We start from the raw sequence: 224,746 nt of genomic DNA on the forward strand, positions 1-224,746 counted from the left end.
GCGTGTGGGTCGGGCAACGCCTGAAGGTGCCGGCGGGGAAAACCGCCGCCGTCACCACCGTCGCCAAGGCGAAAACGCCGGCCAAGAAGCCGTCTAAACATAAAGTGGCCCGCGGGGATACGCTCTCCTCCATCGCTTCTCGCTATGGGGTCAGCGTCGGCGATCTGAAACGGGTCAATAATCTGAAGTCGGACGTCGCGCCGCTGGATCGGACGCTGACCATTCCGCAGGCCTAGCGCCATCGCTACAGGAGTCAGCATGCCTATCCAGGTGTTACCGCCACAGCTCGCCAACCAGATCGCCGCCGGAGAGGTGGTTGAACGCCCCGCGTCGGTCGTCAAGGAGCTGGTGGAAAATAGCCTGGACGCCGGCGCGACGCGCATCGATATCGACATTGAACGCGGCGGCGCCAAGCTTATCCGCATTCGCGACAACGGCTGCGGCATTGGCAAGGACGATCTGGCACTGGCGCTGGCGCGGCACGCCACCAGTAAAATCAACACGCTCGACGACCTGGAGGCGATCGTCAGCCTCGGTTTTCGCGGCGAAGCGCTGGCCAGTATCAGTTCGGTTTCCCGTTTGACCCTGACGTCGCGCACCGCCGAGCAGAGCGAGGCGTGGCAAGCCTATGCCGAAGGGCGCGAGCAGGCGGTGACGGTCAAACCCGCCGCGCACCCGGTCGGCAGCACGCTGGAAGTGCTGGATCTGTTTTACAACACCCCGGCGCGCCGCAAGTTCATGCGCACCGAGAAAACCGAATTCGGCCATATCGACGAAGTGGTGCGGCGCATCGCGCTGGCGCGTTTCGATGTGGCGATCAACCTCAGCCACAACGGCAAACTGATCCGTCAATACCGGGCGGCGAAAGAAGAGAGCCAGCACGAGCGCCGTTTGGGCAGCATCTGCGGCCCGGCATTTTTGCAGCATGCGCTGAACATCGACTGGCAGCACGGCGATCTGAGCATCCGCGGTTGGGTGGCGGATCCGGCCGGGGCGCGCCAGCTGGGTGAAATGCAGTACTGCTACGTCAACTGCCGCATGATGCGCGATCGCTTGATCAACCACGCCATTCGTCAGGCCTATCAGGATCAGCTGAAAGACGATCAGCAACCCGCTTACGTGCTGTATCTGGAGGTCGATCCGCACCAGGTGGACGTCAACGTTCATCCCGCCAAGCACGAAGTGCGTTTCCATCAGGCGCGGCTGGTGCACGATTTTATCTACCAGGCGGTAACCACCGTGCTGCAGCAGGCCGGTCAGACGCCGCCGCTGCCGCTGGCGGAAACGCCTGAAGAAGCGTCTGCGCCGGTCTGGCAGCCGGAAAACCGCGTCGCCGCCGGCGGCAATCATTTTTCTCAGCCTGCGCCGCGTCGCGAAACGCCGCCACCGGCCGGCGTCGCCCGCGAGCGCGCACCGCAGCCGGGTTGGCAAACGGCGGGCAGTTACCAGAAACGCGAAGGCGAGCTGTACGGTAAACTGATGCAGCCCGCCGCCGAGCCGCAGGCCGATGCGGCGTCGGAAGTTTCGAGCAAGCCGCCGCTGTTCCCGCCGGCGAAAGCCGCAGCGGAAACGCCGTTGGCGAGCGGCCAGCACAGTTTTGGCCGGGTGCTGATGATCCACCCGCCGTGCTACGCGTTGATTGAACAGCGCCAGCAGCCGGCGTTGCTCAATCTGACGGTGGCCGAGCGCTGGCTGCGCCAGGCGCAGCTCAACCCGCCGACGGAAGGGCTGCGGCCGCAGCCGCTGCTGATCCCAGTCAAGCTGACGTTGGACAAGCGCGAAGTGGCGGCCATCGCGCGGCATCAGGCGCTGCTGACGATGATGGGGCTGGATCTGCAGGCGGATCACGGCCGTGTGACGCTGCGCGCAGTGCCTTTACCATTACGCCAACAAAATTTACAAAAACTGATACCCGAACTGTTAGGCTATCTGGCCGAACATCAGGAGATGTCGCCCGTGGTGCTGGCCACCTGGCTCGCTCGCCGCCTTGGCAGCGAACATGAACAGTGGAACACCTCGCAAGCGATACAATTGCTGACCGACGTTGAACGACTTTGCCCGCAACTGGTCAAATCGCCACCGAGCGGACTTTTACAACCCGTTGATTTACAGGCCGCACTGGCGGCCCTCAAGCATGACTGAAACTGAAATGACACCACGTCCCCCGGCTATTTTCATCATGGGGCCGACCGCCTCGGGCAAGACCGCGCTGGCGATCGCGCTGCGCGAACGCCTGCCGGTGGAACTGATCAGCGTCGATTCCGCGCTGATTTATCGCGGCATGGATATCGGCACCGCCAAGCCGAGCGCTGAAGAATTGGCGCAGGCGCCGCATCGGCTGATCGATATTCGCGATCCCGCCGAAGCTTACTCGGCCGCGGAGTTTCGCGCCGACGCGCTGAAGGAGATGGCCGACATCACCGCCGCCGGGCGCATTCCGCTGCTGGTCGGCGGCACCATGTTGTATTTCAAGGCGTTGTTGGAAGGATTGTCGCCGCTGCCGTCTGCCGATCCCGCGGTGCGCGAGCGCATCGAACGGCAAGCGGCGGAGCAGGGTTGGGAGGCGTTGCACCGTCAGTTACAGGCGATCGATCCGGTCGCGGCATTGAGAATTCATCCGAATGATCCGCAGAGACTGTCCAGAGCACTGGAAGTTTTTTTTATTTCGGGTAAAACTTTAACGGAACTGACTAAAATTTCGGGTGAATCGTTACCGTATCAAGTTCACCAATTTGCGATAGCGCCGACCAGCCGTGAGTTGATCCATCAACGCATCGAGCTGCGGTACCATCAAATGTTGGCGGCGGGTTTTGAGACGGAAGCGCGTGCACTTTTCGCACGGGGTGATTTGCATACGGACTTGCCCTCCATTCGCTGTGTCGGTTACCGCCAGATGTGGTCATACTTGTCTGGTGAAATTAGTTACGATGAGATGGTTTATCGTGGTATTTGCGCAACACGTCAGTTGGCTAAACGCCAGATGACCTGGTTACGGGGTTGGGAGTCGGTCCATTGGTTGGACAGTGAAAAGCCGGGAGAGGCTTTGGACTCGGTGACACAGGTTGTTAGTGCATAGGTTGGGTGATTGTGTACAATTGCTGAGTATTCAGCGCGCAAATTTTTTACGTCGTTTATTTTAGAGCCGACAGGTTCTTAGTTACAAACAACAAGCAAATAAGGAAAAGATAGAATGGCTAAGGGGCAATCTTTGCAAGATCCGTTCCTGAACGCATTGCGTCGTGAACGTGTTCCGGTTTCTATTTATTTGGTGAATGGTATTAAGCTGCAAGGCCAGATTGAGTCTTTTGACCAGTTTGTCATCCTGTTGAAGAACACGGTTAGCCAGATGGTGTATAAGCACGCTATCTCTACCGTTGTCCCGTCACGTCCGGTTTCGCATCACAGCAACAACCCGAGCGGCGGTTCAAGCAACTATCACCATGGCAACAATCCGTCTGCGCAGCAACAGCCGCAGCAGGAAAGCGATGACGCTGAATAAAGCGCGTTGCAAGTCAACCATGACGGGGAGCATAAGCAGCCGCGGGCTGTTTATGTCCCCCAAACTCACGGTGAGTGTCCGTTTGAGAGGTTGCACGCTTGTTTGACCGTTATGAAGCCGGTGAGCAGGCCGTACTGGTTCATATCTATTTCTCGCAAGACAAAGATACGGAAGACCTCAACGAGTTCGAATCGTTGGTTTCCTCAGCCGGTGTCGAAGCTTTGCAAGTGGTGACTGGTAGCCGCAAAGCCCCGCATCCGAAGTACTTTGTCGGCGAAGGAAAGGCCGAAGAAATTGCAGATGCGGTGAAAGCCAGCGGCGCGTCTGTTGTCCTGTTTGATCATTCCCTTTCCCCGGCGCAGGAAAGAAACCTCGAGCGCCTGTGCGAATGCCGGGTGATCGATCGCACCGGGCTGATTTTAGACATCTTCGCCCAGCGTGCCCGCACCCATGAAGGTAAGCTGCAGGTGGAGCTGGCGCAGTTGCGTCACATCGCCACGCGTCTGGTACGCGGCTGGACGCACCTGGAGCGGCAAAAAGGGGGGATTGGCCTGCGCGGGCCGGGGGAAACCCAGCTTGAGACCGACCGTCGCCTGTTACGCGATCGCATCAGCTTGATTCTGCGCCGCCTGGAGCGGGTAGAAAAGCAGCGTGAACAAGGCCGACGCGCGCGGACCCGCGCCGATGTGCCGACCGTATCGCTGGTGGGCTACACCAACGCCGGCAAATCCACCCTGTTTAACCGAATAACGTCTGCCGAGGTGTATGCGGCGGACCAGCTATTTGCCACCCTGGATCCTACGTTGCGGCGCATTGACGTGCCGGACGTGGGGGATACCGTGTTGGCGGATACCGTAGGCTTTATCCGGCACCTGCCGCACGATCTGGTGGCCGCCTTCAAGGCGACGCTGCAGGAAACGCGCCAGGCATCTCTGCTGCTGCACGTCATCGATGCCGCAGATCCGCGCGTCGATGAGAACATCGAAGCGGTGAACACCGTGCTGGCGGAGATAGACTCGGATGAAATCCCTACACTGTTAGTGATGAACAAAATAGATATGCTGGACGATTTTGTGCCGCGTATCGACCGCAACGACGAAAACCTGCCGATCCGGGTGTGGCTGTCCGCCGCCAGCGGAGAGGGTATTCCGTTGCTGTATCAGGCGTTGACGGAGCGCTTATCGGGGGAGATCGCGCATTACGAATTGCGCTTACCGCCACGGGCAGGCCGTCTTCGCAGCCGTTTTTACCAGCTTCAGGCGATTGAAAAAGAGTGGAACGAAGAGGACGGCAGCATTGGCGTGGTGGTGCGAATGCCGATCGTCGAATGGCGTCGTCTCTGCAAGCAAGAACAGGACCTGATTGACTTTATCGTATGATCATATCCTGTTACATTTATGCTTCGCGAAAGCCTGAAGTACCCAATCACAGAATATGGAGCTAAAACATGGCGTGGAATCAGCCCGGTAATAACGGACAGGACCGCGACCCGTGGGGGAGCAGCAATAACAATGGCGGCAACTCTGGCGGTAACAACAAAGGCGGTCGTGATCAAGGGCCACCTGATTTGGACGATATCTTCCGTAAACTGAGCAAGAAATTGAGCGGTTTTGGCGGGGGCAAAGGCTCCAACAGCAATAGCGGCGGCACCGGCACCTCTGGTCCGGGCTTCAGCGGCCGCATTATCGGTATCGCGGCGGTGGCCGTGGTGGTGATCTGGGCCGCCAGCGGCTTCTACACCATCAAGGAAGCTGAGCGCGGCGTCGTGACGCGTTTCGGCAAGTTCAGCCACCTGGTGCAGCCGGGTCTGAACTGGAAGCCGACCTTCATCGACGACGTGCGTCCGGTGAACGTGGAATCCGTGCGCGAGCTGGCGGCGTCCGGCGTGATGCTGACCTCCGATGAAAACGTGGTGCGCGTGGAAATGAACGTGCAGTACCGCGTGACCAACCCGGAAGCGTACCTGTTCAGCGTCGTCAATGCCGACGACAGCCTGAGCCAGGCGACCGACAGCGCCCTGCGCGGCGTGATCGGCAAATACTCGATGGACCGCATCCTGACCGAAGGCCGTACCGTGGTGCGTAACGATACGCAGCGCATGCTGGAAGAGACCATTCGTCCTTACAACATGGGCATCACGCTGCTGGACGTCAACTTCCAGGCGGCGCGTCCGCCGGAAGAGGTGAAGGCGTCGTTCGACGATGCGATCGCCGCGCGTGAGAACGAGCAGCAATACATCCGTGAAGCGGAAGCTTACGCCAACGAAGTTCAGCCGCGTGCGAACGGCCAGGCGCAGCGTCTGCTGGAAGATTCCAAGGCTTATAAAGACCGTACCATCCTGGAAGCGCAGGGTGAGGTGGCGCGCTTTGCCAAACTGTTGCCGGAATACAAGTCCGCTCCACAGATCACCCGCGAGCGTCTGTATATCGAAACCATGGAAAAAGTGCTGGGCCATACCCGTAAGGTGTTGGTGAGCGACAAAGGCAACAACCTGATGGTGCTGCCGCTGGATCAGATGCTGCGCGGTCAAGGCGCGGCGCCGGAGAGCGGCAACAAGGATACCAGCCTGATTCGCCTCAATCCGAATCCTGCGCCGGCTGCCAACAGCAGCACTCCGCGTACCAGCGGCGGTTCGATTATGGATCAGCGCCGGGCGAATGCGCAGCGTGACGACACCACTCGCGTAGGGAGAGAGTAATCAATGCGTAAGTCTTTTGTAGTTATTGTCCTCGCGGTGCTGGTGGTGCTGTACGCTTCGCTGTTCGTGGTGCAGGAAGGCCAGCGCGGCATCGTGCTGCGCTTCGGCAAGGTTCTGCGCGACGGCGAAAACAAGCCGCTGGTGTATGCGCCGGGTCTGCACCTCAAGATCCCGTTCATCGAGACCGTGAAGAACCTGGATGCGCGTATCCAGACCATGGACAACCAGGCCGATCGTTTCGTGACCAGCGAGAAGAAAGACCTGATCGTCGACTCCTATCTGAAGTGGCGCATCAGCGACTTCAGCCGTTACTATCTGGCGACCGGCGGCGGCGACGTCTCCCAGGCCGAAGTGCTGCTGAAGCGTAAGTTCAGCGACCGTCTGCGTTCCGAAATCGGCCGCCTGGACGTGAAAGACATCGTGACCGACTCGCGCGGCAAGCTGATGTCCGACGTGCGTGACGCGCTGAACACCGGCACCGTGGGTGACGGCGAAGAAGTGGCGACCACCGAAGCCGATGACGCTATCGCCTCTGCGGCGGCGCGCGTTGAGCGGGAAACCACCGGCAAACAGCCGCAGGTGAACCCGAACAGCATGGCGGCGCTGGGCATCGAAGTGATCGACGTGCGTATCAAGCAGATCAACCTGCCGGCCGAAGTGTCCGACGCCATCTACCAGCGTATGCGCGCCGAGCGTGAAGCGGTAGCCCGTCGTCTGCGCTCGCAGGGTCAGGAAGAAGCCGAGAAGCTGCGCGCCAGCGCGGACTACGAAGTGACCCGTACCCTGGCGGAAGCCGAGCGTCAGGCGCGTATCACCCGCGGTGAAGGCGATGCCGAAGCGGCCAAGCTGTTCGCCAACGCGTTCAGCCAGGATCCGGACTTCTATGCCTTTATCCGCAGCCTGCGTGCCTATGAAGCCAGCTTCAAGGACAACCAGGACGTGCTGGTACTGAGCCCGGACAGCGATTTCTTCCGCTACATGAAGTCGCCTGATACCCTGCGCAAGTAAGCGCGGCAGGCAATCTGATCGAGGGCCCGTTTACGCGGGCCCTTTCTCGTTTTTGGGGGATGCATGAACTCAACGATTTGGCTGGCGCTCGGGCTGGTTCTGGTGCTGGAAGGATTAGGGCCGATGCTGTTTCCGCAGGCCTGGCGCAAAATGATTGTGGCGATGTCGCAGCTGCCGGACGCGACGCTGCGGCGATTTGGCGGTGGAATAGTGGTTGCGGGCTGCGTGATCTACTACATGTTGAGCGGCCGCACGGGTCTTTAAAGTCTAGCCCAAAATTTATGCAATCGTATGCTAAAAGTGCTGAAAATCGAAAATTACGGTGGTAGAATCCATTTTTAAGCAATCGGTGATTTTGAAAAATGGGTAAGAACGTCGTCGTACTGGGCACCCAATGGGGTGACGAAGGTAAAGGCAAGGTTGTAGACCTGCTGACTGAACGGGCTCAATATGTTGTGCGCTACCAAGGTGGCCATAACGCTGGCCACACTCTGGTAATCAACGGTGAAAAAACCGTCCTTCATTTAATTCCTTCAGGTATTCTGCGTGAAAACGTCACCAGCATCATCGGCAACGGTGTTGTTCTGGCGCCGGACGCATTGATGAAAGAAATGGGTGAACTCGAAGCGCGTGGCATCCCGGTACGCGAACGTCTGTTACTCTCTGAAGCTTGCCCGCTGATCCTGCCTTACCACGTCGCGTTGGACAACGCGCGTGAGAAAGCGCGCGGCGCGAAAGCGATCGGCACCACCGGTCGCGGCATCGGCCCGGCTTACGAAGATAAAGTGGCTCGTCGCGGCCTGCGCGTCAGCGACCTGTTCAACAAAGAAACCTTCGCCGTTAAGCTCAAAGAGATCGTCGATTACCACAATTTCCAGCTGGTCAACTACTACAAAGTTGAAGCCGTCGATTATCAGGCGACGCTGGACTACGTGCTGTCTATCGCCGACATCCTGACCGCCATGGTGGTTGACGTTTCCGAACTGCTGGACGGCGCGCGCAAGCGTGGCGACCTGATCATGTTCGAAGGCGCTCAGGGCACCCTGCTGGATATCGACCACGGTACTTACCCGTATGTCACCTCTTCCAACACCACTGCCGGCGGCGTGGCTACCGGTTCCGGCATCGGCCCGCGTTATGTGGACTACGTGCTGGGCATCGTGAAAGCCTACTCCACTCGCGTGGGTGCAGGCCCGTTCCCAACCGAACTGTTCGATGAAACCGGCGAGTACCTGTGCAAGCAGGGTAACGAGTTCGGCGCCACCACCGGCCGTCGTCGTCGTACCGGCTGGCTGGACGCGGTAGCGGTGCGTCGCGCCGTGCAGATCAACTCCCTGTCCGGCTTCTGCCTGACCAAGCTGGACGTCCTGGACGGCCTGAAAGAAGTGAAGATCTGCGTGGGCTACCGCATGCCGGACGGCCGCGAAGTGGATACCACTCCGCTGGCGGCTGAAGGCTGGGAAGGTATCGAGCCTATCTACGAAACCATGCCGGGCTGGAGCGAAACCACCTTTGGCGTGAAAGAGCACAGCAAGCTGCCTCAGGCTGCGCTGAACTACATCAAGCGCATCGAAGAAGTGACCGGCGTACCGGTAGACATCATCTCTACCGGCCCGGATCGCAGCGAAACCATGATCCTGCGCGACCCGTTCGACGCATAATCAGGCTTTGCGGCAGTAAACAAACCGGGCGCGTCCCGGTTTGTTTTTATCCTGACTCCCTCCGATTGCGGTTTCACGTCAAAAAATCCTTTCATAAACCCGCCTTAGGGCGCGGGATTCGCTAAATAATTAGCGACGAACTCTCCGGCTGGTTTATTATCCAATGAGTAATCTTTTGAATAGCGCCGAAAAGCGGCGTATCAGACGGGTAAAACGATACCCAGAGGTAAGATGTGCAGTTAACAAGTTTTACTGATTATGGCCTGCGGGCGTTGATCTACATGGCCTCGTTGCCGCAGGACAAGATGACCAGTATCTCGGAAGTGACCGAGGTTTACGGCGTGTCTCGCAACCATATGGTGAAGATCATCAATCAGTTGAGCCGGGTCGGTTTTGTCACGGCGGTGCGCGGCAAGCATGGCGGCATCCGTTTGGGCAAACCGGCCGAGAGCATTCGCCTCGGCGACGTGGTGCGGGCGCTGGAGCCGCTTGCGCTGGTTAACTGCAGCAGCGAGTTTTGCCACATCACCCCTGCCTGCCGACTGAAGCAGGTGCTCCAACAGGGCGTACAGAATTTCCTTGAAGAGCTGGATAAGCATACGTTGGCCGATATGGTCGAAGACAATCCGCCGCTCTACAAGCTATTGCTTGTCGAATAAAACGACGTTGAGAAGACAAGGCTCAACGTCATCCTGCTGATGACAACGGAGGAACCGCAATGTCACAAGATCCATTCCTGGAACGAGAAGCAGAAAAATACGAATCCCCCATCCCCAGTCGTGAATATATCCTGGCCCATTTGGCGAAACGTGAAACGCCGGCCAGCCGCGAAGAACTGGGCAACGAACTGGGTCTCAGCGGTGAAGAGCAGCTGGAAGCGCTGCGCCGCCGCCTGCGCGCCATGGAGCGCGATGGCCAGCTGGTGTTTACCCGCCGCCAGTGCTACGCGCTGCCGGAACGTCTGGATCTGCTGCGCGGCACGGTGATCGGCCACCGCGACGGCTACGGCTTCCTGCGCGTGGAAGGCAGCAAAGACGATCTGTACCTGTCTGCCGAACAGATGAAAATGGCGATCCACGGTGACGTGGTGCTGGCGCAGGCCTTGGGCGCGGATCGCAAAGGGCGCCGCGAAGCGCGCATCGTGCGCGTGCTGGTGCCGAAAACCAGCCAGATTGTCGGCCGCTTCTTCATGGATGCCGGCACCGGCTTCGTGGTGCCGGACGACAGCCGTCTGAGCTTCGATATTCTGATCCCGGCGGACAGCGTCAGCGGCGCGCGCATGGGCTTTATGGTGGTGGTGGAGCTGACGCAGCGTCCGACCCGTCGCACCAAGGCGGTCGGCAAGATCGTCGAGATCCTCGGCGACAAGATGGGCACCAGCATGGCGGTGGACATCGCGCTGCGCACCCATGAGATCCCGCATACCTGGCCGCCGCAGGTGGAAAAGCAGGTGGCCGATCTCAGTGAGCAGGTGCCGGAAGCGGCCAAGAAGGGCCGCGTCGATCTGCGCAAGCTGCCGTTGGTCACCATCGACGGTGAAGACGCACGCGACTTCGATGACGCCGTGTACTGCGAGAAAAAACGCGGCGGCGGCTGGCGCCTGTGGGTTGCGATCGCCGACGTCAGTTACTACGTGCGCCCGCGCACCGCGCTGGACGATGAAGCGCGCAGCCGCGGTAACTCGGTGTACTTCCCGTCGCAGGTGATCCCGATGCTGCCGGAAGTACTGTCCAACGGGCTATGCTCCCTGAACCCACAGGTCGATCGCCTGTGCATGGTGTGCGAGATGACCATCTCCGCCCAGGGGCGCCTGTCCACGGCCAAGTTCTACGAAGCGGTGATGAGCTCGCACGCTCGCCTGACCTATAACAAGGTGTGGCACATTCTGCAGGGCGATCAGGAGCTGCGCGAGCACTACCATCCGCTGGTCAAGCACCTGGAAGAGCTGCACGCGATGTATAAGGTGCTGGATAAGGCGCGCGCCGAGCGCGGCGGCATCGCGTTTGAAACCGAAGAAGCCAAGTTCATCTTTAACGCCGAACGCCGCATCGAGCGCGTGGAGCCGACGGTGCGCAACGACGCCCACAAGCTGATCGAAGAGTGCATGATCATGGCCAACGTGGCGGCCGCGCGCTTCGTCGAGAAACGCAACGAGCCGGCGCTGTATCGCGTGCACGATCGTCCGAGCGACGACCACATCTCCGCGCTGCGCAGCGTGCTGAGCGAGCTGGGGCTGACGCTGGGCGGCGGCAACAAGCCGCAGCCGAAGGACTATGCGGTGCTGATGGATGAAGTGTCCGAGCGCCCTGACCACGAAATGCTGCAAACCATGTTGCTGCGTTCGATGAAGCAGGCGATTTACGATCCGGAAAACCGCGGCCACTTCGGCCTGGCGCTGGCGTCTTACGGCCACTTCACCTCGCCGATCCGCCGTTATCCGGATCTGGCGCTGCACCGCGCGATCAAATATCAGCTGGCCAAAGAACACGGCGAGCCGAAAGAGCGCTGGACGCCGACCGGCGGCTGGCACAGCGAATTCGAAGAGATGCTGCAGCTGGGCGAACACTGCTCGATGACCGAGCGCCGCGCGGACGAAGCGACGCGCAACGTCGCCGACTGGCTGAAGTGCGACTTCATGCAGGATCACGTCGGTGAAGTGTTCAGCGGCATCATCTCCAGCGTGACCGGCTTCGGCTTCTTCGTGCGCCTGAACGATCTGTTCATCGACGGGCTGGTGCACGTATCAACGCTGGATAATGATTACTATCGCTACGATAATATCGGCCAGCGCCTGATCGGCGAGTCTTCCGGCACGGTCTATCGCCTGGGGGATACGGTGGAGATCCGCGTGGACGCGGTGCATATGGACGAGCGCAAGATCGACTTCGCGCTGGTGTCCAGCACCCGCAAAGCGCGCGGTGAAGGCAAAACCGAGCGCGATCGCGCCAAGAAGGGCGGCCAGCGCACGCTGCGCGACAGCGGTAGCGCGGGGCGCGGCAAGCGCCGCGGCGGCAAACCGCCGGCCAACTTCGAGCCGGACAGCGCCTTCCGCAAGCAGGATGACGCCAAGCCCGCGGACAACGTGAAGAAGGCGAAGAAGAAAGCCAAGAAAGCGTCCGACAAAACGCGGAAAATCGCGGCGGCGACCAAAGCCAAACGCGCAGCCAAGAAGAAAGGTGCTGAGCAGGCTTAACCTGCCGCACATCGTTACCATCGGCCGGTTATCGCCGGCCGCACGAATTTAAAAGAGCATCATGAGCGAAATTATTTACGGCATTCACGCCGTCAAAGCCCTGTTAGAGCGCGATCCGCAACGCTTCCTGGAAGTGTTTATCCTGAAAGGCCGCGAAGATCGCCGCCTGCAACCGCTGATCGCCGAGCTGGAAGCGACCGGCATCGTGATCCAGGTGGCGAGCCGCCAGTGGCTGGATGACAAGGTTGAAGGCGCGGTGCACCAGGGGATCATCGCCCGGGTGCGCGAAGGGCGTCAGTATCAGGAGAACGATCTGCCAGGCCTGTTGGAGAGCGTGGAAACGCCATTCCTGCTGGTGCTGGACGGCGTGACCGACCCGCATAACCTCGGCGCCTGCCTGCGCAGCGCCGACGCTGCCGGCGTGCACGCGGTGATCGTGCCGCGCGACCGTTCTGCCCAACTGAACGCCACCGCCAAGAAAGTGGCCTGCGGCGCCGCCGAGAGCGTACCGCTGATCCGCGTGACCAACCTGGCGCGCACGCTGCGCCTGCTGCAGGAAATGAACGTCTGGGTGGTGGGTACCGCCGGCGAAGCCGACCATACGCTGTATCAGAGCAAAATGACCGGCCCGATGGCGCTGGTGATGGGCGCGGAAGGCGAAGGCATGCGTCGTCTGACCCGCGAACACTGCGACGAGCTGATCAGTATCCCGATGGCCGGTACCGTCTCTTCGCTGAACGTGTCGGTTGCCACCGGCATTTGCCTGTTCGAAGCGGTGCGTCAGCGCGGCTGATCCTCCTGACGGGGGCCCTGAGCCCCCGTTAATTCCCCCTCTTGTGATCCCGCCTTCGGCAGAAATCTCTGCGCCGACCATACTTACTCCTGACGCTTTTCTCAGGGAGCACTCTCATGGTCTGGACTACGCACACCGTTTTTAACCAACCCAAGCCGCTGGGCAACAGCAACCTGTTTCTCTCCGATACGCCGCTGCGCGAAGCGTTGCAGCGCGAGCAGGGCGGCTGGGACGCCGAGGTATTGGCTTCGCTGGGCCAGCAGCTTGGCACCCAGGAGTCGCTGGAGCTGGGCCGCCTGGCCAACGCCAACCCGCCGGAGCTGCTGCGCTACGACGCCACCGGCCAGCGGCTGGACGACGTTCGCTTTCATCCCGCCTGGCATATCCTGATGCAGGGGCTGATCGCCAACCGGGTGCACAACCTGCCCTGGCAGGAGGATGCGCGCATCGGTTCCTTCGTGGCGCGCGCCGCGCGCTTTATGCTGCATGCGCAGGTCGAGGCCGGCACGCTGTGCCCGGTGACCATGACCTTCGGCGCCACGCCGCTGTTGCTGCAGGCGTTGCCGGCCGAGTTTCGCTCCTGGCTGACGCCGCTGCTGTCGGATCGTTATGACGCTCACCTGCTGCCGGGCGGGCAAAAGCGCGGCCTGCTGATCGGCATGGGCATGACGGAGAAGCAGGGCGGTTCCGACGTTTTGAGCAATACCACTACCGCCGCGCCGCTCGGCGCGCGCGGGCCGGGTGAAGCCTACCGGCTGGTGGGGCACAAGTGGTTCTTCTCGGTGCCGCAGAGCGATGCGCACCTGGTGCTGGCGCAGGCCGAAGGCGGGTTGTCCTGTTTCTTCCTGCCGCGCATTTTGCCGGACGGCAGCCGCAACGCCATTCGCCTGGAGCGGTTGAAAGACAAACTGGGCAACCGCTCCAACGCCAGCAGCGAAGTGGAGTTTCAGGACGCCACCGCCTGGCTGTTGGGGGATGAGGGTGACGGCGTGCGGCATATCCTGAAGATGGGCGGCCTGACCCGTTTCGACTGCTCGCTCGGCAGCCACGGCCTGATGCGCCGCGGGCTGTCGGTGGCGCTGTATCATGCGCTGCAGCGGCAGGCGTTCGGCAAGCTCCTGATCGAACAACCGCTGATGCGCCAGGTTCTGGCGCGCATGGCGCTGCGGCTGGAAGGGCATACCGCGTTGCTGTTCCGGCTGGCCCGCGCCTGGGAAAGCCGCAGCAATGAGGGCGAACTGATCTACAGCCGCCTGCTGACCCCGGCGGCCAAATACAGCATCTGTCGCCAGGGCATGCCGTTCATCGCCGAGGCGATGGAGGTGCTGGGCGGTATCGGCTACTGCGAAGAGAGCGAGCTGCCGCGCCTGTATCGCGAGATGCCGGTCAACAGCATCTGGGAAGGTTCCGGCAACATCATGTGTCTGGACGTGTTGCGCAGCCTGCACAAGCTGCCGGGCGCGCTCGAAATGCTGCAGTTCGAGCTGCAGCCGGTGCGCGGCCAGAATCGCTTGTTCGATCACGCCTGGCGGCAGTGGCAGCAGCGTGTGCGGCAACCGCGTGAAGAGATGGGGCGGCTGCTGACCCAGCAGCTGTTCGACCTGTGCTGTGCCGCGCAGCTGCTGCAGCATGCCAGCCCGCAGATAGCCGACGCCTGGTGCCACCTGACGCTGGATCACCGCGGCGAGAGCCTGCTGTCGGCAGAGGTGTGCGAACTGCTGCTCAACCGCGCTATCGGCGGTTAGGGAAAAGGGTGGCGCGCGGCGGCGAAAACCTTTTTAATTCAGCCTCACTCTGACAGGAAAATGCACATGGATATTCTCAGCGCGTTGGCGGCGTTCGCCTCTTATTTCTTCAGCGGTTTCGCCATGATTTTGGTGTTTCTGTTCGTCTATACCCGCATCACTCCGCACGACGAATGGGCGCTGATCAAGGCCGATAATCAATCCGCCGCCTTTGCTTTCATCGGCGCTTGCCTGGGGTATGTGATCCCGTTGGCCAGCGCGGCGATCAACTCGATCAGCCTGCTGGATTACCTGCTGTGGGGCGTAGTGGCGCTGGTGGTGCAACTGCTGCTGTTCGCGGCCGTGAAGATCTACATGCCACGCATCAGCGACAAGATCGAAGCGAACCACCTGGCCGCCGGGATTTTCCTGGGGGGCGTCTCCGTGAGCGGCGGCGTGTTGAATGCGGCTTGCATGAGCTACTAAAGGTATAAGATGGCCGAGGCGCGCCAGCCAAGCGGGTGCGCCTGTTCTTCCATCCGCAGGATGCGGTAATAGCTGGCGCCGTGTTGGCCGGCGGTGCGAGCGATGGCCTGCTCCGCCTCCTGTGGTGAACCGGGCAGATCGTTAAAGGTGATCTCGGCGATTTCACTGAGCGGCGTCACGCGATCGGCGGGCGCCAGCTCGGCGGACTGTGCGCCGGTGCTGAGCAGCCCCACTGAAAGCAGGAGGGAGGTGAGTGCGGTGGAGCGTTTCATGGCGTTCCCCTTCGTCAGATCCTGAATCGCACCCGCAACATGCGGTATGCTGTCCGACAGTGTGCAATACCCTACTTCAGCCTGTGCAAAGCCAGTGTAAATCTGCTTAAAAAATCCCCGCCTTACCGATACAGGATCGCCTGGGAATACCATTGGCCCGGCACGATGGTTTCGCTGTTCATGATGATCACGTAATACCGGGCGCCGGCGGCGGTGGCCTTGCGCTGGATCTCCGCTTCCACGTCCATCGGGCTGCCGCGCACCACGGCGGTGACGGTACCTATCTTCACCAGCTCGGCGGTCTGTGCGCGGACGATCTCCTGCGCCTGTGCGGTGGGCGGTGGCGGCGGTTTCGGCGTGGTGGTCATGATGCCGCAGGCGGAAAGCTGTGCGGCCAGCGTCAGGGCGATGAGTGTGCGGACAAGCGTCATGGTGACCTCGAAAGAGCCGGTACGATGGCTTCAGTGTAACGCAATATAAGCTGGAACAGATTGAGCTAACGCTGGCTGGCGCAAGTTTGTCATGATGAATGCCAACAGGTGAGTTGAGGATGAACGGATGATCGAAATTCATGACGAGCGGGCGGGCGATATTGCGGTGATCCATGCCGTCCCCGCAGGGCACTATCAGCGGCCCTTGCCGACGGTGTTCTTCTGTCATGGCTATACCTCGTCGAAAGAGGTGTACGCCTACTTCGCCTATGCGCTGGCGCGCGCCGGTTTTCGGGTGGTATTGCCGGATGCCGATCGGCACGGCGAGCGGTTCGACGGCGATGAAGCGCGGCGTCTGGCCACGTTTTGGGAGATCCTGCGCAGCAATATCGACGAGCTGCCGCAGATCAAGGCGCATTTCGAGCGGTTCGGCCTGATTGCCGACGGGCGTATCGGCGTCGCCGGTGCCTCTATGGGGGGCATGACCGCGCTTGGCGCCTTCGCGCGCTTCCCGTGGATCCGGGCGGCCGCCAGCCTGATGGGTTCCGGCTATTACCGTGCGCTGGCGCAAACGCTGTATCCGCCGTTGGGCGAAGAGGGCGAGGCGCTCTCGCCGCCAGCGTTTGCGGCGCGCACCGCCGTGTTGGCGGAGTATGAGCTGGAAGGGCGTTTGGCGGCGATCGCCGGGCGGCCGCTGCTGCTGTGGCACGGCGAGACGGACGACGTGGTGCCGGCGGCGGACAGCCTGCGTTTGGCGGCTGAACTGCGGCAGCAAGGCGCGGACGGCCGTTTGACGTCGCTCATCGAACCGGGGGTGAAGCACCGCATCACGCCGCTGGCGCTGTCCGCCACGGCCGACTTCTTCCGCCGCGAACTGTGATGCTCCGCCGGGCGCGATGCCAGGAATTGCACCGCTCTGTGCCTGCTGTTTCGGCCATCGTTTGGCCGAATGAAGGGGAGAATGTCAGCGTGAATTCTTTCAGGGCAGCAAGGAGCAGAGGGCATGATAAAAAGCATCGGCAGTACGGCCGGTTTAATGGGAACGATGAAAGCGCGCGCCGAGCTTAACTCAGCGGCCTTCAGTGAGATGTTGGGGGTCGCCGACGGCAAGGCGCGGCAAAACCAGGCGAATCCGCTGTCGCGCATCACGGCGCAGACGGTGCAAAACATGACGGCGTTGTTCGCCTCCGCGCCGAAAGCGGCAGCCACTCACACCGCAGCGGCCGATACGCTCTCGTTCGAACAGCGGGCGACCCTGACGGGTAGCGCCGAGCTGTTGCAAACGCGGACAAATTATCTGCAGATGGCGCTGCAATTGCATAATCCGGGCAAGGCGTTCAGCATGCCGGCGCTGCTCAAGCTGTGATGAGGGAAGCGGAGCGCCCAACGGGCGGCGCTCCGGTGCGGACTGAACGGGCTTTCTGATGAAGCCCTGGGGATTTCCCTGGCGTGGCGTGCGTTTTTAGCGGTACAGCTCAGCGCTGACGTGCATCGTGCTGTTGTCGCCCGGTTCGTGCAGGGCGATGATGCGATAAGAACTTGCGCCGCGTTGATCGGCGATTTTGCTGACCTGGCTGCTGGCGTCATCCGGCGAAACCACGTTCTGGTTCAGGGTGACGAAGCCGACGCTCTGGCGTTGATCGGCCTGGTGCGAGGTGATCTCCGTTGCGGCCATTAGGTTGGCGGAAAACAGGGCGGCCAGCGCCGTTGCGAGCATGATGCGTTTCATAGTGCCTCTCTTAACCCTTTGCCGTTACGGCCTGACAGCGAATGTCGCTGCGGCAAAAAGTCATTTATCTGCATTGAATAACCTGAAATCTTTTTCGTCGCGCTGTCTGCGGCGGATATGGTTAATTTTAGTCCGTTGCGGCGGATTAAAAAGCGGGGGCTTTTGATGACCTCTTTCAAAAAAAGTGAAATAGATTTGTGACTCAGCGCTGATTTCATTGAAAGATTTTTGAAACCGATGGATCGGCGTACATAGGTTCTCCCACGAGCAAATTGTGCTATTTCCCATAGCGCCTCGCATTAACGCGAATAAAACCCACGCAGTCCTTGAGTTTCCCGCCCTGCGTCAGTATGATTACGCGTCATTTTTCAGCCGCACACTAAACACGTTCCTTGCTTCCATGGGCCGCGGTTGACCCTGACAGGAGGCTGAATAATCCGTAAGGAGCAATTCGATGCGTCATTACGAAATCGTTTTTATGGTCCATCCTGACCAAAGCGAACAGGTTCCGGGCATGATCGAGCGTTACAGTGCTACCATCACTAACGCGCAAGGTCAGATTCACCGTCTGGAAGACTGGGGCCGCCGTCAGCTGGCTTATCCGATCAACAAACTGCACAAGGCTCACTACGTTCTGCTGAACGTTGAAGCGCCGCAGGAAGCGATCGATGAGCTGGAAACTAACTTCCGCTTCAACGACGCCGTTATCCGCAGCATGGTTATGCGCGTTAAGCACGCGGTAACTGAAGCATCTCCGATGGTTAAAGCGAAAGACGAACGTCGTGGCGATCGCCGCGAAGACTTCGCTAACGAAACCGCAGATGATGCAGATGCTGGGGATTCTGAAGAGTAATTGCCGCCGTGACGGCTAATCGTCTGGTTTTGTCGGGCACTGTGTGCAAGGCACCGGTTCGAAAAGTGAGTCCTTCCGGGATACCGCACTGCCAATTTGTGCTAGAGCACCGTTCGCAGCAGATGGAAGCCGGATTCAGCAGACAAGCATGGTGCCGAATGCCCGTGGTTGTCAGCGGACAACAGTCACAAGCACTAACTCAAAGATTAACGGTCGGCAGTCAGATTACCGTGCAAGGCTTTGTAAGCTGCCATCAAGGGCGCAACGGGCTGAGCAAATTGGTTCTGCATGCCGAGCAGATTGAATTGATAGATTCTGGAGACTAGCCAAATGGCACGTTATTTCCGTCGTCGCAAGTTCTGCCGTTTCACCGCGGAAGGCGTTCAAGAGATTGACTATAAAGACATCGCTACGCTGAAAAACTACATCACCGAAAGTGGTAAAATTGTACCGAGCCGTATCACCGGTACTCGTGCAAAATATCAGCGCCAGCTGGCCCGTGCTATCAAGCGCGCGCGCTACCTGTCTTTGTTGCCGTACACTGATCGTCATCAGTAATCGGCCACTGTCCATTAACGACTTTGAGAGGATAAGGTAATGCAAGTTATTCTGCTTGATAAAGTAGCAAACCTGGGCAGCCTGGGTGATCAAGTTAACGTTAAAGCGGGCTACGCTCGTAACTTCCTGGTACCACAGGGCAAAGCTGTTCCTGCTACCAAGAAAAACGTTGAGTTCTTCGAAGCACGCCGTGCTGAACTGGAAGCCAAACTGGCTGACGTTCTGGCTGCTGCTGAAGCTCGCGCAACCAAGATCAACGAACTGGGTTCAGTCACCATCGCTTCCAAATCTGGCGACGAAGGTAAATTGTTCGGCTCTATCGGCACCCGCGACATCGCTGACGCAGTGACTGCGGCAGGCGTTGAAGTTGCCAAGAGCGAAGTTCGTCTGCCGAACGGCGTTCTGCGTACCACTGGTGAGCACGAAGTGCACTTCCAGGTACACAGCGACGTGTTCGCACAGCTGAATGTAGTTGTGGTTGCAGAAGCGTAATTTACGCTGCTGTTAACCCGGTTAAAACGCCAGCCTCGCGCTGGCGTTTTGCTTTTCTGCGCCCGGCAAAACGCGCTACGCTTGAAGACGGGATGAAAAGGAGAGCGTGCGATGGCAAAGATTACGCTACAGCGGGTTTATGATTTCAGCGCGCCGGCGCCGGAACACTGTTATCTGATAGACAGGCTATGGCCGCGCGGCATCAGCAAGGCGCGGCTGACGGGCGTGCAGTGGCTGAAACAGGTGGCGCCGGATGACGAACTGCGCAAGTGGTTCCATCAGCATACCGACCAGTGGGCGGTCTTCGAGGCGCGTTACCGCCAACAGCTGGCGGCCAACGACGCCTGGCAGCCGCTGGTGGCGCTGTTACGGCAGGGGCAAACGCTGACGCTGCTGTATGGCAGCAAAGATACCGAGCACAACCAGGGCGTGGTGCTGCGCGAGTTTTTGCTGGCGCAGCTGTAGGGATTAGCGTTCCCGGCGGTAGCTGCCGTCGGCCTGGCGGCGGAACAGCGCCTGGCTGTTGTCCACCGTGGTAACCGACAGCGCGTTAATCACGCCGTTGGCGTCGCGTTCGATGCGCACTTCCTGGCCGGCTTTCATGTTGCTCAGCGGCTTGTCGCCGCCTTCCACCTGCGCCATGGCGAACACTTCATTCACCGGCAGATTGTTGTCGCGAAACAGCTGGGCCAGGGTCTGGCCGGGCTGGATCTGATAACGCTGCCAGTTGCCCGCCGGCGTTGGTTCGTTGGCAGACGTGGTGCCGCCGTTTTGCAGATCGGCCTGCAGCGGCACGCTGGTTTCCTGCTGGGAAACCGGGAACGGCTGTCTTTCGGGCGAGTACGGCCACAGCAGGGCCAGCAGCAGGATGATGCCGAAGATCAGCACCCAGCGGCGGTGGAAGTAGGGCAGTGGCTCCATCCAATGGAAACCGTCCGGCAGATGCCAGACTTTGGCCAGCAGCGCTTTGACCTGCTGCATTTTGTCGTTGGCCGGCGGTGGCTCCGATGGCGGTTCCGCGCCTTCAGACGTGGGTGCGGCGCCCGGTTTCAGGCGCTGGCTGACATTCAGCCAGGTGCGCAGCAGCGGCTGGTAGATGCGGGTGGTTTTCCTTCTCCTGGGCGCGATTCTGCCCATGGTGACCTCTCTTCGACGGCGTAGTAATTAGCGCGGCGCGGCAAGCGCCTCGCCTGCCCGATATCCTGCTTTCAGTATAGTCCGCTAACTGATTGAAGCGAAAGGCAGCTGAGCGGCAGAGCCGCGGTTTGCGGCTGCGGGCGTTAACAGAAGGTTATTGTTTCTTTTTCTACGACAAAAGTCATCATTCTCCACACAAGATTTTACCCGGCATTGACGCGCTGTTATGCTGCGCTTTCGACTTTTTACAGACTTAAGGAAAACCCCATGACAACCCCTTCTTTTGACAGCGTTGAAGCGCAAGCAAGTTACGGGATTGGTTTACAGGTCGGCCAGCAGCTGCAAGAGTCCGGGCTGGAAGGTTTGCAACCGGAAGCTTTGCTGGCGGGTCTGCGTGACGCGCTGGAAGGGAATGCCCCGGCGGTTCCGGTAGACGTGGTGCACCGTGCGCTGCGTGAGATCCACGAGCGTGCGGACGCGGTGCGCCGCGAGCGCCAGCAGGCGATGGCCGTTGAAGGCCAGAAATTCCTGGACGACAACGCCAAGCGCGACGACGTGACGCTGACCGAGTCCGGCCTGCAGTTCTCCGTGCTGGAGCAGGGCAACGGCCCGATCCCGTCCCGTCAGGACCGCGTGCGTGTGCACTACACCGGTCGTCTGATCAACGGCGACGTGTTCGACAGCTCGGTCGAGCGCGGCCAGCCGGCAGAATTCCCGGTCAGCGGCGTGATCCCAGGCTGGATCGAAGCGCTGACCCTGATGCCGGTCGGCTCCAAATGGCAGCTGTATATCCCGCACAACCTGGCCTATGGCGAGCGTGGCGCTGGCGCGTCCATCCCGCCGTTCAGCGCGCTGGTGTTCGACGTCGAGCTGCTGGAAATCCTGTAATCCCACCGAGGATTGCTCTGGGCGCCTTCGTGGCGCCCTTATTTTATGCGCCGCGCAGCGCGCGCGGGAACAGCAGATTGTTTTCCAGGCTGATGTGCTCCATCAGATCGCCGATGAACTCGTCGATGCCGGTGTACAGCGCTCGCCAGGTGGTGCAGGCGCCCTCCGGCGGCGTGACGTTATCGGTGAGGAACTTCACCACTTCCAACTGCTCACCCGCCTCGTCATGTTCATGCTCCATCACCGAGATCGGTCCGGAGGCCTGCGGCCCCATGCCCTGTTTGATCAGCGGGAACAGGATCTGCTCCTCTTTCATCATGTGATTCTCCAGATCCAGGCGGATCAGGTTCAGCTGCTTCGCCAACCCGCGCGGGCAGCTGGGCTTGTCGCCGTGCACGCGTTCGACCTTTTCCGCCATCAGCACCAGTTCTGCCAGCTGCTCGCGGTGTCGCTGATGAAAGCGCGGCAGAATGTAATCGATCACCTCACCGAGCGGTGCCGTGCGCCAGTCCCGGCTTGGCTCCGGCGTGGCGGCCAGGGCGGCCAGTTCGTTTTCCAGCCTGTCGATATCTAACCCTTTGCGCTCGGCGGCGCGTGCCAGCGATTGCCGGCCGCCGCAGCAGAAATCCAGCTGATGCTGGCGAAACAGACGGGATGCACGGGGAATGGCGATAGCGAGCGCGCCAAGGGATTGATTGCGGTAATCCATGGTAGTGCCTCTTTAAACGAAGGAATCTTATAACATGCATTTTAAATGCAATTTAAAGGGCGCGCCAGCGGGAAAATCGAAGAGAAGGTGGCCGGGGCTGGGGACCCCGGCCGGGTGATTATTTCGCGCTAAGATCGATGCGATACACCGCGAAGCCGATGCGGTCATTGCCCTCGGCGGTCATCGGATATTGAGCGTGCTCTTTGATAAACGCCGTCGCTTTGTCCGACGGCGAGGTCTCGAAGCGGATATCCAGCGGCTGCTGGCTGCTGAAGGTCGCCAAACGCCAGTTGTTGTCCGCCTGCGGATGCACCGCACCGTGCCGCTGGGTTTCGGCGCTGATGTAGGCCGCCAGCACTGAACGGTTTTCATCCGGCGAGGCGAAGGCGATATGTTTGTCGCCGGTGCCGGCAAATTTGCCGCCGTAGGCGCGGTAGTTGTTGGTGGCGACCAGGAAGGTGGCGTTCGGATCGATCGGCTTGCCGTTGAAGGTCAACTGCTTGATGCGCTCCGCCTTATCGTTGATCAGCTGGCATTCACCGTCGTAGCGCGCCGGCTGGCTGACGTCGATCTGGTAATTGACGCCGTCGATCACGTCGAAGTTATAGGTGCGGAAGCCGTCCCAGTTGATCAAGCCCTGCGGCTTGGCGCTGTTGACGTCGATCTGGTTGAACTGGCCGGCGGAGCACTCCAGCCACTCTTTCACCTCTTTGCCGCTGGCCTTCACCACCACCAGGGTATTGGGGTAGAGATAGAGATCGGCGGCGTTGCGGAAGGTGAGTTGGCCCTTTTCCACTTCGACGAAGCTGGCCGGATCGTTCTTGCGGCCGCCGACCTTGAACGGCGCTGCCGCCGACAGCACCGGCAGATCGGCCAGATCCGGATCGCCCTGAATGTAATGTTCAACGTAGGCCTTCTGCGCATTGTTGACGATCTGCACCGTCGGATCGTCCTGCACCAGCGCCAGGTAGCTGTACATGTTGCCGTCGGATTTGCCGATCGGCTGGCTGACGAACTCGCGCGTGCCCTTGTGATCGTCCGCCAACACTTTCACCAGCGCGGCGTCTTCCGCCGCCAGCGATTTCTTGTTCTCTTTGTCGTAGATCGGCCGTGCTTCCGCTTTGGCGGCGGTCACTTTCCAGCTACCGCTATCGTTGTTGAGCTGCAGGTCGACCACGCCGAGATGATCGCCCCATTGGCCCGGCATCACCGCCGGTACGCCGTTCAGCAGGCCCTTATCGATATCCGCGCCTTTGATATTGGCGAAGTCCTTGCTCGGGAACACCGCATGGGCGTGGCCGAACATGATGGCGTCGATGCCCGGTACCTGGCTGAGGTAGTAGACCGAGTTTTCCGCCATGGCCTTGTAAGGCTCGCTGGACAGCCCGGAATGCGGGATCGCCACCACCAGATCGGCGCCCTGTTTACGCATTTCCGGCACGTAGCGTTTGGCGGTGGCGGTGATGTCGTCCACCGTCACCTTGCCCTGCAGGTTAGCCTTGTCCCACACCAGGATCTGCGGCGGCACGAAGCCGATGTAGCCGATGCGCAGCGTATGCGCCTTGCCGTCGCGGTCTTTCACCGGCGTATCGACGATGATGTACGGCGTGAACAGCGGTTTTTGCGTTTTGGCGTCGATGACGTTGGCGTTGATATACGGGAACTTGGCGCCGGCGATGGCGTTCTTCAGGTAGTCCAGCCCGTAGTTGAATTCATGGTTGCCGATGTTGCCGACCACATAGTTCAGCGTATTCATCGCCTTATAGACCGGATGCACGTCGCCCGGTTTCAGCCCCTTGGCCGCCATGTAGTCGCCGAGCGGGCTGCCCTGAATGATGTCGCCGTTGTCCACCAACACTGCGTTGGTAGCCTGTTGGCGCGCCTGCTGGATCAGGCTGGCGGTGCGCACCAGGCCGAATTTATCGGTCGGCGTGTCCTTGTAGTAATCGAAGTCCATCATGTTGCTGTGCAGGTCGGTGGTTTCCAGCACGCGCAGGTCGACGGTGGCCGCCTGCGCCGAGGCGCACACCAGCAGCGCAAACGCGGACAGCGTCAGGGGATGCTTCATCATTTTGGGCTCTCTCCATTCCATTATTCGAGTGTTATCGCAGAGGGAAATGTAATTAACATTGCTTGCCACAGCAAACTGTGAAGTGTGGCAGAAAACGGCGGCAGGTAACGCGGGGAAGTTCACAGTTGTGCCTAACAAGATCTGAGGAATTCCCGGGGGTTAGCCGGTTGAGATGGATATTCAGCGTAAAAAAAACTAGTCTGCTAGCAGAGACAGGGGGAAATTTCCCACGGAGATGCAGAGTTGAGGTGCATGATGTTAGAGCGAATTTGCCAACTGTCCCGCGAGGCGGGGGCGGCGATCATGGCGGTGTACGACGGTGAACAACCGCTTGATGTCGCACAGAAAAAAGATGATTCACCGGTGACGGCGGCCGATCTGGCGGCGCATCACATCATCAAGCGTGGCCTGGCGGCGCTGACGCCCGAGGTGCCGCTGCTGTCGGAAGAAGATCCGCCGGCGTGGGAAGAACGCCGCAACTGGACGCGCTACTGGCTGGTCGATCCGTTGGACGGCACCAAAGAGTTCTTGCACCGCAACGGTGAGTTCACGGTCAATATCGCCCTGATTGAAGACGGGCAGGCGGTGATGGGGGTGGTGTACGCCCCGGCGATCGACGTGCTGTATCTGGCGGAGCGCGGCAAGGCCTGGAAAGAAGAGAAGGGCGTGCGGCAGGCGATCGGTGTTAGCAACGCGCATCCGCCGCTGGTGGTGGTGAGCCGCTCGCATATCGACGACGAACTGAAAGACTATTTGCAGCAGCTGGGTGAGCACCAGACCGTGTCCGTCGGCTCCTCGCTGAAGTTCTGCCTGGTGGCGGAAGGCAAGGCGCAGCTCTATCCGCGCTTCGGGCCGACCAACATTTGGGATACCGCCGCAGGACATGCGGTGGCGGTGGCCGCCGGGGCGCAAATTCACGATTGGCAGGGCAAGCCGTTGCTCTATACCCCGCGTGAATCTTTCCTCAACCCCGGCTTCCGGGTGTCGCTGTTCTGAGTTAGTTCGCCAACAGCTGGTGCAGCTTGGACATCACCTGCTGCACCTCTTCCGGCGTCAGCGCGCCGTCTTTGGCGAACTGAATGCGCCCTTGCTTATCCAGCACCACAATAGCTGAGCCTTTCGGCTGCAGATCCCAGGCTTTGCGCACGTTGCCGTCGCTGTCGACGATAAACTGCGACCACGGGAACTCCTTCTTGCTGTCCTCAATGCTGCTGCGCACGAACATCGCGGTGCCCATCAGGGCATCGTCGGTGTTGACGATTGTCGTCGTTTGGTAACGATCGTGTGGTAGCTTCGCCTTCTTGATCGCTTCAATCAGTGGGTCGTTCATGTCTTTGGCGGAGCTGCGGCCGGCAATATGTTGTATCACTCGCACTTTTCCACTGAGCTGCGCGCTGTTCCAGTTCTGGTAGCTAAAATTACCGTCAGCGTAATTGAGCTCTCCTTTGTCGCTGACGCCGACCGGCGCTACGCGCTGCTGGAGCTGGAAGTTGTGCGCGGAAGCGAAAAGCGGGGCGAGCAGCAGGGATACCATCAGCATGCGACTTGTTTTCATGCTTTCTCCTTGTAATGAGTGGAATTTGTGCGACAGCACTTCGACAGCCTAAAGCATAGGATGTGATAAGAGGTCTGTCCTGTTAACCGGATCGCAGATTTTCCCTTGGTTCGCTAATCATCAGATTTTGAAGGGATATACTGAAAACGTTATAAATTATCATATACAATTCTGTCAAAAAGTGTAAATCCAGCGTAGATCACCGGGCAGAAGTGAACGTTCTGGTCTTTACTGGGTCTACTACATGCAATCAAGTTGCGTTCTGAATTTCGAGGCTGCCACCTTTGGCGGCTCGCTGAGCGCATGGATCAACGGGAGGAGCGTAAAAGAATGAGAATCTTCCAGCGTTATAACCCTTTGAAAGTGGCAAAGTACGTTAAGACCCTGTTTCGCGGAAGGCTGTATATCAAGGACGTGGGCGCATTTGAATTCGACGAGGGGAAAATCCTGCCGCCGAAGATTCGTGACAAGCGCCATTTCAGCGTGATGTCTGAAGTAAACCGCCAGGTGCTGCTGTTGCAGGCCGAGTTTGGCTGAACACTGCGCTGACAGCGGTAAAAAAAATGCGGCCCCGATGGGGCCGCTGATGTTTTTGCCGGCTGGCGTCAAGCCGCCGGGGTGTCTTCCGGGGCTTTCGGCAGTACCGCCGCCGGTTTGTCGCTCAGCCGGGTGACCAGCAGCTGGTCTATCTTGTAGCTGTCGATATCCACCACTTCGAACTTGTAGCCGGCGTATTTGACGAAGTCGGTGCGTTTCGGGATCTTGCGCAGCATATACATCATAAAGCCGCCGATGGTCTCGTAGTTGCCCGCCTGCGGGAACTCGTCGATGTCCAGCACGCGCATCACGTCGTCGATCGGCGTGCCGCCTTCAATCAGCCATGAGCTTTCGTCGCGCGCCACGATCTGCTCTTCCTGGCCTTGGCCAACCAGATCGCCCATCAGCGTGGTCATCACGTCGTTAAGGGTGATGATGCCCACCACCAACGCATATTCATTGAGGATCACCGCGAAGTCTTCGCCGGCGGTCTTGAAGCTTTCCAACGCTTCGGACAGCGTCAGCGTATCCGGCACGATCAGCGCCGAGCGGATCTGCACGCCGCTGCTCAGCACCAGGCTCTGGTTGCCCAGCACGCGGTTCAGCAGGTCTTTGGAATCGACGTAGCCGACCACCTGATCGATATGGCCGTCGCACACCAGGAACTTGGAGTGCGGATGGGTCGAGACCTTCTCCTTGATGCTCTCTTCGCTTTCGCGCAGGTCGAAGTACACCACGCTTTCACGCGAGGTCATCGAAGACGGCACGGTGCGCGATTCCAGTTCGAACACGTTTTCAATCAGCTCGTGTTCCTGCTTGCGCAGCACGCCCGCCAGGGCGCCGGCTTCCACCACTGCGTAGATGTCGTCGGAGGTGATGTCGTCCTTACGCACCATCGGCAGCTTGAACATGCGGAAGATCAGGTTGGCCATGCCGTTGAAGAACCACACCAGCGGGCGGAAGATCATGATGGAGAAACGCATCGGGTTGATGATCCGGACGGCGACCGTCTCTGGTGCAATCATACCGATGCGCTTCGGGGTCAAATCGGCGAACAGGATAAACAGGCTGGTCACCAGCACGAAGGAGCAGATGAAGCTGACCTGTTCCGCCAGTTCGGGCGACAGGAAACGATCGAACAACACCTTGAAAGTGGGAGAAAAAGCCGCATCGCCGACGATACCGCCGAGGATGGCCACGGCGTTCAGGCCGATCTGCACCACGGTGAAGAAGATGCCTGGGGTTTCTTGCAGTTTAAGCACTCTGGCGGCGTTGATGTTGCCTTCGTCCGCCATCAGCTTCAGTTTGATCTTGCGCGAGGCGGCCAGAGAGATTTCCGACAGTGAGAAGAACGCACTCACCGCGATCAGAAAAAGAATCAGTAAAATACTGTTTAACATAATCTATCCATACGTGCCGACGGGATGCCGGCGCTCTTGAGGAAGGGTAGTACATAGTAAAAAAAGCAGCGATAACAACCAGAAGGGAAGCTATCGGGCCGCAGAAGCGGCCCGCATAGTATAGCAGTTGCCCCACAGGGGCCGCCAGCGGTTAAAAAAGTGCCGCCGGCCGGCATCGGATTAGCCCTGCGGCGGCAGGCAAACGCCGATGCCACCCAGCCCGCAGTAGCCTTCCGGATTCTTGAACAGGTACTGCTGATGATCGTCCTCCGCGTAATAGAACGGCAGCGCCGGCGCGATCTCGGTAGTGATGACGCGCTTGTCGCCCGCCGCGCCCATCGCCTGCTGGAAGCGCTGCAGGCTGCTTTCCGCCTCGGCCTGCTGCTCCGGGCTCAGCGTGTAAATCGCCGAGCGGTACTGGGTGCCGACGTCGCCGCCCTGGCGCATGCCCTGCGCCGGATCGTGATTTTCCCAGAATACCTGCAGCAGCTGTTTGTAGCTGACGACCTGCGGATCGAACACCACGCGTACCACTTCGGCGTGGCCGGTCTGGCCGCTGCACACTTCGCGGTAGGTCGGGTTCGGCGTGTAGCCGCCGCTGTAGCCGGCGGCGGTGCTGTAGACGCCCGGCTGCTGCCAGAATAGGCGCTCAACGCCCCAGAAACAGCCCATGGCGAAGATCGCCACTTCCATGCCTGCCGGCACCTGGGTCATCGAGTGTTCGGTGACCACGTTGAGCGTTGCGACAGGCATTGGCGTGGTGCGGCCAGGCAGCGCGCTTGCCTTATCGACGGTTTGTGATTTATCAAAAAATGGCACCACGGTTGACTCCTGTTGTCACAGTAAGAATTGACCCTACATGGGGGCGGTTCGGTTGTATCTCACCGCGTCTTTGCCCACAATAAGTGGCAAGTTGGGTTTATGTATAAGCTTAACGCAGTATTTTGAGCGCCAAAAGTGAAGAATTCGCCTGTTGCGCGGCGGTGGCAAAGCGCGGCGGGCGGCGTCCGGAACAAGGCTGAAGAGGGCTGCCGTCATGATAGCGCGGAGTCTGCCCTGGCCCCGGAGCGAACACCATAACAGGAAAGTAAAATCAATAAGGAGAACACGTGCCAAAGTACCCGGTCATGTGCTTGATAGCTGTGTTGCTTGCGGCACCTGCAGCCTACGCGGCGAACGTGCGGTTGCAGGTGGAAGGGTTAAGCGGAGAGTTGGAAAAAAACGTTCGGGTGCGCCTGTCGTCGATCACGCCTGAAGAGGTCGGCACCGACGGTCGCTTCCGCGCACGGGTGGATGAGGCAGTGCGCCAGGGGCTGCGCGCGCTCGGCTATTATCAGCCGACCATCGAATTTACGCTGGACGATCGGCCGGGGATGTCGCGCCCGGTGCTGCATGCCAAGGTCAATCCGGGCGAACCGGTGCGTATCGCCGGCGCCAACATCGTGCTGGAAGGCGGCGCGAAGACCGATGAGGACTACCTGGCGTTGGTAAAGAAGGACCGGCCGACCATCGGCGAGATCCTCAACCACGGCAAGTATGACAGTTTCAAAGGCTCTCTCACCGGCCTGGCGCTGCGCAAAGGCTACTTCGATGCCGACATGACCAAAAGCCAGCTTGGCGTGGCCGAAGATCTGCACAAGGCGTTTTGGGATATCGATTTCAACAGCGGCGAACGTTACCGCTTCGGCAAGGTAAAATTCACCGGCTCGCAAATCCGCGAAGACTATCTGCAAAATCTGGTGCCCTTTCATCAGGGGGATTACTACAGTTCGGAGGATTTGGCCGAGCTGAACCGCCGTTTGTCCGCCACCAACTGGTTCAACTCGGTGGTGGTATCCCCTGATTTCAACGATGCCAAAGAGAACAAGATTTTGCCGTTGGACGCGCTGGTGACGCCGCGCACGCGCAACACCGTCGAAACCGGTATCGGTTACTCCACCGACGTCGGCCCGCGGGTGAAAGGCACCTGGAAAAAGCCCTGGCTCAACGATCGCGGGCATAGCCTGGAAACCAGCGCCAGCGTATCGGCGCCGGAGCAGCAGCTGGATCTGACCTACAAGATCCCGCTGCTGAAGAACCCGCTGGAGCAGTATTACCTGCTGCAGGGCGGCCTCAAGAACGTCAATCTTAACGACACCAAGTCCGTCACCTCCAAAGTGGTGGCCTCGCGCAACTGGGATCTCTCCAGCGGCTGGCAGCGGGCGATCAACCTGACCTGGCGCTGGGATAACTTTACCCAGGGTAACGTCAGCAACACCACCATGCTGCTGTATCCCGGCGTCAGCTTCAACCGCACCCGCTCGCGCGGCGGCCTGATGCCGACCTGGGGCGACAGCCAGCGCTACTCTATCGACGTGTCCGACACCACCTGGGGGTCCGGCGTGGACTTCGCGCTGATGCAGGCGCAGAACGTGTGGATCCGCACGCTGGCCGACAAGCACCGTTTCGTGGCGCGCGGCCAGGTGGGCTGGATCGAAACCAACGACTTCGACAAGGTGCCGCCGGATCTGCGCTTCTTCGCCGGCGGTGACCGCAGCATTCGCGGCTACAAGTACAAAGACATTTCGCCGCGCGATGGCGACGGCAAGCTGACCGGCGCCTCCAAGATGCTGACCGGCTCGCTGGAGTACCAGTACAACGTGACCGGCAAATGGTGGGGGGCGATGTTCGTCGACTCCGGTGAAGCGGTGAACGATATCAAGAAAAGCAACTTCAAGACCGGCGCCGGCGTAGGCGTGCGCTGGCAGTCGCCGGTGGGGCCGGTGAAGCTGGATATCGCCGCGCCTGTGGGAGACAAGGACACCCACGGGATGCAGTTCTACATCGGTTTGGGGCCTGAACTATGAGCCTGGTTAAAAAGATTTGTCTCGGATTTCTGGTCGTTCTGCTGTTGCTGATCGGCGGCCTGGCCTTCCTGATAGGCACCACCACCGGTTTGCATATGGTCATCAACGGCGCGGCGCGCTGGGTGCCGGGGCTGGAGATCGCCGGCGTCAGCGGCGGCTGGCGCGATCTGACGCTGAAGGGCGTGAAATATCAGATGCCGGGTGTGACGGTCAACGCCGGGCAGTTCCATCTCTCCCTTGACCTGTCCTGCTTTAAACGCAGCTCGCTGTGCGTCAATGCCTTGACCGCCCAGGATGTGGACGTGGCGGTGAACACCAAAGAGATGGCGCCTTCCGCGCCGGTGGAGGAGAGCAGTGAGCCGACCACCAATCTCAGCACGCCTTATCCGATCACGCTGCGCCTGTTGGCGTTGAACAACGTCAAGGTCACCGTCGACGACACCGCCATCTCTCTGGCCGAGTTCCGCACCGGCGCGCAGTGGCAAGAGCGCGCGCTGACGCTGATGCCGACCAAGATCGGCTCGCTGCTGATCGCCTTGCCGAAAACGCCGCAAAACCCGTTGCCGGAAGCGGTGCAGCCGGCGGTCGAGGTGGCGAAAAAGGTCGGCGAGCAGGTTACCGACGCGGCGAAGCCGGCACCTCAGCCGGAAGAGAAGCCGCTGGGCGAAACGCTGAAAGAACTGTTCGCCAAACCGCTGTTGCCGGATCTGCCGGACATCCGCCTGCCGTTGGATATCACCGTCAAAGAGATCAGCGGCGAGCAGCTGCGCTTGACCGGCGATACCGACGTGCTAATCACGAGCCTGTTACTGCAGGCCAGCACGCAGGATCAGCATATCCAACTGGACAACTTCGACGTGAAGTCGCCTCAGGGCACGCTGTCAGTGCAGGGGCAGGCAACCCTGACCGGCGACTGGCCGGTGGCCCTGACCGCCAACAGCGCGCTGAATATCGAACCGCTGAAGGGCGAGAAGGTGAAGCTGAACATCGGCGGTGGGTTGCGTGACGAGCTGAAGGTGGCGCTGAACCTGTCCGGCCCGGTCGGCGCCCAGCTCGATGTGCAAACCCGGCTGGCCGAAGCCGGCCTGCCGCTGGCGCTGACGTTGCAGAGCAAGCAGCTGAAATGGCCGCTGAGCGGCGAGGCGCAGTATCAGGTCAATGACTTCCGCCTGCGCTTTAACGGCAAGGCGACCGACTACGCGCTGTCGACGCGCGCCAATCTGAAAGGCCAGGACTTGCCGCCGGCGGTGCTGACGCTGGACGGCAAAGGCAACGTCGAGCAGTTCAAGCTGGAGCGCCTGCGCCTGGCGGCGCTGCAGGGCAATACCGATCTTACCGCGCTGGTGGACTGGAGCAAAGCCATCAGCTGGACCTCGCAATTGACGCTGAGCGGCATCAATACCGCCAAGCAGTGGCCGGAATGGCCGGCGAAGCTGGATGGCAAGATCACCACGCGCGGCAGCCTGCACGGCGGCAGCTGGCAGCTGCAGGTGCCGGTATTGCAGCTGGACGGCAACGTGAAGCAGAACAAGGTCACGGCGCGCGGTACACTGAGCGGCAACGCCGCCGGGCAGTGGAAAATCCCCGGCATCGATCTGGCGCTGGGGCGTAACCAACTGAACGTCAAAGGGCAGCTGGACGAGAAGAGCTGGAACCTGGACGCCAACATCGACGCGCCGCGTCTGGACGGCGCGCTGCCGGGCCTGGGCGGCACCGCCAAAGGGCTGCTGAAGCTGCGCGGCAATCTGCAGGCGCCGCAGCTGCTGGCGGATTTGACCGCTTCCGGCTTGCAGTGGCAGGCGCTGCGCATCAATCGCGTGAAAATAGACGGCGACGTGCGCTCCACGGATCAGATCCAGGGGCAGCTGGCGGTACGCGTCGAACAGCTGAAGCAGGATGCGCTGGAGGTCAGCCTGCTGACCCTCGACGCCAAAGGCAGCGAGAAGCAGCACCAGCTGCAGCTGAAGATTGACGGCAAGCCGGTCTCCGGCCAGCTGGCGCTGCAGGGCAGCTTCGATCGTCAGCAGCAGCGCTGGCGCGGCAATCTGAACAACACCCGTTTCGATACGCCGGTCGGGGAATGGCGCCTGACGCGCGCCATCGCGCTGGACTACCTGAACACCGAGCAGAAAATCAGCGTCGGGCCGCACTGTTGGCAGAACCCGAACGCCGAGCTGTGCGTGCCTAAGACCATTGAAGCCGGCCAGAGCGGCCAGGCCAGCGTGGTGCTCAACCGGTTCGACCTGGCGATGATCAAGCCGTTCCTCGGCCCGGACACCGCCCTGAGCGGCGTGTTCACCGGCCGGGCCGACGTCAGCTGGAAGCCGGGCGGCGCGCTGCCGGAGGCGAAAGTCACGCTGGCCGGCAACGGCGTCAAGGTGGTGCAGCAGGTGCAGGGCAACGCGCTGCCGGTCGCCTTCGATACGCTGACCCTCAACGCCGGCTTGAACAACGGCCGCGCGCAGGCCGACTGGCGGATCAAACTGACCAACAACGGCCAGTTCGACGGCAATATCCAGGTGGCGGATCCGCAGGTGCGGCGCACCATCAGCGGCAACGTCAATATCACCAACATCTCGCTGGCGCTGATCAACCCGGCGCTGATGAAGGGCGAAAGCGCGGCGGGCATGCTGAACGCCAACCTGCGCCTGGGCGGCAGCGCGCAGAAGCCGCTGGTGTTCGGGCGCCTGGCGTTGGATCGGGCGAAGGTGCAGGGGCACTGGATGCCGTTCGACATGACCGACGCGCGGCTGGCGGTGAATTTCAACGGCATGACCTCGACGCTGGAAGGGTTGCTCAGCACCACGCGCGGCCAGCTGAATCTGGCGGGCGATGCCGACTGGCGCGATATCAACGCCTGGCGTGCGCGCATTGCCGCCAAGGGCGACAAGCTGCGGGTGACGGTGCCGCCGATGATCCGCATCGACGTGTCGCCGGATCTGGTGTTTGAAGCCACGCCGCAGCTGTTCTCGCTCAACGGCAAGGTCGACATTCCCTGGGCGCGCATCACGGTGCAGGAGCTGCCGGAAAGCGCGGTGGGCGTCTCTTCCGACGAGGTGATGCTGGACGACCAGCTGAAGCCGATTCAACCGAAGACCGCGTCGATCCCGATCAACAGCAACCTGATGATCCACGTCGGCAACGACGTGCGGCTGGACGCCTTTGGCCTGAAAGCCCGCTTGAAGGGCGATCTGAAGGTGGTGCAGGACAAGAAAGGGCTGGGCCTCAACGGCCAGATTGACATCCCTTCCGGCCGATTCCATGCTTATGGTCAGGATTTGATCGTGCGTAAAGGGCAGCTGATGTTCTCCGGCCCGCCGGATCAGCCGCTGCTGAATATCGAGGCGATCCGCAACCCGGAATCCACCGAGGACGATGTGACCGCCGGCGTGCGCGTGACCGGCCTGGCGGATGCGCCGAAGCTGGAAGTGTTCTCCGATCCGGCCAAATCGCAGCAGGAAGCCTTGTCTTATCTGCTGCGCGGCCAGGGCTTGAGCAGCTCCGGCGCCGACGGCAACGCCATGACCTCGATGTTAATCGGCATGGGGGTTGCACAAAGTGGTCAACTTGTGGGTAAAATCGGCGAGGCATTCGGCGTGAGTAATTTGGCTCTGGACACTCAGGGGGTTGGCGACAATTCCCAGGTTGTCGTGAGCGGCTATGTCCTCCCAGGCTTACAAGTAAAATATGGGGTGGGCATTTTCGACTCGCTGGCCACGCTGACGTTGCGTTATCGCCTGATGCCTAAGTTGTATCTTGAAGCGGTGTCTGGTCTCGACCAGGCATTAGATTTGCTCTATCAGTTTGAGTTTTAGCGATGCGAATAATTGTCTACGGCAGTTTACGGCGCAAACAGGGAAACAGCCATTGGATGACCAACGCCCAATGGCTCGGCGAGCACGAGCTCGAAGGCTATCAGATTTATAATCTGGGCCATTACCCGGCGGCGATCCCTGGAGAGGGCACGATACATTGCGAGGTGTATCGTATTAACTCATCGATTCTGGCAGAGCTGGACGAACTGAAAAGCAACACCAAGGACTATAAGCGCGAGCTGATTCAGACGCCTTATGGGAGTGCGTGGATCTACCTGTACAAACACAGCGTGGACGGTTACCCGCGGATTACCAGCGGCGACTGGCTGAAGCGTCTCGACGAACAGTAAGAAAAAAAAACACCGCTCAATGAGCGGTGTTTTTTCATCGGACGGCGGCTGGCATTACTTCTTGGCAGCGCGTTCGAAGGAGGCGATGATTTCCGCTTTAGCTGCGGCAGCGTCTGCCCAGCCTTCCACTTTCACCCATTTGCCTTTTTCCAGATCTTTGTAGTGCTCGAAGAAGTGAGCGATCTGGGCTTTCAGCAGTTCCGGCAGGTCGTTCACGTCTTTCACGTGATCGTACTCTTTGGTCAGCTTGCTGTGCGGTACCGCAACCAGCTTGGCGTCTTCACCGGCTTCGTCGGTCATCTTCAGCACGCCAACCGGACGGCAGCGGATCACGGAGCCCGGCTGCAGCGGGTATGGGGTTGGGACCAGCACGTCAACCGGGTCACCGTCCAGAGACAGGGTGTGGTTGATGTAGCCGTAGTTGCACGGGTAGAACATCGCGGTGGACATGAAACGGTCAACGAACAGCGCGCCGGTTTCTTTGTCGATTTCGTATTTGATTGGATCGGCGTTGGCCGGGATTTCGATTACTACGTAGATGTCTTCCGGCAGGTCTTTGCCAGCAGGGACCAGATTCAAGCTCATGTCGGTTTCCTTTAATCATCAAACCAGAAATGGAGTGGCGGCTATTATAGCGGACTCTTTTGCGATTTCCTGCCCTTTTCATCGTTGAAAACCCAGCGTGCCGGCGCACGGAGAATTTCCAGATTAATCCCGCCGCGGCATGAAGTTTTGCCTTCGCCTGCCGATAACTTCAACAAACAATAATGAGCCAGCAAAGCTGGCTCCGCGTTTTGCCACCCCTACTACGTCTGATCTCACTATTCTGAAGCCGGGAAGAACTCATGCTAAAAAAGATTACGGTGAAGGCTGGGCTGATCGCCCTGCTGAGCCTGATGACCATGCTGCTGATCATGGTCAGCGTTATTGGCGTCAACGCGATTAACGAAGGATCGCGCTCGATCCATACCCTTAACCAGATCCTCGGCGAAGAGCTGGGCTCGCTGGCCAACAGCTCCAACCTGACGCTGCGCGCCAGAACCGCCGCCTCGCTGGCGGTGCGCCAACGGGAGATCGGCCAGGTCGATGTCTCCGACGCCACCGTGGGCCGCATCTACGGTTACCTCGAGCAGTCGAACAAGGAAATGGCGCGCTTTGTCGGCGTTGGCACCGTGACCGATCGCGGCCGTGAACTCTCCAACCGTCTGCAAAACAGCTACCGCGCCTATCTGGAGCAGGGCGTGAAGCCGATGGCCGCCGCCATTAAGGCCGGCAAGATCGATGAGTATTATCACATCCAGGAAACGCGCATCTCCGCGCTGAGCATCGCGTTCGAAAAGGATCTCAGCGATTTCCGCAGTTTCGCGATGAAGCTTGGCGCGCAGCAGGTGTATGACGCGGAAAACAATGCCAGCACCAAGATCTCGCTGATCGTGGTGGCGGGCCTGCTGAGCGTGCTGCTGGCGGTGCTGGCCTGGTTCGCGCTGCGGGTGATCATTCTGCGCCCGCTGGACGAGTCCATCGCGCAGCTGGAACACATCGCCGGCGGCGATCTGACCCATGAGATCCGCGGTGAGGGCGATACCGAGATGGGCCGCCTGGTGCGGGCGATGCAGCGCATGCAGCAGGCGCTGGCCAGTTCGGTCAGCAAAGTGCGTGACGCCAGCAGCCAGATCGACACCGGTTCACGCGAACTGGCGGCCGGCAACCTGCATCTGGCGCAGCGCACCGAAGAATCGGCCGCGTCGCTGGAAGAGACCGCCGCCAGCATGGAACAGCTGACCTCGACGGTGAAAATGAACGCTGAGAACTGCGAACAGGCCAACCAACTGGCGCTGAGCGTGTCCGATATCGCCAACCAGGGCAGCGACGTGGTCAGCCAGGTGATGAGCAAGATGCAGGCGATCACCGACAGCTCGCGCCGCATCGCCGACATCATCAGCGTGATGGACGGCATCGCCTTCCAGACCAATATCCTGGCGCTGAACGCGGCGGTAGAGGCGGCGCGTGCCGGCGAACAGGGCCGCGGTTTCGCGGTGGTGGCCGGCGAAGTGCGCAATCTGGCGCAGCGCAGCGCCCAGTCGGCGAAAGAGATCAAAGGGTTGATCGAAGCGTCGCAAAACCGGGTGCAGGAAGGCGAGCAGATGGTGGAGTCGGCGGCGCAGACCATGAGCGGCATCACCGGCGAAGTGGGCCGGGTCACGGCGCTGATGCGTGAGATCTCGGCGGCGACGCGGGAACAAAGCAGCGGCATCGAACAGGTGAACCTGGCGGTGGCGCAGATGGATCAGGTGGCGCAGCAGAATGCGGCGCTGGTGGAAGAGTCGGCGGCGGCGACGCGCTCGCTGGAAGATCAGGCTCAGCTGCTGGCGCAGAGCATGGCGGCGTTCAAGCTGTAAGGCGATAAGGGTTCGGCGTGGCGCCGAACCCTTGCAAAGAACGCGTTACTCGTCCGGGTTTTCGGCGATGAAGCGTTCTGCGTCTTCTACCATCGACTTGGTGCCGACGAAGAATGGCGCGCGCTGGTGCAGTTTCACCGGCGTGATGTCCAGAATGCGGTTTTTGCCGTCGCTGGCCTTACCGCCGGCCTGTTCGGCCAGGAACGCCATCGGGTTGCATTCGTACAGCAGGCGCAGCTTACCTTGTGGGTGGCTGGCGGTGCTTGGGTAGATGTAGATGCCGCCTTTCAGCAGGTTGCGGTGGAAGTCCGCCACCAGAGAACCGATGTAGCGCGAGGTGTAAGGGCGCTGCGTCGCTTCATCCTGCTCCTGGCAGTATTTGATGTATTTCTTCACGCCGAGAGGGAACTTGATGTAGTTGCCTTCGTTGATGGAATACATGTTGCCGCTCGCCGGGAAGCGCACTTTCTCGTGGGAGAGGCAGAACACGCCCAGAGACGGATCGTAAGTAAAGGCGTGGACGCCGTAACCGGTGGTGTACACCAGCATGGTGGACGAACCGTAAACCACATAACCCGCTGCGACCTGGGCGCTGCCCGGCTGCAGGAAGTCTTCTTCGGTCACCGGCGTGCCGACCGGCGTGATGCGACGGTAGATAGAGAAAATCGTACCGACCGAGACGTTGACATCGATGTTGGACGAACCGTCCAACGGATCCATCAAAACGACATATTTGGCATTTTCAGCTCGCTCGCCGTCGAATATCACGATTTCATCTTCTTCTTCGGAAGCGATACCCGCAACTTCACCACGCGCTTTCAACGCCGCTTTCAGTTTTTCGTTCGCGTACAGGTCCAGTTTCATCTGAACTTCGCCCTGTACGTTGGACACCCCGCTGGTTCCCAGAATATCAACCAGGCCGGCCTTGTTGATGTCGCGGTGGATGATTTTGGCGCCCAGTTTAATTGCAGAAAGTAACGCGGTCAGCTCGCCGGTGGCGTGCGAGAAGTCGTGCTGTTTCTCGACGATAAATTCGCCTAACGTTTTCATGACACAATCCCTGAATCTACGGATGGATAGCGGCCTGTTAACAAACCGCCAACGTTTTCGCGTGCAGTGTAGCCCAAAGATGCGCGCCATTCATAGGCAAATCCATTTCTTCTGGACGATTCTGAGCGTTAGAATATGCCGACATTCGATGCACTCACATGAGAAACCTATGCGCATTCACATTCTTGGGATCTGTGGCACCTTTATGGGCGGGTTGGCGATGCTGGCGCGCTCACTGGGGCATGACGTCACCGGTTCGGACGCCAACGTCTATCCGCCGATGAGCACGCTGCTGGAGAACCAGGGGATCGATCTTATTCAGGGTTATGATCCAGCCCAGCTGGATCCGGCGCCGGATCTGGTGATCATCGGCAACGCCATGACGCGCGGCAACCCGTGCGTGGAGGCGGTGCTGGAGCGTGGCATTCCTTACGTTTCCGGCCCGCAGTGGCTGCACGACGCCGTATTGCGCGATCGCTGGGTACTGGCGGTTGCCGGCACCCACGGCAAAACCACCACCGCCGGCATGGCGACCTGGATCCTCGAGGCCTGCGGCTACCAGCCCGGCTTCGTTATCGGCGGCGTGCCCGGCAACTTCGACGTTTCGGCTCGCCTTGGCGGCAGCCCGTTCTTCGTGATCGAGGCCGACGAGTATGACTGCGCGTTCTTCGACAAGCGCTCCAAGTTCGTGCACTACAGCCCGCGCACGCTGATCATGAATAACCTGGAGTTCGATCACGCCGATATCTTCGACGATCTGAAAGCCATCCAGAAACAGTTCCACCACCTGGTGCGTCTGGTGCCGGGCAAAGGCAAGATCATCCTGCCGGACAACGACAGCCACCTGAAGCAGGTGATGGCGATGGGCTGCTGGAGCGAGCAGGAGCTGGTGGGGGAAGAGGGCACCTGGCGCGCGCAGAAGCTGACGCCGGACGCCAGCCATTACGCGGTGTTCCTCGACGGCGAACAGGTCGGCGAAGTGAACTGGGCGCTGGTGGGCGAGCACAACATGCATAACGGCCTGATGGCCATCGCCGCCACCCGTCATGTCGGCGTGCAGCCGGCGGACGCCTGCCGCGCGTTGGGCGATTTCATCAACGCCCGCCGCCGTCTGGAACTGCGTGGCGAAGCCAACGGCGTCACGGTTTACGACGACTTCGCACACCACCCGACGGCGATCCTCGCCACTCTGGCCGCGCTGCGCGGCAAGGTCGGCGGCACGGCGCGCATTCTGGCGGTGCTGGAACCGCGCTCCAACACCATGAAAATGGGCATCAGCAAAAACGATCTGGCGCCTTCGCTCGGCCGCGCCGACGAAGTGTTCCTGTTCCAGCCGCACCACATTCCGTGGCAGGTGGCGGAAGTGGCGGATGCCTGCGTGCAGCCGGCGCACTGGAGCGCGGATCTCGACACGCTGGTGGACATGGTGGTGAAAACTGCACAGCCGGGCGATCACATTCTGGTGATGAGCAACGGCGGCTTCGGCGGCATTCACGATCGCCTGCTGGACGCGCTGGCGAAAAAGCAGGAACCGAAAGTCACCTACTGATCGCTCCGCCGCATCAGACAATCCAAGGGCCGCATTCGCGGCCTTTTTTACGTCCATAAAAAAGCCCTCGCGAGCGAGGGCAACGGGGTTCGTCGGATAGGACGACGAGAGGGTCTCTGGGAAATCGGCGTTTGCGTCAGAACTCGGCAGTGGCAGTGACGAGGGTAATCAGCTCTGCAAAGCCGTTCCCAGAGTTGTTATTTGTAAATCTCGGCGGTGGCGTGGTAGTTGCCTTCATTACGCGCTTCGATCACGCGGTAGGCGGTTGCGCCTTTCGCGTCGGCTTTTTCCGACAACGCCTGGCGAATGTCGGTCGGCGCGCCGTCGATGCCGCTGACGGTAATGGTGCCGATAGATTGCAGGTTGGCGGTCTGATCGTTAGTCACCAATTGGGCGGCAGAAGCGCCGAAGGAGATGACAGACAGCAGGCCGAGTGCAGCAACAGTAGTTTTCATGTTCATGATAGCGATCCTTGGTCATAACAGCCTGGAAGGGCTTGGCAGCGATTTTTATTCTTGAAGGCCGTTACGACAGCGTTTGATTCCAGAGATGTATTGCCCGTTGCCGGGTAATGCCGGTACTTATTTGTAGATTTCAGCGGTCGCGTGGAAGTTGCCGTCATTGCGGGCTTCGATCACGCGGTAAGCGGTTGCCCCTTTGGCGTCAGCTTTGTCGGACAGCGCCTGGCGAATGTCGGAAGGCGCTGCGGCAACGCCGCTCACGGTGATCACACCGGCCGGCTGCAGTTTTGCGGCCTGAGTTGCGTCAACAGATTGTGCTGCGAATGCACCAAATGAAAGCATGGACAGAACGCTCAGGGTTGCAACGGTAGTTTTAATTTTCATCATCTCACCTCATCGTATTCTTTTATCAGTTCCAACGAACTGTGATTCAGTTCACGAAAATGAGTATACAGCTAGTAACGCGAAAAATTAATAGTTCGCTAACAGTTGCTAGTGAAACTTTAACCTCATGATCCTTATTTTTTATAACCATAAGGAATAAAAAACGCTCATAAAACGATCTTTTGATGTTAAATTTATGTAATTTCAATGAGGTAAGTGCTTTTGACCAAAAGTGCGGAAGATCACAGTGGGTACTGCTGGTTACATGGAGATGTCATGGAAATGTGTTGCTGAGGGATAAAAAAGCAGTGTTAAACGCGGTTGAAGGCAGGGAAGGTAACGCGGGGGTTAAAGAAGCGCTAACAAAGTGCGGGCAACAGCCGCACTTTGTTAGCGCCAGGTTTCACAGCTCTTGCTCGAACACGCCCAGAATAGCTTCATGCAGTTTCTGAGCGGTAAAGCCGTTGGAGGGGGTGACGAAAATCGTATCGTCGCCGGCAATTGTGCCGAGGATGCCCTGGGATTTACCCAATGAGTCGAGCAGGCGAGCGATCAGCTGCGCGGCGCCCGGGCTGGTGTGGATCACCACGACGGCGTCGTTATGGTCGACGTCCAGCACCAGATTCTTCAATGGGCTGGTGGTGGTCGGCACGCCGAGTTCGGCAGGAAGGCAATACACCATTTCCATTTTGGCATTGCGCGTACGTACCGCGCCGAACTTGGTCAGCATGCGCGATACTTTGGATTGGTTAATGTTTTCGAAGCCTTCTTCTTGCAGCGCCAAAACGATCTCGCCTTGAGAACTGAATTTTTCTTCTTTCAATAACGCTTTGAACGTCTTGATCAGATCTTCCTGTTTTGCGGGATTACGCATTTTGCACCGTGGAATGTTGATAGTGGAAGTCATGATTATGCATATAGATGAATTTTTATGCAACAAAGGCCGACCCAAAGAAAATAAACATGACCGGGCGGCGAGGAAAGGACGGCATTTTAACAAAATCCGGCAGCGATGAATATGCCCTTTTGACGACGGAAAATCGGCCTGCGGTGGTAAATAAAATGTTATTAAAATGATGTTGTTCTGATGTTGCGTAAGGGTGTAATGTAACGGCCGGTTAACTTGCTCGTGAATAACCTCGCACTATTTTTGATTAATGTGCGCTATGCCCTTCATGCGTAAGCGATTTAATCTAAAATGGACGCGACAGCGGCCGTTTTATTACACCTGCAGGCAAGAATTGGCTAATTTATTGTTTTTAAAGGTGTAATAACTTAAGGTCCGTAACCAACACATTCACGGCGCTTTATATATTTAAGATAATAAAGGAGTATAGGATGAAAGTTGCAGTTCTCGGTGCTGCTGGCGGTATCGGCCAGGCCCTCGCCCTTCTACTCAAAACCCAGCTTCCTTCAGGTTCTGAACTCTCTCTCTACGACATTGCCCCCGTTACCCCAGGCGTTGCCGTCGACTTAAGCCACATCCCAACCGCAGTTAAAATCAAAGGCTTCAGCGGCGAAGACGCGACCCCGGCTCTGCACGGTGCGGACGTGGTGCTGATTTCCGCCGGCGTGGCCCGTAAGCCTGGCATGGATCGCTCTGACCTGTTCAACGTTAACGCCGGCATCGTGCGTAACCTGATTGAGCAAGTGGCGAAAACCTGCCCGAAAGCCTGCATCGGTATCATCACCAACCCGGTTAACACCACGGTCGCCATCGCGGCGGAAGTGCTGAAAAAAGCCGGCGTTTACGACAAGAACAAACTGTTCGGCGTGACTTCGCTGGATATCATCCGTTCCAACACCTTCGTGGCCGAGCTGAAAGGTAAACAGCCGGAAGAGCTGAACGTGCCGGTCATCGGCGGCCACTCTGGCGTGACCATCCTGCCTCTGCTGTCGCAGATCCCAGGCGTGAGCTTCACCGATCAGGAAGTGGCGGATCTGACTAAACGCATTCAGAACGCCGGCACCGAAGTGGTGGAAGCCAAAGCCGGCGGCGGGTCTGCAACGCTGTCCATGGGCCAGGCGGCCGCACGTTTCGGTCTGTCTCTGGTGCGTGCGCTGCAGGGCGAGAAAGGCGTGGTGGAATGCGCTTACGTTGAAGGCGACGGCAAATACGCTCGCTTCTTCGCACAACCGCTGGTACTGGGCAAAAACGGCGTTGAAGAGCGCAAAGATATCGGCACCCTGAGCGCCTTCGAGCAGAAAGCGCTGAACGAGATGCTGGACGTGCTGCACAAAGATATCGAGCTGGGCGAGAAGTTCATCAATAACTGATCGTTGCCGATAGTCAGCCGATAAACGCCGCCGGACGCTGTTCCGGCGGTTTTTTTTGCCCCGCGTTCACGATTTGATGCGTGCCTTGCGATCCAGCAGGCAATCGCTGCGCGGATCGTAATAGCGGCTTGGCCAGATCTCCGAAGGGTGGATGCCTATCGCTTCGGCGATCAGCCACTCCCCCTTTGGCCACGGGCGCGACAGCGCGTTGGCCAGCGTTGATGAGCTTAATCCGGCCTTGCGCGACACTGCCGCCAGCGTGGTGCCCTGCTTGCGGAGCGCCGCGATGATATCTGCCGGATGCCAATCTGGGTTCCTTGAATTCATGTTTACATTCCTTTTCTGATTAGCCAAAGTTGCGTTAGTGGTATAACTAACGGGTCAAGGTTAGGCGTTTGCACAACGTGAATCGCTTATTCAGAAACCAGAATACCATTAAATTTCCAAAAAAATACCCAAGTAATTTCCAAAAATGACGTTGCCCACTATTGCCCAGAGATGATGGCCATGAAAAACGAGTGGTTTGCCGCCAAGGAACTGACAGGCATCGCAGGATTACCTTCCTCACCACAGGGAATTAATCTGATGGCCCGGCGCGAAGGCTGGATCAGCCGCAGGCGTAAAGGCGTGCAGGGAAAAGCGTTGGAGTACCATATCGACAGCCTGCCTTCAAACGTGCGTAACCTGCTGGTGCTGAAGGAGGACGGGGCGGTATATGACGTAGAGCGTCAGGATCCGTTGGCGGTCTGGATCGAGTATTACTACCATTTGACGGAGAGCGAGCGCGAGAAAATGGTGGCTTTCCTGATGCGGGAAGGGATCGGCGGCCTGTTGGCGCGCATCGACGAAGAGAGCAATAGCTAGGCAGGCCCGCGTACGCGGGCCTGATGGTTTTTAAGAAATATTAATTTCTTAAAAGTCGCGTTGCACCGCCAGATGGGCCAGGCCCTCCAGCGCCGTACGGTGCTCCGATGCCGGCAAGACCTGCAGCGCGGCGATCGCCTTGTCGGCTTCTTCTTCGGCGCGTTTGCGGGTGTACTCCAGCGAACCGCATTGTTGCATCGCCTGCAGTACCGGCTCCAACAGATGACGACCGTTACCTTGCTCAATCGCACCGCGGATCATGTCACGCTGCGCGTCGTCGCCGTTGTGCATCGCGTGCAGCAGCGGCAGGGTCGGTTTCCCTTCGTTCAGATCGTCGCCGGTGTTTTTGCCCAGGGTGCTGCCGTCGGCGCTGTAGTCGAGCAGATCGTCGATCAGCTGGAAAGCGGTGCCGAGGTAGCGGCCATAGTCTTGCAGCGCCTGCTCTTGTTCGGCGCTGGCACCGGACAGGATCGCCGACGATTGCGCCGCTGCCTCGAACAGGCGGGCGGTTTTGCTGTAGATCACCCGCATATAGCTTTCTTCGCTGATGTCGGGATCGTGCACGTTCATCAACTGCAGCACTTCGCCTTCGGCGATGACGTTGACCGCCTCCGACATCAGCGCCAGCACGCGCAGGGATTCCAGGCTGGTCATCATCTGGAAGGCGCGGGTATAGATAAAGTCGCCGACCAGCACGCTGGCGGCGTTGCCGAACGCCGCGTTGGCGGTGGCTTTGCCGCGGCGCATGTCCGATTCGTCGACGACGTCGTCATGCAGCAGCGTGGCGGTATGAATGAATTCGATCAGGGCGGCAACGGTGACGTGCTTGTTGCCTTCATAGCCCAACGCCCGCGCCGCCAGGACGGCGATCATCGGCCGGATGCGCTTACCGCCACCGCTGATAATGTAATAGCCAAGCTGATTGATGAGCGTGACATCGGAATTCAGCTGTTCGAGAATTGTTGCGTTCACGGCCGCCATATCTTGCGCGGTTAACTCGGTAATTTGATCTAGGTTCATTGTGTTTTTTTCAGCTGTGTTTCTCTTCACCGCGTTGAGATCGCTGCTCACATCGGTACATGGCGGTAACTGTCCCTATGATTGTACTTGAAAAACGGTTCAGATAAACGCCACGAAAGAAACTGCGCTTTTTTTCTTCTTTTTTCTCCTTCTGGTCTTATTCTGCTCTTGTCATGCGCTGCTTTTTTGCGTAGAATTCGCGCCCTATTGTGAATATTTATAGCGCGCTCTGAACTAACACAGTCGGGCACGCGGAAAGCGGAGTTTTATATGTACGCGGTTTTCCAAAGTGGTGGTAAACAACACCGAGTAAGCGAAGGTCAGACCGTTCGCTTGGAAAAGCTGGACATCGCAACTGGTGAAGCGGTTGAGTTTGACCAGATTCTGATGATCGCTAATGGCGAAGATATCAAAATCGGCGTTCCTTTCGTCGATGGCGGCAAGATCAAAGCTGAAGTCGTTGCTCACGGTCGTGGCGAGAAAATTAAGATTGTTAAGTTTCGTCGTCGTAAGCACCACCGTAAGCAGCAGGGCCACCGTCAGTGGTTCACTGACGTTAAAATCACCGGCATCAGCGCTTAAGTTAGGAGAGCGGATTAATGGCACACAAAAAGGCTGGCGGCTCGACTCGTAACGGTCGCGATTCAGAAGCTAAACGTCTGGGCGTAAAACGCTTTGGCGGCGAAGCAGTACTGGCAGGCAGCATCATCGTTCGTCAGCGCGGCACCAAATTCCACGCTGGTACCAACGTGGGTTGCGGCAAAGACCACACTCTGTTTGCTTTGAAAGACGGTAAAGTCAAATTCGAAGTTAAAGGCCCGAGCAATCGTAAATTCATCAGCATCGAAGCTGAATAATTTTTCGAGCCTTACGAAATAGATGTAAGCCCCGCAATTCGTTGCGGGGCTTTTTACATTTATGGGCTGCCTGGGGGTTGGCCTGTCAGCGTTGGCGAAGGTGATATGGATACGAAGCAGCAGGTCGGCGTTGGTATTTCCCTGGCGTTAACCACGGCGGTTTGCTGGGGTGCGTTGCCGATCGCGATGAAAGAAGTGTTGACGGTGATGGAGCCGTTTACCGTCGTTTGGTATCGCTTTACCATGGCCGCCATCGGTTTGGGCGCGATCCTCGCGGTGCGCGGCAAGCTGCCGCCGCTGACGATGTTCCGCCAGCCGCGCTGGCTGCTGCTGTTGGCGATCGCGACGGCGGGGCTGCTGGGCAACTTTGTGTTCTTCAGCTCCTCGCTGCAATACCTGAGCCCGACGGCGTCGCAGGTGATTGGCCAGCTGTCGCCGGTGGGCATGATGTTCGCCAGCGTGCTGATTTTAAAAGAACGCATGCGTATCACCCAGGTCATTGGCGCCCTGATGCTGATCGGCGGGCTGATGCTGTTTTTCAACGTCAGTCTGATAGAGATCTTCACCCGGCTGACGGACTACACGCTGGGCGTTATGCTGGGCGTGTGTGCGGCGATGGTTTGGGTGAGCTACGGCGTGGCGCAGAAGGTATTGCTGCGCCGGCTGGCTTCGCCGCAGATCCTGGTTATGTTGTACACTTTATGTGCGATAGCGTTGTTCCCTCTGGCCAAACCCGAGGTGATTTTCCAGCTTAGCGGCTGGCAATTGGCGTGCCTGCTGTTTTGCGGCGCCAACACGCTGATCGGCTATGGTGCGTTGGCAGAGGCGATGGCGCGCTGGCAGGCGGCGCAGGTGAGCGCGTTGGTGACGCTGACCCCGCTGTTTACCCTGCTGTTTTCAGATTTATTGGCGTTGGCCTGGCCCCAGGCATTCGCCGCGCCGACGTTGAATGTCGTCGGCTATGTTGGCGCGTTTGTGGTCGTGGCGGGCGCCATGTTTTCCGCAATTGGTCACCGGTGGTGGCCGCGACGGGCAGAACCCCCCCTGGTTGCTCCTTTGAAGCAGCCCGGTGAATGATTTACGGAGACGGTAAATGAAGTTTGTAGATGAAGCAGCGATTCTGGTCGTTGCAGGCGACGGCGGCAACGGATGCGTCAGCTTCCGCCGCGAAAAATATATCCCGAACGGTGGGCCTGACGGCGGTGACGGCGGCGACGGCGGCGACGTCTACCTGCTGGCGGACGAGAACCTCAACACCCTGATCGACTACCGTTTTGAGAAGTCTTTCCGCGCCGAGCGCGGCCAGAATGGCCAGAGCCGCGACTGTACCGGTAAACGCGGGAAAGACGTCATCATCAAGGTGCCGGTCGGCACGCGCGTGAAGGATCAGGGCACCGGCGAGATCCTCGGCGACATGACCCGCCACGAGCAAAAGCTGATGGTCGCCAAGGGCGGCTGGCATGGCTTGGGCAACACCCGTTTCAAATCTTCGGTCAACCGTGCACCGCGTCAGAAGACGCTGGGTACCGCTGGCGAAGCGCGCGACCTGTTGCTGGAACTGTTGCTGCTGGCCGATGTGGGCATGCTGGGCCTGCCGAACGCCGGCAAATCGACCTTCATCCGCGCGGTGTCCGCCGCCAAGCCGAAGGTGGCCGACTATCCGTTTACCACGCTGGTGCCGAGCCTGGGCGTGGTGCGTATGGACCACGAGCAGAGCTTTGTGGTCGCCGACATTCCGGGGCTGATCGAGGGCGCCTCCGAAGGCGCGGGCCTGGGCATTCGCTTCCTGAAACACCTGGAGCGTTGCCGCGTGCTGCTGCACCTGGTGGACATCGCGCCGATCGACGAATCCGATCCGGTGGAAAACGCCAAAGTCATCATCAACGAGTTGAACCAATACAGCGAAAATCTGGCGCAGAAGCCACGCTGGCTGGTGTTCAACAAAATTGATGTGATTGGTGAGGAAGAAGCCGCCGAACGCGCCAAGGCGATTGTGGAAGGCATGGGCTGGGAAGGGAAGTACTACATGATCTCCGCCGCCAACCGCGAAGGCGTCAACGCGCTGTGCTGGGACGTGATGAACTTCATCAATACCCAGCCGAAAGCGATGGCGATCGAAGAAAGCGCGCCGGAAAAAGTCGAATTCATGTGGGATGACTACCACCGCGAGCAAATCGCGGAAGTGGAAGCCGAAGCAGAAGATGACTGGGATGACGACTGGGACGAAGACGACGACGAAGGCGTCGAAATCATTTACCAGAAGTAATTCGGTGATAAAGGGCTCAGCAACGCTGGGCCCTTGTTATTTGAGCGCCTTTTCCGGCAGCCAGCACTGGGCGTTCAGGCCGCGGGCATCACGGCGGTTTTCCAGCGTCAAACGCCCCTGGTGCAACTGCACGATGCGGATCACGATATTCAAGCCCAGCCCGCTGCCGCCGTAGCGTTGATCCATGCGGCGAAACGCCTGCGTCAGCTCCCCGACCATCTCTTCCTTGATCCCCGGGCCATCGTCGATGACCTGCAGCAGATAGCCGCTGTGCTGCGGCGTTAACCGCACCTGTATCTCGCCGCCTTCCGGGCCGTAACGGTGGGCGTTTTCGACCAGGTTGCGCAGCAGCAGCCGCAGCAGCACCGGATCGCCGTTCACCGCGGCGGTTGCCGGCAATTGCCAGTCCAGCGTCTGCGCGCGTTGGGCGGTCATTTCGCCGAGTTCTTCCTGCAGCGGCTGAACCACATCGGCCACCCAATCGAAATGCTGGTAATGACCGCTGGCGAAGTCTTGCCCGGCGCGCGACAGCATCAGCAGTTGCTCAACGGTGTGCATCAGCTGATCGATGCGGGCGATCAGTGCCTGGCTGCCTTTGACGCCCTGTTTCTCCATCAGTTCCAGATGCAGGCGAATGCCGGCCAACGGCGTGCGCAGCTCGTGGGCAGCGTCGGCGGTGAACAGGCGTTCCTGCTGGATGGTGTTGTCCAGCCGCGAGAACAGCTGATTGAGCGCATTGGTGACCGCCACCATCTCCAGGCTGTCGCTGTTGATTGGCAGCGGCGTCAGGTTATCGGCAGAGCGCTTTTCCAGCCGCTGCTGCAATTGGTTGAGCGGGCGGGTGATCCAGCTGATGGCCCAGAACGACGCCAGCAGCGTGACGATCATCATGATCAGCGAAGGCGCCAGCAGCGACGCGATGGCCTCGGCTATCTCGGTATCGACGCGCTCGCTGCGCACTTTGGCGGACAAGGTTTCGTCCACCAGGAAGCTGATCTGTTCCTGGCTTTCGTGCCACAGCCAGAAGGCGCTGATGAGCTGCGTGACCAGCAGGATCAGCGCCAGCATCAGCAGCAGGCGGCGGCGCATGCTGATCATGAAGAAGGTTCCAGACGATAGCCGATGCCGCGCACGGTGCGGATGCGATCCTTGCCCAGCTTGCGGCGCAGGTTGTGGATATGCACTTCCAGCGTGTTGGAGCCCAAGTCGTCTTGCCAGGTGTAGAGATCCTGCTGCAGGAGTTCACGGTTGACCGTTTGGCCGGCACGCATGATAAGACGCGCCAGAATGGCGAACTCTTTCGGCGTAACCTCCACCGGCTGCTGCTGCAGGTAGACCTGCTGGCTGGAGAGGTTCAGCTGCAGGTCATCCACCTGCATCAGATTGTCGCTGTGGCCCTGGTAGCGCCGCAGGAGGGCGCGCACGCGTGCCTGCAGTTCAACCAGCGCGAAGGGTTTGACCAGGTAGTCGTCGGCGCCGGCGTCCAGCCCGTCGACGCGATCTTCCAGGGCGTCGCGGGCGGTCAGGATCAGCACCGGCAGATCGATCTGCTGGCGGCGCCACTGCCGCAGCAGCGCGGCGCCGTCCATGTCCGGCAGGCCGAGATCCAGGATCACCATGCTGTATTGGCTGGTGATGAGCAAGCTGTTGGCCTCCGCCGCCGTGGCGGCGCAGTCGCAGACGTAGCCTTCGCCGGTCAGCGCCAGCGCCAGCCCCTGTTGCAGCAGTTCATCATCCTCAACGACCAACAGCTTCATGACGATCCTCAGTTGTTTTGGTAAATATCCCGATACAGGCGGCTTTCGAAGCGTACCAGCGGTGCGCGGCGCTGTTTCTGATCTTCCGGCGGTACGGCGTAGCCGGAAAGATACTGCACGAAGGCCATGCGCTGGCCGCTGGCGGTGGTGATGAAGCCCGCCAGGTTGTACACGCCCTGCAGCGCGCCGGTCTTGGCCGACACTTTGCCGTCGACGCCGGCTTCGTGCAGGCCGCCGCGGTAGCGCAAGGTGCCGTCATAACCGGACAGCGGCAGCATCGAGATGAAGTTCAGCTCGTTGTCGTGCTGCGCGATGTACTGCAACGCCTGCATCATGGTCGCCGGCGCCAGCAGGTTGTGGCGCGACAGGCCGGAACCGTCGGCGATGATGGTATTGCCCAGATCGATGCCGGCCTTCTGGCGCAGCACCTGCCGTACCGCATCGGAACCGGCTCGCCAGGTGCCCGGCACGCCGAAGCGTTCGTGGCCGATGGTGCGGAAGACGGTATCGGCGATCATATTGTCCGATTTCTTCAGCATGATCTTCAACAGATCGTGCAGCGGCGCCGACTGGGTTTGCGCGATCACCGTGCCGGTGATGCCGGGGCGCGTCTGGCGTTTCAAATGCCCGTCGATTTGGATGCCGGCCTGCGTCAGCTCGTCTTTCAGGATGGCGCCCGCGTAGCTGGCACCGTCCTGGATGGCGAAGGCCAACGGCAGCGGTTCGCTGCGCTGCGTCAGGCAGCCGGTCAGGGTAAAGCGGTTCAGCTCGCCCGGCACCACGTCCAGTTCGCAGTACTGCGCGTCAGCGGAGCCGCGCGCCAGGGTGCGCACCTGGCTAAACATATTGACCGGATAATAGGAGGCGACGCGGATAAACGCCATGTCGCCCGGGTTCGGCGCGCTGTAGAGCGAGACCGAGAAACAGTTGCGATCGACGATGGCGGCGGCCGGCGGCGCGCTGAAGCACTGCGTCAGATCGTTCCACGGCCAGCCGGGCGCCTTGTCATGGCTGGCGAAGACCGAAGTATCGACCAGCACGTCGCCGCTGATTTGGCGCACGCCCTGCTTCTTCAGGACGGCCACCATATTGCGCAGGCTCTGGCGTTTGAAGGTCGGATCGCCGCTGAAGCGGGCAATCAGGTTGCCGCGCAGCACGCCGTCGCGAATATCGCCCTGGCTCTCCAGCGTGGTGGTGAAACGGTAATCGGGCCCGAGTTGCAATAGCGCAGCCAGCGCCGTCAGCACTTTTTGGGTACTGGCCGGCAGCGCCATCTGCTGAGAGTGGTAATCGATCGTCGGCGCGCTGGCGCCGATCTTCTGAACGACCAGGGCAAGGTTGGCCCCATCAGGCAGATATTGTGTGTACTCTTCAACCGGGGCCGCATTCGCATTCAGAACAAATGCGCAAGCCAATGCACTGACAATTCGTGAAAAACGCATAATCTCGGGATAACAGCTGGATAACGTGCCGTCATACTACGGTGCAATCAGGGAAAAAGTAAACGATGACCCTCAAGGAACTCTAGGCTAAAATGCGTATCAAAATGCAAAACCGATCTTGGCTTGGGCCCCGTTCCGAGTCAGGTTTCTTTTGTTTGTCGCCTGGAGGCGGGTGGCGGTATGCCAACCGTGTTTTCATACGAATACGTCAGGATGACGGTTATTTGAACAGGAAAGATTTAGAGGTATTTATACGATGAACCAAATTCCGATGACCTTGTTTGGCGCTGAAAAACTGCGCGAAGAGCTCGAATATCTGAAAAGCGTGCGCCGTCCGAAAATCATTGCGGACATCGCGGAAGCGCGCGAACACGGCGATTTGAAAGAGAATGCCGAGTACCACGCCGCCCGCGAACAGCAGGGTTTCTGCGAAGGTCGCATTCAGGAAATCGAAGCCAAGCTGTCCAATGCTCAGGTGATCGATATCACCAAGATGCCGAACACCGGCCGGGTGATCTTCGGTGCCACCGTATCGGTGATGAATCTGGACAGTGAAGAAGAAGTGACTTACCGCATCGTTGGCGACGATGAGGCCGATTTCAAGAAAAATCTGATTTCGGTAAACTCGCCGATGGCGCGCGGCCTGATCGGCAAAGAGCAAGACGATGTGGTGGTGATCAAAACCCCTGGCGGCGACGTCGAGTATGAGATCCTGAAGGTTGAGTATCTCTGATCGAGGCCGTTGGTCATTAATGCGCCAACGTTTTGTAAAGATAGGAAAAAGGCCGCAAGCGGCCTTTTATCTTGGTCAGGCGCATGGCACCTTTTCGTTAACCTGATGGTTATTAACGCGGTAGACTGATCTTGCGCTCTTTCGACGGGCGGTAAAGAATAAGCGTGCTGCCGATAACTTGCACATTGCAGGCGCCCGTTTCACGCACAATAGCGTCGGCGATCAGGGTTTTGGTTTCGCGATCTTCAGCGGCGATTTTCACCTTGATCAGCTCATGATGCTCCAGAGCCTGTTCAATTTCAGCCAGCACCCCTTCGGTAAGACCGTTATTGCCCAGCATCACCACCGGTTTTAACGGATGCGCCAGGCCTTTCAGGTGCTGTTTTTGTTTATTATTCAGATTCATTGTCTTTTTTGCTTAAGTTGGGATTGAAAACGGTACATTCTACCGCCATCTCATGTATATCACCAAATCGGTCTTCACCGGTGTGAGTCTACGTGAGCAGCGACCCTGACATAAGACTCTTTTTATGATAGTTGGAAAACGAGATGGCTAATAAAAAGCGTTCGGCTAGCTCCAGTCGCTGGTTACAAGAACACTTTAGCGATAAATATGTACAGCAGGCACAGAAAAAGGGACTGCGTTCCCGTGCCTGGTTTAAACTTGATGAAATACAGCAGAGCGACAAACTGTTCAAACCGGGCATGACCGTGGTTGACCTGGGTGCCGCACCGGGCGGCTGGTCGCAGTATGTGGTCACCCAAATCGGTGGTACCGGGCGCATCATCGCCTGTGATATTTTGCCAATGGATCCTATCGTTGGCGTCGATTTCCTTCAGGGCGATTTTCGTGATGAACTGGTGCTGAAGGCGCTGTTGGAACGAGTAGGCGAGAGTAAGGTTCAGGTGGTCATGTCCGATATGGCCCCGAATATGAGTGGCACCCCGGCGGTCGATATTCCAAGGTCGATGTATCTGGTGGAGTTGGCGCTGGATATGTGTCGTGATGTCCTCGCACCAGGCGGAAGTTTCCTGGTGAAGGTGTTCCAGGGAGATGGCTTTGACGAGTACCTACGGGAAATTCGCTCCCTGTTTACGAAGGTTAAGATTCGTAAGCCAGACGCTTCCCGCGCCCGTTCGCGCGAAGTGTACATTGTAGCGACAGGGCGCAAACTGTAGTACCCTAACGCTGTTTGTTAACACAGTTGTAAGATGAGGTTAATCCCTTGAGTGACATGGCGAAAAACCTAATTCTCTGGTTAGTCATCGCGGTAGTGTTGATGTCTGTATTCCAGAGCTTTGGGCCCAGCGAGTCGAATGGCCGTAGGGTGGATTACTCTACCTTCATGTCCGAACTGACCCAGGACCAGGTTCGCGAAGCGCGAATCAACGGACGTGAAATTAACGTTACCAAGAAAGACAGTAACAAATACACGACCTACATCCCTGTCAACGATCCTAAGTTGCTGGATACGTTGTTAACGAAGAATGTGAAAGTGGTCGGCGAGCCGCCTGAAGAGCCGAGCCTGCTGGCTTCTATCTTTATCTCCTGGTTCCCGATGCTGTTGCTGATCGGGGTCTGGATCTTCTTTATGCGGCAAATGCAGGGCGGCGGCGGCAAGGGCGCGATGTCCTTCGGCAAGAGCAAGGCCCGCATGCTGACGGAAGACCAGATCAAGACCACTTTCGCCGATGTCGCCGGTTGTGACGAAGCGAAAGAAGAGGTGAGCGAACTGGTGGAATACCTGCGCGAGCCGAGCCGTTTCCAGAAATTGGGCGGCAAGATCCCGAAAGGCGTGCTGATGGTTGGCCCGCCGGGGACCGGTAAAACGCTGCTGGCGAAAGCGATCGCCGGCGAAGCGAAGGTGCCGTTCTTCACCATTTCCGGTTCTGACTTCGTCGAAATGTTCGTCGGTGTGGGTGCATCCCGCGTGCGCGACATGTTCGAACAAGCGAAGAAAGCCGCGCCGTGCATCATCTTCATCGATGAAATCGACGCCGTCGGCCGCCAGCGTGGCGCCGGCCTGGGTGGCGGTCACGATGAGCGCGAGCAGACTCTGAACCAGATGCTGGTTGAGATGGACGGTTTCGAAGGCAACGAAGGCATCATCGTCATCGCGGCCACCAACCGTCCTGACGTGCTTGACCCTGCGCTGCTGCGTCCGGGCCGCTTCGACCGTCAGGTCGTGGTCGGGCTGCCGGATGTGCGTGGCCGTGAGCAGATCCTGAAGGTGCACATGCGCCGCGTGCCGTTGGCTGCCGACATCGACGCCTCCGTCATTGCGCGCGGAACGCCGGGCTTCTCCGGTGCCGACCTGGCTAACCTGGTCAACGAAGCGGCGCTGTTCGCTGCCCGCGGCAACAAGCGCGTGGTGTCGATGGTGGAGTTCGAGAAAGCCAAAGACAAGATCATGATGGGTGCGGAACGTCGCTCCATGGTGATGACCGAAGCGCAGAAAGAGTCGACCGCGTATCACGAAGCGGGCCACGCCATCATTGGCCGCCTGGTTCCTGAACACGATCCGGTACACAAGGTGACGATCATTCCTCGTGGCCGTGCGCTCGGCGTGACCTTCTTCCTGCCGGAAGGGGATGCGATCAGCGCCAGCCGTCAGAAGCTGGAGAGCCAAATCTCCACTCTGTACGGCGGTCGTCTGGCGGAAGAGATCATCTACGGGCCGGAAAAAGTCTCTACCGGTGCGTCGAACGACATCAAAGTGGCGACCTCCATCGCCCGCAACATGGTGACCCAGTGGGGCTTCTCCGAGAAGCTGGGGCCGCTGCTGTATGCGGAAGAAGAGGGCGAAGTGTTCCTGGGCCGTTCCGTGGCCAAGGCGAAGCACATGTCGGATGAAACCGCGCGCATCATCGACCAGGAAGTGAAGTCGTTGATCGAGCGTAACTATACGCGTGCTCGCTCGCTGTTGATGGAAAACATGGACATCCTGCACTCGATGAAGGATGCGCTGATGAAGTATGAAACCATCGATGCGCCGCAGATCGACGATCTGATGAACCGCAAAGACGTGCGTCCGCCGGCGGGCTGGGACGATGCGAACAAAGGCAACAGCTCCGACAACGGCGGCACCCCGAAAGCCCCGACGCCGGTAGATGAGCCGCGCACCCCAACGCCGGGCAACACCATGTCCGAACAGCTCGACAAGTAACAGCAGCTGTGTAATAACATCAAACCCCGGTACGCCGGGGTTTTTTTTTGCCCGGCGGGCAGTGAACCAGGCAACAGTAAGGTGGACCAACCATGCAGTTAACCGTGCGCGACATGACGCTCAACCTCTCCTATCCGCAGGTGATGGGTATCCTCAACGTGACGCCGGATTCGTTTTCCGACGGCGGCCGCCACAACACCCTGAACCAGGCACTGCTGCACGCGCATGCGCTGATTTCGGCCGGTGCCACGATGATCGACATCGGCGGTGAATCGACCCGGCCGGGGGCGGCGGAGGTGAGTGAAGAGGAGGAGCTTGAGCGGGTCGTGCCAGTGGTGGAAGCGCTGGCGCAACGCTTCGAAGTCTTCATCTCGGTCGATACCTCGAAAGCGGGCGTGATCCGCGAATCGGCACACGCCGGCGCACACCTGATCAACGACATTCGCTCGCTGCAGGAGCCAGGTGCTCTCGCGGCGGCGGCGGAAAGCGGCCTGCCGGTTTGCCTGATGCACATGCAAGGACAGCCGCGCACCATGCAGCAGGCGCCGCACTACGACGATCTGATCGCTGACGTTCAGGCGTTTTTCGAGCACCATATTCGGCGCTGCAACGAGGCGGGGATAACAAATCAGAAATTGCTGCTCGACCCAGGCTTCGGTTTCGGTAAAAATTTGGCGCACAACTATCAGCTTCTGGCCCGGTTGTCGGAGTTTCATCGTTTCGGTTTGCCGCTGCTGGTCGGCATGTCGCGCAAATCGATGATAGGACAACTGCTGAACGTGCCGCCGGATCAACGGGTTATCGGCAGCGTGGCCTGCGCGGTGATCGCAGCGATGCAGGGCGCGCAGATTGTCAGAGTGCATGACGTTAAAGAAACCGTCGAGGCGATGCGTGTCGTCGAGGCAACACTTTCAGCTAAGGGACAGTAGAGACATGAGCGAGCGCAAATATTTTGGCACCGACGGCATCCGTGGCAAGGTCGGGGACAGCCCCATCACGCCGGACTTCGTGCTGAAGCTGGGCTGGGCGGCGGGTAAAGTGCTGGCGCGTCACGGTTCGCGCAAAATCATCATCGGTAAGGACACGCGCATCTCCGGCTATATGCTGGAGTCCGCGCTGGAGGCCGGCCTGGCGGCCGCAGGATTGTCCGCCTCCTTCACCGGGCCGATGCCCACCCCGGCGGTGGCTTATCTGACGCGCACCTTCCGCGCCGAAGCCGGCATCGTCATCTCCGCGTCGCATAACCCGTTTTATGACAACGGCATCAAGTTCTTCTCGATCGACGGCGCCAAGCTGCCGGACAACGTCGAAGAAGCGATCGAAGCCGAGATGGAAAAGCCGCTGACCTGCGTGGAGTCCGCCGAGCTGGGTAAAGCCAGCCGCATCATCGACGCCGCCGGCCGCTACATCGAATTTTGCAAAGGCACCTTCCCGAGCGAGCTGAGCCTGAAGGGGCTGAAAATCGTGGTTGACTGCGCCAACGGGGCGACTTACCACATCGCGCCGAGCGTGCTGCGCGAGCTGGGCGCCACGGTGATCGCCATCGGCGTTGAGCCGGACGGCATGAACATCAACGAAAAATGCGGCGCCACTGACGTGCGTCAGCTGCAAGAGCGCGTACTGAAGGAAAAAGCGCACGTTGGCCTGGCGTTCGACGGCGACGGCGATCGCGTGATGATGGTGGACCACCTGGGCAACAAGGTGGACGGCGATCAGATCCTGTACATTATCGCCCGTGAAGGCCTGCGTCAGGGCCAGCTGCGCGGCGGCGCGGTCGGCACCCTGATGAGCAATATGGGCCTGGAACTGGCGTTGAAACAGCTGGGCATTCCGTTCGCTCGCGCCAAAGTGGGTGACCGTTACGTGCTGGAGAAGCTGCAGGAGCTGGGCTGGCGCATCGGTGCGGAAAACTCCGGCCATGTGATCCTGCTGGACAAAACCACCACCGGCGACGGCATCGTGGCCGGGCTGCAGGTGCTGACCGCCATGGTGCGCAACCACATGAGCCTGCATGACCTGTGCAGCGGCATGAAGCTGCTGCCGCAGATCCTGGTCAACGTGCGCTTCGCCGGCGATCACAATCCGCTTGAGTCCGACGCGGTGCGTAAAGTCACCGAGCAGGTGGAAGCCGAGCTGGCCGGCCGCGGCCGGGTGCTGCTGCGCAAATCGGGCACCGAACCGCTGATCCGCGTGATGGTGGAAGGCGAGGACGAACAGCAGGTGACCGCGCTGGCGCATCGCATCGCCGACGCGGTGAAATCCGCAGGTTAAAACAGACAGTTAGCCGCCGGGCTCGGCGAAGCTGAGCCCGAGCAGGCGATTGTTGGCGTTTTTTTCCGCAAACGCGCCGGCGGCTGCAAATTGCCCTTGCGCGGGTTGGCGGCTTTGGTTAGTATTCACACCCGCTTCAGTAGGCAGTTTATAAAAACGCCTGCTTGATGAGTGTGAAGCATTTGGCATGCGGTGAGGCCGCAAGGATACGGGTACTACTATGTACGAAGCTCTTCTGGTAATTTTCCTGCTGATCTCAATCGGGCTGGTTGCTCTGATTATGCTGCAGCAAGGTAAAGGCGCTGATATGGGAGCCTCTTTCGGAGCAGGTGCATCAGGCACGTTGTTCGGTTCGAGTGGTTCCGGTAACTTTATGACCCGCATGACTGCTGTGCTGGCGACGCTGTTCTTCGTCATCAGCCTGATTCTGGGCAACCTCAGCAGCAACCAAAGCAAGAAAGGCAGCGAGTGGGAAAACCTGGGTCAGCCAGTGAAAACTGAGCAGACAACCGCGCCGGCAGCACCTGCCAAGCCGAGCAGCGATATCCCGCAGTAAGCCGCAACAAAGTTTGAAAACGGTGGTTGTGAACTCGAAAGAACAACGGCCGTTAGCAGTAAGAATCAGTACCGAGGTGGTGGAATTGGTAGACACGCTACCTTGAGGTGGTAGTGCCCTAACGGGCTTGTGGGTTCGAGTCCCATCCTCGGTACCAAATCCCAGAGATAACTTGCAATTTTGCGATTATCGGCGTAGTATTTGCCACGTTTTCGGACGCGGGGTGGAGCAGCCTGGTAGCTCGTCGGGCTCATAACCCGAAGGTCGTCGGTTCAAATCCGGCCCCCGCAACCACTTTCCTTTAAGTGTTTATTTTCAAATACACTTTTCGATTGAAACCCGCTTTTCTCGATCAACATTTGAAAATGACACTTGCTCGAAAGTTGTACCGAGGCCGCCTAGCGGCAAACAGGGTCCAGTTGCATAAAGCCCCGATTTTTCGGGGTTTTTTGTTATTTGGCAACAGAATCACTGGGCTATTTAGCCCTTTTTTTATGTCTTGGGGGTGGGCTTGTCCACATTAGAGCAACAGTTAACAGAGATGCTTTCGGCACCGGTAGAAGCGTTGGGCTTTGAGCTTGTAGGCATCGAATTCATTCGTGCGCGCCAATCGACGCTCCGCATCTATATTGATAGTGATAACGGCATCAATGTTGATGATTGCGCTGATGTCAGCCACCAGGTCAGCGCTGTATTGGACGTCGAAGATCCAATCACGGTCGCTTACAACTTGGAAGTCTCCTCTCCTGGCCTTGATCGCCCGATGTTCACCGCTGAGCACTATACGCGTTTCCTCGGTGAAGAAGTCAGCCTGGTCCTGCGCATGGCGGTACAAAACCGTCGCAAGTGGCAGGGTATTATCAAGTCTGTCGAAGGCGAGATGATCACGGTTACTGTGGAAGGGAAAGATGAAGTGTTCGCGCTGAGCAACATCCAGAAAGCGAACCTGGTACCCCACTTTTAAAGTTTGGAAGAGGCAACTAGGATGAACAAAGAGATTCTGGCTGTTGTTGAAGCAGTTTCCAATGAAAAATCCCTTCCGCGCGAGAAGATTTTCGAAGCGCTGGAAACTGCATTAGCCACCGCAACCAAGAAAAAATACGAGCAGGAAATCGACGTGCGCGTCAGCATTGACCGCAGAACCGGCGATTTCGATACCTTCCGCCGTTGGGTCGCCGTAGATGAAGTGACTCAGCCAACGCGTGAAATCACGCTGGAAGCCGCTCAGTTTGAAGACCCGAGCATCGAGCTCGGCGGCTACGTCGAAGATCAGATCGAGTCCGTGACCTTCGACCGTATCACCACCCAAACCGCCAAGCAGGTTATCGTGCAGAAAGTGCGCGAAGCCGAGCGTGCGATGGTGGTCGACGCTTTCCGTGAACACGAAGGTGAGATCGTCACCGGCGTGGTGAAGAAAGTGAACCGTGACAGCATCGCGCTGGATCTGGGCAACAACGCCGAAGCGGTGATTGGCCGTGAAGACATGCTGCCGCGCGAAAACTTCCGTCCGGGCGACCGCATTCGCGGCGTACTGTACGCCGTGCGTCCTGAAGCTCGCGGCGCGCAGCTGTTCGTCAGCCGTTCCAGCTCGGAAATGCTGAAAGAACTGTTCCGCATCGAAGTGCCGGAAATCGGCGAAGAAGTGATCGAAATTAAAGCGGCAGCCCGCGATCCTGGCTCCCGCGCGAAAATTGCAGTGAAAACCAACGACAAGCGCATCGACCCGGTCGGCGCCTGCGTAGGTATGCGCGGTGCGCGCGTTCAGGCCGTGTCGAGCGAGCTCGGCGGCGAACGCATCGACATCATCCTGTGGGATGATAACCCAGCGCAATTCGTCATCAACGCCATGGCGCCGGCCGACGTCGCGTCGATCGTGGTAGACGAAGATAACTGCACCATGGATATCGCCGTTGAAGCCAGCAACCTGGCGCAGGCGATCGGCCGTAACGGCCAAAACGTGCGTTTGGCTTCCCAGCTGCTGAAACAACACCGCGGCGACGATCGTTGGGAACTGAACGTGATGACGGCGGACGACCTGCAGGCCAAGCACCAGGCCGAGGCTCATGCCGCTATTGATACCTTCACCAAGTATCTTGACATCGACGAAGATTTCGCCACCGTACTGGTTGAAGAAGGCTTCTCCACGCTGGAAGAGCTGGCCTACGTGCCGATCAAAGAGCTGTTGGAAATCGACGGTCTGGATGAAGATACGGTTGAAGCATTGCGCGAACGCGCCAAAGCTGCATTGACCACGCTGGCCCTGGCACAAGAAGAAAGCCTGGGCGACAACAAACCGGCCGACGATTTGCTCAACCTGCCGGGTCTTGAGCGCAGCATGGCCTTTAAACTGGCCGCGCGTGGGGTTTGTACGCTGGAAGATCTTGCCGAGCAGGGTGTTGACGATCTGGCTGATATTGAAGGGCTTAGCGACGAGCAAGCCGGTGAGCTGATCATGGCTGCACGCAATATCTGTTGGTTTGGCGACAACGCGTAATAACTGTAGCAGGAAGGAACAGCATGACGACAGATGTAACCGTAAAATCGCTGGCAGCAGAGATTCAGACTCCGGTTGATCGCCTGGTACAGCAGTTTGCTGATGCAGGGATCAACAAGTCCGAGTCGGACTCTGTTACCCAGCAAGAAAAAGAAACATTGCTGGCGCACCTGAACCGTGAACACGGCAGCGCGCCGGGTAAACTCACTTTGCAGCGCAAAACGCGCAGCACCTTGAATATCCCGAGCACCGGCGGTAAAAGTAAATCGGTGCAAATTGAGGTCCGCAAGAAACGCACTTATGTAAATCGCGATACGCAGGAAGCCCAGTTGGCTGAAGCGGCAGAGCAGGCACAGCGTGAAGCGGAAGAGCAGGCACGGCGCGAAGCGGAAGAGCTCGCAAAACGCGAAGCGGAAGCGAAGCGCGCTGCCGAAGAGCAAGCCAAACGTGAGGCCGCGGAGATTGCTAAGCGTAATTCAGCGGAAAAAGAAAAAGTGACCAATCAACATACCGACGAAATGACCAAGCCAGCTCAGGCGGAAAAAGCACGCCGTGAAGCCGAAGCCGCTGAACTGAAACGCAAAGCGGAAGAGGAAGTGCGCCGCAAGGTTGAAGAGGAAGCCAAGCGCGTGGCGGAAGAAGCCCGTCGCATGGCCGAAGAGAACGGCGAGAAGTGGGCCCAGGCAGACGCGGCAAGCGCCGCGGTTGAAAGCGCCGACTATCACGTGACCACCTCTCAGCACGCCCGTGCCGCAGAAGACGAGAACGACGCCAAAGTTGAAGGCGATCGTCGCAGCCGCACCCGCGGCGGCAAAGCCACCAAGCAGAAGAAAGGCAACAAGCTGTCCGAGTCCAAAGCGGACCGCGAAGAAGCGCGTGCCGTTACCCGTGGCGGTAAAGGCAAACGCAAGCCTAGCGCTCTGCAGCAGGGCTTCAACAAGCCGGCGCAGGTGGTTAACCGTGACGTGGTGATCGGCGAAACCATCACCGTGGCCGAGCTGGCCAACAAGATGGCGGTAAAAGGTTCTCAGGTCATCAAAGTGATGATGAAGCTGGGCGCCATGGCCACCATCAACCAGGTTATCGACCAGGAAACCGCACAGCTGGTTGCCGAAGAGATGGGCCACAAAGTTATCCTGCGTCGTGAAAACGAGCTGGAAGAAGCGCTGATGAGCGACCGTGATACGGGCGCTGCGGCCGAGCCGCGCGCGCCGGTCGTGACCATCATGGGCCACGTTGACCACGGTAAAACCTCTCTGCTGGACTACATCCGCTCCACCAAAGTGGCGGCGGGCGAAGCCGGTGGCATCACCCAGCACATCGGTGCCTACCACGTAGAAACCGAGAACGGCATGATCACCTTCCTGGATACCCCGGGCCACGCCGCGTTTACCTCGATGCGTGCTCGCGGTGCTCAGGCGACTGACATCGTGGTTCTGGTAGTGGCGGCCGACGACGGCGTGATGCCACAGACCATCGAAGCTATCCAGCACGCGAAAGCGGCGCAGGTGCCGTTGGTGGTTGCGGTGAACAAAATCGACAAGCCGGAAGCCGATCCGGACCGCGTTAAGCAGGAACTGTCTCAGTACGGCGTTATGCCGGAAGAGTGGGGCGGCGAAGCGCAGTTCGTCCACGTGTCCGCGAAAGCCGGTACCGGTATTGACGAGCTGCTGCAGGCTATCCTGCTGCAGGCCGAAGTGCTGGAGCTGAAAGCGGTTCGCAGCGGCATGGCGAGCGGCGTGGTGATCGAGTCCTTCCTGGATAAAGGCCGTGGCCCTGTGGCTACCGTGCTGGTTCAGGAAGGTACGCTGAACAAGGGCGACATCGTCCTGTGCGGCTTCGAATACGGCCGTGTGCGTGCGATGCGTGACGAGCTGGGCCGTGAAGTGACCTCTGCCGGTCCGTCTATCCCTGTGGAAATCCTGGGTCTGTCCAGCGTGCCTGCAGCGGGTGATGAAGCGACCGTGGTGCGTGACGAGAAGAAAGCGCGTGAAGTGGCGCTGTACCGTCAGGGCAAGTTCCGCGAAGTCAAACTGGCGCGTCAGCAGAAGTCCAAGCTGGAAAACATGTTCGCCAACATGACCGACGGCGAAGTGTCCGAGCTGAACATTGTACTGAAGTCCGACGTACAGGGTTCTTGCGAAGCGATCAGCGACTCGCTGCTGAAACTCTCCACCGACGAAGTGAAGGTGAAGATTGTCGGCTCCGGCGTAGGTGGTATCACCGAAACCGACGCGACGCTGGCTGCGGCTTCCAACGCCATCATCCTGGGCTTCAACGTGCGTGCCGACGCTTCTGCGCGCCGCGTAATCGAAGCGGAAAGCCTGGATCTGCGTTACTACTCCGTGATCTATAACCTGATCGACGAAGTGAAGCAGGCGATGAGCGGTATGCTGGCGCCGGAATACAAGCAGCAGATCATCGGCCTGGCCGAAGTGCGCGACGTGTTCAAATCGCCTAAGTTCGGCGCTATCGCCGGCTGTATGGTTACCGAAGGGACCATCAAGCGTCACAACCCAATCCGCGTACTGCGCGACAACGTGGTTATCTATGAAGGCGAGCTGGAATCCCTGCGCCGCTTCAAAGATGACGTTAACGAAGTCCGTAACGGTATGGAATGTGGTATCGGCGTTAAGAACTATAACGACGTGCGCGTCGGCGACATGATCGAAGTGTTCGAAATCATTGAGATCCAACGCACCATCGCTTAACGATTGCACATCTGCTTATATCTGTTTACGGGGGGCCTTTGTGCCCCCCGATTTGTCTGGAGAATCCAAAATGGCAAAAGAATTCAGCCGCGGTCAACGCGTGGCGCAAGAGATGCAGAAAGAGATTGCGATCATTCTGCAGCGTGAAGTGAAAGATCCTCGCGTCGGCATGGCGACCGTTTCCGGCGTGGAAGTGTCCCGCGACCTGGCGTATGCCAAGGTTTACGTCACCTTCCTGAACGTGCTGACCGAGAACCACGATCCGGATCTGGTCACCAACGGCATTAAAGCGTTGCAGGACGCTTCCGGCTACATCCGCACCCTGCTGGGCAAAGCGATGCGCCTGCGCGTGGTGCCGGAGTTGACCTTCGCCTACGACAACTCCCTGGTGGAAGGCATGCGCATGTCCAACCTGGTGACCAACGTGGTGAAGAACGACGCCGAGCGCCGTTCCGCCTCAGGCGATGACAAGGAGGATTAATGAGTCGCCCTCGTCGCCGCGGCCGTGATATCCACGGCGTGCTGTTGCTGGACAAGCCGCAGGGCTTGTCATCCAACGATGCGCTGCAAAAAGTAAAACGCCTGTACAACGCCAACCGAGCGGGCCACACCGGCGCGCTCGATCCGTTGGCGACCGGCATGCTGCCTATCTGCCTGGGCGAAGCGACCAAGTTTTCGCAATACCTGCTCGACTCCGACAAGCGTTATCGGGTGATCGCCAAGCTGGGCCAGCGTACCGATACCTCCGACGCCGACGGCCAGATCGTGCAGGAGCGTCCGGTGAACTTCACCCAGGCGCAGCTCGACGCGGCGCTGGACACCTTCCGCGGCGACATCCAGCAGGTGCCGTCGATGTATTCGGCGCTGAAATACCAGGGCAAGAAACTCTACGAGTATGCGCGCCAGGGGATTGAAGTGCCGCGCGAAGCGCGCAGCATCACGGTGTACGAACTGCAGTTTATCCGCTGGGAAGGGGATGAGCTGGAGCTGGAGATCCACTGCTCGAAAGGCACCTACATCCGCACCATCACCGACGATCTCGGCGAGCTGCTGGGCTGCGGTGCGCACGTGATCTATCTGCGCCGCCTGCAGGTGGCGACTTATCCGATCGCGCGCATGGTGACGCTGGAACAGCTGAACGCTTTGCTGGCTCAGGCGCAGGAACAAGACATCGCGCCCGGCGAGCTGCTCGATCCGCTGCTGATGCCGATGGACAGCCCGGTTGAGAACTATCCGGAAGTGAATTTGCTGCCGGTGGTGGCGGGCTACGTCAAGCAGGGGCAACCGGTGCAAGTGGCCGGCGCGCCGGCTTCCGGCCTGGTGCGTATCACCGAGGGTGAAGAGCGAAAATTCATCGGCGTTGGTGACATCGCCGAGGACGGTCGCGTGGCGCCGCGCCGCCTGGTGGTCGAGCATTTCGACTGACGGCGGGGCACTGCGTCGCCTTGCGATCGCACTGCGCTAAGAGTAGAATGGCGCAGCTTATGCATTGGGTTGCTGAATTAGAGATCGGCGCCTGTTTTTATTATCTATAATCTGGAGTATTACAATGTCTCTAAGTGTTGAAGCTAAAGCTCAAATCGTAGCTGATTTCGGTCGTGGTACTAACGACAGCGGTTCTACCGAAGTTCAGGTTGCCCTGCTGACTGCGCAGATCAACCATCTGCAAGGCCACTTCTCCGAGCACAAAAAAGATCACCACAGCCGTCGTGGTCTGCTGCGTATGGTTTCTCAGCGTCGTAAGCTGCTGGACTACCTGAAGCGTAAAGATGTAGCACGTTACACCAGCCTGATCGAGCGTCTGGGTCTGCGTCGCTAATCTAGCAAGTTTCAGTGGAAAGGGGCCTATTTTGGCCCCTTTCTTCTAGGAAGCATAAGCAAATCAGGTTAATGTATTACTGATGTTTCCAAACAGGTTCTTCCGTTACAGAGGTTCGCGCGGCTAATGAGAGGCTTTATCTCCCGCCTGAGATAAGGATTGTCATTAGTCGCGAGGATGTAGTGAGAAGGCAAATCGAGTCACAGGCGTGTCGAGTCGTCAATGCGATTGCGCGCCGCTAATCAAGGATATAATTTTGCTGACACCGATCATTCGCAAATTCCAGTATGGCCAGCATACCGTCACCATCGAAACCGGTATGATGGCTCGTCAGGCCACTGCCGCCGTTATGGTGAGCATGGATGACACCGCCGTATTCGTTACCGTCGTTGGCCAGAAAAAAGCCAAGCCGGGCCAGAGCTTCTTCCCGCTGACCGTTAACTACCAAGAGCGTACCTACGCCGCCGGCCGTATCCCGGGCAGCTTCTTCCGTCGCGAAGGCCGTCCGAGCGAAGGCGAGACGCTGACTTCCCGTCTGATTGACCGTCCGATCCGCCCACTGTTCCCGGACAGCTTCCTGAACGAAGTTCAGGTGATCGCGACCGTGGTTTCCGTTAACCCGCAGGTGAACCCGGACATCGTTGCGATGATCGGTGCTTCCGCGGCCCTGAGCCTGTCCGGTATTCCGTTCAACGGCCCAATCGGCGCAGCGCGCGTGGGTTACATCAACGACCAGTACGTACTGAACCCAACGACTGACGAACTGAAAGAAAGCCGTCTGGATCTGGTGGTTGCCGGTACTGCGGGTGCGGTGCTGATGGTTGAATCCGAAGCGGACGTGCTGAGCGAAGACCAGATGCTGGGCGCCGTGGTGTTCGGCCACGACCAGCAGCAAGTGGTTATCGAAAACATCAACGCGTTGGTTGCCGAAGCCGGCAAGCCGAAGTGGGATTGGCAGGCGCCTGCGGTCAACGAAGCGCTGCACGCGCGCGTGGCTGAACTGGCCGAAGCTCGCCTGGGCGACGCTTACCACATCACCGAAAAACAAGAGCGCTACGCTCAGGTTGACGCGATCAAAGACAGCGTCGTTGAAACCCTGCTGGCGCAGGACGAGACTCTGGATGCCTCTGAAATTCAAGACATCCTGGGCAACGTCGAGAAAAACGTGGTGCGCAGCCGCGTACTGCGTGGCGAGCCGCGTATCGACGGCCGTGAAAAAGACATGATCCGTGGTCTGGACGTGCGTACCGGCGTACTGCCGCGCACCCACGGTTCCGCGCTGTTCACCCGTGGTGAAACTCAGGCGCTGGTTACCGCGACCCTGGGCACCGCGCGCGACGCACAGAACCTGGACGAGCTGATGGGCGAAAAGACCGACAGCTTCCTGTTCCACTACAACTTCCCTCCGTACTCCGTGGGCGAAACCGGCATGGTCGGTTCACCTAAGCGTCGTGAAATCGGTCACGGTCGCCTGGCGAAACGCGGCGTATTGGCTATGATGCCTAAACCGGAAGATTTCCCGTACACCGTTCGCGTGGTGTCTGAAATCACCGAATCCAACGGTTCTTCTTCCATGGCTTCCGTGTGCGGCGCGTCTCTGGCGCTGATGGACGCTGGCGTGCCAATCAAGGCTGCCGTTGCGGGTATCGCGATGGGCCTGGTGAAAGAAGCCGATAACTTTGTGGTTCTGTCCGACATTCTGGGTGACGAAGATCACCTGGGCGACATGGACTTCAAAGTGGCCGGTAGCCGCGACGGTATCACCGCGCTGCAGATGGACATCAAAATCGAAGGCATCACCCGCGAAATCATGCAGGTGGCTCTGAACCAGGCCAAGGGCGCGCGTCTGCACATCCTGGGCGTGATGGAACAGGCTATCAGCACCCCGCGCGGCGATATCTCCGAATTCGCACCGCGTATTCATACTATCCGCATCAACCCGGATAAAATCAAAGACGTGATCGGTAAGGGCGGTTCCGTTATCCGCGCACTGACCGAAGAGACTGGCACTACCATCGAAATCGAAGATGATGGTACAGTTAAAATCGCTGCGACCGACGGTGAGAAGGCGAAATTCGCTATCCGTCGTATCGAAGAGATCACGGCAGAGATCGAAGTGGGCCGTATCTATCAGGGTAAAGTGACCCGTATCGTTGATTTCGGCGCGTTCGTCGCTATCGGCGGTGGTAAAGAAGGTCTGGTACACATTTCTCAGATCGCCGACAAGCGCGTCGAGAAAGTGACCGACTATCTGCAGATGGGTCAGGAAGTGCCGGTTAAGGTGCTGGAAGTTGACCGTCAGGGCCGCGTGCGTCTGAGCATCAAAGAAGCGATGGCGCCGGAAGCGGGTTCACCTGCGCCTGAAGCAGAATAACTGTATAGATAGTTTTACAGCTCCCCACCATGGGGTTGGGAGCTGTTCGTATCGCGCGGGTAGGATGCCCGCGTTTTAGCAAACGGAGGACAGGACGTTCATCCAATGTTTGTCTTCGGGAGTGGGAAATGAAGCCTTTCTTGCGCTGGTGTTACGTTGCGACAGCACTCATGCTGGCAGGATGCAGCAACCATGATTGGCGTAAAGACGAAGTTTTGGCAATCCCGTTGCAGCCAACGTTGCAGCAGGAAGTGATCCTGGCGCGCATGGAACAAATTCTTGCCAGCCGGGCACTGACGGACGACGAACGCGCACAGCTTTTATATGAGCGCGGTGTGCTGTATGATAGCCTCGGGTTACGTGCATTAGCGCGCAATGATTTCTCGCAGGCGCTGGCGATACGTCCCGACATGCCGGAAGTTTTCAACTACCTGGGCATTTACTTAACGCAGGCAGGCAATTTTGATGCTGCCTATGAAGCGTTTGATTCTGTACTAGAGCTTGATCCAACTTACAATTACGCGCGTTTAAACCGGGGCATCGCACTGTATTATGGCGGCCGCTTCCCGTTGGCGCAGGATGATCTGCAGGCGTTTTATCAAGACGACCCAAACGATCCCTTCCGTTCGTTATGGCTGTATCTGGTGGAGCGAGAAATCGATCCCAAGAAGGCCGAGGTAGCGCTTCAGCAGCGCTATGACAAAGCGGACAGAGGGCAATGGGGATGGAATATTGTCGAATTCTACCTGGGCAAGATCAGCGAAAAAACGCTGATGGAACGCCTCAAGGCAGATGCAACGGATAACACTTCGCTCGCTGAGCATCTCAGTGAAACTGACTTCTATTTGGGTAAACACTACCTGAGTCTGGGGGACAAGGACACCGCTTCGGCGCTGTTCAAACTGACGGTGTCTAACAACGTTCACAACTTCGTTGAGCACCGCTATGCATTGTTGGAATTGGCGCTTTTGGGCCAAGAGCAAGACGACCTATCGGAATCGGACCAGCAATAGCTGACGAACACTTATCAGCCTGATGGACATTGGTTTTTAACCAAAGTTATCGCCTTCACGGGCGAGGGCTTTTTTGTTCGTTTTATAATCTAATTTGAGCCGGTTCACACTTTTCAATGAAAATGACTGAAAATTTTCTCGACGAGTTATGTAGACTGGCTGCCATTATTAATGAGGCACGTGTACATGACGACTGAGTTTGAAACCTCTTTTGCTGATCTGGGGCTGTCTGCTCCAATCATTTCCGCCCTGAACGATCTGGGCTATGAAAAACCATCTCCGATCCAGGCTGAGTGTATTCCTCACCTGTTGAACGGCCGCGACGTGCTGGGCATGGCACAGACCGGTAGTGGTAAAACTGCAGCGTTCTCGCTGCCGCTGCTGCACAACCTGCAGGCAGACCTGAAAGCACCTCAGATCCTGGTGCTGGCACCGACCCGCGAACTGGCGGTTCAGGTTGCTGAAGCGATGACCGATTTCTCCAAACACATGAACGGCGTCAACGTGGTAGCCCTGTACGGCGGCCAGCGTTACGACGTGCAGCTGCGCGCTCTGCGCCAGGGCCCGCAAATCGTTGTGGGTACCCCAGGCCGCCTGCTGGACCACCTGAAGCGCGGCACCCTGAACCTCTCTAACCTGAGCGGTCTGGTGCTGGATGAAGCCGACGAAATGCTGCGCATGGGCTTTATCGAAGACGTAGAAACCATCATGGCTGAGATCCCGGCTGAACATCAGACCGCGCTGTTCTCCGCCACCATGCCGGAAGCGATCCGTCGCATCACCCGCCGCTTCATGAAAGAGCCGCAGGAAGTGCGCATCCAGTCCAGCGTGACCACCCGTCCGGACATCAGCCAGAGCTACTGGTCGGTCTACGGCATGCGTAAAAACGAAGCGCTGGTGCGTTTCCTGGAAGCTGAAGACTTTGATGCGGCGATCATCTTCGTGCGCACCAAGAACGCGACCCTGGAAGTGGCCGAAGCGCTGGAGCGCAGCGGTTACAGCAGCGCCGCGCTGAACGGCGACATGAACCAGGCGCTGCGTGAGCAGACCCTGGAGCGCCTGAAAGACGGTCGTCTGGATATCCTGATCGCGACCGACGTTGCGGCCCGTGGCCTGGACGTTGAGCGCATCAGCCTGGTTGTCAACTATGACATCCCGATGGACTCCGAGTCTTACGTTCACCGTATCGGCCGTACCGGTCGTGCGGGCCGCGCCGGCCGCGCGCTGCTGTTCGTGGAAAACCGCGAACGCCGCCTGCTGCGCAACATTGAACGCACCATGAAGCTGACCATCCCGGAAGTGGAACTGCCGAACGCAGAACTGCTGGGTGAGCGTCGTCTGGCCAAGTTCGCCGCAAAAGTTCAGCAGCAGCTGGAAAGCAGCGATCTGGATCTGTACCGCGCACTGCTGACCAAACTGCAGCCGGAAGAAGAGCTGGATATGGAAACCCTGGCCGCAGCGCTGCTGAAAATGGCACAGGGCGAACGTCCGCTGATCCTGCCACCGGATCCGGTCTTCAAGCCGCGTCAGCGCCGCGAGTTCAACGACCGTGACGATCGTCGCGGTGACCGTCGCGACAGCCGCGATAGCCGTGACGGCGACCGTCCGCGTCGCGAACGTCGTGACGTTGGCGAAATGCAGCTGTACCGCATCGAAGTGGGCCGTGACGATGGCGTAGAAGTCCGTCACATCGTTGGCGCTATCGCTAACGAAGGCGACATCAGCAGCCGTTACATCGGTAACATCAAGCTGTTTGCTTCCCACTCCACCATCGAGCTGCCAAAAGGCATGCCGGGCGAGATCCTGAATCACTTCACTCGCACCCGCATTCTGAACAAGCCGATGAACATGCAGCTGCTGGGCGATGCACAGCCGTTCGAACGTCGCGAGCGTCGTGACGGTGGCAACGGTGGCGAGCGTCGTGGTAACGGTCGTCCGTTCAACGGCGAACGTCGCGAAGGCGGCCCACGTCGTTCCTTCGGCGAACGTCGTGAAGGCGGCAACGGCGGCGAGCGTCGTGGCGGTAACTACAACCGTGACGGCAAACCGGCGCCACGCCGTGATGACGGCGCACCGGCAGCACCACGTCGTCGTTTCGGCGACGCGTAATCGCTGATTCACCGTTCGCGGTGAAGCGCTCTGAAAAACCAGCCTGCGGGCTGGTTTTTTTATGCCTGAAAGTTGCCGTCAAACGTCCCCGAATGGCGTATCATTCATAAGGTTTTTTCTTACGGATGATATGTACGGGAGATGCCATGAGTTGGCAGCAGTTCAAATCTCAATACCTGGTGCGCTTTTGGGCGCCGCTGCCGGCGGTGATCGCCGCCGGGATCCTTTCTACCTACTACTTCGGCATGACCGGCACCTTCTGGGCGGTGACCGGCGAATTCACGCGCTGGGGCGGCCATGTGCTGCAGTGGTTCGGCCTGCACCCTGAGCAGTGGGGCTATTTCAAGGTTATCGGCCTGCAGGGCACGCCGCTGGAGCGCATCGACGGGCGCATGATCATCGGCATGTTCGCCGGCTGCATCGCCGCCGCGCTGTGGGCTAACAACATCAAGCTGCGCCAGCCGCAGCACCGCATTCGCATCGTGCAGGCGCTGCTGGGCGGCATTATCGCCGGTTTCGGCGCGCGCCTGGCGATGGGCTGTAACCTGGCGGCGTTCTTCACCGGCATTCCGCAGTTCTCGCTGCACGCCTGGTTCTTCGCGCTGGCGACTGCCGCGGGTTCGTACTTCGGTGCCAAATTCACGCTGCTGCCGATGTTCCGCATCCCGGTCAAATTGCAAAAGGTGAAGGCCGCCGCGCCGCTGACGCAGAAACCTGAGCAGGCGCGCCGCCGCTTCCGGTTGGGCATGGCGGTCTTCGGCCTGGCGGTGGCCTGGTCGCTGTGGACGCTGTTCGATGCGCCGAAACTCGGCATCGCCATGCTGTTCGGCATCGGCTTCGGTCTGCTGATCGAACGCGCGCAGATCTGCTTCACCTCGGCGTTCCGCGATCTGTGGATCACCGGCCGCACCCACATGGCGAAAGCCATCATCATCGGCATGGCGGTGAGCGCTATCGGCATCTTCAGCTACGTGCAGCTCGGCGTGGCGCCGAAAATCATGTGGGCCGGCCCGAATGCGGTGCTGGGCGGCTTGCTGTTTGGCTTCGGCATCGTGCTGGCCGGCGGTTGCGAGACCGGCTGGATGTACCGTGCGGTGGAAGGGCAGGTGCACTACTGGTGGGTGGGGCTGGGCAACATCATCGGCGCTACGCTGCTGGCCTATTACTGGGACGATCTGGCGCCGGCGCTGGCGACCGACTACGACAAGATCAACCTGCTCGACACCTTCGGCCCGATCGGCGGCCTGCTGGTGACCTACCTGCTGCTGGCGCTGGCCTTCGCCGCCATGCTGTGGTGGGAGAAACGCTTTTTCCGCGCCCGGCCTGAGGCGCAGGTGGTGAATTTGAGGAGCATGCCATGAAAGAGACGACGATAGTGCCGGACTACCGGCTGGACATGCTGGGCGAGCCTTGTCCGTACCCGGCGGTGGCGACGCTGGAGGCGATGCCGCAGCTGAAGCCGGGGGAAATCCTGGAGGTGATCAGCGATTGCCCGCAGTCGATCAACAACATCCCGCTCGATGCGCGCAACCACGGCTACAAGGTGCTGGATATCCAGCAGGACGGGCCGACCATCCGCTATCTGATCCAGCGTTAACGCCGAGGCGGTGGGGTTCCCCACCGCCTTTTCGCGTTTTATCCCTTCACGACGTCGCCTTTCACTCCGGCGACAATCTCGAACGAACGCAGCCGCGCCTGATGATCGAAGATCTGGCCGTTGACCATGATCTCGTCGGCATCGGTTTCACGCAGCAGCGTTTGCAGCCCGTGGCGCACGGTTTTTTCATCGCCGACGATCGACATCCGCAGCGCCTGCTCGACGCCGTATTGCTCACCGGCGGTCCACAGCGCGTGGATGTTATCCACCGGCGGCGGCAGTGGGCCAGGCGAACCGCGGCGCAGGTTGATGAACTGCTGCTGCATCGAGCTGAACAGGAAGCGCGCATCGCTATCGCTGTCGGCGGCGATCACGTTGACGCACACCATGGCGTGCGGCTGCGCCAGCTGTTTGGACGGTTTGAAGTTCTCGCGGTACAGCTGCAGCGCCTGGAACAGCATATCCGGGGCGAAGTGCGAGGCGAAGGCGAACGGCAGGCCGAGCTGCGCCGCCAGCTGCGCGCTGTAGAGGCTGGAGCCGAGCAGCCAGAGCGGCACGTGCAGCCCCTGGCCCGGCACCGCCTGCACCGGCTGGCCGGGCTGCGCGTCGCAGAAGTAGTTTTGCAGCTCCTGCACGTCGCGCGGGAAGGTATCCACATCGCCGGACAGGTGGCGGCGCAGCGCCATCATGGTGCGCTGATCGGTGCCGGGCGCGCGGCCCAGCCCCAGGTCAATGCGCCCTGGGTAAAGCGACTCCAGCGTGCCGAACTGTTCGGCGATCACCAGCGGCGCATGGTTCGGCAGCATCACGCCTCCGGAGCCGAGGCGAATGCTCTGGGTGCCGGCGGCCAGATAGCCCAGCAGCACCGAGGTGGCGGCGCTGCCGATGCCGGTCATGTTGTGGTGCTCGGCCAGCCAGTAGCGCCGGTAGCCCCAGCGTTCGGCGTGCTGCGCCAGATCCAGCGAACAGTGGAAAGCGTCGCGCGCTTTGGCCCCTTGCGGGATTGGCGATAAATCCAGTACCGACAGCGGTACGGCAGTGTTTTCAGTCATGACATCGTCCATCAGAGAGTGGATCGCTTAAAGGGCGATTGCAGGAGTCTGCATACCAAAAAGCCGAAAGTGATGCTTTTTAGTGTTAAAAGCATAATCCAATTTATAGTTATAAAAGAGGAGATATGTGCTTGTGATATCCTCATGAGAGCAATGGTGTTTTTTGGAGCAATTTGAGATATGGAAATGATGATCCCCGCCCGCCGCTTACCGTTCCGGGAGCCGATATAATGAAAAAAAAGACGTTGTTTACCCTGTTGCTGATGATGGTGGCGATCGCATTGGCGATCCTGTTCCGCGCGCATAATCAGGAACTGTTACTGCAGGGTGAAGTGGACGCCCCCGAAGTGATCGTCGCTTCCAAAGCGAAAGGCCGGGTGGTTGAACGCTTGATCGAACGCGGCGACGACGTGAAAAGCGGCCAGCTGATTATTCAGCTCGACAGCCCCGAACTGATGGCGCAGCTGCGTTCCGCGCAGGCGACGCGCGACGAAGCCAAGGCGCAGCTCGATCAGTCGCTGCACGGCACCCGTGAAGAGAGCATCCGCAACCTGCGAGCCAACCTGGCGCAGGCCGAGGCGCAGTACCGCAACGCGCAAAACGACTACAACCGCAACCTGAGCGTGTCCGGCAAGGGCTATATCTCGAAGTCCGAGCTGGACGCTTCGCGCCGGTCGCGCGATACCGCCTTCCAGCAGGTGCAGGCGGCCAAGGCCAACCTGGACGAAGGTATCAACGGCGACCGCGTCGAGCTGCGGCAACAATACGCGGCGGCGCTGCGGGCGGCGGAAGAGAACCTGCTGCAGATCCAGGCGCAGAGCGACGATCTGCAGGTGAAAGCGCCGGTAGACGGCGAAGTGGGGCCGATCCCGGCCGAAGTGGGCGAATTGCTGAACGCCGGCAGCCCGCTGGTGACGCTGATCCGGGTGCCGGACGCCTACTTCGTGTTTAACCTGCGCGAAGACATCCTGGCCCACGTGCGCAAAGGCGACAAGGTCAAGCTGCGGGTGCCGGCGCTGAAGGACAAAATGATCGACACCGAGGTGCGCTACATCGCGCCGCTGGGGGATTACGCCACCAAACGCGCCACCCGTGCCACCGGCGACTTCGACCTGAAAACCTTCGAAGTGCGCCTGTATCCGTCACAGCCGGTGGACGGCCTGCGTCCGGGGATGAGCACCTTATGGCAATGGAAAGAGTAAGGGCCGGCTGGCGCTGCTTCAGTCACGCGTTCGATAAAGAGTGCCGCGTCGCCTTTCGCAGCCCGGTGGTGCACTGGCTGAGCTGGATCTTTCCACTGATCCTGTTTGGGCTGATCAGCAGCAACTTCTCCGAAGGCACGCTGCTCGATCTGCCGGTCTCGGTGGTGGACAGCGATCACAGCCCGCTGTCCAAGTCGCTGACGCGGCGGTTGGACGCCGGGTCGCACGCCCACGTCGAGGCCTACGGCGGCGGGCTGCCGGAGTCGCTGAACCGCCTGCGCAGCGCGCAAGATTACGCGTTGCTGTACATCCCGCCGGACTTTGAGGCTAACGCGCTGTCGGGCAAGCAGCCGAGCGTGGTGATGTATTACAACGCGCTGTTCTACGGCGCCGGGCTGTACTCCACCCAGGACTTCGGCGGCCTGATGAACGAAATCAACGCCAGCACCCGCAGCATCATCGCCACCGAGATGGGCAAATCGCTGCCGCCGCTGGCGGATGTGACGCTCTCTTACGGCAGCCTGTTCAACGCCAGCGGCAGCTATATCTATTATCAGCAGTTTGCCGCTACCATTCACCTGCTGCAGCTGTTCGTGGTGACCTGCATGATCTACGTGCTGGCACGCAGCAAATCGCTGCTGCAGGCCAAGCCGTTCAGCCTGGCGCTGCTCGGCAAGCTGGCGCCTTACACGCTGTGTTTCACCACCCTGCTGATGGTGGAGATCGCGGCGCTGGTGGGCATCTTTGACGCCCGCGTCAGCGGCAACCCGCTGTTTATGCTGATGATCGGCCTGTTTTACGTGATGGCGGCGCAGAGCATCGGCCTGTTGCTGTACACTTTTACCGGCAGCACCATCACCGCCTACAGCCTGATCGGTATTTTGGTCAGTATCGCGATGACCTTCTCCGGCATGGCGGTGCCTGAGCTGTCGATGCCGCTGCCGGCGCGCATCATTTCCAACATCGAACCGCTGACCCACGCGCTGTACGCGATGTTCGACGTGTTCCTGCGGCAGGTGCACGCCAGCGCCATCTTCAGCGTGTGTGCGCTGCTGGCGGTCTACCCGCTGGTGGCCGCGCTGCTGGTGCGCAATCGCCTGCCGGCGCGGCTGGAAAAAGAGGGGAACGCCGGATGAAGCTCTATTGGCAAACCTTCGTTAAGGTACTGCTCGGCATGCTGGAGCGGCCGGTGTGGCTGATGCTGATCCTGTCGCTGTGCATCATGAGCATGGTGTACGCCAACCGCACGGTGTGGGATCTGCCGGTGGGGGTGGTCGATCAGGACCACAGCACCGCCAGCCGGAAGCTGATCCGTCAGCTGGACGCCACGTCCAAGATAGCGATTGAAACCTACGACAGCCTGGAACAGGCGCAGCGCGATCTCGGCTGGCGCAAGCTGTTTGCGGTGATCATCATGCCGGTGGATCTGGAGAAGAAGATCCTCAGCGGGCAGAACATCGTGGTGCCGGTGTACGGCGATGCCACCAACCGCCTGGCCAACGGCCAGATCCAACAGGACGTGGTGGCGGCCTATCAGCAACTGCTGACGGAGTACAACAACGGGCTGCTGCTGCGCAGCGGCTTCAGCGAACGGCAGGCGCAGATACTGCTGACGCCGATACTGGGGCAAACGCTGGACGTGTTTAACCCCGGCATCAGCTTCGCGGCGATCATCTTCCCCGGCCTGCTGGTGATGCTGCTGCAGCACTCGCTGCTGATCGCCTGTATCCGCGTCAACATCGCCATGAAGAGCATGCCCGGCGGCAAGGCGCCGCTGGCGGCGCACCTCGGCGGGCTGACGGCGCTGCTGCCGATCTGGCTGTTCCTGTCGATCGTGCTGTTCGTGCTGTGGCCGTGGGTATTGGGCTACAGGCAGACGGCGAACATCGCCGAACTGCTGCTGCTGACCTTCCCGTTCCTGCTGGCGGTACTGGGGCTGGGCAAGCTGGTGACCGAGTGCCTGCGCAGCGTCGAAATGATCTACCTGACGCTGGCGTTCATTACCACGCCGATCTTCTACCTGTCCGGCACCATCTGGCCGCTGCAGTCGATGCCGGCCTGGGTGCGCGCCATCTCGTACAGCATTCCCTCCACCTGGGGCACCAAGGCGATCGCCGGCGTCAACCAGATGGGGCTGTCGCTGAACGAAGTGTGGGGCGACGTGATGATGATGCTGGTGCTCGGCGTGGTCTACACCCTGCTGGGCTTCGGCGTCGGCTTCTTGCGCAACAGCGTGGCGCTGCGCGGGATGTTCAGGAAGCGGCGGGCGAGTTGATTGAAAACTCCCCTCCGTGAGGAGGGGAGCGAGGATCACCCCACCAACTCCAACCCGGCCACGCGGCGCCAGTAGCCGTTGCAGTCGGCATGGTCGGTCAAGGTCAGCGGCTGCTCGCCGCGTTCGTTGGCGCGGAAGGCATCGATTTGCGCCAGCGTCTCGGCGCCCTGCGGCGATAGCCGCACGATGTCCACCAGCCCCTGCATGCTCGGCAGCTCGTTGCCGAGGTTGTAGCAGTAGCCGCTCATGGTCTGGATGCCGTTGAGCACGAACACCTGCTGTTGCTCCTGCGAACGCATCATGCGGCCCTGCGGATACTTGATGCAGCAGGTTTCGCACTCGTCCTTGCCGCGGTTCTCCGAGCGGGCGGTGAAGCAGCGCGCCGAGTAGGCTAGCGGCAGGTGGCCGTAGCTCAGCACCTCCACCTCGAAGTCGTGGCGGAACCCCAGCTCGTCGCACTGCGTCAGCAGGTTGGCCAGCCAGTCGCGCGACAGCTCGACCGGCATGCACCAGCGCATCATGCCCTGGCGGCGCAGCAGGCGCAGGGTATAGGCGTTGTAGCAGTTCAGCGCATGGCCGGCGACGTACGGCAAGCCGCGTTCCGCCGCCATGTTCACCGCGCCCAGATCGTTGGCTTCCAGCAGGAACTCGCCGTTCTCCACATAGCGTTTCAGCTCATTCAGCTCGGACGGTGCCTGCAGCAGCGCCAGCGTGGAGATCACCACCTGCTTACCGCTGCGGGCGATCTCGCGCGCCAGCGCCAACCAATCGCCGACCTTCATCTCGCGCCGCTTGGTGCAGACGCTCTCGCCGAGGTAAATGATATCGGCGCTGCTCTCCGTCGCCTGTTGATAGAACGCCGCGACGTCATTTTTCGGCCAGTAGTAGAGTACCGGCCCCAGTGCGTATTTCATGTTTCCTCCGGCTACTGCCATTTGCGGTGATAGGCGCCCAGCGTGGTCTGGGTGCCCTCGGACATCGCGCCCAGCGTCTCCATCCAGGCGGCGTCGGCGCGGTAGGCGGCCGGATCGGCCTGGCAGCGGTCGATCGCCTGGCGCCAGACGCGCGCCACCTGGCTGACGTAAGCCGGGCTGCGCTGGCGGCCTTCGATCTTCACCGAGGCGATGTTGGCGGCCAGCAGCTCCGGCAGCAGCTCCAGCGTATTGAGGCTGGTGGGCTCTTCCAGCGCGTGGTAGCGCACGTCGTCCACCAGATAGCGGCCCTTGCACAGCGTCGGGTAACCGGCGTTTTCATGATCCTGGTAGCGGTCGATCAGCACGTCGTTCAGGCGCGACTCCATGCCCTGCGGGGTTTGCTGCCAGCGCACGAAACGCGCCGGCGAACAGGCGCCGACGGTGTTCGGCGACTCGCCGGTCAGGTAGGAAGAGAGGTAGCAGCGCCCCTCGGCCATGATGCACAGGCTGCCGAAGGCGAACACTTCCAGCGGCACCGGGCTGGTGCGCGCCAGCTGTTTCACCTGATGCATCGACAGCACGCGCGGCAGCACCACCCGGCCCACGTCGAAGTTGCGCTGGTAGAAACGGATCGCCTCTTCGTTGGTGGCGGAGGCCTGCACCGAAACATGGCGCTCCAGCTGCGGGTAGCGTTGGGCGGCGTATTCCAGCATCGCCAGATCCGCCAGAATCAGCGCGTCGGCGCCCAGCTGGGCCGCCATATCCACCGCGCGCTGCCAGCGGGCGTAGCCGTCGGGATGGGCGAAGGTGTTGATGGCGATATGCAGCTTGCGGCCGCGGCGGTGCACGTAATCGACCGCTTCCTGCAGCTTTTTCTCGGTGAAGTTGAGGCCGGCGAAGTGGCGCGCGTTGGTATCGTCTTTCAGGCCGATGTAAACGGCGTCGGCGCCGTTATCCACCGCGGCCTTCAGGGCCGGCAGGTTGCCGGCGGGACAAAGCAGCTCCATAGATTTATCCTGGCTTAGCCGTGCGCCCGGCCGGGCGCACGCTGTCTTTAAAGGTTGCCGACGGCGGTGTTCCGCCGGCAAACGCGAATCGGGGAGGCCATTTTAGGCAAAGGGGCGCACACAGGTTTTGATTTGGGGCAGCTTATGGCGTATTGATAAACATGGCGGTGAAATGCACTATTTGTTGATATAGACCGCTGAAGCCGCGTGCCAGTGTGGCAAAATAGCGGTAGTCCGTATTGAAAGGAGTGGATGACCGTGTTGGAACAACTACGAGCACGCCTTGTGCGCCAGGGGCCGTCGCTGCTGCGCATCCCGCTGAAATTCACGCCGTTCGCCCTGCAGCGCCAGCTGCTGCAACAGGTGCTGAGCTGGCAGTTCCGCCAGGCGTTGGCGGATGGGGATCTGGAATTTCTCGAATCGCGCTGGTTGAAGATCGAAGTTCGCGATCTGGCGCTACAATGGTTTATGACGGTAGAAAACGACAAACTGGTGGTCAGCCAGCACGCCGAAGCGGACGTCAGCTTCAGCGGTGACGCCAACGATCTGATCCTGATCGCGGCGCGCAAGCAAGATCCGGATACGCTGTTCTTTCAGCGTCGGCTGCAGATTGAAGGGGATACCGAATTGGGCCTGTATGTGAAAAATTTGATGGACGCCATCGAGCTGGAAAGCATGCCCGCGCCGCTGCGCATGGGGCTGTTGCAGTTGGCTGATTTTGTCGAAGCAGGGTTGCAGGAGGGCACGGCGTCGGCTTCCCGTGTGGCGGTATCATGCTGATCCGCGTAGAGATCCCGGTAGACGCGGCGGGCATCGATGCCTTGCTGCGCCGCGCCTTTGGCCGCGACGACGAAGCCGATCTGGTGCAGCAGCTGCGCGAAGACGGCCTGCTGACGCTGGGCGTGGTCGCCACTGACGACGAAGGCGGGGTAGTGGGTTACGCCGCGTTCAGCCCGGTGGACGTGGCCGGCGAAGACCGCCAATGGGTGGCGCTGGCGCCGCTGGCGGTAGACGAAAGCCTGCGCCGCCAGGGGCTGGCTGAAAAGCTGGTGTACGAAGGCTTGGATTCGCTGAACGAATTCAGCTACGCCGCGGTGGTGGTGCTGGGCGATCCTGCTTACTACGGCCGCTTCGGCTTTAAACCGGCCGCCGCCTATGGCCTGCACTGCCGTTGGCCGGACACGGAAAGCGCGTTCCAGGTCTACCCGCTGGCGGAAGACGCCCTGAATGGCGTTAGCGGCGAAGTGGCTTTTTCGGCGCCGTTTAATCGCTTTTAACGACCGGAAATAGATACTCCAACGACAGCGGCGGGTGACTCACCAGCCGCTCTTTTTGTATTTTGCTCAGCTGTTTGACGCGGTATTCCAGCTTCAGCGCCGTTGAGCGATCCCCCACCAGGCAGTGAAACGCCAGCGTCAATTCCCCTTTGCCGCGCAGCGCCTTGGCGCCTTTGCCGGCCTGATGCTGCGCCAGGCGGCGCGCCACGTCGGTGGTAATGCCGGTATACAGCATGCCGCTCGGTAAACGCAGCATGTAGAGGTGCCAGAGAGTGGGGGAAGTGTCGGTCATCGTACGCCGTTTCGGTGGCCAGGGTCGGCGTATGATGGCATGTTCGCCATCACAATCCCATCCCCGGCCGCCGGAGCCTTACCGCTTTACCCCTTTTTTCCCGCCAGCTCGAAGCGCGGCGAAACGATGCCGTACAGCGTCCAGCCGAGGAAGGTGGCGATGGCGCCCCACATCATCGCTTCTTCACCGGAGCTGTAGAGCGCATAGAAGCTGTACAGCGCGCCGATGCCGGCGATGATATTGGCGATGCGCGCCTTGTTGTCCGGCACCTTCGCCACTTTCTGAATAATGACCAGCGCCGCCATCGACAGGATGTAAGGGATGATGTTGGTCACCACCGCCAGGTTCACCAGCACGTTGAACTGCTTGTTCAGCGACGGGCTGATGGTCATCAGCGACAAACCGCTCTGGATGACGACGATGGTCAGCATGCCTTTAACCGGCGCGTCGGCCTTGCTCAGCTTGGAGAAGATTTTCGGGAAGAAGCCGCTGTCGGCGGAGGATTTGAACACCTGAGCGATGGTGAACTGCCAGCCGAGCAGCGAGCCGACGCAGGACATGACCATCAACGCCATGATGATCTTGCCGACCGTCGGGTTGAACATGTGGGAGAACGCCAGCCCGAACGGGGCGGTGGAGTTGGCCAGATCCATGTTCGGCACGATGCCGGCGATCACGTTGGTCGAAATGATATAGATCACCGCCGCGCTGAGGGTGCCGCCCAGTACGGCGATCGGCACGTTGCGCTCCGGATTTTCCACCACGTCGGTGTTGGCGCAAGCGGATTCCAGCCCCAGGAACGCCCACAGGGTCATTGAGATCGAGGCGCCGATGGCTTCGAAGGTCGGCACCTGATGCGGGTTCCAGGCGGCGACGTAGGCGCTGCCGCTGAACCAGTACCAGCCGATGACCGAGATGCCCACCACCGGAATGATCACGCCCCAGACGGTGATGCCGCTGATTTTGCCGGTGATGCGCGCGCCGCCGAAGTTGGCGACGGTCGCCAGCCACAGCACGCCGATGGTGGCGATACAGATCCCGAGCGGGCTGAGCGTGGTGTCGAACAGCTCGGTGCCGTAGCCGACGGCGGAAATGGCGATGGCGATATTGGCGATCAGCAGCGAAACACCGTAGGTGTAGTTCGCCATGAAGTTGCCTGATTTACCGAAGGCGTATTCGGCGTAGCCGCCCATGCCGCCGGATTTACGGCTGAACATGCCGCATTTGGCGAAGGCGTAGGCCAGCGCCATCGAGCCGACGGCGGTCACCAGCCAGGAAACGATCGAAATCGTGCCTACTTCGGCCAGCTTGGTCGGCAGCATAATTATGCCGGAACCCATCATATTCACGGCGGTCAGGATCGTTAATTGCACGACCCCCATTTTATTATTGGACTTACTCATGATCATTTTCTCTTTTAGGATGCGATCCGGGCGGCGAGAATAATCACCGCCCCGTAAGGTGATTAATTTTTCATGACGTAGCCGTAAGCGCGGTTCCAGCCGTCCTCATCCTGTTGGATATAAACGCCTTGCAATTCCGGCGCGAATCCCGGCAATAAGTTGATGCCTTCTTCCAGTGCCAGGAAATAACGCTGCGCGGCGCCACCCCAAATTTCGCCGGGCACCACGCACAGCACGCCTGGTGGGTAAGGCAGGGCGCCTTCGGCGGCGATGCGGCCCTCGGCCTTGGCCAGCGACACCAATTCCACATTGCCGCGCACGAACTCGGTATTGGCGTCCTGCGGATTCATCACCACGCGCGGGAAATAACTTTTGCGGAACATCTCTTTTTGCAGCTCTTTAACGTCGTAGCTGACGTAAAGGTCGTGCATTTCCTGGCACAGCTGGCGGATGGTGTAGTTTTTGTAGCGCTGCTGGTGGTTTTTATAGACCGCAGGCAGCACCTCGCTGAGCAGGGAGTTCTGCTCGATGTGCTTCTCGAAGCGGGCGATCAGGGCCACCAGATGCTGCATCTTGGCGATGTCTTCCGCCGGCGTCAGCAGGAACAGGATCGAGTTGAGATCGCATTTTTCCGGCACGATGCCGTTTTCACGCAGGTAGTTGGCCAGAATGGTCGCCGGGATGCCGAATTCGCTGTAGCTGCCGGTGGCGGTATCGATGCCCGGCGTGGTGAGCAGCAGTTTGCACGGATCGACGAAGTACTGCGACTCGGCATAGCCCTCAAAGGCGTGCCACTTCTCGCCGGGCACGAAGTTGAAGAAGCGCAGATCGTTGGCCATCGCCGCGGTGTCATAGGCCTGCCACGGCTTGCCGTCGATCTGATCCGGCACGAACGGTTTGATCATCGTGCAGGTATCCAGCAGCATTTTGCGCGCTTCGATACCCACGCGCACGCACTCCTGCCACAGGCGCTGGCCGCTTTTGCCCTCGTGCATCTTGGCGTTGACGTCCAGCGCGGCGAACAGCGGATAGAACGGGCTGGTGGAGGCGTGCAGCATAAACGCGTTGTTGAAGCGCTTATGGTTGCAGTAGCGGCTCTGCCCCTTGATGTGCTTGTCTTTTTTGTGGATCTGCGAGGTTTGCGAGAAGCCGGCCTGCTGTTTGTGCACCGACTGGGTGACGATGATGCCGGGATCGTTTTCGTTCAGCTCCAGCAGCAGCGGCGAGCAGTCTTTCATCATCGGAATGAACTGCTCATAGCCCACCCAGGCGGAGTCGAACAGGATGTAATCGCACAGGTGGCCAATCTTGTCGACCACCTGGCGGGCGTTGTAGATGGTGCCGTCGTAGGTGCCGAGCTGGATGATCGCCAGGCGGAACGGGCGGGCTTCGTTGGCGCGTTCCGGCGCCACTTCGCGGATCTGTTGGCGCAGGTAGCGTTCGTCGAAGCAGTGCGCGTCGATGCCGCCGATAAAGCCGAACGGGTTGCGGGCGGTTTCCAGGTAAACCGGCGTGGCACCGGCCTGGATCAACGCGCCGTGGTGGTTGGATTTATGGTTGTTGCGGTCGAACAGCACCAGATCGCCGCGCGTCAGCAGGGCGTTGGTCGCCACCTTGTTCGAGGCCGAGGTGCCGTTGAGCACGAAGTAGGTCTTGTCGGCGTTGAACACCTTGGCGGCGTGCTGCTGCGCGGCGCAAGGCGCGCCTTCGTGGATCAACAGATCGCCCAGTTTGACGTCGGCGTTGCACATGTCGGAGCGGAAAAGCGTTTCGCCGTAGAAGTCGAAGAACTGGCGGCCCGCCGGGTGTTTGCGGAAGAACTCGCCGCCCTGGTGGCCTGGGCAGGCGAAGGTGGCGTTGCCCATTTCTACGTATTGCGTCAGCGTGTTGAAGAACGGTGGCAGCAGCTCGCTCTCATATTTGGCGGCGGCGGCCTCCAGCTGTTTGCCGTAGAACTGGGTATTCTTGCCGCACAGCTCAAACACGCCGTGCAGCGCCGGCAATACGGCGTTATCCAGCTCTTCTTCGCAGCACACGGCGACGAACAGCGGAATGTTCAGGCCGTGCTCTTCGATGCGCGCCAACATACCTTGCGTGACGTCGTCTACCGACAGCACGATGGCGGCGACGTCATTAAAATCGCTGTGATGCACATCGACGATGTCGCGTTCAGTTTCAAAGCAGCCGAGGGTTTGGGTGTTGGCGGCGATTTTTAATTTTTTCATTTTTCTCATTCTTCAGGCAAAGGCAGTCCGCCGGCAAATAATTCCATTTGCCGTTAACGCCTTCACGAAAATAAAGGTGTGCGAGAACCCAGCGATGCCGAAAGGCATTAACTGTGTTCGCTGTTTTATTTAGCTTGGATGCGCTTGGCCGAAATTAAGAATGAATTGCGTGTCCTTCCCGGTTAGCGAGAAAGAGATATTATCACCGGCGTGCGGAGAATAAGTAAAAACGCAATGACACTCTTATCAACGGCGTAAGAGCGAGGGGGAGGGTTATCTGTAGTTGAAGAATGCGAAGCTAAAGCAGCTACGATGAGCCATCATCATAATATGGGTTGTGCGCCTGATATGCGCCATTTTTCGGTTATTGTTTTCCATTTTCTAATCCACCTTGCTGAGTGAAAAGATGGCGCTATTTTAACGCAAGGTGGGCTAAAAATCGTGATAAAAGTCACATAAATGCCGGTGTTTATAAATAACTATTCACCTGTTATGCAGTGGGTTGCATAAACAGCGTTCAGGCGGGCTAACGGGCATGTAAACGAATTGCTAATCGGAGCCGGGCGGTTACGCTAAATTTGCATGCCGTCAGGATAGGAAAAATAAAATCGCGCGATTAACCGGTTGCATAACGATCAAATAAATCCGTCTTGTATTTTTTATGTTATAAATCCGCTTCGGGCTTAAATTAATAAAAATGCATTTATTGTGTTTTTATATTCACTTTTGGTTTTTGATGATTATCGTTATTTGTGACTCGCCTCAACAACGCAGGGTAAGATGAAGTGAGTGAACAGGGAGGCGAGTAACCTTGAATACCCCAGAACAACGGCAGCAGATTGCGGATTTCATCGGCAAACAACACGTCTTGACGCTGTGCGCCGGCGACGGCCTCGACATGTGGTGCGCCAACTGTTTTTACGTGTTCGACGCCGCGACGATGGCGCTGTGGCTGATGACCGAACCGCACACCCGCCACGGCGGGCTGATGCTGAACAACGGCCGGGTGGTTGGCACCATCGCGCCGAAGCCGAAAAGCATCGCGCTGATCCGCGGCGTGCAGTATCGCGCCGAGGCGGTGCTGCTGAGCGGCGAAGAAGCCGAGGCGGCGCGCGCGCGTTACTGCAAGCGCTTCCCGATCGCCAGAGCGATGAAGGCCGCGGTTTGGCGGTTGGATCTGCACGAGGTGAAGATGACCGACAACACCCTCGGCTTCGGCAAGAAGCTGCATTGGGCGCGGTCTATACTTTAAGTCGACGTATTGATTACAACGGGAGATTGCATGGCGCGAGCACTGTTAGTCGGCGCAACCGGGCTGGTGGGGCGCGAGTTGCTGCAGCTGTTGCAAAGCGATCCGCAGATAACGGCCATCGTGGCGCCGACGCGCACGCCGCTGCCGCCGCACGGCAAGCTGACCAACCCGGTCGGCGATGCGTTGTTCGAACTGCTGAGTAGCCTGCAGCAGCCGGTCGATCTGGTGTTCTGCTGCCTGGGCACCACCCGCCGGGCGGCGGGCAGCGCCGATGCCTTCCGCTACGTCGATTATCAACTGGTGGTGGAGAGCGCGCTGACCGGCCGCCGCTTGGGGGCGCAGCACTGTCTGGTGGTAAGCGCGCTGGGCGCCAACGCGGATTCCACCTTCCTGTATAACCGCACCAAAGGCGAGATGGAGCAGGCGCTGCGCGAACAGCACTGGCCGCGCCTGACGCTGGTGCGGCCTTCTATGCTGGTGGGGGATCGCCCTGCGCCGCGCCTGATGGAGCGCCTCACGCTGCCGCTGTTCAGGCTGCTGCCCGGCAAATGGCGCGCCGTCTCCGCCAAAGACGTGGCGCAGACGCTGCTGCAGCAGGCGTTCACGCCGGGCGAAGGAGTCAGGGTGCTGGAGTCGGATCGGCTGCACTGCTACCGAGGCTGACGCTGAGGTGATCGAACGCCAGCTCCAGCCCGGCGGGCAGTTCGTTGTCCAGCAGCCACAGATCGAGATGATGGCTGATGTGCGTCAGCAGCGTGCGTTTGGGCTGCAGCAACCGCTGCGTCTCCTGCGCGCGGGTCAGGTCATTGTGGTTGCGCGGCGCCTGCGGCTGCGGCGGCAGGCTGCAATCGAGCACCAGCAGATCCAGCGCCACGTTTTGCAGATAGTCGGCGGTGGCCGGCGGCAGGCCGACGGTGTCGGTCAGGTAGGCCAGCGCAGCGCCCGCCGCCTGGATCAGATAGCCGTGGGTCAGCTTGGAGTGTTGCAGCGGCAGCGGGGTGATGCGCATGCCGCCCAGCTCGACGGTGGCAAAGGGCGCCAGCGGCGGCTGAAACGCCAGAATGCCGGGGTGTTTGAACAGATCGTCGCAGCCCTGTTCATCCGGCGGGCCATACACCGGAATAGAATTTCCGCACCCCCAACGCAAAGGAAATAACCCCTGAACGTGATCCATGTGGTAATGTGTCAGTAAAAAACGTTGAATTTGCCCCGCCGAAAATCGCCGCTCCAAAGCCGGTAATCCCGCATCCAATAAGGTCGTTTCCCCCTGATAGTTAAGCATGGCGCTGCACGCTCGCCGTCGAAATGCCGGCTCGCGCCGCGCCCGTTGGCAGATCAGGCAGTCGCAGCCGAACACCGGCACTTGCTGCGCGCCGCCGGTGCCGAGAAAGGTCAGTTGCATCGCTCCCCCTCCGTTAAAGGTATTTCTCCGCGAAGCGGTTGATGTCGCGAAAATCCGCCAGCCGCGCCTGCAGCGTGGCGTGATCCCAGTGCCACCACTGGCTGCGTTCGATGCGTTCTATCAGCGCGTCGTCAAAGCGCATGCCGATCTTCTTGGCCGCCACGCCGGCGACGATGCTGTAAGGCTCCACGTCCTTGGTGACCACCGCCGCGCTGCCGATCACCGCGCCGTTACCGACGCTGACGCCCGGCATCAGAATGGCGTTATGGCCGATCCACACGTCGTGGCCGACGGTGACGTGGTGCTCGCGTCGCCAGTCGAAGAACGCCGCGTCGTCTTCCCCCAGCCCGTATTCGGAGGCGCGGTAGGTAAAGTGGTGCTGCGCGATGCGCTGGTAGGTCGGGTGGTTGCCGGGATTGATGCGCGCATAGGAGGCGATGGAGACGAACTTGCCGAGGGTGGCGTAAAAGATCTGGTTGTGCCCGGCGGTGTAGGAGTAGTCCCCCATCTCCACCTCTTCCAGGATCGCATCGTCGGCCAGATGCACATACTGGCCGAGCCGGGTGCGGTTAAGGGTCACGTTGTCGCCGATTTTCGGCTGGGCAAAGTCGTTCATGGCGTCGCGTCCTGAGCTTGTCGGGTGGCGGTAGGCAGCAGCGCCAGCAGCGCCGCCAGGGTGTCGTCGAGTGGGCCATCGTTGTGCAGCACCCGGCAGCCGGCGGGCAGACTCTGCTGATATTCTGCCGCCCGCGCCAGCCGCTGCTCGATCTGTTCGGCGCTTTCTCGCCCGCGATCCTGCAGGCGCTGGCGCAGGATCCCGGTGCTGACCTGCAGGCACACCGGCAGCAGCTGCGCGCCATAGCGCTGCTGCGCCTGCGGCAGGTGGGCGCGCGAACCGTTGACCGCCACGTCGATCCCCTGCAGCAGCCAAAGATCCACTTCGATCCCAAACGCGTAGCGCTGCTGGTGGGCCTGCCAGTCGAGTGCGAACAGCCCCTTGGCGCGACGGCGCAGAAATTCCGGTTCGCTCAGCGCGATATGATTCTCGCAGCCGGCGTCCGCCGGCCGGGTGATGTAACGGTGCGCCACCAGCGGCGCGCGGTCGGCGTCGGCCCGCAGCGCGGCCAGCAGGCTGTCCTTGCCTGCGCCGGAAGGCCCCATCAGATAGATGAGCCGCGCCATCAGAACACCTGCCTGCCCTGGCGCCACACGTTCTGCACGTAAACGTGCTCGCCGTGCGGCCGCGCCAGCACCAGATCCGCCCGGAGCCCTTCGGCGAGGGTGCCGCGATCCTGCAGATCCAGCGCCCGCGCCGGGTTGCGGGTGATCATGCGCACCGCCTGGGGCAGATCGTAGGCGTTGCGCTCGTCCGCCGCGAGGCGAAACGCCGCGTCCAGCAGGCTGGCCGGGTAATAATCGGAAGAGAGAATATCCAGCACCCCCAGCGCCGCCAGGTGATGCGCCGCCACGTTGCCGGAGTGGGAACCGCCGCGCACGATGTTCGGCGCACCCATCAGCACCTGCAGGCCCTGCTGGTGCGAGGCGCGGGCGGCCGCTTCGGTGGTGGGGAACTCGGCGATGGCGCTGCCCAGCGCGCAGGATTCGGCCACGTGCGCGGCGGTGGCGTCGTCATGGCTGGCCAGCGAGATGCGGCGTGCGCGGCAGTGGGCGGCGATCGCCTCGCGGTTCGGCGCGGCCCAGCGGGCGGACAGGGCGATCTGCTGCTCCTCGTACTCGCTCATCTGCTGGTCGTTGAGGTGGTATTTGCCCTGATAGTATTCGCGGTATTTTTCGCGCGAGGCGAACTGGCGCTGGCCCGGCGAGTGGTCCATCAGCGACACCAGCGACACGCCCGGCTTGTCCATCAGCTGTTCGAACAGCGGCAGGGTGCTCTCGTGCGGCAGCTCGCAGCGCAGGTGCAGCCGGTGCTCGGCGCGGTTCACCCCGGCGCGCTGGCTGTGGATCACCGCGTCGATCATCTTCTGCAGGTTTTCCAGCCGGTGGCCGCCATCGCGCACGTCGCCGATCGCCACCGCGTCCAGCACCGTGGTGATGCCGTTGGCCACCATCAGCGCGTCGTGGCTGCTCATCGCCGAATGGGCCGGCCAGTCAACGTTCGGGCGCGGGGTAAAGAACTTGTCCAGGTTGTCGGTATGCAGTTCGATCAGCCCCGGCAGCAGCCAGCCGCCGTCGCCGTCCAGCGCCTGCGGCAGCCGGCTCGGGCCGTCGGCGAAGCTGCGGATCACGCCGTCCTGCATCTCCAACGAGCCTTGCACCACCTGGTCATCCAGCACCAGCTTAACGTTATTGACGATCATCAGAGGGCCTCCAGCGCCTGCGGCGCCTGCATGTCATAAAGCCGGTCGGCGACCTGTTGGCGGACGCCTTCATCGTGAAAAATGCCGACGATCGCCGCGCCGCGCGCCTTGGCGCGTTCGATAAGCTGCACCACCGCCGCGCTGTTGCGGCTGTCGAGCGAGGCGGTCGGTTCGTCCAGCAGCAGAATGGGGTAATCGACGATAAAGCCGCGCGCGATGTTCACCCGCTGCTGCTCGCCGCCGGAGAAGGTGGACGGCGCCAGCGGCCACAGGCGCTGCGGCACGTTGAGCGCCGCGAGCAGCGCTTCGGCGCGTTCACGGCACTCGGCGCGCTCGACGCCCTGTTCCAGCAGCGGCTGCATCACCACCTCCAGCGCGCTGATGCGCGGGATCACCCGCAGGAACTGGCTGACCCAGCCCAGCGTATGGCGGCGCACCGCCAGAATTTGGCGCGCATCGGCGCTGACCATGTCCAGCCAGTCGCCCTGGTGGTTGATCCAGATATGGCCGCTGTCCGGCAGGTAGTTGGCGTACAGCGAGCGCAGCAGGGTGGATTTGCCGCTGCCGGAGTGGCCGTGCAGCACCACGCATTCGCCGCCGTGGACCGTCAGGTTGGCGTCGTGCAGCACTGGCAGGCGGGTGCCGTACTGCTGGTGCAGCACAAAGGTTTTACTGAGATGTTCAACTCGGATTTGCATAGTCATCTGTTATCGCCTTGGGTTACGACAGCACCGAAGAAACCAGCAGCTGAGTGTAAGGATGGTGCGGATCGTCCAGCACCCGGTCGGTCAGGCCGCTCTCCACCACTTCGCCCTGTTTCATCACCAGCAGACGGTGGGCCAGCAGCCGCGCCACGCCGAGATCGTGGGTGACGATCACCGCCGCCAGCTGCATCTCCACCACCAGGTTGCGCAGCAGATCGAGCAGGCGCGCCTGCACCGACACGTCCAGCCCGCCGGTCGGCTCATCCATAAACACCAGCTTGGGGTGGGTGACCAGGTTGCGGGCGATCTGCAGCCGCTGCTGCATGCCGCCGGAGAAGGTGGTCGGCAGATCGTCGAGGCGCGACAGCGGGATTTCGACGTCTTCCAGCCACTGGCCGGCCTGGCGGCGAATGTCGCCATAGTGGCGCTGGCCGATGGCCATCAGCCGCTCGCCGATGTTGCCGCCGGCGGAGACCTGTGGCCGCAGCCCGTCGAGCGGGTGCTGGTGCACCACGCCCCAGTCGGTGCGCAGCAGGCGGCGGCGATCGCTCTCCGCCATGGCGTACAGATCCTGTTCCTGGCCCGCCTGCGGGCGGTAAAGGATCTGCCCACGCTGCGGCGCCAGCCGCGCCGAGATCGACTTCAGCAGTGTGGTTTTGCCGGAGCCGGATTCGCCGACGATGCCCAGCACTTCACCGGGGTAAATGTCGAACGACACGTCGCTGAACCCCTTGCCGGGGGCGTACAGGTGGGTGAGCCGGTTCACCGACAGCAGCGGGGTGGTGCTCAAAGGGGTGGAAGTCATCAGTGCTGCGCCTCTTGCGAAGATTGCGCCAGCTGCTGCCGGCAGTAGTCGGTGTCCGAACAGACGAACATGCGGTTGCCCCGATCGTCGAGCACCACCTCGTCCAGATAGCTGTGGCGCGAGCCGCACAGCGCGCAGGGTTCGTCCCACTGCTGCACGCTGAACGGATGGTCGTCGAAGTCCAGGCTCTCCACCTTGGTAAACGGCGGTAGGGCGTAGATGCGTTTCTCGCGCCCGGCGCCGAACAGCTGCAGCGCCGGCATCATGTGCATTTTCGGGTTGTCGAATTTCGGGATCGGCGACGGATCCATCACGTAGCGATCGTTGACCTTCACCGGGTAGGCGTAGGTGGTGGCGATATGGCCGTAGCGCGCGATGTCTTCATACAGCTTCACCTGCATCACGCCGTACTCCTCCAGCGCGTGCATCTTGCGGGTCTCGGTTTCGCGCGGTTCGATAAAGCGCAGCGGCTCCGGGATCGGCACCTGATAGATCAGGATCTGGTCTTCGCGCAGCGCCGTTTCCGGAATGCGGTGACGGGTCTGGATCAGCGTGGCCTCCGGCGTGCGTTCGGTGGTTTCCACCCCGGCGACGCGCTGGAAGAAGCGGCGGATCGACACCGCGTTGGTGGTGTCGTCGGCACCCTGGTCGATCACCTTCAGCACGTCGGCGCGGCCGATAACGCTGGCGGTGAGCTGAATGCCGCCGGTGCCCCAGCCGTAGGGCATCGGCATCTCGCGGCCGCCGAACGGCACCTGATAGCCGGGGATTGCCACCGCCTTCAGGATGGCGCGGCGGATCATGCGCTTGGTCTGCTCGTCCAGATAACCGAGGTTATAGCCGGTCAATACTTCACTCATCGCGGGCCTCCTGACGCTCGCTGTATTCCTGTCGCAGCCGCTTGAGCAGCTCCAGTTCGGCCTGGAAGTCGACGTAGTGCGGCAGCTTGAGATGGGAGACGAAGCCGGCGGCCTCGACGTTGTCGGCGTGGGCCAGCACGAACTCTTCGTCCTGCGCCGGGCCGGCGACGCCTTCGCCGTAGTCGGGGCTCTGCAATGCGCGGTCCACCAGCGCCATCGCCATCGCCTTGCGTTCGGCGCGGCCGAACACCAGCCCGTAACCGCGGGTGAAGTGCGGCGGGTGGTCCTTTGGATCGACGAAGCCGTTGACCATTTCGCACTCGGTCAGCAGGATTTCGCCGATGTCGATGGCGAAACCGAGCTCTTCAGGCACGATCTCCACCGAAACGTGGCCGGTGCGGATCTCGCCGGCGAACGGGTGGTTGCGGCCGTAGCCGCGCTGGGTGGCGTAGCCGAGCGCCAGCAGAAAACCTTCGTCGCCGCGCACCAGCTGCTGCAGGCGCGCTGAGCGCGAGCAGGGGTAGACCGGCGGGTTGCGGGTGATGTCGTCCGGCGCGCTGCCGTCGTCCTGTTCCTCCCGCGCCAGCTGCTGGCAACACAATAGATCGAACACGTGGCTGCAGTTGTCCGGCAGTGGTTCGTCGGCCTGCGGCGCGCGCGGCGCCTCGCCTTCCGCCAGCAGCGCGAAGTCCAGCAGCCGGTGGGTGTAGTCGTAGGTCGGCCCCAGCACCTGCCCGCCGGGCAAGTCCTTGTAAACCGCCGAGATGCGCCGCTCCAGCCGCATGTTTTCGCTGGCCAGCGGCTCGCTGACCGCCAGGCGCGGCAGGGTGGTGCGGTAGGCGCGCAGCAGGAAGATCGCCTCCACCAGATCGCCGCTGGCCTGTTTGATGGCCAGCGCCGCCAGCTCGCGATCGTAGATGCCGCCTTCGGTCATCACCCGATCCACCGCCAGCCCCAGCTGCTGTTCGATTTGTTCTGCGCCGATCGCCGGCAGCGCGTCGTCACCGCGCCGCAGCTGTTCCTGCAGCTGATGGGCGGCCTCAATGGCTTTTTCGCCCCCTTTTACCGCTACGTACATCAGCACACCTCCACGCGGGTGGTCCGCGGGATCGCCAGCAGGCGATCGCCGCAGGTCAGCAAAATATCCAGCCCCAGCGGGAAGCGCTGCGGGCGGTTGACCAAATAATCCAGCAGCGCCGGCGGCAGGCGCGGCGCTACCAGGCGTTGGCTCTCGATGCCGGGGCCGGTCAGGCGCAGCACGGTGCCGTTCTCCAGCTCAGCAAGCTGCACCACCACCGTGGCGCCGCATTCCGGCGAGATTTCAGTGCCGTGCGGCAACGCCTGCAGATCGGCGGCCTGCAGCTGCTCATCGAACAGGGCAAAACAGACCTCCTGCGCCGTGGTGGCCAGCGGCGCGGCGCTGTGAAAACGAATGTTTGTTAGCACTTGCTCACTATTCAGCGCCGCGCACAGCTGCAGCGGCGTTTCCTGATCGGCCAGCGTCAGCAGCGCGGCGGTGCTGGCGGCGTTCAGCGGCGCCCAGGCCGGGCCGTTCGGCAGCGTCACCCGGTGGCCCGGTTCGCTCAAGGCTTTAAGAATCAAACGGAAAGCGTGCTGCGATTGGTCTATCGGTTGTTCAAAACCGGTCAATAAACTCATGGCTTAATCCCCTCGCACCAGCGTAAAGAAGTCCACCCGGCTGGCGGCGATCGCCCGGGCGCGCAGCTGGCGCTGTTCGTGCTGCAGCGCGGCCAGCGGCGCGATCAGCTGTTGTTGCAGGCGTTCGCCGTGTTCCGGCTGTTGCAGCAGCGCATCGGCCAGCGCGCACAGCTCGGCGTGCGCCTTGTCGCGCCCGGCGATATAGCTGTAGCCGTAGCCGCCGTTGTCCAGCTGCACCACCGCGCGGGTGACCGTCATGTCCCCCAGCACGAAGCGGCGGCCGGTGGCGCCCATGCGCCCCTGCAGCTGGGCCAGGCCGATCTCCGGCGCGCGGATGCTGCGGTAACCCGGGCTGAGGTTCAGCGCCTGCCAGTGGCTGCGCAGCTGCTCGGGCCGGCTGTGCGCCAGCACCGACATCCAGCGTTGTCTCGACTCTAAGGCTTGCATTCAGTGCTCCATCGTCAGTTCAATCATGTCGGCGCGGGCCAGGCTGACGGAGTATTCCGCCACGTCTTCGCCGCCGCTGCGGACGTTAAGGGTGCGCACGCACAGCAGCGGCGCGTGGGTGGCGATCTCCAGCAGCCGGCTCTCTTTGGCCTGCGCGCGGCGCGCGCTGATGCGCGTCTGGCGGCGGGTCAGCGGCTGCTGCAGGTGCTGTTCGATAAACTGGTGCAGCGAACCGCTGTGGAACTGCTGCAGCGCCGGCCACCAGTCAAGATCGGGCAAATAGTGGTCGATCACGCTCATCGGCACACCGTTGACCCGGCGCAGGGTGCGCAGGTGGATCACCATTTCGCCTTCTTCACGCGAGAGTGCGCTGGCGACATGCCCATTGCACGGGCGCAAGACAGCGAGTAAGCGCTCACTGGTGGGGTGGCTGCCCTGCTCGAACAGGTTCTGACTGAAGCGGGTATTGGCGTGCAGCGGGTAGTCGTAAGGCCGCATCAGCACCAGAATGCCGACGCCGTGGCGGCGCTGCAGCCAGCCGCGCTCCACCAGCTGATCCACCGCGCGGCGCAGGGTGTGGCGATTGACCTGATAACGCTCGGCCAGCTGCTGTTCTGAAGGCAGGTAGTCGCCGCAGCGGTACTGCGTGCGCAGCTCCTGTTCCAGCTGCGCGGCGATCTGCTGATAGCGGGTGGGATAAGTGGTCGGATGTCTAGATAACTCCATCATAATAAAAACCTCGTCATACCGATGGCTGTGCGATGAAGGCGGAAGCGGTGCGTTTCATCGGGCGTCTACCCTGTGGTTTTCAAGTTGGCATCATGGTGCCGGGCGCAGATGACAATCGCGTTACGCCGCGGTGGCGAACAGATGAACTATTTAGGACAGCCCGGGCGTGCACGGGCGGCGACGGCGCGCTATGCTGGCGCCTCTGTTGACTGACTCTGGCCGCTACCATGCCGCAACCTCTGAACGCCCCTGAACCCGCCCCACGCGCCTGGCCGCTGTGGAAACCGATCCTGTTTCTGCTGGTGGTGGCCGTCGGCCTCTACTACGTCAAATGGCAGCCTTACTACGGCAAGGCCTTTGTGGCGGCGGACAGCCACTCGATCGGCAAATCGATCCTGGCCGACGGCGCCGCGAGCCCCTGGCTGGCGGCCTGGCAGTACGCACTGGTCTACTTCACCGCGGTATGGAAGGCGGCGCTGCTCGGGGTGCTGTTAGGTTCGCTGGTGCAGGTGCTGATCCCGCGCGACTGGCTGGCGCGCACGCTCGGCCACCGGCGTTTTTCCGGCACCGTGCTGGGGGCGCTGATCGCGCTGCCGGGCATGATGTGCACCTGCTGCGCCGCACCGGTCGCCGCCGGCATGCGCCGCCAGTCGGTATCCAGCGGCGCCGCGCTGGCCTTTTGGCTCGCCAACCCGGTACTGAACCCGGCGACGCTGGTATTCATGGGGTTTGTGCTCGGTTGGCCGTTCGCCGCCATCCGCCTGGTGGCGGGCGTGGTGATGGTGCTGGGCATCGCCTGGCTGGTGCAGCGCGTGACCGCCAACGATCCGCAGCCCGCCGCGCCGCAGCCTTTGGTGCTGACGGCGCAGAGCGACGAGCGGCCGTTCCTTGCCCGCTGGGGGAAAGCGCTGTGGGCGCTGTTTTGGTCGACCATCCCGATCTACGTGCTGGCGGTGCTGGCGCTGGGGGCGGCGCGAGTCTGGCTGTTCCCGCACGCCGACGGCGCCGTCGACAATAGCCTGCTGTGGATCATCGGCCTGGCGATCGTCGGCTGCCTGTTCGTTATCCCCACCGCGGCGGAAATCCCGATCGTGCAGACCATGATGCTGGCGGGCATGGGCGCAGGCCCGGCGCTGGCGCTGCTGATGACCCTGCCGGCGGTCAGCCTGCCTTCGCTGCTGATGCTCAACAAGGACTTCTCCGCCCGGGCACTGTGCCTGACGGCAGCGCTGGTGGCGCTGTGCGGCGTGCTGACCGGCGTGGTGGGGATGGGGTTGGTGTAACGGATTCGTGACTTGATGTTGTCTCAAGGAGGAGATGGAAATGGAACAGCGGAATAAACCTGAAATGGACGTAGAGGCGATGTTGCTGTGTAAGTATCCCGGCAAAACGGCCCATTCACATTTAGAGAGCCTTTGGCACACCAACTTCCGTTCTTGGCACTAAGCGATAACCTCTTGGAACTGAAGGTCTGTAATGAGCGAGGAGCGCAAGCTCATCTTATTCAGAAGTAAGGTCTGGATGAACGTTCATGCTTACTGTGAAGATCGTAATGCCCCGTAGTTCAATATACTGTGGAAACAGATGATTACTATTGTTCAGATAAGTATGGGAATAGCTGGGGAAGTGTGATGGGAATGATAGCAACATATTGATTGTTAGAGTATTATAGAAGATGGTCTATTGCAAAATAGTTGCGAGGAAAATAATGATTTCGGATAAAATAAATAAAAAGACTATTTCTCCAAAGAAAAATATAGGTTTTACTGAAACCGAAAGGAAATTAGCGGCGATTTGTGATAAAACTTTTCTAAAGCTCTGGTCTTGGACAAGTTTGTATAGCGATGAAGGTATCAATAAAAATGGAAAAGGGAAGGAAATCTGCGATCTTTTGGTTTATTACAGAAATACAGTTATTATTTTTTCTGATAAAGAAGTGATATACACTGAAAATAGCGAAAAAAATATTCCTGAAGAAGATGGAACTTCTGTAGCTTGGAAACGTTGGAAAAGAAGAGCAATTGAGAGTTCAGTAAAGCAGATTGAAGGTGCAGAAAGTTGGATTCGCACACATTATGACAGAATTTATTTTACTGAACAATGTTTATCGAGTGATAAATTTCCGTTTATAAATAGCGAAAATATCAATCAACTAAAGATTTATCGCGTGGCCATCGCTAACGGTTGCCAATATCCGCTTTATCTAGGTAATGGTATTTATGATGGTATTATCACTAACTGTAGAGACCGTCATGGTAACTATATACACGTTTTTGATAGTTCAACGATTGAAGCCCTAACACAAGAGCTAAGTACCGTAAATGAATTCGTAAGATATCTGGAGGAAAAAGAACTCGTAGCTCGGGAAGGATTTTTTACCAACTATGATAAGTTGATAGAACTTGATTTGTTAGCGACATATATCCTCAGTCCATCCACAACCAGAGGCGCAGGTTTATACTTTAAGGAAGAGGGGTTTAAAATTGAAAGGTTTAATGAACTTAACAAAGCTAGTGATTACTTAAATGGAAAACAGGAGGATCGAACCTCACTTATTTTTGATGATTTAATTGAGTGTATTTCTGATCAGTTTGTAAAAGGAGAGGTTATCTGTACAGGCTTAACTAAGTTTGAAGCAAACCAAAAAGTGTTGGAGGTTCTGTGTGATTTTGATCGGTTGAGTCGTAGAGAACTTTCCAAAAGTATTATTGCAAAGTTTAAAGAAACCTTAGGGCGGGCTATTAGTAGTAGATCTATTCTATTGGGAGAGGATGACCCATCTTATGCTCGTAATTCCATTTTTGCCGTTGTTATTTTTCCAAAGGCGGTTTGTAAGAAAATGAATAAAGTGGAGTATGAGAAGGAAAGACGTTTGATTGCACAGGCTTACGCAATTTATTATCAGCAGAAGATATCAATGGACAGAGAGATTGTAGTGGCTGTGTTTGATAATATTTCAGAAGTTCCAGCGGCGTGGGACACAAACTATAGAGACTTTATGGCTAGAGTGTACAAAAAAGACTTTGCGCTGGTTTATCGTGATAAGAAAATTATTACCGAACAAGAAAGTAACTTATTTCATGAAATACAAGATAAATGGGGGATATTAAAATCGTCTCCAATAAATAGTTTCCTAGGCAGGGTTTATCAGTTTCATGACTAATTAATGTTTATAATGTAAATTGAATTTTTGCAATTCATTGTAAGGCATAGATTAATAAAAACTGGAGCGTCTCATGTAAAATGAACTGCTCCCTATTTTTTAGCACGAAAAAATGTAAGCAACGTCCGCTTCTGGCACAAAGCCGCCTATCAGATCAGGTTTAGCTCCGTGCCGTAACCATATCAGGCCAAGCCAAGATTCATACACGTCGAGACACATACCACCAGCTCAACGCAACCTATGCACCACCTGGTTGCTGCTGCCGCGCCAGATCAGCGCCGGGTCTTTCAAATCCTGCACGAACTTGCCGTCGATCAGCACGTTGATCCTGTCCACCACCTGCATTTGCTGCGCGTCCAGCTCCGCCAGCCGGTAGCCGGTCCACAGCCAGATATCCTTGCCGGGGCATTCGGCGCGCACCCGTTTCACCAGCGTTAAGATGCTCGGCACGTTGGCCGGGTGCAGCGGATCGCCGCCGGAGAGCGACAGCCCTTGGCGCGGTACGCGCGTATCGTTCAGATCGGCGATGATGCGGTCTTCCAGCGCCGGGGTAAACGGTTGGCCGGAGTTGAGCCGCCAGGTGCTTTTGTTGTAGCAACCGGGGCACTGGTGCACGCAGCCGGCGACAAACAGCGTGCAGCGGGTGCCGGGGCCGTTGACGACGTCGATCGGGTAGTACTGGTGATAATTCATGTGAGGCCTGCCCATCAGGCTATTTTACTGGCCATTTTGCCTCCGGGCAGTGCTGCCAATCCTCACGTACTGCGTGTACGCTGCGGTTTGTGCGCGCTGGCCGAAGGCAAACTGGCTGCGATAATCACGCCTGATGACCAGGCTTCTGCATAGGTTGCACGGCGTTTCTCAGCCGAGCTGCCCGTTGCCGAGGTGTTTCACCCGGCGTTTCACCTCTTCCTGCTTGCCGGCGTTGAACGGCCGGGCATCGGGGCTGCCGAGATAGCCGCACACCCGGCGGGTGACCGAGACCTTGGCCGAGTCGTGGTTGCCGCATTTCGGGCAGGTGAAGCCTTTGCTGGTGCAGGAGAATTCACCGGTGAAGCCGCATTCGTAGCACTCGTCGATCGGCGTGTTGGTGCCGTAGTAGGGCACCCGGCTGTAGCTGTAGTCCCACACGTCTTCCAGCGCCTTCAGGTTGTGCTGCAGGTTCGGGTATTCGCCGTAGCAGATGAAGCCGCCGCTGGCCAACGGCGGGTAGGGCGCTTCGAAGTCCAGCTTGTCGTACGGATTGACCTTCTTCTCCACGTCGAGGTGGAAGCTGTTGGTGTAATAGCCCTTGTCGGTGACGCCCGGCACCACGCCGAAATCGGCGGTGTCCAGCCGGCAGAAGCGATCGCACAGGTTTTCGCTCGGCGTGCTGTAGAGGCTGAAGCCGTAGCCAGTCTCGTCTTTCCAGGCGTCGACGGCGGCGCGTAGCCGCGCGACGATCGCCACCGCTTTGGCGCGCAGCGCTTCGTCGTCATACACGTGGTTTTCGCCGCCGAACAGCGCGTTGATGGTTTCGTGCAGGCCGATATAGCCCAGCGAAATTGAAGCGCGGCCGTTCTTGAAGATATCGGCGATGTTATCGTCGGCCTTGAGCCGCACGCCGCAGGCGCCTTCCATGTACAGGATTGGTGCCACCCGCGCCTTGATGCCTTCCAGCCGGGCGATGCGCGTCATCAGGGCCTTTTTCGCCAGCTGCAGGCGCTGATCCAGCAGCGTCCAGAAGCGCGACTCATCGCCCATCGCCTCCAGCGCGATGCGCGGCAGGTTGAGGCTGATGACGCCGATGTTGTTGCGGCCGTCGTGCACCAGCTCGCCGTCCTGCTCGTAGGTGCCGAGGAAACTGCGGCAGCCCATCGGCGTTTTGAACGAGCCGGTGACCTTCACCACCTGATCGTAGTTGAGGATATCCGGGTACATGCGCTTGCTGGCGCACTCCAGCGCCAGCTGCTTGATGTCGTAGTTCGGATCGCCGTACTGGTGGTTGAGGCCGTCGCGGATGGCGAACACCAGTTTGGGGAACACGGCGGTCTTGCGGTTTTTGCCCAGCCCGGCGATGCGGTTTTTCAGGATCGAGCGCTGGATCAGGCGCGACTCCCAGCTGGTGCCGAGGCCGAAGCCGAAGGTGACGAACGGCGTCTGGCCGTTGGCGGTGTGCAGGGTGTTGACCTCGTACTCCAGCGACTGGAAGGCGTCGTAACACTCTTTCTCGGTGCGCGCCATGGCATAGCCTTTGGCGTCCGGGATCTGCCATTCTTCCGCCACCTGCAGGTGTTTGCGGAAGCTCTCGTCGACGAACGGCGCCAGGATTTCATCGATGCGGTTGATGGTGGTGCCGCCATAGATATGGCTGGCGACCTGAGCGATGATCTGCGCGGTCACGGCGGTGGCGGTGGAGATCGACTTCGGCGGCTCGATTTCGGCGTTGCCCATCTTGAAGCCGTTGGTCAGCATGCCTTTCAGATCGATCAGCATGCAGTTGAACATCGGGAAGAACGGCGAGTAGTCGAGATCGTGGTAGTGAATTTCGCCGCGTTCATGGGCCAGCACCACGTCGCGTGGCAGGATGTGCTGCTTGGCGTAGTGTTTGGCGACGATGCCCGCCAGCAGGTCGCGCTGGGTGGGGATCACCTTGCTGTCCTTGTTGGCGTTTTCGTTCAGCAGCGCGCGGTTGCTCTGCTCGACCAGGCCGCGAATTTCCTGGTTCAGGCGGCCGCGCAGCTCGCGCGCCACGTCGCGATCGTGGCGGTATTCGATATAGGCGCGCGCCAGCTGTTTGTACTCGCCGGCCATCAGCTGGTTTTCCACCGCCTGCTGGATCTCGTGGATATCGACGCGCGGCTGCTGCTCCATGCGCTGAGCGACCACGCGGGCGACGGTGGCGCAGTAGTCGGCGTCGACCACGCCCACCGCCAGCGCGGCGCGCTCGATGGCCTGCGCGATGCGCGCTTCGTCAAAAGGTACCTGGCAACCGTCCCGCTTAATCACTACTGGTTTCACGTTGTACTCCTTGTTCCCCGAGGGAGCGTTCATACCCGCCTGGCGTGGCGAGCAACCGTCAAATTTCGCTTATCCACAGGGCAAAGCCGCAGCGCGTAAGGGCTGTGGCGGCGTGTGGATGATTTTGTGGATAACTACTATATATAGGTGTTCGCAATTCTTAATGCACTATATATAGATATTGACGCGATTCTTTTGATGTAGAACAAGGAAAACGGAAGAGCGTGCGCAAGCTGAACAGTCGTCAATCGCTCACTGGCCGATCGCGAAAATGCGCCAGCAGAAAATCGACCCAGACGCGCACCCGCGGCGGTAGATCCGCCGAGGCGTAATAGAGCCACAGCTGCACCGGGCGCGGCCAGCACTCCGCCAGCACCGGCCGCAGCGTGCCCTGCTCAAAGTGCTTTTCGAGGTACCAGCGCGCCAGGTTGACGATGCCCAGCCCGGCCAGCGCTGCATCCAGCAACATTTCCGGGCGGCTCACCACCAATCGGCCGTTCAGATCCAGCGCCAGCGTTTCGCCCTGATGGCGCAGCTGCCATTTGACGTGGCGGCCGTTGCTGGGGTTGCGGTGCAGCAGGCAGTCGTGCCGCAGCAGGTCGTGCGGCGTTTGCGGTTCACCGTGCCGCGCCAGATAGTCGGGCGACGCCGCCAGCACCATGTGCATCGGGTAGAGCGGGCGCGCCACCAGCCGGCTGTCGGGATCGACCCGGCTGCCGATGCCGACGTCGAAGCCTTCGCCCACCAGATTCACCACCCGGGCGTCCAGCGACAGATCGAGATCGATCTGCGGGTAGCGCGCCAGAAATTGCGGGATCAACGGCATCAGCATCTGGCGGCCGAAGCCGGGGATCATCGTGACGCGCACCACCCCGGCCGGCGCCTGCCGCTCGCCGCCGGCGCTTTCCAGCGTTGCCGCCAACGCCTGCCACAGCGGCGCCACCTGCGCCAGCAGCGCTTTGCCTTCGTCGGTCAGCAGCACGTTGTGGGTGTTGCGCTGAAACAGCCGCAGTGCCAGCTTCTCTTCCAGCGCGCGGATATTTTTGCTGACCGCCGCCGGCGTGACGCCCAGCTGGCGGGCGGCGGCGGAGAAATTTTGCGCCTGCGCGGCGGCGAGGAAGGCCGGCAGCAGGCGGTGCACGTCAAAGGGCAGCGACATAGTGGTTGATACTTTCGGTTGAAATTGAAGTGACCTTGAACAGCCTACACCCGAAGCGGCAGAAATGGAAAAATGCCTCATCTTCTTTACGTTCAAGGAATCCTTTATGTCACGCATTTTAGTGTTAACCGCCCACCGCACCCCCGACGAGTCGCGCATCAACCAGGCGCTGATCGAGGCCGTGCGCCCGCTGCCTAACGTGACCGTGCACGAGCTGATCCGCGCTTACCCGGATTACCGCATCGACGTGGCGCGCGAACAGGAGCTGCTGGAAAGCCACGATGCGGTGGTGATGATGTTCCCGTTTTTCTGGTACAGCTCGCCGGCGATCCTGCGCGAATGGCAGGACGCGGTATTAACCTATGGTTTCGCCTACGGCAGCGAGGGCACCAAACTGCACGGCAAGCCGCTGCAGCTGGTGGTGAGCACCGGCGGCAACGCGCAGGCCTACACGCCGGCAGGCTACAACCGCTATCCGGTGCAGGATCTGCTGCTGCCGTTCCACGCGCTGGCTAACCTGACCGGCATGGATTATCTGCCGCCGCACCTGGTGCAGGGCGTGAGCGACATGAGCGATGAGCAGTTGGCGCAAGCGGCCGCCGGGGTGGTGGCGCTGATGGGGGCATTGTAGGGCGCAGCGCTCGCCGCGCCCTGCGGGGTCAGTCTTCGAGCAGCCACCACACCGCTTCGAACGGCCGCAGCGTCAGCGCCTGCGGCTGATCCGCCGAGTCGCTGTAGTTGCTCATCAGCGGGCGCCACTGGGCGGAGGCTTCCACGCCTTCCGCCGCCCAGGCCAGCGGCTCGCGGCTCAGGTTGGCCACCACCAGCAGGCGCTGGCCGTTCCAGCTGCGCTGATAGCACCACAGCGCCGGGTGATCCGGCGCCAGATCCTGATAGTCGCCGTGGGTCAGCAGCGGATACTGCTTGCGCAGGATGATCAGCTGGCGGTAGGCGTAAAACACCGAGTCGAGATCGGCCAGCGCCGCGTCGGCGTTGATCTGCGGGTAGTTCTCGGCGCAGCCGATCCACGGCGTGCCGCTGGTGAAACCGGCGTGCGGGGCGGCGCTCCACTGCATCGGCGTGCGGCCGTTGTCGCGCGATTTGTCCGCCAGGATCGCCAGCAGTTCGGCGTCGCCGCGGTCCTGGGCGCTCAGCTCGGCGTACATGTTCAGGCTTTCCACGTCGCGGTACTGCTCGATGGCGCGGAAGCCGGGGTTGGTCATGCCGATCTCTTCACCCTGATAGATATAAGGCGTGCCCTGCATGCCGTGCAGCACCATCGCCAGCATTTTGGCGGCCGGCACCCGCAGTGCGCCTTCATCGCCGAAGCGCGACACGATGCGCGGCTGATCGTGGTTACACCAGAACAGTGCGTTCCAGGCGCGGTTATGCATCCCTTGCTGCCAGTGGCGGAAGATCTGCTTTAACTCCACGTAATCCGGCGCCGCCCGCGTCCATTTTTCGCCGCCGGCGTAGTCTACCTTCAGGTGGTGGAAGTTGAAGGTCATCGACAGCTCTTCGCCGCTCTGCGCCGCGTACTGCTGGCAATGCTCAAGCGTGGTGGAAGACATCTCGCCCACCGTCATCAGGCCGCGCGGCTGAAACACATCGCGGCTCATCTCCTGCAGGAACTCGTGAATGCGCGGGCCGTCGGTGTAGAAGCGGCGGCCGTCGCCCTGGCTGTCGGACGGGAAATCCTGCTGCTTGGACACCAGGTTGATCACGTCGAGGCGCAGGCCGTCGACGCCTTTGTCCGCCCAGAACTGACACACTTTCTTCAGCTCTTCGCGCACCGGCGGGTGTTCCCAGTTGAGATCCGCCTGCTCGGTAGCGAACAGGTGCAGGTAGTACTGGCCGCTGTCGGCGTGCCACTGCCAGGCATTGCCGCCGAATTTGGAGCGCCAGTTGTTCGGCGGTATCTCCCCCTCGCCGTCGCGCCAGACGTAAAACTGGCGATACGGGCTGTGGCGATCCTGCGCGGCCTTGAACCACGGATGCTCGGTCGAGGTGTGGTTGAACACCATGTCCATCACTATGCGGATGCCGCGCCGGTGGGCGGCGGCGACCAACTGCTCGAAGTCCGCCATGGTGCCGTAAGCCGGATCGATGGCGCAGTAGTCCGCCACGTCATAGCCGTTGTCCACCTGCGGCGATACGTAGACCGGCGTCAGCCAGATGGCGTCGACGCCCAGCTCCTGCAGATAGTCCAGCCGCCGGGTCACGCCGGCCAAATCGCCGTAGCCGTTGCCGGTGCTGTCCTGAAAACTCTTCGGATAAATTTGATAGATGACGCCGTTCTGCCACCAGGGGGTTGGGTTGCTCATAGATCAATACCTTTGAATCGTGACAACGGGCCTGCGTAAGCAGGCCCCTACATTCATTTTGCGTCAATTAAACCGGCAGCTCGCCGCGGGCGGCCTTGCGCTTGTAGACCATGATGGTCAGCACCAGCGGGATGACGATCGCCACCAGAATCGCCAGCGAGTAAATCAGCCAGAACTGCGGTTTGATAGACAGGATGCCCGGCAGGCCGCCGACGCCGATGCCGTTGGCCATCACGCCGTCCAGGCCGCAGATCAGGCCTGCGATCGCGGAGCCGATCATCGCGCACAGCATCGGGAAGCGGTATTTGAGGTTGATGCCGTACATCGCCGGTTCGGTCACGCCGAGATAGGCGGAGATCGCCGCCGGCACCGAGATTTCACGCTCGTTGGCCTTGCGGCTGATGATGATGATGCCGAGCACCGCCGAGGCCTGCGCGATGTTGGACAGCGCAATCAGCGGCCATACCGGGGTGCCGCCCATGCTCTGGATCATCTGCATGTCGATGGCCAGCGTGGTCTGGTGCACGCCGGTGATCACCAGCGGTGCATACAGGAAGCCGAACAGCGCGGCGCCCACCGGGGCGAAGCTGCCGGTCATCACCGCTTTCACCGCCCAGGCGACGCCGTCGCCGATCATGCGGCCGAACGGCCCGATCAGCGCGTGCGCCAGGAACACCGCCAGCAGCAGCGAAACCACCGGCACTACCACCAGATAGAGATAGTCGGGGACGATCTTTTTCAGCCGGGTTTCGATCCAGCCCAGCGCCATGCCCGCCAGGATCGACGGGATCACCTGCGCCTGATAGCCGACTTTCTGGATCACGAACCAGCCGAAGTTCCACACTTCCGGCGTTTGCTGGCCGAGCAGGTAGGAGTTCATCAGCTGCGGCGACACCAGGGTGACGCCCAGCACGATGCCGAGCACCGGCGTGCCGCCCATCTTTTTCACCGTCGACCAGCAGATGGCCACCGGCAGGAACATGAAGATCGCTTCACCCAGCAGCCACAGGAAGTCGTAAACGGTTTTCCACGCCGGGTGCATCTGCGCCAGCGTTTGGCCGTCGGACATCGGGATGTCGCCGATCACGTTGCGGAAGCCGAGGATCAGACCGCCGCTGATCAGCGCCGGCAGCAGCGGGAAGAAGATCTCGGCGAAGTGGGAGATGGTGCGCTCGGTCCAGGTCATGTTCTGGCGCGCGGCGACCTTGGCCTGTTCCTTGTCGGCCTCGTTGACGCCGGTGCTGGCGATCAGCGCCTGATAGTAGTCGCCGACGTCGGTGCCGATCACCACCTGGAACTGCCCGGCGTTGGTGAAGCAGCCTTTGACCATCGGCAGCTCTTCGATTTCTTTGGGGCTGGCCTTGCTGGGGTCATTGAGGACGAAACGCAACCGGGTAATGCAATGGCTGACGGTGGCGATATTCTCGCGGCCGCCGACCAAAACAATCAGGCGATCAATATCCTGCTGTTTTACTTTGCTCATTATGGGATACCTGCAGAGGTGTTGACTGAGTAATGATCAAAGCTTAGCCACTCGGCTTTTTGAATGAAATGGGAACGTTCCCGGTTTGGGGCGAGGATCACAAAATGACAAAAAATGGTCAACTTCTCAGCAGATCGTCAGGAAAGTTTGCTGGGCACCACCAGGCGGCGGATCCCCTGTTCGCCGCTGAGCTGCGCCAGCAGCTGCTGCGCCGCCAGCAGACCGGCGCTGCCGTAGCCGAACTCGACCGACAGGGTATCGGGGAACAGGAAGCTGAGCAGCGGGGTGTTGCCGATGGCGCACACCTGAATGGCGTGCGCCGGCTGCTGCTGCAGATATTTAATCGCCCCCAGGGCGATGCTGTCGGAGGCGCAGATCAGCGCGCTGGTGTGCGAGTCGATCACCTCGGCGGCGTGCTGGAAACCGCTCTGGTAGCTCAGCTCGCCCAGCGTGGCGCGCGGCGTGAGTTTGAGGCGTTCACAGGCGTCGAGATAGGCCTGGTAGCGGCGTTGGCCGGTGGTGGCGTCGCTGAGCTGCACCCCCAGATAGCCGATATGCCGGTGCCCTTGCCGGTGCAGGCGATCCATCAGCAGGTTCACCGCGCCGGCGTCGTCGTAGCAGACGGACGAGAAGCCGTCGTATTCACGCACCATCACCACCATTTTTTCCTGCCACGGTTTGAGCATCGCCGCGGTCAGGCCGGTGAAGCCGAACAGGATCACCCCGTCGACGTTGCGCTGGCGCAGCACGTGCAGGTGCTCCTGCACCAGGCGGGTTTCGAACTGGCTCTCCATCACGATCGGGTCGAAGCCTTGCTGATACAGCAACGGCAGCATGGTGCGCACCGCCTGGTTTTCCGACGGCGAATCGAGACGGGAAACGATGATGCCCACCACCTTGTCGCTCTGGCCGCGCATGGCGCGCGCCGACTTGGAGGGGGTAAACCCCTGCTGACGGATCACCGCTTCCACCCGTTCGCGGGTTTGCGGGCTCACGCTGCCCTCATTGTTCAGCACGCGTGAGACGGTGGATTTGCCTACGCCGCTCAGGCGTGCGATGTCCTTGATGGTCAGCCGGTTTTGCATGGTTTACTTGTCGTTTAGGTTGTAAGGCGTAAATTGACGGCCAATAATGAATGCCCGTCAGCATAGCTCATTTTCCCACGCGGATCTTGATGCAAAACGGGATTGTGACATTGCGATGAACGGCCGCTCCTGCCGCTCTGTTTTTCCCTTTACCGGAGGTTATGCCCCATATGGACCCCGACCCGACTGCTTTAGACACTCACTCGGTTCTCCGGTAAAACCTCTCCGCCTGGCGCTGCTGTTTTACCGGTGAAGTACATCACGGTAACCGGTGGCGCGCGCTTCGTCGTTCGCTCCTGCTGCTGAAAAAAGAATAAGGATCTGCATTGGCAGAGGCTTTTTGGCGTGCCCGCCATCCGCCCGGCCGATGACGATCCCCGTTTACCCGCTGCCGTGAGGCACCGGGCGACGAGGTGCGAACCATGAAACTGAAAAAACTCCCCCGTCAGCTGCTGGGCCTGTTCGCCCGCGGCCTTCCGCGCCGTTTGGTGCGGCGCGACAGCCTGCTGGACAGCGTCGGCGGCGCTGCGCGCGATATGCCGGCCGGCCTGGCGCAGCAGCGGCTGGAATGCGCCGCCGCAGAGACGATGCAGCTGTTTGAGCGTTTCCACAGCCACCCGGAAGGCATCACCGCCCATGAGGCGGAGCAGGTGCGCCAGCGCTGCGGCGAGAACGTCATCGACGATCAGCAGAAAGAGGCCTGGTGGCAGCACCTCTGGCACTGCTACCGCAACCCGTTCAACCTGCTGCTGACCGCGCTCGGCATGATTTCTTATGCCACCGAGGATCTCACCGGCGCCTTGGTGATCGCGCTGATGGTGCTGATCTCCACGCTGCTGAACTTCATCCAGGAGGCGCGCTCCAACCGGGCGGCCGACGCGCTGAAGGCCATGGTGAGCAACACCGCCACGGTGATCCGCAGCGATGCGCTCACCGGCAGGAGCGAGCACGTGGAGCTGCCGATCGCGCAGCTGGTGCCGGGCGATATCATCAAGCTGGCGGCCGGCGACATGATCCCGGCGGATCTGCGCGTGCTGTCGGCCAAGGATCTGTTCATCAGCCAGGCGGCGCTGACCGGCGAATCGCTGCCGGTGGAAAAATCCGCGGCGCCGCAGGCGTTGGCGGCCGATCCGCTCGACTGCCAGAACCTGTGTTTCATGGGCACCAATGTGGTCAGCGGCACCGCGCTGGCGATGGTGATCGGCACTGGCGGCAACACCTATTTCGGCCAGCTGGCGCAGCGCGTCACCAGCCAGGATGATCAGCCGAACGCCTTCCAGAGCGGCATCAGCAAGGTCAGCTGGCTGCTGATCCGCTTTATGCTGGTGATGACGCCGATCGTGCTGCTGATCAACGGCTACACCAAGGGCGACTGGTGGGAAGCGGCGCTGTTCGCGCTGTCGGTGGCGGTCGGGCTGACGCCGGAAATGCTGCCTATGATCGTCACCTCGACGCTGGCCAAAGGGGCGGTGAAACTGTCGCGCCAGAAGGTGATCGTCAAACGCCTGGACGCCATCCAGAACTTCGGCGCGATGGACATTCTGTGCACCGACAAGACCGGCACCCTGACCCAGGACAAGATCGTGCTGGAGCGCCACACCGACGTGTTCGGCGCCAGCAGCGAGCGGGTGCTGCGCTACGCCTGGCTGAACAGCTTCTACCAGACCGGGTTGAAAAACCTGCTCGACGTGGCGGTGCTGAGCTGCGCGGAGCAAAATCAGCAGCCGGAAGCGCTGCAGCACTACCGCAAGGTGGATGAGATCCCGTTCGACTTCGTGCGCCGCCGCATGTCGGTGGTGGTGGCCAAGGACAACGAGTATCACGAGCTGGTGTGCAAGGGCGCGCTGGAAGAGATGCTGGCGATTTGCAGCCATGTGCGTCACGAAGACGAAGTGATCCCGCTCAGCGAGGCGCTACTGGCGCGTATTCGCCGCATCACCGACGATCTCAACCAGCAGGGGCTGCGGGTGGTGGCGGTGGCCAACAAGATCCTGCCGGCGCAAACCCATGAATACGGCGTGGCGGACGAGTCGGATCTGATCCTCGAAGGCTACGTCGCCTTCCTCGATCCGCCGAAGGAGAGCACCGCGCCGGCGCTGGCGGCGCTGAAACAGAACGGCGTCACGGTGAAGATCCTCACCGGCGACAACGAGCTGGTGGCCGCCAAAGTGTGCCGGGACGTCGGGCTGGCGGCCGAGCACCTGCTGCGCGGCAGCGAGATCGAGCAGATGGACGACGAGCAGCTGGCGCAGGCGGCGGCGCGCACCACGGTGTTCGCCAAGCTGACGCCGCTGCACAAAGAGCGCATCGTTAAACTGCTGCGCCGCCAGGGGCACGTGGTGGGCTTTATGGGCGATGGCATCAACGACGCGCCGGCGCTGCGCGCGGCCGATATCGGCATCTCCGTCGATTCGGCGGTGGACATCGCCAAGGAAGCGGCGGACATCATCCTGCTGGAAAAAAGCCTGATGGTGCTGGAGCAGGGGGTGATCGAAGGGCGCCGTACCTTCGCCAACATGCTGAAATACATCAAGATGACCGCCAGCTCCAACTTCGGTAACGTGTTCAGCGTGCTGATCGCCAGCGCCTTCCTGCCGTTCCTGCCGATGCTGCCGCTGCACCTGTTGATTCAGAACCTGATGTACGACATCTCGCAGATCGCCATCCCGTTCGATAACGTCGACGACGATCAGATCACCCAGCCGCAGCGCTGGAACTCCGCCGATCTGGGGCGGTTTATGGTGTTCTTTGGGCCGATCAGCTCGATCTTCGACGTGCTGACCTTCTGCCTGATGTGGTGGGTGTTCAAGGCCAATACGCCGGAAATGCAGACGCTGTTCCAGTCCGGCTGGTTCGTGGAAGGGCTGCTGTCGCAAACGCTGATCGTGCACATGATCCGCACGCGCAAAATTCCGTTTATCCAGAGCCGCCCATCCTGGCCGCTGTGCATCATGACGCTGGCGGTGATCGCCACCGGCATCGGCCTGGTGTTCTCGCCGCTGGCCGGCTTCCTGCAGCTGCAGGCGCTGCCGCTCGCCTACTTCCCGTGGCTGGTGCTGATCCTCGCCGGTTACATGGTGCTGACCCAGTGCGTGAAAGGCTGGTTCGTGCGCCGCTACGGCTGGCAATAACCCGCTCGCCCCCTCCGGCCGGGAGGGGGCAACTGTGATCCCGTCCGCTTTTTCACCGTAACGGTTGGACATCTGTTCTGTGCTGAGTCTTTATCTACAGCGTTGGCTGTTTTCCCCTGCGCCTTTCAAGCCACCGCGTTGTTGTTTATCGCCTAGCGGTGGCTTGAAATTCATTGGGGATATTTTGTTTTTTTCCTCTGAGGAATTTCCGATGCACAGACCTTTCCGTTATACGCTACTGGCTTCATCGTTATGGTTTTCTTGCGGCGCGCTGGCGCAGCCGGCCGGCGATCTGCCGCTGATGCCCTGGCCGCAGCAGGTGGACGTGACGCAACCGGCGGGCAAGCTGATTTTGGATCACCAGTTGTCGTTAAGCGTCCAGGGTGACGACTTGGGCGATGCGCTGCCGCGCTGGCGCCAGCGCATCGAACTGCAGACCGGCTGGACGCTGGCGCCGATGGAAGAAGCGAACGGCGCGGCGATCAAGGTGGTGATCAAGGACCGGGTGGCGGCGCAGCCGCTGCCGGGCAGCGACGAAAGTTACCGGCTGGCGGTCACGCCGCAGGGCGCCACGCTGACCGCCAACACCCGCTTCGGCGCGCTGCGCGGCATGGAAACCCTGCTGCAGCTGCTGCAGACCGACGGGCAAAACACCTTCCTGCCGCTGGTGGATATCCGCGATGTGCCGCGCTTCCCGTGGCGCGGCGTCTTGTTGGATTCGGCGCGCCATTTCCTGCCGCTGCCGGACATTCTCCGCCAGCTCGACGGCATGGCGGCGGCCAAGCTTAACGTGTTCCACTGGCACCTGACCGACGATCAGGGCTGGCGCTTTGCCTCCGAGCATTATCCCAAACTGCAACAGCAGGCCAGCGACGGCCAGTTCTACACCCGCGAGCAGATGCGGCAGGTGGTGGCTTATGCCACGGCGCGCGGCATTCGCGTGGTGCCGGAGATCGACATGCCGGGGCACGCCTCCAGCATCGCGGTGGCCTATCCCGAGCTGATGAGCGCGCCGGGGCCGTATCGCATGGAGCGCGAGTGGGGCGTGCATAAGCCGACGCTCGATCCGACCCGCGACGAGGTGTATCAGTTTGTCGACACGCTCGTCGGCGAGCTGGCGGCGATCTTCTCCGATCCTTATCTGCACATCGGCGGCGATGAGGTGGACGCCAGCCAGTGGCGGGCGTCGCCGTCGATTCAGGCGTTTATGCAGAAGAACGGGCTGGCGGATACCCATGCGCTGCAGGCCTACTTCAACCAGAAGCTGGAAAAGATCCTCGAGAAGCACCAGCGACAGATGGTCGGCTGGGACGAGATCTACCACCCGTCGCTGCCGCGTTCGATCGTCATTCAGTCCTGGCAGGGGCAAGACTCGCTGGGTGCCAGCGCCCAGGACGGTTATCAGGGCATTCTCTCCACCGGTTTCTATCTCGATCAGCCGCAAAGCACCGCCTATCACTACCGCAATGAAATTCTGCCGCAGCCGCTGGGGGTCGAGACGGCGGTGCAACCGGGCGAGCAGGCGCAAAGCTGGCGTTTCAGCATGCCGCGCCTGAAGGGCAGCGCGGTGGAGGGCAGCTTCACGCTGATCGAGGGCAAGCAGGGCTGGCGCGGCTTTATCGATTTCAACGGCAAATCGCGCCGCGCGGTGTACGACATCGTCTGGCGCACGCCGCAGCAGGTGACGTTCCGCGTCGATACCTGGATGGGCGACACGCGGCCGGTGTTCACGCTGCAGCAGGGCAAGCTCAGCGGCTATACGTTGGTCGGCAACGTGCGTTACCCCACCCGCGGCGACAAGCTGGCGGCGGTGCCGGCGGGCAAGATGCCGGTGGTGCCGGACGAGAAAGGGCAGGCCAACATTCTCGGCGGCGAAGCGGCGCTGTGGGCGGAAAACGTGCGCGCGCCGCTTCTCGATCTCAAGCTGTGGCCGCGCGCCTTCGTGGTGGCGGAGCGGCTGTGGTCGGCGCAGGACGTCACCGACGAAAGCAACATGTACCGGCGGCTGGCGGCGATCGACGCCTGGTCGGTGGTGTCGGTCGGCCTGCAGCAGCACGCGGAAACGGCGCGCGAATTCACCCGCCTGAGCAACAGCGTGCAGATCGCGCCGCTGCAGATCCTGGCCGAGGCGGTGGAGCCGGCGCAGTATTACACCCGTCAGCACCTGAAGTTCCAGGCCGGCAACTATCACCAGTTCGAACCGCTGAACCGCTTTGCCGATGCGCTGCCGCCGGAGAGCGGCGCGGTGCGCGACATGCATGCCCAGGTCGCGGCCTTGTTGCAGGATAAGCGCGATAAGGCGGCGGCGCAGGCGCTGCGCGAACGGCTGCAGCGCTGGCAGGCGAACGGCGCGGCACTGCAGACGGCGATCGCGGGCAACCGTACGCTGCGCGATCTGGCGCCGGTGGCGCAGGACGTTGGCGCCTTGGCCACGCTGGGCTTAACGCTGCTGGATCGCCATCAGCAGGGCAAACCGCTGAGTCGGGCCGAGGCCGAGCAAGCGCAGCGCCGGCTGGATGCGGCGGCGCAGACGCGCGACGAAGTGGTGATTGCGACGGTGTACCCGCTGGAGGCGCTGCTGCGCGGCCTTAAAATGGAGTGAGGACAAATAAAAACGGCCAGTCTGCACTGGCCGTGATTCGCGTGAGCGTCGATTAACGGCGCACGGCGATGGCTTCGATTTCGATCTTCACGTCTTTTGGCAGACGCGCCACTTCCACGCAGGAGCGGGCCGGGAACGGCGCGCTGTGCTCGGTGAAGAAGGCTTCGTACGCGGCGTTGACGGTGGCGAAGTCGTTCAGGTCTTTCACGAACACGGTGGTTTTCACGATGTCGGCAACGATCAGGCCGGCGGCTTCGACGATCGCTTTGACGTTTTCCAGCGACTGGCGCGCCTGAGCGGCCACGTCGTCGGCAACGGCGCCGGTTTTCGGATCGACCGGGATCTGGCCGGAAGTGATGATCATGCTGCCCAGATCAACGCCCTGCACGTAAGGACCAATGGCTGCCGGGGCGAGTTCAGTGCTGATATTACGTGACATGTTTTCTCCTGATAGACCCGTTGTCTTTCACGCCGCCGCGCGGTCGGCCGCAGCGTAAAATTCGGTGGGTAGCAACGTGGGTAGAGTTATTTTCAGGCATCCATTATAGGGAGTGACGCGCAGATTAACAGCGCCGCTCCCGCTAAAAGGGCAGAATTCAGTCGGCCTGCAGCACCACCTGATGCTCGAACTCTTTCTCGCAGTAGCGGCACTTCAGGTGCACTTCGCCGTCGCGCGGTTTCACGCTGAAGCTCGACGCCACCGGCTCGCTGCGGCTGATGCAGTTGCTGTTCGGGCAGGTCAGCACGCCGTCGATGTGATCCGGCAGGCTGAGGGTCAGTTTGCGCACCACTTCATAGTTATCGATGCGGTTTACCGTGGCCTTCGGCGCGTACATCGCCAGCTGGTTGGCCTGCTGCTCGGTCAGGAAGGTGTTTTCGATCTTGATCAGATCCTTGCGGCCCAGCTCGTTGGAGGGCAGGTTCAGGCCGATGGTGATGCGCTGGTCGGTGGCGGTCAGCTTGAACAGCGTCAGCAGTTTGAACCCGATCTGCGCCGGAATGTGGTCGATCACCGTGCCGCATTTGATCGCTTCGACCTGCAGTTTATTGTCGTGAGTCATGGCGGTTCCCCCTTAAAGAGCCAAATCTGCGTTAAGCACCAGCGCCAGCAGCGCCTGGCGGGCGAAGATGCCGTTGCCCGCCTGCTGGAAGTAGTAAGCGTACGGCGTTTTATCCACGTCGGTGGCGATCTCGTCGATGCGCGGCAGCGGGTGCAGCACCTTGAGGTTGGCGCGCGCGCCGGCCAGATCCGCAGCGCGCAGCACGAACTGCGCCTTCACGTTGGCGTACTCGGACGGATCGAGGCGCTCTTTCTGTACCCGGGTCATGTAGAGAATATCCAGCTCCGGCACCACTTCTTCAATGCTGCTGTGCAGGCTGTACTCGATGCCTTTCTCTTCCAGCATTTTCAGGATGTAGGCCGGCATCGCCAGCGCGTCCGGGGCGATGAAGTAGAAGCGGTTGCCTTCGAACTTGGCCAGCGCCTGGGTGAGCGAGTGCACGGTGCGGCCGTACTTCAGGTCGCCGACCATGGCGATGCTGAGGTTGCTCAGGCGGCCCTGGGTTTCCTGGATGGTGAACAGATCCAGCAGGGTCTGGGTCGGGTGCTGGTTGGCGCCGTCGCCGGCGTTGAGCACCGGTACGTTGCCGGAGAATTCAGCGGCCATGCGCGCCGCGCCTTCCTGCGGGTGGCGCATCACGATGGCGTCCACGTAGGTGCTGATCACCGAGATGGTGTCGGCCAGGGTTTCGCCTTTCTTGCCGAGCGAGGTGTTGCTGCCGTCGGCGAAGCCCACCACCGAGGCGCCGAGGCGGTGCATCGAGGTTTCGAACGACAGGCGGGTACGGGTCGAGGCTTCGAAGAAGCAGCTGGCGATCACCTTGTGTTTCAACAGTTCCGGCTGCGGGTTGGCTTTCAGACCGGCGGCGGTGCGCAGCACCAGCTCCAGATCCTCGCGGCTGAGATCGTTAATAGAGATGATGTGTTTGTGATACAGCGGGTTGGCCATTTTTCACTCCTCCTCGACGCGTGCCCGTGGCGCGGGACTTTGGGATATTCTCAAGGCAAAAAAAAGCCCCTCAATGAGGGGCTTGAAACGATCGGTTTAGCAACAGGAGAAACAACGGCAGCTGGCCGCCGATAGGCAGTCGGTTTTGTCGATTGTGGCTAACAAAACAAACGTCGTTTTTCATGCTTTCTCCTGGCAAATTGTGGCGCATTATACTCGCGCTTTTCTCTACTGCAAGCGCTAAAACGCCGTTTTTTGCCGCCCCGCAATCGATTGGCCGGCGATGGCCGCCCGCCGGCTATTTGCTGACGCGATCGTAGTAGACCATGTCGGCGTTCAGCCCCTGCTGGTAGCCTTTGACGTTGTCGCGCAGCACCACTTCGGTTTTGGCCTGATCGATAAACACGTAAGGCGAACTGCGCTGCAGCTCCTGCTGCATGGCGGTGTACAGCGCGCGGCGCTTGGCCGGATCGGCTTCGGCCAGCGCCGCCAGCGTCTGCTGGTTCAACTGCGGGATCTGCCAGCCGTTCAGTCCGGCTACCGTGCTGCTTTTGCCGTCGTTATAGGCGAAGGCGCTGGCGTTGGAGTGGGCGTCGAAGTAATCCGGGATCCACAGGCGGATCGCCGCCTGATGCTGCCTGGCGCGCACGCGGGAGTAAACCTGGCTGCCCGCCGCCGGCAGCAGCTCTACCTTCACGCCGGCGGCGGCGAAGCTGCCCTGCAGCGCCTGCGCGATGGTGATGAACGGCGGCTTGTTCTCTACGTCCAGCGTAAAGGCGGCGTGGGTGATGCCCGCCTTGGCCAGAATGGCTTTTGCCTTGGCCGGATCGTAGCTGAACGGGTTGGTCTCCAGCGCGCCCGGCAGCCCGACCGGCAGGAAGCTCTGGTGCACGAAGTATTGGCCCTTCAGCAGATCCTTCGTGATGCCTTGATAATCCACCAGGTAGCGCGCCGCTTCCCAGAACGCCGGGTTGTTCAGCAGCGGATTGGCGCCGTTGCCGGTGTTGAACACCAGGTAGTTTTGCTCGGCGGACGGGATCTCCAGCACCTTGACGCCCGGCTGGTTTTTCAGCGTGTCGGTCTGATCGGCGCCCAGTTCGCGGGCGATATCGGCGTCGCCCTGCTGGATCAGCAGGCGGCGGGTGGCCGGATCCGGCACGTTTTTAATGATGATGTTTTTCAGCTGCGGCTTGTCGCCCGGCGAGGTGGGGTTGGCGTCCAGCACGATCGCCTGATGTGGCTGATAGACGCGCATCTTGAACGGGCCGCTGCCGGCGGAGTGCATTTTCAGCCAGGCGTTGCCGAAGTCGCCGTCTTTAACGTTGGCCAGCGCCGCCTTGCTGTCGACGATTGAGGCGATCGGCGTCGAGAGGATATTCAGCGCCACCGCCGGGCTGACGTCCGCCGTCCAGCGCAGCTGCACGGTATGTTCGTCGATCTTCTTCAGCTGCGCGTCGATGTTGTCCGGCTGCCAGCCGAGCACGTTGAGGATGAACGCCGGCGACTTGTTCATCTTGACCGCGCGGCTGTAGGAGAAGATCACGTCGTCGGCGGTCAGCGGGTTGCCGGAGGCGAACGCCGCCTGCGGCCGCAGTTTCACCGTCAGCGTTTTGGCCGCCGCATCGGCCTGCCAGCTTTCCGCCAGCACCGGCGCCACCTTGGCCGGATCGTCGCGATCCGCCTGCACCAGCCGCTGATACAGGCTGGGCACCGTCTGGATGCTGGAGAGTTCGTTGGCTTCCGCCGGATCGAGGCTGACGATGTCATCCAGCGATTGCACCACCACCAGCGTATTCGGCGGCGTGGCGGCTAACGCGGCGGCGGGCAGGGCGGCGAGCAGGAACAGCGGCAAGAGTTTGGCTTTCATCGGTGTGTATCCCCTGAAGGCGCCGCCAGGCGGCGCTGAGAACGGTTTGTTATTGTTGGTTTTCACGGCGCGAGCGCCGTCGGCCTGTCACGGTAGAACCTTTGCCGGCGGCGGGCAAAGGTCAATCCGCTATTTGATATTCCAGGAATATATTAGCCGCCCTGGCCGGGGGGGGGATTGTCAGAGGGTTTCGCTCAGCGTGGCGACCAGCACCGCTTTGATGGTGTGCAGCCGGTTTTCCGCCTGATCGAACACCACGCTGTGCGCCGATTCGAACACCTCGTCGGTCACTTCCATGCCGCCGTGCAGGTCGTACTGCTGCGCCATCTGCTTGCCGAGCGTGGTTTGATCGTCGTGGAACGCCGGCAGGCAGTGCAGGAATTTCACGTTCGGGTTGCCGGTCAGCTTCAGCATCGCCATGTTGACTTGATACGGCCGCAGCAGCGCGATACGCTCCTGCCAGGTCTCTTTCGGTTCGCCCATCGACACCCACACGTCGGTGTAGAGGAAGTCGGCGTCTTGCACCCCTTCGGCGATGTCTTCGGTCAGGGTGAGTTTCGCGCCGGTTTGCTGCGCCAGCGCCTGGCATTCGGCCACCAGCTCCGGCTGCGGCCAGCAGGCCTTCGGCGCCACCAGCCGCAGATCCATGCCCGCCAGCGCGGCGGCTTCCAGCAGCGTGTTGCCCATGTTGTTGCGCGCGTCGCCGATGTACGCCAGTTTCACTTCGCTCAGCGCCTTGCCCGGCAGGTGCTCCTGCACGGTGAGCAGATCCGCCAGCAGTTGGGTGGGGTGGAACTCGTCGGTCAGGCCGTTCCATACCGGCACGCCGGCGTATTCCGCCAGGGTTTCCACCAGCGCCTGGCCGTAGCCGCGATACTGAATACCGTCGTACAGGCGGCCCAGCACCCGGGCGGTGTCTTTCATCGACTCTTTATGGCCGATCTGGCTGCCGCTCGGGCCGAGGTAAGTGACCTGGGCGCCTTGATCGAATGCGGCAACTTCGAAAGAGCATCGCGTGCGGGTCGAGTCTTTTTCGAAGATGAGCGCAATGTTTTTGCCCTGCAGCCGGCGCTGTTCCTGCCCCTGCTTCTTGGCCTGCTTCAGATCGGCCGAAAGCCGCAGCAGCGCCTGCAGCTCGGCGGGGGTGAAATCCATTAACCTCAGAAAGTGACGTTGGTAGAACGCATTGCCGGTGCTCATAGTCCGATTCCCTGATTGTTTAATTGAATTAAAATTCACTTTATATGTATGAATATTCAATTTCAACCCCGGCGAGGAAATCTTTCACGTTTATCGTGGAAGCAATGTCGGCGGTGTGTGAAAATAGAAGGAATGAAGGCCATTTGACTTGAGGATATAGGCATGGCAAACCGCGAATTGCTGGAAGAACAACGTGAAGAGACCCGCCTGATCATCGAAGAACTGCTGGAAGACGGCAGCGATCCGGACGCGCTCTACACCATCGAGCACCATCTGTCCGCCGAGAAATTTGAGGTTCTGGAGCAGGCCGCCGTTGAAGCCTTCAAGCTGGGCTACGAAGTGACCGACGCCGAAGAGCTGGAAGTGGAAGACGGTTCGATGGTGATGTGCTGCGACGTGATCAGCGAAGTCGGCCTGAACGCCGAGCTGATCGACGCTCAGGTCGAGCAGCTGGTGGCGCTGGCGGAACGCTGCGGCGTCAATTACGACGGCTGGGGCACCTACTTCGAAGATCCGAACGGTGAAGACGGTGAGGATGACGAAGACGGCGACTACATCGACGAAGACGACGACGGCAAACGCCACTGATTAACCCCGCTTATTCACATGGGCCGGTTCTCGCCGGCCCCTGATATCCCCGTCGTCTTTCAAGCTGCAGCGTTGTTGGCTGCACTCTCTCACCCCAGTCACTTACCTGAGTAAGCTCCTGGGGATGAGTGAGCTGGCCGCCTAGCTGCAACTTGAAATACATAGGGCAATGACGCCATGACATACCAATCCCTGTTAGCCCCGATTTTAAGCTTCCTGCACTGTGAAACGCCCGACGCCTGGATCGACGCCGCGCGCCGTCCGGAAAACCTGCAGCTGTTGCTGACCGACCACCTGGTGTGCGAGCTGAAAGCCGCGCAGACCGGCATGTGGCTGATCCGCCGCTACGTGGCGGACAAAGAGAGCGGCGACGCGCTGTTGGCGCTGCTGCGGCCCTACGAGGCGTTTCTGCACGAAGCGCAGGGCGCACCGGACACGCTGTTTCGCCAGGGCCAGTTCACCCGCAAGATCCTGCCGAAAAACGGCTCGGCCTACGGCCAGGATCTGGCGGATCGCATGGTGCTGTTGATCAAGGAAGAGTTGCACCACTTCTCGCAGGTGCTGGAGATCATGCAGGCGCGCGGGATCCCGTATCGCAAGATCACCGCCAGCCGCTACGCCAAGGGTATGATCCGCGAGATCCGCACTCACGATCCGGCGACGCTGATCGACAAACTGATCTGCGGCGCTTACATCGAAGCGCGATCCTGCGAACGCTTCGCCAAACTGGCGCCGCATCTGGACGACGAGCTGAACCGCTTTTACGTCTCGCTGCTGCGCTCCGAAGCGCGCCACTATCAGGACTACCTGACGCTGGCCGAACAGATCGCCGGCGGCGACATCAGCGAACGGGTGGCGCATTTCGGCCGCCTCGAGGCTGAGCTGATCCTGTCGCCGGACAGCGAGCTGCGCTTTCACAGCGGCGTGCCCGCCGCCGCCTGAGGTTGAGGCGCGCCCTTACTGCGGCGCGCCCAGCAACAGATCCACCGCCTTTTCCGCCAGCATGATGGTCGGCGCATTGGTGTTGCCGCTGGTGAGCTGCGGCATCACCGAGCAGTCGATCACCCGCAGCCGTTCAAAACCGTGCACCCGCAGCTGCGGATCGGTCACCGCGTCCTGTGGCGACGGCCCCATGCGGCAGCTGCCCACCGGGTGATACACCGTCTTGCAGAAGTTGCGTACGAACTCTTCCAGCTGCGCTTCGTCGCGCGTCCATTCCGGCTGCGGCATCAGCAGATCTTTGATCAGCGGCTTCAGCGCCGCGGTTTGCAGGAAATCCAGGCCGAACTTCACCGCGCGCACGCTGCCGGCCAGATCGTCCGGGTGGCCGAGGTAGTTGGCGTGCAGCTTGACCGGATCGCGCGGGTTGCTGCTGCGCAGCAGCACTTCGCCGCGCGCCTTCGGCTGCAGGTAGCCGACCTTGAGCGTGAAGCCGTGAATGTTCGGCAGCGGCTCGCCGGGCACGTCGTCCCAGCTGTCCAGCAGCGGCAGGAAGTGGATCTGCACGTCCGGCCGGCCGTCGCCCTGGCTGTCGGTGAAGGCGGCGCCTTCCAGCACGTTGGACGAGAGCACACCGCTGCGAAACGCCAGCCACTGCGCGCCGTGGCTCAGCGCCTGCAGGCCGCGATCGGCGCCGAACAGGCTGATCGGCTCGCGGGTGCTGACGTTGATCGACATGTGCAGGTGGTCGTGGAAGTTTTTGCCCACCGGCAGATCCGCCCGCACCTCAATGCCCAGCTGTTGCAGGTGGTCGCGCGGGCCGATGCCGGAGAGCATCAGCAGCTTCGGCGAACCGACCGCGCCGGCGCTGACGATCACCTCTTTGGTGGCGCGCGCGGTGACTTCCGCGCCGCCGTTCTGGCTGTAGACTACGCCGGTGGCGACGTTGCCCTCGAAGGTCAGCCGGTGCGCCAGGGCGTTCAGTTTCACCACCAGCCGCCGTTCGTCGCGCACCGCCTTCAGGTAGGTGCGGGCGGTGCTGGCGCGTTCGCCGTTGTGGGTGGTGGTTTGGTAGAAACCGACGCCGTGCTGGCTGTCGCCGTTGAAGTCGTTGCGATAGGGCAGGTTCAGCTCCTGGCCGGCGCGGATAAACGCCATGCTGAGCGGGTGGCGGTAGCGGTTTTCGCTGACCGGCAGCAGCCCGTCGGCGCCGTGGTAGTCGTCCGACAGGCTTTCGTTGGCCTCGGCGCGTTTGAAATAGGGCAGCACCTCGCGGTAGCTCCAGCCGGTGCAGCCGTAGCGTTTGGCCCAGTCGTCGTAGTCCTGCGGCTGGCCGCGCAGGTAGATCATGCCGTTGACCGAGCTGCTGCCGCCCAGCACCTTGCCCTGCGCGATTTGCATGCGGCGGTTATTGGCGTGCGGTTCCGGTTCCGTCTCGTAGGGCCAGCTTTTTTTGGCGATGATCTTGGCCACCCCGGCCGGCATCTTGATGAACAGGTTATTGTCGTCGCCGCCGGCTTCCAGCAGCAGCACCCGCGCCTGGGTGCGGCGGATCAGCTGCGCCGCCAGCACGCAGCCGGCGGAACCGGCGCCGACGATGATGTAATCAAAGGTGTTTTCCGACATGACAGCTCTCCGTGCGCGATTGGGATACTGGCAGAGTAACGCGGGGGGAAAAACGGTCAATTTGCGATCGTTAATTTATTAACGAACTTCACATTAAATTTACATCGTGGTTTTTAACGTCAGTTTATCTGCTTGAAAAACGGCGTTATAGCGAGTTTTACTGATTGATTGCGATATTAATAAAATGGCGCAGCAAGCTGCGCCATGATAGAGACGGCGGGGGGCGATTACAGCGTTTTCAGCATGGTGACTTCGCAATCGACGTGGCCGGTGGCGCCCATCGCATGGTCGATGTGTTCGAAGCCCAGGTGTTCGTACAGCGCAACGGCCTGCGTCAGGCTGGCGGTGGTCTCAAGGTAACAACAGCGGAAGCCGTGCTGGCGGGCGAAATCCAGCGCCTGCAGCGCCAGGCGTTTCGCCAATCCCTTGCCGCGCAACACCGGCAGGAAATACATCTTCTGCAATTCGCAAATATCGTCTGCGCCGCCCTGCAGCGGCGCGATGCCGCCGCCGCCGGCGACCTGGCCGTCCACCTCGATCACCCAGTAAGCGCTGCGCGGCAGGCTGTAGAGCTGATACAGGGCGTCCAGATTGGGATCGGAGACGGTATAGCCTTTATCCGCCGTCAGGCCGTGCTCGGCGGAGACTTCGCGAATGACGTGAGCAATGGCGGGATTGTCTTCCGCCGTGATGGGGCGCACCAGCAGGCGCGCCGGGGTTGCTGTTGTCATGTTTACACTCGCCATTGAAAGAGACCACGTTCGTTTTTCGTTTTTATCGCAGCACGAAACGCGCCGGGGGTTATTTCCCGGCGGCGTCCCTGCAGCAGTAATATCTTGTAATAACATCTAACCCGGCCCGGATGCAACGGCGATAAAAAAACAGCGGGGAAGACCCCGCTGTTTTTCAGGCGTTGGCGTGAGCCGGTGGATTACAGCGCGGCGATGGTCGCCTGCTGTTCCTGCAGCTTCACTTTGCCTTCTTTGCAGGCTGCCAGACGATCGCGCTCTTTGGCGACTACCGCTTCCGGCGCGCGCGCCACGAAGCCTTCGTTCGCCAGCTTGCCTTCGATCGAAGCGATTTCCGCATCCAGCTTGCCCATCTCTTTCGCCAGGCGCGCGATCTCGGCGTCCTTGTCGATGAAACCGGCCATTGGGATCAGCAGCTCGGCGCCGTCCACCAGCTTGGTGACGGAGACCGGGCCTTTATCACCGGCCGGCAGCAGCGCGATGGATTCCAGGCGCGCCAGACGGGCGATAAAGCTTTGGTTCTCCTGCACGCGGCGCTGGGCGTCGGCGCTGCAGTTGCGCAGCAGCACGTCGAGCGCTTTGCTTGGCGCGATGTTCATCTCGGCGCGGATGTTGCGCACGGCGATGATGGTTTGCTTGATCCACTCCAGATCGTTCAGCGCCTGCTCGTCTTCCAGCGCGGCGTCGTAGGCCGGGAACGGCTGCAGCATGATGGTGTCTGCGGTCGTGCCGGTCAGCGGCTTCACGCGCTGCCAGATGGTTTCGGTGATGAACGGAATGATCGGGTGCGCCAGGCGCAGCAGCGCTTCCAGCACGGTGATCAGCGTGTGGCGAGTGCCGCGCTGTTCCGCTTCGCTGCCGTTGCTCACGACAGGCTTGGTCAGCTCCAGATACCAGTCGCAGAACTGGTTCCAGGTGAATTCGTACAGGATGTTGGCCGCCAGATCGAAGCGGTAGGTGTCCAGCGCTTCGCGGTAGGCTTTCACCGTGCGATTGAATTCGGCCAGGATCCAGCGATCAGCCAGCGACAGCACCTTCTCGCCGCCGTTGAAGCCGCAGTCGTGCGCTTCGGTGTTCATCAGCACGAAGCGGCTGGCGTTCCACAGCTTGTTACAGAAGTTGCGGTAGCCTTCCAGGCGCTTCATGTCCCAGTTGATGTCGCGGCCGGTCGAGGCCAGCGCCGCCAGGGTGAAGCGCAGGGCGTCGGTGCCGTGCGGCTCGATGCCGTTCGGGAACTGCTTCTCGGTGCGCTTGCGGATTTTCTCCGCCAGCTGCGGCTGCATCATGTTGCCGGTGCGTTTTTCCAGCAGATCTTCCAGCGAGATGCCGTCGACCATGTCCAACGGATCGATCACGTTGCCTTTGGACTTGGACATCTTCTGGCCTTCGTCGTCGCGGATCAGACCGGTCATGTAGACGGTCTTGAACGGCACCTGCGGCTTGCCGTTTTCATCCTTGATGAAGTGCATGGTCAGCATGATCATGCGCGCGATCCAGAAGAAGATGATGTCGAAGCCGCTGACCATCACGCTGGTCGGGTGGAAGGTTTTCAGCGCGTCGGTCTGCTCCGGCCAGCCCAGGGTAGAGAAGGTCCACAGGCCGGACGAGAACCAGGTGTCCAGCACGTCTTCGTCCTGGGTCAGCACCACGTCGGCGCCCAGGTTGTTCTCGCTGCGCACTTCTTCTTCGCTGCGGCCCACGTAGACTTTGCCGTTCACGTCATACCAGGCCGGGATGCGGTGGCCCCACCACAGCTGACGCGAGATGCACCAGTCCTGAATGTCACGCATCCAGCTGAAGTACATGTTTTCGTACTGCTTCGGCACGAACTCGATTTGGCCCTGTTCGACCGCTTCCACCGCCACTTTGGCCAGCGGCGCGGTGCGCACGTACCATTGGTCGGTCAGCATCGGCTCGATCACCACGCCGCCGCGGTCGCCGTAAGGCACCGTCAGGTCGTGCGGTTTGATCTCGTCCAGCAGGCCCAACTGATCGAAGGCGGCAACCACCGCTTTACGCGCCGCGAAGCGCTCCAGGCCGCGGAACTCGGCCGGGATCTCGTTGCAGTAGTCGGTGCAGACTTCGCCCAGGGTGTTGAACACTTCCGCTTCCTGGCGGATGTCGCCGTCGAAGGTCAGAATGTTGATCATCGGCAGGCCGTGGCGTTTGCCGACTTCGTAGTCGTTGAAATCGTGCGCCGGGGTGATCTTCACGCAGCCGGTGCCTTTTTCCATATCGGCGTGTTCGTCGCCGACGATGCGAATGCGGCGGCCGACCAGCGGCAGAATGATCTCTTTGCCGATCAGGTCTTTATAGCGTGGGTCTTCCGGGTTGACCGCCACGCCGGTATCGCCCAACACGGTTTCCGGACGGGTGGTGGCGACCACCAGATAGTCTTTGCCCTCGGCGGTTTTCGCGCCGTCGGCCAGCGGGTAGCGCAGGTGCCACATGGAGCCTTTGGATTCGCGGTTTTCCACTTCCAGATCGGAGATGGCGGTGCGCAGCTTCGGATCCCAGTTCACCAGGCGCTTGCCGCGGTAGATCAGGTCTTCTTTGTGCAGACGGACAAACACTTCGCGCACCGCGTTCGACAGGCCTTCGTCCATGGTGAAGCGCTCGCGCTCCCAGTCCACGGAGTTGCCCAGACGGCGCATCTGGCGGGTGATGGTGCCGCCGGACTCCGCCTTCCACTGCCAGATTTTGTCGATGAACGCGTCACGGCCGTAGTCGTGGCGGGTTTTGCCTTCTTCCGCGGCGATCTTGCGCTCCACCACCATCTGGGTGGCGATGCCGGCGTGGTCGGTGCCCGCCTGCCACAGGGTGTTTTTACCCTGCATGCGCTGATAGCGAATCATGGTATCCATGATGGTCTGCTGGAACGCGTGGCCCATGTGCAGGCTGCCGGTGACGTTCGGCGGCGGGATCATGATGCAGAAGCTTTCCTGGCTGGTGTCGCCGTTCGGCTTGAAGTAACCCTGATTCTCCCAGTGATCGTACAGCTTCTGTTCGATCTGTTTTGGGTCGTATGCGGTGTCGAGCTGACTGTTTGTCTTTTCCATTCTTTATCGTATTCAGTGAGTTGGCGGCGTAGCCGTGGTCAAATGGAAGCCGACGCTGCGATAGGCCTTGTAACGGTCGCGCGCCAACTGTTTCAGAGTGTCTTCGTAAGGAACGAAGTCTACCACTTCATGGAAAGCGGTAGCAAAATCGGCAAACTGCGGCAGCAGGGCGATCAGCAGATCGCGCGGGGCGTTGCCGCGCTTGCCGGGCCAGCACAGTTCCACCGGCGCGCCGTAGTGCGGCCCTTCGCCGGCCAGGTTGTGCGGCACGAATTCATGCGGCTCGCGCTGCCACAGCGCTTCGTCCAGCCGCTGGGCCTGCTCCTGGCTCTCGCAGGCGATCAGCACCCGCTTGCCGGCACGCCAGCGTTCGGCGGCAACGGCGCAGGCCACGGCCTCATGGGCGCTGAGCGCGCCAGACGGTTCCGCGTTGTCGAGCAAATAAAACGTCGCCTGTTTCATTAAGGATCCACCGCTGCCGATAAAAAAAACAGGGCACAACATGTAGGTTGCGCCCTTTTAGGGAACGGAGCAGATAACTCTACCCCTTCGCTGCTGAGAGGATTATATACCCAATAGATTTCAAGTTGCAGCTAGGCGGCAAGTTCGTTCATCCCCAGGAGCTGACATCAAGTCAGTGACTGGGGTGAACGAATGCGGCCAACAACGCTGCGGCTTGAAAGATGAAGGGTATTTAATCGTCGCCGTTCAGGCCTGCACGGTTGAGCAGGAACTGCGACAGCAGCGCCACCGGGCGGCCGGTCGCGCCCTTGGCTTTACCGGAGCGCCAGGCGGTGCCGGCGATATCCAGGTGCGCCCAGGTGTACTTGCGGGTGAAGCGCGACAGGAAGCAGGCGGCAGTGATAGCACCGCCAGGGCGGCCACCGATGTTCGCCATGTCGGCGAAGTTGGAGTCCAGCTGCTCGTAATACTCGTCGGCCATCGGCAGGCGCCAGGCGCGGTCGCCGGCCTGCTCGGAAGCGCCCAGCAGCTCGTGCGCCAGCGGGTTGTGGTTCGACATCAGGCCGGTGATGTGGTGGCCCAAGGCGATCACGCAGGCGCCGGTCAGGGTGGCGATGTCGATCACCAGCTCCGGCTCGAAACGCTCGACGTAGGTCAGGGTGTCGCACAGCACCAGACGGCCTTCGGCGTCGGTGTTGAGTACCTCGACGGTCTGGCCAGACATGGTGGTCAGCACGTCGCCCGGACGATACGCCCGGCCGCCCGGCATGTTTTCACAGCCGGCCAGCACGCCGATCACGTTCAGCGGCAGGTTCAGCTCCGCCACTACGCGCATCACGCCGTACACGGTCGCCGCGCCACACATGTCGTATTTCATCTCGTCCATGCCGTCGGCCGGTTTGATCGAGATGCCGCCGGAGTCGAAGGTCAGCCCTTTGCCTACCAGCACGATCGGCTTAGCGTCCGGATTTGGGTTGCCCTTATATTCCATCACCGACATCAATGATTCGTTCTGCGAACCGGCGCCGACCGCCAGATAGGCGTTCATGCCCAGCTCTTTCATCTGCTGTTCGCCGATGACGCGGGTGGTGATGTGGGTGCTGAAGGCGTCCGCCAGCTGGCGGGCCTGCGAGGCCAGGTAGCCGGCGTTACAGATGTTCGGCGGCATGTTGCCGAGATCCTTGGCCGCCTTGATGCCGGAAGCCACCGCCAGACCGTGCTGGATAGCGCGCTCGCCGCTGGTGAGCTCACGGCGGGTCGGTACGTTGAACACCATTTTGCGCAGCGGACGGCGCGGCTCCACCTTGTTGCTTTTCAGCTGATCGAAGGTGTAGAGCGTCTCTTTGGCGGTTTCTACCGCCTGACGCACTTTCCAGTAGGTATTGCGGCCTTTCACGTGCAGCTCGGTCAGGAAGCAGACCGCTTCCATCGAGCCGGTGTCGTTGAGGGTATTGATGGTTTTCTGGATCACCTGCTTGTATTGGCGCTCATCGAGCTCGCGCTCTTTGCCGCAGCCGATCAGCAGGATGCGCTCGGAGAGAATGTTGGGCACATGGTGCAGTAGCAGCGTCTGCCCGACCTTGCCTTCCAGTTCGCCACGGCGCAGCAATGCGCTGATATAACCATCACTGATTTTGTCGAGTTGTTCTGCGATAGGGGACAGGCGGCGCGGTTCGAAAACGCCGACTACAATACAGGCACTGCGCTGTTTTTCCGGGCTACCGCTTTTTACACTGAACTCCATGCACTCTCCTGAATCTTAAAGACAAAGGCGGACGCTACGGCTAGAATAACCGACTCCGTAACGATCTCCTGCCATTTGAGTTAACGGATTATGTTAACCTGAACGGCATAAATTGCTCTGTTTTGGCGACTATAAGCAAGTTCCTATAGGACACCCAAACGGCTTGATGTTGTAATACTATTTTAGCTGTGAAGGTTGCCATATGATGAGAATAAATGGCGGATTAACGATGAAATTATCGATTTTCCTGCAAAAAGACAAGTTTTCACAGGCGTAATAAGCGTGATCATCATAAGATATCTGGTACGGGAAACGCTCAAGAGCCAAATCGCCATTCTGTTCATCCTGCTTCTGATCTTCTTTTGTCAGAACCTGGTCAGGGTGTTGGGCGACGCGGTGGACGGCAATATCCCGACAAACTTAGTACTCTCCCTGCTCGCGTTGGGCGTGCCGAAAATGGCGCAGCTCATCCTGCCTTTGAGCCTGTTTCTCGGCTTGCTGATGACGCTTGGGCGGTTGTATACCGAGAGCGAAATCACCGTCATGCACGCCTGCGGGCTGGGCAAACGCACCCTGATTATCGCCGCCATGATCCTGGCGCTGCTCACCTCTGCGGTTGCGGCGGTGAACGTGTTTTGGGCCGGCCCCTGGGCCTCGCGCTATCAGGACGTGGTGGTGAACGAAGCCAAGGCCAACCCGAGCATCGCCGGGCTGGCGGAAGGGCAGTTCAAACCCTCGCAGGACGGCAACGCGGTGCTGTTTATCGGCAACGTGAAGGGCAGCACCTTCAACGACGTGTTCCTGGCGCAGCTGCGGCCGAACGGCAACCAACGCCCGTCGGTGGTGGTGGCCGAGCACGGCAACATCGTGCAGCAGAAAGACGGCTCGCAGGTGGTGACGCTCGACAAGGGCACCCGCTTTGAAGGCACCGCGCTGCTGCGCGACTTCCGCATTACCGACTTCACCGACTACAAGGCGGTGATTGGCCACCGCACCGTGGCGGCGGACAACACCGAATCCGAACAGATGTCGATGCAGACGCTGTGGGAATCCGACGATCCGGACGCGCGCGCCGAGCTGCACTGGCGCCTGACGCTGGTGGTCTCGGTGGCGCTGATGGCGCTGCTGGTGGTGCCGCTCAGCGTGGTGAACCCACGCCAGGGCCGCGTGCTGAGCATGCTGCCGGCCATCCTGTTGTATCTGATCTTCTTCCTGCTGCAGACCTCGCTGCGCTCCAACGCCGGCAAGGGCAAGCTGGATCCGATGCTGTGGCTGTGGCTGGTTAACGGCGTTTACTTCGCGATCGCGCTGGCGCTGAACCTGTGGGATACCGTGCCGATGCGCAAGCTGCGCGCACGCCTGAGAGGAGCGGCCTGATGTTTGGCGTATTAGACCGGTATATCGGTAAAACGATTTTTAACACCATCATCATGACGCTGTTCATGCTGGTGTCGCTGTCCGGCATCATCAAGTTCGTCGATCAGCTGCGCAAGGTCGGCCAGGGCGAATACACCGCGCTGAGCGCCGGCATGTACACCCTGCTGAGCGTGCCGAAAGACATCGAGATCTTCTTCCCGATGGCGGCGCTGCTCGGCGCGCTGCTCGGCCTGGGCCAGCTGGCGACGCGCAGTGAACTGGTGGTGATGCAGGCTTCCGGCTTCACCCGCCTGCAGATCGCCGGCTCGGTGATGAAAACCGCCATTCCGCTGGTGCTGCTGACCATGGCGATCGGCGAGTGGGTGGCGCCGCAGGGCGAGCAGATGGCGCGTAACTACCGCGCCCAGCAGATGTACGGCGGTTCGCTGCTCTCCACCAAGAGCGGGCTGTGGGCGAAGGACGGCAACGACTTCATCTACATCGAGCGCGTCTCCGGCGACAAAGAACTCTCCGGCGTGAACATCTACCACTTCAACGACCAGCGTCGCCTCGAGACGGTGCGCTATGCCGCTACCGCCAGCTTCGAGAACGGCCTGTGGCAGCTTTCGCAGGTGGACACCTCGGATCTGACCAACCCGAAACAGGTGACCGGCACCCAGACGCTGACCGGCGAATGGAAAACCAACCTGACCCCGGACAAGCTGGGCGTGGTGGCGTTGGATCCGGATTCGCTCTCCATCAGCGGGCTGCACAACTACGTGAAGTACCTGAAGCAGAGCGGCCAGGAATCCAACCGTTACCAGCTCAACATGTGGAGCAAAATCTTCTCGCCGCTGTCGGTGGCGGTGATGATGCTGATGGCGCTGTCGTTCATCTTCGGCCCGCTGCGCAGCGTGCCGATGGGTATCCGCGTGGTGACCGGCATCAGCTTCGGCTTCCTGTTCTACGTGCTGGATCAGATCTTCGGCCCGCTGAGCATGGTCTACAGCATGCCGCCGGTGCTGGGCGCGCTGCTGCCGAGCATGCTGTTCCTGCTGATCAGCGTGTATATGCTGCTCAAACGCAAGTAGCGGGGCGAGCGGTAGTGAAGAAAGGCGTGGCCGTGGGGCCGCGCCTTTTTTGTTGGGGGGATCAGCCGACGCTTAGTAGCGCAATGCCGGCATCCTGATAGGCCTGCGCGTCTTCCGGCAGGCGATCCAGCACGAGAGTGTCGATCTGGGCAGGGGAGGCGAACTGCGCCAGCGAGGTGTTGCTCAGCTTGGAGTGATCGCACACCACGATCACCTGATTGGCATGTTCCACCATCGCGCGCTTGGTTTCTGCCAGCATGATGTCGGCCACGCAGGCGCCCTGTTTCAGCGACAATGCGTTGGTACCCATAAACGCCTTGTCGATGTTCAGCGTATCCAGCAGCGAACGGCCGTTGATGGCGACCGCGCAGTGATAACCCTTTTTGACGATGCCGCCCAGCAGGATGATCTGGATAGATTCGACGTCTTCCAGACTCTTGGCGATCATGAAATCGTTGGTGACCACGGTCAGGTTGCGGCGCTGGCGCAGATGGCGGGCGATCTGCAGGGTGGTGGTGCCGGTGTCCAATACGATGATGTCGCCGTCTTCCACCAGGCCGGCGGCCAATTGACCGATTTGCTCCTTGGCGCTGAGGTTCACCTCTTCACGCTGATCGGAACCGACCTCGAAGCTGGCGCGGGTGCGCAGAATGGCGCCGCCGTGGGTGCGTGTCAGCATACCGGCGTCTTCCAGAATGCGCAGATCGGTGCGGATGGTGGCGCCGGAGACGTTAAAGCGCGAGCTCATTTCCCCCACGGAGAGCTTGCGCTTCTCCTTGAGAATGGCGAGGAGTTTTTCCTGGCGCTCTTCTGCGAACATGCTCACTCATTCACTCCTGACAGGCACAATGGATGTGCGGCTAATATACCCCGCGTATCGGCGGCAGGCAAAGCGCTTGCCGGCTGCCGCTGGCAATATTCCACCGGGCGTTATCCGTGCAAGATGCGAAGGTTACGGCGTGCCGATCCTTTTTGGTATAGTCTACCCAGCGGCGTATTGGGTAGGGGGCAGGCAGTTAATGGAATATGAAGAGAATATCAGTCACATTATCAGCAAGCATCTAGAAGCGGCATTAGGTGATTTCGGCGAGCTTATCTGGGCCTACGTGGTGTTATCCAAGAAAGATATGTCATGTATCTTTGGCGTCACCAATTATCCCGGTGAATGGGTAAAGCAATATAAAGAGCAAGGGCTGCAATATACCGATCCGGTAGTCATTACGGCGCTCAATCGCCTGACGCCTTTTGCCTGGGATGAGAATCTCATGGCCGGCGCCGGCTTCCGTTTTTCTGAGTTGTTCGAGCAAGCACGCGAATTCGGCGTAGCCGACGGCTATACCTTCGTGTTACATGATTTTAATAATAATCTGGTGACCCTTTCCTTTACCCTCGCAGCCGAGCGCAAGGCGGAAATCATGCAGATGCTGAACCAGCATAAAGGCGATATTTCGTTGCTGCTGGCATCGACCCATGAGATGTATTTAACGCTGACTTCACTGTCGGAAAAAAACACTGCACGTCAGGAAAAAAACGCCCGTTTTACAGAGAGAGAAAATGAGATCCTTTATTGGGCCAGCGTGGGGAAAACTTACCAGGAAATGGGCATAATCCTAGGGATCAAAACCTGCACCATCAAGTTTCATATGGGTAACATTGTCAAAAAGTTGGGGGTGGCGAATGCCCGGCATGCTATCCGTTTAGGGATGGAACTTCAGCTGATTAAACCGGTGGGATAATTAGAACGCAGGCTCGTCGCTCAACGGCCAGGCGTTTAGCATGTGCTCGTCTTGCGTATTCAACTTTTTGAATATTCTGCTTTTTAATGCCTCCTGGCTCTGACGATCAACGTGGCCCAACAGCAAATGAACGGGCTCGTTCTTTTCCGACATGCCTGTCTTCAGCAGCGTGACATTCCAGCCGGAGCTTTTGATGATATGCAACATCGGATGGCTGGAGACGGCCAGTATGCCGTCATAGCCGTGTTGCCGCGCATAGTTGATCAGGGACAAGAACAGCGCCAGAGTCACAGGAAACCGGCGGCCCAGCAGTGACTGGGTTCTTTCTTTATCGACGAAAAAGCGTGTGGACTCGATGAAATTCCCCTCTGGAATGACGACGTCATGAAAGAAAGAGGAAAATGCGCTGTTCAGCATATTCTTGTGTTTCATATCAATCATCCTGGTACCACAAACTATCATGTTGTCCTTTACGCCAAATATATAGTTTGTCTTATCATTATCAAACTCATCCAGCTCCTTGCCGTCTGAACAGTTCACGGCCCATTGCAGTCTATCTTTAAAGACGTTTTTTCTTAAAACATAAAGATCTGCTGATTTTTCGGTGCTCATTGATGCGTAGTTGGTGCTGTAAATATTAAACATAATGTTACCTTTGAATAAATTAAGAGAAATAACTTTATCCAGTAACATCAGAGAAGTTTCACTACGAGCATGCCGGTGCATGAGAATGATAAGGCTTTTTAAGCGATCGGCGCTAACCTTATTATGCCGTGTGGCGAGACAGTTTCAGGGCAATGGGACGGTGAACAAAGCAAGTCAGCGAGATTGAACGCCCTGGCCTATAAGGCAAGAGAGGATTTCAATTTGCTCCTTGGCTGCCCGGCGTTATCTTTCGTGGCGAAATATTAACCGGTTATTTTATAATGAATGGTGTTTTCATTATTTTAATAGTGAATTGGTGATATTTTATTACTGGAGATTTCCCGATAAGGCATGACTTTGTCATCCGGCAGAGGAATAAGCGTGTAAAGGGCAGCTGGAGTGATGTCCCAGGGCCTGAACTTCTACAGAAGTTAAATTCATCTTAAAAAATATCTGATAGAGATCACATTATTTTGATGACGGAAACGGTGCTATTTCGTGATGGTTCTGCGGGTATTTTGGGTTGTTGTGTGAAATGAGCAGCGTGTGGTGGTCGTGGTAGAACGCCGTGGCGGCTGAGATACAGAGTGAAAAATAGTGCTGGCAGCCGATTTCCGCTATGTGAAATAATAACCTAACTGACCTAATGAAGGTCTAGTAAGGTACTATACTTTAGTCTAACTAGCTTCTAACTCCCTAAGGCGATACACTTTTCTGGTCAGTTCTCGACGAAAAAAACATAAAAAAAACCTGACCTCGTAGGGTCAGGCTGCCAAGATCGGCCAACACCAGGGAAAATTTTCTTACACCATCTTAAAGCTATCAACTCAGCAGAGGCAAGTGTTCTCTGCTGGTTTTTAGCTTTGGGTTGCTGTTTTGTTACGTATGCACGCTATTTTCTGTTGGTTCCAGATAAAATCCCCTCTCAACAAATAACATCTCTCTCCTGACAACCCCGTTCCCATTGGCTTATTCCAGCCATGACTGCCATAAATGAAAAAATATTGTTCCTGCAATGTTACGTAAAATAATTTTTTATTGGCTGACACATGAATATGCAATTATTTGCAGTATTGCCATTGCGGCTAGGGATTATTTTGCGCTGTCTGGTAGGATGATTAAGGAAATGTAGGCGATGGCCGATAAGGTGCATGTCTATGGCGGTAAAGGCTCGTGAGCTGACAAAAATGCGAATGAGGCCCGATGGCTTATAACCGCCATCGGGCCTTGTGCTATGTGGGAAGAAACATTACAGCGGTTGGCTGAACTCCACCCGCTCACCGTCCGGCCCGGCGATCATCAGATAACGCACGCCGTTGGCACCGCTGGGCTGCAGCGTCGGCCCTTCAATCACCGGATACCCCAGCTCAGCCAGCCAGCGTTGCGTAGCCGCCAGATAGGTGACCCGCAAAGCGATATGGTCGATACCATAGGCGCTGGCGGGGCGAGTCTGCCCTTCGTCAGGTAGCTGGTATAACTCCAGCGTTAGCTCACCTAACTGCAAAAACTGTACGGCGACGGGGCCGCCGAGCGCCAGCGTTTGCCGGGGTTCGAAACCGAGTGAACGATAGAAGCCAGCGGCGCGTTCGATATCGGCGCAGCGCAGACCGATGTGCATCAACCCGTTAATCCGGTGTGCCATATCAAATCCCCTTGCGCGCGCAGTAGAAGCCATAGAAGGCGACGTAGGCGAAGCAGACCAGCGGTACTGCGAAGGCGATCTGCATATCGCCGCCGTTGAGATCGGAGATGATGCCCATGATTAACGGCACCACCGCGCCGCCGATGATCGACATCACCACGATCGAACCGGCCACCTGAGTTTCTTCGCCCAGCCCTTTGATCGTCAGGCCAAAGTTGGTTGGCCAGCACAGCGCCATGCAGAAGTTGACGCCCATGATCGCCACTACCGCCAGCAGGCTTTGGATGTTGACGGCCAGCAGCAACAGCAGCACGCATACCGAACAGAACACGCCGAGCAACCGCGCCGGGCTGAACTTTTTCATCAGCGCGGTGGTGACCACCTTGCCGGCCCAGTAACAGACCAGCGTGGCCAGCAGCCAGTAGGTGGCCGAATGCTCGGTTGCCCCCTGTTCAATCATTTGCACAAAACGAATGGTGAAACTCCACAGCCCTACCTGCGCGCCGACATACAGGAACTGCGACAGCACCCCCAATCGGAAGCGCGGCAGTGCCAGCAGGATCTTCAGCGATTGCATCAGCGGCTTGCCCGCTCCCTGGTGCGAGCGTTGGGTTTTGCAGGCGGGGAATTTCACCGCCACGAAGATCAGTGCCAACACGATCAGCACGCTGCCGATGATCAGATAAGGTGTGACCACCTGCGACACCATCTGGGTGCGTGCCGCTTCGGCCGCCGCCGGTGCCATTTGCAGCAGTTCGGCGTGGCTGGGATCGTTTTTGCCGAACACCAGCTGCTGGCCGATCAATACGCCAAAAATGATCCCCAGCGAGTTGAAGATCTGCGAGAAGTTGATGCGCTGGGTGGAGGTTTCCAGCGGCCCCAGCAGGCTGGAGTAAGTATTGGCGGAGGTTTCCAGGAACGACAGCCCGGTGGCGATCACCCCCAGGCAGGCCAGGAAGGCACCGTAGGTCATGATCTGCGCTGCCGGGATAAACAGGAAGCAGCCGAGCGCGTACAGACACAGGCCGATTACGATCGCCACCTTGTACGAGTAGCGTTTGATCACCGCTGCGGCGGGCAGCGCCATCACGAAGTAGCCGAGGAAGAAGATCGACTGCACCAGTGCGGTTTGGGTATCCGACAGATCGAACCCCTTCTTGAACTGGGCGATCAGAATATCGTTCAGGTTGCCGGCCATGCCCCACAGGGCGAACAGGCAGCAGACCAGCATCAGCTGCAGCCAGGGCGTAGCGGGCAGATAGGCGCTGCGGTCGATACTTTCGGCCGCGGCGTGCTGCGCGATGTCGCCCTTGTTAATCAGAGAGTCGCTCATTGCGGTGTTCCTTCATCCGGAGAAAAAGAGAACGAGCTAATAACGTCAAGCTGTTCGTAGAGGGGCTGCGCCTGGCGGTAGAGCTGTTCGAACAGCTCGAAGCAGCGCAGGTAGTGTTCGTGCTGGCGTGGATCGGGGGTAAATTCGCGCTCGATGCTGACGGTGCGGCTCACCCCCTGGGCGAAACTGCTGAACAGCCCGACGCCGACCCCGGCGACGATCGCGCAGCCGGTGGTGCCGTTCTCCTGATTGCGCGTCTGCAGCAGCGGCAGGTTATAGACCGAGGCTTTGATCTGCAGCCACAGCGGGCTGCGTGCGCCACCGCCGGAGGCGATCATTGCCTCCGGCTCCTGTGCGTGGCGCCTGAGCTGCTGCAGATTACGCAGGGAGGCCAGCGCTACGCCTTCCAGCACCGCGCGGTAGAGATGCGGCTGCCTATGCTTGCGCTGCAGGCCGAAGAACTGCGCGCGCGAGTTGGTGTGTTCCGCCAGCCGCTCGCCGGTCAGGTAGGGCAGGAACAGCAGCCCTTCGGCACCCGGCGGCACCTCGGCCGCCATATCGAGCATCTGCTGATGGCTGAGTTGGCCGGCGCTCAGCGCCGAACGCGCCCAGCGCATGGCGTCGCCACCGGCATCGAGCAGGGTAAAACCGCCCCAGGCCGAGTTGGCCAGGTGCAGGTTGTTGACGCTGGCAGAGAACAGCGGGTGTTCCGAGACCACGGTGAGCAGCGTGGAGGTGCCGGTGCTGTCGGAAGCGATGCCGGCCTGATAGACGCCTGAGCCGAGCAAGGTAGCGGCCATATCCGCCGTGCCCGCTACCACCGGCACCCCCGGCGGCAGACCGGTCACGCTTGCCGCGGCGGGCGTAATGTGGCCAATCACCTCGCTGGAAAGATGGATGGCGGGCAGCTGATCGGCGCGCAGCCCGAACTGCCGCAGCGCCTCTGGCGACCACTGCAGCGTGGCGCTGTCCATCAGGTAATAGCAGGAGGCTTCGCTGTAATCGGTGGCGCGTACGCCGCAGAGCCGGAAATTGACGTAATCCTTCGGCATCAACACCGTAGCAATGCGTTCCCACTGCGATGGGTGATGCTCGCGCAGCCAGGCCAGCTTGAACGCCGGCCAGGCGGCGGTAGGGGGATTGTTCAACAGTTCAAGCCAGGGCTGCGGCGGCTGTTGGTGGCTAAAGCGCGCCACCTGCGGCTGCGCGCGTTTGTCGTTCCACAGCATGGCGCGATCGACGACCAGCTCGCCGTCGGCATCGAGCAAGACCGTGCCGTGCATTTGCCCGCAGGCGCCGACGGCGGCGATACGCGGCCAGTATTCGGCGTAGCGCGCGTACAGCTCCTGCGTACACTGGCAGACACTCTGCCACCACAGTGAAGGCGGTTGTTCCGACCAACCGGCCTGCGGCGTGATCTGCTCGTACTCGCGCTGCGCGAAGCCAAGGATTTCCCCGGTGTTGGCGACCAGCCCGGCGCGGGTGCTGCCGGTGCCGATATCAAGGGTAAGAAGTAAATCTTTCATTGTTATCACTCCCGTGGCGGATGGCGCGGGCCACCCGCAGAAGCGTGCGCTGGGATCGCGCAGGATTTAGTTATCGTTCAGTTCCGGGAACAGGCCTGGATCCTGTTCGAGCTGCTCCAGCACGCGCTGGGTGGCCGCCGCGCTCATGCCAAAGCGGCGTACGCCCAGCCGATACAACGCGCGCACCGTGTCCAGATCGCGAATACCGCCGGCCCCTTTGATCGGGATGCGGCCACGCAACTGATCGGCGATGATCGCCACTTTTTCTACCGTGGCGCCGGTCGGTGCCCAGCCGGTGGAGGTTTTCACCCAGGCCATGCCCACCTCGACGGCGATATCGCACACCCGACGGATCTGTTGCTCGTTCAGATAGTGCGTCTCCAGAATGACTTTGGCCGGCACCGGCGTGGCGGCCTCGACTACCCGGCGCAGATCTTCGCGCACATAGTCGTAATCCCCCGACAGCACCTTGCCGATATTCACCACCATATCGACCTCGCGCGCGCCCTCGGCGATCAGCTGGCGCACCTCCTGCACCTTGAGATCGGTGGCCTGCCCGCCGCCGGGAAAGCCGACCGGCCCGCCAATCATCACGTCCGCCTGGCCGCGCTCCGGCAGCAGGGTGCTGAGGAAACGCGTCCAGCACGGCAGCACGTGTACCGAGATGATGCGATAGCGGCTGGCCAGCGCGGCGCAGTGGCGCACGTCTTCCTCGGTATTGGTGGCCTGCACCGCGCTCAGATCGATCAACCTGGCCATGCGTTTGGTTGTTTCATTCATTGCGTTTATCCTTCTTTTATTTTCATTTGATTTTATTTATTCACCTTATTCTCTTTCATATGGCTTTAAAATCAGCATTTGGCGAAATTGTGATCGGATCTGCGGTTTTGCTGTGAGGGGCGTGAAAGTGCGGGAGGAAGATGCGGTAAACGCCGCAATAAGAGGGTAAACGGGGATTGTGACGCTTTTTTCAACATTTAACTCATTGAATGCCTGATAACTCTTGCGCACCGATCGCGGGAAGGTATAATGCACCCGTTTTCCGCATACTACTTCAGTGCCGAAGTGGCGAAATCGGTAGACGCAGTTGATTCAAAATCAACCGTAGAGATACGTGCCGGTTCGAGTCCGGCCTTCGGCACCATTAAGTACCGCGCGAACAAGAAGCCACCGAAAGGTGGTTTTTTTGTGCCTGGAATCTTCCTACCGCAATTACCTACCCACTTTACACTGTATTGACGTATTTCCCATTTCATTAAAAACCGGATCTTCCTGATGCTTTCCTAAGGCCTATCTGATTGACCTTAAAGGCTAAAATGGCGTTTCATTGAACCCTTTCGGATCAAGGAGTTCCAGGATGGAGCCACAACAGGAAGGTATCACGCGGGCGTTAACGCCGGGCGAAGTCAATCTGGCACGCTCGGTGTTTGGCAGCACCATTTTCTATCAGAGCGTGTTGGTTCACTGCGACAGCTACCTGCCGTTTGGGCTGCAGAATCAGTACACGGCGATGAGCCCGAATGGGGAGTTGTACTTTCGTAGGTCACTCTATGAAAGAGATTATGCGAACCAGGATCCTGAAGCTCAGCATCTTTTTATTCATGAGATGGCACACGTTTGGCAGCACCAGAAGGGCATGTGGGTACGTACCCGTGGGCTTCTCAGTTGGGCGGTAAGTTATCAATATCGGCTTGATCAACCTTTGCTGCGCCACTACAGCATGGAACAGCAGGCATCGATAATTGCGGACTATTTCATTCTCAAGAGATATGGGACGAATACCTTCTTCCGCTTGCCAAACAGGAAACTCATCGGGATAGTGGACAGACGGACATTGTCACAATTTCAACCCATCATCAGAAGCGCAGGGCTGCCGCTATGAGAAAATATTTATTCCTTCTTCTTCCTCTTTTTATCTCAGGTTGCCCAACCGGTGACAGGTTTAATCTCTATCAAGTACAAAGTAAGATCGTAGACGGTAAAGTCTGCGTCTTTTTTAATGAGAACGATATCGTAAAAAATGAATCCATACTGAATATCGCCATCTGGAAGCAAGGGGGCGATACCTACGTATACGAAAAATCATATGCTTACAGCCCGATAACGTTGGAGGCTAACAAGTGTGTTCCAGGTATCGGTGAGTTTAGTTTTATCGCTGGTGAAGGATACACTGTGTTGGTAAGAACACCGCTGAATTCATATCGAACCAGTTTTGTTGTGTGGAAGAAAGGTGAAAGCATGATGCTGAAGCCCGATTAGATTGCAATGAGATTTTTTAACTAAAGATTATCATGAGAGTAATTTATTAATTCTATAGAAATTACAACCTGTAATAGGAGTCGCAGGGCTGCCACTATGAAAAAATTCCTCTTACTCTTTATTCCTCTTTTTATCTCTGGTTGCCCTATGGGGGATAAAGTCAATTTACGCCCGGCAAAAGCAACGACTGTAGGTAGCAAGATCTGCGTTTTTGTTGATAAGAATGACATGGAAAGAGAAGAGTCCATTCTGAAAGTAGCTATATGGAAATATGGCAATGATAATTATGTCTATGAAAAGTCATATGCAAATACGCCTGTCGCGTTGGAACCGGGGAAGTGTGTGCCCGGCATCGGTGAGTATGATTTTATCCCCGGTGAAGGATAAAGTGTTATTGTCAGTACGCCTTTGCATCCGTATGAAGCCGGGTTTATCGTGTGGAAACGGGGTGAGGAGGTTATGTTGGAGCCGTATTAGGTTTTAATATGGTGATATTAATGATAGGTTTCAGATTTGTTATTCTACCCAAAAAATATTTCATAGCGAATGCATTTTGGAACATGGATAAAGACAACTTGCGACAACTAGCATCCATTAATAATTTTTGTATGCTCGGGAGGCAGGAATCGGTTACTCCTTATTATTACTTAATTATATCCAGGGAGTGAACCAAGGTGCAGTGAGATCTACGTTCTAATATTGATGAGGTTTCATAGTTCGGATATTAATAATACTATTTATTAGCGGGGTATATTTAAAATTTAGTAAATCTTTATGCACGCAATAGTACAATGAGATCTATTCATACACCATAGTCGTGCAAGATAATCAATGTCTTGATGTTACCTTTGGATTGTGATAAAAGCCTGCATAATGTAAAATCAGTCACAAGAATATGACTGCTTACAAAAGTGAAGGGTAAATTGAACAAAATCAAGGCCATAGATCTTTTTTCAGGTGCGGGAGGCTTTTCGTTAGCAGCTCTGGATCTGGGTATTGAAATTTTAGCTGCAATAGAACTTGATCAAGATGCATGTGATACGTACAGCAGAAATTTAATTCAAAAAAGAGAAAATAGCATAAAATTAATAAACAAGGATATTATGACTATTTCACCTGATGAGTTAATGGATTGCTTAAAACTCAAAGAAAAAGAGTTGGATATAATCATTGGTGGGCCACCTTGCCAAGGTTTTTCATCACATAGAATAAAAAATGCTGGTGTAAATGATCCAAGGAACGAATTGTTAATTCGTTACTATGACTTTGTTAAAATATTTCGACCCAAGATATTCCTTGTTGAAAATGTGCCGGGTTTACTTTGGGAAAAGCATAAAGACTACTTAAATAACTTCAAAATGCTTGCGGCTAATAGTGGTTATAAAATAGTCGGGCCATTAAAGCTGAATGCAAAAGATTATGGAGTTCCTCAAAATAGAGGCCGGGTATTTATCTTGGGTCTTAGAGATGACATTTCTCTCAACGAAGGTGATTGGCCACCACTTCCAACTCATTTTAAAGATAAAACCCCTCATTGGATTAATGCTTCTGAGATTTTTGAAAAACCATCACCATCGGTTTTTGAAAGAATTAGTGCTGTTTTAGGTCAAGATGTCACTCAGACATTAAAGTTCAAAAGTCCTCTTAAAGAGGATAAGAGTGACCCGAATAATGTACACATGAACCATGCCGACTATATGATTGAAAGGTTCAATTTAACACCAATTAATGGTAGTCGGGAAGATGTTGATTTTAGATTACCATGTCATTCTAATGGATATTCAGGTCATACAGATGTTTATGGTCGGATAAGGTTGTCAATGCCAGGCCCAACTATAACTACTGGTTGTTTTAATCCCTCAAAAGGACGTTTCCTGCATCCGTGGGATAATCATGGAATTACCGTGAGACATGCGGCACGATTTCAAACATTCCCCGATGATTACATTTTTTCTGGTGGCATCATTAGTCAAGGTAAACAGGTTGGAAATGCTGTTCCTGTGAATCTAGGGAAAATTCTTCTGAAATCTTGTATTGAAATAATAAGCAATAACTCTCAAAGGGATGATAAAAATGCAGATGAGATCTCTTAGCTTTAAAGCGAGAGCAAGGACAATTGAACATCTCGGTAAGGGGCAGATTGCAGATTGCCCAACTGCTGTAAGCGAGCTTTGGAAAAATGCATATGATGCTTATGCAAGAGATGTGGCATTATACACAATAGATGGCGATTACCCTTGCGGAGCCCTTATAGATAACGGTTGCGGAATGTCCTTGCAACAAATTATTGATAATTGGCTTGTTGTTGGCACCGAATCTAAAACGAGAAAGAACACCTTAGAAGAAAATGAGCGGTTCGGATTAGGTATCCGAAAAACTCAAGGAGAAAAAGGGATTGGGCGATTATCTGCTGCTTTTCTATCTCCCGTAACTTTTCTTGTTACTAAGAAAATGGATAATAATTATGTTGCCTTACTAATTGATTGGAGGCTTTTCGAAAACCCGTATCTCTCATTTGACGATGTCACTGTTCCATTCAGAGAGTTTGAAAATATAGATTCTCTCTCTGATGTTTTATCTGGTTTGCTCATTGAACTTAAGAAGAATGTATCCTTTCCCAGCAAAGATGAAGATGAAGATGAAGTTCGTCATTTTAATCATCTTCTCACAAAAGCAGCTTGGGAAAAATTCTCAGAAGACGAGAAAGCTGTAAATGAAAAAAGTGACTTTATTACTACTCAAGATAAAATAATTAATTTTTGTGATCAATTTAAAATAGATCCTAGTGTCTTCGTTCCTTGGGAAGAAATCTTAATCAAAGTTGAAAAGATAGACGGTGGTAAACATGGTACCGCTCTCTTTTTATTGGAGCTTGGACGAGATTTGTCATTATTAACCAATGCAGGGGATTTAGCTAAGGATAATGCAGAGTTATCTGATGTTGAACAAAGCTTGGTTGACACTTTAAGGGCATTTGTAAATCCTTATATTTTAGAGGATCTATCATTCTCTTATGAGATATATACAGTTAAGGCCAATGGTTACCATCGTCAAATATTAAAGCAATCGGATGTATTTAGTAAAAGCGATTTTGATGCTTTAGAGCACACTGTTGTAGGCTATGTTGATGAGAAAGGTTGGTTTAGAGGTCGCGTAAAAGCTTTTGGTGAGGATAAGGGCGAAGTAGTTATTCCTGCCAGCATAAGTGTTAATTCTGATTCTGGAGTCGGACCATTTGAAATTCAAATTGGGACATTAGAATTTCTGCCGCAAAATACCTCGCACACCGAGCGAGAGCATACACATTTTGACCTCAAGGCAAAAAAATATGCTGGGCTTATGGTGTTTCGGGATAATTTAAGAGTGTTACCATATGGACGAGTAGATAATGATTTCTTCCAGATCGAGGAAAGACGTTCATGGAATGCTGGGCGGTACTATTGGTCTAACCGAAGAATTTTCGGATTTATCAGTATCACACAATCAAATAATAAAGAACTAAAGGATAAATCAGGAAGGGAAGGCTTCATTCGAAACCAAGCTGCTAGAGAATTGAAAACATTAGTTTCAGATTTATTAACATCATTAGCGGATAGATTTTTTGGTAGACATTCCGAAGATCGTAAAGAACTTCTTGAGCAAGTTAAACGTGAAAAGGAATTACGAAAATCAGCACAGCAACAAGCTCGTAAATCTACACAAAAGAGTTTCTCTGAGGCACTAAAAACGCAAACTCCCGTTTTAGATGCTTCGCTTGAAGCTGTAAAAAAATTGAAGACTAAATTAGATAGCAATCAAAACAAGCATGATTATAATTATATAAAAGAAATAGATGCTGACCTTGCTAATTTAGAATCATTGAGAACCGAAATAAAAACTCCAACTAAGCCACCTAAAATTGGTGTATATGAGGAGAGATATAGAAATTATCGTGATAAATACAATGAATTCTCTGCGTATATATTAGAGATGAAATTAATAGTTAATAAATTGGATTCTGAATTAAATAAGTTAGAACCTTCGTTAGTAGGTAAAAATCATCTTGATAAAAATCAAGGGATCATAAATGCCAGATTAACCAAGTTTAGTAATAATATAGATGAAAAAACAAATGCACTCTTAAAGAAATGGGGAGAAGAAATTAAAAGTGATAGAGCTATATATTACTCTAAAGCTATATCAATAGTTGACTCAATTAATGTCAATACTGAGATCGAGAATGTTTTAAATTTACTCGATAGCATTTATATTGAAACAATTGACTCCCTAACATTCAAATACCAATCTATAAATAAAGGATTAGAAAGGTTATTTGAAGGAGTAAATTTAGACTCCGCTTTTTCGCTATCAGAAGAAGAAAGAGAGTATTTCGAGGATAAAGCTAAGAGTTTAAATGCTTTGGCTCAATTGGGAATCAGCGTCGAAATACTCTCACACGAGCTTGAAGAAATGGACTCGATGGTTACACGAGGACTAAATTCTTTGCCTTCAACTGCGAAGGAACACCCAGGTTTCACATTGGCTCTGAATGCACATAGATCATTAACACAACAAATCAGGTTTTTATCACCTTTGAAAATATCTGGATATCAGTCAAGGCAAAAAATTTCTGGGAAAAATATAATGGATTATATCCTGAAATTTTTTGGTGATCGTTTTGAAAGACAACGTATTTCCATTGAGTTCGGTGATGATTTTAAGAACATATCTATCAATGATATACCTTCACGAATATATCCGGTTTTTACTAATATTATAAATAACGCAATGTATTGGGTGAGTTTGTCCGATAATCGTCTTATCAAAATAGATTTTGTTAATTATTTAGTTATAATTGCAAATACAGGCCCTGCTATAGACCCAGATGACATTCCTCGTTTATTTGAATTGTTTTATAGCAAAAGAGCTAATGGTCATGGTGTCGGGCTTTATTTATGCAGGGAGAATTTAGCGGTAGCACACCACAAGATTTGGTATTCTGATCCAAATGTTGAAGATGACTATTTAATTAAAGATGGTGCTAATTTCGTAATTAAGTTCAATGGAGTGGAGTCATAACATGGCTATAACAACTTATAATTCCCTTGTGCAGAAAACTTTTTGTGATAATGCTATTCGTTCAGTAGTAATGATAGATGACGATTTTATTACTTATTCTGACTCTATCAAAGCACTTAATAGCGAGATAAAATTAGACCCAGCAAAAATTGATTCCTCAAAGCGTGCTGCTACCCTCGAAGAATATTTTCAAACCAAGAATATGATCTGTGATATTGACAACGGTTCAGTAAACTTTGATGTTGACCGCATCCGTAAGTCAGATTTGGTCATAATGGATTATCATTTAGATAACAATGCACCGGATAAAACTATTACAATATTAAAAGAATTAAAAAATTCTGATCATTTGAATATGATTGTTATCTATACGAGAGAGGAGCTCAAAACTGTTTGGATGCAAATTGCTTCTTCTCTAAGAGGGATCGAAAATTGTAATGATAAAATACTTGATACAGAAAATGATGAATTAATTGAATACTGGCAGAGTGTTATTTTACCTGATTTGACTCACAAAGGAGAAAGGGCATTAACGAGGGATGAAACTGTACTATATATCCAAGATGACTGCCTATGTAAGCGTATTAAGAAAGCAATCCGAAAGGATGGAAGCCTTACAGAGCAAAATGATATTAATTTCATTGCTAAGATGATTTCTGAATATGCAGTCGCTGAAAATGCCGTCATTCCAGATTATATGACAAAAAGTATGGTTGTAGGGGATACTGCCGGCATTAAATGGATTCAAAGTGGTAATATATTTATCAGTGTGTTCCATAAGGATAAAGAGGATCATGAAAGTGATGGTGAGAGAATTTGGCAAACACTAAATGAATCATTAATTGAATGGAACCCATCTTACTATCAAATTATCAAGTCAGAGATTCAAAATACTATTGAAGCAGAAGCTCTTTCTTTCAATAACCATTTAGCTAATGATGGTTATGGTCAAGCTGGATGGTTGAATCAAATATTAAATTCCGCTTCTGATGAAATTAAAAGGAAAAACATTGAGTTTGTTTTTAGTAATTTATCTGAAGAACTCTATGAAAGATTGAAGGGAAATAAATCTTTAGTAGGCTTCATTAATGATGTTTTTGAAACATATACAACTGATTTTAAAAGTAGTAGAGAAGCGAAATCATTAGAGTATTGTTCAAAACAAATGAATTTACCTGCAAATGCAAGCTCATTTAATGAGATGTATCATGCTTTGAACATGAATTTGTCTTCTAAAAATTTTGAAGAAGGACATATTTCAACAGGCACAATTTTCTTCGATACTGAATCTGAAAAATGGTATTTATGTGTTTCTGCTGCTTGCGATCTTGTTCCTACTCAGGGTAATGATCCACACCATAAAAGATTAAGTCCTCATCGTTTAATTAAGGTGTTAGAACTTTTCAATGCTAACCAGAATAAAGCATTACCTAATGCAGAACAATCCAAGTATATTTATGTAATTCATAAGAATACCAGAAAATATTTATCTATATTTGAAGGCGATAAAACTTTACCAGTAGTTGATTATATGGTTGTTTTAAATCACGGTCATACTGTTCCGGGGGAAGAGAAAAATATACTTTCAGCGGTATTCTTGAGTAGCATGGATGACAACGTACAAAATGTACCAGTTAAACTGAAATTAAAGTCCCAGCTTCGAAGTGGTTATGCTGAACGATACCAAGCTATTGCGTCGCAATACAGTTCTAGAATTGGTGTAGATTATGTATCTATGATGCCTTAAAACATGAAAAGCCGATATGATATAGGAGTATAGTTATATCGGCTTTTCATAGTACCAAGTTATATTTAATACTCTTCCGAAACTTAATTATTATCTCTGCTTTAATCTCCTAAGTTTCATTGACTCAAGCGAAAATAACAATAAACAATAAAGTTGTGCTATAAATGAATCCTGAATTAGTTAACAACTTGAGATTTAAGGCATCTGGTTGCTCACTTAAAAAATGAAATGCATAAACCAAATAAACTGCTAATGTTGCCGTTCCAATCGTAGGGCCGATATCGCGCTGATCATGAGGTTCCAATGTGACATTGAACTTAAATATGAGCCATTCATATCCCCCTGTTAAAAACTACCATTATCATTGCAGATAAAAGATATAGTATGTTTTCTATGTTAGGACTTTTTAATGCTGACTCTTTTTGTAAAAATTCACATGCTGATAAACCAAATAAAATAAAGCGGCCTTGAATTAAATTTTTCAAAAATCTTAAATAATGTATCCAAGTTCATTTCTCCAAGCAATATATTTGTTACTTTATATTATCATAACTCAAGAATCCTTATAGCCTGTATGCAAATTATCCTATTTTTCAATTGGATGAAAAAACAAATATACGAGTTATTTTGGTGTTCTTTAAAAATTCTTGCTAAAAATACATGAATTAACTTTCATTCATAATGTTCGTCATGATTTTTTATAGTGTTCGATTATCACCAATCGGGACTGATGGTATCAATGATGGTATCATCGACAATGTGGATTGCTTTAATTACTAAAGATCAAAAGGATAGTTGCGATGTTCGAGTTCGGCCTTCGCTCAAATGATGGCCGCCGAAAAATGTTTCTTGCGCCCCAAGTCGGTCTTTCGTAACTACCCATTCTGATAATGCTCATTTAGCAACATTGGATCTGTAGTAATGATATGTAAGCCTAATTTCCAATGAAGATATTCTCTCTATGAAAAGCAAGATGAGCTTTATCTGGAGAATGATTTATAGGCGTGCTAATTATTTCACCCTCATATTTCTCGAAGTTTTCCACATAGATACTGCTTTTCAATAGCTTGATTTTATTTGATAGTACCAGTCTCAAGTCTTCGTCGAAAGTGATTAGCCCACGGTCAAAAGCCTTGTCATGCAGGCTGGACAGGCACAATCCGTTACTAGGGTTAAGGCGTTGTTCGATTGAGTGGCTCCAAGGCAGGATATGGCTAGCAACGAGTAATGCTGGTTCTTCTAATCCGGTTATGCAGCAACGATATTCGTAAGCTTCCAATACATTTTTGCGAAACAGGTTTTGGTCTACACGTGTTTTGACTGTAGAGAACTTATCTCTGCCACTGAAATCTTTTGGCTCTTCATCAAAATCAGGTGCGGCTGGTTTCTCCAAGTGTTCCATTGCCGTTTGGCATTGCTGATTAAACAAATCCATATCTTGGCTCATTTCTTTCCACAGCTCGCGATCGGCATTGGAAGCGCCTTTCAAACCGCTGCGACCAGATTCGATAATGTATGGATCCAAACTAGCGAGGTTAACCAGCTTCATGGCTAGTGCTGATGGCGTGCGTCCAATCAATTTTGCATAGTGGATTATTTCGGGATTTCTCGAGTGAAGTTTGCCAAACGGTATTTGGCTATACAGAGTGAAAGCGATCAGTAATTCTTCTCTAGTCCAAAGTTTTGCAGCAGCCATACATCAATACCCAGCAGTTAACTCATCGATTTACCGAATGCGTTAACTATGCCAGGTAGGGGAGGAAATGCCTACCTTGATGAATGTTTTTGTTGTGATATGTCAGTCAGATCTATTGGAAATCGTGGGTGGGAAGGGCGATGAGCATCGCCCTGATTGTCATTTACGTTAGCCGCAGGCTTCCATCTCCCACAGTGCCCGCCCATACAGGTTACACAGCGCAGGAACCAGATGCGCCGTGGCATTGAGGTAGCGATTCAACTGTTCCCTGCCTTCAGTGTCCAGTTGTGGGTGCTTTTGCAGTAAATGGCCGAACAACATCAGGCCGTGACACAGCCCTTCAGCCTGCTCGGCAGAGAGTGCGGCCAGGTCTAAGAGTTCTGAGGGATTGTAAGCGCTGAGATCGAGGTGGTTAAACAGTTGGCGGTAGAGGGTAAGGGTGCTTGCAACGGATTCTGTAGTGGGAGTCTTTGTCATGGGTGCATCTCCGTATGTCATTAGCTAATGACTATCACCAGAGACGCTAAACTCGGGTGGTAGCCCAGACGGGGTTAGCGTCACCGGGACATACGAACCGGCGCTTCTTGCGAAGCCCCCGCCTGAGCCACCATTATTTGGCGTGAACTAAAGCTGCTGCATTATTACATAATACAGCGGTAGTATGTCAGATTCGGAACGCTAACTCCGGCTGCGGATTTTGCCGCAGCGGGAAAACTATAGCGTTATCAGTAAAAGGAAAAAATAAGCTGTATGGAATTACAGGCTATTTCATATCTAATATGGAATGGGTATCGCAGTTAATGAGTTGTATAATTTAACTATTGATTCTATGAATGCTCATCTTCTTTATATGCTCTTGTTCTGAATGTCTTTATTTGAATTGTTGTTTTAAGGAGGTTAAATCAATAAATTCACAAGGTGAATTTGTCATGAGGTTTTTTCGTTATTTTATAAATGAGTAAATATAATCTAGACCGGCTGAGAAGTAGTCGCTAAGATTTCACTTTCAAATGGTCATAGGGAATTTGACTTATGCTTACGAAAGAACAGAAAATCCAACAAGTGAAAGAGGGAGCATTACGACTCATGACGTTGGGTGAAATAGTCATGGCCCGACGTGTTTTCGGTAAGTCGATCGTCTACAACCGTGTATGGATTCATTGCGATAGTTACTTACCCTTTGGTTTACAAGGCAAGCATGTTGGTATGTCCCCCAACGGCGAGATATATTTCCGAGAGGAGGAATATCTGGCTGATTTCTCTAAGGTAAATAATTACGCAAAACAACATTTCTTTATTCATGAGCTTGCCCATGTTTGGCAGCATCAGCATGGGCAGTGGGTCCGCCTCAGAGGTGCCTTTAGTTGGGCAGCTAATTACACTTATAAGTTGGAAGCTAATAAGACGCTCACAAAGTACTCTTTGGAACAACAAGCTTGTATCGTTGCCGATTATTGGTTGTTAATACAATATGGCTATGATGCTTGGTCATATGGTATTGGGCGTTTTGTGAATTACACGGGTCCCCAAAACAATAAAATTCGTCTACAGTACGAGCAGGTTTTAGCCGAGTTTTTACGTCAGAGGTAGTCATGAAACGGATCTTCCCCCTCACATTCCCCTTCCTGCTCGCCGGCTGCCCGTCGATAGGCGATCGTATCCCCGTAGACTATCCCGCCACCGCCAACCTGCGTGAGGGCAAAGTATGCATTACCGTTCAGCCGCAGGGAGACGAAAAGCTTGCGGGCATCTCGATCTACCGATTGGATGAGGCGCAGAGCCGCACGTTCAAATTTTTCGATCCGCTGCAGGATGTCGCCCCCAATCAGTGCGTCCCTGATGAGGGCTACGTATTTACGCCGGGGCAGCAATACCATTTCTCCGCAAAGCTGGTCTCCCTCAACAAACAGCAGGCGGGTGAGTTTCCCTCTGCGCGTGAATTCGTCGCTGAATTTGCCCTACAGCAAGCAGCAACAGAGCTGCGTCTAGTGTCCCTCCCTCCACCCCGTTAGCGCCATAAGACCATAAAGGAGCCCACCCACAGGCTCCAATATCCCAAGCCCGCTTACCCCAATCCCCCTTACCCCAACCCCCCAATTCTTCCCCGAATCTCCTCCTCCGGCAGGTCCACGCCGATAAACACCAGCGTACTCTTGCGCTCTTCTTCAGGCAGCCATTCCCGATCCCAGTCGGCGTTATACAGCCGCTGTACGCCCTGGAACAGCAGGCGGCGCGGCTCGTCTTCGATGGACAGAATGCCTTTGTAGCGCAGCAGGTTGTCGGCGTATTCCAGCAGCAGGCCTTCCATCACGTCGGAGATTTGCATCAGCGGCAGCGGGCGCTCCAGCGTCACCACGATCGAGCGGATGTCGCTCTGCGGCTGCGGGATGCGGCGGAACAGCGGGGTGGGCGGTGTCAGGTTGAGTTTGTCGTTCAGCGTAAAGCCTTCGATGTCGAACAGCACGCTCAGATCGATATCGCCGTGCGTCACCTTGTACACTGGCGCGCGGGCGTTCATCCGTTGCAGCCGCTGGATCAGCGCCTCGCAATCCGGCGCCACGTCGGTTTTGGTCAGCAGGAGGCGGTCGGCGTAGCCCACCTGCGCCTGGGCGATGCTGAATTGGCTCAGCTGCTGCTCGGCGTGCGCCGCGTCCACCAGGGTGATGATGCCGTCCAGCAGGAAGCGCTCGCACAGGATCTCGTGCGAGAAAAAGGTCTGGGTAATCGGGCCGGGATCGGCCATGCCGGTGCATTCGATGATCAGCCGGTCGAACGCCAGCTGGCCGCTGTCGACGCCGTCCAGCAGATCCAGCAGCGCGTCCGCCAGTTCGTTGGACTTGCTGCAGCAGATGCAACCGTTGCTCAGGGTAGTGATGCGGCTGGCGCGATCGCCGATCAGCGCGTCGTCGATCGGCACTTCGCCGAACTCGTTCTCGATGACCGCGATTTTATAGCCGTGTTCGGCGTTCAGGATGTGACGCAGCAGGGTGGTTTTGCCGGCGCCCAAAAAGCCGGTCAGGATGGTGACTGCAATGGGTTTCATACGGGTCCTTGTGACTGCGGGTTAACAGCAGCGCATGCCGCCTTTGCCGTCGCCGCCGTAGCGCGCTTGCTGGCGCTCGCGGAAAAATTCTTTATAGGTCATCACCGGCTTGTCCGGGTGGTTGTCTTTCATGTGCTGGACGTAGGTATCGTAGTCAGGCACGCCCACTAACATGCGCGCCGCCTGCCCGAGGTACTTCCCCGCCTGGCCGAGATTTCCGAACATAAGCCTTCTCCAACTTTACCCTGCATCACTACAGCGCTTGCTTAAGCCTGATATTAGGGGAAGCCGGGGGATGGGGTTCCCGCAGGGATGCCCCACCTCCGGGGCGCCCCGGGTATCTCGATTGCATCGCGCCGCACGCCTGGCATCTTGCGATACGCAGGCCGTGCGGCTTTGGGTACTACTTAACGTTATTATGCAGGGTATCCGTTAAATCACATCAATGCTGGGTCGAAACTTTGACCTCCCCCTCAGTTACGCCGTCGGCGGGCGCGGCCTGCGGCACCGGTACGTAAGGCGTTTCCTGGTCGGTGCGTTTCGGGTTTTTGTGCGCCGCCAGCGCGGTTTTCACCCCGTAGAAGATGATGCTGTACACCACCAGCAGGAACAGAATGCTCAGCCCGGCGTTGGTGTAGTTGTTCACCACGATGTGGTTCATGTTGGCGATCTGCTGGGCGCTCAGCTCGGCGCCGCCCTCGGCGATTTTGCGCTTGTACTCGCCGGCCAGGAAGAAGAAGCCTTCCAACTGCGGGTTGTCGCTGAACAGCTTCAGCCCCAGCGCGTAGGTGGTGCAGATCAGCAGCCACACCGCCGGCAGCACGGTCACCCAGATGTATTGGGTGCGCTTCATCTTAATCAGTACCACGGTGCCCAGCACCAGCGCCACGGCGGCCAGCATCTGGTTGGAGATGCCGAACAGCGGCCACAGGCTCTTCACGCCGCCGAGCGGATCCACCACGCCCTGATACAGCAGGTAGCCCCACAGCCCGACGCAGCCGGCGGTGCCGACGATGCCGGCCACCAGCGAGTCGGTTTTCTTCAGGAACGGCACGAAGTTGCCCAGCAGATCCTGCAGCATAAAGCGGCCGGAGCGGGTGCCGGCGTCCAGCGCGGTCAGGATGAACAGCGCCTCGAACAGAATGCCGAAGTGGTACCAGAAGCCCATGTTGGCGCCCGGAATGATCTGGTGGAACACGTGGGCGATGCCCACCGCCAGCGTTGGCGCGCCGCCGGCGCGGTTCAGCACCGAAGGTTCGCCGATGTCGGTGGCAGTCTGCAGGATCTGTTCCGGGCTGATGACGAAGCCCCAGGAGCTGACCGCCGCCGCCGCATGCACGGTGACGTCCTTCAGCGAAGCCATGATCATCGGCGCGTCTTCGGTGCCTAAGCGGTGCAGATCCGGCATGGTGATGCCCAGCGCCGCCGGCGGGGTGTTCATGGCGAAGTACAGGCCCGGCTCGATGATGGATGCTGCCACCAGCGCCATGATGGCGACGAAGGACTCCATCAGCATCGCGCCGTAGCCGATAAAGCGCGCGTCGGTCTCATTGGCCAACAGCTTCGGCGTGGTGCCGGAGGCGATCAGCGCATGGAAGCCGGAGACCGCGCCGCAGGCGATGGTGATGAACAGGAACGGGAACAGGGTGCCTTTCCACACCGGGCCGGTGCCGTCGACGAACTGGGTCACCGCTGGCATTTTCAGCTCAGGGTTGAGGATCACGATGCCGATCGCCAGCCCGACGATCACGCCGATTTTCAGGAAGGTGGCCAGGTAGTCGCGCGGCGCCAGGATCAGCCACACCGGCAGCAGGGCGGAGACGAACGCGTAGCCAATCAGCGTGAAGGTGATGGTGGTGTCTTTAAAGGTCAGCGCCGGGCCCCAGTACGGGTCGTGCGCCACCACGCCGCCGAACCAGATGGCGGCCACCAGCAGCACGATGCCGATGACTGACACTTCACCCACGCGGCCGGGGCGCAGATAGCGCATGTAGATGCCCATAAACAGCGCGATCGGCACGGTGGAGCAGACGGTGAACACCCCCCACGGGCTTTCCGCCAGCGCTTTCACCACGATCAGCGCCAGCACCGCCAGGATGATGATCATGATCAGGAAGCAGCCGAACAGCGCGATGGTGCCCGGTATCGGCCCCATCTCTTTTTTGACGATCTCACCGAGCGAGGCGCCGTTGCGGCGCGAGGAGATGAACAGCACCATAAAGTCCTGCACCGCCCCCGCCAGCACCACGCCGCCCAGCAGCCACAGCGTGCCGGGCAGGTAGCCGACCTGCGCGGCCAGCACCGGCCCCACCAGCGGCCCGGCGCCGGCGATGGCGGCGAAGTGGTGGCCGAACAGCACGTTCTTGTTGGTCGGCACGTAGTTCAGGCCGTCGTTGTTGACCACCGCCGGGGTAGCGCGGCCGGCGTCCAGCTTCATCACCTTGGTGGCGATGTACAGGCTGTAGTAGCGGTAGGCCACCAGATACACCGCCACCGAAGCGACGACGATCCACAGCGCGCTGATGTGTTCGCCGCGGCGCAGCGCCACCACGCCGAGGCAGGCTGCGCCGAGTATCCCCAGCAGCATCCACGGAATGTGCTTTAAAATCCCCTCTCGTTTCATGAGGTATCCTTAATTCCAGTCTGCAAAATATGAATGAACTCATCCGCTTGTAAGAGATGTCAGAGTGGCGCGGTGAGCCGTAGCGTCTTTCCCGAGGTAAGGCGGGTTTAGGAACAGCTCATCATCGCCGGGGGTAAAGGGGGAAGACAGGCGTATTTCGGTCAGCGGTCAGATCCGCCGGGTGAACGGTTGGATTGACGGGGTGAGCGGTTGGCGGCTGGTTTCATCATGTTTTGAATATAGTGGCGCAGTTGTGTCGGGTGAGAATCGTATATACCCTGCGTTAGGCAACGTATGGAAAAGGATAAAGACATGGAAGAACAAACAGAAGGCGTCAGCAGTGAAATGCGCGTCAAAATAAAAAAGGTGTTGCGCGAAATAGAAGCGCGATATGACGTAAGAGTGTTATATGCCTGCGAGTCCGGCAGCCGTGGATGGGGATTCGCCTCGCCGGACAGTGATTACGACGTGCGTTTCTTGTATGTGCATCGGCCTGAATGGTATTTGCGCGTTGAGACGCAGCGTGACGTGATCGAGCTGCCGATAGATGATGAGCTCGACGTCTGCGGGTGGGAATGGCGCAAGTCGCTCGGCCTGTTAAAGCGAGCTAACCCGACGTTGATCGAATGGCTGGATTCACCGGTGGTTTATCGGCAGGATGCTGAAAGTGTAGAGGCGCTGAAAGGCGTCGTACCTGAGTGGTTTTCCGCAACGCGAGCACGCTGGCATTATCTTTCCATGGCGCGTAAAAATTTCCGCGGCTACTTGCAAGGCGAGGAAGTGCGCCTAAAAAAATATTTCTACGTTCTGCGGCCATTGCTGGCCGTCCTTTGGATAGAAGCGGGCAAAGGGGTGCCGCCAATGCGTTTCGATCACCTGCTGGCTGGAACGGTGAGCGATCCATTGTTGTTAGCGGAAATTCATGCCTTGTTGACGGTCAAAAAAAGAGCCGGAGAAGCAGAATACGGTCCCCGTAGGGAGCTGATACACGCGTTTATTCTGCAAGCGCTTAAGGCTCATGAACAACCGGCTGAATTACCTGATAGCTGCGCGCGCAGTGATTTCTCGCTCGACGAATTGCTTTATAAAACCGTCATGGCGTAATGGTCGTGCGGGTTGCCGATGAGGGGGCACAGGAGGGCGTAATAATCCCTTTCTGTGCTGCTGCATTGGCAATCACCGCCAGGCTGCCGCTGTTGCCAATGCGGCCCCCGGAATAACCGGCAGGCTTTAACCCCCTGTTTTTCAGTTCGCTTACCGGGTGCCGAACGTTTCCGGCAGCCTGTCTTCTCAGGCCGTCTGCATGGCCTGCAGCAGGTGGATAAACGCGGCGCTGAGCGGCGGCGTGGCCGGCTCATGGCGGGTAAAGACGTAAAAGCGCGCGCTGATGTCGATCTCCTGCGTCGGGATTTTCTGCAGGTGCAGCTGCGGGGCGTAGTGTGCGACCACCCGATCGCTCAGCAGCGCGATATAGCCCTGCTGCCTGACCAGGCACCAGGTCGCCAGAAAGGAGTCGGTCTCGACGATCTGGCCGTGCGGCGTGTAGCGTTCGGCGATCTCGCGGATGGCGGCATGCCCCACCGAGCAGGAGCGCGGCACCACCCATTTGGCCTCGGCCGGCGGCTGCCCGGCTGCGGTAAGATCGCCTCCCTGATAGAGCGAGAAGCGCTCGCTCTTCAGCGCCTGCATGGCCAGATCGGCGCCGCCCGCCGCGCCGTTCAGGCTGCTGACCGCCAAATCCAGCTCGCAGTTTCGCAGCCGGGCCAGCAGGCCTTCCGGGCCGTCTTCCACCACCGTCACCCGGGTATGCGGGTAGCGGCGGTTGAAGCCTTCGAGCACCTGAGGCAGGTAGCACAGCAGCGGATCGACGCTCATCCCCACCCGCAGGCGCTTCTCGCCGTCAGCGCTCAGGCCGCGCAGCTCGTCAAACGCGTTGAGCAACTGATTGGTGGCGGCGTCTATCCGCCGGTAAAACAGCTCGCCGACCGCCGTCAGGCGCACGCCGCGGTTGCTGCGCTCCAGCAGCCGCGCGCCGATGGTCATTTCCAGCTCTTTCAGCACCCGGCTGAGCGTCGGCTGCGAGATGGCCAGCTTTTTCGCGGCCTCGTGCAAGCTTCCACAGTGGACAATGTCTTTGAACATCGTCAGATGCGCCAGCTTTGGCATGGTTTTCATGTTTGATCTCCCTGGAAGTGAAAGGCATCAGCCGGAGCCGGCGATGCGGCTGTAATAGGCCTGTTTCATCATGCTGTCGTTCAGCAATTTATTGATGGTCTGGTCGAGCACCGGCGTGGTGACGGAGGCCGGCATCAGCGTGGCGGTGATCTCCACGTCGTCGTCGCCAAAGGGTTCGATATCCAGATGCGAGATAAAGCAGTTTTCCCCTTGCAGCACCTGTTTGAATTTGGCCAGCGCCCCACGCTGCTCATGCTCGAAGGCAATGACGCAAATCTGGTAGGTAGACTCGCCGTTAACGTCATTGAAGGGCTGTTTGTTGACCATATTGACCAGCGGGCGCAACAGGGTGTTGGCGGCGAGCACGAACAGCGTGGCGGCCAGCGCGTCACCGTACAGGCCGCAGCCGGCGCAGGCGCCGACCGCCGCGGAGCCCCAGAGCGTGGCGGCGGTGTTCAGGCCGCGGATGTTCATCCCTTCCTTCATGATGGCCCCGGCACCGAGAAAGCCGACGCCGGAGACCACGTAGGAAATGACGCGCACCGCGCCGCCGCTGCCGTCGATGGTCATGGCCAGATGGACGAAGATCGCCGCGCTGGTGGCCACCAGCGTGTTGGTGCGCAGCCCGGCGGTGCGCTGGCGGAACTGTCTTTCGTAGCCGATGGCCGCGCCCAGGATGGACGCGGTCAGCAGCGTCAGCAGTGTATGAATGAAATGCATGATAATAACTCGATGTATTATCCGCTTATCATGAGCCACCCGTGGTGGGGTAACTCTTGATAAACAGGTAGTTAAGTTGGCGGGGTTCCGTCCCGCCAGTCCAGGGCGGCGCTCAGTGCGCGGCGGCGATCTGCCGGCTGAGCGTCTCGCTGATTTTGTCCGTCAGCGGCTGCATCCCCTCGCGGGTGCGCGCCTCGCGGCGCTGCGTGATGTGATAGCAGCCGTCGAGGGTGCCGGCGCCCAGCAGGAGGATGCGGTCAGACATCATCACCGCCTCCTCTACGCTGTGGGTGACCAGCACGATGGAGCGGGTTTTGATCTGGCGCGTGCTCCAGATACGCAGCAGATCGCTGCGCAGGTGTTCGCCGGTATAGACGTCCAGCGCGGAAAAGGGTTCGTCCAGCAACAGCAGCATCGGTTCTACCGCCAGCGCGCGCGCGAAGCCGACCCGCTGGCGCATGCCGCCGGAAAGCTCGCGCGGGTAGGCGTCGCGGTAGGGCGTGAGCCCGACCAGATCGAGCATTTTCAGCGTCTGGGTTTCGACCACCTGCGGCGGCAGATCCTGCGCCTGCAGCCCGAAGGCGATATTTTGGTAGACGTTCAGCCACGGGAAAATGGCGAAGGTCTGGAACACCATGTTGATCTGCGGATTCGGCCCCGAGACTTTTTTATCCCCCAGCATCACGCTGCCCAGATCCGGCGCGATCAGGCCGGAAAGCATGCGCAGCAGGGTGGATTTACCCGAGCCGGACTGCCCCAAAATGCTGACGACCTCGTTGTCGTAAAGGCGCAAATTGATTTCATTCAGCACCAGACGTTTTTCTTTACCGGTAGGTTGAACGCTTTTGCTGACGTTATTGACCGTCAGCAGCGTGGTTTTTTTTACCATCATGATCCGTCTCCACCCAATTAAAATATGAGCATGGAAAAAGGGCCGATATTTCTCGCCGGGCAGGCGTAAAATAAATGCGGGTGCAAATAAGCCTGACCGTTATCGGACTGTTAATACGCTTATGCTGGAGGGGTTAGCCCATCGGGCGTGCCGGTGCGGCATGCGCGCAGGCCAGAGGCTGAAGGGTAAAGCGAAGGGATGCTATAACTGACTCATATCCTGACACTTTCAGGATGCAATGGGATGACTATTGCTCCTGTGACCTCAGCGATTCCAACAATAAAATAAACAACCAACTGTCGCCGTCCATATCATTCTCCCGTTATTTTTCGTGTGGCCATAATACGCGTGCCATAGCCTGTTATTCAATGTGGTTACGCCGAATTATGGCGGCAAAATGTAATTTAATATGAATGCGGGGAAAATTTTCTTTATTCATTAAACGGGGCGTAAACAGAAAGTGCCAGAATGAATATAGGCATCATTTTATGGAAATATAAACCTGAGTTAAACGAGAGAATAAGGGGGCGGACGAAAGTTAAATCATGAACCGGCCGGAGAGCGCCCTCCGGCCGGGATGGGGATCAGAACTGATACATGATGCCGGTTTCGACGATGTCGTCGGCGCCGGCGCCGACGGCGTTCTGCCGTTGCAGCAGGTTGAGTTTGTACTCTACGTAGGTCGACATGTTGGCGTTGAAGCTGTAATTCAGTGCCAGATCCAGGTATTTGACCAGATCGGCGTCGCCAATGCCGGGCAGGTTGCGACCGCGCGTTTGCAGGTAGGCCAGCGAGGGCGTGACGCCGGAATCGAAGTGATACTGCGCGACCGCCTCAATAGCGTCCGCGCGAGGGGCGAAGCCGGCGTAGCGATCGCCGTCGACGTAGGTCATGTTCTCGGTGCGCGCGTAGCTTGCCGCCAGGTAGAGGTTGTCCTGGTCGTATTTCAGCCCCAGCGTCCAGGCCCGGGCGCGATCGCCGTCAGCCAGGCCGAAGCGCTGTTGCGCCAGCGTGCGCGCAGAGTTGGCGTAGGCGGCGCCAACGTTGAGCCCCACGCCGGTGTCGTAGGTGGCGGAAAAGGCGTAGCCATCGCCGTTTTGCGTCTGGATATCCTTCGCCCGTTGAGCGTCGTCCCCCCGATTCTTCCCCTGATATTGCAGGCCGAGATCCAGGCCGTCGACCAGACCGCCCAGGCTGCGGTTGTGGTAGGTCAGCAGGCCGTTGGCGCGGCCGGTCATAAAGTTGTCGGCCGCTTCGTAGCTGTCGTTGCCGAATTCAGGCAGCACGTCCGTCCAGCCGGCCACGTCATACAGCAGGCCGTAGTTGCGGCCGTAATCCAGGCTGCCCCAGGGGCCGAACGTCAATCCGGCAAAGCCCAGGCGGGTATAGCTGTCGCCCGGTCCGGTGCTTTCCGGCTGATCGAGCCCTGCCTGATATTCCCACTGCCCATACCCCGTCAGCGCGTCGCCGATCTGCGTTTCGCCTTTGAAACCGAAGCGGGTATAGGAGCGGTCGCCGTTATTGTCGGCGTCGCTGCTGAAGTAATGCACGCCGTTCAGCTGGCCGTACAGATCCAGTTTATTGCCGTCTTTATTGACGATTTCCGCGCCGCTGGCGGCGGCCGGCAGCAGGATGAGCAGCGTCATCAGCACGCTTTTATGGTTCATTTCAGTTCCCCAAGTGGATGAAAACAGGGCCGTTAACCGGCCGATTGCGCTTGCGCGATTTTTTTGTACAGGCAGCTGCGGATCCGATCGGTGAGGTGCCGCAGGCTTTCCCGGTTGCGCGCCGCACGCGGGAGGTTGACGCTGAATTCGTCGTCGATCCGTTTGCTGGTTGCGTCCAAGATCAGCACCCGATCGGACATCAGCACCGCTTCTTCGACGTCGTGCGTCACCATCACCATGGCGCGCGTGCGCAGCCGGTTGTCTCCCCACAGCGCCAGCAGGTCGCCCCGCAGTTTTTGCGCGGTAAAGATATCGAGGGCGGAGAAGGGTTCGTCCAGCAGCAAGAGGTCGGGCTCTACCGCCAACGCCCGGGCGAAGCCCACCCGTTGACGCATGCCGCCCGAGAGCTCGCGCGGCCAGGCGTGCTCATAGCCGGTCAGGCCCACCAGGCGCAGCAGCGCTCCCAGCCGCTCGGCGATCGTCTGCGGCGGCAGCCGTTGCGCCAGCAGCCCGAAGGCGATGTTGTCGTACACCGTTAGCCAGGGATAGAGCGCGTAGGACTGAAACACCATGCCGACGTTGGTGCTCGGGCCGTCGACCGGTTTGCCCGCCAGCGTGAGCGTGCCGCTGTCCGCTGGGATCAGCCCGGCCAGCATGCGCAGCAGCGTGGACTTGCCCGAGCCGGATTGCCCCAGAATGGTGACGAACTCGCCGGCGTGCACGGTCAGCGTCACGTCGTGCAGCACGGGTTTGGGGCGCTTGTTTTCGCCGATAAACGTCTTGTTCAGCCGGCGGGCGCTGATAATCACGTCTTGAGTCACCATGTGGTTCCCCCTTGATCAGTCATATTTGAATTTGGTTTCCGCGATGCGATACAGCGGTTGCCAGACGAAGATGATGCACAGCGCCACCAGCGCGCACATGGCGGCGCAGCCCAGCGCAGACTCCGGGTTCTTGCCGGCGTCGGTGACGACGGAAATGAACGCGCCCAGCCCGGTGGCGCTGAGGGTGGTGCTGCCCCACTGGATCACCTCGGCGGCGATGGCGCTGTTCCAGGCGCCGCCGGCGGCGGAGATGATGCCCGTCACGATGTAGGGGAAGATCGCCGGCAGCATGTAGTAGCGCCACCAGCGGAAGCGGCGCATGCCGAAGGTTTCGCTGACTTCGGTGATCTGCGTTGGAATGGCGGAAACGCCGGCGATCACGTTAAACAACACGTACCACTGGGTGCCCAGCATGATCATCGGGATGGCCCACCAGCCGAGATCCTGATGATAAATGGCGATGAAGGCGGCGATCAGCGGGTAGAAAATGTTGGGCGGAATGGCCGCCAGGATCTGGATGATCGGCTGGAAGATCTTCACCAGCCGCGGATTCATGCCGATCCACACCCCCAGAGGCGTGAAGATCGCCACGCTGAGCAGCATGGCCGCGGCCACGCGCGCGGTGGTGAGCAGCATCCATTCCGGCAGCATCGCGAAGTACTGTTTGGGGAAGTATTCCCACAGCCGGTAACCGAACCAGACGCAGGCCAGCACCACGCCGAGATACCACAGGCTGCGCCACAGCCAGTTCCCCTTGGCGGCGAGCCTGAACAGGCGGTGCAGGCCGAGGGCGTACCACAGCCGCGGCAGCTTGAACAGCCACAGGTCAGCCAGCGCGCGCAGCGTGCGGCCGAGCGCCGCGCCGACGTGCGAGAAGGCTAGGCTGTTGTAGAACCACGGATTGCCGAGCGGCCGGCTGGCGGTGACGTCTTCGTATTTGAAGCGCGCGGTATAGCGCACCAGCGGGCGGAAAACCAGCTGATCGAGCAGCACGATGTTGGCGGCCAGCGCGACGATCGCATACAGGATCGCCGGCACGTTCTGCTGCGCCAGCGCTTCGGCGATGTAGGAGCCAACGCCGGGCAGTTCGACCGAGCGATCGCCGACCGGAATGGCTTCGGAGGCCACCAGGGCGAACCAGGCGGCGGATTGCGACACCATGGCGTTCCACAGCAGGCCCGGCACCGAATAGATGAACTCCAGCCGCCAGAAGCGTTGCCACGGGTTGTAATTGAAGCTGCGGGCGGCTTCATCCAGCTCCTTGGGCACGATGCGCAGCGTCTGATACAGCGTCAGCATCATGTTCCAGGCTTGGCCGGTAAACACCGCGAAGATGGCGGTGCACTCCAGCCCCATTGCGCTGTGCGGGTAGAGGTTGAGAAAATACACGGTCGTGAAGGTCAGGAACCCCACCAGCGGCACCGACTCCATAAAGTTGACGAAGGGCAGGATCACCCGGCGCAGCGGCGTATAGCGCGCGGCCAGCACGGCGAATACCACAGAAAACAGCAGCGACCAGGCCATGCCGAGGAGAAAGCGCATGCTGGTTCTGAGCGAATAATAAAGCAGGTTCCAGGCATCAAGACTGATGGCAGAGACGTTTTGTTCATTGAAGTCACCGTGCATGTCACCCCAGGCACGAATAAAAAAGGCAATGAAAAAAACACCGATGGCGATAACGATAAAGTCGTTTAAATAAGACTTTCTGAAAATAGATGTACCCCGGTTATTTTGCATAACGCAATACCTTATTTTTCCCATAAGAAATCCGTCGGCGCTCGGGGAATATGCCCGGCGACACCAGATAAATACCGCCGTAGCGGTTGAGACAGACGTTGTTTTCGCAGCGGGGCGATGGGTGGGCCGGCAGAGCGGGAAAGGCCGTCAGAAGGGGAGCAGTTGCCGCATTCCGTGTCTTTCAGAATGCAACCTGGATGGCATTACTGAAAGACGCCCAATAGCATTAGCGTAAAACTAAAACTTTCATCGCCCATGGGGCCCTCCTCGGTTTAAATATGGCAGGGAGAGGGTAATGTGTTTCACTAATAAAAAGCAATTGGTGGAATAGGGTTTTTACGGTTGATATGTAACAGGATGAATATTCATTTTTTAATCGCTATATCCGGAAAATGAAATAACGCATGGTGATGGCAATAAAGGCGGTAAAAATAAATCGCGGCGAAATAAAACGGCGCGCCTGAAGGGGGCGCGCCGCCGTAAATCAATAAACCTGCCTGCCGTTGATGCCGGCGGGGAAAATGCCGGTGGCGAACAGATGCCCGTTGGCCTGGATCTGATCGTCGGGCAGCATCTCCAGCGGGAACTCGGCCGCCAGGCAGCTGAGAAAGGCGTTGCGATCGTCCGTGGTGGTAAAGCCGATCAGATCGTAGAACAGCAGCGAAGCGATCAGCTGGCGATGTTCCGGGATGCGCCGCAGCAGCGCCGCCGACGGGAACGGCAGGTGGAAGAAGAACGCGCAGGCGTTCAGCAGCCCTTGCTCCTTCAGCGCCTGGGCGCAGGGCAGCAACTGGTAGTCGTCGATGCAGACGATGTCGCCGGGGCACAGGTGCTCGCAGGCGATATCGGCAAAACGGCGGTTCAGCTGCCGGTAGGCGCGGTAGTTTTCCGGCGTGAAATGCGCCTTCTCCGGCTGGTTGTGGAACACCGGCCACAGGCCGTCGTGGTAATAGCCCTGATAGTGGCGGCGGAACTCCTCGATCGACAGCGGAAAGGTCACCTGATCGTAACCGGCGCGCTGCCGGCAGCTGATCGGGCGCTGCGCGAAATTCTGCACGTCGCCGTTCCAGCCGAGCCACAGCCCCGGCTCGGCGTCGGCCGCCAGCGTCTGGCCGGCGCAGGCCAGATCCTTACCGTCGCACTGCTTGTTGGAAATCAGCACCAAACGAGACATGGGGGCCTCCTTATCAGTGAAGGGCGCGCAGGGCGTGCGCCGAACCATCGGCGCGCCAGGGCGCCTGCAGCGCGGGCAGCGTGACGCGCAGGCCGCGCAAGGCCGGATGCGCCAGGCAGCAGCGCGTCAGCCAGCTTCCCAGCCCGACGCCGCGGTACTCGGCGCTGACGAACAGTTCGCTCACCGACGCGAAGGTGGCGTAATCGGTCACCATGCGGGCGAAGCCGAGCAGGTGGCGCTTGCGATACAGCCCGAAGCACAGGCCGTGGTGCACCAGGCGCTCGGCCGCCGCCCGATCCGGCAGGCTGAGGAAACGCTGGATCGCCTCGATATCCAACAGCTGCCGATCGGTGCTGATATGAAAAACGCCTTTGCGCCAGCAGAGCAGCGGCTGCACGGGCGCCCGTTGCGGTTGCATATTCATGATTATCCTTAGGTTAATGAACCGGGTGGTTAGAGCATCCAGCCGAGTTCGGCGGCGGTGACCTGTTCCTCGAAGCGGCGTAGTTCGGCGCTTTTACAGGTGTGCCACAGGGTGCAGAACGCCGGGCCGAGCAGCTCACGCAGCGGATCGCTGTGGCGGAACAGCGCCAGCGCCTCCTGCTGGCCGAGCGGCAAGGGCGCGGCGTTGTCGCTCTCGCAGCCGTTGGCGGCGGGCGGCAGCGGCAGCGGATTTTCCAGCCCGTGCAGCAGGCCGCCGAGCATCACCGCCAGCGCCAGATAGGGGTTAGCGTCGGCGCCGGCCAGGCGGTATTCGATGCGCTGGTTGGCGCTGTCGGCGCAGGGCAGGCGCAGCGCCACCGTGCGGTTGTTGTGGCCCCAAGAGGCGCGCAGCGGCACGTGCATGCCAGGGCGGAAGCGGCGGAACGCGTTGATGTTGGGCGCCAGGATCGCCATCGACGCTGGCATCAGCGCCAGCATGCCCGCCATCGCCTGCTGCATGTTGTCGCTCAGTTCGCCCGGCGCGCCGGTCAGCAGGTTCTCGCCGTGCTCGTCCTGCAAACTGATGTGGAAATGCAGCCCGCTGCCGGCGGCGTGGGCGCAGGGCTTGGCCATAAAGCAGGCGTGCTGGTGATGTTGCTCGGCAATCTGCCGCGTCAGGCGTTTCAGTGCCATGATCTGGTCGCAGGCTTCCAGCACGCGCCGGCTGTGATGCAGATTCAGCTCGTACTGGCCGGAGGCGGCTTCGGCCACCACGCCGGTCAACGGCAGGTTTTGCAGGCGGGCGTGCCGTTCGATGTCGCTCAGCAGCGCATGGTGGCGCTCGGGCGCATCCACAGCGAAGCTCTGCGTTGGGCAGGTTTCCGCCTCGGCGGGGTGCTGCGGATCCTGCAGGTAGAACTCCAGTTCGGCCGCCACCACCGGGAAGCAGTTGCGCTCGTGCAGGCGCTTCAGCACCCGTTGCAGCACCACGCGCGGCTCCAGCTCGCAGGCGCCGCCGTCGGCGTTTTGCATCGTCAGCAGCAGCTGGGCGTGGCGTTCGGGATCGCGCGCGCAGGGGCGCAGCGTGCCGGGCACCGGCAGGCACAGACGGTCCGGCTCGCCCGCCCGTTGCCCCAGCCCGCTTTCTTCAATCACCCGGCCGTGCAGATCCAGGGCGTAGATCGACAGCGGGAAGTAGCAGCCTTTCTCCAGCCCAAAGGCTTCGGCGATCGGCAGCCGCTTGCCGCGCAGCTGGCCGTTCAGATCGTGCAGATAAATATCCAGCTGTTCGGTCTGCGGATAGCGCTGCAGGTAGTGTTCCAGCTCTTTGTGGAAGGCGCGCGTTGGCGAAGCGGGCAGCTCCGCCAGCAGCGGATTGAAGCCGATGATATTAGCATGCATGGCGCGCTCCAGAACGACGGCCGGTCACGGCCAGAGGCAGGGATAAACGCATGGGACAACTCTCTTGTAAGGCCATAGCGGCGATGTGAAAAGGGTATCTGCGGCGGCAAAAACTGTCTGTAAAAACGCCGTAACGTTAACGGGGCGCGGAATAAAAATGCCGTAAAGAGTACGGCGGTGTTGGCGGGTTGGCCGCGCCGGCACGGTCTATACTGGCGAAACGGGCCGTTGAAGGAGAGATAACGATGAAGAGAATAGGGCTGCTTATCGCCGCGCTGGCCACGTTCAACGCCACCGCGTCTTCCCCACAGGCGTGGGCCGAGAGCGAAAGGGCGATGCGCGCCGCCTGCCTGAAAGCCAGCGGGCTAAAAAACGCCAGGGTAGAAGGGGCGATCGTTCACTACGGTGATGACGTCGGCTATTCGGCGCTGTTTATCGGCGGGCGCTACCCGCAGCCGTTTATGAAAAACAAGCCGGGCAGGGAGCTGTGCTTATATCAGCGCGCCACGCAGAAGGCGGCGGTGCAGGCGGTGGAGGGGAGCAACGCGTCTGCTCAACTTTGATGATTGATGAGGTAAATAAAAATACAGCCCACGGTGGTAATCATGGCCTCTACGAGCAAAAGTATAAAGTCCATTGCCAGCCACTTCTGTAGCTCAGGAGAGGTGGTTTTTTGCACGAAGTCGTAGGTTTTCGCATCGAGCCAAACCTGATTCCTAATCTTGATTTTTTTCCTCTTCAGGATCCAAAGAAACCACTGTGCCTTCAATGAGGTACCTGGCATGCCGAGGCCGTCGGCAAAGGCGACGTAGGGCGGAATAAAATGTCCGCTGCCGGCGTAACGCTGATAGAAAGCGTCAAACTCTTTTTTATGGCGACGGTAACCAATGAACTGGATGAAGGCGCTTAAAACCAGCAGCGTTGAGCATAATATGGCAAGGGTTTTCATCGAGCAGCCTGAATCACGACATTCTCGCTATTATCATAAAGATCAATGCCATGATGAAGAGCACGCCTTCCAGCGCCAAAAGCGTGCCGTTGTTTTTCATCCAGGTCTGCAAGCGTTCAGATGATGAAAGACGAACAAATTCATAGGTCTTGGCGGGAAGATATTGGTTTTTCTTCACCTTGATTTCCTTGCCGCAAAGGATCCATCTGAACCATTGGACTTTGATGGAGGTACCTAAAGAGCCAAGGCCATCGGCAATCGTGACGTGAGCAGGGACAAAGTGGCCCTGTTGGGTATAGCGTTGATAAAAAACATCGAACTCACGTTTATAGCGACGAGAGTAAATATATTGAACAAGCCAACAAAGTAAGAGCAGCACGGCTGCAATAAGTGATGCTGTTTTCATAAGCCACCGGCTAAGGTTCAAGGGGCGTTATGCCTTGCTTAAAAAAGCAAAGATACACATCAACGTCAAACACCCCATTTTCAGCACGCTTAAGATGAAGTCTTTTCGAAGCCAGTTTTTGAGGCGTTGAGATGTGTTTTCATTCACGAATTCGTAGGTTTTTGGGCTCAGAAAAGCGTTTTTCCCTATCTTTATTTTTCTGCCATTCAATATCCAACGGAACCATTGCGCTTTGATAGATACACCGAGCAAACCAAGGTTATCCGCGAAGATGACAAATGGAGGCAGGGGGTGGGTGCTTTGCACATAGCGTTGATAGAATTTAGAAAATTCGTCTTTATAGCGCCGATAGTAAAAGTACTGAACCAGGGCACTAATCAATGTCAGAGTGAAGAACAGAACGATAGCGATTTTCATTATTCACCAAAAATGAAACCAGTAATGCTGTCGGCGGCTGCACCGCCACCCCAACTGCCAGCTGCGCCACCCAGAGCAGCGCCTGCTATACCACAAGCTAAAATACCGGTACCAAATGTGGAGGCGCCTAAGACGATACTACAAGCTGTCATTGCTAACATCGCACCACCTTCACCCCCCCCAATCCCCGCCGCAGTACTTGCCGCAAAATGACTGTACCCCTTCACCGCGATCTTGGCGCACTCCTGTTCGCGGCCGAAGTATCATCTGAAAATACAATGATGGGTAGCTTAATGATCGCTACGTAATAGTGTCTTTCCATTATGCTCGATGCTCAAAGTAAAGGTTCTCATGTATTTACGCCTTTCCTTATCGTTATTCATCGAGACGCCGAGCAAGACCGAGTATTCTCCCGCAGCCCAGTTTACCTGCGGATAAGTGACGCATTGCCCTGGTTTCAGGTCAGGCAACGGAGTGACTTCTGGTGAGGTCCAGACGATATGCCCTTGCTGTTGTTCCTGCCGTGAGACAATCACTCCCCGGTTTTGCAGGCTGTCGCCGCTGCGAACGCTGTTGATAGGCACTGCAAAGCAAGGTTGATTGTCTTTGAGCGAGACATCCAACGGACGGTACCAGGGGTGAGTGGATTGACAGCCGTTCAGTAGCAGTGCGCATAGCAAAGAGAGATAAAATCGGTGTTCACCGGCCGTAAGTTTTCTGGCGTTTCCTTGAGTTGTGGCCATGGTTTTAATCCGTTAAAACATGAAAAAAACACCATAGCGAAAGTTCAGACATGATTAACCCACTTTGTCACAATCTTTTGCGTTCGCTCACAAGATGGAAAGGCAAATGGATGCTGGGTGCAATCTATTGATTGATATGAAAAATGATTTTATTTCTTTTATATATATTCAAAAATAAAAACGCCGGGTTGCGTGCTTTAATGCCTCGTCAAATCCGCATGTTTTCTTCTCTGTTCGATACTGATTCCGCTGTTCCCGTATCTCGTCGCATTCCATGCTCAAGCCGCAAGGCAATCACCACTGTTTTTTCGAGCTGCCAGGCAAAACGCCAATGGCGGTCTGGAGAAAATTATATATTCCGGTCTATCGTCTTGTCATAGATTGTACTCTATAATCAGGCGATGCCATGTGGACGGTAATGACAACGAAAGAGTTTGCAAGGAGTAACCCATGAGCACCTTAAAGCAACTGCTGGCCTCCCGCACCCCGGAGAGCCGCCGGCACATCGAGGAAATGGCCGAAGAGATGCTGTTTGAAGCGCACCTGCACCAGCTGCGGGAAGCGCTGAATATTTCCCAACAGGAACTGGCGAAAACGCTGGGTATTTCCCAGCCTTCTGTCGCGGCCATTGAAGGGCGCGGCAATGAGCTGAAGATTTCGACCCTGAAACGCTACGTGGAAGCGATGGGCGGCACGCTGCGCCTGGACGTTGAGCTGCCGGGTGGCAAGCACGTCGGGTTTACGGTTTAAGCGCAGGCTGCCCACCACTCCCCGCCATTTCCCGTTCGATCACCGTCGCCAGCGCCTGCGCGGCGGAAGAGAGTTGGTGCTGCGCCAGGCGGATCAGGCCCACACGCCGTTCGATGATCGGGCCGATCAGCGGCACGCAGACCGCCCCCAGCTCATCCATCTGTTTCTCGCACAGCGCCGGCACCGCGCTGGCGCCGAGGCCGTTGGCCACCATGCGCCCGACCGTCACCAGCTGGTGGCTTTCAAACGCCACCTCCAGCGTTCGCCCGCTGCGGGCCAGCTCCTGCTCCAGCAGCAGCCGCACCGCCGATGGCCGCTGCAGGGTGATGAAATCCAGCGTCAGCAGCTCCTTCCAGCTCACCTGCGCCTTGCGCGCCAGCGCCGAATCCTTCGGCACCACCGCCAGAAAGCGATCGCGGCACAGCGGGGTGAAGTGCAGGGTGTCGCTCGGCTCCGGCTCGAAGGCGATGCCCATCTCCACCCGCCCTTCGCGGATCATTTCAAACACCTGTTCGTTGATGACGTCGTGCACCGCCACGTTGATGCCGGCGTAGCGATCGCGAAACGCTTTGAGGATCGGCGGTAGCGGGTTGCCGGCGAACGATGGCATGGCGGCGATCGCCACCTTGCCCATCTGCAGGGTGAAGCGCTGGCGCATCGCCTCTTCCGCGTTGTCCCAATCCGCCAGCAGCTGGCGCGCCATCGGGAAGAAGCTTTCCCCCTCCGGCGTCAGCGTCACCCGGCGGGTGGTGCGCAGCAGCAGCGGCCCGCCCAGCGCGTCTTCCAGCCCACGGATCGCCAGGCTGAGCGCCGGCTGAGAAATATTCAGCCGCTCGCTGGCCTGGGCGAAGTTCAGAGTGTGAGCTACCGCTAAAAACGCACGTAACTGTTTGATGCTCATTTTCATTTTGGCTGGCGTTAACTCTTTGTTAATTGTCGGTTAACGACTGATTAATAAAAATTCTAAATGAATGCGGCATAAAAACAAAATTAACAAATCATTTTTGTGAACTGAAGATGCCCTCACGCAAGCCAGGGCATTTCGCCCTGCGCCGCAACATGCAGGGGCAACGATATGGCAGGGCTCGACAAACGCGTCGGCAGCTACCAGGAAGCGCTGGCAGGCCTGACGGACAACATGACGGTGCTGGCGGGCGGCTTTGGCCTGTGCGGCATCCCGGAAAATCTGATCGAAGAGATCCGCCGGCGCGGCGTGCGCGGGTTGACGGTGGTCTCCAACAACTGCGGCGTCGACGGGTTCGGCCTCGGGCGGCTGCTGGAAACCCAGCAGATCCGCAAGGTGGTGGGATCGTACGTCGGCGAAAACGCGCTGTTCGAGCAGCAGGCGCTCAGCGGCGAACTGGAGGTGGATCTCACGCCGCAGGGCACGCTGGCGGAGAAGATCCGCGCCGGCGGCGCCGGTATCCCGGCGTTCTTCACCGCCACCGGTTACGGCACGCCGATCGCCGAAGGCAAAGAGGTGCGCGAGTTCAACGGCCGCCCTTACATCATGGAAACCGCCATCACCGGCGATTTCGCCATCGTTAAAGGCTGGAAGGCCGATCACTTCGGCAACGTCATCTACCGCCACACCGCACAGAACTTCAATCCGCTGATGGCGACCGCCGGGCGCATCACGGTGGTGGAAGTGGAAGAGATCGTCGCGCCGGGCGAGCTGGATCCGGCGGCGATCCACACCCCCGGCATCTACGTCGATCGGCTGATCCAGGGCACCTTCGAGAAGCGTATCGAACAACGCACCCTGCGGGCATAAGGAGAATTTGCATGCTTACCCGTGAACAAATGGCGCAGCGCGTGGCGCAAGAGCTGCGGGACGGTTACTACGTCAACCTGGGCATCGGCATCCCGACGCTGGTGGCCAACTACGTGCCGGCGGGCATGGACGTGATGCTGCAGTCGGAAAACGGCCTGCTGGGGATGGGCGAGTTCCCGACCGAGCAGCAGCTGGACGCAGACATGATCAACGCCGGCAAGCAGACGGTCACCGCACGCCTCGGCGCGTCGATCTTCGATTCGGCGCAGTCGTTCGCCATGATCCGCGGCGGCCATGTCGATCTAACCGTGCTGGGGGCGTTTGAAGTGGACGTTGAGGGCAACATCGCCTCGTGGATGATCCCCGGCAAGATGGTCAAGGGCATGGGCGGCGCGATGGATCTGGTGGCGGGGGCGGAGAACATCATCGTGGTGATGACCCACGCCTCGAAGGGCGGCGAGTCCAAGCTGCTGCCGCGCTGCACGCTGCCGCTGACCGGCGCCAACTGCATCCGCAAGGTATTGACCGATCTGGCCTATCTGGAAATTGAAGACGGCGCCTTCGTGCTGCGCGAGCGCGCGCCGGGCGTCAGCGTGGCGGAGATTGTCGCCAAAACCGCCGGCCGGCTGATCGTGCCGGAGCAAGTGCCGGAAATGCGTTTCTGAGACGGAGGTGAATGTGCAACAACGTGAAGTGGTGATCGTGGCGGCAACGCGCACGCCGGTCGGCAGTTTTCACGGCGCGCTGGCGCCGTTGACGGCGGTGGAACTGGGCACGGCGGCGGTGCAAGGGCTGCTGGCGCAAAGCGGGGTGGCGCCGCAGCAGATCGATGAAGTGATCCTCGGCCAGGTGCTGACCGCCGGCTGCGGGCAGAACCCGGCGCGCCAGACCGCGCTGAATGCCGGGCTGCCCGTTACGACGCCGGCGCTGACCATCAACAAGGTGTGCGGCTCCGGTTTGAAGGCGGTGCATCTGGCGGTGCAGGCGATCCGCAGCGGCGACGCCGAGGCGGTGATCGCCGGCGGCCAAGAGAGCATGAGCCAGTCGCCTTACCTGATGGCCGGCGCGCGCGCCGGCCTGCGCCTCGGTCACGCGCAGATGGTGGACAGCGTGATCCACGATGGCCTGTGGGACGCCTTCAACGACTATCACATGGGCATCACCGCCGAGAACCTGGCGGAGAAATACGCCATCAGTAGAGAAGAACAAGACAGGTTCGCGCTGCGCTCGCAGCAGAAGGCGCAGGCGGCGCAGCAGGCCGGGCGTTTCGCGCAGGAGATCACGCCGGTGACGGTGCCGAAGCCGAAGGGGGAGGCGTTGCTTGTTAAGCACGACGAACAGCCGCGCGACACCAGCCTGGAGGCGCTGGCGCGGCTGCGCCCGGCGTTTCGCAAGGAAGGCACGGTGACCGCCGGCAACGCCTCGTCGCTCAACGACGGTGCCGCCGTGGTGCTGCTGATGAGCGCGGAAAAAGCCGCCGCACTGCGCTTGCCGGTGCTGGCGCGCATCGCCGGTTACGCTTCGTCGGGCGTGGATCCGGCGATCATGGGCATCGGCCCGGCACCGGCCGCGCGCCGCTGCCTGGAGAAAGCCGGCTGGCGGCTGGAGGAGGTCGATCTGATCGAAGCTAACGAAGCCTTTGCCGCGCAGGCGCTGGCGGTGGGCAAAGAACTGGGCTGGGAGGCGGAGCGGGTCAACGTCAACGGCGGGGCGATCGCGCTGGGGCATCCGATCGGCGCGTCCGGCTGTCGTATTTTGGTGTCGCTGCTGTACGAAATGCAGCGCCGCGGGGTGAACAAGGGGCTGGCGATGTTGTGCATCGGCGGCGGGCAGGGTGTGGCGCTGGCGGTAGAGCGCCCGTAAACAACCGAGGAGGGCACGATGCAGTCATCTGACTATGCGGTACTGGGCGCCGGATTGATGGGGGTGGGCATCGCCACCCACTTTATTCGCCACGGCCATGAGGTGCTGCTGTATGACCCGGATCCGCAGCGCCGGGTGGAGGCGCCGGCGGTGGCGAGCGGCATTCTGGCCGAGCTGAGCGACGTCGGGCAGTTTGATAACGCTGAGCGCGACGCGGCGCTGGCGCGCCTGCGCGTGACCGGCGAGCTGAACGACGTGGCGCGCGCCCGGCTGCTTATCGAGGCGATCCCGGAACGGCTCGAGCTGAAGCACGCGCTGTATGAGCAGTTGGAAGGGCTGATCGCCGACGACGCGGTGATTGCCAGCAACACCAGCGGCCTGCCGCCGGACGAGCTGGCGGCGCGCATGACCCACCCGCAGCGCCTGCTGATCGCCCACTTCTGGCACCCGCCGCACCTGATCCCGCTGGTGGAGATCGTGCCCGGTCGCGCCACCGATCCGCGCCATCTGGCGGCGGTGCAGGCGCTGCTCGGCGGGATGGCGCTGGAGGCGGTGCTGCTGGAGCGCGCCGCGCCGGGGTTTGTCGGCAACCGGCTGCAGTTTGCGGTGCTGCGCGAAGCGCTGCACATCGTCCACAGCGGCATCGCCAGCGCCGAGGTGGTGGATCAGGTGATGCGCGCCTCGCTGGGGCGGCGCTACGCCATGGTCGGCCCGCTGGAGGCCGCCGACATGACCGGGCTGCCGACGGTGGCGGACATCGCCCGCCACCTGTTCCCGGAACTGGCGACCGGCGACGAGATGATGGCGCTGGTGGAACAGCGGCTGCAGCGCGGCGATACCGGCCAGCGCAGCGGCCGGGGATTTTATCTTTGGGATGACGCACGCAGGGAACGCATTCAACGGCGACGGGCGCATCAGCTGCGCTTTGCGCTGAAACCGTAATTTCGCACTCCGTACCTGACAATAACAACGATACTGAGGTGACCGATGAGCGTTTTGATTGCCCTGGCAGCACTGGGATTACTGATGCTGGCCGCCTACCGCGGCTACAGCGTGATTTTGTTCGCCCCGATCGCCGCGCTGGGCGCGGTGCTGTTGACCGATCCCGGCGCGGTGGCGCCGACCTTCACCGGGCTGTTTATGGAGAAGATGGTCGGCTTCGTGAAGCTCTACTTCCCGGTGTTCCTGCTGGGGGCGGTGTTCGGCAAGCTGATCGAGCTGTCCGGCTTTTCCCGTTCGATCGTCGCGGCGGCGATCCGCATTCTCGGCCGGCGTCACGCCATTCCGGTGATCGTGCTGGTGTGCGCGCTGCTGACCTACGGCGGGGTGTCGCTGTTCGTGGTGGCGTTCGCGGTCTATCCGTTTGCCGCCGAGCTGTTCCGCCAGAGCGGTATCCCCAAGCGGCTGATCCCGGCCACCGTGGCGCTCGGCGCCTTCTCCTTCACCATGGACGCCTTGCCCGGCACGCCGCAGATCCAAAACATCATCCCGACCAGCTTCTTCGGCACCAATGCCTGGGCCGCGCCGTGGCTGGGGCTGATCGGCTCGCTGTTCATCATCGCGGTCGGTCTGCTGTATCTTGAACGCCAGCGGCGCAAGGCGCAGCTGAAGGGAGAAGGGTACGGCTCCGATCTGCTGAACGAGCCGGAAACCCCGGACGACATCAACCTGCCGAACCCGCTGATCGCCATCCTGCCGCTGATTTTGGTCGGGGTATTCAACCTTGGCTTCACCCATTGGATCCCGCAGTGGTACGGCGCCAGCCACGAGCTGACGCTGCCGGGGCTGGCCAAGCCGATCACCACCGACGTGGCGAAGATCATTGCCATCTGGGCGGTGGAAGCGGCGCTGGTGTCGGGTATTCTGCTGGTGGTGGTGTTCGGCTTTCGCAATATTCGCGGCCGGCTGGCGGAAGGCAGCAAGACGGCGGTCGGCGGCGCGATCCTGGCGGCGATGAACACCGCCTCCGAATACGGCTTCGGTGCGGTGATCGCCGCGCTGCCGGGCTTTTTGGTGCTGTCGCAGGCGCTGTCGGCGATCCCCAACCCGCTGCTGAACGAAGCGATCAGCGTCACCCTGTTGGCCGGCATCACCGGATCGGCTTCCGGCGGTATGAGCATCGCGCTGGCGGCGATGTCCGACAGCTTTATCGCCGCCGCCCATGCGGCACAGATTCCGCTGGAGGTGCTGCACCGGGTGGCCTCGATGGCCAGCGGCGGCATGGACACCTTGCCGCACAACGGTGCGGTGATCACCCTGCTGGCGATCACCGGCCTTAGCCACCGGCAGGCCTATGGCGGCATCTTCGCCATCACCCTGATCAAGAGCGCCGCGGTGCTGTTCGTGATCGGCGTGTTCTACCTGACCGGCATTGTTTAAAGGAGCGATACCATGAGTGTACAAGGCAAAACCGCGCTGGTGACCGGCTCGACCAGCGGCATCGGCCTCGGGATAGCGTCTGTGTTGGCCGCCGCCGGCGCGCGCGTGATCCTCAACGGCTTCGGCGACGTGGAGCAGGCACAAGCGCAGGTCGCGCGGCTGGGTGCCGCGCCGGGGTATCACGGCGCCGATCTCGGCGATGCGGCCCAGATAGCGGACATGATGCAGTATGCCGAACGTGAGTTCGGCGGCGTGGACATTCTGGTGAACAACGCCGGCATTCAGTATGTGGCGCCGCTGGATCAGTTCCCGGTGGAGAAATGGAACGCCATCCTCGCCATCAACCTGTCGGCGGTGTTCCACACCTGCCGATTGGCGCTGCCGGGGATGCGCGAGCGCAACTGGGGGCGTATCATCAACGTGGCGTCGGTGCACGGGCTGGTGGCGTCGAAAGACAAGTCGGCCTATGTGGCGGCCAAGCACGGCGTGGTGGGGCTGACCAAGACGCTGGCGCTGGAGACCGCGCGCACGCCCGTCACCTGCAACGCCATTTGCCCCGGCTGGGTGCTGACGCCGTTGGTGCAGCAGCAGATCGACAAACGCATTGCCGCCGGGACCGACCCGCAGCGGGCGCGCGATGAGCTGTTGGCGGAGAAGCAGCCTTCGCAAGCGTTCGTCACGCCAGAGCAGCTCGGCGAGCTGGCGCTGTTCCTGTGCAGCGATGCGGCGGCGCAGGTGCGCGGCGCCGCCTGGAACATGGACGGCGGTTGGCTGGCACAGTAGTGAACTCTCTCTCGGAGCGCGCAACGCGCTCCGTCGTTATTTTTCGCCATCAGTTAATTCCCCTGCGTGACGGTTTACCTGCGGCAATAATATTTATTTGTTATTTGCTATTTTTATTCCCGGATAATCACGCCGGTTTATTTTGGGTGAAACGTGCGGATTGGTTTATTTTGTGCTGCGGTTATTACATTATTTTTCTTTGCGTTACAGATGAACACGTTTTTGCTGAAATTAAATCCAACCTGAAATAATGACAGGTTATGGCGTGAATTTTTATATCTTGCGTGCGCTGTTCACATCGGTTAATTATTTCTGCGTGGCTTAAGACCACCGTGTTTATAACAATAATTTTTTCGGGCAGGGGTAATAATGAGAAAAAATACAACGCCAATATTCATTGGCGGCGTCTTGCTGTCGGCGTTATCCGCCGGCGCACAGGCCGAGATCACCATTCTGGATAAAAACCCGCAGAGCAATGTGTTGCTGGCGCCGCTCAGTATAAAAGTGGGCGGCAGCATTCGCCCCGAGTGGATCTTCAATAACGGCCCTGAGCCGGGCTATGACAAAAACGGCCACGACGGCGGCACGCGTTTTCGCTTCAGCGGCGACTATGCGCTGACGCAGGACACTTCGATCATCGGCTATTACGAGTGGGGTGTCGATCTGGCGCACGCGCTCAGCTGGGACGGGCACTATAACGAAGACGGCAAGCGCGACTATCAGCGCCAGCTGTACGCCGGTTTTAAAGACGATCGTTACGGCACCCTGACCTACGGCCATCAATACGGCATCTATTATTCGGTGGTCGGCATCAAAAGCGACGTCTGGGATAACGATGGCCATGCGGGCGGCACCGGCATCGGTATTTCCGGCGACTACGACGGCGGCAATAAACCGAAAAACAGCATCAAGTACACCAATGATTTCGGGCCGGTAACGCTGTACGCCAACTATTTATTGCCGGAAGACGATCTGCACACTGCGGATAACCTGATTTATCGCCGCAAGGGCGGGGGCGGGCTGGGCTTCGATTACAAGGTGACGAAGGATTTCACCTTCAGCGCGGCCTACAGTTATACCGACGCGAAGATCAAAGACAATCTGTACAGCGAAAAGGATTATCACCAGCAGCTGTCCGGCACCGCGTTAACCTGGCAGCCGAACAACTGGTACATCGTCGGCACCGCCAGCTACTACAAAGACTATGTGCCGAGCACCCGCCAGCGCACGCTGTCGCACTTCTTCGCCGGTGACGGCTACGGGCTGGAAGGCTTTGTCGGTTACACCTTCAATATCGACAAGCCGTTCCTCAAATCCGTCCAGCCTTACGTGGCGGCGGACTCGCTGCGGCTGAAGGGGGACGAGGCGTATCACGCCAACCACGTTTACCTCGGCGCGGGCACCACCATCGGTTACGGTCTGTCGGTGTATGTGGAGCGCACGCTGGCCAACAGCAGCGACAACGAGCCGGACTCCACCTGGATTACGGTGTTCTACGACTTCTGATTCTCACCTGCTTCAAGCCGGCGCCTGCGCCGGCTTTTTCACATGGTAATTGCGCCGCCCAGGGTCTCTCCAGAGGCGTTTCGCTCCGCCAGGTAGCGCGCCGGCGGTTTGCCTACCGCCTTTCTGAACATGGTGACGAAGCCGCTGGCGCTCTCGTAGCCCAGATCCAGCGCCACCGTCTGTACGCTCTCGCCCTGCGTCAGGCGCTGCAGCGCCAGCATCACGTGCAGCTGGCGCCGCCAGTGGCCGAAACTCATGCCCATCTGCTGTTGCAAGGTGCGGCTGAGGGAGCGCTCGCTCATGCCGATGCGCTGCGCCCACTGCCCGAGGGTGGATTTGTCCGCCGGGCTGCTCAGCATGCCTTCGGTCAACTGCCGAATGCGTGCGTCGTCGGACACCGGCAGATGCAGGTTCTCGATCGGCGCGGCCGCCAGCTGGTCCAGCAATACCGCCGTCAGGCGCCCCTCGGCGCCCTGTTCGTCGTAGAGCGGCTCGAAGGTGCTGGCCTGCAGCAGCAGCTCGCGCAGCAGCGGCGAGACCGACAGCGTGCAGCAGTTCTGCGGCAGACCGGCGGCGGCATGTTGATCGACGAACAGGCAGTAGGCCTCGGTGGAGCCGGCGCCCTGAGCGTTGTGCAACACGTTGCCCGGCATCCACAGCGCGCACTGCGGCGGCACCAGCCACAGCCCGTTTTCCACTTCGCAGCGGATCATGCCGCGTACCGTGTAGATCAGCTGCGCCTTCTGATGGCGGTGCGGCTCGACTTCCCAGTCCTGCTCGAGGGTCGAACCTTGCAGGGCAAACAGCGGGCGCGGCACCTGATCGATATCCAGACAGTGGCGGGGGATCTGTACTTTCATGAGAACAATTCTCAATTTGGCGGAATTGAAAAGTATTATGTCCTGATTGCGCAATGTGGTCTAGCGCCGGTGCCGATAAAGTAAGCGCCAGTCCTAAACCATTTCCTGAGGAAACTGATTATGTCATTGGATACCGCCGATTTTCCGCTGGTATGGATGCGCCAAAACGGGCGCGATACCCAGGCCGAACTGGCCGAATTCAGCGCGCTGCTGGCGCGCGCCGAACCCTTTGTCCTGATGACCGACCGCAGCGTCGGCGATGAAGAACAAGAACATGACCGCGATGCCCGCACCCAGGTCGCGCTGTGGAAGCGCGATAACCGCGAGGCGCTGAAGCTGTGGGTGAAAGGCATGATCATGCTGGAGCCGGACGACGCCAAACGCACGGCGGCGGAAGAATTCGCCGAATACGGCGCCAAGTTCTGGGGCTATCCGGTGCTGGTGGCCGCCGATGAAGCCGCAGGGCGGGTATTGGCGCAGACGTTATTGTTAAAATAAGGGGAATACCATGCACCAGCAACAGGTGATTGAACAGCTGCTGGCCTGGATCGAGCAGAGCCTGGATCAGCCGCTGACGCTGGACGATATTGCTGCCAAGTCCGGCTACTCCAAGTGGCATTTGCAGCGGATGTTCAAGCAACATACCGGCCATATTCTCGGCACTTACGCCCGCCGCAGAAGGCTGACCGCCGCCGCGCGCGAACTGCGCCTGACCGGCACCAGCGTGGCCTGCATCGCCGATACTTACCAGTTCGATTCGCAGCAGACCTTCACCCGTTGCTTCCGCAAACAGTTCGGTCTGCCGCCGGCCAGCTATCGCCGCAGCCAGGATTGGTCGAGCTACGGCCTGCAGCCGCCGCTGCGGCTGACCGAAACGCCGTTGCCGCAGGCCGACATCGTGACGTTGCCCGCCATGCAGCTGGTGGGCAACACCCAGCGCCGCAGCTTTACGCTGGGGCAGCTGGCGGCCTCCAAGTGCGAGCTGCGCCGCCACGCCTGGCGGCAGCTGCTGCAGCCGCAGGCGCTGCCGGAGGTGGTATATGGCCTCACCAGTCTGGAGGTCGACAGGCAACGCCGGGGTAATCCGCGCATGGCCTATACCGCCGCTCTGCCGGACGAAGGGGCGATGGGGGAGCGGGTGATTATCGAACAGGGGGAGTATGCCCGTTTCACCTATCAAGGGCAGGCGGAAGGGTTACAAAACTTTATCGTGCGGCTGTACGACACCGCGATGCCGCAGATGAACGCCGTCCGCCGGCCGGGGCAGGATATTGAGCGTTTCTACCCGGCGCAGGAGGGCAGCTGCCCGCTCGGCGGCGCGGCGATCCGCTGCGAATATCTGATCCCTATTCGGCGGGTGGAAGCGTTGGCCGCCGCCGGTTAGGCGGCGGTTCTCGCAAAAAATCGCCTTCGTGGCGCGTCAGGTTACAAAAAATTGCGATATTACATCGGTAATGGTTCACACTTTGATTGATGTGCACATATAATGCGCATCCGGTCAAATCCCCCCTGGTTTTTCAGGCCGCAGCGCCGTTGGCTGCCGGCTGAAATGCAATGGGGTAAAGTGGCCGTAGAAACCGATACCCATAATCGCCAGTGGCCTTGACCAACACGAAGATGAAAATGAGCATTCGCGCGTTATTAACCCTGTTTACGGCACTGGTTGCATTCAGCCAGGCTGCCTTCGCCGTCGTCTACCCGCTGCCGCCAAAAGACAGCCGTTTGGTGGGCGAGAATATCCAAATCACCGTACCGGAAGACAGCAAACTGCCGCTGGAAAGCTTCGCCGCCCAGTATCAGATGGGGCTGAGCAACATGCTGGAGGCCAACCCGGGCGTGGATCCGTTCCTGCCGAAGGCCGGCAGCACCCTGACCATCCCGCAGCAGCTGATCCTGCCGGACGCGCCGCGTGAAGGCATCATCATCAACAGCGCCGAGATGCGTCTGTACTACTACCCGAAAGGGTCCAACACCGTGGTGGTGCTGCCGATCGGTATCGGCCAGCTGGGTAAAGACACCCCGCTGAACTGGACTACAACAGTACAGCGCAAGAAAGACGGCCCGACCTGGACGCCGACCGCCAAGATGCGCGCCGAATATGCGGCCGACGGTGAAATCCTGCCTGCGGTGTTCCCGGCCGGCCCGGATAACCCGATGGGGCTGTATGCGCTGTATGTTGGCCGCCTGTATGCCATTCACGGCACCAACGCCAACTTCGGCATCGGCCTGCGCGTGAGCCACGGCTGCGTGCGTCTGCGCGCCGACGACATCAAATACCTGTTCGAGAAAGTGCCGGTCGGCACCCGCGTGCAGTTCATCAACGAACCGATGAAAGCCACCGTCGAACCGGACGGCTCGCGCTACGTGGAAGTGCACAACCCGCTGTCGGCCAACGAAGAGCAGCTGCAATCGAAAGATCCGGTGCCGCTGACCATTTCCGCGCCGGTCGGCAAAGTGCTGATGGACGCCGGCGTCAACCAGAGCGAAGTGGACGCGGCGATCAAGGCCCGTTCCGGTATGCCGGTGAAAGTGAACTGATTGCCTCGGGCTTCAGTGAACGCGATAAAAAGACGCCTGCGGGCGTCTTTTTTTGTGTCTGTTGAACCTTTATCTCTGCCGAGAGGGTTAATTTATTTTTTTCCCACCATCGTCTGTAAAGCGAAAAGCGCCGACTCATATTGCTCTTTATTGACCCGTTCAAGGTACCTGTTATCAATCGCGTCGGCGATTGGGCGGCTGGCTTCGAACAGCGCCTGTCCCGCAGGCGTCAGGTAAATAAATCGGCGGCGCTTGTCCTGCTCGCCCGCTTCACGCTTTAACAGACCTTTCCCTTCCATTCGGCTGAGTAATTCAGCCAGCGCGGCTTTACTGCTGATTGCCGCCTCCATTAACTCGACTTGCTCAATACCCGGAGTTTCTGAAACGGTGGCCAGAATGGAATATTGCTGTTTACTGAGTTCAGGGAGCGATTTCTGCCATTGCGAACTATGATCCTGAAGCAACTCGCGGATGAGATGGAAAAAAGTATTGGCCAGCGTTCTGTTCATACGTTTATTCCTTAAGAGGAAAAAAGCGAGCAATAATATCAATATAGCAAAACTGACCGCTAAGAGATACTTGCCCTGATAGGTCGTTCGCTTACGAACGGTTACATCTTGACCGCTTGTTTTATCCCGATCCCAGGGCTAGATTTGACATATTGTTCGTATACGAACTTTGTCGAGGTAGGCATGAGATTAACGATCGCGATGACGGGCGCTACCGGGGCACCGCTCGGTACGGCGCTTCTCCAGGCCCTGAAAGATATCGAAGGTATAGAGACGCATTTGATCTTGAGCCGGTGGGCCAAAAAGACCATTGAACTTGAAACAAAGCACAGCGTACGTGACGTGATGGCGATGGCTGATGTCACACACAGTGCGGCCGACCAGGCCGCCACGATCTCCTCGGGTTCATTTCGCATGGATGGCATGATCATTATTCCCTGCAGCATGAAAACGTTGGCGGGAATTCGCGCGGGTTATGCCGAGGGGCTTATTGGCCGAGCGGCGGATGTCATGATTAAAGAAGGGCGGAAGCTGGTGTTGGTTCCAAGGGAAACGCCGCTGAGCGCCATCCATCTGGAAAATATGCTGGCGCTCTCGAAGCTGGGCGTTTCATTGGTCCCCCCGATGCCCGCTTATTATAACCATCCCACTCATATTGATGACGTCACCGATCATATTGTCGCACGGGTTCTGGACCAGTTTGGCCTTGATTACAGCCGGGCAAAACGCTGGGCTGGATTAAAAAAAGAGGTTTACAGTCAGGAGGGTTAAATATGGCTTATGACGATCTTCGAAGTTATTTGGCGGCATTGGATAAGGCCGGGCAATTACTTGACATTGCCGAGGAGGTGCAGGCGGAACCGGATATCGCCGCGGCGGCCAACGCCACCGGAAGAATCGGTGAGGGCGCCCCCGCCATTGCATTCAGGAACATTAAAGGCTTTGAACATGCGCATGTGGTGATGAACACCCTCGGCTCATGGCAGAATCACGCCATCGCGCTGGGCCTGCCGCCGACCACGCCGGTGAAACAGCAAATCGATGAGTATATTCGCCGCTGGGATCATTTCCCTGTCTCTGCAGAGCGCCGCGATAATCCTCCCTGGGCGCAGAATGAGGTCAACGGCGAGGAGATTAATCTGTTTGAAATCCTGCCGTTGTTTCGCCTAAACGACGGCGACGGCGGTTTTTACCTGGATAAGGCCTGCATCGTTTCCCGTGATCCTGAAGATCCCGTTCATTTCGGCAAGCAAAACGTCGGCATTTACCGTATGGAGGTGAAGGGCAAACGCAAGCTGGGTTTGCAACCGGTGCCGATGCATGATATCGCGCTGCATCTGCATAAAGCCGAAGAGCGCGGAGAGGATCTGCCGATTGCCATTACGCTGGGCAACGATCCCATCATTACGCTGATGGGGGCGACGCCGTTGAAATACGATCAGTCGGAGTATGAGATGGCCGGCGCCCTGCGCGAAAGCCCCTATCCGATAGCGACGGCCCCTTTGACCGGCTTCGATGTGCCGTGGGGGTCTGAAGTGATCATCGAAGGGGTGATTGAAGGCCGCAAGCGCGAGATTGAAGGCCCGTTCGGCGAATTTACGGGCCATTATTCCGGCGGCCGCAACATGACGGTGGTGCGTATCGATAAGGTTTCTTACCGAACACGGCCGATTTTTGAATCCCTGTATCTGGGCATGCCCTGGACAGAAATCGACTATCTGATGGGGCCAGCCACCTGCGTGCCGTTGTATCAGCAGCTGAAAGCCGAGTTTCCGGAAGTGCAGGCGGTCAATGCGATGTATACCCACGGGCTGCTCGTCATCATTTCCACCAAAAAGCGTTACGGCGGCTTCGCGCGCGCGGTGGGGATGCGGGCAATGACCACGCCGCACGGATTGGGCTATGTGAAAATGGTGATCATGGTCGATGAGGATGTCGATCCCTTCAATCTGCCGCAGGTCATGTGGGCGCTGTCCGCCAAGGTCAACCCGGCCGGCGATCTGGTGCAATTGCCGAACATGTCCGTGCTGGAACTGGATCCCGGCTCCAGCCCTGCGGGGATTACCGACAAATTGATCATCGACGCGACAACGCCGGTTGCTCCGGATGCGCGTGGCCACTACAGTCAGCCGGTCAAGGATTTACCTGAGACCGCCCTGTGGGTGGATAAATTAACCGCCATGTTGGCTAACCGTCCCTAAGGAGCTCCTATGATTTGTCCTCGTTGTGCCGATAAACAGATAGACGTCATGGCGCATTCACCGGTCAAGGGCGTATGGACGGTATACCAGTGCCAGCACTGTCTTTATACCTGGCGGAATACCGAACCCGCCCGCAGAACGGAACGGGAGCATTATCCGCCTGAGTTTCGCATGACTCAGCAGGATATCGATAATGCGCCGGAAGTGCCGGCCATTCCTCCTCTTTTGACGAAATGAACCCAAAGACGGGCAAGAGCCCGTCTTTAGATGGAAATCGCAATGATGAATAACGAAGACGTCGTTTTGCTCGATGCCGCCTGGCAGCCTTGCGGAACGATGCCGAAAAATCAGGTGCACACGCACCATACGCCGCTGCATTTGGCCTTTTCATGCTATCTCTTTACCCCAGAGGGCAACGTGCTGGCCACAAGACGTGCGTTGAGTAAAACCGCCTGGCCGGGGGTTTGGACCAATTCCTTTTGCGGCCATCCCTTGCCGCAAGAGGCGCTGGCACAGGCGGTGATGCGCCGTGCCCAGGTTGAACTGGGCACGGAGGTGGAGCAGATAACGCTGCTGAGCGAAGCTTTCAGCTATCAGGCTACCGATGCGTCCGGCGTAATGGAAAATGAAGTTTGCCCGGTATTTGCCGCGCAAATAAAAGGCGCGCTCCATCGCAATCCGGATGAGGTCGCGGATTATGCCTGGGTCGAGCTCAACCATTTAATGGCGGCGGTAAAATTAACGCCTTTCGGTTTTAGCCCGTGGATGGTTTCGCAATTAAATACCGACGCGATAGCGGCAGGTTTGAAAGAATACCTGGATGCGATAATGATCAAGCGTTCAGCGGGCGGCGTAGGGGGAGGGCGGCAATAAAATAAATAGCCACCGCGGGGGTGACTATCTATTCGTGCTTACAGGCTGCCGCCGACCGAGGTTGAGGTGGAGCCGATAGTTTCGCGGAAATGTTTTGCGTAGTCCGCCACTTCCTGCTGCGTATGGGTCAGGCCATACAGCCCCAGCCCCACACCGCCTGCGACGCCGCCGATGATGGTACCGACCAGTTGGCCGACGGCGCCGGCAATAAAGCCGCCGGCCCCTGCGGATTTGCCTGCAATCAGCGCGCCGGTCATAGCGCCGTCCAGCAACCCATCCCAGGCCGCGTTCAGATCGCCACCGCTAATGTACTGCTCTTCATATTGACTAAGTACTTTCATATACAATCCTTATAAATAAAAGGGTGACTTAGTGGGGTTAATTAATACCGAGAATAACGCTGTGGCGCTATTCCACTTTAAAAATATAACAGCTGATAATCTGTTGGCAATAATATATCCAATGAGGAATATTGTTTGGTTATATATGCGACTATTTATTTTCTGTCGATATTTTTATGACAGGGGTTGAGAATATTCTTGGTTAAAAAAGGCGATATCACTGGAAATCCCATCATGCCCTTATTGCGGACGGGCTGCGGCGATTTCTTCTTGTCGTTGCCGTGGGCCCGCTGTGGCTGTCACTATTTTCACATTTCAGGCTCTGCTACCCGTTAGGCGAGTGCGTCCGCCCTGTGATTATTCCATTAAAAACTATATCTAATTAATGGGTTATATCTCCACGCTCGCCTCCCGTCATTGAAAGAATTCTCGCAAAAAATCCACACTGTGAAAATAAGATCACACAAGCGTAACAAAAGGTAAACAAACCCCTCCTATATTGGCTGCTTCGCTTTTGGGAGGGAGTGTCATGCGTAACTGGAACGAACCGAAAAAAAACAAAGCGCACATCGAGCTGATCCCGATGATCGACGTGATGATGTTTTTATTGGTGTTTTTCGTCTTGATTAGCCTGAACGTCATTCCGGCGCTCGGGTTGAAAACGCAGCTGCCGTCCGCTGGCAGCGCGCAGCAGCTGAAACCGCAGAAGAAAGCGATCGTCACGCTGGGGGCCGACGAACAGCTGCAGCTGGATGGCCAGCCGATCGCGCTCGACGCGTTGGTCAACACGCTGAAGCAACAGCAGCAGGCCAACCAGACCACCACCATCATCGTCAACAGCGACAAGGGCGTGGCGGTCGAGCGGCTGGTGGCGGTCATGGACAACCTGCGCCAGGGCGGTTTCCTCTCCGTCTCCATCGCGACACGGAAGCTGTGACATGTATCTGCTCTATCGCTCACGTCATCTTTTCAGCTGGCTGCCGGCGCTGATTGTCGCCGGTTGCCTGCTGTTCGCCAGCCAGCAGGCGGCGCTGAAGATCCAGCCGCGCTACGACGAAACCGCCATCGAACTGGCGCTGGTGGAGCCTGAACCGGCGCCGGAACCCCAACCGGAAACGCCGCCGGAACCCCAGCCCGAACCGCCGCTGCCCGAGCCGGAGCCGATCCCCGAACCGGTGGTGCCGGCGCCGGAACCGATCGTGGAAGCCAAGCCGGTGCCGAAACCGCAGCCGAAGCCCAAACCCAAACCGGTGAAGGAGAAAGCCAAACCGGTAGAGAAGCCTAAAGCGACGCCGGCGCCTGCCGCCCCGCGCGCGCTGGTCAGCAAACCGGCGGCGCAGCCCGCACCGGCCGCCCCGGCGGCGCCGAAAGTGAACGCGCAGGCGATTGAAAACGGCTATCTGCTGGCCTTGCGCCGCGAGCTGGAACAGCGCAAGCGCTACCCGAGCGGGCGCCAGGCCTCGCTTGAGCGCCCGCAGGGCAACGTCGAAGTGTGGCTGGAGGTCGATCGCAGCGGGCGGGTGCTCTCTTCCGGCATCGCCAACAAAGCCGCCAGCATGCTGCTGAACCGCGCGGCGATGAGCAGCCTGCAAAGCATCAGTTCAGTGAAGCCGTTCCCGAGCGAGGCGTTCGCCGGGCAAACAACCAAAAGATTTACCGCAACGTTCAATTATCAGGCGCCTTAGCGCAAGGGTTAATCGTTTGATTTTTATGGGATGCACACAATGAAATCGTTTAATCGTTCTGGGATCTATCTGGCGGTGATGTCGGCGATGCTGCCGGGCGCCGCGCTGGCGGCCGACGCCACCGATGTCGGTACCATCAGCGTCAAGGGGCAGTCGCTCGGCGGCGGCATGATGGTGCAGGATGACAGCGCCAAGGCGCGTTCTACCGTCACCAAAGAGGCGATGGACAAAATGCCGTCGGCGGCCAACGCCATCGACAAGCTGAAATACACGCCGGGCCTGAACGTCAACAGCAACGACGCCAGCGGCCTGAGCGGCGTGGACTACACCATGCGCGGCATGAACTCGGATCAGATCGGCCTGTCGATGGACGGCATTCCGATCAACGACTCCGGCAACTACGCGGTGTACCCGAACCTGCTGGGCGACGCGGAAAACCTGGAGGAGGTGTTCGTCACCCAAGGGTCTTCCGAAGCGGACGGCCCGCACATCGGCTCCAGCGGCGGCAACATCGGCCTGGTGACGCGCCGCCCGGCGAAAGACTTCGGCGGTTTCGTCAAGCAGACGCTGGGCAGCAACAGCCTGAGCAAAACCTTCGCCCGCCTGGACACCGGCGAGTACAACGGCTTCAGCAACTGGCTCTCCTATTCACACACCGAAGCGAAGAAGTGGCGCGGCGAAGGGCGACTGTACTCCGACAAGTTCGAGATGAACTCGCTGTATGAAGACGGCAACGGCAACAGCAGCAATCTGGTGATGAAGTACAACCGCCAGAACAACACCAACTACAACACCCTGAGCAAGGCGCAGTTCCAAAACGACGGCCGTGATACCGACTACGCCACCACGCCGGAGTACAACAACAAAGGGCAGTTGAACAAGTATTACAAGATTGAACGCAACCCGTTCGAAAACTTCACGCTGTCGTTCACCCAGAAGCTGCAGCTGCGCGATAACCTGTCGCTGACCCTGCAGCCGTATTACTACTGGGGCAACGGCGGCAGCTTCAACGGCCAGACGGCGTCGGTGTTGTCCAACACCTCCAGCAAGGCCGGGCAGTACGATCTCAGCAACCTGAAATCCAACACCTACTACCGCCCATCGTGGACCCAAACCTGGCGGCCGGGCATCACCACCAAGCTGAAGTGGGACATCAACGAGCAGCACAGCCTGGACGTCGGCTACTGGTATGAGCGCGCACGTCAGCTGCAGACTCAGCCGTTCATCAGCATCAAGGGCGACGGCAACCCGTCGCAGATTTGGGGCCAGCCGGGCGGATCCGATCAGGTGAAGGACGCCAACGGCAACACCGTTCAGGGGCGCAACCAGTACACCATCACCCCGGCGCAGAAGGTGTGGCTGCAGGACACCTGGTTCGCCACGCCGGACTGGACCTTCGTCGGCGGCCTGGCCTATCAGTACGTGGAGCGCAAAGGGGACAACCGCGGCAGCCTGTACAACGTGCCGGAGAAGCGCAAAGCCACCTATCATGAATTCCTGCCGAACTTCAGCGCCAGCTATAAGGTGAATCAGGAAAACCAGGTGTTCTACAACCTGACGCGCAACATGCGCACGCCGCCAAACTACGTGCTGTACAACGTCGGCGACTCGCTCAGCACCAAGCCGGAACTGAGCTGGAACCACGAACTGGGTTGGCGTTTCCAGCAGGAAGACATGCTGCTGAGCGCCACGCTGTTTTACATGCGCTACAGCGATCGCCAAATCTCCACCACCAACTCGGCCGGCGACTACGAGATGATGAACATCGGCAACGTGGAGAACAAAGGGCTGGAGCTGGAGTGGAGCGGCCAACTGCCGCATAACTTCAACTACTACACCTCTTATACCTACACCGAGTCGAAGCAGAAGAGCGACATTGTCAGCAACGGCGGGCTGCCGCTGCCGACCTCCGGCAAAGAGGTGCCGAACGTGCCGAAAAATCTGCTGAACATGACGCTGGGTTATGACGACGGGCTGTATTACGGCAGCGTCAGCGGCAAGTACGTCAGTTCGTTCTACGGCGATCTGACCAACGACGAGAAGATCGGCGGCCGCACGGTGTTCGATCTGGCGGCGGGGGTGCATCTGCCGGTGGACAAGAAAATCGTCAAAAGCGCTGCGCTGCGCTTTGGCATCAGCAACCTGTTTGACAAGGAATACCTGACCTCGGTGCGCACCACCACCTTCAACGCGGCACCTTACGGCGGCGTGAAAGCCAGCACGCCGTATTACAACGTCGGCGAAGAACGCACCTTCAGCGTCTCGCTGGAAGCCACCTTTTAACTGAATACCCCGCCGCCTGCCGGGCGGCGGGAAAGAGGAGCCCTGTATGGACGCCAATCTGTTGCACGACATTATTTTCTACGTGATGTACGCCGCGCTGGCGATCGCGCTGGTGATCATCATCGAACGCACGCTGTACTTCGCCTATACCCAGCGCCAGGCGCGCCGGCTGGAGCAGGCGCTGACGCCGGACGTACGCCGCGCCGCCGATCTGCCGGACGAGCTGACCCAGCGTAACAGCCTGCCGATGGCGGTGATCGCGCCGGTATTGGCGCAGAAGCACCGCGCCGGCGACCGCGAGGCGATCGGCGATCTGATCGACGCCCAGTACCTGCTGAGCAAGCCACCGATGGCGCGCGGCCTGTGGCTGCTGGAAACCGTAGTCACCGCCGCGCCGCTGCTGGGGCTGCTGGGCACCGTGATGGGGATCATCGAAACCTTCAAGGCGCTGGCCGCCTCGGGGGTGTCCGAGCCGAGCCTGGTGTCGGCCGGGATGGGCACCGCGCTGTACGCCACCGGCCTCGGCATCGCCATCGCGCTGTTGTGCCTGGTGGCCAATAACTTCCTGCAGAGCCGCATGGAGCGCATCAACGAACTGCTGAAGGTGCTGTTGATCCGCGCCGGCCAACCGGCCAGCCGCCCGGAGAGCGGCAGCGGCGAACAATGGGTTGACAGCGGAGCGCCGCGCTATGCCTAATGGCCATCCAGTACGGCGGCCGCTCGGCCGCCTTTATACGGCATTGTGGGGCGGTTGTTTGTTGATGTTGAGCCAGAGCGCTGCGGCGCGTTTTGCGATTCCCGGCTACGAGCTGGTGTACACCGCGCCGGTGGAAACCGCGCTGCAGGCCGACGACCTGCGCAACACCGCCGAGGTGTGGCGCGAGATGTTCGACGCGGCGAAAACCCGCATCGATCTGGGGCAGTTTTATGTGGCGAATCAGGACGGTTCGCTGCTGGATGGCGTGCTGCAGCACCTGAAGGCGGCCGGCGAACGCGGGGTGAAAATCCGCTTTTTGGTGGAAGATAAGGGCATTCGCATTTCTACCGCCGAGACGCTGGAACAGCTGAAGGCGATCCCCAATCTGGAGCTGCGCATCATTCCTTACCAGAAGCTGAGCGGCGGCATCCTGCACGCCAAATATCTGCTGGTGGACGGCGAGCAGGCGTTCGTCGGCAGCCAGAACTTCGACTGGCGCGCGTTGGAGCACATTCACGAAACCGGGCTGCGCATCAGCGACGCCAAGGTGGTGGGGCAGATCCAGGCGATCTTCGAACAGGACTGGCAGGCGCAGGCGCTGCTGGCGCAGGATAAACCGGTGCCGCCGCTGCCCGATTCGCCGATGACGGCGCCGACGCAGGGCAACTATCTGGTGGCCAGCCCGCGCGCCTACAACCCGGCGGGGGTGATTGACTCGCAGGCCGAGCTGCCGCGCTTGCTGGCCGGCGCCAAGCGGCGGGTGCGGGTGCAGGTGATGGATTACGCGCCGCTGTCGTTCGGCCCCGAACGCAGCCGCCCCTTCTACGCGGTGATCGACAACGCGCTGCGCAGCGCGGCGGCGCGCGGGGTGCAGATCGAGCTGATGGTGGCCAACTGGAACACCAAAAAGCCGGATATCGCCTGGCTGAAGAGCCTGGCGCTGGTGCCGAACGTGCAGATCAAAGTGGTGACCATACCACCGGCCAGCAGCGGCTTCATTCCGTTTGCCCGCGTGATCCACAGTAAGCTGATGACCATCGACGATGAGATTGCCTGGATGGGCACCAGCAACTGGACCGGCGGCTATCTGGACAACTCGCGCAATCTGGAGCTGGTGATGCACAGTGCGGCGATGAGCGGGCGGTTGGACAAGCTGTACCAACAGCTGTGGAACAGCGTCTACGCCGAACCGTTGCGGCTGGATTACGACTACCCGACGCCCAAGCCGGGCGGCGAATCCTGATAGGCAGGGCGCGGTTAATCCCCGCGCCCTGTGTTTTTACCGTCGCCAGCCGGCCTGCTCCAGCGCCGTCACCAGCTGCTCGGCGCTCAACCCTTCCGCCCGGTGGCCGTTGCCGCTGACGGTATTGGCCGCCAGCAACGCATTCACGATCGCTTCCTCCACCGCTTCCGCCGCTGCGGCGAACAGCGCCGAAATGTAGTCGTTGTTCACCATGCGCAGCGGCGTGGTGAAGGCGCCTTTGTTGGCGTAGTCGGCGGGCGGCAGGCCGTCGTTGCCGGTGGCGAAGGCGATGAAAATGTCGCCGCTCGAGTCCTCGGTGCCGCCGCCGGTGCGGGCGATGCCGATGCTGGCGCGCTGCGCCAGCCGCGCACACTGGTGCGGCAGCAGCGGCGCGTCGGTCGCCAGCGCCACCACGATGGAGCCCATGCCGGGATGCGGCAACTGCGGCGTGAACGGCGAGGGGAGATGCCCCAGATGCCGGCCTACCGGGTAACCGCCGACCAGCAATGATTCGCGCTTGCCGTGGTTGGCCTGCACGATGGCGCCCACCGTCCAGCCGCCCTGATCGGCGGGCAAGCGGCGCGACGCGGTGCCGCTGCCGCCTTTGAATTCATGGCAGATCATGCCGCTGCCGCCGCCGACCGCGCCTTCCTGCGGCAAGCCGCCCCGGGCCGCCTGCTGCGCCTGGCGCACGTGCTCGGCCTTGACGTGAAAGCCGTTGATGTCGTTGAGCAGGCCGTCGAAGGTTTCCATCACCACCGGCATATTCCAATACACCGCGTTGTCGCCCGCGGGCAGCGTTTCACGCTCCAGCGCGATCAGCGCATCGCGCACCACGCCCACGCTGTGGGTGTTGGTGAAGGCGATCGGGCTGGTCAGCAGGCCCGCTTCGCGCACCCATTCCAGGCCGGTGGCGTCGCCGTTGCCGTTCAGCACGTGCACGCCGGCAAAGCAGGGGGCGTGGCGGGCGGAGCCGGGGCGCGGTTCGATCACCGTCACGCCGGTGCGCACGCTGCGCCCGTCCGCCAAATCGGCATGAATGCTGGCATGGCCAACGCGCACGCCGGGCACGTCGGTGATGGCGTTAAGCGGGCCGGGCGTGCCCTGTCCGATGATAATGCCCAGATCCTGAGCGCGCTGCGTCATGGTTATTCTCCTTCTATTGAGGGGGCGGCGAGGGGCGCCGTCTGGCGGCCGCGCAGATGGTTCAGCGCCAGCCCGAAGCCGATAATGCCGGCAATGATAATAAAGTCTTTCAGGCTGCTGGCGATCAAAATCGTCCACAGTACGTACAGGCAGCACAGCAGCGCCACCACCACCGGCAGCGGCCACAGCGGCATCAGGTACGGGTGGTGGAAGTGGCGGCGACGGCGGCTGATCAGCGCCGCCACCGCCATGATGATGTACACCAGCAGCAGCAGGATCACGTTGAACGAGGTCAGCGATTCGAGATCGGAGCAAAACGCCAGCAGCGCCGACGGCACGCCGAACAGCAGGGTGGCGATCCAGGGGGTGCCGAAGCGCGGGTGGATGATTTTCAGCACCCGGTTAAACGTCGGCAGCCAGAAGCCATCGCGCCCGCTGGCGAACATCATGCGGCTGAACTGCGCCACGATGGCGATGATGGCGTTGAACACCGACAGATAAATCGCGCCGCTTACCACCCGCGCCAGCGTCGGGCCGCCGAGCTGGGTGACCACGTAGCCGACCGGATCGGCCTGTTTGGCCATCTCGGTCAGCGACGGCGAGCCGATCAGCAGGGCGGTGAACGGCACCAGCTCCACCAGCACCACGATGACCAGCGTCAGTATGATCGCGATCGCCATCGGTCTGCCCTGTTCGCGCATGTCTTCCGCCATGTACACCGCCGCGCCGTAGCCGTTGTAGGAGAACAGCGCGACCCCGACCATGGCGACGATCAGCGGCAGCGACACCGGCGCCAGGCTGCCCTGCGCGTCCAGCATCACCGGCGCGGTGAGGATCTCCGTGCTCTGATGCGGATGGCTGAAGCCGAGCCAGGCGATCAGCGCCAGCACCGCCACTTCCACCACCAGAAAGGCGCCGGTCAGCAGGGCGTTGGCCTTGATGTTGAAAATGGCGCAGATGCCGCCGACCAGCACGGTGAGCATGCCGGCGGTCGAGGCGTCGAACTGAGTGCCCAGCGCGGTGTTCAGGTAGGGTACCGCGCCGGTGGCCAGCACCGCCGGCACGAACAGCGAGGCGCTGAGGATAAACAGGTAGGTCTGCAACCCGCACAGGGTGCCGAACAGGCGCTTGATGATGCTGTACTCACCGCCGGCGCTGGGGTGTGCGGCGCCGAGCTCGGCATAGCACAGCGCGATGGCGGCGGCGACGCAGGCGGCGATCAGAAACGACAGAAAGGCGCCGCTGCCGGCGCTGGCGATCGCCAGCGGGGCGATGACGAAGATCGAACTGGCCGGCGTCACGCCGGACGCGGTGATCATCACCACGTCGAGGACGCTGAGATTGCCTTTGAAGGTGTGTTCAGGGGCGGACTCTTTCATGGGATAACGACTCCATTAACGTGTGAGTGAATTATTGTTTTGCTGCACAGGCTGTACGCAGGAATCAAATGGAGCGCGCGGAAATGCCGGGGAGCGTTGCTCCCCGGAAGTTTATTGTTCTTATGTGTTACCCCTGTCCCGACGGGAAGCTGAAGCTGGCGCGCCGGCCATCGCCGGAGGCCGGCCAGCGCTGGGTCACGGTCTTGCGTTTGGTGTAGAACCTGACGGCGTCCGGGCCGTAGGCGTGCAGATCGCCGAACAGCGAGCGCTTCCAGCCGCCGAACGAGTGGTAGGCCACCGGCACCGGCAGCGCAACGTTGATCCCCACCATGCCGACCTGAATGCGGCTGGAGAAATAGCGCGCCGCTTCGCCGTCGCGGGTGAACAGACAGGTGCCGTTGCCGTATTCGTGGGCGTCGATCAAGGCCATCGCCTCCGGCAGCGACGCCGCGCGCACCACGCCGAGCACCGGGCCGAAGATCTCCTCCTGATAGATGCGCATGCCGGGCGTCACGCGATCGAACAGCGTCGGGCCGAGGAAATACCCCTGGCTGGGGCGGCCGTCTGCGCCGATCACGCTCAGTTCGCGGCCGTCCACCAGCAGCTCGGCGCCTTCGGCCACGCCCTGATCGATATAGCCTTTTACCTTCTGATAATGCTGTTGGGTCACCAGCGGCCCCATGTCGTTGCGGTTGTCGCTGCCGGGGCCGACGCGCATGGCGGCCATCTGTTGCCGCAGCCCGGCGATCAGCGCTTCGGCGGTGCCGTCGCCCACCGCCACCACCAGCGGGATGGCCATGCAACGCTGGCCGCAGGAGCCGAAGGCGGCGCCCATCAGCGCGCCGACCGCGCCGGGGATATCGGCGTCCGGCAGCACCACCGCGTGGTTCTTGGCGCCGCCCAGCGCCTGCACCCGTTTGTTCTGCCCGCAGCCGGTGTGATAGATGTGCTCCGCCACCGGCGTCGAACCGACGAAGCTGATCGCTTTGACGCGCCCGTCATGCAGCAGCGTCTCCACCGCTTCGCGATCGCCGTTGACCACGTTGAGCACCCCGGGCGGCAGCCCGGCTTCCGCCGCCAGCCGTGCGATATACAGCGCGGCGGAAGGCACGCGCTCGGAAGGCTTCAGCACGAAAGTGTTGCCGCACGCCACCGCCATCGGCCACATCCACAGCGGCACCATCGCCGGGAAGTTGAACGGCGTGATGCCCGCCACCACCCCCAGCGGTTGAAACTCGCTCCAGCTGTCGATGCCCGGACCGGCCTCTTTGCTGTGTTCGCCCTTCAGCAGTTCCGGCACATAGCCGGCATATTCGATATTCTCGATGCCGCGCTGCAGTTCGCCCAGGGCGTCGCTGAGCACCTTGCCGTGCTCGGCGGTGATCAGTTGGCAGATGGCGTCGGCGTGCTGCTCCAGCAGATCCTTGAGCTTCATCATGATGCGCGCGCGCTTCAGCGGCGGGGTGTCGCGCCAGGCGGGATAGGCCTGTTCGGCGGCGGCGATGGCGCGCTCCACCGTGGCGCGGTCGGCCAGCTGCACCTCCTGCGCCGATTGGCCGGTGGCCGGGTCGTAAACCGGCTGGCTGCGTTCGCCGCCGGCGGCGGGCTCGCCGTTGATCCAATGGGTAATGGTCATGGTTCTCTCCTTATTCGGTGGCGTTGAGGGCGTCGCCCACGGCGTTGATCAGCGCATCGATCTGCGCTTCGCTGCTGATGAACGGCGGCGCCAGCTGCAGGGTGTCGCCGCCGTAGCGCACGTAAAATCCGCTTTCCCAGCAGCGCATCGCCGCCTCGAAGGGGCGCCGTGCCGGTTCGCCCGGCCGCGCCGCCAGCGTAATGCCGGCCGCCAGGCCGATGTTGCGAATGTCGGCGACGTGTTTGGCTCCCTGCAGGCTGTGCACCGCGCGCTCGAAGTAGGGCGCCAGCGCCTGTACGCGCTCCACCATCTGTTCGCGCTGCAGGATGTCCAGCGTCGCCAGCGCGACCGCGCAGCTGACCGGGTGGGCGGAGTAGGTGTAGCCGTGCGGGAATTCGAGCTGGTAGTCCGGCTCGCCGCCGTTCATGAAGGTGTGGTAGATCTCCGGCCGCACCACCACCGCGCCCATCGGCTGCGCGCCGTTGGTCACCTGTTTGGCGATGTTCATGATGTCCGGCGTGACGCCGAACGCCTCGGCGCCGGTCATCGCGCCGCAGCGGCCGAAGGCGGTGATCACTTCGTCGAAGATCAGCAGGATGTCATGCTGAGTACAGATTTCGCGCAGGCGCTGCAGGTAGCCGACCGGCGGCACGATCACCCCGGCGGAGCCGGAGAAGGGTTCGACGATCACCGCGGCGATCGTTGAGGCGTCGCGCAGCGCGATGATGCGGTTGAGCTCTTCCGCCAGCTCTGCCCCCTGTTGCGGCATGCCGCGCGAAAAGGCGTTGCCGGCCAGCAGAGTGTGCGGCAGGTGGTCCGCTTCGGCGCCGGCGCCGAACGTCTTGCGATTGCCGGCAATGCCGCCGACCGAGATACCGCCGAAGTTAACGCCGTGATAGCCCTTTTCCCGGCCGATAAAGCAGGTTTTGCCCGCCTGGCCTTTGGCGCGCCAGTAAGCGCGCGCCATTTTCAGCGAGGTGTCCGCCGCTTCCGATCCGGAGCCGGTGAAGAACACGTAATCCAGCCCCGCCGGCGTCAGTGCCTTGATCTTGTTGGCCAGTTCGAACGACAGCGGGTGGCCGAACTGAAACGCCGGCGAGTAATCCAGCGTCGCCAGCTGGCGCTGGGCGGCGTCGGTGATTTCCTGCCGGCCGTGCCCCAATCCGCAACACCATAATCCGGACAGGCCGTCGAAAATCTTTCTGCCGTCATGGCTGGTGTAATACGCCCCCGCGGCTTGAGTAATGATGCGCGGCTGCGCTTTAAAATTACGGTTACCGGTAAAAGGCATCCAATGGGCCTCTAACCCTTCGGCATCGAGACTATTTAGCGGGTGATTTTCAGCGGCCATGTTTTCCTCCGAACAGGAAAATAAGAGCGATTAATGAAATAAACCGAGTTGTTAACGAATTGTTGTGCGAAATTGACTATGTACCGCTTGTTCTCTACTGTGAATAATCATATGTCGAAACTTACTTAAGGTTTTATGCAAGTAAAAAAGCGCGCGCTGTTAGGGCAATTGTCGGATATGGATCTGCGTTTGCTGCGGGTATTCAAGGCCGTGGTCGACTGCGGCGGCATGAGCGCCGCCGAACTGGAGCTGAACATCAGCCTGTCGACCATCAGCAAGCACATCAAGGATCTGGAGCAGCGGCTGGGCCTGACGCTGTGCCAGCGCGGGCGCGAGGGCTTTGCGGTCACCGACGAGGGGCTGCTTATCTACCAGGAAACGGTCAACCTGCTGGCGGCCACCGAGGCGTTCCGGCGCGGGGTGGACGAGGTGCACCAGCGCATGGGCGGGCAGCTGCACGTGGCGATATTCGATCATACGGTCAGCAATCCGCAGGCGCAGATCGGCCGGGCCATCGCATTATTCAGCGAGCGTGCGCCGGAGGTTTCTTTGCAAATGTACGTGGAGCCGATTAATACCATTGAACGCGGCGTCATTGACGGGCAATTTCAGGTTGGCGTTATTCCCATGCACCGCAGCGCGGAAAGTTTATCTTATCATTCGTTATTCAGTGAGAGGATGTTCTTATATTGCGGCGCGCAGCATGAATTATTTTCCGCCCCCCATGAAACATTAAATTGGGATCTGCTGCACAATTATGCCTTCGCCGGATTAGGCTACCATTCGCCGAATATGGAACTGAGCCTGCAGCAACATTTGCATCGCAAGGCGACGGGGTTCGCGCAGGAGTCGATCGCCACGCTGATCCTGTCCGGCAAATACGTCGGCTTTTTGCCGGATCACTACGCGGCGTTTTTCGTGGCGCAGAATATGATGCGGGCGATCAAACCGGCGCTGTTCCGCTATCACTGCGAATACTCCAGCGTGCTGCGCCGCTCGCCGGTGCCGCAGCGGGTGGTGAAGCTGTTCCATGAGTGCCTGCTGGCGGCCCACGGAACAGCGTGACGCTTACTGCTCTTTCTTCTTGCCGAAGATTCTGATCAGCGCGCCGACCAGGATGCCGACCGCGATGCCGGCGAAGATCCAGCCGATGATGCCCATTTCCTTAACTCCTGCTAGTGCGTTGATCTGATTATACCCGTCATACTTGAAACTGCATCTGTGTTGGCTGCGAGTGCGTACGCCAGTCACTGACTTGAGTAAGCTCCTGGCGAGCCACCTCTTGCCGCCGGGATGCCGCTCCAACTCTTTAGGGTAGAAATAATCATTCGACGCGAAACGCCTCTTCGATCATCCGTTGCCGCTGTGCCGGCGCATAGTCGATCCAGGAATTCTTGCTGTTGGATTTCTCCAGCGCCACCGCCAGTTCCTGGCCGGAAATCGGCAAATCGTCCTGCCAGAACGGCGCGATGGCGTGGCGGGTGATGAAATCGGTCAGGTAGCTCTCTGGGCTGCCCTGCCAGTGCGGGTACAGGCGCGCGGCCAGCTCGGCCATCAGCGCGCGTTGCTGCGGCTGTTCGCTGCTTTCCAGCAGGGCAAGGAATGGCAGCAGCAGGCGGCCGCAGACCTGGCCGTGGTGGTAGTCGCGCAGCGCGCCGATCTCGCCGGCGATGCCGTGGATCACCCCCAGCCCGGCGGCGCTCAGCGTCAGCCCCCCAAGGTACGAAGCTTGCATAATCGCTTCGCGCGCCGCGTCGCTGCGGTTGAGCGCCGGCCAGGCCGCAAGGAAGTGGCGGATGCCGCTCAGCGACATGTCGCGCGTCATGGCGCCGGCGGTTTTCGACAGATAGGCCTCGAACAGGTGGGTGAAGGCGTCGATGGCGCAGTAGGCCAGCACCTTGTCCGGCGCGCCGACCAGCAGCTGCGGATCGAGAATGGCGGTGTGCGGCACGAAGTTATTGTGGCGCAGCGAGGCCTTCACTTTGCTGACCTGGGTGTCGGTGATCACCGCGTTCTGCGTCACCTCGCTGCCGGTGCCGGCGGTGGTAGGAATGGCGATCAGCGGCAGGGTGGCGCCGCTGATTTTGCTGTCGCCCACTTTTTCCATATAGCGCAGCGTTGGCAGCGGATGCTCCACCAGCGCGGAGAACGCCTTGGCGGCATCCAGCACGCTGCCGCCGCCGATGGCCACCACGCGCCGTGCCTGGCCGCGCCAGCGCGCCACCCAGGCGTCTATTTCCTGCGGCGACGCCTCGTGGCTGACGATTTCGGTGCCGATGAGCAGCGGCGTCAGCGATGCGCGCAGGCCGGCGTACACCGGGCCGTTGAGAAAAGATCGGCAGCTGAACAGCAGCGTCGGCTGCGGATCGGCAAGCAGCAGCGGCGGCAGTTGCTGGATGCTGCCGTGACCGAACCAGGTCTGGCGGTTGGCGATGATGTGGCTGACGGACATGAGGTCTCCTTGACGGCGTTGCAGGGCGCGATGCCACAGCATAAGCCAGCGGGCGCGGAGCGGCTACATACATTGGTTAATGGAATTTTATCTCCGCGTATGCTTTGCATTTCTTGGCTTGTGTTTGCGCCTGCAGGCAGGGGACTCCTGGCTGCAGGCACCAGATAAATAACATCGTATTAAATAGTGTTTTTTTATATTTAACGAATTGATTTTAAAAAATATTTTTAATTGCGGTGAGGTGTGCTTCATATAAGAGTTGTGCCATTTCTCCCACAAATGAGAATGATAATTATTTGATTGAAGTAAAGCCAAGGACGGCATAGAGTATTTTTACTGTATGTATAAACAGTTAACGACATAAACAATAATAAGGGAACGCTATTATGGCTCGATATGAAGATACTACTCAGTATGAACGCGACGTTATGACTTCTTTGGGGTACCACTGGCGGGGAGAAGGCTGGCAACGCGGTTTTGATCTTTCTGATGGCGATATGGTTGTTGAGGCGTGGGTGGGTGACCGATTGCCGGACAGGCAAAAGGAACTCAGTAATATTACGCATTTGTGGGATCAAAAAATTAGCGATATTAATAAACCGATTAGCGCTTTTGATCAGGAAGATGATGACATTATTCCATTCAGTGAGAAGGCAAAGAACAGTTTTCGAGCCGATTCCGACAAGGCGATTAAATTTTCAGCAGATAAAGAAAACGATCTGACGAACCAAATTAGTGAGATGCAAAAAGATATTGATGACCTAAGTAGTAAACTCAAAAATAAATCGCAAACGCCGCTAGAAAAAGCGAGCCTTGAAGCGATTATCGCGAAGATTAAAGTGGGTAAGGAGCGTTTAGACGTTCTGCGTAATGAAGCAAAAAAAAGAAAAGTGCATCAGGAGTATTTAAAACTAAATAATGAGAATTGGTTTTTATCCAGAGAAAAACCAACGTCGGGGGTTAAACAACAACAAAATTCAAATAGAATTAAAATGGGGGTGCAGCTAGATGAGGAAAAAAAGATACAGTCTGCCATCGATGCCAATATGAGAAATACGCAACAATATGAAAATGAGCTGCGGAATAAAGAGAGTGAAGTCAATCGCCTCAAGAATTTAGATCTTTCTACCGAAGAAGGGATCAATCGTGTGGAGAATGAGGCGCGCAAAAATGAACAAAGCGCTCAGCATGCACTGAACGATGCGAAAAATCGGATTAATCAGGCGAACGACGACAAAACAAGGGCGGAGAATGTCGGCAGAGAGCATGAAAGAAAAGCCGCTCAGGCTGAAGAAAAAAGGAAAAAACACAGTCAGCTGCTTGATGATTTTGTAAGATGGAATTCGGAAGTCGATTATGGAAAAAAAGCCTGGTGGAATGAGTTCAATGCCGCTAGTGACTTGATCTCGAAGCTGGAAAAAGAGCGCGATGATGCATTAAGCGTCATGAATGCATCGAGAGAGTCGGCGAGCCGGGCCGCAAACCGCCAGCAACAAGCGACCCGAGATCAGACCAACGCCGAAAGTGCGCTTAACAGCGCGCGTAAAACTCTGGCGGATGTGCAGGCGAAAAAAGCGATGATTGCCAAAGAGAAAAAAGAGGCGGAAACTAAGGCTGAAGAGGAGCGTGTAAAAGATGCAATCAAGTTCACAGCGGATTTCTACAAAACGGTAACTGAAAAGTTCGGCGAACATTCGTCAAAGGTCGCTAAAGAGCTTGCTGAAGCGGCTAAAGGAAAGTCGATTAAAAATGTGGACGATGCATTAAAAGCCTTTGAGAAACATAACAACGTTTTGAACAAGAAGTTTGGCGTGAAAGATCGAGAGGCTATTGCAAAAGCCATGGAGTCGGTCAATCGCGATCAGATGGCCAAGAGCTTGGCAAAATTCAGCAAAGCATTTAATTATATTGGGAAGACAATAGATCGTTACGATACCGTAGTGGCTATTGGAAAAGCTATTGAAACTAACAACTGGCGGCCGGTATTTATTCAAATGGAGGCGTTAGCGGCAGGAAGAGCTGCAACGGCGCTCACGGCTTTTTCCTTCAGTATCATCCTTGGCACGCCGATGGGGTTTTTAGGTTTTGCGATAATTACAACACTTGTGGGCGCTTTTATCGATGAAGCGTTAGTCGAAAAAATAAACAAGGAACTGGGGATTTAACAGTTTAACATAAGAGCCCTAATTTCTTTTTAGGGCTTTTAAAATAGATAAAGAAAAATAAATAACTGATACGGGAATGGCGAATGCGAAACAAAATAATTCATAAACCACTTCAATGCTGCCACCCACAGAGCTGACAAAAAAGTCATGCTGCCAAAATTTCTTATGGGAATAACGTAGTGCTGTTTTCTCGATAGCAAATTTTGCAAAAGGATAGAGAACGCAACTGGCAACAGAAAGCGAGAGAATTAACGTTAATCGGCTATCTTCAGGATTTTTACTCCATGCATAGTAAGCGACAGCAGTGATAACAAGCCCCCATAGAATATGCTTTAAGTAATATTTTAAAGTCATCCAACATATCCCTTTTTTCATATGGTTATATCCATTGCTATTGATGCAGTGTACCACAGAATTTTTATTGGGACATGGGGGGCTGTTATAGCTCGGGAATGCAGCGCCCCCCTTACCTTGCAAAGCCACCGCTTTCCCCGCTGCGGCAACTTGTGAGTTGTTTAACATGTAAACGATCGCGTTCTTGCATTTCGGCGCGCCGGATGCTTTTTTTAACAGTACTGGCCGCCATGCGGCTAACCCCATCCGAAATCGGTAGATTGTTAATGTATTAATAATGGCGAGGCGGGTATGGATATTCAGGTTGAACGCTTGTCTGCGGTGATCGATGCGGTGGCCAGCCCGCGCTTTTATCCCAGCCTGTTGAATTGGCTGGAAGGGTTTTTCGCCTTCGACAACGCCATCGTCTATGCCTTCGAACGCGGCCGGCCGCCGCGCTGCCTGATCAAAACCGAGCGGGAAAACAGCGATGCGGTTAACCAGATCTACCAACAGGGCGCCTATCTGCAGGATCCGTTTTACCGCGCGCTGAACGACGGCGGCGAAGGCGAGGTGCTCACGCTGCGCCAGCTGGCGCCCTGCGGGTTTTATCACAGCGACTATTACCGTAATTTTTATCGCAAGACCGGCTGGCACGATGAGGCCGGCGTGCTGCTGCAGCTGACGCCGGAGCGCGGGCTGGGGGTGTTCTTTGGTTCGGCGCGCCGCACGGTGGCGGTGCGCTACCCGCAGCGGGCGGATCTGCGCAGCGCGCTGACGCTGGTGAAAAGCGTGGCGCGGCTGCATGGCGAAGTGGTGGCGGCACCGGCCGAGGCCGACATGGGGAACGACGATGGCGCGCAGGCGCGTTATCTGCTGACGCCGCGCGAGCGCGAGATCGTCGATCTGATCCTCGCCGGCTGCGGTTCGCAGCAGATTGCCGACCGGCTGTTCATCAGCCTCGGCACGGTAAAAAATCACCGCAAGAACATCTACGGCAAGCTGAACATCGGCTCGCAGGCCGAACTGTTCAGCCTGTTGCTGACCGCCCCGCAGCGCCGCAGCGCGTGAATGTTAATTTTTTGTAGCGAATGTCCCTAAGGGGACATAGCGGCACGGCTGCCGCCTCCCGATAATCCGATGTCATAGCATAGGCAATCGGGAGTGCGGCAGTGAACAACGAAATCGAGTCCTTAACCTACTACGCGGCGACCAAAAAATACGATCTGCGCTTCCCGACGCTGGAAGAGGATCTGGACGTCGACGTGGTGATCATCGGCGGCGGCTTCTCCGGCATCAATACCGCGCTGGAGCTGGCGGAGAAGGGCATCACCAACATCGCCATTCTCGAAGGCCGCTATCTGGGCTACGGCGGCACCGGGCGCAACGGCGGCCAGGTGATGGCCGGCATCGGCCATGATCTGGAGAAGATCAAGCGCCACGTTGGCCCGACCGGGCTGGAAACCATCTTCAAAATCAGCAACCTCGGCGCCGGCATTATCCGCGAGCGCATCAAGAAATATGATATCGACGCCGACTTCTGCTTCGGCTATGGCTATCTCGGCAGCAACGCGCGCCAGGAGAAGACCCTGCGCGGCTGGCTGAAGGAGTTCAAGGCGGTAGCGCCGCAGGAGGAGATTGAGCTCTACACCGGCGCGGAGGTGAAGCAAGTGGTGGGCTCCGACGCTTACACCTGCGCGCTGAAACACATGGGCGGTGGCCACGTGCATTCGCTCAACCTGCTGCTGGGCGAGGCCAAGGCGCTGAGCGGCTACGGGGTGAAAATCTTCGAGAACAGCAGCGTGCTCAACGTGGAGTACGGGCCGCGCATCACGGTGCGCACCGCCATGGGCTCGGTGCGCGCCAACAAGATGCTGTGGGCCTGCAACGGCTTCCTCAACGGCATGGAGCCGCAGATCTACCGCAAGACCATCAATACCTACGCCTTCCAGCTGGCCACCGAGCCGCTGTCTGACGATCTGATCCGCCAGATCAGCCCGATCCGCGGCGCCTACAGCGACATCCGCCCGGTGATCGACTATTACCGGGTGACCAACGAAAACCGGCTGCTGTTCGGCAGCGCCACCCGCCTGATCGAATATTTCCCGTCGGATCTCAAGGCCTGGAACCGCAACCTGATGCTGAAGGTGTTCCCGTACCTGAAAGACGTGAAGATCGATCTGGCCTGGGGCGGCCCGCTGTGCTGCAGCGCCAACCTGTTCCCGCAGATTGGCACGCTGCCGGATCGCGACAATGTGTTTTACGTACAGGGCTACTCCGGCTTCGGCGTGACGCCGAGCCACATCGTGTGCAAGGTGCTGGCGGAGGGCATGAGCGAAGGATCCGATCGTTACGATCTGATGAGCTCGATCCCGCACGTCAACATCTTCGGCAAGGACAAGCTGCGGCGGGTGATGACCACCGCCGGTAAGGTTTGGCACCAGACATCCGGCTACTGGAAAGGCCGCCGTTAACCCTCAGAGGAGAATCTCATGAAACCGTTACTGCTTAAACAACCGCTGCCGGAACTGCTGGAGATCGGCAGCGTCAGCAACCTGGGCGCCACGGTGATCGCCGGCACGCCAAACGTCGGCGTGGCCAGCATTTTCGGCGAACCGACCGACAACCTGAACTGCGGCGTGTTCAGCTGCACCCGCGGCAGCTTCGTGATGGAGTATCCGTTCGCCGAGCACGCCACGGTGTGGGAAGGCAGCGCGACCCTGACCAACGAACGCACCGGCGAATCGGTGCAGTATCAGGCCGGCGATTCCTGGTTCGTCGAGAAGGGCACTCCGGTGCGCTGGGACATCACCTCGGATCGCTTCGTCAAACACTACCTCGCCATCGTCGAAGGCTGACGCCGTCATGCCCCCCTCGGCCCGCTGAGGGGGAACGCCTTAGCCTAACGCCCGCGCAATAAAATCGGTCACCCGCTTGAGGATCTGATCCTTATTGGTTTCGTTAAAGCTCTCGTGCCGCCCGCCCGCATTGATCATCCGTTCGAAATCGTCGCCGCGCAGACGATCGAGCGCGGTTTGCGTTTCGCTCATCAGCACCAGCCGATCGTCGTCGCCGTGGATCCACAGCGTGGGCAGCGCGCCGAAGCCCGGCCCGGCGTTGATGGCGGCGAGGCTCCGCTGCATGGCGCGCAGGGTGGGGCGCTTGAACGGCCCGTGCCACACCAGCGGATCTTCCTGATAGGCCGCGCCGACCGCCGGATCGCGCGCCAGGGTGGCGGTATCCAGCGGCGCGTCGGGGATCGTCGGCAGTTCGGCCAGATCGGAGATCGCCGTTCTGTCGCCAAGCAGCGGGCCAGACAGCACCAGCGCACGCACCTCCTCGCCGTAGCGCTGCACGTAGCGGGTGGCGATCATGCCGCCCATCGAGTGGCCGATCACCACCAGCGGCAAGGTGGGGTATTGCTGCCGGAAATGGCTGACCACGCGCTGCACGTCGTCGACCACGGCGTCATAATCCTCGATCAGCACGCGTTCGCCCTGCGACAGGCCGTGGCCGAGATGGTCGGGGCCGAACACCCGCGCGCCCTGTGCCTGCAGCGTGCGCGCCACGTATTGGTAACGGCCGAGGTGCTCGCCGTAGCCGTGTATCAGCAGCGCCAGATAGCGCGGCTGGTCGTTTCCCCAGTCGTGCACGGCGATGTCGCCGTGACGGCCTTTGATAAAGCTGACGGTTTGTTCGGGCATGTTATTGTTCTCATGGTGGGTAGGGTTGCCCTTCAGCGTAGCGGCTGGCGGCGAGGTTGTCAGGGGCGCCGGGTGCGGCGCCCGCAAAGAGGGGATTACAGGTCGAACTGGCGCGCCAGCTCGTCGAGCGCTTCGCGCTGGAAGCGGTTGAAGGCTTCGCGCGGCTGCTGTTGCTGGATAAACGCCAGCAGCGGATCCTGCACTTCAGTGCGCACGCCGCTCAGTTGTTCCATCACCGCCAGCCCGCAGAACGGCACGTAGGATTCGGCATAGCCGCCTTCGTGCACCATCACCAGCTTGCCGCCGCACAGCCGGTCGGCGGCGTCCTGCACCAGCGCGGTCATGGCGCGGAAGCTGTCGCTGTGCAGCTGCATGCGCGCCAGCGGATCGAGGGCGTTGGCGTCGTAGCCGCAGGCGACGATGATCAGCTCCGGCTCGAATTTTTCCAGCGCCGGGATAATGATGTGCCGCATGGCGTGCAGGTAGCCGTCGTCGCCGGCGCCGGCCAGCATCGGCACGTTAACGTTGTAGCCCGCCCCGTCGCCTTCGCCGCGATCCCGTTCGCCGGAATAGCCCGCCGGGAAGCAGCCGTCCTGATGCAGCGACAGCGTCAGCACGTCGCCGCGCTGCCAATAGATGTGCTGGGTGCCGTTGCCGTGGTGCACGTCCCAGTCGAGCACCGCCACCTTGCCGAGGCCATGGCGAGCCTTGGCGCGCTCGATGGCGATGGGAATATTGGCCAGGAAGCAGAAGCCCATCGATTGATCCGGCAGGCAGTGGTGGCCCGGCGGGCGCGACAGCGCATAGGCGTTATCCAGCTCGCCCTGCAGCACCGCTTCCACCGCCGCGCAGGCCAGCCCGGCGGAGAGCTTGGCGATTTCATAGCTGCCCGGCCCCAGCGGCGCTTCCTCCCCCAGCAGGCCGCCGCCGCTGTCGCTCACCTGTTTGAAACGCTGCAGGTAGTGGGCGGGGTGAATGCGCAGCAGATCTTCTTCCGTCGCCGGTTCGGCGCTCAGCAGGGTGAGCTGGCGCGACAGGCCGGACACGTCCATCAGGTTCTTCATGCGCCGTTTGGTTTCCGGCGACTCGGCGTGGCCGGCGCCCGAAGGCGGTTGCACCCAACCGCCGACCGGCAGGGTAGTGGCGTGCAGGCCGGTGCTGTGCCAGAAACAGCGTTCATCAAACAAGAAACCGGTTGTTCTTTTCACCTTTCTCCTCCTGTTATACGGCGCGGTGCGCGCGGTGAAGCCAGCGAAATCAACAGCAGCGACAGCAGCGCGCAGCCCAGCGCGCCGAACAGCAAGGCGTTGAAACCGCCGAAAGATTCGATCAGAGAGCCGGCCAGCGTCGGGCCGATGGCCATACCGCCGCCGATCACCAGGTTGATGCCGTTCATCAGCTTGCCGTCGTTATCCAACCCGGCGACCCGCGCCAGAATGAACGGCAGCACGAAGGTCCAGGTGAATTTGAACAGTAGAGCGGCCAGGGCGAAGCGCAGCAGCAGGGGCTGGCCCGTCAGCAGCGCCACGCTGGCCAGCAGCAGGGCGTACCCCAGCACGATCAGGCGTCCACCGCCGAAGCGCGCGCCGATCAGCGCCGCGGCCCCCGCGCCGACGATGCCGAGCAAGGTGGCGACGGCCAGCACCTGGCCGCTGTGGGCCGGCGACAGCCCGGCGCCGGCGGCGATGCCGCCGATAAAGGTCCAGACCGCGCTCAGGCTGATGTAAAAGGTCAGCACCGCCAGCACGGCGCACAGCTTGCGCGCCAGCGAGGCGGCGGGGCCGCTGCGGGCGGCGCGGGCGGCGGTGAAACCGTTGGGGAATGCCGGGATGAGCGGCAGGCAGCACAGCATGATGGCCGCCAGAATCAGGTAGACCGCCATCAGGCCGAAGTGCGCGAACAGCGGCGGCAGCACCAGCAGCCCGACCGCGCCCAGCACCAGTTGGCCGAGCACCCAGAAGGCATAGACCCGGCTGGGATTGGCGGTGCCGGCGGCGCAGGTGATGCACAGGATCATCAGGGTGCCGCCCGCCAGCGAGGCGATAAAGCGCAGCGGCAGCAGCAGGGTAAAGTCCTGCACCAGCGCCGAAGCCAGGTTGCCGACGATAAACACCAGCGCCGACAGCGTAGCGACCCGCCGCCAGTTGATGCGCCCGATCCACCACCACGCCGGCAGCGTGGCCAGGCTCATGGCGCCGAGTTCGGTGGAGAACAGGTGGCCGATCTGCGCCGGGCCGAGCTGCCATTGTGCGGCGAGCTGGGCGGCCACGGCGGGGGCGGTCATCAGAATGCCCGGCGCGATGGCGGCGAAGACGATAATGGCGGTCAGCAGCCGCGGCGGGCAGGGGAGCGCCGCGCCGACGGCGGGCGCGGAAACCGAATCACTGGACATAAACCTTTTCCCCAAGCGTTGAGTGACGATGAAATATCCCGCCCGGCCCGATTGCGGGCAGGGGGAGGCCGCGCCATAAATGGCGAATACGTTTTGGCGTTATTTTCCGGCCGTCGGCAGCGGCGGCCGTTATCGGGCGTTAACCGTGGGCGAGAAAGCCGCCGGCGACCAGTTCGGTGCGGTTCACCACGTCGGTTTTGGCGAAAATATTGCGCATATGGGTTTTCACCGTGGACAGCGAAATGCCCAGCTTCAGGGCGATGCGCTTATTGCTGGCGCCTTCGCGCACCATGTTGACGATCTCTTGCTCTTTGGCGGTCAGCAGCTGCGCCTCGCCGTCGGGCAACAGATCGCGCGTCGCCAGCTCGATCAGCGGCAGCACCGCGCGCAGGCGGCCGCGCTCCACTTCAGTAAACGGTGTATCGCGGATCAGCGATACCCCGGCGACGATGCGCTTGCGTTGGCGGATGAAGATCTCCGTCATGTCGCGCATGTCGTTCGGCAGCATAAAGTCGTGGTAATAGCGGCGGTTGCCGGCGATCGCCGCCGGGCTCATGCCGACCATGGTGATGTCCTGGCGATGAAAATTGGCCGGCTGCAGCGGGTCTATCTGCTGGAAGTGGTTCAGATACTGCTGATGCGTTTTATCGGGCATGCCGTGCAGGATGTAGTGATCCGGCCGCAGGTCGCGATCGACCAGATAAAACACCCCGGCGGACACCGGGATCAGGTGCGTGATGGTCGCCAAACAACTGTTGATAAAGGCATCGGATGCGGTGCTGTGCATGATTCGTGTTCCTCCCTTTATCATTCAATCTGGAGAAGGTTGGCGGTCAATATATGAACGATACAAGCATAGTTGTAGCAATTTGGCAACACAATAAAAACATATTAACAACGTGAGGCCGATTGCAATAAAACACATAAATAACAAGATGACACTGCGTTAATCAGGGCTTTTCAGTTCGGATTTATCGCGATTTTCATTAATAGGTTAATGAAATAATTCACCGCTTTTCCCGCTGAATTTACAGCGCTTTTCAATGTTTGCCCAGGTGAAGCCCTCGCTGCCCTGCGCGTGCTACAACCGGCACGACTGGAGCCGTTCCTCGTTCTTAAGAACGATAGCCAGGCTTTTCCGCCGCTTCCTACACTGCGAATTGAAGATAGCGCCAGGCGGCGCCAAACGTATAAGACGAAAAAATGATGACCTTTCTCGGGCTGAGGCGTCGGGTTGTTCAGTCCGCATGACCATACGGGGAACGAACGATGCAGAAAAAAACGTTGGCGGTGGCGTTGAGCGGCGCCTTATCGGGCCTGGCGCAGGGGGCGGATGCCGATCGCCCCAATGTGCTGATCATTCTGGTGGACGACATGGGCTACTCCGACATCAGCCCGTTCGGCGGCGAGATACCGACGCCCAACCTGCAGGCGCTGGCCGAACGGGGCGTGCGCATGAGCCAGTACTACACTTCGCCGATGTCGGCGCCGGCGCGGTCGATGCTGATGACCGGCAACACCAATCAGCAGGCCGGCATGGGCGGCATGTGGTGGTATGAGAGCACCGCCGCGCAGCCGGGCTATGAAATGCGGCTGACCGACCGCGTGACCACATTGCCGGAGCGTTTTCGCGATGCAGGTTACGCCACCATGATGGCGGGCAAATGGCACCTGGGCTATGTCGACGGCGCCAAACCGACCGATCGCGGCTTCGAGCGCGCCTTCGCCTTTATGGGGGGCGGCACCAGCCATTTCGACGATGCGAAACCGCTGGGCACCGTGGAGGCGTTCCATACCTTCTACACCCTGAACGGCAAACGCGTGTCGTTGCCCAAAGATTTCTATTCCAGCAAGGCCTATGCCGATCAGCTGGAACAGTGGATCCGCGATACGCCGCAGAGCAAACCCGTCTTCGCCTATCTGGCGTTTACCGCGCCGCACGATCCGCTGCAGGCGCCGGATGACTGGATCGCCAAATTCGACGGCAAATACGACGCCGGTTACCAGCAGGCCTATCAGCAGCGCATTCAGCGCCTGAAGGCGCTGGGGCTGATTTCCGATCGCACGCCGATGCCGACGCTGGCGCTGGATAAGGCCTGGAACGCGCTGACGCCCGAGCAGCAAAAATATGAAGCCAAGACCATGCAGGTGTACGCGGCGATGATTGCTTACATGGACGATCAGGTCGGCGCGGTGCTGAATACCCTGAAGCAGACCGGCCGTGACCAAAATACGGTGATCGTGTTCGCCACCGACAACGGCGCCAACCCCGCCAGCGGCTTCTACTACGGCTCGAAGCCGGAGTATTGGCGGCAGTTCGACAACAGCTACGCCAACCTCGGCCGCAAGGGATCGTTCATTTCCTACGGGCCGCACTGGGCCAACGTCAGCAATGCGCCGTACGCCAACTACCACAAAACCACCAGCGCGCAGGGCGGCATCAATACCGATTTCATCATCTCCGCGCCGCGGCTGAAGGGGCGCGGCGGCATCGACCGCACGCCGATGGCGGTGTATGACATCGCCCCGACGCTGTATGACTATGCCGGCATCGACGCCAATAAACCGCTGAAGGCCAAACCGACGCTGCCGATGGTCGGCGTCAGCTTCAAGCGCTATTTCAGCGGCGAGGCCGACGGCGTGCCGCGCGCGACCTACGGCGTGGAGCTGCATAACCAGGCCGCCTATGTGGACGGCGTCTGGAAGCTGCGACGGTTGGTGAAGGCCGGGCCGACGGCGCAGATGGCGCCGTGGGGGCTGTTCAATCTGCATGACGATCCGCTGGAGACGCGCGATCTGGCCGCCGCCGACCCGGAGCGGGTCAAACGGCTGAGCGAGGCGTATCGCCGTTTTGCGCAGCAGAGCATGGTTATTGAAGCCAAAGGTGCAGCGATCGACTATCTCGGCGTCGACGCCAACACCGGCGACTACATCGGCCTGGATCCGCTGACCCACAAACCGTTGCCGCAGGCGGCGCCATGAACCTAGCCCAGCTGCGCGCGCAGCAGATCCCGGTAGAGAGCGAACCGCGCGCGGCGGCGCCTTTTCATTTGCTGGTGAAGCCGATCGGCGCCGGCTGCAACCTGGGTTGCCGCTACTGCTACTACCCGCAGCGCCAGGAAGAACGGACGCGCAAGATGGACGACGACCTGCTGGCGGAATTTATCCGCGGCTACATCGCCGCCCAGCCGCGTTACAGCCGCGAGATCAACTTCGTCTGGCAGGGCGGTGAGCCGCTGCTGGCGGGGATCGGTTTTTACAAGCGGGCGCTGGCGTTGCAACGCCGCTACGCGCCACCGGGCGTGCGGATCAGCAACAGCCTGCAGACCAACGGTACCCTGCTGAACGACGCCTGGTGCCGGCTGTTCCGGCAGCATCACTTTATCCTCGGCGTCAGCCTGGACGGCGACCGCGAGGTGCAGGACGCCCACCGGCCGGACAAGCGCGGCGGCGCCAGCTATGACGCGGCGCTGCGCGGCATTGCGCTGTTGCAGCGCCATCAGATCGACTTCAACCTGCTGATGGTGGTGCACGACGGCGTCGCGGATCGCGCCGAGGCGATCTACGATCATGCGGTGGCGATCGGGGCGCGCTATCTGCAGTTCCAGCCGCTGATGCTGGAAGGGGACGCGCCCACCGCCGGCTATGGGTTGAGCGCCGCCAACTGGGGGCGCTTCATGCTGGCGGTATACCGCCGCTGGCGCAGCCGCGGGCACGTCGGCCAGGTCTTCGTGATGAACATTGAGCAGGTCTACGCGCAGTATTTCACCCACGTTAGCCCCAGCTGCGTACACGCCGAACGCTGCGGCGGCAATCTGGTGATGGAGCCGGACGGGCGGCTTTACGCCTGCGATCATCTGATCAACGCGCAGCACCTGCTCGGCCATGCCGATCGCCACACGCCGCTCGCCACGCTGGCTACAAGGGCGGCGGAGATGCCGTTCGGTAAAAACAAGAGCCTGCGCCGCGAGTGCCAACGCTGCAGCGTGAAAAGCGTCTGCCAGGGTGGCTGCCCGGCGCATGTGGGCGAAGATCGCTATAACCGGCTGTGCGCCGGCTATTACGCCTTCTTTTCCGCGCTGCTGGCGCCGCTGCGCGCCTACCCGCGCAGCCCGCAGGGGGCGATGCAGTGGCGCGCCGCCGTGAGCGCGGCCGCAGGTTGAAAGCGTCTCGTCCTTAAGGACGATAGTCAGCATTTTCCTTTCCTCTCTATAGTGAGATTACCGCCGCTGGCGGTGAAAAACCTGCAAGCACCTGCATGCATCAGGCCAAAACTATAAGAGGAAATAACCATGAACCTGTCGTCGCGGTTGCACGCCCACCTGGCTCGAGGCAAGGTCGGCTTTCCCACCACCCTGGCCAGTTCGGTCGGGGTGATCATGGCCAGCCCGGTGATCCTGACGGTCACCAGCGGCTTCGGCATCGGCGGCGACACCTTCGCGCTGGCGATGCTGATCGCCTTCATCATGATGCAGGCGCAGCTCACCACCTTCTCCGAAGCGGCGGCGCTGCTGCCGACCTCCGGTTCGGTTTACGACTACATCTCCTGCGGCATGGGGCGCTTTTTCGCCATCACCGGCGCGCTGTCGGCCTACCTGATCGTGCACATCTTCGCCGGCACCGCCGAGACCATTCTCTCCGGCATCATGGCGCTGGTGAACTTCGAGCATCTCAACACCCTGATGGAAAGCCACAACGCCTCCTGGATGGTCGGCGTCGGGCTGGTAATCGTGTTCGGCCTGCTCAACGCGTTCGGCATCGAGGCCTTCGGCAAGGCGGAGATCGTGCTGACCTTCGCCATGTGGAGCACGCTGGTGATTTTTGGCATCGTCGGGCTGCTGTCGCCGCATGCGGTGCCGCTCGAGGGCTGGTTCGGCAGCACGCTGAGCCTGAACGATCCCTTCGCGGTGTTCAGCCTGATCGGCATGGCGATGTTCATGTTCGTCGGCTGTGAACTGGTGACGCCGATGGCGCCGGAGATCAAACGCTGCGATCGGGTGATCCCGCGCGCGATGGCGCTGGGGCTGTGCGGCGTGGCGGTGTGCATGGCGCTGTATGGCGCGGCGCTCAGCCACCAGGTGGAAAACGTGGTGATCGACGCCGCCAGTGGCACGCGCCTGCTGGAAACGCCGATGGCCATCCCGGCGTTCGCCGGCCAGGTGATGGGCCAGTTCGGCAAATATTGGCTGGGCGTCGGCCTGCTGCTGGCGGGTGCCGCGACCATCAACACGCTGATGGCGGCGGTGCCGCGCATTCTGTACGGTATGGCGCTGGACGGCGCGCTGCCGCGCATGTTCGCTTATCTGCACCCGCGCTTTAAAACGCCGGTGGTCGGCATTCTGGTGGCGGTACTGATCCCCTGCGTACATGCCTTCGCCATTCAGGGCAACCTCGACAGGATCATTCCGCTGGTGCTGGCGGCGGTGTGCGCCTGGGGCGTGGCCTACCTGCTGGTGAGCTGCTCAGTGGTGATCCTGCGCGTACGCCGCCCCGATCTGCCGCGCGCCTATAAATCGCCGTGGTTCCCGCTGCCGCAGATCGTTTCCAGCGTTGGCATCGTGCTGGCTATCGTTTACATCACGCCGCCGGGAATGAACCCGAGCGATATCTACATTCCCTTCGGCTGGATGATCGGCCTGACCGCCGCCTATGCGCTGTTCTGGACGCTGTGCGTGCAGAAAGTGAATCCGTTCAAGCCGGTGCCGGTCGAGCAGGTGCTGGAGAACGCGTTCGCCAAGGGTGAAAATGAGGAGGCGCAGTTTGATCGGCTTACTTCCCTCACTTAATCGCGCCTGGCGGCGAGCGCCGTCGGGCTATCGGCCGGGCGCCGCGCTGGATCGTCTGGCGCGCAACCTGGAACCCTACGCGTGCGAACGCCTGGCGCCGGGCCTGCTGCGGCTGACGCTGCCGCAGGGGCCGCAGATCGAGGTCAGCGAACAGGTGCAGGGGCTGTTTATGGCGCATATCGTCAGCCACCGCTTTCGGTTGCAGGGCCCGTGCGCGATGCAGCTTCCGCTGACGCTGGACGTGGTGACCGGCGGCTGGCTGCGGCGGCGCGGGGTGCGTTATCTGCTGCGCCAGCGCCATGCGGCCGCGCAGCGGGTGCTGGACGGCCTGCAGCGTTACCCGCAGATCGGCGAGACGCTGGCGCAGCTGGATTTTCGCCGCGTGCGGCTGACGGTGAACGACGGGCGCTGGCAGGTGGAGATTGAGCATTTCGCCGCATCGGAGGTGGTCAGCCGTTTGCCGGCCGGCCGCCGCTATCTGCGGCTGGATGCCGAACAGCGGCGGCTGCTGTTGAGCAGCCTGCTGATGATCGGCCAACTGATGGAGAAGCTGAATCATGAATAGAGTGGTTGTGATTACCGGCGGCGGCACCGGCGTCGGCGCCGCCTGCGCCCGTCTGCTGGCGGCGCAGGGCGATCGGGTGTTCATCATCGGCCGCCGCCCGGAACCGCTGGCGGCGCTGGCGCAAGAGATCGGCGCACAGGCGCTGGTGGGCGATGCCGCCAGCGGCGAGAGCTGGAACCACGCGTTGCTGCCGGCCATTCTGCGCGAAGCCGGGCGCATCGACTGCCTGATCGGCAGCGCCGGCGGCATGGGCTTCAAGCGCATCACCGAGATGACCGACGCGCAGTGGCAAGGGGCGATGGACAGCAACCTCAACAGCGCTTTCGCCAGCGCGCGTGCCTGCCTGCCGGAGCTGATTAAAAGCGGCGGCAACCTGCTGTTCGTGGCCTCGATCGCCTCGCTGGCCGCCGGGCCGGAGGTCTGCGGCTACGTCACCGCCAAGCACGCGCTGATCGGGCTGATGCGCTCCATCGCCCGCGACTATGGCCCGCTGGGCGTGCGTGCCAACGCAGTGTGCCCGGGCTGGGTGACCACGCCGATGGCGGACGAAGAGATGCAACTGCTGATGGACGCCCATCAGATTTCGCTGGAGCAGGCTTACCAGATGGTCTGCCGCGACGTGCCGCTGCGCCGCCCGGCCAGCGCCGAGGAGATCGCCCGCGTGTGCCGTTTCCTGTGTTCCAGCGAGGCTTCAATCATTACCGGCGCGGCGCTGGTGGCCGACGGCGGCTCCACCATCGTCGATGTGCCGACCCTGGCTTTCACTTCCCTGTAAGGAGCATTTCCATGAGTTCAGAAGCGGTATTCATTCAGGTTGGCGCGCTGGCGGAAGGCTTTGCGCCGCACAGCAATACGCTGGAACGGCAGCACGGGCTGGCGGGCACCACGCTGACGCTGCGCTTTAGCGACGGCGCGACGCAGCGTTGCCGGTTTACCGACGAGCAGACGCTGGAGTGGGGCGAACGGCGCAGCGTCACCTATCGCGCCACCAGCATTCGCCCCGGCGTGCTGTTCATCGATTTTCTCGATCCTGCCCGCGCCAACGCCAGCATTACGCTGGTATGCGACCGCAATCAGGGCAACTTCACTGCGGTATACGGCCAGCTGCCGGACGAAGCGCAGGCGCGGCTCGACGCCTTCAGCCGGGTGGAGCAGGGGCTGCCGCTGACCGCGGTCGAGGCCGAATTCCGCTTCGGCACGCTGGATGACGCCGACGTGGCGCCACCGGGCTTTACCGATGAGCTGATCGGCATGCGCAACATGTACACCTACAGCCCGACCGAACGGTACGAGCACATCTACCTGAACGATAACTTCTACGCCTGGCAGTGTCTGGACGGGGTGGAAAAAGGGCTGGCGGACGTCGATCGCTGCCACTACGTGAAGGTGGCGGAGCAGCTTTATCTGTTCGTCTGGCGCGAGAAGATCATCCCGACGTTGGGCGTGGTGATGATCGATCTGCAGGGCATGCGCACCGACGGCAAGATCCTCGGTTATCAGGGCAGCGATTTCAGCGCGCTGAGCAACTTTGCGGTCGGCGCCCATGCGCAGGTGCTGAACACCACGCGCCACCCGCGAGGATAGGGTGATGAGCGCAACCTATGCGGCCGACGCCTTTGCGGGGCAGGCGGTGCTGGTGACCGGCGGCGCTCAGGGCATTGGGCTGGCGATCGTCAGCGCCTTTGCCCGCCTGGGCGCCGAGGTGACGATCGCGGACGTGCAGCTGCCGCAGGCGCAGGCGGCGGCGCAGGCGCTGCGGGACGAAGGGCTGAGCGTGCAGGCGCTGGCTTGCGATCTGGCCGAACCGGGGCAGATCGCCGAGGGGGTGACGGCGGTAGGTGAGCGGCATCAACGGCTGGACGTGGTGATCCACAATGCCGCTTACTTTCCGCTGACGCCGTTCGCCGCCATCGATGCGGCCCTGCTGCAACGCACGCTGAGCGTCAATCTGATGGCGCCGTTCTTTCTGGCGCAGGCGGCGCTGCCGTGGATGCGTCGCCGGGGCGGCGGCTGCCTTCTGGTGACCTCGTCGGTGACCGGCCCGCGGGTGGCCTACCCGGGGCTGGCGCACTACGCCGCCTCCAAGGCCGGGGTGAACGGGTTTATTCGCGCGGCGGCGCTGGAGTTGGCGGCGGAGAACATTCGCGTCAACGGCGTGGAGCCGGGGATGATCCGCACGCCGGCGATGGCCAACCTGGGCGACGCGCAGGTGAATCAGGCGATCGCCGCCTCGGTGCCGCTCGGGCGGCTGGGGGAACCGGAAGACATCGCCGCGGCGATGGTGTTTCTCGCCTCGCCGGCGGCGGCCTACATCACCGGCCAGACGCTGGTGGTGGACGGCGGCGCGCTGCTGCCGGAAACGAATTCTCTGCTTACCTGACGCTGCAGCGTTGTTGGCTGCAACGTCAATTAATTTGAGAATTCCGGTTGGTTAAATCACTGCTTGGCAGGATGCGCGGTGACGTTGGCGGGCAGGCTGTCGCCCAGGGTGATCAGCTCGTCCAGCAGCGTCATCAACTGGTCCATTTTCTGTCGCGAGAAAGCGGCTTCAATCTCGGCGTAGCCCTGTTCCACCTGGTGGCGCGCCACTTCATACAGATCCTGGCCCTGCTGGGTCAGCGACACGTACAGCTTGCGCTGATCGTTGACCGGCTTCAGGCGGAAGATCAGCTTGTCACGCTCCATGCGCGACAGAATGCCGGTCAGGCTGGGGCGCAGAATGCAGGTTTCCGCCGCCAGCTCGTGGAATTCGATCGAGCGGCTGTTGGCCAGCACGCGGATGATGCGCCACTGCTGTTCGGTCAGATTGTGGCTTTTCAGGATCGGGCGGAAGAACCCCATGGCGGTTTCACGCGCCTGCAGCAGGGCGATGGTTAACGATTCATGCATAAGTTTGGCCTTAGCTATCAAGGTGTTCGTTGTTACGGCGCTCGTTATGGGGGCGCCTGCCCCGCAAAGCCCGATTTTGTTAATAACTTAATAGTAGCCAAAGTTACCCGTAGGGATAAAGCAAAAATGCAGGGCGCAGCGAAAAATGGCGTGAAAAATGATTAATACATTGAATAATCACGCTAATGTTCGTTATTTGTGAATATTTTGTTATCACGATCACAAATCACTCCAAGCGCGTTGCGTAAAAGCTGCACAGCGTATAAAAGTAATCATTAATATATTAACGAATGCCGGTTGTCATGTTTTGCCATTGGAGGAGTTCGCATGAAAGGCACCGTATTTTCCGTTGCGCTGAATCACCGCAGCCAACTGGACGCCTGGGATCAGGCGTTTCACCAGCCGCCGTATCAGACCCCGCCCAAAACCCCGGTCTGGTTTATCAAACCGCGCAACACCCACCTCGCCAACGGCGGGGCGATCCCGTTTCCGGCCGGTGAAACCGTGCACAGCGGCGGCACGCTGGCGGTGATCATCGGCGATACCGCGCGCAAGGTGCCGGTGGCGCAGGTGGGCCGTTATCTGGCCGGCTACGCGTTGGCCAACGACGTCAGCCTACCGGAGAGCAGCTTCTACCGCCCGGCGATCAAGGCTAAATGCCGCGACGGGTTCTGCCCGTTGGGGGAGATCGGCCAGCTGGCGAATGCCGATCGGCTGGAGATCGTCACCGAGATCAACGGCGTGGAGCAGGATCGTTGGTCCACCGCCGATCTGGTGCGCTCGGTGCCGGAGCTGATCGCCGCCATCAGCGACTTTATCACCCTGCAGCCGGGCGATGCGGTGCTGATCGGCACCCCGCACCAGCGGGTGGAGATCAAATCGGGGGATGAGGTGACGGTGCGCGCCGCCGGCCTGCCCACGCTGACCAACCGCGTCACCCAGGCAGGAGCCGCATCATGAAACATGCCCGTATTCGCCATCATGGCCAGATCTTCAACGTGCAGGTGGACGAGCAGCTGCGCGTCACGCTGCCGAACGGCGAGGTGCTGCAGGAGCGCGAAGTGGAATGGCTGCCGCCGGCGCAGGGCACGGTGTTCGCCCTGGGGCTGAACTATGCCGACCACGCCAGCGAGCTGGAATTCAAGGCGCCGGAAGAGCCGCTGGTGTTCCTCAAGGCACCGAACACCCTGACCGGTCACCGCCAGGTGTCGGTGCGCCCGGCCGGCGTGGAGTACATGCATTACGAAGCCGAGCTGGTGGCGGTGATCGGCAAGACCGCGCGCAACGTCAGCCGCGAGCACGCCATGGAGTATGTGGCGGGCTACACCCTGTGCAACGACTACGCCATTCGCGATTACCTGGAAAACTACTACCGGCCGAATCTGCGGGTGAAGAGCCGCGACACCCTGACGCCGATCGGGCCTTACATCGTCGATCGTGACGACGTCGCCGATCCGCACCGGCTGGCGCTCAGCACTTACGTCAACGGCGAGCTGCGCCAGCGCGGCAGCACCGCCGACATGATTTTCGACATTCCGTTCCTGGTCGCCTACCTGAGCGAATTCATGACGCTGCAGCCGGGCGACATGATCGCCACCGGCACGCCGAAAGGGCTGGCCGACGTGCAGCCGGGCGACGAAGTGGTGGTGGAAATCGAGGGCATCGGCCGTCTGGTTAACCACATTATCAGTGAAAAAGATTACGAGGAGAGCCTGCGATGAAGACCATCAACCACTGGATCAACGGCAAGAACGTCGCCAGCAAAGAGTACTTCACCACCACCAACCCGGCGAACGGCGAGGTGCTGGCGGAGGTGGCCTCCGGCGGCCAGCTGGAGATAGACCAGGCGGTGGCGGCGGCGAAAGAGGCGTTCCCCAAGTGGGCCAACACGCCGATGAAAGAGCGCGCGCGCCTGATGCGCCGCCTGGGCGAGCTGATCGACCAGAACGTGCCGCAGATCGCCGAACTGGAAACCGCCGACACCGGCCTGCCGATCCACCAGACCAAAAACGTGCTGATCCCGCGCGCTTCGCACAACTTCGAGTTCTTCGCCGAGGTGTGCCAGCAGATGAACGGCAAGACTTACCCGGTGGACGACAAGATGCTCAACTACACGCTGGTGCAGCCGGTGGGGGTGTGCGCGCTGGTGTCGCCGTGGAACGTGCCGTTCATGACCGCGACCTGGAAAACCGCGCCTTGCCTGGCGCTGGGCAACACCGCGGTGCTGAAGATGTCCGAACTGTCGCCGCTGACCGCCGATCGCCTGGGCGAGCTGGCGCTGGAGGCCGGCATTCCGGCCGGGGTGCTGAACGTGGTACAGGGCTACGGCGCCACCGCCGGCGACGCGCTGGTGCGCCATAAAGACGTGCGCGCGGTCTCCTTCACCGGCGGCACCGCCACCGGCCGCCGCATCATCGAAAGCGCCGGGCTGAAAAAATTCTCCATGGAACTGGGCGGCAAGTCGCCGGTGCTGATCTTTGAAGACGCCGACATCGAGCGGGCGCTCGACGCCGCGCTGTTCACCATCTTCTCGATCAACGGCGAACGCTGCACCGCCGGTTCGCGCATCTTCATTCAGGAGAGCATCTACCCGGAATTCGTCAAACGTTTCGCCGAGCGCGCCAACCGCCTGCGCGTGGGCGATCCGCAAGATCCCAACACCCAGGTGGGGGCGCTGATCAGCCCGCAGCACTGGGAAAAAGTCTCCGGCTATATCCGCCTCGGGGTGGAAGAAGGGGCGACCCTGCTGGCCGGCGGCCCGGACAAACCGGCCGGCCTGAGCCACGGCAACTTCCTGCGCCCGACGGTGCTGGCGGATGTCGACAACCGGATGCGCGTGGCGCAGGAGGAGATCTTCGGGCCGGTGGCCTGCCTGCTGCCGTTCAAATCAGAAGAAGACGGCCTGCGCATGGCCAACGACGTGGAGTACGGCCTGGCCTCGTACATCTGGACGCAGGATGTGAGCAAGGTTCTGCGCCTGGCCCGCGGCATTGAAGCGGGCATGGTTTTCGTCAACACCCAAAACGTACGCGATCTGCGCCAGCCGTTCGGCGGCGTGAAAGCCTCCGGCACCGGCCGCGAAGGCGGCGAATACAGCTTCGAAGTGTTCGCCGAAATGAAGAACGTGTGCATTTCCATGGGCGACCACCCGATCCCGAAATGGGGCGTTTGAGCCTCAAGCCACAATAATAACGAAAGAGATGAGAACAATGACGACAAAATTGACCACTGATGCTGTCCCTGCTCCCGACGTCGTGCGCTGCGCCTACATGGAAATTCAGGTCACGAACCTTAAAGCCGCACGCGAATTTTACGTCGATATCCTCGGCCTGGTCGTGACCGCCGAAGAGGATAAAACCCTCTATCTGCGTTCGATGGAGGAGTTCATTCACCATAACCTGGTGCTGCGCGAAGGCCCGGTCGCCGCCGTGGCGGCGTTTGCTTTCCGCGTACGCACGCCGGAAGACGTCGATCGCGCCGAAGCGTATTTCAAGGCGCTTGGCTGCCGTACCGAGCGGCGGGTGAACGGGTTCGCCAAAGGCATCGGCGATGCGGTGCGGGTAGAGGATCCGCTCGGTTTCCCGTATGAGTTTTTCTACGACGTGCAGCACGTCGAGCGTCTGGCCTGGCGCTACGATCTGTATACGCCGGGCGCGCTGGTGCGCCTCGACCACTTTAACCAAATCACCCCTGACGTGCCGCGCGCCGTGGAATACATCCAGGGGCTGGGATTCCGCGTGACGGAAGACATCCGCGATGAAGACGGCGTGGTTTACGCCGCCTGGATGCGCCGCAAGGCGACGGTGCACGATACCGCGATGACCGGCGGCGCCGGGCCGCGCATGCACCACATCGCCTTCGCCACCCATGAAAAGCACAATATTTTGGCCATCTGCGACAAGCTCGGCGCGCTGCGCAAATCCGATTTGATCGAACGCGGCCCCGGCCGTCACGGCGTCTCTAACGCGTTCTACCTCTACCTGCGCGATCCCGATGGCCACCGCGTGGAAATCTACACGCAGGATTACTACACCGGCGATCCGGACAACCCGACCGTGACCTGGGACGTGCATGACAACCAACGCCGCGACTGGTGGGGCAATCCGGTGGTGCCGAGCTGGTATACCGAAGGATCGCTGGTGCTGGATCTCGATGGGCAGCCACAGCCGGTCATCGAGCGCAGTGCGCCCAGCGAAATGGCCGTCACCATCGGCGCAGACGGTTTTTCCTATACCCGTGAGGGCGATACGGAAAAAGGTTTCAAGCTTGGCAATACGCTGTAAATGCCGCTGCGCGGGCCGCGCCCGCGCATATTTGCCGTCTGGAGAACGCTATGCCCCATTTTTACGCTGAATGTACCGACAACATCCGCCGCGAGGCGGATTTGCCCACCCTGTTCGCCAAGGTCAACGAGGCGCTGGCGGCGACCGGCATCTTTCCGCTGGCCGGCGTGCGCAGCCGCGCCATCTGGCTCGATACCTGGCAGATGGCCGACGGCAAGCAGGACTACGCCTTCGTGCACATGACGCTGAAGATCGGCCACGGCCGCAGTCTGGAAAGCCGGCAGCAGGTGGGCGAGATGCTGTTTGCGCTGATCAAGGAACACTTCGCCGCGCTGATGGCGCAGCGTTACCTGGCGCTCTCTTTCACCATGGAAGAGCTGGATCCGGTGCTGAATTACAAACAGAACAATGTCCACGCGCTGTTCAACAAGGCGTGAATAAGGGGTCGTAAATGCTGGATAAAGAGCAGGTTAACCGCGCCGTACAGCGCCTGCATCAGGCGGAAAAGAGTCGTGAACAGATCCGCGCGCTGTCGCTCGATCATCCCGAGATCACCATCGAAGACGCCTATGCCATTCAGCGGCAGTGGGTGGAGCTGAAGATCGCCGAGGGGCGTACGCTCAAAGGCCACAAGATCGGCCTGACCTCGCGCGCCATGCAGGTGAGCTCGCAGATCACCGAGCCGGACTACGGCGCGCTGCTGGACGACATGTTCTTCAACGACGGCAGCGACATTCCGATCGATCGCTTTATCGTGCCGCGGGTGGAGGTGGAGCTGGCGTTCGTGCTGGCCAAGCCGCTGCGCGGGCCGAACTGCACGCTGTTCGACGTCTACAACGCCACCGACTACGTCATTCCGGCGCTGGAGATCATCGACGCGCGCAGCCACAACGTCGATCCCGAGACTCAGCGGCCGCGCAAGGTGTTCGACACCATCTCCGACAACGCCGCCAACGCCGGGGTGGTGATGGGTGGGCGGCCGATCAAGCCGGACGCGCTGGATCTGCGCTGGATTTCCGCGCTGCTGTACCGCAACGGCGTGATTGAAGAATCCGGCGTGGCGGCGGCGGTGCTCAACCACCCGGCCAACGGCGTGGCCTGGCTGGCCAACAAGCTGGCGCCGTATGAGGTGGAGCTGGAAGCGGGGCAGGTGATCCTCGGCGGCTCCTTCACCCGGCCGGTGCCGGCGCGGCGCGGCGATACCTTCCACGTCGACTACGGCCCGATGGGCTGCATCAGCTGCCGCTTCGTCTAAAAAGCAGGCTCGGCGAGCCGGGCCGCAATAAACCGGGCGGGGCCATGCGCTACGCCCGCTTGTCAGGGAGAATGCGATGTTAACCAACCACTTCAAGCGTGCGCTGCAGGAAAAACGCCCGCAGATCGGGCTGTGGCTCGGGCTGTGCAGCAGCTACAGCGCCGAGCTGCTGGCCGGCGCCGGTTTCGACTGGCTGCTGATCGACGGCGAACATGCGCCCAACAACGTGCAAACGGTGCTGGGGCAGCTGCAGGCGGTCGCGCCTTACCCGAGCCAGCCGGTGGTGCGGCCACCGTGGAACGACGCGGTGATCATCAAGCAGCTGCTGGACGTCGGCGCGCAAACCTTGCTTATCCCGATGATTCAAAACGCCGAACAGGCGCGCGACGCGGTGCGCGCTACGCGCTATCCGCCGCACGGCGTGCGCGGCGTCGGCAGCGCCCTGGCGCGCGCTTCGCGGTGGAACCGGGTGCCCGATTACCTGCAGCAGGCCGATGAGCAGATGTGCGTGCTGGTGCAGATTGAAACCCGCGAAGCGGTGAAAAACCTCGACGCCATTTTGCAGGTGGATGGGGTGGACGGCGTGTTTATCGGCCCGGCGGATCTCAGCGCCGACATGGGCTTTGCCGGTAATCCGCAGCACCCGGAGGTGCAGCGCACCATCGACGACGCCATCGCGCGCATCCGCGCCGCCGGCAAGGCGCCGGGCATTTTGATGGCCAACAAGGCTCTGGCGCAGCGCTATCTGGAGGCCGGCGCGCTGTTCGTTGCGGTGGGGGTGGACACCACCCTGCTGGCACGGGCGGCGGAAGCCCTGGCGGACGAATTCAAACGGGGCGGGGCGCAAGCGCCTTCATCGGGAGTCTACTGAACCATGAACCACGTCGATTCGCTGCAGCCGGCCAACCCGGCGCAGCAACATAAAGCGTTAACCGCCGCCGAGCAATCGGTGATTAAAAAGTTGTTTCGGCGCCTGATCATTTTCCTGTTCGTGTTGTTTGTTTTCTCTTTCCTCGATCGTATCAACATCGGCTTCGCCGGGCTGACGATGGGCAAAGATCTCGGCCTCAGCTCGACCATGTTCGGGCTGGCGGCGACGTTGTTCTATGTCACCTACGTGATCTTCGGCATTCCGAGCAACATGATGCTGAGCCGGGTCGGCGCGCGGCGCTGGATCGCCACCATCATGGTGCTGTGGGGCATCGCCTCCACCTGCACCATGTTCGCCACCGGGCCGACCAGCCTGTACGTGCTGCGCATGATCGTCGGCATCACCGAGGCCGGTTTCCTGCCGGGCATTCTGGTGTACCTCACCTACTGGTTCCCGGCGTTCTACCGCGCCCGCGCCAACGCGCTGTTCATGATCGCCATGCCGGTGACCATGGCGATCGGCTCGCTGGTCTCCGGCTATATCCTGGCGCTGGACGGGGTGATGAACCTGAAGGGCTGGCAGTGGCTGTTCCTGCTGGAAGGCATTCCGTCGGTGCTGCTGGGCGTGGTGGTGTGGTTCTACCTCGACGATACGCCGGCCAAGGCCAAGTGGCTGACCGACGAGGAGAAAGCCAGCCTGCAGGCGATGATGGAAGCCGATAAGCTGCAGCTGGTGCAGCCCAACGGGCCGAGCAGCCACCGCGCGCTGCAACAGCGCAGCCTGTGGCGCGAGATCTGCACGCCGATCGTGCTGATGTATACGCTGGCCTATTTCTGCCTGACCAACACCCTGAGCGCGATCAACATCTGGACGCCGCAGATCCTGCAAAGCTTCAACCAGGGCAGCAGCAACGTGACGATCGGCATTTTGGCGGCGATCCCGCAGATCTGCACCATCGCCGGCATGGTGTGGTGGAGCAAACGATCCGACAGGCTGCAGGAGCGCAAGCACCACACCGCGCTGCCGTACCTGTTCGCCGCCGCCGGCTGGCTGCTGGCGTCCGCCACCGATCACAGCCTGATCCAGTTGCTCGGGATCGTGATGGCCTCGGTCGGCTCCTTTACCGCCATGGCGATCTTCTGGACCACGCCGGATCAGTCGATCAGTCTGGAAGCGCGCGCGGTGGGGATCGCGGTGATCAACGCCACCGGCAACATCGGATCGGCGCTCAGCCCGCTGTTGATCGGCTGGTTCAAGGATCTGACCGGCAGCTTTAACTCCGGGCTGTATTTCGTCTCGGCGCTGTTGATCGTCGGCGCCGTGCTGGTGTGGCGCATTCCGATGAAGGATTCGCGCCCGAGAGCGACGCCTTGATGCGCAAGTGGGCATGATTGCAGGAGGTCATGAGGTGCGGAAAAGTACCGGCTTTATCGCCAACATCGATATTTGCAAAGAGTATGACGCGCGCTACGCCGCCGACGAGGTGCACTACGAAACCTTCGCCGGGCTGGCGGCGTTCTTCGGCCGCGACATGCAGGTGCATTGGCACGACTGCTTCTTCCAGGTGCATTTCCTGGAGACCGGCAAGATAGAGCTGCAGCTTGACGATCAGCACTATTCGGTGCAGGCGCCGCTGTTCATCCTCACGCCGCCGTCGGTGCCGCATGCGTTCTTCACCGAACCGGACAGCGACGGCCATGTGCTGACGGTGCGCCAGGAGCTGATTTGGCCGCTGTTGGAGCATCTGTATCCCGGCAGCAACCTGGCGCTGGACATGCCGGGCATCTGCCTGTCGCTGGCCGACGCGCCGCAGGAGCTGACGGCGCTCAGCCACTACTGGGCGCTGATCCGCCGCGAGTTCGGGCAGAACCTGGCCGGGCGCGAACAGACGCTGGCGCTGCTGGCGCAGGCGGTGTTCACGCTGCTGCTGCGCAACACCGCGCTGGAAGACAGCGCCAACAGCGGCGTGCGTGGCGAACTGCAGCTGTTTCAGCGGTTCAACAAGATGGTGGACGAGCGTTTTCGCGAGCACCTGCCGGTGCCGGAGTATGCGCAGGCGCTGGGGGTGACCGAATCGCGGCTCAACGATCTGTGCCGGCGCTTCGCCAACCGGCCGCCCAAGCGGCTGATCTTCGATCGGCTGCTGCGCGAGGCCAAACGCATGCTGCTGTTCAGCGCCTGTACGGTGCATGAAACCGCCTACAGCCTCGGCTTCAAGGATCCGGCCTATTTCGCCCGTTTTTTCAATCGGCTGGAAGGCTGTTCCCCCTCGACCTACCGCGCGGCGCAACACGCCCTTTCGTAACCGCGATCACAGTTTGCCGCGAAAGCGGCAAACTGACCTGAAAAGTACCGGCGATTGCCGCAAAAGTCTCTTCTCGAAACCGGCTTTGGCAGCTTCAATTAAGCAACCAAAAGAAAACATTATTTTAACAAATGGCCGGATCCACGGCCTGAAAAATGCCGATGACGAGGAAGACCCGATGAAACCAGAAGACTTTCGTGCCGACAGCAAACGCCCGTTCACCGGCGCCGAATACCTGAAAAGTTTGCAGGACAACCGCGAAATCTACATTTACGGCGAGCGCGTGAAAGACGTCACCACCCATCCGGCGTTCCGCAACGCGGCGGCGTCAGTCGGCCAGCTGTACGACGCGCTGCACGATCCGGCCAGCCAGGATCGCCTGTGCTGGAACACCGACACCGGCAACGGTGGCTATACCCACAAATTCTTCCGCTACGCCCGCAGCCCGGAAGAGATGCGCCAGCAGCGCGATGCCATCGCTGACTGGTCGCGCCAAAGCTACGGCTGGATGGGGCGTACGCCGGACTACAAGGCGGCCTTCGGCTGCGCGCTGGGCGCTTATCCGGAGTTCTACGGCCAGTTTGCCGACAACGCGCGCCACTGGTACAAACGCATTCAGGAAACCGGGCTCTATTTCAACCACGCCATCGTCAACCCGCCGATCGACCGCCACAAGCCGGTCAACGAGGTGAAGGACGTCTACATTCAGGTGGAGAAAGAGACCGACGCCGGCATCATCGTCAGCGGCGCCAAAGTGGTGGCCACCAACTCGGCGTTGACCCACTACAACTTCATCGGCTTCGGTTCGGCGCAGGTGATGGGCGATAACCCGGACTTCGCGCTGATGTTCGTGGCGCCGATGGACGCCGAAGGGGTGAAGCTGATTTCGCGCGCCTCCTACGAGCTGGTGGCCGGCGCCACCGGATCGCCGTTCGACTACCCGCTCACCAGCCGCTTCGATGAGAACGACGCGATCTTGATCATGGATCATGTGCTGATCCCGTGGGAAAACGTGCTGATCTACCGCGATTTCGATCGCTGCCGCCGCTGGAGCACCCAGGGCGGTTTCGCCCGGCTGTTCCCGCTGCAGGCCTGCGTGCGCCTGGCGGTGAAGATGGACTTTATCACCGCGCTGCTGCAAAAGAGCCTCTCGTGTACCGGCGTGCTGGAGTTCCGCGGCGTGCAGGCCGATCTGGGCGAAGTGGTGGCCTGGCGCAACCTGTTCTGGTCGCTGAGCGACGCGATGTGTGCCGAAGCCACAAAATGGGAAAACGGCGCCTACCTGCCGGATTCCGCCGCGCTGCAGACCTACCGCGTGATGGCGCCGATGGCCTACACCAAGGTGAAACACATCATCGAGAAGAACGTCACCAGCGGCCTGATCTACCTGCCGTCCAGCGTGCGCGACATGAACAACCCGGAGATCGACAAGTACCTGGCGCGCTACGTGCGTGGATCGGACGGCATGGATCACGTCGAACGCATCAAGATCCTCAAGCTGATGTGGGATGCGATCGGCAGCGAATTCGGCGGCCGCCACGAGCTGTATGAGATCAACTACGCCGGCAGCCAGGATGAAATCCGCCTGCAGTGCCTGCGTCACGCGCAGGGATCCGGCAACATGGATCGCATGATGCAGATGGTCGACAAGTGCCTGGCCGATTACGATCAGCACGGCTGGAAGGTGCCGCACCTGCGGAACAATGACGATATTAATCAGTTGGATAATCTGCTGAAGTAATTCAGGAGGAGGTGGTATGTCTCAGGAAAATGAACAGCGCCTGCGCTTTCGCGACGCCATGGCCAGCCTGTCGGCGGCGGTGAATATCGTCACCACCGACGGCCCGGCGGGGCGCTGCGGCATCACCGCCACGGCGGTGTGCTCGGTAACCGATACGCCGCCGACGCTGCTGGTGTGCATCAACCGCAACAGCGCGATGAACCCGGTGTTTCAGGAAAACCGCAGGCTGTGCGTCAACGTGCTCAACCACGAGCAGGAGCTGATGGCACGCCACTTCGCCGGCATGACCGGCGTCAGCATGGAAGATCGTTTCCGGCTGGAAGAGTGGCAGCTCGGTGCGCTGGGGCAGCCGGTGCTGCGCAATACCCTGGCCAGCCTGGAAGGGGAGATCGAGCAGATCCAGAGCATCGGCACCCACCAGATGTACCTGGTGCAGATCAAGCAGATCGCGCTGAGCGAAGCCGGCAACGGGCTGATCTACTTCAAGCGCAATTTCCATTCGGTGATCCACCCGATGGCGGTGCCGGCCTGAGGCGTTGGGGCGCAGCCTGCTGCGCCCCGCGTTTCAACTCTTGTTAGCCGCCAGATCGCTCACCAGGCGGTTGACCGGATCGCTCATGTTGGTGAATTTGCTCAGCTCCGAGCGGGTCACCACCACGAACACCCCGACGTTTTTCGCCGGGATCATCGCCATGTAGGTAATGAACCCGCCGCCGCCGCCGGTCTTCTGAATGATGCCCGGCAGCCCGTCCTTCGGCGCCATATACACCCAACCCAACCCCAGCGCATCCGCTTGCCCCGGCACGTCCATGCCCTTCAGCGACACCAGATCGTGACGCTGGAAGTACATGGTTTGCTCGCTGGCGGCGGTGGCTTTGCGCGGGCCGCTGGCGCTGGAGGAGAGGAATTGTTGCATCCAGCGCTGCATGTCGCGTGGGGTGGAGTAGACGCCGCCGCTGCCGGCCGCGGCGGTGGTGTCGCGGCAGGCGCTCGGGCCGGCCGCCGCCACCATCAGGCGCGAGCACTGCTCGGGGCTC

Annotated in this window: 219 protein-coding genes, 3 tRNA genes and 1 pseudogene (1 of these 223 only partly in view); 127 read left to right on the top strand and 96 right to left on the bottom strand. The window is 59.3% G+C overall.

Annotated elements, in window-relative coordinates; translation table 11 throughout:
• The 14 genes from AWX27_RS10665 to AWX27_RS10730 all read left to right on the top strand — a co-directional run.
• A partial coding sequence (locus AWX27_RS10665) for a LysM peptidoglycan-binding domain-containing protein (RefSeq protein WP_156428561.1) occupies window positions 1-236 on the top strand: 236 nt, incomplete at its 5' end.
• 22 nt (window positions 237-258) lie between these two features.
• On the top strand, window positions 259-2,142 hold the full coding sequence (gene mutL, locus AWX27_RS10670) for a DNA mismatch repair endonuclease MutL (protein WP_060421888.1): 1,884 nt from the start codon (window positions 259-261) through the stop codon (window positions 2,140-2,142).
• The gene (gene miaA, locus AWX27_RS10675; RefSeq protein WP_060421891.1) at window positions 2,135-3,076 is read left to right on the top strand and encodes a tRNA (adenosine(37)-N6)-dimethylallyltransferase MiaA; all 942 of its coding nucleotides are present in this window, start codon (window positions 2,135-2,137) and stop codon (window positions 3,074-3,076) included. Before mutL ends, miaA begins: the two co-directional genes overlap by 8 nt.
• 114 nt (window positions 3,077-3,190) lie before the next feature.
• On the top strand, window positions 3,191-3,499 hold the full coding sequence (gene hfq, locus AWX27_RS10680; RefSeq protein ID WP_004933678.1) for an RNA chaperone Hfq: 309 nt from the start codon (window positions 3,191-3,193) through the stop codon (window positions 3,497-3,499).
• A gap of 98 nt (window positions 3,500-3,597) precedes the next feature.
• Complete coding sequence (gene hflX, locus AWX27_RS10685) at window positions 3,598-4,878, top strand: ribosome rescue GTPase HflX (RefSeq protein ID WP_004933675.1); 1,281 nt, start codon at window positions 3,598-3,600, stop codon at window positions 4,876-4,878.
• A 68-nt stretch (window positions 4,879-4,946) separates the two neighbouring features.
• Window positions 4,947-6,197: an FtsH protease activity modulator HflK gene (gene hflK / locus AWX27_RS10690; RefSeq protein WP_038879209.1), complete on the top strand. Its 1,251-nt coding sequence runs from the start codon at window positions 4,947-4,949 to the stop codon at window positions 6,195-6,197.
• A 3-nt stretch (window positions 6,198-6,200) separates the two neighbouring features.
• On the top strand, window positions 6,201-7,205 hold the full coding sequence (gene hflC / locus AWX27_RS10695; RefSeq protein ID WP_004933669.1) for a protease modulator HflC: 1,005 nt from the start codon (window positions 6,201-6,203) through the stop codon (window positions 7,203-7,205).
• 63 nt (window positions 7,206-7,268) lie between these two features.
• A complete protein-coding gene (locus tag AWX27_RS10700) occupies window positions 7,269-7,469 on the top strand; it encodes a DUF2065 domain-containing protein (protein WP_004933666.1) in 201 nt (66 codons plus the stop codon).
• Between the two features lie 98 nt (window positions 7,470-7,567).
• The gene (locus tag AWX27_RS10705) at window positions 7,568-8,866 is read left to right on the top strand and encodes an adenylosuccinate synthase (protein WP_033648701.1); all 1,299 of its coding nucleotides are present in this window, start codon (window positions 7,568-7,570) and stop codon (window positions 8,864-8,866) included.
• 233 nt (window positions 8,867-9,099) lie between these two features.
• Window positions 9,100-9,525 (top strand): nitric oxide-sensing transcriptional repressor NsrR, encoded by a 426-nt coding sequence (nsrR, locus tag AWX27_RS10710; RefSeq protein WP_015376391.1) that lies wholly within the window; start codon window positions 9,100-9,102, stop codon window positions 9,523-9,525.
• 59 nt (window positions 9,526-9,584) lie between these two features.
• Entirely contained in the window at window positions 9,585-12,059 is a 2,475-nt protein-coding gene (gene rnr, locus AWX27_RS10715) for a ribonuclease R (RefSeq protein ID WP_060421893.1), read from the top strand.
• A 61-nt stretch (window positions 12,060-12,120) separates the two neighbouring features.
• Window positions 12,121-12,852 (top strand): 23S rRNA (guanosine(2251)-2'-O)-methyltransferase RlmB, encoded by a 732-nt coding sequence (gene rlmB, locus AWX27_RS10720; protein WP_038879203.1) that lies wholly within the window; start codon window positions 12,121-12,123, stop codon window positions 12,850-12,852.
• A gap of 116 nt (window positions 12,853-12,968) precedes the next feature.
• Window positions 12,969-14,597: an isovaleryl-CoA dehydrogenase gene (locus tag AWX27_RS10725; protein WP_060421896.1), complete on the top strand. Its 1,629-nt coding sequence runs from the start codon at window positions 12,969-12,971 to the stop codon at window positions 14,595-14,597.
• Between the two features lie 66 nt (window positions 14,598-14,663).
• A complete protein-coding gene (locus AWX27_RS10730; protein WP_015376394.1) occupies window positions 14,664-15,062 on the top strand; it encodes a DUF350 domain-containing protein in 399 nt (132 codons plus the stop codon).
• Here AWX27_RS10730 and AWX27_RS10735 read toward each other — a convergent pair.
• Both AWX27_RS10735 and bsmA read right to left on the bottom strand, forming a co-directional pair.
• A complete protein-coding gene (locus AWX27_RS10735) occupies window positions 15,059-15,334 on the bottom strand; it encodes a YdgH/BhsA/McbA family protein (RefSeq protein WP_033638652.1) in 276 nt (91 codons plus the stop codon). The genes AWX27_RS10730 and AWX27_RS10735 overlap by 4 nt on opposite strands.
• A 122-nt stretch (window positions 15,335-15,456) precedes the next feature.
• Window positions 15,457-15,765 carry a biofilm peroxide resistance protein BsmA gene (gene bsmA / locus AWX27_RS10740; protein ID WP_038879199.1) on the bottom strand — a complete coding sequence of 103 codons (309 nt, stop codon included), beginning with the start codon at window positions 15,763-15,765 and terminating at the stop codon, window positions 15,457-15,459.
• 127 nt (window positions 15,766-15,892) lie between these two features.
• On the opposite strand from bsmA, the gene yjfP reads away from it, so the two are divergent.
• Entirely contained in the window at window positions 15,893-16,645 is a 753-nt protein-coding gene (yjfP, locus tag AWX27_RS10745; protein WP_060421901.1) for an esterase, read from the top strand.
• Between the two features lie 123 nt (window positions 16,646-16,768).
• Window positions 16,769-17,131, top strand: coding sequence for a hypothetical protein (locus tag AWX27_RS10750; RefSeq protein ID WP_060421903.1), 363 nt, complete (start codon window positions 16,769-16,771; stop codon window positions 17,129-17,131).
• Between the two features lie 96 nt (window positions 17,132-17,227).
• Here the strand turns inward: AWX27_RS10750 and AWX27_RS10755 are convergent, their stop codons facing one another.
• On the bottom strand, window positions 17,228-17,494 hold the full coding sequence (locus tag AWX27_RS10755) for a YdgH/BhsA/McbA family protein (RefSeq protein ID WP_060421907.1): 267 nt from the start codon (window positions 17,492-17,494) through the stop codon (window positions 17,228-17,230).
• Window positions 17,491-17,712, bottom strand: a complete 222-nt coding sequence (locus AWX27_RS25060; protein ID WP_126179771.1) for a hypothetical protein — start codon at window positions 17,710-17,712, stop codon at window positions 17,491-17,493. Before AWX27_RS25060 ends, AWX27_RS10755 begins: the two co-directional genes overlap by 4 nt.
• 236 nt (window positions 17,713-17,948) lie before the next feature.
• Here AWX27_RS25060 and rpsF point away from each other — a divergent pair, with 236 nt between their 5' ends.
• From rpsF to AWX27_RS10775, 5 genes are all read left to right on the top strand, one after another.
• Window positions 17,949-18,347, top strand: coding sequence for a 30S ribosomal protein S6 (rpsF, locus tag AWX27_RS10760; RefSeq protein ID WP_004933634.1), 399 nt, complete (start codon window positions 17,949-17,951; stop codon window positions 18,345-18,347).
• An 8-nt stretch (window positions 18,348-18,355) separates the two neighbouring features.
• Complete coding sequence (gene priB / locus AWX27_RS24500) at window positions 18,356-18,673, top strand: primosomal replication protein N (protein ID WP_049233092.1); 318 nt, start codon at window positions 18,356-18,358, stop codon at window positions 18,671-18,673.
• Window positions 18,674-18,677: 4 nt separating this feature from the next.
• Window positions 18,678-18,905, top strand: coding sequence for a 30S ribosomal protein S18 (rpsR, locus tag AWX27_RS10765; RefSeq protein WP_000135199.1), 228 nt, complete (start codon window positions 18,678-18,680; stop codon window positions 18,903-18,905).
• 39 nt (window positions 18,906-18,944) lie between these two features.
• A complete protein-coding gene (gene rplI / locus AWX27_RS10770) occupies window positions 18,945-19,397 on the top strand; it encodes a 50S ribosomal protein L9 (RefSeq protein WP_004933629.1) in 453 nt (150 codons plus the stop codon).
• 111 nt (window positions 19,398-19,508) lie between these two features.
• Window positions 19,509-19,862 (top strand): DUF488 domain-containing protein, encoded by a 354-nt coding sequence (locus AWX27_RS10775; protein ID WP_047569644.1) that lies wholly within the window; start codon window positions 19,509-19,511, stop codon window positions 19,860-19,862.
• A gap of 3 nt (window positions 19,863-19,865) precedes the next feature.
• Here the strand turns inward: AWX27_RS10775 and AWX27_RS10780 are convergent, their stop codons facing one another.
• Window positions 19,866-20,534 carry an OapA family protein gene (locus AWX27_RS10780; RefSeq protein WP_047729278.1) on the bottom strand — a complete coding sequence of 223 codons (669 nt, stop codon included), beginning with the start codon at window positions 20,532-20,534 and terminating at the stop codon, window positions 19,866-19,868.
• Between the two features lie 267 nt (window positions 20,535-20,801).
• Here AWX27_RS10780 and fklB point away from each other — a divergent pair, with 267 nt between their 5' ends.
• On the top strand, window positions 20,802-21,422 hold the full coding sequence (fklB, locus tag AWX27_RS10785; protein ID WP_004933618.1) for an FKBP-type peptidyl-prolyl cis-trans isomerase: 621 nt from the start codon (window positions 20,802-20,804) through the stop codon (window positions 21,420-21,422).
• 43 nt (window positions 21,423-21,465) lie between these two features.
• On the opposite strand, the gene ytfE is transcribed toward fklB, so the two are convergent.
• Both ytfE and AWX27_RS10795 read right to left on the bottom strand, forming a co-directional pair.
• The gene (gene ytfE, locus AWX27_RS10790; protein WP_060421910.1) at window positions 21,466-22,131 is read right to left on the bottom strand and encodes an iron-sulfur cluster repair protein YtfE; all 666 of its coding nucleotides are present in this window, start codon (window positions 22,129-22,131) and stop codon (window positions 21,466-21,468) included.
• Between the two features lie 118 nt (window positions 22,132-22,249).
• Window positions 22,250-24,202, bottom strand: a complete 1,953-nt coding sequence (locus tag AWX27_RS10795) for a bifunctional 2',3'-cyclic-nucleotide 2'-phosphodiesterase/3'-nucleotidase (protein WP_060421914.1) — start codon at window positions 24,200-24,202, stop codon at window positions 22,250-22,252.
• 255 nt (window positions 24,203-24,457) lie between these two features.
• On the opposite strand from AWX27_RS10795, the gene cysQ reads away from it, so the two are divergent.
• A complete protein-coding gene (cysQ, locus tag AWX27_RS10800; RefSeq protein WP_033644177.1) occupies window positions 24,458-25,198 on the top strand; it encodes a 3'(2'),5'-bisphosphate nucleotidase CysQ in 741 nt (246 codons plus the stop codon).
• A 1-nt stretch (window position 25,199) separates the two neighbouring features.
• Here the strand turns inward: cysQ and AWX27_RS10805 are convergent, their stop codons facing one another.
• Entirely contained in the window at window positions 25,200-25,757 is a 558-nt protein-coding gene (locus AWX27_RS10805) for a YtfJ family protein (RefSeq protein WP_025159587.1), read from the bottom strand.
• A gap of 330 nt (window positions 25,758-26,087) precedes the next feature.
• On the opposite strand from AWX27_RS10805, the gene AWX27_RS10810 reads away from it, so the two are divergent.
• Complete coding sequence (locus tag AWX27_RS10810) at window positions 26,088-26,294, top strand: DUF1107 domain-containing protein (RefSeq protein ID WP_019453363.1); 207 nt, start codon at window positions 26,088-26,090, stop codon at window positions 26,292-26,294.
• 68 nt (window positions 26,295-26,362) lie between these two features.
• Here the strand turns inward: AWX27_RS10810 and AWX27_RS10815 are convergent, their stop codons facing one another.
• Together AWX27_RS10815 and msrA are read right to left on the bottom strand one after the other, a co-directional pair.
• On the bottom strand, window positions 26,363-27,694 hold the full coding sequence (locus AWX27_RS10815) for a polyamine export protein PaeA (protein ID WP_049270169.1): 1,332 nt from the start codon (window positions 27,692-27,694) through the stop codon (window positions 26,363-26,365).
• A gap of 180 nt (window positions 27,695-27,874) precedes the next feature.
• The gene (gene msrA, locus AWX27_RS10820; protein WP_086581134.1) at window positions 27,875-28,513 is read right to left on the bottom strand and encodes a peptide-methionine (S)-S-oxide reductase MsrA; all 639 of its coding nucleotides are present in this window, start codon (window positions 28,511-28,513) and stop codon (window positions 27,875-27,877) included.
• A gap of 308 nt (window positions 28,514-28,821) precedes the next feature.
• Here msrA and AWX27_RS10825 point away from each other — a divergent pair, with 308 nt between their 5' ends.
• From AWX27_RS10825 to AWX27_RS10835, 3 genes are read left to right on the top strand one after another with little or no spacing between them, the layout of a single operon-like run.
• Entirely contained in the window at window positions 28,822-30,540 is a 1,719-nt protein-coding gene (locus AWX27_RS10825; protein WP_204275932.1) for an autotransporter assembly complex protein TamA, read from the top strand.
• Window positions 30,537-34,355: an autotransporter assembly complex protein TamB gene (locus tag AWX27_RS10830; RefSeq protein WP_060421927.1), complete on the top strand. Its 3,819-nt coding sequence runs from the start codon at window positions 30,537-30,539 to the stop codon at window positions 34,353-34,355. The genes AWX27_RS10825 and AWX27_RS10830 overlap by 4 nt, the downstream gene beginning before the upstream one ends.
• A gap of 2 nt (window positions 34,356-34,357) precedes the next feature.
• A complete protein-coding gene (locus AWX27_RS10835; RefSeq protein ID WP_033648686.1) occupies window positions 34,358-34,705 on the top strand; it encodes a gamma-glutamylcyclotransferase family protein in 348 nt (115 codons plus the stop codon).
• 54 nt (window positions 34,706-34,759) lie between these two features.
• On the opposite strand, the gene ppa is transcribed toward AWX27_RS10835, so the two are convergent.
• Window positions 34,760-35,290 carry an inorganic diphosphatase gene (gene ppa, locus AWX27_RS10840; RefSeq protein ID WP_004933594.1) on the bottom strand — a complete coding sequence of 177 codons (531 nt, stop codon included), beginning with the start codon at window positions 35,288-35,290 and terminating at the stop codon, window positions 34,760-34,762.
• A gap of 260 nt (window positions 35,291-35,550) precedes the next feature.
• Between ppa and AWX27_RS10845 the strand changes: the two genes are divergently transcribed.
• On the top strand, window positions 35,551-37,104 hold the full coding sequence (locus AWX27_RS10845; RefSeq protein ID WP_060421931.1) for a methyl-accepting chemotaxis protein: 1,554 nt from the start codon (window positions 35,551-35,553) through the stop codon (window positions 37,102-37,104).
• Between the two features lie 45 nt (window positions 37,105-37,149).
• Here the strand turns inward: AWX27_RS10845 and fbp are convergent, their stop codons facing one another.
• The gene (gene fbp / locus AWX27_RS10850) at window positions 37,150-38,154 is read right to left on the bottom strand and encodes a class 1 fructose-bisphosphatase (RefSeq protein WP_004933587.1); all 1,005 of its coding nucleotides are present in this window, start codon (window positions 38,152-38,154) and stop codon (window positions 37,150-37,152) included.
• 169 nt (window positions 38,155-38,323) lie between these two features.
• Between fbp and mpl the strand changes: the two genes are divergently transcribed.
• Complete coding sequence (gene mpl / locus AWX27_RS10855; protein WP_033636810.1) at window positions 38,324-39,703, top strand: UDP-N-acetylmuramate:L-alanyl-gamma-D-glutamyl-meso-diaminopimelate ligase; 1,380 nt, start codon at window positions 38,324-38,326, stop codon at window positions 39,701-39,703.
• Between the two features lie 197 nt (window positions 39,704-39,900).
• Here mpl and yhcN (AWX27_RS10860) read toward each other — a convergent pair whose 3' ends face one another.
• From yhcN (AWX27_RS10860) to argR, 3 genes are all read right to left on the bottom strand, one after another.
• Complete coding sequence (gene yhcN / locus AWX27_RS10860; RefSeq protein ID WP_004933578.1) at window positions 39,901-40,164, bottom strand: peroxide/acid stress response protein YhcN; 264 nt, start codon at window positions 40,162-40,164, stop codon at window positions 39,901-39,903.
• A gap of 120 nt (window positions 40,165-40,284) precedes the next feature.
• Complete coding sequence (gene yhcN, locus AWX27_RS10865; RefSeq protein ID WP_038879766.1) at window positions 40,285-40,548, bottom strand: peroxide/acid stress response protein YhcN; 264 nt, start codon at window positions 40,546-40,548, stop codon at window positions 40,285-40,287.
• 403 nt (window positions 40,549-40,951) lie between these two features.
• Window positions 40,952-41,422: a transcriptional regulator ArgR gene (gene argR / locus AWX27_RS10870; protein WP_004933572.1), complete on the bottom strand. Its 471-nt coding sequence runs from the start codon at window positions 41,420-41,422 to the stop codon at window positions 40,952-40,954.
• A 464-nt stretch (window positions 41,423-41,886) separates the two neighbouring features.
• On the opposite strand from argR, the gene mdh reads away from it, so the two are divergent.
• Window positions 41,887-42,825, top strand: a complete 939-nt coding sequence (gene mdh / locus AWX27_RS10875) for a malate dehydrogenase (protein WP_004933569.1) — start codon at window positions 41,887-41,889, stop codon at window positions 42,823-42,825.
• Window positions 42,826-42,891: 66 nt separating this feature from the next.
• On the opposite strand, the gene AWX27_RS10880 is transcribed toward mdh, so the two are convergent.
• The gene (locus tag AWX27_RS10880; protein ID WP_038879152.1) at window positions 42,892-43,152 is read right to left on the bottom strand and encodes a helix-turn-helix domain-containing protein; all 261 of its coding nucleotides are present in this window, start codon (window positions 43,150-43,152) and stop codon (window positions 42,892-42,894) included.
• Window positions 43,153-43,332: 180 nt separating this feature from the next.
• On the opposite strand from AWX27_RS10880, the gene AWX27_RS10885 reads away from it, so the two are divergent.
• The gene (locus AWX27_RS10885; RefSeq protein ID WP_038879765.1) at window positions 43,333-43,689 is read left to right on the top strand and encodes a DNA-binding protein; all 357 of its coding nucleotides are present in this window, start codon (window positions 43,333-43,335) and stop codon (window positions 43,687-43,689) included.
• A 48-nt stretch (window positions 43,690-43,737) separates the two neighbouring features.
• Here the strand turns inward: AWX27_RS10885 and ispB are convergent, their stop codons facing one another.
• Complete coding sequence (gene ispB / locus AWX27_RS10890) at window positions 43,738-44,709, bottom strand: octaprenyl diphosphate synthase (RefSeq protein WP_047729263.1); 972 nt, start codon at window positions 44,707-44,709, stop codon at window positions 43,738-43,740.
• 270 nt (window positions 44,710-44,979) lie between these two features.
• Between ispB and rplU the strand changes: the two genes are divergently transcribed.
• From rplU to cgtA, 4 genes are all read left to right on the top strand, one after another.
• Window positions 44,980-45,291 carry a 50S ribosomal protein L21 gene (rplU, locus tag AWX27_RS10895; RefSeq protein WP_004933561.1) on the top strand — a complete coding sequence of 104 codons (312 nt, stop codon included), beginning with the start codon at window positions 44,980-44,982 and terminating at the stop codon, window positions 45,289-45,291.
• Window positions 45,292-45,308: 17 nt separating this feature from the next.
• Entirely contained in the window at window positions 45,309-45,566 is a 258-nt protein-coding gene (gene rpmA, locus AWX27_RS10900) for a 50S ribosomal protein L27 (protein WP_004933559.1), read from the top strand.
• Between the two features lie 105 nt (window positions 45,567-45,671).
• On the top strand, window positions 45,672-46,643 hold the full coding sequence (locus AWX27_RS10905; protein ID WP_055311901.1) for a DMT family transporter: 972 nt from the start codon (window positions 45,672-45,674) through the stop codon (window positions 46,641-46,643).
• Between the two features lie 16 nt (window positions 46,644-46,659).
• Window positions 46,660-47,832 (top strand): Obg family GTPase CgtA, encoded by a 1,173-nt coding sequence (cgtA, locus tag AWX27_RS10910; protein WP_004933553.1) that lies wholly within the window; start codon window positions 46,660-46,662, stop codon window positions 47,830-47,832.
• Window positions 47,833-47,868: 36 nt separating this feature from the next.
• Here the strand turns inward: cgtA and pmrB are convergent, their stop codons facing one another.
• The 3 genes from pmrB to dacB are packed head-to-tail and all read right to left on the bottom strand — an operon-like array spanning window position 47,869 to window position 51,031.
• Window positions 47,869-48,930 (bottom strand): two-component system sensor histidine kinase PmrB, encoded by a 1,062-nt coding sequence (gene pmrB / locus AWX27_RS10915; protein ID WP_060421935.1) that lies wholly within the window; start codon window positions 48,928-48,930, stop codon window positions 47,869-47,871.
• Window positions 48,927-49,589 carry a two-component system response regulator PmrA gene (gene pmrA / locus AWX27_RS10920; protein ID WP_019453348.1) on the bottom strand — a complete coding sequence of 221 codons (663 nt, stop codon included), beginning with the start codon at window positions 49,587-49,589 and terminating at the stop codon, window positions 48,927-48,929. Before pmrA ends, pmrB begins: the two co-directional genes overlap by 4 nt.
• A gap of 8 nt (window positions 49,590-49,597) precedes the next feature.
• Window positions 49,598-51,031, bottom strand: a complete 1,434-nt coding sequence (gene dacB / locus AWX27_RS10925; RefSeq protein WP_048232490.1) for a serine-type D-Ala-D-Ala carboxypeptidase — start codon at window positions 51,029-51,031, stop codon at window positions 49,598-49,600.
• Between the two features lie 256 nt (window positions 51,032-51,287).
• Between dacB and greA the strand changes: the two genes are divergently transcribed.
• On the top strand, window positions 51,288-51,764 hold the full coding sequence (gene greA, locus AWX27_RS10930) for a transcription elongation factor GreA (RefSeq protein ID WP_004933539.1): 477 nt from the start codon (window positions 51,288-51,290) through the stop codon (window positions 51,762-51,764).
• Window positions 51,765-51,876: 112 nt separating this feature from the next.
• On the opposite strand, the gene yhbY is transcribed toward greA, so the two are convergent.
• Complete coding sequence (gene yhbY / locus AWX27_RS10935; protein ID WP_004933536.1) at window positions 51,877-52,170, bottom strand: ribosome assembly RNA-binding protein YhbY; 294 nt, start codon at window positions 52,168-52,170, stop codon at window positions 51,877-51,879.
• A gap of 143 nt (window positions 52,171-52,313) precedes the next feature.
• On the opposite strand from yhbY, the gene rlmE reads away from it, so the two are divergent.
• The 19 genes from rlmE (at window position 52,314) to yedF (ending at window position 71,875) form a co-directional block, all read left to right on the top strand.
• A complete protein-coding gene (gene rlmE, locus AWX27_RS10940; RefSeq protein ID WP_004933533.1) occupies window positions 52,314-52,943 on the top strand; it encodes a 23S rRNA (uridine(2552)-2'-O)-methyltransferase RlmE in 630 nt (209 codons plus the stop codon).
• A 56-nt stretch (window positions 52,944-52,999) separates the two neighbouring features.
• Window positions 53,000-54,931 carry an ATP-dependent zinc metalloprotease FtsH gene (ftsH, locus tag AWX27_RS10945; RefSeq protein WP_004933529.1) on the top strand — a complete coding sequence of 644 codons (1,932 nt, stop codon included), beginning with the start codon at window positions 53,000-53,002 and terminating at the stop codon, window positions 54,929-54,931.
• A gap of 92 nt (window positions 54,932-55,023) precedes the next feature.
• Window positions 55,024-55,860, top strand: coding sequence for a dihydropteroate synthase (gene folP, locus AWX27_RS10950; protein ID WP_060421940.1), 837 nt, complete (start codon window positions 55,024-55,026; stop codon window positions 55,858-55,860).
• A 4-nt stretch (window positions 55,861-55,864) separates the two neighbouring features.
• Window positions 55,865-57,202 carry a phosphoglucosamine mutase gene (gene glmM, locus AWX27_RS10955; protein ID WP_038879137.1) on the top strand — a complete coding sequence of 446 codons (1,338 nt, stop codon included), beginning with the start codon at window positions 55,865-55,867 and terminating at the stop codon, window positions 57,200-57,202.
• Between the two features lie 220 nt (window positions 57,203-57,422).
• Window positions 57,423-57,758, top strand: a complete 336-nt coding sequence (gene secG / locus AWX27_RS10960) for a preprotein translocase subunit SecG (protein ID WP_004933519.1) — start codon at window positions 57,423-57,425, stop codon at window positions 57,756-57,758.
• Window positions 57,759-57,828: 70 nt separating this feature from the next.
• A tRNA-Leu gene (locus AWX27_RS10965) sits at window positions 57,829-57,915 on the top strand.
• 60 nt (window positions 57,916-57,975) lie between these two features.
• Window positions 57,976-58,052: transfer RNA gene (locus AWX27_RS10970), tRNA-Met, on the top strand.
• Window positions 58,053-58,269: 217 nt separating this feature from the next.
• Entirely contained in the window at window positions 58,270-58,722 is a 453-nt protein-coding gene (gene rimP / locus AWX27_RS10975; RefSeq protein WP_028127574.1) for a ribosome maturation factor RimP, read from the top strand.
• A 21-nt stretch (window positions 58,723-58,743) separates the two neighbouring features.
• A complete protein-coding gene (gene nusA, locus AWX27_RS10980; protein WP_019453340.1) occupies window positions 58,744-60,252 on the top strand; it encodes a transcription termination factor NusA in 1,509 nt (502 codons plus the stop codon).
• Window positions 60,253-60,275: 23 nt separating this feature from the next.
• Window positions 60,276-62,963 carry a translation initiation factor IF-2 gene (infB, locus tag AWX27_RS10985; RefSeq protein ID WP_004933511.1) on the top strand — a complete coding sequence of 896 codons (2,688 nt, stop codon included), beginning with the start codon at window positions 60,276-60,278 and terminating at the stop codon, window positions 62,961-62,963.
• Between the two features lie 70 nt (window positions 62,964-63,033).
• Complete coding sequence (gene rbfA / locus AWX27_RS10990) at window positions 63,034-63,444, top strand: 30S ribosome-binding factor RbfA (RefSeq protein ID WP_004933508.1); 411 nt, start codon at window positions 63,034-63,036, stop codon at window positions 63,442-63,444.
• Window positions 63,444-64,388 carry a tRNA pseudouridine(55) synthase TruB gene (gene truB / locus AWX27_RS10995; RefSeq protein WP_060421943.1) on the top strand — a complete coding sequence of 315 codons (945 nt, stop codon included), beginning with the start codon at window positions 63,444-63,446 and terminating at the stop codon, window positions 64,386-64,388. The genes rbfA and truB overlap by 1 nt, the downstream gene beginning before the upstream one ends.
• 124 nt (window positions 64,389-64,512) lie before the next feature.
• Window positions 64,513-64,782, top strand: a complete 270-nt coding sequence (gene rpsO / locus AWX27_RS11000) for a 30S ribosomal protein S15 (protein ID WP_004933502.1) — start codon at window positions 64,513-64,515, stop codon at window positions 64,780-64,782.
• A gap of 256 nt (window positions 64,783-65,038) precedes the next feature.
• Window positions 65,039-67,156, top strand: a complete 2,118-nt coding sequence (gene pnp, locus AWX27_RS11005; protein WP_047729246.1) for a polyribonucleotide nucleotidyltransferase — start codon at window positions 65,039-65,041, stop codon at window positions 67,154-67,156.
• Window positions 67,157-67,284: 128 nt separating this feature from the next.
• Window positions 67,285-68,169 carry a lipoprotein NlpI gene (gene nlpI / locus AWX27_RS11010; RefSeq protein ID WP_004933495.1) on the top strand — a complete coding sequence of 295 codons (885 nt, stop codon included), beginning with the start codon at window positions 67,285-67,287 and terminating at the stop codon, window positions 68,167-68,169.
• Window positions 68,170-68,291: 122 nt separating this feature from the next.
• On the top strand, window positions 68,292-68,366 hold the full coding sequence (gene yrbN / locus AWX27_RS25470; protein WP_223182019.1) for a protein YrbN: 75 nt from the start codon (window positions 68,292-68,294) through the stop codon (window positions 68,364-68,366).
• A complete protein-coding gene (locus AWX27_RS11015; RefSeq protein WP_033641661.1) occupies window positions 68,356-70,278 on the top strand; it encodes a DEAD/DEAH family ATP-dependent RNA helicase in 1,923 nt (640 codons plus the stop codon). Before yrbN ends, AWX27_RS11015 begins: the two co-directional genes overlap by 11 nt.
• A 146-nt stretch (window positions 70,279-70,424) precedes the next feature.
• Window positions 70,425-71,639, top strand: a complete 1,215-nt coding sequence (yedE, locus tag AWX27_RS11020) for a selenium metabolism membrane protein YedE/FdhT (RefSeq protein WP_016929320.1) — start codon at window positions 70,425-70,427, stop codon at window positions 71,637-71,639.
• Window positions 71,636-71,875 carry a sulfurtransferase-like selenium metabolism protein YedF gene (yedF, locus tag AWX27_RS11025; RefSeq protein WP_004933486.1) on the top strand — a complete coding sequence of 80 codons (240 nt, stop codon included), beginning with the start codon at window positions 71,636-71,638 and terminating at the stop codon, window positions 71,873-71,875. The genes yedE and yedF overlap by 4 nt, the downstream gene beginning before the upstream one ends.
• Before the next feature lie 38 nt (window positions 71,876-71,913).
• On the opposite strand, the gene AWX27_RS11030 is transcribed toward yedF, so the two are convergent.
• Entirely contained in the window at window positions 71,914-72,927 is a 1,014-nt protein-coding gene (locus tag AWX27_RS11030) for a luciferase-like monooxygenase (protein ID WP_049288409.1), read from the bottom strand.
• 230 nt (window positions 72,928-73,157) lie between these two features.
• On the opposite strand from AWX27_RS11030, the gene AWX27_RS11035 reads away from it, so the two are divergent.
• From AWX27_RS11035 to AWX27_RS11045, 3 genes are read left to right on the top strand one after another with little or no spacing between them, the layout of a single operon-like run.
• Window positions 73,158-74,129: an HlyD family secretion protein gene (locus tag AWX27_RS11035; RefSeq protein ID WP_060421947.1), complete on the top strand. Its 972-nt coding sequence runs from the start codon at window positions 73,158-73,160 to the stop codon at window positions 74,127-74,129.
• Window positions 74,111-75,265: an ABC transporter permease gene (locus tag AWX27_RS11040; RefSeq protein WP_049201576.1), complete on the top strand. Its 1,155-nt coding sequence runs from the start codon at window positions 74,111-74,113 to the stop codon at window positions 75,263-75,265. Before AWX27_RS11035 ends, AWX27_RS11040 begins: the two co-directional genes overlap by 19 nt.
• Window positions 75,262-76,404, top strand: a complete 1,143-nt coding sequence (locus tag AWX27_RS11045) for an ABC transporter permease (protein ID WP_060421950.1) — start codon at window positions 75,262-75,264, stop codon at window positions 76,402-76,404. The genes AWX27_RS11040 and AWX27_RS11045 overlap by 4 nt, the downstream gene beginning before the upstream one ends.
• A gap of 35 nt (window positions 76,405-76,439) precedes the next feature.
• Here the strand turns inward: AWX27_RS11045 and AWX27_RS11050 are convergent, their stop codons facing one another.
• A complete protein-coding gene (locus AWX27_RS11050; RefSeq protein WP_060421953.1) occupies window positions 76,440-77,318 on the bottom strand; it encodes a U32 family peptidase in 879 nt (292 codons plus the stop codon).
• An 11-nt stretch (window positions 77,319-77,329) separates the two neighbouring features.
• The gene (locus AWX27_RS11055; protein WP_060421956.1) at window positions 77,330-78,325 is read right to left on the bottom strand and encodes a ubiquinone anaerobic biosynthesis protein UbiU; all 996 of its coding nucleotides are present in this window, start codon (window positions 78,323-78,325) and stop codon (window positions 77,330-77,332) included.
• A gap of 252 nt (window positions 78,326-78,577) precedes the next feature.
• Here AWX27_RS11055 and AWX27_RS11060 point away from each other — a divergent pair, with 252 nt between their 5' ends.
• On the top strand, window positions 78,578-79,105 hold the full coding sequence (locus AWX27_RS11060; RefSeq protein WP_170311425.1) for a ubiquinone anaerobic biosynthesis accessory factor UbiT: 528 nt from the start codon (window positions 78,578-78,580) through the stop codon (window positions 79,103-79,105).
• Complete coding sequence (locus tag AWX27_RS11065) at window positions 79,099-79,602, top strand: GNAT family N-acetyltransferase (protein WP_048321240.1); 504 nt, start codon at window positions 79,099-79,101, stop codon at window positions 79,600-79,602. Before AWX27_RS11060 ends, AWX27_RS11065 begins: the two co-directional genes overlap by 7 nt.
• On the opposite strand, the gene AWX27_RS11070 is transcribed toward AWX27_RS11065, so the two are convergent.
• From AWX27_RS11070 to speFL, 4 genes are all read right to left on the bottom strand, one after another.
• Window positions 79,589-79,894: a GIY-YIG nuclease family protein gene (locus AWX27_RS11070; protein ID WP_154618183.1), complete on the bottom strand. Its 306-nt coding sequence runs from the start codon at window positions 79,892-79,894 to the stop codon at window positions 79,589-79,591. The genes AWX27_RS11065 and AWX27_RS11070 overlap by 14 nt on opposite strands.
• 86 nt (window positions 79,895-79,980) lie before the next feature.
• The gene (potE, locus tag AWX27_RS11075; RefSeq protein WP_025305085.1) at window positions 79,981-81,297 is read right to left on the bottom strand and encodes a putrescine-ornithine antiporter; all 1,317 of its coding nucleotides are present in this window, start codon (window positions 81,295-81,297) and stop codon (window positions 79,981-79,983) included.
• Between the two features lie 62 nt (window positions 81,298-81,359).
• The gene (speF, locus tag AWX27_RS11080; protein WP_048232506.1) at window positions 81,360-83,522 is read right to left on the bottom strand and encodes an ornithine decarboxylase SpeF; all 2,163 of its coding nucleotides are present in this window, start codon (window positions 83,520-83,522) and stop codon (window positions 81,360-81,362) included.
• 273 nt (window positions 83,523-83,795) lie between these two features.
• The gene (speFL, locus tag AWX27_RS24885) at window positions 83,796-83,900 is read right to left on the bottom strand and encodes a leader peptide SpeFL (protein WP_004933443.1); all 105 of its coding nucleotides are present in this window, start codon (window positions 83,898-83,900) and stop codon (window positions 83,796-83,798) included.
• A 433-nt stretch (window positions 83,901-84,333) separates the two neighbouring features.
• Between speFL and AWX27_RS11085 the strand changes: the two genes are divergently transcribed.
• Both AWX27_RS11085 and AWX27_RS11090 read left to right on the top strand, forming a co-directional pair.
• Window positions 84,334-84,774 carry a YhbP family protein gene (locus tag AWX27_RS11085; RefSeq protein ID WP_048321242.1) on the top strand — a complete coding sequence of 147 codons (441 nt, stop codon included), beginning with the start codon at window positions 84,334-84,336 and terminating at the stop codon, window positions 84,772-84,774.
• 30 nt (window positions 84,775-84,804) lie between these two features.
• Window positions 84,805-85,437: an NAD(P)H-binding protein gene (locus AWX27_RS11090; protein WP_033652768.1), complete on the top strand. Its 633-nt coding sequence runs from the start codon at window positions 84,805-84,807 to the stop codon at window positions 85,435-85,437.
• On the opposite strand, the gene phnP is transcribed toward AWX27_RS11090, so the two are convergent.
• The 11 genes from phnP to phnF are packed head-to-tail and all read right to left on the bottom strand — an operon-like array spanning window position 85,394 to window position 93,698.
• Window positions 85,394-86,176 carry a phosphonate metabolism protein PhnP gene (gene phnP, locus AWX27_RS11095; RefSeq protein ID WP_033641671.1) on the bottom strand — a complete coding sequence of 261 codons (783 nt, stop codon included), beginning with the start codon at window positions 86,174-86,176 and terminating at the stop codon, window positions 85,394-85,396. The genes AWX27_RS11090 and phnP overlap by 44 nt on opposite strands.
• Window positions 86,177-86,189: 13 nt before the next feature.
• Complete coding sequence (locus tag AWX27_RS11100; protein WP_060421965.1) at window positions 86,190-86,792, bottom strand: DapH/DapD/GlmU-related protein; 603 nt, start codon at window positions 86,790-86,792, stop codon at window positions 86,190-86,192.
• Complete coding sequence (gene phnN / locus AWX27_RS11105; protein ID WP_060421968.1) at window positions 86,789-87,358, bottom strand: ribose 1,5-bisphosphokinase; 570 nt, start codon at window positions 87,356-87,358, stop codon at window positions 86,789-86,791. Before phnN ends, AWX27_RS11100 begins: the two co-directional genes overlap by 4 nt.
• A complete protein-coding gene (gene phnM, locus AWX27_RS11110; protein ID WP_060421971.1) occupies window positions 87,358-88,494 on the bottom strand; it encodes an alpha-D-ribose 1-methylphosphonate 5-triphosphate diphosphatase in 1,137 nt (378 codons plus the stop codon). Before phnM ends, phnN begins: the two co-directional genes overlap by 1 nt.
• The gene (phnL, locus tag AWX27_RS11115; protein WP_047729228.1) at window positions 88,494-89,198 is read right to left on the bottom strand and encodes a phosphonate C-P lyase system protein PhnL; all 705 of its coding nucleotides are present in this window, start codon (window positions 89,196-89,198) and stop codon (window positions 88,494-88,496) included. Before phnL ends, phnM begins: the two co-directional genes overlap by 1 nt.
• Window positions 89,199-89,214: 16 nt before the next feature.
• Window positions 89,215-90,003 carry a phosphonate C-P lyase system protein PhnK gene (phnK, locus tag AWX27_RS11120; RefSeq protein WP_038879071.1) on the bottom strand — a complete coding sequence of 263 codons (789 nt, stop codon included), beginning with the start codon at window positions 90,001-90,003 and terminating at the stop codon, window positions 89,215-89,217.
• Window positions 90,003-90,863: an alpha-D-ribose 1-methylphosphonate 5-phosphate C-P-lyase PhnJ gene (locus AWX27_RS11125; protein WP_004933420.1), complete on the bottom strand. Its 861-nt coding sequence runs from the start codon at window positions 90,861-90,863 to the stop codon at window positions 90,003-90,005. The genes phnK and AWX27_RS11125 overlap by 1 nt, the downstream gene beginning before the upstream one ends.
• Complete coding sequence (locus AWX27_RS11130) at window positions 90,856-91,941, bottom strand: carbon-phosphorus lyase complex subunit (protein WP_060421974.1); 1,086 nt, start codon at window positions 91,939-91,941, stop codon at window positions 90,856-90,858. The genes AWX27_RS11125 and AWX27_RS11130 overlap by 8 nt, the downstream gene beginning before the upstream one ends.
• Window positions 91,941-92,522 (bottom strand): phosphonate C-P lyase system protein PhnH, encoded by a 582-nt coding sequence (gene phnH / locus AWX27_RS11135; protein ID WP_060421978.1) that lies wholly within the window; start codon window positions 92,520-92,522, stop codon window positions 91,941-91,943. Before phnH ends, AWX27_RS11130 begins: the two co-directional genes overlap by 1 nt.
• 3 nt (window positions 92,523-92,525) lie before the next feature.
• Window positions 92,526-92,969, bottom strand: coding sequence for a phosphonate C-P lyase system protein PhnG (gene phnG, locus AWX27_RS11140; RefSeq protein WP_019453314.1), 444 nt, complete (start codon window positions 92,967-92,969; stop codon window positions 92,526-92,528).
• Window positions 92,970-93,698 (bottom strand): phosphonate metabolism transcriptional regulator PhnF, encoded by a 729-nt coding sequence (phnF, locus tag AWX27_RS11145; protein ID WP_015376439.1) that lies wholly within the window; start codon window positions 93,696-93,698, stop codon window positions 92,970-92,972. It lies immediately after the preceding gene.
• A gap of 227 nt (window positions 93,699-93,925) precedes the next feature.
• On the opposite strand from phnF, the gene AWX27_RS11150 reads away from it, so the two are divergent.
• Window positions 93,926-94,981 (top strand): permease, encoded by a 1,056-nt coding sequence (locus AWX27_RS11150; RefSeq protein ID WP_060421982.1) that lies wholly within the window; start codon window positions 93,926-93,928, stop codon window positions 94,979-94,981.
• Window positions 94,982-95,406: 425 nt separating this feature from the next.
• Window positions 95,407-96,861, top strand: a complete 1,455-nt coding sequence (locus AWX27_RS25070; RefSeq protein ID WP_154618182.1) for a hypothetical protein — start codon at window positions 95,407-95,409, stop codon at window positions 96,859-96,861.
• Between the two features lie 228 nt (window positions 96,862-97,089).
• On the opposite strand, the gene nrdG is transcribed toward AWX27_RS25070, so the two are convergent.
• The 3 genes from nrdG to AWX27_RS11170 all read right to left on the bottom strand — a co-directional run bounded on the left by nrdG (window position 97,090) and on the right by AWX27_RS11170 (window position 101,020).
• Window positions 97,090-97,554: an anaerobic ribonucleoside-triphosphate reductase-activating protein gene (gene nrdG / locus AWX27_RS11160; RefSeq protein WP_033636852.1), complete on the bottom strand. Its 465-nt coding sequence runs from the start codon at window positions 97,552-97,554 to the stop codon at window positions 97,090-97,092.
• A 168-nt stretch (window positions 97,555-97,722) separates the two neighbouring features.
• On the bottom strand, window positions 97,723-99,861 hold the full coding sequence (gene nrdD / locus AWX27_RS11165) for an anaerobic ribonucleoside-triphosphate reductase (RefSeq protein ID WP_015376445.1): 2,139 nt from the start codon (window positions 99,859-99,861) through the stop codon (window positions 97,723-97,725).
• Between the two features lie 244 nt (window positions 99,862-100,105).
• Complete coding sequence (locus tag AWX27_RS11170; protein WP_060421990.1) at window positions 100,106-101,020, bottom strand: LysR family transcriptional regulator; 915 nt, start codon at window positions 101,018-101,020, stop codon at window positions 100,106-100,108.
• 106 nt (window positions 101,021-101,126) lie between these two features.
• Between AWX27_RS11170 and AWX27_RS11175 the strand changes: the two genes are divergently transcribed.
• Window positions 101,127-101,651 carry an NAD(P)H-dependent oxidoreductase gene (locus tag AWX27_RS11175; RefSeq protein WP_060422548.1) on the top strand — a complete coding sequence of 175 codons (525 nt, stop codon included), beginning with the start codon at window positions 101,127-101,129 and terminating at the stop codon, window positions 101,649-101,651.
• A 28-nt stretch (window positions 101,652-101,679) separates the two neighbouring features.
• Here AWX27_RS11175 and treC read toward each other — a convergent pair whose 3' ends face one another.
• The 3 genes from treC to treR form a co-directional block, all read right to left on the bottom strand.
• Window positions 101,680-103,344, bottom strand: a complete 1,665-nt coding sequence (treC, locus tag AWX27_RS11180; protein WP_060421993.1) for an alpha,alpha-phosphotrehalase — start codon at window positions 103,342-103,344, stop codon at window positions 101,680-101,682.
• Between the two features lie 67 nt (window positions 103,345-103,411).
• A complete protein-coding gene (gene treB / locus AWX27_RS11185) occupies window positions 103,412-104,827 on the bottom strand; it encodes a PTS trehalose transporter subunit IIBC (protein ID WP_049198760.1) in 1,416 nt (471 codons plus the stop codon).
• A 137-nt stretch (window positions 104,828-104,964) separates the two neighbouring features.
• A complete protein-coding gene (gene treR / locus AWX27_RS11190; RefSeq protein WP_038879034.1) occupies window positions 104,965-105,912 on the bottom strand; it encodes a trehalose operon repressor TreR in 948 nt (315 codons plus the stop codon).
• A gap of 422 nt (window positions 105,913-106,334) precedes the next feature.
• Between treR and mgtA the strand changes: the two genes are divergently transcribed.
• Both mgtA and AWX27_RS11200 read left to right on the top strand, forming a co-directional pair.
• A complete protein-coding gene (gene mgtA / locus AWX27_RS11195) occupies window positions 106,335-109,043 on the top strand; it encodes a magnesium-translocating P-type ATPase (RefSeq protein ID WP_060421998.1) in 2,709 nt (902 codons plus the stop codon).
• Window positions 109,044-109,254: 211 nt separating this feature from the next.
• Window positions 109,255-111,645, top strand: a complete 2,391-nt coding sequence (locus AWX27_RS11200) for a beta-N-acetylhexosaminidase (RefSeq protein WP_060422002.1) — start codon at window positions 109,255-109,257, stop codon at window positions 111,643-111,645.
• A gap of 52 nt (window positions 111,646-111,697) precedes the next feature.
• Here AWX27_RS11200 and ridA read toward each other — a convergent pair whose 3' ends face one another.
• The 5 genes from ridA to argF all read right to left on the bottom strand — a co-directional run bounded on the left by ridA (window position 111,698) and on the right by argF (window position 116,721).
• Entirely contained in the window at window positions 111,698-112,084 is a 387-nt protein-coding gene (gene ridA / locus AWX27_RS11205) for a 2-iminobutanoate/2-iminopropanoate deaminase (protein ID WP_004933379.1), read from the bottom strand.
• A 157-nt stretch (window positions 112,085-112,241) separates the two neighbouring features.
• Window positions 112,242-112,706, bottom strand: coding sequence for an aspartate carbamoyltransferase regulatory subunit (gene pyrI, locus AWX27_RS11210; protein ID WP_038879023.1), 465 nt, complete (start codon window positions 112,704-112,706; stop codon window positions 112,242-112,244).
• A gap of 12 nt (window positions 112,707-112,718) precedes the next feature.
• Complete coding sequence (pyrB, locus tag AWX27_RS11215) at window positions 112,719-113,654, bottom strand: aspartate carbamoyltransferase (protein WP_038879020.1); 936 nt, start codon at window positions 113,652-113,654, stop codon at window positions 112,719-112,721.
• Between the two features lie 298 nt (window positions 113,655-113,952).
• Window positions 113,953-115,521, bottom strand: a complete 1,569-nt coding sequence (locus tag AWX27_RS11220; RefSeq protein WP_060422007.1) for an ABC transporter substrate-binding protein — start codon at window positions 115,519-115,521, stop codon at window positions 113,953-113,955.
• Window positions 115,522-115,701: 180 nt separating this feature from the next.
• Window positions 115,702-116,721 (bottom strand): ornithine carbamoyltransferase, encoded by a 1,020-nt coding sequence (gene argF / locus AWX27_RS11225; protein ID WP_048321256.1) that lies wholly within the window; start codon window positions 116,719-116,721, stop codon window positions 115,702-115,704.
• A 162-nt stretch (window positions 116,722-116,883) separates the two neighbouring features.
• On the opposite strand from argF, the gene rraB reads away from it, so the two are divergent.
• Entirely contained in the window at window positions 116,884-117,309 is a 426-nt protein-coding gene (rraB, locus tag AWX27_RS11230; RefSeq protein ID WP_025305115.1) for a ribonuclease E inhibitor RraB, read from the top strand.
• A 177-nt stretch (window positions 117,310-117,486) separates the two neighbouring features.
• Complete coding sequence (miaE, locus tag AWX27_RS11235) at window positions 117,487-118,251, top strand: tRNA isopentenyl-2-thiomethyl-A-37 hydroxylase MiaE (RefSeq protein ID WP_015376459.1); 765 nt, start codon at window positions 117,487-117,489, stop codon at window positions 118,249-118,251.
• Window positions 118,252-118,266: 15 nt separating this feature from the next.
• Here the strand turns inward: miaE and AWX27_RS11240 are convergent, their stop codons facing one another.
• From AWX27_RS11240 to pepA, 5 genes are all read right to left on the bottom strand, one after another.
• Window positions 118,267-119,874, bottom strand: coding sequence for a GMC family oxidoreductase (locus AWX27_RS11240; RefSeq protein WP_060422012.1), 1,608 nt, complete (start codon window positions 119,872-119,874; stop codon window positions 118,267-118,269).
• Window positions 119,875-120,101: 227 nt separating this feature from the next.
• Entirely contained in the window at window positions 120,102-120,605 is a 504-nt protein-coding gene (locus AWX27_RS11245) for a GNAT family N-acetyltransferase (protein ID WP_004933360.1), read from the bottom strand.
• A 200-nt stretch (window positions 120,606-120,805) separates the two neighbouring features.
• Window positions 120,806-123,682 (bottom strand): valine--tRNA ligase, encoded by a 2,877-nt coding sequence (locus AWX27_RS11250; protein WP_060422015.1) that lies wholly within the window; start codon window positions 123,680-123,682, stop codon window positions 120,806-120,808.
• Window positions 123,683-123,694: 12 nt separating this feature from the next.
• A complete protein-coding gene (locus tag AWX27_RS11255) occupies window positions 123,695-124,144 on the bottom strand; it encodes a DNA polymerase III subunit chi (RefSeq protein WP_019453292.1) in 450 nt (149 codons plus the stop codon).
• Window positions 124,145-124,376: 232 nt separating this feature from the next.
• A complete protein-coding gene (pepA, locus tag AWX27_RS11260; RefSeq protein WP_033636874.1) occupies window positions 124,377-125,888 on the bottom strand; it encodes a leucyl aminopeptidase in 1,512 nt (503 codons plus the stop codon).
• A 282-nt stretch (window positions 125,889-126,170) separates the two neighbouring features.
• On the opposite strand from pepA, the gene lptF reads away from it, so the two are divergent.
• Together lptF and lptG are read left to right on the top strand one after the other, a co-directional pair.
• Window positions 126,171-127,265 (top strand): LPS export ABC transporter permease LptF, encoded by a 1,095-nt coding sequence (lptF, locus tag AWX27_RS11265; RefSeq protein ID WP_019453291.1) that lies wholly within the window; start codon window positions 126,171-126,173, stop codon window positions 127,263-127,265.
• On the top strand, window positions 127,265-128,335 hold the full coding sequence (gene lptG / locus AWX27_RS11270) for an LPS export ABC transporter permease LptG (protein ID WP_019453290.1): 1,071 nt from the start codon (window positions 127,265-127,267) through the stop codon (window positions 128,333-128,335). Before lptF ends, lptG begins: the two co-directional genes overlap by 1 nt.
• Before the next feature lie 61 nt (window positions 128,336-128,396).
• Here the strand turns inward: lptG and AWX27_RS11275 are convergent, their stop codons facing one another.
• Entirely contained in the window at window positions 128,397-129,155 is a 759-nt protein-coding gene (locus AWX27_RS11275; protein ID WP_049271167.1) for a DeoR/GlpR family DNA-binding transcription regulator, read from the bottom strand.
• Between the two features lie 199 nt (window positions 129,156-129,354).
• Between AWX27_RS11275 and AWX27_RS11280 the strand changes: the two genes are divergently transcribed.
• Entirely contained in the window at window positions 129,355-130,071 is a 717-nt protein-coding gene (locus tag AWX27_RS11280; RefSeq protein WP_060422019.1) for a helix-turn-helix transcriptional regulator, read from the top strand.
• Here the strand turns inward: AWX27_RS11280 and AWX27_RS11285 are convergent, their stop codons facing one another.
• The 5 genes from AWX27_RS11285 to deoC form a co-directional block, all read right to left on the bottom strand.
• Window positions 130,072-130,716 (bottom strand): acyl-homoserine-lactone synthase, encoded by a 645-nt coding sequence (locus AWX27_RS11285; RefSeq protein WP_060422551.1) that lies wholly within the window; start codon window positions 130,714-130,716, stop codon window positions 130,072-130,074.
• A gap of 1,249 nt (window positions 130,717-131,965) precedes the next feature.
• Complete coding sequence (locus AWX27_RS11290) at window positions 131,966-132,358, bottom strand: VOC family protein (RefSeq protein ID WP_060422025.1); 393 nt, start codon at window positions 132,356-132,358, stop codon at window positions 131,966-131,968.
• 1 nt (window position 132,359) lies between these two features.
• The gene (gene fucP / locus AWX27_RS11295) at window positions 132,360-133,691 is read right to left on the bottom strand and encodes an L-fucose:H+ symporter permease (RefSeq protein ID WP_060422029.1); all 1,332 of its coding nucleotides are present in this window, start codon (window positions 133,689-133,691) and stop codon (window positions 132,360-132,362) included.
• Window positions 133,688-135,217: a xylulokinase gene (locus tag AWX27_RS11300; protein WP_060422033.1), complete on the bottom strand. Its 1,530-nt coding sequence runs from the start codon at window positions 135,215-135,217 to the stop codon at window positions 133,688-133,690. Before AWX27_RS11300 ends, fucP begins: the two co-directional genes overlap by 4 nt.
• A gap of 66 nt (window positions 135,218-135,283) precedes the next feature.
• Window positions 135,284-135,997, bottom strand: coding sequence for a deoxyribose-phosphate aldolase (deoC, locus tag AWX27_RS11305; RefSeq protein WP_369819311.1), 714 nt, complete (start codon window positions 135,995-135,997; stop codon window positions 135,284-135,286).
• 279 nt (window positions 135,998-136,276) lie between these two features.
• Here deoC and AWX27_RS11310 point away from each other — a divergent pair.
• The 7 genes and pseudogenes from AWX27_RS11310 (at window position 136,277) to AWX27_RS11340 (ending at window position 144,281) form a co-directional block, all read left to right on the top strand.
• A tRNA-Leu gene (locus tag AWX27_RS11310) sits at window positions 136,277-136,361 on the top strand.
• Between the two features lie 213 nt (window positions 136,362-136,574).
• Complete coding sequence (locus tag AWX27_RS11315) at window positions 136,575-137,099, top strand: hypothetical protein (protein WP_060422040.1); 525 nt, start codon at window positions 136,575-136,577, stop codon at window positions 137,097-137,099.
• Window positions 137,096-137,476, top strand: coding sequence for a putative T6SS immunity periplasmic lipoprotein (locus AWX27_RS11320; protein WP_060422045.1), 381 nt, complete (start codon window positions 137,096-137,098; stop codon window positions 137,474-137,476). Before AWX27_RS11315 ends, AWX27_RS11320 begins: the two co-directional genes overlap by 4 nt.
• 96 nt (window positions 137,477-137,572) lie before the next feature.
• A pseudogene (locus tag AWX27_RS11325) lies at window positions 137,573-137,953 on the top strand (putative T6SS immunity periplasmic lipoprotein).
• A 455-nt stretch (window positions 137,954-138,408) separates the two neighbouring features.
• Window positions 138,409-139,569, top strand: a complete 1,161-nt coding sequence (locus tag AWX27_RS11330; RefSeq protein WP_060422556.1) for a DNA cytosine methyltransferase — start codon at window positions 138,409-138,411, stop codon at window positions 139,567-139,569.
• Window positions 139,550-142,534: an ATP-binding protein gene (locus AWX27_RS24510; RefSeq protein ID WP_072265381.1), complete on the top strand. Its 2,985-nt coding sequence runs from the start codon at window positions 139,550-139,552 to the stop codon at window positions 142,532-142,534. Before AWX27_RS11330 ends, AWX27_RS24510 begins: the two co-directional genes overlap by 20 nt.
• A 1-nt stretch (window position 142,535) precedes the next feature.
• On the top strand, window positions 142,536-144,281 hold the full coding sequence (locus AWX27_RS11340; protein ID WP_060422058.1) for a response regulator receiver domain: 1,746 nt from the start codon (window positions 142,536-142,538) through the stop codon (window positions 144,279-144,281).
• A 934-nt stretch (window positions 144,282-145,215) separates the two neighbouring features.
• Here the strand turns inward: AWX27_RS11340 and AWX27_RS11345 are convergent.
• Window positions 145,216-145,977 (bottom strand): HNH endonuclease, encoded by a 762-nt coding sequence (locus AWX27_RS11345; protein ID WP_060422062.1) that lies wholly within the window; start codon window positions 145,975-145,977, stop codon window positions 145,216-145,218.
• 168 nt (window positions 145,978-146,145) lie between these two features.
• Window positions 146,146-146,454, bottom strand: coding sequence for a hypothetical protein (locus AWX27_RS11350; protein WP_060422066.1), 309 nt, complete (start codon window positions 146,452-146,454; stop codon window positions 146,146-146,148).
• A 555-nt stretch (window positions 146,455-147,009) separates the two neighbouring features.
• Here AWX27_RS11350 and AWX27_RS11355 point away from each other — a divergent pair.
• Together AWX27_RS11355 and AWX27_RS11360 are read left to right on the top strand one after the other, a co-directional pair.
• On the top strand, window positions 147,010-147,567 hold the full coding sequence (locus AWX27_RS11355) for a type IV secretion protein Rhs (protein ID WP_080432956.1): 558 nt from the start codon (window positions 147,010-147,012) through the stop codon (window positions 147,565-147,567).
• 2 nt (window positions 147,568-147,569) lie between these two features.
• Window positions 147,570-147,989, top strand: a complete 420-nt coding sequence (locus AWX27_RS11360; protein WP_060422070.1) for a putative T6SS immunity periplasmic lipoprotein — start codon at window positions 147,570-147,572, stop codon at window positions 147,987-147,989.
• 68 nt (window positions 147,990-148,057) lie between these two features.
• On the opposite strand, the gene yjiA is transcribed toward AWX27_RS11360, so the two are convergent.
• The 3 genes from yjiA to AWX27_RS11375 all read right to left on the bottom strand — a co-directional run bounded on the left by yjiA (window position 148,058) and on the right by AWX27_RS11375 (window position 151,643).
• On the bottom strand, window positions 148,058-149,020 hold the full coding sequence (yjiA, locus tag AWX27_RS11365) for a GTPase (RefSeq protein WP_060422073.1): 963 nt from the start codon (window positions 149,018-149,020) through the stop codon (window positions 148,058-148,060).
• A 21-nt stretch (window positions 149,021-149,041) separates the two neighbouring features.
• Window positions 149,042-149,245 (bottom strand): YbdD/YjiX family protein, encoded by a 204-nt coding sequence (locus tag AWX27_RS11370; protein WP_004953088.1) that lies wholly within the window; start codon window positions 149,243-149,245, stop codon window positions 149,042-149,044.
• 217 nt (window positions 149,246-149,462) lie between these two features.
• Window positions 149,463-151,643: a carbon starvation CstA family protein gene (locus AWX27_RS11375; protein WP_060422077.1), complete on the bottom strand. Its 2,181-nt coding sequence runs from the start codon at window positions 151,641-151,643 to the stop codon at window positions 149,463-149,465.
• 312 nt (window positions 151,644-151,955) lie between these two features.
• On the opposite strand from AWX27_RS11375, the gene AWX27_RS11380 reads away from it, so the two are divergent.
• Window positions 151,956-152,747, top strand: coding sequence for a nucleotidyltransferase domain-containing protein (locus tag AWX27_RS11380; protein WP_060422081.1), 792 nt, complete (start codon window positions 151,956-151,958; stop codon window positions 152,745-152,747).
• Between the two features lie 186 nt (window positions 152,748-152,933).
• Here AWX27_RS11380 and AWX27_RS11385 read toward each other — a convergent pair whose 3' ends face one another.
• The 9 genes from AWX27_RS11385 to AWX27_RS11425 form a co-directional block, all read right to left on the bottom strand.
• The gene (locus AWX27_RS11385; protein WP_039567600.1) at window positions 152,934-153,818 is read right to left on the bottom strand and encodes a LysR family transcriptional regulator; all 885 of its coding nucleotides are present in this window, start codon (window positions 153,816-153,818) and stop codon (window positions 152,934-152,936) included.
• 27 nt (window positions 153,819-153,845) lie between these two features.
• Complete coding sequence (locus AWX27_RS11390; RefSeq protein ID WP_060422084.1) at window positions 153,846-154,538, bottom strand: MgtC/SapB family protein; 693 nt, start codon at window positions 154,536-154,538, stop codon at window positions 153,846-153,848.
• 112 nt (window positions 154,539-154,650) lie between these two features.
• On the bottom strand, window positions 154,651-155,430 hold the full coding sequence (locus AWX27_RS11395; protein ID WP_060422087.1) for an ABC transporter ATP-binding protein: 780 nt from the start codon (window positions 155,428-155,430) through the stop codon (window positions 154,651-154,653).
• Window positions 155,431-156,014: 584 nt separating this feature from the next.
• On the bottom strand, window positions 156,015-157,097 hold the full coding sequence (locus AWX27_RS11400) for a porin (protein WP_060422092.1): 1,083 nt from the start codon (window positions 157,095-157,097) through the stop codon (window positions 156,015-156,017).
• A gap of 32 nt (window positions 157,098-157,129) precedes the next feature.
• Entirely contained in the window at window positions 157,130-157,921 is a 792-nt protein-coding gene (locus tag AWX27_RS11405) for an ABC transporter ATP-binding protein (protein WP_060422096.1), read from the bottom strand.
• Window positions 157,922-157,936: 15 nt separating this feature from the next.
• Window positions 157,937-159,547, bottom strand: coding sequence for an ABC transporter permease (locus tag AWX27_RS11410; protein ID WP_230200982.1), 1,611 nt, complete (start codon window positions 159,545-159,547; stop codon window positions 157,937-157,939).
• A gap of 595 nt (window positions 159,548-160,142) precedes the next feature.
• Window positions 160,143-160,832: a trehalose-6-phosphate synthase gene (locus tag AWX27_RS11415; protein ID WP_060422105.1), complete on the bottom strand. Its 690-nt coding sequence runs from the start codon at window positions 160,830-160,832 to the stop codon at window positions 160,143-160,145.
• A gap of 13 nt (window positions 160,833-160,845) precedes the next feature.
• The gene (locus AWX27_RS11420) at window positions 160,846-161,256 is read right to left on the bottom strand and encodes a GNAT family N-acetyltransferase (protein WP_033636925.1); all 411 of its coding nucleotides are present in this window, start codon (window positions 161,254-161,256) and stop codon (window positions 160,846-160,848) included.
• Between the two features lie 29 nt (window positions 161,257-161,285).
• Complete coding sequence (locus tag AWX27_RS11425) at window positions 161,286-162,656, bottom strand: glutamine synthetase family protein (RefSeq protein ID WP_060422109.1); 1,371 nt, start codon at window positions 162,654-162,656, stop codon at window positions 161,286-161,288.
• A gap of 245 nt (window positions 162,657-162,901) precedes the next feature.
• On the opposite strand from AWX27_RS11425, the gene AWX27_RS11430 reads away from it, so the two are divergent.
• Window positions 162,902-163,219, top strand: coding sequence for a hypothetical protein (locus AWX27_RS11430; RefSeq protein ID WP_060422113.1), 318 nt, complete (start codon window positions 162,902-162,904; stop codon window positions 163,217-163,219).
• Here AWX27_RS11430 and AWX27_RS11435 read toward each other — a convergent pair.
• The 5 genes from AWX27_RS11435 to AWX27_RS25075 all read right to left on the bottom strand — a co-directional run bounded on the left by AWX27_RS11435 (window position 163,210) and on the right by AWX27_RS25075 (window position 165,171).
• The gene (locus tag AWX27_RS11435; RefSeq protein ID WP_060422116.1) at window positions 163,210-163,605 is read right to left on the bottom strand and encodes a hypothetical protein; all 396 of its coding nucleotides are present in this window, start codon (window positions 163,603-163,605) and stop codon (window positions 163,210-163,212) included. The genes AWX27_RS11430 and AWX27_RS11435 overlap by 10 nt on opposite strands.
• A 13-nt stretch (window positions 163,606-163,618) precedes the next feature.
• Window positions 163,619-164,011: a hypothetical protein gene (locus AWX27_RS11440; protein WP_060422119.1), complete on the bottom strand. Its 393-nt coding sequence runs from the start codon at window positions 164,009-164,011 to the stop codon at window positions 163,619-163,621.
• A gap of 27 nt (window positions 164,012-164,038) precedes the next feature.
• Window positions 164,039-164,428, bottom strand: a complete 390-nt coding sequence (locus tag AWX27_RS11445; RefSeq protein ID WP_060422123.1) for a hypothetical protein — start codon at window positions 164,426-164,428, stop codon at window positions 164,039-164,041.
• Window positions 164,428-164,589 (bottom strand): hypothetical protein, encoded by a 162-nt coding sequence (locus AWX27_RS25375; protein ID WP_230200983.1) that lies wholly within the window; start codon window positions 164,587-164,589, stop codon window positions 164,428-164,430. The genes AWX27_RS11445 and AWX27_RS25375 overlap by 1 nt, the downstream gene beginning before the upstream one ends.
• A gap of 129 nt (window positions 164,590-164,718) precedes the next feature.
• Window positions 164,719-165,171 (bottom strand): putative T6SS immunity periplasmic lipoprotein, encoded by a 453-nt coding sequence (locus tag AWX27_RS25075; RefSeq protein WP_154618181.1) that lies wholly within the window; start codon window positions 165,169-165,171, stop codon window positions 164,719-164,721.
• A 450-nt stretch (window positions 165,172-165,621) separates the two neighbouring features.
• Between AWX27_RS25075 and AWX27_RS11450 the strand changes: the two genes are divergently transcribed.
• Window positions 165,622-165,921, top strand: a complete 300-nt coding sequence (locus AWX27_RS11450; RefSeq protein ID WP_060422127.1) for a helix-turn-helix domain-containing protein — start codon at window positions 165,622-165,624, stop codon at window positions 165,919-165,921.
• On the opposite strand, the gene AWX27_RS11455 is transcribed toward AWX27_RS11450, so the two are convergent.
• Window positions 165,911-166,828, bottom strand: coding sequence for a LysR family transcriptional regulator (locus tag AWX27_RS11455; RefSeq protein WP_060422131.1), 918 nt, complete (start codon window positions 166,826-166,828; stop codon window positions 165,911-165,913). The two genes, AWX27_RS11450 and AWX27_RS11455, sit on opposite strands and share 11 nt — an antisense overlap.
• A 168-nt stretch (window positions 166,829-166,996) precedes the next feature.
• Between AWX27_RS11455 and AWX27_RS11460 the strand changes: the two genes are divergently transcribed.
• The 8 genes from AWX27_RS11460 (at window position 166,997) to AWX27_RS11490 (ending at window position 174,226) form a co-directional block, all read left to right on the top strand.
• Window positions 166,997-167,695 (top strand): CoA transferase subunit A, encoded by a 699-nt coding sequence (locus AWX27_RS11460; protein WP_049212496.1) that lies wholly within the window; start codon window positions 166,997-166,999, stop codon window positions 167,693-167,695.
• An 11-nt stretch (window positions 167,696-167,706) separates the two neighbouring features.
• A complete protein-coding gene (locus AWX27_RS11465) occupies window positions 167,707-168,360 on the top strand; it encodes a CoA transferase subunit B (protein WP_019453268.1) in 654 nt (217 codons plus the stop codon).
• 13 nt (window positions 168,361-168,373) lie between these two features.
• Complete coding sequence (locus tag AWX27_RS11470) at window positions 168,374-169,558, top strand: acetyl-CoA C-acetyltransferase (protein WP_060422134.1); 1,185 nt, start codon at window positions 168,374-168,376, stop codon at window positions 169,556-169,558.
• 18 nt (window positions 169,559-169,576) lie between these two features.
• A complete protein-coding gene (locus AWX27_RS11475) occupies window positions 169,577-170,500 on the top strand; it encodes a 3-hydroxyacyl-CoA dehydrogenase family protein (protein ID WP_060422138.1) in 924 nt (307 codons plus the stop codon).
• Window positions 170,501-170,545: 45 nt separating this feature from the next.
• Complete coding sequence (locus AWX27_RS11480; protein ID WP_060422142.1) at window positions 170,546-171,937, top strand: GntP family permease; 1,392 nt, start codon at window positions 170,546-170,548, stop codon at window positions 171,935-171,937.
• Between the two features lie 12 nt (window positions 171,938-171,949).
• Window positions 171,950-172,720, top strand: coding sequence for a 3-hydroxybutyrate dehydrogenase (locus AWX27_RS11485; RefSeq protein WP_060422146.1), 771 nt, complete (start codon window positions 171,950-171,952; stop codon window positions 172,718-172,720).
• Window positions 172,705-172,971 carry a hypothetical protein gene (locus tag AWX27_RS25080; protein ID WP_154618180.1) on the top strand — a complete coding sequence of 89 codons (267 nt, stop codon included), beginning with the start codon at window positions 172,705-172,707 and terminating at the stop codon, window positions 172,969-172,971. Before AWX27_RS11485 ends, AWX27_RS25080 begins: the two co-directional genes overlap by 16 nt.
• Window positions 172,972-173,089: 118 nt before the next feature.
• A complete protein-coding gene (locus tag AWX27_RS11490; protein WP_048232580.1) occupies window positions 173,090-174,226 on the top strand; it encodes a porin in 1,137 nt (378 codons plus the stop codon).
• Between the two features lie 38 nt (window positions 174,227-174,264).
• Here AWX27_RS11490 and AWX27_RS11495 read toward each other — a convergent pair whose 3' ends face one another.
• A complete protein-coding gene (locus AWX27_RS11495) occupies window positions 174,265-175,086 on the bottom strand; it encodes an AraC family transcriptional regulator (RefSeq protein ID WP_019453262.1) in 822 nt (273 codons plus the stop codon).
• A 120-nt stretch (window positions 175,087-175,206) separates the two neighbouring features.
• Between AWX27_RS11495 and AWX27_RS11500 the strand changes: the two genes are divergently transcribed.
• From AWX27_RS11500 to AWX27_RS11510, 3 genes are all read left to right on the top strand, one after another.
• The gene (locus AWX27_RS11500; RefSeq protein WP_060422149.1) at window positions 175,207-175,584 is read left to right on the top strand and encodes a hypothetical protein; all 378 of its coding nucleotides are present in this window, start codon (window positions 175,207-175,209) and stop codon (window positions 175,582-175,584) included.
• A gap of 10 nt (window positions 175,585-175,594) precedes the next feature.
• Complete coding sequence (locus AWX27_RS11505; RefSeq protein ID WP_060422155.1) at window positions 175,595-176,470, top strand: helix-turn-helix domain-containing protein; 876 nt, start codon at window positions 175,595-175,597, stop codon at window positions 176,468-176,470.
• 233 nt (window positions 176,471-176,703) lie between these two features.
• A complete protein-coding gene (locus AWX27_RS11510; protein WP_038878352.1) occupies window positions 176,704-177,624 on the top strand; it encodes a L,D-transpeptidase family protein in 921 nt (306 codons plus the stop codon).
• Window positions 177,625-177,716: 92 nt separating this feature from the next.
• Here AWX27_RS11510 and AWX27_RS11515 read toward each other — a convergent pair whose 3' ends face one another.
• Window positions 177,717-178,133 carry a MarR family winged helix-turn-helix transcriptional regulator gene (locus tag AWX27_RS11515; protein WP_060422158.1) on the bottom strand — a complete coding sequence of 139 codons (417 nt, stop codon included), beginning with the start codon at window positions 178,131-178,133 and terminating at the stop codon, window positions 177,717-177,719.
• Between the two features lie 183 nt (window positions 178,134-178,316).
• On the opposite strand from AWX27_RS11515, the gene AWX27_RS11520 reads away from it, so the two are divergent.
• From AWX27_RS11520 to idi, 4 genes are read left to right on the top strand one after another with little or no spacing between them, the layout of a single operon-like run.
• Window positions 178,317-178,904, top strand: a complete 588-nt coding sequence (locus AWX27_RS11520) for a non-oxidative hydroxyarylic acid decarboxylases subunit B (protein ID WP_060422161.1) — start codon at window positions 178,317-178,319, stop codon at window positions 178,902-178,904.
• A gap of 2 nt (window positions 178,905-178,906) precedes the next feature.
• Window positions 178,907-180,334, top strand: a complete 1,428-nt coding sequence (locus AWX27_RS11525; protein WP_060422164.1) for a non-oxidative hydroxyarylic acid decarboxylases subunit C — start codon at window positions 178,907-178,909, stop codon at window positions 180,332-180,334.
• A 9-nt stretch (window positions 180,335-180,343) separates the two neighbouring features.
• Window positions 180,344-180,571, top strand: coding sequence for a non-oxidative hydroxyarylic acid decarboxylases subunit D (locus AWX27_RS24525; RefSeq protein ID WP_072265380.1), 228 nt, complete (start codon window positions 180,344-180,346; stop codon window positions 180,569-180,571).
• A 42-nt stretch (window positions 180,572-180,613) separates the two neighbouring features.
• Entirely contained in the window at window positions 180,614-181,207 is a 594-nt protein-coding gene (gene idi, locus AWX27_RS11530; RefSeq protein WP_060422167.1) for an isopentenyl-diphosphate Delta-isomerase, read from the top strand.
• Between the two features lie 38 nt (window positions 181,208-181,245).
• Here idi and AWX27_RS11535 read toward each other — a convergent pair whose 3' ends face one another.
• On the bottom strand, window positions 181,246-181,548 hold the full coding sequence (locus AWX27_RS11535; protein WP_060422170.1) for a DUF5862 family protein: 303 nt from the start codon (window positions 181,546-181,548) through the stop codon (window positions 181,246-181,248).
• A gap of 529 nt (window positions 181,549-182,077) precedes the next feature.
• On the opposite strand from AWX27_RS11535, the gene AWX27_RS11540 reads away from it, so the two are divergent.
• Genes AWX27_RS11540 through AWX27_RS11560 form a run of 5 tightly spaced genes read left to right on the top strand, consistent with a single transcriptional unit; the run spans window position 182,078 to window position 187,456 of the window.
• Entirely contained in the window at window positions 182,078-182,485 is a 408-nt protein-coding gene (locus tag AWX27_RS11540; protein ID WP_038878355.1) for an ExbD/TolR family protein, read from the top strand.
• 1 nt (window position 182,486) lies between these two features.
• Window positions 182,487-183,233: an energy transducer TonB family protein gene (locus AWX27_RS11545; protein WP_060422172.1), complete on the top strand. Its 747-nt coding sequence runs from the start codon at window positions 182,487-182,489 to the stop codon at window positions 183,231-183,233.
• A gap of 39 nt (window positions 183,234-183,272) precedes the next feature.
• On the top strand, window positions 183,273-185,516 hold the full coding sequence (locus tag AWX27_RS11550) for a TonB-dependent receptor family protein (protein ID WP_060422175.1): 2,244 nt from the start codon (window positions 183,273-183,275) through the stop codon (window positions 185,514-185,516).
• Window positions 185,517-185,562: 46 nt separating this feature from the next.
• Complete coding sequence (locus AWX27_RS11555; RefSeq protein ID WP_019454931.1) at window positions 185,563-186,213, top strand: MotA/TolQ/ExbB proton channel family protein; 651 nt, start codon at window positions 185,563-185,565, stop codon at window positions 186,211-186,213.
• Window positions 186,206-187,456 carry a phospholipase D-like domain-containing protein gene (locus AWX27_RS11560; protein ID WP_060422178.1) on the top strand — a complete coding sequence of 417 codons (1,251 nt, stop codon included), beginning with the start codon at window positions 186,206-186,208 and terminating at the stop codon, window positions 187,454-187,456. Before AWX27_RS11555 ends, AWX27_RS11560 begins: the two co-directional genes overlap by 8 nt.
• A gap of 36 nt (window positions 187,457-187,492) precedes the next feature.
• On the opposite strand, the gene AWX27_RS11565 is transcribed toward AWX27_RS11560, so the two are convergent.
• The 4 genes from AWX27_RS11565 to AWX27_RS11580 form a co-directional block, all read right to left on the bottom strand.
• Window positions 187,493-188,602, bottom strand: coding sequence for a DmpA family aminopeptidase (locus AWX27_RS11565; RefSeq protein WP_060422181.1), 1,110 nt, complete (start codon window positions 188,600-188,602; stop codon window positions 187,493-187,495).
• Window positions 188,603-188,604: 2 nt separating this feature from the next.
• Window positions 188,605-189,981, bottom strand: a complete 1,377-nt coding sequence (locus AWX27_RS11570; RefSeq protein ID WP_060422184.1) for an APC family permease — start codon at window positions 189,979-189,981, stop codon at window positions 188,605-188,607.
• Between the two features lie 127 nt (window positions 189,982-190,108).
• Window positions 190,109-191,617, bottom strand: a complete 1,509-nt coding sequence (locus tag AWX27_RS11575) for a CoA-acylating methylmalonate-semialdehyde dehydrogenase (RefSeq protein WP_060422187.1) — start codon at window positions 191,615-191,617, stop codon at window positions 190,109-190,111.
• A 10-nt stretch (window positions 191,618-191,627) separates the two neighbouring features.
• Window positions 191,628-192,968, bottom strand: a complete 1,341-nt coding sequence (locus tag AWX27_RS11580; protein ID WP_047729079.1) for an omega-aminotransferase AptA — start codon at window positions 192,966-192,968, stop codon at window positions 191,628-191,630.
• Between the two features lie 135 nt (window positions 192,969-193,103).
• Here AWX27_RS11580 and AWX27_RS11585 point away from each other — a divergent pair, with 135 nt between their 5' ends.
• Window positions 193,104-194,033, top strand: a complete 930-nt coding sequence (locus AWX27_RS11585; RefSeq protein ID WP_038878382.1) for a LysR family transcriptional regulator — start codon at window positions 193,104-193,106, stop codon at window positions 194,031-194,033.
• A gap of 259 nt (window positions 194,034-194,292) precedes the next feature.
• On the opposite strand, the gene AWX27_RS11590 is transcribed toward AWX27_RS11585, so the two are convergent.
• Window positions 194,293-195,420, bottom strand: coding sequence for an iron-containing alcohol dehydrogenase (locus tag AWX27_RS11590; protein WP_060422190.1), 1,128 nt, complete (start codon window positions 195,418-195,420; stop codon window positions 194,293-194,295).
• Window positions 195,421-195,806: 386 nt separating this feature from the next.
• On the opposite strand from AWX27_RS11590, the gene AWX27_RS11595 reads away from it, so the two are divergent.
• Window positions 195,807-197,585 carry a colicin-like pore-forming protein gene (locus AWX27_RS11595; protein WP_060422193.1) on the top strand — a complete coding sequence of 593 codons (1,779 nt, stop codon included), beginning with the start codon at window positions 195,807-195,809 and terminating at the stop codon, window positions 197,583-197,585.
• 18 nt (window positions 197,586-197,603) lie between these two features.
• Here the strand turns inward: AWX27_RS11595 and AWX27_RS25085 are convergent, their stop codons facing one another.
• Entirely contained in the window at window positions 197,604-198,107 is a 504-nt protein-coding gene (locus tag AWX27_RS25085; protein WP_195892967.1) for a colicin E1 family microcin immunity protein, read from the bottom strand.
• Between the two features lie 123 nt (window positions 198,108-198,230).
• Here AWX27_RS25085 and AWX27_RS11600 point away from each other — a divergent pair, with 123 nt between their 5' ends.
• The 3 genes from AWX27_RS11600 to AWX27_RS11610 all read left to right on the top strand — a co-directional run bounded on the left by AWX27_RS11600 (window position 198,231) and on the right by AWX27_RS11610 (window position 200,776).
• Window positions 198,231-198,989, top strand: a complete 759-nt coding sequence (locus AWX27_RS11600; RefSeq protein WP_060422196.1) for a helix-turn-helix transcriptional regulator — start codon at window positions 198,231-198,233, stop codon at window positions 198,987-198,989.
• A 101-nt stretch (window positions 198,990-199,090) separates the two neighbouring features.
• Window positions 199,091-200,392: an NAD(P)/FAD-dependent oxidoreductase gene (locus tag AWX27_RS11605; RefSeq protein ID WP_060422199.1), complete on the top strand. Its 1,302-nt coding sequence runs from the start codon at window positions 199,091-199,093 to the stop codon at window positions 200,390-200,392.
• Window positions 200,393-200,410: 18 nt separating this feature from the next.
• Window positions 200,411-200,776 carry a cupin domain-containing protein gene (locus AWX27_RS11610; protein ID WP_015376517.1) on the top strand — a complete coding sequence of 122 codons (366 nt, stop codon included), beginning with the start codon at window positions 200,411-200,413 and terminating at the stop codon, window positions 200,774-200,776.
• A gap of 39 nt (window positions 200,777-200,815) precedes the next feature.
• Here AWX27_RS11610 and AWX27_RS11615 read toward each other — a convergent pair whose 3' ends face one another.
• The 4 genes from AWX27_RS11615 to AWX27_RS11630 all read right to left on the bottom strand — a co-directional run bounded on the left by AWX27_RS11615 (window position 200,816) and on the right by AWX27_RS11630 (window position 204,801).
• On the bottom strand, window positions 200,816-201,622 hold the full coding sequence (locus AWX27_RS11615; RefSeq protein WP_060422202.1) for an alpha/beta hydrolase: 807 nt from the start codon (window positions 201,620-201,622) through the stop codon (window positions 200,816-200,818).
• A 95-nt stretch (window positions 201,623-201,717) separates the two neighbouring features.
• Window positions 201,718-202,830: a class II histone deacetylase gene (locus AWX27_RS11620; protein ID WP_060422206.1), complete on the bottom strand. Its 1,113-nt coding sequence runs from the start codon at window positions 202,828-202,830 to the stop codon at window positions 201,718-201,720.
• A complete protein-coding gene (locus AWX27_RS11625) occupies window positions 202,827-204,014 on the bottom strand; it encodes an MFS transporter (protein WP_049235384.1) in 1,188 nt (395 codons plus the stop codon). The genes AWX27_RS11620 and AWX27_RS11625 overlap by 4 nt, the downstream gene beginning before the upstream one ends.
• Window positions 204,015-204,153: 139 nt before the next feature.
• On the bottom strand, window positions 204,154-204,801 hold the full coding sequence (locus AWX27_RS11630; protein WP_038878402.1) for a helix-turn-helix transcriptional regulator: 648 nt from the start codon (window positions 204,799-204,801) through the stop codon (window positions 204,154-204,156).
• A gap of 482 nt (window positions 204,802-205,283) precedes the next feature.
• Between AWX27_RS11630 and AWX27_RS11635 the strand changes: the two genes are divergently transcribed.
• From AWX27_RS11635 to AWX27_RS11665, 7 genes are all read left to right on the top strand, one after another.
• Complete coding sequence (locus AWX27_RS11635) at window positions 205,284-206,996, top strand: arylsulfatase (protein ID WP_060422208.1); 1,713 nt, start codon at window positions 205,284-205,286, stop codon at window positions 206,994-206,996.
• A complete protein-coding gene (locus tag AWX27_RS11640; RefSeq protein WP_060422212.1) occupies window positions 206,993-208,177 on the top strand; it encodes an anaerobic sulfatase maturase in 1,185 nt (394 codons plus the stop codon). The genes AWX27_RS11635 and AWX27_RS11640 overlap by 4 nt, the downstream gene beginning before the upstream one ends.
• A gap of 129 nt (window positions 208,178-208,306) precedes the next feature.
• Complete coding sequence (locus tag AWX27_RS11645) at window positions 208,307-209,800, top strand: APC family permease (protein WP_060422215.1); 1,494 nt, start codon at window positions 208,307-208,309, stop codon at window positions 209,798-209,800.
• Entirely contained in the window at window positions 209,775-210,365 is a 591-nt protein-coding gene (locus AWX27_RS11650) for a DUF3156 family protein (RefSeq protein ID WP_060422218.1), read from the top strand. The genes AWX27_RS11645 and AWX27_RS11650 overlap by 26 nt, the downstream gene beginning before the upstream one ends.
• Window positions 210,358-211,140 carry an SDR family NAD(P)-dependent oxidoreductase gene (locus AWX27_RS11655; RefSeq protein ID WP_033648535.1) on the top strand — a complete coding sequence of 261 codons (783 nt, stop codon included), beginning with the start codon at window positions 210,358-210,360 and terminating at the stop codon, window positions 211,138-211,140. Before AWX27_RS11650 ends, AWX27_RS11655 begins: the two co-directional genes overlap by 8 nt.
• Before the next feature lie 11 nt (window positions 211,141-211,151).
• Window positions 211,152-211,949, top strand: coding sequence for a MoaF C-terminal domain-containing protein (locus tag AWX27_RS11660; protein WP_060422223.1), 798 nt, complete (start codon window positions 211,152-211,154; stop codon window positions 211,947-211,949).
• A 4-nt stretch (window positions 211,950-211,953) separates the two neighbouring features.
• Entirely contained in the window at window positions 211,954-212,745 is a 792-nt protein-coding gene (locus tag AWX27_RS11665) for an SDR family oxidoreductase (protein ID WP_060422235.1), read from the top strand.
• Between the two features lie 56 nt (window positions 212,746-212,801).
• On the opposite strand, the gene hpaR is transcribed toward AWX27_RS11665, so the two are convergent.
• Window positions 212,802-213,254: a homoprotocatechuate degradation operon regulator HpaR gene (hpaR, locus tag AWX27_RS11670; protein WP_004933183.1), complete on the bottom strand. Its 453-nt coding sequence runs from the start codon at window positions 213,252-213,254 to the stop codon at window positions 212,802-212,804.
• A 327-nt stretch (window positions 213,255-213,581) separates the two neighbouring features.
• On the opposite strand from hpaR, the gene AWX27_RS11675 reads away from it, so the two are divergent.
• The 11 genes from AWX27_RS11675 (at window position 213,582) to hpaC (ending at window position 224,241) form a co-directional block, all read left to right on the top strand.
• The gene (locus tag AWX27_RS11675; protein WP_060422238.1) at window positions 213,582-214,214 is read left to right on the top strand and encodes a fumarylacetoacetate hydrolase family protein; all 633 of its coding nucleotides are present in this window, start codon (window positions 213,582-213,584) and stop codon (window positions 214,212-214,214) included.
• Window positions 214,211-214,975: a fumarylacetoacetate hydrolase family protein gene (locus AWX27_RS11680; RefSeq protein ID WP_049202355.1), complete on the top strand. Its 765-nt coding sequence runs from the start codon at window positions 214,211-214,213 to the stop codon at window positions 214,973-214,975. Before AWX27_RS11675 ends, AWX27_RS11680 begins: the two co-directional genes overlap by 4 nt.
• Entirely contained in the window at window positions 214,972-216,426 is a 1,455-nt protein-coding gene (hpaE, locus tag AWX27_RS11685; RefSeq protein WP_033636981.1) for a 5-carboxymethyl-2-hydroxymuconate semialdehyde dehydrogenase, read from the top strand. The genes AWX27_RS11680 and hpaE overlap by 4 nt, the downstream gene beginning before the upstream one ends.
• Window positions 216,427-216,463: 37 nt before the next feature.
• Window positions 216,464-217,537, top strand: a complete 1,074-nt coding sequence (gene hpaD, locus AWX27_RS11690) for a 3,4-dihydroxyphenylacetate 2,3-dioxygenase (RefSeq protein WP_089180517.1) — start codon at window positions 216,464-216,466, stop codon at window positions 217,535-217,537.
• Window positions 217,538-217,587: 50 nt separating this feature from the next.
• Entirely contained in the window at window positions 217,588-217,974 is a 387-nt protein-coding gene (locus tag AWX27_RS11695) for a 5-carboxymethyl-2-hydroxymuconate Delta-isomerase (RefSeq protein ID WP_004933172.1), read from the top strand.
• A gap of 14 nt (window positions 217,975-217,988) precedes the next feature.
• Window positions 217,989-218,792: a 2-oxo-hept-4-ene-1,7-dioate hydratase gene (gene hpaH, locus AWX27_RS11700; protein WP_004933170.1), complete on the top strand. Its 804-nt coding sequence runs from the start codon at window positions 217,989-217,991 to the stop codon at window positions 218,790-218,792.
• Window positions 218,793-218,868: 76 nt separating this feature from the next.
• Window positions 218,869-219,663 carry a 4-hydroxy-2-oxoheptanedioate aldolase gene (gene hpaI, locus AWX27_RS11705; protein WP_049235379.1) on the top strand — a complete coding sequence of 265 codons (795 nt, stop codon included), beginning with the start codon at window positions 218,869-218,871 and terminating at the stop codon, window positions 219,661-219,663.
• Between the two features lie 3 nt (window positions 219,664-219,666).
• On the top strand, window positions 219,667-221,037 hold the full coding sequence (gene hpaX, locus AWX27_RS11710; RefSeq protein ID WP_038878424.1) for a 4-hydroxyphenylacetate permease: 1,371 nt from the start codon (window positions 219,667-219,669) through the stop codon (window positions 221,035-221,037).
• A gap of 34 nt (window positions 221,038-221,071) precedes the next feature.
• Window positions 221,072-221,968, top strand: coding sequence for a 4-hydroxyphenylacetate catabolism regulatory protein HpaA (hpaA, locus tag AWX27_RS11715; protein WP_060422240.1), 897 nt, complete (start codon window positions 221,072-221,074; stop codon window positions 221,966-221,968).
• Between the two features lie 178 nt (window positions 221,969-222,146).
• The gene (gene hpaB, locus AWX27_RS11720; RefSeq protein WP_060422244.1) at window positions 222,147-223,709 is read left to right on the top strand and encodes a 4-hydroxyphenylacetate 3-monooxygenase, oxygenase component; all 1,563 of its coding nucleotides are present in this window, start codon (window positions 222,147-222,149) and stop codon (window positions 223,707-223,709) included.
• Window positions 223,710-223,725: 16 nt separating this feature from the next.
• Complete coding sequence (gene hpaC / locus AWX27_RS11725) at window positions 223,726-224,241, top strand: 4-hydroxyphenylacetate 3-monooxygenase, reductase component (protein ID WP_033636989.1); 516 nt, start codon at window positions 223,726-223,728, stop codon at window positions 224,239-224,241.
• Window positions 224,242-224,274: 33 nt separating this feature from the next.
• Here hpaC and ampH read toward each other — a convergent pair whose 3' ends face one another.
• Window positions 224,275-224,746, bottom strand: the 3' portion of a protein-coding gene (ampH, locus tag AWX27_RS11730; RefSeq protein WP_060422247.1) for a D-alanyl-D-alanine-carboxypeptidase/endopeptidase AmpH. 671 nt of this gene lie beyond the right edge of the window; the window shows 472 of its 1,143 coding nt (coding positions 672-1,143); the start codon falls outside the window, past its right edge — the gene reads right to left on this strand; its stop codon occupies window positions 224,275-224,277.

Origin of the sequence: Serratia sp. 2880STDY5682894 (assembly GCF_001537385.1) — a bacterium.
Taxonomy (GTDB): domain Bacteria; phylum Pseudomonadota; class Gammaproteobacteria; order Enterobacterales; family Enterobacteriaceae; genus Serratia; species Serratia nevei.

What these genes read in the sequence shown, in the direction of transcription:
- AWX27_RS11495 (WP_019453262.1), bottom strand. Translation starts at nt 175,086, where the DNA reads ATGAAAGTACAGATCCCCCGCCACTGTCTGGATATCGATCAGGTGCCG.
- rlmE (WP_004933533.1), top strand. Translation starts at nt 52,314, where the DNA reads ATGGCTAATAAAAAGCGTTCGGCTAGCTCCAGTCGCTGGTTACAAGAA.
- AWX27_RS11680 (WP_049202355.1), top strand. Translation starts at nt 214,211, where the DNA reads ATGAAACATGCCCGTATTCGCCATCATGGCCAGATCTTCAACGTGCAG.
- AWX27_RS11500 (WP_060422149.1), top strand. Translation starts at nt 175,207, where the DNA reads ATGTCATTGGATACCGCCGATTTTCCGCTGGTATGGATGCGCCAAAAC.
- AWX27_RS11640 (WP_060422212.1), top strand. Translation starts at nt 206,993, where the DNA reads ATGAACCTAGCCCAGCTGCGCGCGCAGCAGATCCCGGTAGAGAGCGAA.
- AWX27_RS11415 (WP_060422105.1), bottom strand. Translation starts at nt 160,832, where the DNA reads ATGTCTCGTTTGGTGCTGATTTCCAACAAGCAGTGCGACGGTAAGGAT.
- rlmB (WP_038879203.1), top strand. Translation starts at nt 12,121, where the DNA reads ATGAGCGAAATTATTTACGGCATTCACGCCGTCAAAGCCCTGTTAGAG.
- AWX27_RS10825 (WP_204275932.1), top strand. Translation starts at nt 28,822, where the DNA reads ATGTGCTTGATAGCTGTGTTGCTTGCGGCACCTGCAGCCTACGCGGCG.
- hpaE (WP_033636981.1), top strand. Translation starts at nt 214,972, where the DNA reads ATGAAGACCATCAACCACTGGATCAACGGCAAGAACGTCGCCAGCAAA.
- AWX27_RS10905 (WP_055311901.1), top strand. Translation starts at nt 45,672, where the DNA reads ATGGATACGAAGCAGCAGGTCGGCGTTGGTATTTCCCTGGCGTTAACC.
- pepA (WP_033636874.1), bottom strand. Translation starts at nt 125,888, where the DNA reads ATGGAGTTCAGTGTAAAAAGCGGTAGCCCGGAAAAACAGCGCAGTGCC.
- AWX27_RS11130 (WP_060421974.1), bottom strand. Translation starts at nt 91,941, where the DNA reads ATGTACGTAGCGGTAAAAGGGGGCGAAAAAGCCATTGAGGCCGCCCAT.
- AWX27_RS11150 (WP_060421982.1), top strand. Translation starts at nt 93,926, where the DNA reads ATGCCGCAACCTCTGAACGCCCCTGAACCCGCCCCACGCGCCTGGCCG.
- AWX27_RS11510 (WP_038878352.1), top strand. Translation starts at nt 176,704, where the DNA reads ATGAAAATGAGCATTCGCGCGTTATTAACCCTGTTTACGGCACTGGTT.
- ridA (WP_004933379.1), bottom strand. Translation starts at nt 112,084, where the DNA reads ATGTCACGTAATATCAGCACTGAACTCGCCCCGGCAGCCATTGGTCCT.
- hpaC (WP_033636989.1), top strand. Translation starts at nt 223,726, where the DNA reads ATGTCTCAGGAAAATGAACAGCGCCTGCGCTTTCGCGACGCCATGGCC.
- AWX27_RS11660 (WP_060422223.1), top strand. Translation starts at nt 211,152, where the DNA reads ATGAGTTCAGAAGCGGTATTCATTCAGGTTGGCGCGCTGGCGGAAGGC.
- mpl (WP_033636810.1), top strand. Translation starts at nt 38,324, where the DNA reads ATGCGCATTCACATTCTTGGGATCTGTGGCACCTTTATGGGCGGGTTG.
- AWX27_RS11370 (WP_004953088.1), bottom strand. Translation starts at nt 149,245, where the DNA reads ATGTTCGGAAATCTCGGCCAGGCGGGGAAGTACCTCGGGCAGGCGGCG.
- AWX27_RS11315 (WP_060422040.1), top strand. Translation starts at nt 136,575, where the DNA reads ATGGAGCCACAACAGGAAGGTATCACGCGGGCGTTAACGCCGGGCGAA.
- treB (WP_049198760.1), bottom strand. Translation starts at nt 104,827, where the DNA reads ATGAGCAAAGTAAAACAGCAGGATATTGATCGCCTGATTGTTTTGGTC.
- AWX27_RS11175 (WP_060422548.1), top strand. Translation starts at nt 101,127, where the DNA reads ATGTCACGCATTTTAGTGTTAACCGCCCACCGCACCCCCGACGAGTCG.
- secG (WP_004933519.1), top strand. Translation starts at nt 57,423, where the DNA reads ATGTACGAAGCTCTTCTGGTAATTTTCCTGCTGATCTCAATCGGGCTG.
- hpaX (WP_038878424.1), top strand. Translation starts at nt 219,667, where the DNA reads ATGAACCACGTCGATTCGCTGCAGCCGGCCAACCCGGCGCAGCAACAT.
- cgtA (WP_004933553.1), top strand. Translation starts at nt 46,660, where the DNA reads ATGAAGTTTGTAGATGAAGCAGCGATTCTGGTCGTTGCAGGCGACGGC.
- AWX27_RS11405 (WP_060422096.1), bottom strand. Translation starts at nt 157,921, where the DNA reads ATGGTGACTCAAGACGTGATTATCAGCGCCCGCCGGCTGAACAAGACG.
- greA (WP_004933539.1), top strand. Translation starts at nt 51,288, where the DNA reads ATGAACCAAATTCCGATGACCTTGTTTGGCGCTGAAAAACTGCGCGAA.
- AWX27_RS11600 (WP_060422196.1), top strand. Translation starts at nt 198,231, where the DNA reads ATGGATATTCAGGTTGAACGCTTGTCTGCGGTGATCGATGCGGTGGCC.
- AWX27_RS11040 (WP_049201576.1), top strand. Translation starts at nt 74,111, where the DNA reads ATGGCAATGGAAAGAGTAAGGGCCGGCTGGCGCTGCTTCAGTCACGCG.
- AWX27_RS11090 (WP_033652768.1), top strand. Translation starts at nt 84,805, where the DNA reads ATGGCGCGAGCACTGTTAGTCGGCGCAACCGGGCTGGTGGGGCGCGAG.
- AWX27_RS11445 (WP_060422123.1), bottom strand. Translation starts at nt 164,428, where the DNA reads ATGAAAATCGCTATCGTTCTGTTCTTCACTCTGACATTGATTAGTGCC.
- phnH (WP_060421978.1), bottom strand. Translation starts at nt 92,522, where the DNA reads ATGAGTTTATTGACCGGTTTTGAACAACCGATAGACCAATCGCAGCAC.
- pmrB (WP_060421935.1), bottom strand. Translation starts at nt 48,930, where the DNA reads ATGATCAGCATGCGCCGCCGCCTGCTGCTGATGCTGGCGCTGATCCTG.
- ispB (WP_047729263.1), bottom strand. Translation starts at nt 44,709, where the DNA reads ATGAACCTAGATCAAATTACCGAGTTAACCGCGCAAGATATGGCGGCC.
- AWX27_RS11610 (WP_015376517.1), top strand. Translation starts at nt 200,411, where the DNA reads ATGAAACCGTTACTGCTTAAACAACCGCTGCCGGAACTGCTGGAGATC.
- dacB (WP_048232490.1), bottom strand. Translation starts at nt 51,031, where the DNA reads ATGCGTTTTTCACGAATTGTCAGTGCATTGGCTTGCGCATTTGTTCTG.
- AWX27_RS10815 (WP_049270169.1), bottom strand. Translation starts at nt 27,694, where the DNA reads ATGTTAAACAGTATTTTACTGATTCTTTTTCTGATCGCGGTGAGTGCG.
- AWX27_RS10730 (WP_015376394.1), top strand. Translation starts at nt 14,664, where the DNA reads ATGGATATTCTCAGCGCGTTGGCGGCGTTCGCCTCTTATTTCTTCAGC.
- AWX27_RS11430 (WP_060422113.1), top strand. Translation starts at nt 162,902, where the DNA reads ATGAAGAGAATAGGGCTGCTTATCGCCGCGCTGGCCACGTTCAACGCC.
- rplI (WP_004933629.1), top strand. Translation starts at nt 18,945, where the DNA reads ATGCAAGTTATTCTGCTTGATAAAGTAGCAAACCTGGGCAGCCTGGGT.
- AWX27_RS11395 (WP_060422087.1), bottom strand. Translation starts at nt 155,430, where the DNA reads ATGATGGTAAAAAAAACCACGCTGCTGACGGTCAATAACGTCAGCAAA.
- AWX27_RS25085 (WP_195892967.1), bottom strand. Translation starts at nt 198,107, where the DNA reads ATGTTAAACAACTCACAAGTTGCCGCAGCGGGGAAAGCGGTGGCTTTG.
- speF (WP_048232506.1), bottom strand. Translation starts at nt 83,522, where the DNA reads ATGAAAAAATTAAAAATCGCCGCCAACACCCAAACCCTCGGCTGCTTT.
- AWX27_RS11280 (WP_060422019.1), top strand. Translation starts at nt 129,355, where the DNA reads ATGGAATATGAAGAGAATATCAGTCACATTATCAGCAAGCATCTAGAA.
- mgtA (WP_060421998.1), top strand. Translation starts at nt 106,335, where the DNA reads ATGAAACTGAAAAAACTCCCCCGTCAGCTGCTGGGCCTGTTCGCCCGC.
- AWX27_RS10830 (WP_060421927.1), top strand. Translation starts at nt 30,537, where the DNA reads ATGAGCCTGGTTAAAAAGATTTGTCTCGGATTTCTGGTCGTTCTGCTG.
- AWX27_RS11525 (WP_060422164.1), top strand. Translation starts at nt 178,907, where the DNA reads ATGGCTTATGACGATCTTCGAAGTTATTTGGCGGCATTGGATAAGGCC.
- AWX27_RS11570 (WP_060422184.1), bottom strand. Translation starts at nt 189,981, where the DNA reads ATGAAAGAGTCCGCCCCTGAACACACCTTCAAAGGCAATCTCAGCGTC.
- AWX27_RS25375 (WP_230200983.1), bottom strand. Translation starts at nt 164,589, where the DNA reads ATGTTAGCAATGACAGCTTGTAGTATCGTCTTAGGCGCCTCCACATTT.
- AWX27_RS10795 (WP_060421914.1), bottom strand. Translation starts at nt 24,202, where the DNA reads ATGATGAAGCATCCCCTGACGCTGTCCGCGTTTGCGCTGCTGGTGTGC.
- ytfE (WP_060421910.1), bottom strand. Translation starts at nt 22,131, where the DNA reads ATGGATTACCGCAATCAATCCCTTGGCGCGCTCGCTATCGCCATTCCC.
- AWX27_RS11255 (WP_019453292.1), bottom strand. Translation starts at nt 124,144, where the DNA reads ATGAAACAGGCGACGTTTTATTTGCTCGACAACGCGGAACCGTCTGGC.
- AWX27_RS11440 (WP_060422119.1), bottom strand. Translation starts at nt 164,011, where the DNA reads ATGAAAACAGCATCACTTATTGCAGCCGTGCTGCTCTTACTTTGTTGG.
- AWX27_RS11385 (WP_039567600.1), bottom strand. Translation starts at nt 153,818, where the DNA reads ATGAAAACCATGCCAAAGCTGGCGCATCTGACGATGTTCAAAGACATT.
- rpsF (WP_004933634.1), top strand. Translation starts at nt 17,949, where the DNA reads ATGCGTCATTACGAAATCGTTTTTATGGTCCATCCTGACCAAAGCGAA.
- AWX27_RS10750 (WP_060421903.1), top strand. Translation starts at nt 16,769, where the DNA reads ATGATAAAAAGCATCGGCAGTACGGCCGGTTTAATGGGAACGATGAAA.
- AWX27_RS11350 (WP_060422066.1), bottom strand. Translation starts at nt 146,454, where the DNA reads ATGACAAAGACTCCCACTACAGAATCCGTTGCAAGCACCCTTACCCTC.
- AWX27_RS11450 (WP_060422127.1), top strand. Translation starts at nt 165,622, where the DNA reads ATGAGCACCTTAAAGCAACTGCTGGCCTCCCGCACCCCGGAGAGCCGC.
- folP (WP_060421940.1), top strand. Translation starts at nt 55,024, where the DNA reads ATGCAGTTAACCGTGCGCGACATGACGCTCAACCTCTCCTATCCGCAG.
- miaA (WP_060421891.1), top strand. Translation starts at nt 2,135, where the DNA reads ATGACTGAAACTGAAATGACACCACGTCCCCCGGCTATTTTCATCATG.
- AWX27_RS11625 (WP_049235384.1), bottom strand. Translation starts at nt 204,014, where the DNA reads ATGTCCAGTGATTCGGTTTCCGCGCCCGCCGTCGGCGCGGCGCTCCCC.
- AWX27_RS10880 (WP_038879152.1), bottom strand. Translation starts at nt 43,152, where the DNA reads ATGAATTCAAGGAACCCAGATTGGCATCCGGCAGATATCATCGCGGCG.
- AWX27_RS11170 (WP_060421990.1), bottom strand. Translation starts at nt 101,020, where the DNA reads ATGTCGCTGCCCTTTGACGTGCACCGCCTGCTGCCGGCCTTCCTCGCC.
- phnP (WP_033641671.1), bottom strand. Translation starts at nt 86,176, where the DNA reads ATGCAACTGACCTTTCTCGGCACCGGCGGCGCGCAGCAAGTGCCGGTG.
- AWX27_RS25070 (WP_154618182.1), top strand. Translation starts at nt 95,407, where the DNA reads ATGATTTCGGATAAAATAAATAAAAAGACTATTTCTCCAAAGAAAAAT.
- glmM (WP_038879137.1), top strand. Translation starts at nt 55,865, where the DNA reads ATGAGCGAGCGCAAATATTTTGGCACCGACGGCATCCGTGGCAAGGTC.
- yhcN (WP_004933578.1), bottom strand. Translation starts at nt 40,164, where the DNA reads ATGAACATGAAAACTACTGTTGCTGCACTCGGCCTGCTGTCTGTCATC.
- AWX27_RS10835 (WP_033648686.1), top strand. Translation starts at nt 34,358, where the DNA reads ATGCGAATAATTGTCTACGGCAGTTTACGGCGCAAACAGGGAAACAGC.
- deoC (WP_369819311.1), bottom strand. Translation starts at nt 135,997, where the DNA reads ATGAATGAAACAACCAAACGCATGGCCAGGTTGATCGATCTGAGCGCG.
- AWX27_RS11585 (WP_038878382.1), top strand. Translation starts at nt 193,104, where the DNA reads ATGCAAGTAAAAAAGCGCGCGCTGTTAGGGCAATTGTCGGATATGGAT.
- lptG (WP_019453290.1), top strand. Translation starts at nt 127,265, where the DNA reads ATGTTTGGCGTATTAGACCGGTATATCGGTAAAACGATTTTTAACACC.
- AWX27_RS11550 (WP_060422175.1), top strand. Translation starts at nt 183,273, where the DNA reads ATGAAATCGTTTAATCGTTCTGGGATCTATCTGGCGGTGATGTCGGCG.
- AWX27_RS11035 (WP_060421947.1), top strand. Translation starts at nt 73,158, where the DNA reads ATGAAAAAAAAGACGTTGTTTACCCTGTTGCTGATGATGGTGGCGATC.
- hpaB (WP_060422244.1), top strand. Translation starts at nt 222,147, where the DNA reads ATGAAACCAGAAGACTTTCGTGCCGACAGCAAACGCCCGTTCACCGGC.
- rpsO (WP_004933502.1), top strand. Translation starts at nt 64,513, where the DNA reads ATGTCTCTAAGTGTTGAAGCTAAAGCTCAAATCGTAGCTGATTTCGGT.
- AWX27_RS11665 (WP_060422235.1), top strand. Translation starts at nt 211,954, where the DNA reads ATGAGCGCAACCTATGCGGCCGACGCCTTTGCGGGGCAGGCGGTGCTG.
- AWX27_RS11390 (WP_060422084.1), bottom strand. Translation starts at nt 154,538, where the DNA reads ATGCATTTCATTCATACACTGCTGACGCTGCTGACCGCGTCCATCCTG.
- AWX27_RS10725 (WP_060421896.1), top strand. Translation starts at nt 12,969, where the DNA reads ATGGTCTGGACTACGCACACCGTTTTTAACCAACCCAAGCCGCTGGGC.
- AWX27_RS11675 (WP_060422238.1), top strand. Translation starts at nt 213,582, where the DNA reads ATGAAAGGCACCGTATTTTCCGTTGCGCTGAATCACCGCAGCCAACTG.
- mdh (WP_004933569.1), top strand. Translation starts at nt 41,887, where the DNA reads ATGAAAGTTGCAGTTCTCGGTGCTGCTGGCGGTATCGGCCAGGCCCTC.
- hpaR (WP_004933183.1), bottom strand. Translation starts at nt 213,254, where the DNA reads ATGCATGAATCGTTAACCATCGCCCTGCTGCAGGCGCGTGAAACCGCC.
- AWX27_RS11535 (WP_060422170.1), bottom strand. Translation starts at nt 181,548, where the DNA reads ATGAAAGTACTTAGTCAATATGAAGAGCAGTACATTAGCGGTGGCGAT.
- idi (WP_060422167.1), top strand. Translation starts at nt 180,614, where the DNA reads ATGATGAATAACGAAGACGTCGTTTTGCTCGATGCCGCCTGGCAGCCT.
- nrdG (WP_033636852.1), bottom strand. Translation starts at nt 97,554, where the DNA reads ATGAATTATCACCAGTACTACCCGATCGACGTCGTCAACGGCCCCGGC.
- AWX27_RS11285 (WP_060422551.1), bottom strand. Translation starts at nt 130,716, where the DNA reads ATGTTTAATATTTACAGCACCAACTACGCATCAATGAGCACCGAAAAA.
- AWX27_RS11320 (WP_060422045.1), top strand. Translation starts at nt 137,096, where the DNA reads ATGAGAAAATATTTATTCCTTCTTCTTCCTCTTTTTATCTCAGGTTGC.
- AWX27_RS11380 (WP_060422081.1), top strand. Translation starts at nt 151,956, where the DNA reads ATGGAAGAACAAACAGAAGGCGTCAGCAGTGAAATGCGCGTCAAAATA.
- pyrB (WP_038879020.1), bottom strand. Translation starts at nt 113,654, where the DNA reads ATGGCCAACCCGCTGTATCACAAACACATCATCTCTATTAACGATCTC.
- AWX27_RS11565 (WP_060422181.1), bottom strand. Translation starts at nt 188,602, where the DNA reads ATGACGCAGCGCGCTCAGGATCTGGGCATTATCATCGGACAGGGCACG.
- phnN (WP_060421968.1), bottom strand. Translation starts at nt 87,358, where the DNA reads ATGGCGCGGCTCATCTATCTGATGGGGCCTTCCGGCGCAGGCAAGGAC.
- rbfA (WP_004933508.1), top strand. Translation starts at nt 63,034, where the DNA reads ATGGCAAAAGAATTCAGCCGCGGTCAACGCGTGGCGCAAGAGATGCAG.
- hpaH (WP_004933170.1), top strand. Translation starts at nt 217,989, where the DNA reads ATGCTGGATAAAGAGCAGGTTAACCGCGCCGTACAGCGCCTGCATCAG.
- fbp (WP_004933587.1), bottom strand. Translation starts at nt 38,154, where the DNA reads ATGAAAACGTTAGGCGAATTTATCGTCGAGAAACAGCACGACTTCTCG.
- AWX27_RS11030 (WP_049288409.1), bottom strand. Translation starts at nt 72,927, where the DNA reads ATGACTGAAAACACTGCCGTACCGCTGTCGGTACTGGATTTATCGCCA.
- AWX27_RS11485 (WP_060422146.1), top strand. Translation starts at nt 171,950, where the DNA reads ATGAGTGTACAAGGCAAAACCGCGCTGGTGACCGGCTCGACCAGCGGC.
- hpaI (WP_049235379.1), top strand. Translation starts at nt 218,869, where the DNA reads ATGTTAACCAACCACTTCAAGCGTGCGCTGCAGGAAAAACGCCCGCAG.
- AWX27_RS10705 (WP_033648701.1), top strand. Translation starts at nt 7,568, where the DNA reads ATGGGTAAGAACGTCGTCGTACTGGGCACCCAATGGGGTGACGAAGGT.
- hfq (WP_004933678.1), top strand. Translation starts at nt 3,191, where the DNA reads ATGGCTAAGGGGCAATCTTTGCAAGATCCGTTCCTGAACGCATTGCGT.
- AWX27_RS11475 (WP_060422138.1), top strand. Translation starts at nt 169,577, where the DNA reads ATGCAGTCATCTGACTATGCGGTACTGGGCGCCGGATTGATGGGGGTG.
- AWX27_RS11560 (WP_060422178.1), top strand. Translation starts at nt 186,206, where the DNA reads ATGCCTAATGGCCATCCAGTACGGCGGCCGCTCGGCCGCCTTTATACG.
- AWX27_RS11060 (WP_170311425.1), top strand. Translation starts at nt 78,578, where the DNA reads ATGACCGTGTTGGAACAACTACGAGCACGCCTTGTGCGCCAGGGGCCG.
- AWX27_RS11420 (WP_033636925.1), bottom strand. Translation starts at nt 161,256, where the DNA reads ATGAATATGCAACCGCAACGGGCGCCCGTGCAGCCGCTGCTCTGCTGG.
- AWX27_RS11695 (WP_004933172.1), top strand. Translation starts at nt 217,588, where the DNA reads ATGCCCCATTTTTACGCTGAATGTACCGACAACATCCGCCGCGAGGCG.
- fucP (WP_060422029.1), bottom strand. Translation starts at nt 133,691, where the DNA reads ATGAGCGACTCTCTGATTAACAAGGGCGACATCGCGCAGCACGCCGCG.
- AWX27_RS10845 (WP_060421931.1), top strand. Translation starts at nt 35,551, where the DNA reads ATGCTAAAAAAGATTACGGTGAAGGCTGGGCTGATCGCCCTGCTGAGC.
- rpsR (WP_000135199.1), top strand. Translation starts at nt 18,678, where the DNA reads ATGGCACGTTATTTCCGTCGTCGCAAGTTCTGCCGTTTCACCGCGGAA.
- truB (WP_060421943.1), top strand. Translation starts at nt 63,444, where the DNA reads ATGAGTCGCCCTCGTCGCCGCGGCCGTGATATCCACGGCGTGCTGTTG.
- hpaD (WP_089180517.1), top strand. Translation starts at nt 216,464, where the DNA reads ATGACGACAAAATTGACCACTGATGCTGTCCCTGCTCCCGACGTCGTG.
- nlpI (WP_004933495.1), top strand. Translation starts at nt 67,285, where the DNA reads ATGAAGCCTTTCTTGCGCTGGTGTTACGTTGCGACAGCACTCATGCTG.
- AWX27_RS11125 (WP_004933420.1), bottom strand. Translation starts at nt 90,863, where the DNA reads ATGAGTGAAGTATTGACCGGCTATAACCTCGGTTATCTGGACGAGCAG.
- bsmA (WP_038879199.1), bottom strand. Translation starts at nt 15,765, where the DNA reads ATGACGCTTGTCCGCACACTCATCGCCCTGACGCTGGCCGCACAGCTT.
- rpmA (WP_004933559.1), top strand. Translation starts at nt 45,309, where the DNA reads ATGGCACACAAAAAGGCTGGCGGCTCGACTCGTAACGGTCGCGATTCA.
- AWX27_RS25060 (WP_126179771.1), bottom strand. Translation starts at nt 17,712, where the DNA reads ATGAAATCAGCGCTGAGTCACAAATCTATTTCACTTTTTTTGAAAGAG.
- mutL (WP_060421888.1), top strand. Translation starts at nt 259, where the DNA reads ATGCCTATCCAGGTGTTACCGCCACAGCTCGCCAACCAGATCGCCGCC.
- AWX27_RS11630 (WP_038878402.1), bottom strand. Translation starts at nt 204,801, where the DNA reads ATGCACAGCACCGCATCCGATGCCTTTATCAACAGTTGTTTGGCGACC.
- AWX27_RS11555 (WP_019454931.1), top strand. Translation starts at nt 185,563, where the DNA reads ATGGACGCCAATCTGTTGCACGACATTATTTTCTACGTGATGTACGCC.
- AWX27_RS11545 (WP_060422172.1), top strand. Translation starts at nt 182,487, where the DNA reads ATGTATCTGCTCTATCGCTCACGTCATCTTTTCAGCTGGCTGCCGGCG.
- AWX27_RS11375 (WP_060422077.1), bottom strand. Translation starts at nt 151,643, where the DNA reads ATGAAACGAGAGGGGATTTTAAAGCACATTCCGTGGATGCTGCTGGGG.
- AWX27_RS11055 (WP_060421956.1), bottom strand. Translation starts at nt 78,325, where the DNA reads ATGGAGCTGCTTTGTCCCGCCGGCAACCTGCCGGCCCTGAAGGCCGCG.
- speFL (WP_004933443.1), bottom strand. Translation starts at nt 83,900, where the DNA reads ATGGAAAACAATAACCGAAAAATGGCGCATATCAGGCGCACAACCCAT.
- AWX27_RS11240 (WP_060422012.1), bottom strand. Translation starts at nt 119,874, where the DNA reads ATGTCGGAAAACACCTTTGATTACATCATCGTCGGCGCCGGTTCCGCC.
- AWX27_RS11575 (WP_060422187.1), bottom strand. Translation starts at nt 191,617, where the DNA reads ATGACCATTACCCATTGGATCAACGGCGAGCCCGCCGCCGGCGGCGAA.
- yedF (WP_004933486.1), top strand. Translation starts at nt 71,636, where the DNA reads ATGAAAGAGACGACGATAGTGCCGGACTACCGGCTGGACATGCTGGGC.
- AWX27_RS11635 (WP_060422208.1), top strand. Translation starts at nt 205,284, where the DNA reads ATGCAGAAAAAAACGTTGGCGGTGGCGTTGAGCGGCGCCTTATCGGGC.
- AWX27_RS11410 (WP_230200982.1), bottom strand. Translation starts at nt 159,547, where the DNA reads ATGCACGGTGACTTCAATGAACAAAACGTCTCTGCCATCAGTCTTGAT.
- yedE (WP_016929320.1), top strand. Translation starts at nt 70,425, where the DNA reads ATGAGTTGGCAGCAGTTCAAATCTCAATACCTGGTGCGCTTTTGGGCG.
- ppa (WP_004933594.1), bottom strand. Translation starts at nt 35,290, where the DNA reads ATGAGCTTGAATCTGGTCCCTGCTGGCAAAGACCTGCCGGAAGACATC.
- AWX27_RS10885 (WP_038879765.1), top strand. Translation starts at nt 43,333, where the DNA reads ATGAAAAACGAGTGGTTTGCCGCCAAGGAACTGACAGGCATCGCAGGA.
- AWX27_RS11645 (WP_060422215.1), top strand. Translation starts at nt 208,307, where the DNA reads ATGAACCTGTCGTCGCGGTTGCACGCCCACCTGGCTCGAGGCAAGGTC.
- AWX27_RS11465 (WP_019453268.1), top strand. Translation starts at nt 167,707, where the DNA reads ATGCTTACCCGTGAACAAATGGCGCAGCGCGTGGCGCAAGAGCTGCGG.
- phnG (WP_019453314.1), bottom strand. Translation starts at nt 92,969, where the DNA reads ATGCAAGCCTTAGAGTCGAGACAACGCTGGATGTCGGTGCTGGCGCAC.
- phnF (WP_015376439.1), bottom strand. Translation starts at nt 93,698, where the DNA reads ATGATGGAGTTATCTAGACATCCGACCACTTATCCCACCCGCTATCAG.
- AWX27_RS11655 (WP_033648535.1), top strand. Translation starts at nt 210,358, where the DNA reads ATGAATAGAGTGGTTGTGATTACCGGCGGCGGCACCGGCGTCGGCGCC.
- miaE (WP_015376459.1), top strand. Translation starts at nt 117,487, where the DNA reads ATGACATACCAATCCCTGTTAGCCCCGATTTTAAGCTTCCTGCACTGT.
- AWX27_RS25075 (WP_154618181.1), bottom strand. Translation starts at nt 165,171, where the DNA reads ATGGCCACAACTCAAGGAAACGCCAGAAAACTTACGGCCGGTGAACAC.
- AWX27_RS11520 (WP_060422161.1), top strand. Translation starts at nt 178,317, where the DNA reads ATGAGATTAACGATCGCGATGACGGGCGCTACCGGGGCACCGCTCGGT.
- ftsH (WP_004933529.1), top strand. Translation starts at nt 53,000, where the DNA reads ATGGCGAAAAACCTAATTCTCTGGTTAGTCATCGCGGTAGTGTTGATG.
- AWX27_RS11590 (WP_060422190.1), bottom strand. Translation starts at nt 195,420, where the DNA reads ATGTCCGTCAGCCACATCATCGCCAACCGCCAGACCTGGTTCGGTCAC.
- AWX27_RS11245 (WP_004933360.1), bottom strand. Translation starts at nt 120,605, where the DNA reads ATGACAACAGCAACCCCGGCGCGCCTGCTGGTGCGCCCCATCACGGCG.
- AWX27_RS11275 (WP_049271167.1), bottom strand. Translation starts at nt 129,155, where the DNA reads ATGTTCGCAGAAGAGCGCCAGGAAAAACTCCTCGCCATTCTCAAGGAG.
- AWX27_RS10700 (WP_004933666.1), top strand. Translation starts at nt 7,269, where the DNA reads ATGAACTCAACGATTTGGCTGGCGCTCGGGCTGGTTCTGGTGCTGGAA.
- AWX27_RS11400 (WP_060422092.1), bottom strand. Translation starts at nt 157,097, where the DNA reads ATGAACCATAAAAGCGTGCTGATGACGCTGCTCATCCTGCTGCCGGCC.
- phnL (WP_047729228.1), bottom strand. Translation starts at nt 89,198, where the DNA reads ATGACTATGCAAATCCGAGTTGAACATCTCAGTAAAACCTTTGTGCTG.
- AWX27_RS11050 (WP_060421953.1), bottom strand. Translation starts at nt 77,318, where the DNA reads ATGAAATACGCACTGGGGCCGGTACTCTACTACTGGCCGAAAAATGAC.
- fklB (WP_004933618.1), top strand. Translation starts at nt 20,802, where the DNA reads ATGACAACCCCTTCTTTTGACAGCGTTGAAGCGCAAGCAAGTTACGGG.
- AWX27_RS11505 (WP_060422155.1), top strand. Translation starts at nt 175,595, where the DNA reads ATGCACCAGCAACAGGTGATTGAACAGCTGCTGGCCTGGATCGAGCAG.
- AWX27_RS10775 (WP_047569644.1), top strand. Translation starts at nt 19,509, where the DNA reads ATGGCAAAGATTACGCTACAGCGGGTTTATGATTTCAGCGCGCCGGCG.
- AWX27_RS11490 (WP_048232580.1), top strand. Translation starts at nt 173,090, where the DNA reads ATGAGAAAAAATACAACGCCAATATTCATTGGCGGCGTCTTGCTGTCG.
- AWX27_RS10810 (WP_019453363.1), top strand. Translation starts at nt 26,088, where the DNA reads ATGAGAATCTTCCAGCGTTATAACCCTTTGAAAGTGGCAAAGTACGTT.
- rplU (WP_004933561.1), top strand. Translation starts at nt 44,980, where the DNA reads ATGTACGCGGTTTTCCAAAGTGGTGGTAAACAACACCGAGTAAGCGAA.
- AWX27_RS11300 (WP_060422033.1), bottom strand. Translation starts at nt 135,217, where the DNA reads ATGAAAGATTTACTTCTTACCCTTGATATCGGCACCGGCAGCACCCGC.
- AWX27_RS11540 (WP_038878355.1), top strand. Translation starts at nt 182,078, where the DNA reads ATGCGTAACTGGAACGAACCGAAAAAAAACAAAGCGCACATCGAGCTG.
- AWX27_RS11045 (WP_060421950.1), top strand. Translation starts at nt 75,262, where the DNA reads ATGAAGCTCTATTGGCAAACCTTCGTTAAGGTACTGCTCGGCATGCTG.
- AWX27_RS11480 (WP_060422142.1), top strand. Translation starts at nt 170,546, where the DNA reads ATGAGCGTTTTGATTGCCCTGGCAGCACTGGGATTACTGATGCTGGCC.
- AWX27_RS11595 (WP_060422193.1), top strand. Translation starts at nt 195,807, where the DNA reads ATGGCTCGATATGAAGATACTACTCAGTATGAACGCGACGTTATGACT.
- AWX27_RS11340 (WP_060422058.1), top strand. Translation starts at nt 142,536, where the DNA reads ATGGCTATAACAACTTATAATTCCCTTGTGCAGAAAACTTTTTGTGAT.
- AWX27_RS11580 (WP_047729079.1), bottom strand. Translation starts at nt 192,968, where the DNA reads ATGGCCGCTGAAAATCACCCGCTAAATAGTCTCGATGCCGAAGGGTTA.
- AWX27_RS11435 (WP_060422116.1), bottom strand. Translation starts at nt 163,605, where the DNA reads ATGAAAACCCTTGCCATATTATGCTCAACGCTGCTGGTTTTAAGCGCC.
- AWX27_RS10755 (WP_060421907.1), bottom strand. Translation starts at nt 17,494, where the DNA reads ATGAAACGCATCATGCTCGCAACGGCGCTGGCCGCCCTGTTTTCCGCC.
- pyrI (WP_038879023.1), bottom strand. Translation starts at nt 112,706, where the DNA reads ATGACTCACGACAATAAACTGCAGGTCGAAGCGATCAAATGCGGCACG.
- cysQ (WP_033644177.1), top strand. Translation starts at nt 24,458, where the DNA reads ATGTTAGAGCGAATTTGCCAACTGTCCCGCGAGGCGGGGGCGGCGATC.
- potE (WP_025305085.1), bottom strand. Translation starts at nt 81,297, where the DNA reads ATGAGTAAGTCCAATAATAAAATGGGGGTCGTGCAATTAACGATCCTG.
- treR (WP_038879034.1), bottom strand. Translation starts at nt 105,912, where the DNA reads ATGCAAAACCGGCTGACCATCAAGGACATCGCACGCCTGAGCGGCGTA.
- AWX27_RS11250 (WP_060422015.1), bottom strand. Translation starts at nt 123,682, where the DNA reads ATGGAAAAGACAAACAGTCAGCTCGACACCGCATACGACCCAAAACAG.
- AWX27_RS11460 (WP_049212496.1), top strand. Translation starts at nt 166,997, where the DNA reads ATGGCAGGGCTCGACAAACGCGTCGGCAGCTACCAGGAAGCGCTGGCA.
- rraB (WP_025305115.1), top strand. Translation starts at nt 116,884, where the DNA reads ATGGCAAACCGCGAATTGCTGGAAGAACAACGTGAAGAGACCCGCCTG.
- yhbY (WP_004933536.1), bottom strand. Translation starts at nt 52,170, where the DNA reads ATGAATCTGAATAATAAACAAAAACAGCACCTGAAAGGCCTGGCGCAT.
- AWX27_RS10805 (WP_025159587.1), bottom strand. Translation starts at nt 25,757, where the DNA reads ATGAAAACAAGTCGCATGCTGATGGTATCCCTGCTGCTCGCCCCGCTT.
- AWX27_RS11015 (WP_033641661.1), top strand. Translation starts at nt 68,356, where the DNA reads ATGACGACTGAGTTTGAAACCTCTTTTGCTGATCTGGGGCTGTCTGCT.
- hflC (WP_004933669.1), top strand. Translation starts at nt 6,201, where the DNA reads ATGCGTAAGTCTTTTGTAGTTATTGTCCTCGCGGTGCTGGTGGTGCTG.
- yjfP (WP_060421901.1), top strand. Translation starts at nt 15,893, where the DNA reads ATGATCGAAATTCATGACGAGCGGGCGGGCGATATTGCGGTGATCCAT.
- AWX27_RS11355 (WP_080432956.1), top strand. Translation starts at nt 147,010, where the DNA reads ATGCTTACGAAAGAACAGAAAATCCAACAAGTGAAAGAGGGAGCATTA.
- AWX27_RS24525 (WP_072265380.1), top strand. Translation starts at nt 180,344, where the DNA reads ATGATTTGTCCTCGTTGTGCCGATAAACAGATAGACGTCATGGCGCAT.
- AWX27_RS11425 (WP_060422109.1), bottom strand. Translation starts at nt 162,656, where the DNA reads ATGCATGCTAATATCATCGGCTTCAATCCGCTGCTGGCGGAGCTGCCC.
- argF (WP_048321256.1), bottom strand. Translation starts at nt 116,721, where the DNA reads ATGAGCACCGGCAATGCGTTCTACCAACGTCACTTTCTGAGGTTAATG.
- AWX27_RS11065 (WP_048321240.1), top strand. Translation starts at nt 79,099, where the DNA reads ATGCTGATCCGCGTAGAGATCCCGGTAGACGCGGCGGGCATCGATGCC.
- AWX27_RS11615 (WP_060422202.1), bottom strand. Translation starts at nt 201,622, where the DNA reads ATGCCCGAACAAACCGTCAGCTTTATCAAAGGCCGTCACGGCGACATC.
- rnr (WP_060421893.1), top strand. Translation starts at nt 9,585, where the DNA reads ATGTCACAAGATCCATTCCTGGAACGAGAAGCAGAAAAATACGAATCC.
- AWX27_RS11220 (WP_060422007.1), bottom strand. Translation starts at nt 115,521, where the DNA reads ATGAAAGCCAAACTCTTGCCGCTGTTCCTGCTCGCCGCCCTGCCCGCC.
- phnK (WP_038879071.1), bottom strand. Translation starts at nt 90,003, where the DNA reads ATGACTTCCACCCCTTTGAGCACCACCCCGCTGCTGTCGGTGAACCGG.
- infB (WP_004933511.1), top strand. Translation starts at nt 60,276, where the DNA reads ATGACGACAGATGTAACCGTAAAATCGCTGGCAGCAGAGATTCAGACT.
- yhcN (WP_038879766.1), bottom strand. Translation starts at nt 40,548, where the DNA reads ATGAAAATTAAAACTACCGTTGCAACCCTGAGCGTTCTGTCCATGCTT.
- AWX27_RS11200 (WP_060422002.1), top strand. Translation starts at nt 109,255, where the DNA reads ATGCACAGACCTTTCCGTTATACGCTACTGGCTTCATCGTTATGGTTT.
- AWX27_RS11345 (WP_060422062.1), bottom strand. Translation starts at nt 145,977, where the DNA reads ATGGCTGCTGCAAAACTTTGGACTAGAGAAGAATTACTGATCGCTTTC.
- AWX27_RS10780 (WP_047729278.1), bottom strand. Translation starts at nt 20,534, where the DNA reads ATGGGCAGAATCGCGCCCAGGAGAAGGAAAACCACCCGCATCTACCAG.
- AWX27_RS11455 (WP_060422131.1), bottom strand. Translation starts at nt 166,828, where the DNA reads ATGAAAATGAGCATCAAACAGTTACGTGCGTTTTTAGCGGTAGCTCAC.
- AWX27_RS11515 (WP_060422158.1), bottom strand. Translation starts at nt 178,133, where the DNA reads ATGAACAGAACGCTGGCCAATACTTTTTTCCATCTCATCCGCGAGTTG.
- yjiA (WP_060422073.1), bottom strand. Translation starts at nt 149,020, where the DNA reads ATGAAACCCATTGCAGTCACCATCCTGACCGGCTTTTTGGGCGCCGGC.
- argR (WP_004933572.1), bottom strand. Translation starts at nt 41,422, where the DNA reads ATGCGTAATCCCGCAAAACAGGAAGATCTGATCAAGACGTTCAAAGCG.
- pmrA (WP_019453348.1), bottom strand. Translation starts at nt 49,589, where the DNA reads ATGAAGCTGTTGGTCGTTGAGGATGATGAACTGCTGCAACAGGGGCTG.
- hflK (WP_038879209.1), top strand. Translation starts at nt 4,947, where the DNA reads ATGGCGTGGAATCAGCCCGGTAATAACGGACAGGACCGCGACCCGTGG.
- nusA (WP_019453340.1), top strand. Translation starts at nt 58,744, where the DNA reads ATGAACAAAGAGATTCTGGCTGTTGTTGAAGCAGTTTCCAATGAAAAA.
- AWX27_RS11100 (WP_060421965.1), bottom strand. Translation starts at nt 86,792, where the DNA reads ATGAACGACTTTGCCCAGCCGAAAATCGGCGACAACGTGACCCTTAAC.
- treC (WP_060421993.1), bottom strand. Translation starts at nt 103,344, where the DNA reads ATGAGCAACCCAACCCCCTGGTGGCAGAACGGCGTCATCTATCAAATT.
- AWX27_RS11070 (WP_154618183.1), bottom strand. Translation starts at nt 79,894, where the DNA reads ATGACCGACACTTCCCCCACTCTCTGGCACCTCTACATGCTGCGTTTA.
- AWX27_RS24510 (WP_072265381.1), top strand. Translation starts at nt 139,550, where the DNA reads ATGCAGATGAGATCTCTTAGCTTTAAAGCGAGAGCAAGGACAATTGAA.
- phnM (WP_060421971.1), bottom strand. Translation starts at nt 88,494, where the DNA reads ATGATCGTCAATAACGTTAAGCTGGTGCTGGATGACCAGGTGGTGCAA.
- AWX27_RS11360 (WP_060422070.1), top strand. Translation starts at nt 147,570, where the DNA reads ATGAAACGGATCTTCCCCCTCACATTCCCCTTCCTGCTCGCCGGCTGC.
- AWX27_RS10735 (WP_033638652.1), bottom strand. Translation starts at nt 15,334, where the DNA reads ATGAAACGCTCCACCGCACTCACCTCCCTCCTGCTTTCAGTGGGGCTG.
- AWX27_RS11290 (WP_060422025.1), bottom strand. Translation starts at nt 132,358, where the DNA reads ATGGCACACCGGATTAACGGGTTGATGCACATCGGTCTGCGCTGCGCC.